At 66.5% G+C, this 225,473-nt stretch carries 210 protein-coding genes, 2 tRNA genes and 2 pseudogenes; 112 read left to right on the top strand and 102 right to left on the bottom strand.

Translation table 11 applies throughout. The annotated features are described in order from the left end of the window. Window positions 1-37 precede the first annotated feature (37 nt). A complete protein-coding gene (locus SB764_RS13670; protein WP_065061911.1) occupies window positions 38-250 on the top strand; it encodes a hypothetical protein in 213 nt (70 codons plus the stop codon). A 247-nt stretch (window positions 251-497) separates the two neighbouring features. After that, a complete protein-coding gene (locus tag SB764_RS13665; RefSeq protein WP_321901236.1) occupies window positions 498-1,550 on the top strand; it encodes a serine/threonine protein kinase in 1,053 nt (350 codons plus the stop codon). A 9-nt stretch (window positions 1,551-1,559) separates the two neighbouring features. Here the strand turns inward: SB764_RS13665 and SB764_RS13660 are convergent, their stop codons facing one another. Then, window positions 1,560-3,527, bottom strand: coding sequence for a DUF3857 domain-containing transglutaminase family protein (locus SB764_RS13660; protein ID WP_410863791.1), 1,968 nt, complete (start codon window positions 3,525-3,527; stop codon window positions 1,560-1,562). A 308-nt stretch (window positions 3,528-3,835) separates the two neighbouring features. Here SB764_RS13660 and SB764_RS13655 point away from each other — a divergent pair, with 308 nt between their 5' ends. From SB764_RS13655 to SB764_RS13645, 3 genes are all read left to right on the top strand, one after another. After that, window positions 3,836-4,558, top strand: coding sequence for a PepSY-associated TM helix domain-containing protein (locus SB764_RS13655; protein WP_408733800.1), 723 nt, complete (start codon window positions 3,836-3,838; stop codon window positions 4,556-4,558). A gap of 344 nt (window positions 4,559-4,902) precedes the next feature. Next, window positions 4,903-6,306: an OFA family MFS transporter gene (locus SB764_RS13650; protein ID WP_065061913.1), complete on the top strand. Its 1,404-nt coding sequence runs from the start codon at window positions 4,903-4,905 to the stop codon at window positions 6,304-6,306. A gap of 12 nt (window positions 6,307-6,318) precedes the next feature. After that, window positions 6,319-6,453: a DUF1145 domain-containing protein gene (locus tag SB764_RS13645; protein ID WP_065061915.1), complete on the top strand. Its 135-nt coding sequence runs from the start codon at window positions 6,319-6,321 to the stop codon at window positions 6,451-6,453. A 183-nt stretch (window positions 6,454-6,636) separates the two neighbouring features. On the opposite strand, the gene SB764_RS13640 is transcribed toward SB764_RS13645, so the two are convergent. The 14 genes from SB764_RS13640 to SB764_RS13575 form a co-directional block, all read right to left on the bottom strand. Beyond that, entirely contained in the window at window positions 6,637-7,656 is a 1,020-nt protein-coding gene (locus SB764_RS13640) for an XdhC family protein (RefSeq protein ID WP_065061917.1), read from the bottom strand. Continuing rightward, a complete protein-coding gene (locus tag SB764_RS13635; protein ID WP_074982947.1) occupies window positions 7,629-8,210 on the bottom strand; it encodes a CoxG family protein in 582 nt (193 codons plus the stop codon). Before SB764_RS13635 ends, SB764_RS13640 begins: the two co-directional genes overlap by 28 nt. After that, window positions 8,201-9,400 carry a vWA domain-containing protein gene (locus tag SB764_RS13630; RefSeq protein WP_410863898.1) on the bottom strand — a complete coding sequence of 400 codons (1,200 nt, stop codon included), beginning with the start codon at window positions 9,398-9,400 and terminating at the stop codon, window positions 8,201-8,203. Before SB764_RS13630 ends, SB764_RS13635 begins: the two co-directional genes overlap by 10 nt. Window positions 9,401-9,486: 86 nt before the next feature. Then, window positions 9,487-10,374: an AAA family ATPase gene (locus SB764_RS13625; RefSeq protein WP_065061921.1), complete on the bottom strand. Its 888-nt coding sequence runs from the start codon at window positions 10,372-10,374 to the stop codon at window positions 9,487-9,489. Window positions 10,375-10,489: 115 nt separating this feature from the next. Continuing rightward, a complete protein-coding gene (locus SB764_RS13620) occupies window positions 10,490-11,287 on the bottom strand; it encodes an FAD binding domain-containing protein (RefSeq protein WP_065061923.1) in 798 nt (265 codons plus the stop codon). Window positions 11,288-11,300: 13 nt separating this feature from the next. Next, a complete protein-coding gene (locus tag SB764_RS13615; RefSeq protein ID WP_321869019.1) occupies window positions 11,301-13,736 on the bottom strand; it encodes a xanthine dehydrogenase family protein molybdopterin-binding subunit in 2,436 nt (811 codons plus the stop codon). 14 nt (window positions 13,737-13,750) lie between these two features. Beyond that, the gene (locus tag SB764_RS13610; RefSeq protein ID WP_074982950.1) at window positions 13,751-14,263 is read right to left on the bottom strand and encodes a (2Fe-2S)-binding protein; all 513 of its coding nucleotides are present in this window, start codon (window positions 14,261-14,263) and stop codon (window positions 13,751-13,753) included. A gap of 523 nt (window positions 14,264-14,786) precedes the next feature. Beyond that, a complete protein-coding gene (locus SB764_RS13605) occupies window positions 14,787-16,193 on the bottom strand; it encodes an amino acid permease (RefSeq protein WP_065061929.1) in 1,407 nt (468 codons plus the stop codon). Window positions 16,194-16,554: 361 nt separating this feature from the next. Then, window positions 16,555-17,211 carry a response regulator transcription factor RqpR gene (rqpR, locus tag SB764_RS13600; RefSeq protein WP_321901241.1) on the bottom strand — a complete coding sequence of 219 codons (657 nt, stop codon included), beginning with the start codon at window positions 17,209-17,211 and terminating at the stop codon, window positions 16,555-16,557. Continuing rightward, on the bottom strand, window positions 17,208-18,158 hold the full coding sequence (locus SB764_RS13595) for a sensor histidine kinase (RefSeq protein WP_410863786.1): 951 nt from the start codon (window positions 18,156-18,158) through the stop codon (window positions 17,208-17,210). The genes rqpR and SB764_RS13595 overlap by 4 nt, the downstream gene beginning before the upstream one ends. A gap of 454 nt (window positions 18,159-18,612) precedes the next feature. After that, window positions 18,613-19,383 carry a ferredoxin--NADP reductase gene (locus SB764_RS13590; protein ID WP_065061935.1) on the bottom strand — a complete coding sequence of 257 codons (771 nt, stop codon included), beginning with the start codon at window positions 19,381-19,383 and terminating at the stop codon, window positions 18,613-18,615. Between the two features lie 702 nt (window positions 19,384-20,085). Beyond that, a complete protein-coding gene (locus SB764_RS13585) occupies window positions 20,086-20,739 on the bottom strand; it encodes a LysE family translocator (protein ID WP_065062291.1) in 654 nt (217 codons plus the stop codon). Between the two features lie 205 nt (window positions 20,740-20,944). After that, window positions 20,945-21,748, bottom strand: a complete 804-nt coding sequence (locus SB764_RS13580) for an endonuclease/exonuclease/phosphatase family protein (RefSeq protein ID WP_065061937.1) — start codon at window positions 21,746-21,748, stop codon at window positions 20,945-20,947. A gap of 84 nt (window positions 21,749-21,832) precedes the next feature. Next, entirely contained in the window at window positions 21,833-22,468 is a 636-nt protein-coding gene (locus tag SB764_RS13575) for a hypothetical protein (RefSeq protein WP_410863784.1), read from the bottom strand. A gap of 391 nt (window positions 22,469-22,859) precedes the next feature. On the opposite strand from SB764_RS13575, the gene SB764_RS13570 reads away from it, so the two are divergent. Beyond that, entirely contained in the window at window positions 22,860-23,966 is a 1,107-nt protein-coding gene (locus SB764_RS13570) for an NAD(P)/FAD-dependent oxidoreductase (RefSeq protein ID WP_065061939.1), read from the top strand. 132 nt (window positions 23,967-24,098) lie between these two features. Further along, window positions 24,099-24,410: a high-potential iron-sulfur protein gene (locus tag SB764_RS13565; protein ID WP_065061941.1), complete on the top strand. Its 312-nt coding sequence runs from the start codon at window positions 24,099-24,101 to the stop codon at window positions 24,408-24,410. Window positions 24,411-24,459: 49 nt separating this feature from the next. Here SB764_RS13565 and SB764_RS13560 read toward each other — a convergent pair whose 3' ends face one another. Beyond that, window positions 24,460-25,974 carry an amidase gene (locus tag SB764_RS13560; protein ID WP_074982952.1) on the bottom strand — a complete coding sequence of 505 codons (1,515 nt, stop codon included), beginning with the start codon at window positions 25,972-25,974 and terminating at the stop codon, window positions 24,460-24,462. A gap of 181 nt (window positions 25,975-26,155) precedes the next feature. After that, entirely contained in the window at window positions 26,156-26,854 is a 699-nt protein-coding gene (locus tag SB764_RS13555) for a dienelactone hydrolase family protein (RefSeq protein WP_065061945.1), read from the bottom strand. Window positions 26,855-27,207: 353 nt separating this feature from the next. Here SB764_RS13555 and SB764_RS13550 point away from each other — a divergent pair, with 353 nt between their 5' ends. Further along, window positions 27,208-27,414, top strand: coding sequence for a hypothetical protein (locus SB764_RS13550; RefSeq protein ID WP_124260925.1), 207 nt, complete (start codon window positions 27,208-27,210; stop codon window positions 27,412-27,414). A gap of 233 nt (window positions 27,415-27,647) precedes the next feature. Further along, window positions 27,648-28,793 (top strand): branched-chain amino acid ABC transporter substrate-binding protein, encoded by a 1,146-nt coding sequence (locus tag SB764_RS13545; RefSeq protein ID WP_065061947.1) that lies wholly within the window; start codon window positions 27,648-27,650, stop codon window positions 28,791-28,793. A 154-nt stretch (window positions 28,794-28,947) separates the two neighbouring features. Here SB764_RS13545 and SB764_RS13540 read toward each other — a convergent pair whose 3' ends face one another. After that, the gene (locus SB764_RS13540; RefSeq protein WP_183712886.1) at window positions 28,948-30,165 is read right to left on the bottom strand and encodes an MFS transporter; all 1,218 of its coding nucleotides are present in this window, start codon (window positions 30,163-30,165) and stop codon (window positions 28,948-28,950) included. Window positions 30,166-30,435: 270 nt separating this feature from the next. On the opposite strand from SB764_RS13540, the gene SB764_RS13535 reads away from it, so the two are divergent. The 3 genes from SB764_RS13535 to SB764_RS13525 all read left to right on the top strand — a co-directional run bounded on the left by SB764_RS13535 (window position 30,436) and on the right by SB764_RS13525 (window position 33,313). After that, window positions 30,436-31,110, top strand: coding sequence for a HugZ family protein (locus SB764_RS13535; RefSeq protein ID WP_074982955.1), 675 nt, complete (start codon window positions 30,436-30,438; stop codon window positions 31,108-31,110). Window positions 31,111-31,517: 407 nt separating this feature from the next. Then, window positions 31,518-31,826, top strand: coding sequence for an H-NS family nucleoid-associated regulatory protein (locus tag SB764_RS13530; protein WP_065061952.1), 309 nt, complete (start codon window positions 31,518-31,520; stop codon window positions 31,824-31,826). A gap of 341 nt (window positions 31,827-32,167) precedes the next feature. Next, on the top strand, window positions 32,168-33,313 hold the full coding sequence (locus SB764_RS13525; protein WP_074982957.1) for a cation diffusion facilitator family transporter: 1,146 nt from the start codon (window positions 32,168-32,170) through the stop codon (window positions 33,311-33,313). Between the two features lie 42 nt (window positions 33,314-33,355). Here SB764_RS13525 and SB764_RS13520 read toward each other — a convergent pair whose 3' ends face one another. The 3 genes from SB764_RS13520 to SB764_RS13510 all read right to left on the bottom strand — a co-directional run bounded on the left by SB764_RS13520 (window position 33,356) and on the right by SB764_RS13510 (window position 35,274). Then, on the bottom strand, window positions 33,356-33,826 hold the full coding sequence (locus SB764_RS13520; protein ID WP_173816881.1) for an Lrp/AsnC family transcriptional regulator: 471 nt from the start codon (window positions 33,824-33,826) through the stop codon (window positions 33,356-33,358). A gap of 90 nt (window positions 33,827-33,916) precedes the next feature. Beyond that, entirely contained in the window at window positions 33,917-34,537 is a 621-nt protein-coding gene (locus tag SB764_RS13515) for an exonuclease (RefSeq protein WP_065061956.1), read from the bottom strand. A 68-nt stretch (window positions 34,538-34,605) separates the two neighbouring features. Further along, entirely contained in the window at window positions 34,606-35,274 is a 669-nt protein-coding gene (locus SB764_RS13510; protein ID WP_183712880.1) for an MBL fold metallo-hydrolase, read from the bottom strand. 804 nt (window positions 35,275-36,078) lie between these two features. Between SB764_RS13510 and SB764_RS13505 the strand changes: the two genes are divergently transcribed. Then, entirely contained in the window at window positions 36,079-36,690 is a 612-nt protein-coding gene (locus tag SB764_RS13505; protein ID WP_065061960.1) for a septal ring lytic transglycosylase RlpA family protein, read from the top strand. 198 nt (window positions 36,691-36,888) lie between these two features. On the opposite strand, the gene rsmI is transcribed toward SB764_RS13505, so the two are convergent. Continuing rightward, window positions 36,889-37,806, bottom strand: a complete 918-nt coding sequence (gene rsmI, locus SB764_RS13500) for a 16S rRNA (cytidine(1402)-2'-O)-methyltransferase (protein ID WP_065061962.1) — start codon at window positions 37,804-37,806, stop codon at window positions 36,889-36,891. A gap of 37 nt (window positions 37,807-37,843) precedes the next feature. Between rsmI and SB764_RS13495 the strand changes: the two genes are divergently transcribed. From SB764_RS13495 to SB764_RS13475, 5 genes are all read left to right on the top strand, one after another. Then, complete coding sequence (locus SB764_RS13495) at window positions 37,844-38,362, top strand: YraN family protein (RefSeq protein ID WP_234774573.1); 519 nt, start codon at window positions 37,844-37,846, stop codon at window positions 38,360-38,362. 193 nt (window positions 38,363-38,555) lie between these two features. After that, on the top strand, window positions 38,556-39,143 hold the full coding sequence (locus SB764_RS13490) for a phosphoheptose isomerase (protein ID WP_065061964.1): 588 nt from the start codon (window positions 38,556-38,558) through the stop codon (window positions 39,141-39,143). A gap of 28 nt (window positions 39,144-39,171) precedes the next feature. Next, window positions 39,172-39,957: a BON domain-containing protein gene (locus SB764_RS13485; RefSeq protein WP_065061966.1), complete on the top strand. Its 786-nt coding sequence runs from the start codon at window positions 39,172-39,174 to the stop codon at window positions 39,955-39,957. A gap of 38 nt (window positions 39,958-39,995) precedes the next feature. Further along, a complete protein-coding gene (locus tag SB764_RS13480) occupies window positions 39,996-40,322 on the top strand; it encodes a c-type cytochrome (RefSeq protein WP_124260964.1) in 327 nt (108 codons plus the stop codon). A gap of 68 nt (window positions 40,323-40,390) precedes the next feature. After that, window positions 40,391-40,466 (top strand) — tRNA-Ala (locus SB764_RS13475). 103 nt (window positions 40,467-40,569) lie between these two features. Here the strand turns inward: SB764_RS13475 and SB764_RS13470 are convergent. Continuing rightward, complete coding sequence (locus SB764_RS13470; RefSeq protein ID WP_410863779.1) at window positions 40,570-41,016, bottom strand: SRPBCC family protein; 447 nt, start codon at window positions 41,014-41,016, stop codon at window positions 40,570-40,572. A gap of 160 nt (window positions 41,017-41,176) precedes the next feature. Between SB764_RS13470 and SB764_RS13465 the strand changes: the two genes are divergently transcribed. Together SB764_RS13465 and SB764_RS13460 are read left to right on the top strand one after the other, a co-directional pair. Continuing rightward, window positions 41,177-41,485: a hypothetical protein gene (locus SB764_RS13465; protein WP_074982969.1), complete on the top strand. Its 309-nt coding sequence runs from the start codon at window positions 41,177-41,179 to the stop codon at window positions 41,483-41,485. A 159-nt stretch (window positions 41,486-41,644) separates the two neighbouring features. After that, window positions 41,645-42,437: pseudogene (locus SB764_RS13460) on the top strand (hypothetical protein); the annotation flags it as partial. A gap of 365 nt (window positions 42,438-42,802) precedes the next feature. Here the strand turns inward: SB764_RS13460 and SB764_RS13455 are convergent. Then, entirely contained in the window at window positions 42,803-43,117 is a 315-nt protein-coding gene (locus tag SB764_RS13455; RefSeq protein WP_336750957.1) for a DUF4148 domain-containing protein, read from the bottom strand. Between the two features lie 360 nt (window positions 43,118-43,477). Here SB764_RS13455 and SB764_RS13450 point away from each other — a divergent pair, with 360 nt between their 5' ends. The 6 genes from SB764_RS13450 (at window position 43,478) to SB764_RS13425 (ending at window position 49,811) form a co-directional block, all read left to right on the top strand. Then, on the top strand, window positions 43,478-43,726 hold the full coding sequence (locus SB764_RS13450) for a DUF2282 domain-containing protein (protein ID WP_065061978.1): 249 nt from the start codon (window positions 43,478-43,480) through the stop codon (window positions 43,724-43,726). 2 nt (window positions 43,727-43,728) lie between these two features. Beyond that, a complete protein-coding gene (locus SB764_RS13445; RefSeq protein ID WP_074982972.1) occupies window positions 43,729-44,631 on the top strand; it encodes a DUF692 family multinuclear iron-containing protein in 903 nt (300 codons plus the stop codon). Then, window positions 44,628-45,464 (top strand): putative DNA-binding domain-containing protein, encoded by an 837-nt coding sequence (locus SB764_RS13440; protein ID WP_410863776.1) that lies wholly within the window; start codon window positions 44,628-44,630, stop codon window positions 45,462-45,464. Before SB764_RS13445 ends, SB764_RS13440 begins: the two co-directional genes overlap by 4 nt. Before the next feature lie 209 nt (window positions 45,465-45,673). Continuing rightward, the gene (locus SB764_RS13435) at window positions 45,674-47,179 is read left to right on the top strand and encodes a sensor domain-containing diguanylate cyclase (RefSeq protein ID WP_065061984.1); all 1,506 of its coding nucleotides are present in this window, start codon (window positions 45,674-45,676) and stop codon (window positions 47,177-47,179) included. Window positions 47,180-47,284: 105 nt separating this feature from the next. Next, window positions 47,285-47,953, top strand: coding sequence for a DUF2239 family protein (locus SB764_RS13430; RefSeq protein ID WP_410863774.1), 669 nt, complete (start codon window positions 47,285-47,287; stop codon window positions 47,951-47,953). A 556-nt stretch (window positions 47,954-48,509) separates the two neighbouring features. Next, window positions 48,510-49,811, top strand: coding sequence for a solute carrier family 23 protein (locus SB764_RS13425; RefSeq protein WP_065061988.1), 1,302 nt, complete (start codon window positions 48,510-48,512; stop codon window positions 49,809-49,811). A 102-nt stretch (window positions 49,812-49,913) separates the two neighbouring features. Here SB764_RS13425 and SB764_RS13420 read toward each other — a convergent pair whose 3' ends face one another. Beyond that, window positions 49,914-51,581 carry a Na+/H+ antiporter gene (locus tag SB764_RS13420; RefSeq protein WP_065061990.1) on the bottom strand — a complete coding sequence of 556 codons (1,668 nt, stop codon included), beginning with the start codon at window positions 51,579-51,581 and terminating at the stop codon, window positions 49,914-49,916. A 414-nt stretch (window positions 51,582-51,995) separates the two neighbouring features. On the opposite strand from SB764_RS13420, the gene SB764_RS13415 reads away from it, so the two are divergent. Further along, window positions 51,996-53,273: an EAL domain-containing protein gene (locus SB764_RS13415; RefSeq protein ID WP_065062298.1), complete on the top strand. Its 1,278-nt coding sequence runs from the start codon at window positions 51,996-51,998 to the stop codon at window positions 53,271-53,273. Window positions 53,274-53,384: 111 nt separating this feature from the next. Here the strand turns inward: SB764_RS13415 and SB764_RS13410 are convergent, their stop codons facing one another. From SB764_RS13410 to SB764_RS13380, 7 genes are all read right to left on the bottom strand, one after another. Further along, a complete protein-coding gene (locus SB764_RS13410) occupies window positions 53,385-57,059 on the bottom strand; it encodes an indolepyruvate ferredoxin oxidoreductase family protein (protein ID WP_410863771.1) in 3,675 nt (1,224 codons plus the stop codon). 222 nt (window positions 57,060-57,281) lie between these two features. Next, window positions 57,282-58,310 (bottom strand): ion channel, encoded by a 1,029-nt coding sequence (locus SB764_RS13405; protein WP_110325302.1) that lies wholly within the window; start codon window positions 58,308-58,310, stop codon window positions 57,282-57,284. A 337-nt stretch (window positions 58,311-58,647) separates the two neighbouring features. Continuing rightward, entirely contained in the window at window positions 58,648-58,893 is a 246-nt protein-coding gene (locus SB764_RS13400) for a hypothetical protein (protein WP_065061994.1), read from the bottom strand. 271 nt (window positions 58,894-59,164) lie between these two features. Next, window positions 59,165-59,386 carry a hypothetical protein gene (locus SB764_RS13395; RefSeq protein ID WP_065061996.1) on the bottom strand — a complete coding sequence of 74 codons (222 nt, stop codon included), beginning with the start codon at window positions 59,384-59,386 and terminating at the stop codon, window positions 59,165-59,167. Between the two features lie 133 nt (window positions 59,387-59,519). Continuing rightward, complete coding sequence (locus SB764_RS13390; RefSeq protein WP_074982976.1) at window positions 59,520-60,494, bottom strand: carbohydrate kinase family protein; 975 nt, start codon at window positions 60,492-60,494, stop codon at window positions 59,520-59,522. A 97-nt stretch (window positions 60,495-60,591) separates the two neighbouring features. Then, a complete protein-coding gene (locus SB764_RS13385) occupies window positions 60,592-61,911 on the bottom strand; it encodes an AGE family epimerase/isomerase (protein WP_321869036.1) in 1,320 nt (439 codons plus the stop codon). Window positions 61,912-61,995: 84 nt separating this feature from the next. Further along, on the bottom strand, window positions 61,996-63,084 hold the full coding sequence (locus tag SB764_RS13380) for a LacI family DNA-binding transcriptional regulator (RefSeq protein WP_082992079.1): 1,089 nt from the start codon (window positions 63,082-63,084) through the stop codon (window positions 61,996-61,998). 231 nt (window positions 63,085-63,315) lie between these two features. On the opposite strand from SB764_RS13380, the gene SB764_RS13375 reads away from it, so the two are divergent. Beyond that, entirely contained in the window at window positions 63,316-63,471 is a 156-nt protein-coding gene (locus SB764_RS13375; RefSeq protein ID WP_042296285.1) for a DUF3309 family protein, read from the top strand. A gap of 135 nt (window positions 63,472-63,606) precedes the next feature. Here SB764_RS13375 and SB764_RS13370 read toward each other — a convergent pair whose 3' ends face one another. After that, on the bottom strand, window positions 63,607-65,457 hold the full coding sequence (locus SB764_RS13370) for a phosphodiesterase (protein ID WP_260183197.1): 1,851 nt from the start codon (window positions 65,455-65,457) through the stop codon (window positions 63,607-63,609). A gap of 351 nt (window positions 65,458-65,808) precedes the next feature. Then, complete coding sequence (locus SB764_RS13365) at window positions 65,809-66,849, bottom strand: bile acid:sodium symporter family protein (protein WP_065062004.1); 1,041 nt, start codon at window positions 66,847-66,849, stop codon at window positions 65,809-65,811. A gap of 622 nt (window positions 66,850-67,471) precedes the next feature. Here SB764_RS13365 and SB764_RS13360 point away from each other — a divergent pair. From SB764_RS13360 to SB764_RS13350, 3 genes are all read left to right on the top strand, one after another. Next, window positions 67,472-67,963: a hypothetical protein gene (locus tag SB764_RS13360; protein WP_148090940.1), complete on the top strand. Its 492-nt coding sequence runs from the start codon at window positions 67,472-67,474 to the stop codon at window positions 67,961-67,963. A gap of 727 nt (window positions 67,964-68,690) precedes the next feature. Next, window positions 68,691-69,800, top strand: coding sequence for a porin (locus SB764_RS13355; RefSeq protein ID WP_065062008.1), 1,110 nt, complete (start codon window positions 68,691-68,693; stop codon window positions 69,798-69,800). A 184-nt stretch (window positions 69,801-69,984) separates the two neighbouring features. Next, window positions 69,985-70,929 carry a LysR family transcriptional regulator gene (locus tag SB764_RS13350; protein WP_065062009.1) on the top strand — a complete coding sequence of 315 codons (945 nt, stop codon included), beginning with the start codon at window positions 69,985-69,987 and terminating at the stop codon, window positions 70,927-70,929. Window positions 70,930-70,982: 53 nt separating this feature from the next. Here SB764_RS13350 and SB764_RS13345 read toward each other — a convergent pair whose 3' ends face one another. Next, window positions 70,983-71,954, bottom strand: coding sequence for an NAD(P)H-dependent flavin oxidoreductase (locus SB764_RS13345; protein ID WP_110325312.1), 972 nt, complete (start codon window positions 71,952-71,954; stop codon window positions 70,983-70,985). A 198-nt stretch (window positions 71,955-72,152) separates the two neighbouring features. On the opposite strand from SB764_RS13345, the gene SB764_RS13340 reads away from it, so the two are divergent. Then, entirely contained in the window at window positions 72,153-73,052 is a 900-nt protein-coding gene (locus SB764_RS13340) for an alpha/beta fold hydrolase (RefSeq protein ID WP_065062013.1), read from the top strand. Window positions 73,053-73,079: 27 nt separating this feature from the next. Here the strand turns inward: SB764_RS13340 and SB764_RS13335 are convergent, their stop codons facing one another. Further along, a complete protein-coding gene (locus SB764_RS13335) occupies window positions 73,080-73,547 on the bottom strand; it encodes an Lrp/AsnC family transcriptional regulator (RefSeq protein ID WP_065062302.1) in 468 nt (155 codons plus the stop codon). Between the two features lie 159 nt (window positions 73,548-73,706). On the opposite strand from SB764_RS13335, the gene SB764_RS13330 reads away from it, so the two are divergent. Together SB764_RS13330 and SB764_RS13325 are read left to right on the top strand one after the other, a co-directional pair. Next, window positions 73,707-74,606 carry a DMT family transporter gene (locus tag SB764_RS13330; RefSeq protein ID WP_065062014.1) on the top strand — a complete coding sequence of 300 codons (900 nt, stop codon included), beginning with the start codon at window positions 73,707-73,709 and terminating at the stop codon, window positions 74,604-74,606. 168 nt (window positions 74,607-74,774) lie between these two features. Further along, window positions 74,775-76,142, top strand: a complete 1,368-nt coding sequence (locus SB764_RS13325; RefSeq protein ID WP_080180587.1) for a DUF445 domain-containing protein — start codon at window positions 74,775-74,777, stop codon at window positions 76,140-76,142. Window positions 76,143-76,410: 268 nt separating this feature from the next. On the opposite strand, the gene SB764_RS13320 is transcribed toward SB764_RS13325, so the two are convergent. Genes SB764_RS13320 through SB764_RS13295 form a run of 6 tightly spaced genes read right to left on the bottom strand, consistent with a single transcriptional unit; the run spans window position 76,411 to window position 80,537 of the window. Beyond that, window positions 76,411-77,331 (bottom strand): MBL fold metallo-hydrolase, encoded by a 921-nt coding sequence (locus SB764_RS13320; protein ID WP_410863765.1) that lies wholly within the window; start codon window positions 77,329-77,331, stop codon window positions 76,411-76,413. Beyond that, the gene (locus tag SB764_RS13315) at window positions 77,328-77,768 is read right to left on the bottom strand and encodes a MaoC family dehydratase (protein WP_183712838.1); all 441 of its coding nucleotides are present in this window, start codon (window positions 77,766-77,768) and stop codon (window positions 77,328-77,330) included. Before SB764_RS13315 ends, SB764_RS13320 begins: the two co-directional genes overlap by 4 nt. Next, complete coding sequence (locus tag SB764_RS13310) at window positions 77,765-78,010, bottom strand: DUF1289 domain-containing protein (RefSeq protein WP_410863896.1); 246 nt, start codon at window positions 78,008-78,010, stop codon at window positions 77,765-77,767. Before SB764_RS13310 ends, SB764_RS13315 begins: the two co-directional genes overlap by 4 nt. A gap of 29 nt (window positions 78,011-78,039) precedes the next feature. Beyond that, complete coding sequence (locus SB764_RS13305; RefSeq protein WP_065062019.1) at window positions 78,040-78,561, bottom strand: YbaK/EbsC family protein; 522 nt, start codon at window positions 78,559-78,561, stop codon at window positions 78,040-78,042. A gap of 43 nt (window positions 78,562-78,604) precedes the next feature. After that, on the bottom strand, window positions 78,605-79,537 hold the full coding sequence (locus SB764_RS13300; protein WP_410863763.1) for a hydroxymethylglutaryl-CoA lyase: 933 nt from the start codon (window positions 79,535-79,537) through the stop codon (window positions 78,605-78,607). Window positions 79,538-79,586: 49 nt separating this feature from the next. Further along, window positions 79,587-80,537, bottom strand: a complete 951-nt coding sequence (locus tag SB764_RS13295) for a 2-hydroxyacid dehydrogenase (protein ID WP_410863761.1) — start codon at window positions 80,535-80,537, stop codon at window positions 79,587-79,589. Window positions 80,538-80,859: 322 nt separating this feature from the next. On the opposite strand from SB764_RS13295, the gene SB764_RS13290 reads away from it, so the two are divergent. Beyond that, window positions 80,860-81,507, top strand: a complete 648-nt coding sequence (locus SB764_RS13290) for an RBBP9/YdeN family alpha/beta hydrolase (RefSeq protein WP_065062026.1) — start codon at window positions 80,860-80,862, stop codon at window positions 81,505-81,507. 73 nt (window positions 81,508-81,580) lie between these two features. Here SB764_RS13290 and SB764_RS13285 read toward each other — a convergent pair whose 3' ends face one another. After that, the gene (locus tag SB764_RS13285) at window positions 81,581-82,888 is read right to left on the bottom strand and encodes an acetate/propionate family kinase (protein WP_234774576.1); all 1,308 of its coding nucleotides are present in this window, start codon (window positions 82,886-82,888) and stop codon (window positions 81,581-81,583) included. Next, window positions 82,885-84,024 carry a bifunctional enoyl-CoA hydratase/phosphate acetyltransferase gene (locus SB764_RS13280; RefSeq protein WP_373681559.1) on the bottom strand — a complete coding sequence of 380 codons (1,140 nt, stop codon included), beginning with the start codon at window positions 84,022-84,024 and terminating at the stop codon, window positions 82,885-82,887. The genes SB764_RS13285 and SB764_RS13280 overlap by 4 nt, the downstream gene beginning before the upstream one ends. Window positions 84,025-84,425: 401 nt before the next feature. On the opposite strand from SB764_RS13280, the gene SB764_RS13275 reads away from it, so the two are divergent. Next, entirely contained in the window at window positions 84,426-87,491 is a 3,066-nt protein-coding gene (locus tag SB764_RS13275) for a DUF3141 domain-containing protein (RefSeq protein WP_410863759.1), read from the top strand. 118 nt (window positions 87,492-87,609) lie between these two features. Further along, a complete protein-coding gene (gene fabI / locus SB764_RS13270) occupies window positions 87,610-88,389 on the top strand; it encodes an enoyl-ACP reductase FabI (protein ID WP_065062032.1) in 780 nt (259 codons plus the stop codon). A gap of 158 nt (window positions 88,390-88,547) precedes the next feature. On the opposite strand, the gene SB764_RS13265 is transcribed toward fabI, so the two are convergent. After that, complete coding sequence (locus SB764_RS13265; protein WP_065062034.1) at window positions 88,548-88,844, bottom strand: hypothetical protein; 297 nt, start codon at window positions 88,842-88,844, stop codon at window positions 88,548-88,550. Window positions 88,845-89,247: 403 nt separating this feature from the next. On the opposite strand from SB764_RS13265, the gene SB764_RS13260 reads away from it, so the two are divergent. Next, window positions 89,248-90,372 carry a hypothetical protein gene (locus SB764_RS13260; RefSeq protein ID WP_322006775.1) on the top strand — a complete coding sequence of 375 codons (1,125 nt, stop codon included), beginning with the start codon at window positions 89,248-89,250 and terminating at the stop codon, window positions 90,370-90,372. A 125-nt stretch (window positions 90,373-90,497) separates the two neighbouring features. Here the strand turns inward: SB764_RS13260 and SB764_RS13255 are convergent, their stop codons facing one another. The 5 genes from SB764_RS13255 to argS form a co-directional block, all read right to left on the bottom strand. Beyond that, a complete protein-coding gene (locus SB764_RS13255) occupies window positions 90,498-92,102 on the bottom strand; it encodes an ABC transporter substrate-binding protein (RefSeq protein WP_074981415.1) in 1,605 nt (534 codons plus the stop codon). Window positions 92,103-92,348: 246 nt separating this feature from the next. Beyond that, a complete protein-coding gene (locus tag SB764_RS13250; protein WP_074981727.1) occupies window positions 92,349-93,122 on the bottom strand; it encodes an SDR family oxidoreductase in 774 nt (257 codons plus the stop codon). 14 nt (window positions 93,123-93,136) lie between these two features. Then, on the bottom strand, window positions 93,137-93,790 hold the full coding sequence (locus tag SB764_RS13245) for a thiol:disulfide interchange protein DsbA/DsbL (RefSeq protein WP_065062038.1): 654 nt from the start codon (window positions 93,788-93,790) through the stop codon (window positions 93,137-93,139). 190 nt (window positions 93,791-93,980) lie between these two features. Then, the gene (locus tag SB764_RS13240; RefSeq protein WP_065062313.1) at window positions 93,981-94,811 is read right to left on the bottom strand and encodes an SPOR domain-containing protein; all 831 of its coding nucleotides are present in this window, start codon (window positions 94,809-94,811) and stop codon (window positions 93,981-93,983) included. A 127-nt stretch (window positions 94,812-94,938) separates the two neighbouring features. Beyond that, window positions 94,939-96,732, bottom strand: coding sequence for an arginine--tRNA ligase (gene argS / locus SB764_RS13235; RefSeq protein ID WP_065062040.1), 1,794 nt, complete (start codon window positions 96,730-96,732; stop codon window positions 94,939-94,941). Between the two features lie 443 nt (window positions 96,733-97,175). Here argS and SB764_RS13230 point away from each other — a divergent pair, with 443 nt between their 5' ends. Further along, window positions 97,176-97,502, top strand: a complete 327-nt coding sequence (locus SB764_RS13230; RefSeq protein WP_065062041.1) for a DUF1840 domain-containing protein — start codon at window positions 97,176-97,178, stop codon at window positions 97,500-97,502. Between the two features lie 160 nt (window positions 97,503-97,662). Here the strand turns inward: SB764_RS13230 and SB764_RS13225 are convergent, their stop codons facing one another. From SB764_RS13225 to SB764_RS13195, 7 genes are all read right to left on the bottom strand, one after another. Then, the gene (locus SB764_RS13225; protein WP_065062043.1) at window positions 97,663-97,872 is read right to left on the bottom strand and encodes an acid-shock protein; all 210 of its coding nucleotides are present in this window, start codon (window positions 97,870-97,872) and stop codon (window positions 97,663-97,665) included. 270 nt (window positions 97,873-98,142) lie between these two features. Continuing rightward, a complete protein-coding gene (gene metH, locus SB764_RS13220; protein WP_410863894.1) occupies window positions 98,143-100,881 on the bottom strand; it encodes a methionine synthase in 2,739 nt (912 codons plus the stop codon). Window positions 100,882-100,928: 47 nt separating this feature from the next. Then, a complete protein-coding gene (locus tag SB764_RS13215) occupies window positions 100,929-102,011 on the bottom strand; it encodes a homocysteine S-methyltransferase family protein (RefSeq protein ID WP_321903978.1) in 1,083 nt (360 codons plus the stop codon). A gap of 270 nt (window positions 102,012-102,281) precedes the next feature. Continuing rightward, entirely contained in the window at window positions 102,282-102,539 is a 258-nt protein-coding gene (locus SB764_RS13210; RefSeq protein WP_065062046.1) for a DUF3567 domain-containing protein, read from the bottom strand. A 167-nt stretch (window positions 102,540-102,706) separates the two neighbouring features. Next, window positions 102,707-103,495, bottom strand: a complete 789-nt coding sequence (pcaD, locus tag SB764_RS13205) for a 3-oxoadipate enol-lactonase (protein WP_074981421.1) — start codon at window positions 103,493-103,495, stop codon at window positions 102,707-102,709. A 487-nt stretch (window positions 103,496-103,982) separates the two neighbouring features. Further along, window positions 103,983-105,464 (bottom strand): DUF3108 domain-containing protein, encoded by a 1,482-nt coding sequence (locus tag SB764_RS13200; RefSeq protein WP_410863754.1) that lies wholly within the window; start codon window positions 105,462-105,464, stop codon window positions 103,983-103,985. A 362-nt stretch (window positions 105,465-105,826) separates the two neighbouring features. Next, complete coding sequence (locus SB764_RS13195) at window positions 105,827-106,735, bottom strand: IclR family transcriptional regulator (protein ID WP_065062049.1); 909 nt, start codon at window positions 106,733-106,735, stop codon at window positions 105,827-105,829. A gap of 161 nt (window positions 106,736-106,896) precedes the next feature. Between SB764_RS13195 and SB764_RS13190 the strand changes: the two genes are divergently transcribed. The 7 genes from SB764_RS13190 (at window position 106,897) to rfaE2 (ending at window position 114,526) form a co-directional block, all read left to right on the top strand. Next, complete coding sequence (locus tag SB764_RS13190) at window positions 106,897-107,886, top strand: fumarylacetoacetate hydrolase family protein (protein ID WP_065062051.1); 990 nt, start codon at window positions 106,897-106,899, stop codon at window positions 107,884-107,886. Between the two features lie 252 nt (window positions 107,887-108,138). Continuing rightward, window positions 108,139-109,341 carry an ABC transporter substrate-binding protein gene (locus SB764_RS13185; RefSeq protein ID WP_082992086.1) on the top strand — a complete coding sequence of 401 codons (1,203 nt, stop codon included), beginning with the start codon at window positions 108,139-108,141 and terminating at the stop codon, window positions 109,339-109,341. Window positions 109,342-109,413: 72 nt separating this feature from the next. Next, window positions 109,414-110,238: an enoyl-CoA hydratase/isomerase family protein gene (locus SB764_RS13180; protein ID WP_410863752.1), complete on the top strand. Its 825-nt coding sequence runs from the start codon at window positions 109,414-109,416 to the stop codon at window positions 110,236-110,238. A 174-nt stretch (window positions 110,239-110,412) separates the two neighbouring features. Continuing rightward, a complete protein-coding gene (locus SB764_RS13175) occupies window positions 110,413-111,210 on the top strand; it encodes a PhaM family polyhydroxyalkanoate granule multifunctional regulatory protein (RefSeq protein WP_410863750.1) in 798 nt (265 codons plus the stop codon). Between the two features lie 63 nt (window positions 111,211-111,273). Then, entirely contained in the window at window positions 111,274-112,545 is a 1,272-nt protein-coding gene (locus SB764_RS13170) for a patatin-like phospholipase family protein (RefSeq protein ID WP_410863748.1), read from the top strand. A gap of 487 nt (window positions 112,546-113,032) precedes the next feature. Next, entirely contained in the window at window positions 113,033-113,902 is an 870-nt protein-coding gene (locus SB764_RS13165; RefSeq protein WP_065062058.1) for an acyl-ACP desaturase, read from the top strand. A 141-nt stretch (window positions 113,903-114,043) separates the two neighbouring features. Beyond that, window positions 114,044-114,526 (top strand): D-glycero-beta-D-manno-heptose 1-phosphate adenylyltransferase, encoded by a 483-nt coding sequence (gene rfaE2 / locus SB764_RS13160; RefSeq protein ID WP_065062060.1) that lies wholly within the window; start codon window positions 114,044-114,046, stop codon window positions 114,524-114,526. 49 nt (window positions 114,527-114,575) lie between these two features. On the opposite strand, the gene SB764_RS13155 is transcribed toward rfaE2, so the two are convergent. From SB764_RS13155 to SB764_RS13145, 3 genes are all read right to left on the bottom strand, one after another. After that, window positions 114,576-114,815, bottom strand: a complete 240-nt coding sequence (locus SB764_RS13155) for a hypothetical protein (RefSeq protein ID WP_065062062.1) — start codon at window positions 114,813-114,815, stop codon at window positions 114,576-114,578. 130 nt (window positions 114,816-114,945) lie between these two features. Then, the gene (locus tag SB764_RS13150; RefSeq protein WP_321869057.1) at window positions 114,946-115,773 is read right to left on the bottom strand and encodes a type III pantothenate kinase; all 828 of its coding nucleotides are present in this window, start codon (window positions 115,771-115,773) and stop codon (window positions 114,946-114,948) included. After that, window positions 115,770-116,684 (bottom strand): biotin--[acetyl-CoA-carboxylase] ligase, encoded by a 915-nt coding sequence (locus tag SB764_RS13145; RefSeq protein WP_065062066.1) that lies wholly within the window; start codon window positions 116,682-116,684, stop codon window positions 115,770-115,772. Before SB764_RS13145 ends, SB764_RS13150 begins: the two co-directional genes overlap by 4 nt. Window positions 116,685-117,085: 401 nt before the next feature. Here SB764_RS13145 and SB764_RS13140 point away from each other — a divergent pair, with 401 nt between their 5' ends. The 10 genes from SB764_RS13140 (at window position 117,086) to SB764_RS13095 (ending at window position 126,468) form a co-directional block, all read left to right on the top strand. Continuing rightward, window positions 117,086-118,219, top strand: a complete 1,134-nt coding sequence (locus SB764_RS13140) for an MlaE family ABC transporter permease (RefSeq protein WP_065062068.1) — start codon at window positions 117,086-117,088, stop codon at window positions 118,217-118,219. A gap of 74 nt (window positions 118,220-118,293) precedes the next feature. Beyond that, on the top strand, window positions 118,294-119,175 hold the full coding sequence (locus tag SB764_RS13135) for an ABC transporter ATP-binding protein (RefSeq protein WP_110325604.1): 882 nt from the start codon (window positions 118,294-118,296) through the stop codon (window positions 119,173-119,175). Between the two features lie 49 nt (window positions 119,176-119,224). After that, window positions 119,225-120,187, top strand: a complete 963-nt coding sequence (locus SB764_RS13130; protein ID WP_321865278.1) for an MlaD family protein — start codon at window positions 119,225-119,227, stop codon at window positions 120,185-120,187. Between the two features lie 191 nt (window positions 120,188-120,378). Then, a complete protein-coding gene (locus SB764_RS13125) occupies window positions 120,379-121,008 on the top strand; it encodes an ABC-type transport auxiliary lipoprotein family protein (RefSeq protein WP_065062321.1) in 630 nt (209 codons plus the stop codon). A gap of 58 nt (window positions 121,009-121,066) precedes the next feature. Continuing rightward, window positions 121,067-122,332, top strand: a complete 1,266-nt coding sequence (locus SB764_RS13120) for a VanZ family protein (RefSeq protein ID WP_410863745.1) — start codon at window positions 121,067-121,069, stop codon at window positions 122,330-122,332. 142 nt (window positions 122,333-122,474) lie between these two features. Further along, on the top strand, window positions 122,475-122,804 hold the full coding sequence (locus tag SB764_RS13115; protein WP_065062072.1) for a (2Fe-2S) ferredoxin domain-containing protein: 330 nt from the start codon (window positions 122,475-122,477) through the stop codon (window positions 122,802-122,804). 64 nt (window positions 122,805-122,868) lie between these two features. Further along, entirely contained in the window at window positions 122,869-123,501 is a 633-nt protein-coding gene (locus SB764_RS13110; RefSeq protein ID WP_065062074.1) for an alpha/beta hydrolase, read from the top strand. Between the two features lie 349 nt (window positions 123,502-123,850). Then, window positions 123,851-125,065, top strand: a complete 1,215-nt coding sequence (locus SB764_RS13105; RefSeq protein ID WP_065062076.1) for a D-alanyl-D-alanine carboxypeptidase family protein — start codon at window positions 123,851-123,853, stop codon at window positions 125,063-125,065. After that, window positions 125,066-126,172 carry a D-amino acid aminotransferase gene (locus SB764_RS13100; protein ID WP_321903983.1) on the top strand — a complete coding sequence of 369 codons (1,107 nt, stop codon included), beginning with the start codon at window positions 125,066-125,068 and terminating at the stop codon, window positions 126,170-126,172. After that, the gene (locus tag SB764_RS13095) at window positions 126,169-126,468 is read left to right on the top strand and encodes a DUF493 family protein (protein ID WP_065062077.1); all 300 of its coding nucleotides are present in this window, start codon (window positions 126,169-126,171) and stop codon (window positions 126,466-126,468) included. Before SB764_RS13100 ends, SB764_RS13095 begins: the two co-directional genes overlap by 4 nt. A gap of 110 nt (window positions 126,469-126,578) precedes the next feature. Here SB764_RS13095 and SB764_RS13090 read toward each other — a convergent pair whose 3' ends face one another. Then, window positions 126,579-127,556: a transcriptional regulator GcvA gene (locus SB764_RS13090; RefSeq protein ID WP_343663446.1), complete on the bottom strand. Its 978-nt coding sequence runs from the start codon at window positions 127,554-127,556 to the stop codon at window positions 126,579-126,581. A 99-nt stretch (window positions 127,557-127,655) separates the two neighbouring features. Between SB764_RS13090 and SB764_RS13085 the strand changes: the two genes are divergently transcribed. From SB764_RS13085 to SB764_RS13065, 5 genes and pseudogenes are all read left to right on the top strand, one after another. Beyond that, entirely contained in the window at window positions 127,656-127,982 is a 327-nt protein-coding gene (locus tag SB764_RS13085; RefSeq protein ID WP_336750996.1) for a DUF2917 domain-containing protein, read from the top strand. A gap of 210 nt (window positions 127,983-128,192) precedes the next feature. Continuing rightward, window positions 128,193-128,978: pseudogene (gene lipB / locus SB764_RS13080) on the top strand (lipoyl(octanoyl) transferase LipB); the annotation flags it as partial. A gap of 94 nt (window positions 128,979-129,072) precedes the next feature. Further along, complete coding sequence (gene lipA / locus SB764_RS13075; protein WP_065062083.1) at window positions 129,073-130,080, top strand: lipoyl synthase; 1,008 nt, start codon at window positions 129,073-129,075, stop codon at window positions 130,078-130,080. Window positions 130,081-130,283: 203 nt separating this feature from the next. Beyond that, complete coding sequence (gene tauA / locus SB764_RS13070) at window positions 130,284-131,342, top strand: taurine ABC transporter substrate-binding protein (protein ID WP_074981438.1); 1,059 nt, start codon at window positions 130,284-130,286, stop codon at window positions 131,340-131,342. Between the two features lie 52 nt (window positions 131,343-131,394). After that, window positions 131,395-132,195: a taurine ABC transporter ATP-binding protein gene (locus tag SB764_RS13065; protein ID WP_065062087.1), complete on the top strand. Its 801-nt coding sequence runs from the start codon at window positions 131,395-131,397 to the stop codon at window positions 132,193-132,195. Between the two features lie 35 nt (window positions 132,196-132,230). On the opposite strand, the gene SB764_RS13060 is transcribed toward SB764_RS13065, so the two are convergent. After that, a complete protein-coding gene (locus SB764_RS13060; RefSeq protein WP_185496696.1) occupies window positions 132,231-132,443 on the bottom strand; it encodes a hypothetical protein in 213 nt (70 codons plus the stop codon). On the opposite strand from SB764_RS13060, the gene SB764_RS13055 reads away from it, so the two are divergent. From SB764_RS13055 to SB764_RS13040, 4 genes are all read left to right on the top strand, one after another. Continuing rightward, window positions 132,385-133,218 (top strand): ABC transporter permease subunit, encoded by an 834-nt coding sequence (locus tag SB764_RS13055; protein WP_065062327.1) that lies wholly within the window; start codon window positions 132,385-132,387, stop codon window positions 133,216-133,218. The two genes, SB764_RS13060 and SB764_RS13055, sit on opposite strands and share 59 nt — an antisense overlap. Before the next feature lie 348 nt (window positions 133,219-133,566). Next, window positions 133,567-134,850 carry a dicarboxylate/amino acid:cation symporter gene (locus SB764_RS13050; protein ID WP_065062089.1) on the top strand — a complete coding sequence of 428 codons (1,284 nt, stop codon included), beginning with the start codon at window positions 133,567-133,569 and terminating at the stop codon, window positions 134,848-134,850. A gap of 152 nt (window positions 134,851-135,002) precedes the next feature. Beyond that, window positions 135,003-137,111 carry an ATP-binding protein gene (locus tag SB764_RS13045; protein WP_410863742.1) on the top strand — a complete coding sequence of 703 codons (2,109 nt, stop codon included), beginning with the start codon at window positions 135,003-135,005 and terminating at the stop codon, window positions 137,109-137,111. Beyond that, entirely contained in the window at window positions 137,108-138,469 is a 1,362-nt protein-coding gene (locus tag SB764_RS13040) for a sigma-54-dependent transcriptional regulator (RefSeq protein ID WP_065062091.1), read from the top strand. Before SB764_RS13045 ends, SB764_RS13040 begins: the two co-directional genes overlap by 4 nt. Before the next feature lie 62 nt (window positions 138,470-138,531). On the opposite strand, the gene SB764_RS13035 is transcribed toward SB764_RS13040, so the two are convergent. Continuing rightward, the gene (locus SB764_RS13035) at window positions 138,532-139,062 is read right to left on the bottom strand and encodes a TlpA disulfide reductase family protein (protein WP_065062093.1); all 531 of its coding nucleotides are present in this window, start codon (window positions 139,060-139,062) and stop codon (window positions 138,532-138,534) included. 266 nt (window positions 139,063-139,328) lie between these two features. On the opposite strand from SB764_RS13035, the gene SB764_RS13030 reads away from it, so the two are divergent. Next, complete coding sequence (locus tag SB764_RS13030) at window positions 139,329-139,916, top strand: hypothetical protein (protein WP_237181310.1); 588 nt, start codon at window positions 139,329-139,331, stop codon at window positions 139,914-139,916. A 414-nt stretch (window positions 139,917-140,330) separates the two neighbouring features. Here SB764_RS13030 and SB764_RS13025 read toward each other — a convergent pair whose 3' ends face one another. Together SB764_RS13025 and SB764_RS13020 are read right to left on the bottom strand one after the other, a co-directional pair. Further along, window positions 140,331-141,932: a YifB family Mg chelatase-like AAA ATPase gene (locus SB764_RS13025; protein WP_410863739.1), complete on the bottom strand. Its 1,602-nt coding sequence runs from the start codon at window positions 141,930-141,932 to the stop codon at window positions 140,331-140,333. Window positions 141,933-142,092: 160 nt separating this feature from the next. Beyond that, window positions 142,093-142,350, bottom strand: coding sequence for an accessory factor UbiK family protein (locus SB764_RS13020; RefSeq protein WP_065062099.1), 258 nt, complete (start codon window positions 142,348-142,350; stop codon window positions 142,093-142,095). A gap of 625 nt (window positions 142,351-142,975) precedes the next feature. Between SB764_RS13020 and SB764_RS13015 the strand changes: the two genes are divergently transcribed. The 7 genes from SB764_RS13015 to ptsP (SB764_RS12985) all read left to right on the top strand — a co-directional run bounded on the left by SB764_RS13015 (window position 142,976) and on the right by ptsP (SB764_RS12985) (window position 151,084). Continuing rightward, entirely contained in the window at window positions 142,976-143,314 is a 339-nt protein-coding gene (locus tag SB764_RS13015; protein WP_006048089.1) for a P-II family nitrogen regulator, read from the top strand. A gap of 54 nt (window positions 143,315-143,368) precedes the next feature. After that, window positions 143,369-144,859 (top strand): ammonium transporter, encoded by a 1,491-nt coding sequence (locus SB764_RS13010; protein ID WP_065062101.1) that lies wholly within the window; start codon window positions 143,369-143,371, stop codon window positions 144,857-144,859. 505 nt (window positions 144,860-145,364) lie between these two features. After that, window positions 145,365-146,654, top strand: coding sequence for a glutamate--cysteine ligase (gene gshA / locus SB764_RS13005; RefSeq protein ID WP_065062103.1), 1,290 nt, complete (start codon window positions 145,365-145,367; stop codon window positions 146,652-146,654). A gap of 103 nt (window positions 146,655-146,757) precedes the next feature. Beyond that, window positions 146,758-147,711 carry a glutathione synthase gene (gshB, locus tag SB764_RS13000; RefSeq protein ID WP_065062105.1) on the top strand — a complete coding sequence of 318 codons (954 nt, stop codon included), beginning with the start codon at window positions 146,758-146,760 and terminating at the stop codon, window positions 147,709-147,711. Between the two features lie 360 nt (window positions 147,712-148,071). Further along, window positions 148,072-148,659, top strand: a complete 588-nt coding sequence (locus SB764_RS12995; protein ID WP_410863737.1) for a PTS sugar transporter subunit IIA — start codon at window positions 148,072-148,074, stop codon at window positions 148,657-148,659. Window positions 148,660-148,799: 140 nt separating this feature from the next. Continuing rightward, window positions 148,800-149,069, top strand: coding sequence for an HPr family phosphocarrier protein (locus tag SB764_RS12990; protein WP_065062107.1), 270 nt, complete (start codon window positions 148,800-148,802; stop codon window positions 149,067-149,069). A gap of 275 nt (window positions 149,070-149,344) precedes the next feature. Next, window positions 149,345-151,084 (top strand): phosphoenolpyruvate--protein phosphotransferase, encoded by a 1,740-nt coding sequence (gene ptsP / locus SB764_RS12985; RefSeq protein WP_065062329.1) that lies wholly within the window; start codon window positions 149,345-149,347, stop codon window positions 151,082-151,084. 91 nt (window positions 151,085-151,175) lie between these two features. Here the strand turns inward: ptsP (SB764_RS12985) and SB764_RS12980 are convergent, their stop codons facing one another. The 3 genes from SB764_RS12980 to gpmA form a co-directional block, all read right to left on the bottom strand. Continuing rightward, window positions 151,176-151,931 carry a HesA/MoeB/ThiF family protein gene (locus tag SB764_RS12980; protein WP_110325339.1) on the bottom strand — a complete coding sequence of 252 codons (756 nt, stop codon included), beginning with the start codon at window positions 151,929-151,931 and terminating at the stop codon, window positions 151,176-151,178. A 172-nt stretch (window positions 151,932-152,103) separates the two neighbouring features. After that, complete coding sequence (locus tag SB764_RS12975) at window positions 152,104-153,708, bottom strand: S41 family peptidase (protein ID WP_110325341.1); 1,605 nt, start codon at window positions 153,706-153,708, stop codon at window positions 152,104-152,106. Window positions 153,709-154,253: 545 nt separating this feature from the next. Next, entirely contained in the window at window positions 154,254-155,003 is a 750-nt protein-coding gene (gpmA, locus tag SB764_RS12970) for a 2,3-diphosphoglycerate-dependent phosphoglycerate mutase (RefSeq protein WP_065062113.1), read from the bottom strand. 190 nt (window positions 155,004-155,193) lie between these two features. Between gpmA and SB764_RS12965 the strand changes: the two genes are divergently transcribed. From SB764_RS12965 to SB764_RS12945, 5 genes are all read left to right on the top strand, one after another. After that, window positions 155,194-155,619 (top strand): rhodanese-like domain-containing protein, encoded by a 426-nt coding sequence (locus tag SB764_RS12965; protein WP_065062115.1) that lies wholly within the window; start codon window positions 155,194-155,196, stop codon window positions 155,617-155,619. Continuing rightward, complete coding sequence (gene grxC, locus SB764_RS12960; RefSeq protein ID WP_410863734.1) at window positions 155,616-155,879, top strand: glutaredoxin 3; 264 nt, start codon at window positions 155,616-155,618, stop codon at window positions 155,877-155,879. Before SB764_RS12965 ends, grxC begins: the two co-directional genes overlap by 4 nt. A 232-nt stretch (window positions 155,880-156,111) precedes the next feature. Further along, complete coding sequence (gene secB, locus SB764_RS12955; protein ID WP_065062119.1) at window positions 156,112-156,579, top strand: protein-export chaperone SecB; 468 nt, start codon at window positions 156,112-156,114, stop codon at window positions 156,577-156,579. A gap of 45 nt (window positions 156,580-156,624) precedes the next feature. After that, a complete protein-coding gene (locus tag SB764_RS12950; RefSeq protein ID WP_410863732.1) occupies window positions 156,625-157,623 on the top strand; it encodes an NAD(P)H-dependent glycerol-3-phosphate dehydrogenase in 999 nt (332 codons plus the stop codon). Between the two features lie 81 nt (window positions 157,624-157,704). Further along, window positions 157,705-158,229: an O-acetyl-ADP-ribose deacetylase gene (locus SB764_RS12945; RefSeq protein ID WP_321869071.1), complete on the top strand. Its 525-nt coding sequence runs from the start codon at window positions 157,705-157,707 to the stop codon at window positions 158,227-158,229. Window positions 158,230-158,253: 24 nt separating this feature from the next. Here the strand turns inward: SB764_RS12945 and trmL are convergent, their stop codons facing one another. Both trmL and SB764_RS12935 read right to left on the bottom strand, forming a co-directional pair. Beyond that, window positions 158,254-158,724: a tRNA (uridine(34)/cytosine(34)/5-carboxymethylaminomethyluridine(34)-2'-O)-methyltransferase TrmL gene (trmL, locus tag SB764_RS12940; protein ID WP_110325345.1), complete on the bottom strand. Its 471-nt coding sequence runs from the start codon at window positions 158,722-158,724 to the stop codon at window positions 158,254-158,256. 52 nt (window positions 158,725-158,776) lie between these two features. After that, window positions 158,777-159,610 carry a ComF family protein gene (locus tag SB764_RS12935; RefSeq protein WP_410863891.1) on the bottom strand — a complete coding sequence of 278 codons (834 nt, stop codon included), beginning with the start codon at window positions 159,608-159,610 and terminating at the stop codon, window positions 158,777-158,779. A gap of 186 nt (window positions 159,611-159,796) precedes the next feature. On the opposite strand from SB764_RS12935, the gene SB764_RS12930 reads away from it, so the two are divergent. The 8 genes from SB764_RS12930 to SB764_RS12895 all read left to right on the top strand — a co-directional run bounded on the left by SB764_RS12930 (window position 159,797) and on the right by SB764_RS12895 (window position 167,235). Beyond that, window positions 159,797-160,786 carry a methyltransferase domain-containing protein gene (locus SB764_RS12930; RefSeq protein ID WP_074981448.1) on the top strand — a complete coding sequence of 330 codons (990 nt, stop codon included), beginning with the start codon at window positions 159,797-159,799 and terminating at the stop codon, window positions 160,784-160,786. A 263-nt stretch (window positions 160,787-161,049) separates the two neighbouring features. After that, window positions 161,050-161,526, top strand: a complete 477-nt coding sequence (locus SB764_RS12925) for a DUF2244 domain-containing protein (protein WP_065062129.1) — start codon at window positions 161,050-161,052, stop codon at window positions 161,524-161,526. 93 nt (window positions 161,527-161,619) lie between these two features. Beyond that, window positions 161,620-163,272, top strand: a complete 1,653-nt coding sequence (gene coxB / locus SB764_RS12920) for a cytochrome c oxidase subunit II (RefSeq protein ID WP_110325347.1) — start codon at window positions 161,620-161,622, stop codon at window positions 163,270-163,272. A 142-nt stretch (window positions 163,273-163,414) separates the two neighbouring features. Continuing rightward, window positions 163,415-165,025 carry a cytochrome c oxidase subunit I gene (gene ctaD / locus SB764_RS12915; RefSeq protein WP_065062134.1) on the top strand — a complete coding sequence of 537 codons (1,611 nt, stop codon included), beginning with the start codon at window positions 163,415-163,417 and terminating at the stop codon, window positions 165,023-165,025. Between the two features lie 201 nt (window positions 165,026-165,226). After that, on the top strand, window positions 165,227-165,367 hold the full coding sequence (locus tag SB764_RS12910) for a cytochrome oxidase small assembly protein (protein ID WP_216822702.1): 141 nt from the start codon (window positions 165,227-165,229) through the stop codon (window positions 165,365-165,367). Between the two features lie 39 nt (window positions 165,368-165,406). Next, the gene (locus SB764_RS12905; protein WP_074981452.1) at window positions 165,407-165,988 is read left to right on the top strand and encodes a cytochrome c oxidase assembly protein; all 582 of its coding nucleotides are present in this window, start codon (window positions 165,407-165,409) and stop codon (window positions 165,986-165,988) included. 39 nt (window positions 165,989-166,027) lie between these two features. Further along, window positions 166,028-166,249, top strand: a complete 222-nt coding sequence (locus SB764_RS12900; RefSeq protein WP_065062140.1) for a DUF2970 domain-containing protein — start codon at window positions 166,028-166,030, stop codon at window positions 166,247-166,249. Between the two features lie 128 nt (window positions 166,250-166,377). After that, entirely contained in the window at window positions 166,378-167,235 is an 858-nt protein-coding gene (locus tag SB764_RS12895; protein WP_183712798.1) for a cytochrome c oxidase subunit 3, read from the top strand. Between the two features lie 138 nt (window positions 167,236-167,373). Here SB764_RS12895 and SB764_RS12890 read toward each other — a convergent pair whose 3' ends face one another. Further along, window positions 167,374-167,583 (bottom strand): twin transmembrane helix small protein, encoded by a 210-nt coding sequence (locus SB764_RS12890; protein ID WP_028201826.1) that lies wholly within the window; start codon window positions 167,581-167,583, stop codon window positions 167,374-167,376. A 114-nt stretch (window positions 167,584-167,697) separates the two neighbouring features. Here SB764_RS12890 and SB764_RS12885 point away from each other — a divergent pair, with 114 nt between their 5' ends. The 6 genes from SB764_RS12885 (at window position 167,698) to SB764_RS12860 (ending at window position 172,931) form a co-directional block, all read left to right on the top strand. Further along, complete coding sequence (locus SB764_RS12885; protein ID WP_410863727.1) at window positions 167,698-168,444, top strand: SURF1 family protein; 747 nt, start codon at window positions 167,698-167,700, stop codon at window positions 168,442-168,444. A gap of 79 nt (window positions 168,445-168,523) precedes the next feature. Beyond that, window positions 168,524-169,177, top strand: a complete 654-nt coding sequence (locus SB764_RS12880; protein WP_065062333.1) for an SCO family protein — start codon at window positions 168,524-168,526, stop codon at window positions 169,175-169,177. A 40-nt stretch (window positions 169,178-169,217) separates the two neighbouring features. Then, the gene (locus SB764_RS12875; RefSeq protein ID WP_065062146.1) at window positions 169,218-170,327 is read left to right on the top strand and encodes a COX15/CtaA family protein; all 1,110 of its coding nucleotides are present in this window, start codon (window positions 169,218-169,220) and stop codon (window positions 170,325-170,327) included. Between the two features lie 9 nt (window positions 170,328-170,336). Beyond that, on the top strand, window positions 170,337-171,242 hold the full coding sequence (cyoE, locus tag SB764_RS12870; RefSeq protein WP_065062149.1) for a heme o synthase: 906 nt from the start codon (window positions 170,337-170,339) through the stop codon (window positions 171,240-171,242). A 4-nt stretch (window positions 171,243-171,246) separates the two neighbouring features. After that, window positions 171,247-171,885, top strand: a complete 639-nt coding sequence (locus tag SB764_RS12865) for an SCO family protein (RefSeq protein ID WP_410863724.1) — start codon at window positions 171,247-171,249, stop codon at window positions 171,883-171,885. A 233-nt stretch (window positions 171,886-172,118) separates the two neighbouring features. After that, window positions 172,119-172,931, top strand: a complete 813-nt coding sequence (locus SB764_RS12860) for a MetQ/NlpA family ABC transporter substrate-binding protein (protein ID WP_065062151.1) — start codon at window positions 172,119-172,121, stop codon at window positions 172,929-172,931. 109 nt (window positions 172,932-173,040) lie between these two features. Here SB764_RS12860 and SB764_RS12855 read toward each other — a convergent pair whose 3' ends face one another. Further along, entirely contained in the window at window positions 173,041-173,376 is a 336-nt protein-coding gene (locus SB764_RS12855; protein ID WP_124260942.1) for a MarR family winged helix-turn-helix transcriptional regulator, read from the bottom strand. A gap of 510 nt (window positions 173,377-173,886) precedes the next feature. Here SB764_RS12855 and SB764_RS12850 point away from each other — a divergent pair. The 6 genes from SB764_RS12850 to nagE all read left to right on the top strand — a co-directional run bounded on the left by SB764_RS12850 (window position 173,887) and on the right by nagE (window position 181,458). After that, window positions 173,887-174,621, top strand: coding sequence for a GntR family transcriptional regulator (locus SB764_RS12850; RefSeq protein WP_065062155.1), 735 nt, complete (start codon window positions 173,887-173,889; stop codon window positions 174,619-174,621). Continuing rightward, the gene (locus tag SB764_RS12845; RefSeq protein WP_156773828.1) at window positions 174,618-174,776 is read left to right on the top strand and encodes a hypothetical protein; all 159 of its coding nucleotides are present in this window, start codon (window positions 174,618-174,620) and stop codon (window positions 174,774-174,776) included. The genes SB764_RS12850 and SB764_RS12845 overlap by 4 nt, the downstream gene beginning before the upstream one ends. After that, on the top strand, window positions 174,770-175,873 hold the full coding sequence (gene nagA / locus SB764_RS12840; RefSeq protein WP_110325353.1) for an N-acetylglucosamine-6-phosphate deacetylase: 1,104 nt from the start codon (window positions 174,770-174,772) through the stop codon (window positions 175,871-175,873). Before SB764_RS12845 ends, nagA begins: the two co-directional genes overlap by 7 nt. Next, entirely contained in the window at window positions 175,866-176,873 is a 1,008-nt protein-coding gene (locus tag SB764_RS12835; protein ID WP_065062160.1) for an SIS domain-containing protein, read from the top strand. The genes nagA and SB764_RS12835 overlap by 8 nt, the downstream gene beginning before the upstream one ends. Window positions 176,874-176,885: 12 nt before the next feature. Then, on the top strand, window positions 176,886-179,522 hold the full coding sequence (ptsP, locus tag SB764_RS12830; protein WP_321865274.1) for a phosphoenolpyruvate--protein phosphotransferase: 2,637 nt from the start codon (window positions 176,886-176,888) through the stop codon (window positions 179,520-179,522). 178 nt (window positions 179,523-179,700) lie between these two features. Further along, window positions 179,701-181,458: an N-acetylglucosamine-specific PTS transporter subunit IIBC gene (nagE, locus tag SB764_RS12825; RefSeq protein WP_321941409.1), complete on the top strand. Its 1,758-nt coding sequence runs from the start codon at window positions 179,701-179,703 to the stop codon at window positions 181,456-181,458. Between the two features lie 88 nt (window positions 181,459-181,546). On the opposite strand, the gene cydX is transcribed toward nagE, so the two are convergent. From cydX to rpoH, 5 genes are all read right to left on the bottom strand, one after another. Continuing rightward, complete coding sequence (gene cydX / locus SB764_RS12820; protein WP_065062163.1) at window positions 181,547-181,663, bottom strand: cytochrome bd-I oxidase subunit CydX; 117 nt, start codon at window positions 181,661-181,663, stop codon at window positions 181,547-181,549. A gap of 44 nt (window positions 181,664-181,707) precedes the next feature. After that, complete coding sequence (cydB, locus tag SB764_RS12815) at window positions 181,708-182,844, bottom strand: cytochrome d ubiquinol oxidase subunit II (RefSeq protein WP_065062164.1); 1,137 nt, start codon at window positions 182,842-182,844, stop codon at window positions 181,708-181,710. Between the two features lie 38 nt (window positions 182,845-182,882). Next, window positions 182,883-184,472 carry a cytochrome ubiquinol oxidase subunit I gene (locus SB764_RS12810; protein ID WP_065062165.1) on the bottom strand — a complete coding sequence of 530 codons (1,590 nt, stop codon included), beginning with the start codon at window positions 184,470-184,472 and terminating at the stop codon, window positions 182,883-182,885. After that, window positions 184,462-184,731 carry a cytochrome oxidase putative small subunit CydP gene (gene cydP, locus SB764_RS12805; protein ID WP_065062167.1) on the bottom strand — a complete coding sequence of 90 codons (270 nt, stop codon included), beginning with the start codon at window positions 184,729-184,731 and terminating at the stop codon, window positions 184,462-184,464. Before cydP ends, SB764_RS12810 begins: the two co-directional genes overlap by 11 nt. Window positions 184,732-185,110: 379 nt before the next feature. Continuing rightward, window positions 185,111-186,040 (bottom strand): RNA polymerase sigma factor RpoH, encoded by a 930-nt coding sequence (gene rpoH / locus SB764_RS12800; RefSeq protein WP_373681563.1) that lies wholly within the window; start codon window positions 186,038-186,040, stop codon window positions 185,111-185,113. A 701-nt stretch (window positions 186,041-186,741) separates the two neighbouring features. Between rpoH and SB764_RS12795 the strand changes: the two genes are divergently transcribed. Next, window positions 186,742-187,125, top strand: a complete 384-nt coding sequence (locus SB764_RS12795) for a nuclear transport factor 2 family protein (RefSeq protein WP_065062171.1) — start codon at window positions 186,742-186,744, stop codon at window positions 187,123-187,125. Window positions 187,126-187,287: 162 nt separating this feature from the next. Here SB764_RS12795 and leuA read toward each other — a convergent pair whose 3' ends face one another. The 3 genes from leuA to ybiB form a co-directional block, all read right to left on the bottom strand. Next, window positions 187,288-188,934 carry a 2-isopropylmalate synthase gene (gene leuA / locus SB764_RS12790; RefSeq protein WP_124260945.1) on the bottom strand — a complete coding sequence of 549 codons (1,647 nt, stop codon included), beginning with the start codon at window positions 188,932-188,934 and terminating at the stop codon, window positions 187,288-187,290. Then, a complete protein-coding gene (locus tag SB764_RS12785) occupies window positions 188,924-189,127 on the bottom strand; it encodes a hypothetical protein (protein WP_065062175.1) in 204 nt (67 codons plus the stop codon). Before SB764_RS12785 ends, leuA begins: the two co-directional genes overlap by 11 nt. Window positions 189,128-189,518: 391 nt before the next feature. After that, a complete protein-coding gene (gene ybiB / locus SB764_RS12780; protein WP_074981468.1) occupies window positions 189,519-190,481 on the bottom strand; it encodes a DNA-binding protein YbiB in 963 nt (320 codons plus the stop codon). A 379-nt stretch (window positions 190,482-190,860) separates the two neighbouring features. Here ybiB and SB764_RS12775 point away from each other — a divergent pair, with 379 nt between their 5' ends. Beyond that, window positions 190,861-191,559, top strand: a complete 699-nt coding sequence (locus tag SB764_RS12775) for a fumarylacetoacetate hydrolase family protein (RefSeq protein WP_110325363.1) — start codon at window positions 190,861-190,863, stop codon at window positions 191,557-191,559. A 100-nt stretch (window positions 191,560-191,659) separates the two neighbouring features. Then, a complete protein-coding gene (gene maiA, locus SB764_RS12770) occupies window positions 191,660-192,307 on the top strand; it encodes a maleylacetoacetate isomerase (RefSeq protein ID WP_065062181.1) in 648 nt (215 codons plus the stop codon). 93 nt (window positions 192,308-192,400) lie between these two features. On the opposite strand, the gene ftsY is transcribed toward maiA, so the two are convergent. Beyond that, window positions 192,401-193,513: a signal recognition particle-docking protein FtsY gene (gene ftsY, locus SB764_RS12765; protein ID WP_110325365.1), complete on the bottom strand. Its 1,113-nt coding sequence runs from the start codon at window positions 193,511-193,513 to the stop codon at window positions 192,401-192,403. Between the two features lie 303 nt (window positions 193,514-193,816). Here ftsY and rsmD point away from each other — a divergent pair, with 303 nt between their 5' ends. The 3 genes from rsmD to SB764_RS12750 all read left to right on the top strand — a co-directional run bounded on the left by rsmD (window position 193,817) and on the right by SB764_RS12750 (window position 195,420). Continuing rightward, window positions 193,817-194,443 (top strand): 16S rRNA (guanine(966)-N(2))-methyltransferase RsmD, encoded by a 627-nt coding sequence (rsmD, locus tag SB764_RS12760; RefSeq protein WP_321903988.1) that lies wholly within the window; start codon window positions 193,817-193,819, stop codon window positions 194,441-194,443. A 141-nt stretch (window positions 194,444-194,584) separates the two neighbouring features. Beyond that, a complete protein-coding gene (gene coaD, locus SB764_RS12755; RefSeq protein ID WP_065062187.1) occupies window positions 194,585-195,088 on the top strand; it encodes a pantetheine-phosphate adenylyltransferase in 504 nt (167 codons plus the stop codon). Window positions 195,089-195,162: 74 nt separating this feature from the next. After that, window positions 195,163-195,420: a YfhL family 4Fe-4S dicluster ferredoxin gene (locus tag SB764_RS12750; RefSeq protein WP_065062189.1), complete on the top strand. Its 258-nt coding sequence runs from the start codon at window positions 195,163-195,165 to the stop codon at window positions 195,418-195,420. A 179-nt stretch (window positions 195,421-195,599) separates the two neighbouring features. On the opposite strand, the gene hisC is transcribed toward SB764_RS12750, so the two are convergent. From hisC to SB764_RS12710, 8 genes are all read right to left on the bottom strand, one after another. Next, a complete protein-coding gene (gene hisC, locus SB764_RS12745) occupies window positions 195,600-196,667 on the bottom strand; it encodes a histidinol-phosphate transaminase (RefSeq protein WP_410863717.1) in 1,068 nt (355 codons plus the stop codon). A 93-nt stretch (window positions 196,668-196,760) separates the two neighbouring features. Beyond that, entirely contained in the window at window positions 196,761-197,363 is a 603-nt protein-coding gene (gene pth / locus SB764_RS12740; RefSeq protein ID WP_065062191.1) for an aminoacyl-tRNA hydrolase, read from the bottom strand. A gap of 179 nt (window positions 197,364-197,542) precedes the next feature. Then, on the bottom strand, window positions 197,543-198,145 hold the full coding sequence (locus SB764_RS12735) for a 50S ribosomal protein L25/general stress protein Ctc (RefSeq protein WP_065062193.1): 603 nt from the start codon (window positions 198,143-198,145) through the stop codon (window positions 197,543-197,545). Between the two features lie 169 nt (window positions 198,146-198,314). Beyond that, a complete protein-coding gene (locus SB764_RS12730) occupies window positions 198,315-199,271 on the bottom strand; it encodes a ribose-phosphate pyrophosphokinase (RefSeq protein WP_027815686.1) in 957 nt (318 codons plus the stop codon). A gap of 66 nt (window positions 199,272-199,337) precedes the next feature. Then, a tRNA-Gln gene (locus SB764_RS12725) sits at window positions 199,338-199,414 on the bottom strand. 50 nt (window positions 199,415-199,464) lie between these two features. Further along, the gene (gene ispE, locus SB764_RS12720; RefSeq protein WP_065062195.1) at window positions 199,465-200,367 is read right to left on the bottom strand and encodes a 4-(cytidine 5'-diphospho)-2-C-methyl-D-erythritol kinase; all 903 of its coding nucleotides are present in this window, start codon (window positions 200,365-200,367) and stop codon (window positions 199,465-199,467) included. 64 nt (window positions 200,368-200,431) lie between these two features. After that, window positions 200,432-201,052 (bottom strand): lipoprotein insertase outer membrane protein LolB, encoded by a 621-nt coding sequence (lolB, locus tag SB764_RS12715; protein WP_410863888.1) that lies wholly within the window; start codon window positions 201,050-201,052, stop codon window positions 200,432-200,434. A gap of 32 nt (window positions 201,053-201,084) precedes the next feature. Continuing rightward, a complete protein-coding gene (locus SB764_RS12710; protein ID WP_065062198.1) occupies window positions 201,085-202,944 on the bottom strand; it encodes a tetratricopeptide repeat protein in 1,860 nt (619 codons plus the stop codon). A 176-nt stretch (window positions 202,945-203,120) separates the two neighbouring features. On the opposite strand from SB764_RS12710, the gene mutM reads away from it, so the two are divergent. After that, window positions 203,121-203,951, top strand: a complete 831-nt coding sequence (gene mutM, locus SB764_RS12705) for a bifunctional DNA-formamidopyrimidine glycosylase/DNA-(apurinic or apyrimidinic site) lyase (protein ID WP_410863714.1) — start codon at window positions 203,121-203,123, stop codon at window positions 203,949-203,951. Between the two features lie 15 nt (window positions 203,952-203,966). Continuing rightward, window positions 203,967-205,100, top strand: a complete 1,134-nt coding sequence (gene mutY, locus SB764_RS12700) for an A/G-specific adenine glycosylase (RefSeq protein WP_321903991.1) — start codon at window positions 203,967-203,969, stop codon at window positions 205,098-205,100. A 30-nt stretch (window positions 205,101-205,130) separates the two neighbouring features. Here mutY and SB764_RS12695 read toward each other — a convergent pair whose 3' ends face one another. The 11 genes from SB764_RS12695 to kdsD all read right to left on the bottom strand — a co-directional run bounded on the left by SB764_RS12695 (window position 205,131) and on the right by kdsD (window position 215,000). After that, on the bottom strand, window positions 205,131-205,766 hold the full coding sequence (locus SB764_RS12695; RefSeq protein WP_110325383.1) for an LON peptidase substrate-binding domain-containing protein: 636 nt from the start codon (window positions 205,764-205,766) through the stop codon (window positions 205,131-205,133). Between the two features lie 40 nt (window positions 205,767-205,806). Then, window positions 205,807-206,700, bottom strand: a complete 894-nt coding sequence (rapZ, locus tag SB764_RS12690; RefSeq protein WP_065062204.1) for an RNase adapter RapZ — start codon at window positions 206,698-206,700, stop codon at window positions 205,807-205,809. 209 nt (window positions 206,701-206,909) lie between these two features. Further along, window positions 206,910-207,878: an HPr(Ser) kinase/phosphatase gene (hprK, locus tag SB764_RS12685; RefSeq protein ID WP_027795920.1), complete on the bottom strand. Its 969-nt coding sequence runs from the start codon at window positions 207,876-207,878 to the stop codon at window positions 206,910-206,912. A 142-nt stretch (window positions 207,879-208,020) separates the two neighbouring features. Beyond that, window positions 208,021-208,476, bottom strand: a complete 456-nt coding sequence (gene ptsN / locus SB764_RS12680; protein WP_027815677.1) for a PTS IIA-like nitrogen regulatory protein PtsN — start codon at window positions 208,474-208,476, stop codon at window positions 208,021-208,023. Window positions 208,477-208,884: 408 nt separating this feature from the next. Next, entirely contained in the window at window positions 208,885-209,241 is a 357-nt protein-coding gene (hpf, locus tag SB764_RS12675) for a ribosome hibernation-promoting factor, HPF/YfiA family (protein ID WP_065062206.1), read from the bottom strand. Between the two features lie 174 nt (window positions 209,242-209,415). After that, window positions 209,416-210,933 carry an RNA polymerase factor sigma-54 gene (locus SB764_RS12670; protein WP_065062208.1) on the bottom strand — a complete coding sequence of 506 codons (1,518 nt, stop codon included), beginning with the start codon at window positions 210,931-210,933 and terminating at the stop codon, window positions 209,416-209,418. Between the two features lie 403 nt (window positions 210,934-211,336). Beyond that, on the bottom strand, window positions 211,337-212,104 hold the full coding sequence (gene lptB / locus SB764_RS12665) for an LPS export ABC transporter ATP-binding protein (protein WP_110325612.1): 768 nt from the start codon (window positions 212,102-212,104) through the stop codon (window positions 211,337-211,339). A gap of 23 nt (window positions 212,105-212,127) precedes the next feature. Then, complete coding sequence (gene lptA / locus SB764_RS12660; protein WP_074981486.1) at window positions 212,128-212,820, bottom strand: lipopolysaccharide transport periplasmic protein LptA; 693 nt, start codon at window positions 212,818-212,820, stop codon at window positions 212,128-212,130. 31 nt (window positions 212,821-212,851) lie between these two features. Next, window positions 212,852-213,451 carry an LPS export ABC transporter periplasmic protein LptC gene (lptC, locus tag SB764_RS12655; protein ID WP_065062214.1) on the bottom strand — a complete coding sequence of 200 codons (600 nt, stop codon included), beginning with the start codon at window positions 213,449-213,451 and terminating at the stop codon, window positions 212,852-212,854. Then, window positions 213,448-214,014, bottom strand: coding sequence for a KdsC family phosphatase (locus SB764_RS12650; RefSeq protein ID WP_410863711.1), 567 nt, complete (start codon window positions 214,012-214,014; stop codon window positions 213,448-213,450). Before SB764_RS12650 ends, lptC begins: the two co-directional genes overlap by 4 nt. Then, on the bottom strand, window positions 214,014-215,000 hold the full coding sequence (gene kdsD / locus SB764_RS12645) for an arabinose 5-phosphate isomerase KdsD (RefSeq protein ID WP_065062218.1): 987 nt from the start codon (window positions 214,998-215,000) through the stop codon (window positions 214,014-214,016). Before kdsD ends, SB764_RS12650 begins: the two co-directional genes overlap by 1 nt. A gap of 233 nt (window positions 215,001-215,233) precedes the next feature. Here kdsD and SB764_RS12640 point away from each other — a divergent pair, with 233 nt between their 5' ends. From SB764_RS12640 to purU, 5 genes are all read left to right on the top strand, one after another. After that, on the top strand, window positions 215,234-217,249 hold the full coding sequence (locus SB764_RS12640) for a monovalent cation:proton antiporter family protein (protein ID WP_110325387.1): 2,016 nt from the start codon (window positions 215,234-215,236) through the stop codon (window positions 217,247-217,249). Between the two features lie 198 nt (window positions 217,250-217,447). After that, window positions 217,448-218,020, top strand: a complete 573-nt coding sequence (locus SB764_RS12635; protein ID WP_110325389.1) for an adenine phosphoribosyltransferase — start codon at window positions 217,448-217,450, stop codon at window positions 218,018-218,020. 36 nt (window positions 218,021-218,056) lie between these two features. Then, window positions 218,057-218,671: a LysE family translocator gene (locus SB764_RS12630; protein ID WP_410863708.1), complete on the top strand. Its 615-nt coding sequence runs from the start codon at window positions 218,057-218,059 to the stop codon at window positions 218,669-218,671. A 56-nt stretch (window positions 218,672-218,727) separates the two neighbouring features. After that, window positions 218,728-219,588, top strand: coding sequence for an NUDIX hydrolase (locus tag SB764_RS12625; protein WP_065062226.1), 861 nt, complete (start codon window positions 218,728-218,730; stop codon window positions 219,586-219,588). Between the two features lie 70 nt (window positions 219,589-219,658). Next, window positions 219,659-220,528: a formyltetrahydrofolate deformylase gene (gene purU, locus SB764_RS12620; protein ID WP_065062228.1), complete on the top strand. Its 870-nt coding sequence runs from the start codon at window positions 219,659-219,661 to the stop codon at window positions 220,526-220,528. Window positions 220,529-220,631: 103 nt separating this feature from the next. Here purU and SB764_RS12615 read toward each other — a convergent pair whose 3' ends face one another. Together SB764_RS12615 and uvrA are read right to left on the bottom strand one after the other, a co-directional pair. Then, window positions 220,632-221,741 carry an AI-2E family transporter gene (locus tag SB764_RS12615; protein WP_065062230.1) on the bottom strand — a complete coding sequence of 370 codons (1,110 nt, stop codon included), beginning with the start codon at window positions 221,739-221,741 and terminating at the stop codon, window positions 220,632-220,634. Window positions 221,742-221,896: 155 nt separating this feature from the next. Then, window positions 221,897-224,797 (bottom strand): excinuclease ABC subunit UvrA, encoded by a 2,901-nt coding sequence (gene uvrA / locus SB764_RS12610; protein WP_065062232.1) that lies wholly within the window; start codon window positions 224,795-224,797, stop codon window positions 221,897-221,899. Window positions 224,798-225,051: 254 nt separating this feature from the next. On the opposite strand from uvrA, the gene SB764_RS12605 reads away from it, so the two are divergent. Then, the coding region (locus SB764_RS12605) for an MFS transporter (RefSeq protein ID WP_410863705.1) at window positions 225,052-225,473 on the top strand (422 nt) is incomplete at its 3' end.

Here is a 225,473-nt window from a genome sequence, read left to right as displayed (position 1 = left end):
CCTGCGGGAAAGCCGGCAATGGGAACGGGGAAACATCATGCAAATCGGTTCTATCGTCCGCACCGTCCATATCGCCGTGCCCAATGGGGCGCGCGGCATCGTGCAACGTATTCTCGGCGACATGGCCATGGTCACGTGGTACAGCGGCGAGCCCGGCGCGTCGAAAGAGCTCAATACCGAGCCCTTTTTTCTCGAAGATCTGATCGACACGGGCGAGCACGTCATGCCCGCCGGCGCGAAAGTCCACTGAGCGCCACTGCGCCTCGCGGGCCGATCCCCGGCCCGTCTGCGCGCGCGCCGCTGTCTGTCGCTGTCTGCCTCTGCCTGCGCGCGTTCCACGCGCGATCTACGCGAGATCTACGAAAAGGGGCTTGCCCCCGCTGCCTGCCTGGCCGCCCGGTTTAACGTTTGACTGCGCGGCCGCGCGGCAACCAAACCTTCCCCGACCCCCACGTTTGCGGCTCGCCGCCGCGCTCCGCAAGATGCACAATGCGGGGATGAACGACGATACCTCCTTCCCCTCCGACGAGCCGCAACCGGCGGATTCGGCCGATTCGGCCCAGGCCGCACCTTACGCGCGCCTGACGCCCGAGTGCGTGCTCGACGCCGTCGACAGCGTGCTGATGCCCGCGGGCGAGCGCACCGATGGCCGCATGCTCGCGCTCAACAGCTACGAAAACCGCGTCTATCAGGTCGGCGTCGAAGACGCGCAGCCGCTGGTCGCGAAGTTCTACCGCCCGCAGCGCTGGAGCGACGAAGCGATTCTGGAGGAGCACGCCTTCGTGGCCGAACTCGCCGCGCGCGAGATTCCGGCCGTGCCCGCACGCGTGCTGGAGGACCGTTCGCTGCATGAATTCGAGGGCTTTCGCTTCGCGCTGTTCGAACGGCGCGGCGGCCGCGCGCCCGAACTCGACCGCAGCGACGTGCTCGAATGGATCGGCCGATTCATCGGACGGATCCACGCCGTGGGCGCGACGCAGCCGTATCGCGCGCGGCCGTCCATCGACATTCAGAGCTACGGCTACGAGCCGCGCGACTGGCTGATCGAGCACGACTTCGTGCCCGCCGACGTGCGCGGCGCGTGGCAGGCCGCGATCGGGCTCGCGCTCGAAGGCGTCGAAGCGGCGTTCGAGCGCGCGGGCGACGTGCGCCAGTTGCGTCTGCATGGCGACTGCCATCCGAGCAACGTGCTCTGGACCGATGCCGGCCCGCATTTCGTCGACTTCGACGACAGCCGCATGGGTCCCGCCGTGCAGGATCTGTGGCTGCTGCTGCCCGGCGACCGCGAAGGCGCATCGCGCGCGCTCGCCGATCTGCTCGCGGGCTACGAGGATTTCAGCGAATTCGATCCGCGCGAACTGCATCTGATCGAAGCGCTGCGCACGCTGCGCCTCATCCACTATTCGGCGTGGCTCGCGCGCCGCTGGCACGATCCCGCGTTTCCGGCCGCGTTTCCGTGGTTCAACACGCAGCGCTACTGGGAAGAGCGCATTCTCGAATTGCGCGAGCAGATCGGTGCGATGCAGGAAGGGCCGCTCTGGCCGGTTTGACGATCGCGCCTAGTCCGCGCCCGTTTCGGGCGTCAACAAGGGCTTCGACGCGGGCTTCACGATCAACTGCGCGCGCAGGTCGCGCGCCATCGTTTCGAAGGCCGGACGCATCTGCGTGAATTCGTCGGCGCTGCAGACGTCGCTTGCGAAATGCGTGCGTCCGGTGCGCGTCACGCGCAACACGTTCGCCTGCGCGTCGAGCCGATACTGCGAGCGGTAATCGACGAAGGCATTGCCCGCCTGTTGCGGCGACGGCACGTCGAGCACGCGCAGGCTCGCGGGCAGCGCAATGCGCGCGCGTTCGGTCATCTCCACGTTGCGGCACACGAACGGCTGCGTGCGGCGCGTCTCGCCGAGCCAGTAGCGCAGATTCGCGTCGAGCCCGCCCACGAGGCTCGTGAGCGTCGGCACCGGCGTGGTCATCTGCGGATCGACGAAGCCGTCCAGCGTGCCCGTGAGCGTGACGACGAGCGGGCCGCCCGTCGCGTCCAGCGGACTCGACGCGAGCGTGGCGCTGCCGCGCAGATTCGCGTTGCGCAATTCCCATTGCAGCGATTCCTCGCGCTGCGCGGGCGTTTGCAGACGCAGCACGCTGCGCGTCTGCTCGGCGGCCCAGCCTTCCGATTGCAGGCGATAGACGAAGCGCGCCGAGCCGTCGGCCGCCACGGTGATGTCGAGATCGCTGTCGCGCGTGGTGGTGGCGGTGGCGGGCGTGCTCATCAGCGAGCCGTCGCCGGCCAGCACGGTCTGGCGGTTCATGTCGGTCGACGGCAGATAGCCGAACTCGACGTTGCTCGCGGTGGAGTCGGCGAACATCTGCAAGCCCGGCAGCCACGTGATGACGTGATTGATCACGCCGAAGCCGGGCACGGCGGGCAGCGTGTAGATCGTGCCGCTGTTGAGGAGCGCGGGCGTGTTGCGCACGCCCACGGCGTCGAGCAGCGCGCCGTAGAGCGCCACGTGGTCCTTGCAGTCGCCGTAGCGGTTCGCGAGCACCTCGCTCACGCGATGCGGCACGATCTCGCCGCGCCCGATGTTCATCGCCACGTAGCGGATATTGCGGCGCACCCAGTCGTAAAGCGTCTGCGCTTTCGCGCGTTCGGTGGCGTCGCGCGCAGTGAGCGTGCGCGCGAGTTGCACGACGGCGGGGTCGCGCGCGCTCGCGTCGACGGCCGCTTCGCGATAGACGCGCGCGAACGCCGCGTAGTCGGGGAAGGTGGAGACCATCAGCCGGTCGCCGTAGCTTACGTAGGAAACCGAACCATATTCGAGGCGGCCGAAATTGCGCTTGTCGTAGCGGAATTCGTAGCGTGTGCGGCCGCGCGCGGTGACGGGGGCGATCGACGTGAAACCGCGCGCGTCGGCGTAGAGCGGCACGTTCGCGGGCAGGTCGTAGATCACGCGGAAGTTATGCGTGGGCGCCATGTCGGGCGGCGTGAAGTCGCTGAACCAGCCGGGCACGAGCGGCACGCGCTGCGTCTTGCGCCAGGTGAGATGCACGCGCGCGCCGGGCTCGACGGCGGGAAACACGATCACCTTGTCCTGCACGTCCTGGAACATCGGCGCGTCGAACGAGCGCACTTCCTGCACATCGCGGATCTGGTCGGGACGCACGTCGTGACGGCCGCCCCGGGCGTCCTCGGTCCACGCGTCGAGAATCTCGACGTGCGCCATCTCGCGGTTGAACCACACGTAATACTGGCCCGCGCGCGCGATGCCCGCTTCGGTGTTCACGCGCAGCGTGAGCGTGTCGGTCTTGGTGTAGGAGCCGTCGGCGTTGATCGTGAAGGTCTGGGTTTCCGCCTCGTTGGTGTAGGGCGCCTGCTCGGCGGCGTCGGATGCGGCGACGGTCGCGACAGTCGTCACGGTCGCCACCGCCGCGCTCGCGGCCGGTTCGAACGGCGAGCGCAATTCGGCCGCTCTCGCGCCGCCGGGCGTCGCGAGCAGGACAAGGCAAACAACGAGGACGTAGCGCATGGCGGCCTTCTGGGGGCTTCGCTGCGGTTGATGGGGGCGTGCCGGGTCGATTGTGCGTCGCCTGCTCGATGGGCTTTTTGCGCCGGCCATGCGCGTTTTTGCGCCATCCCCTCACTTAAAAGTCATGCTATTCGCTTGTCAAGCGCCGCCGCCGTCCCAGCGTGCGGACGGCCGCACGGCGGGTTTCGCGGCGGCCCGGCTTTCGAATATGTAATAATAACTATTCTCATTTGTAAGCTTGGCTGCGGCGCATGGCGCGGCGCCGTGTCTGGAGTGCTCCCGTGAATGCCCGTGTCGACGAGATCGCGATCGAATCGCCTTCCGCCCGCAATGCCGCCAATCCGTCCGCTAATGCGTCAGACGGTGCGTCCACCAGACCGCTCGACGCTGCCGATCGCGCCGCGCGTCGCCAGCGCTCGCGCCGCGCGACCTTCATCAAATGGCTGCGCAAGGTGCACGGCTGGGTGGGCCTGTGGGGCGCGGTGCTCGGTCTGCTGTTCGGCGTGACCGGTTTCCTGCTCAACCATCGCGCGGGGCCGATGAAGATTTCGTCGGGCGCGCCGCAGGTCAAGGAGATGCAGGTGGCGCTGCCCGGGGAGCGGCCGCCGTCGCCCGAGGCGCTCGCGCACTGGCTGCAGCGCGAACTCGCCTTCGACGGCAAGCCCGGCAAGATCCGCCGCGAGAAGGCGCATCCGGTCGCGTGGGGCGACCGAAGCGTGGTGCAGCCCGAATCGTGGCAATTCGCGCTGATGGGGCCGCGCCAGAGCCTCGCCGTCGAGTACTGGGTGGGCAACAACACGGTCTCGGTGCGGCGCACGCAGAGCGCCTTCTTCGCCACGCTCAACAATCTGCACCGCGGCGTGGGCATGGGCATCGGCTGGGTGCTGTTGATGGACACCATCGCGGGCAGCCTGATCCTGCTCTCGCTGACGGGCGTGCTGCTGTGGACCGAACTGAACAAGCGCCGCACGATTGGCGTGGTGCTGGTCGCCGGATCAGTGGCCGCCGCCTTCGCCGTCGGGTTGCTTTGACGCCACGCCTCACTAACGATTTACCCTGAGCCGCGCGATCCACGCGCGGCGCAAATATCGCGCGATTCCCGTTCACAGGGCCGCAGTCAAGCGCTTTTCTTCGCTCTCCTGTCCTCCGTCATGGGCTTGTTCGGCCCATATGCATTTCTGTCTCATATTGCCAACACTCGCGCCGGGCACTAACGTTCGGGCGTGCCGAGCTTTCGGCATGTAAGCGCTTCGTGCGCGCACGCAGGAAAACCATCGCTACGGGGACCCATTCAGCGATTGCCGGCCGCCTTCGAGGCGGCGCCGGCACGTGTGCGCACGGCATGACGTATTTAGCTTCCCAAGGAGACCGACCAATGAGCAGCGTTGCGGATTCGACGCGCGGCACCGCACCCGCACCCTTCTTCTCTAAGGAGGCCACCATTGCACCGCCCGGCTTTTCGCGCTGGATGGTGCCGCCCGCCGCGCTCGCGGTGCATCTGTGCATCGGCCAGGCGTACGCCTTTTCGGTGTTCAACTCGCCGCTGACGAAAGTGATCGGCGTGACGCAGTCGTCGCCCGACGACTGGACGCTCACCTCGCTCGGCTGGATCTTCTCGCTCGCGATCGTGTTCCTCGGCCTGTCCGCCGCGTTCGGCGGCAAGTGGCTCGAACGCGTCGGCCCGCGCCGCACGATGTTCACGGCGGCCTGCTGCTTCGGCGGCGGCTTCCTCGTCTCGGCGCTCGGCGTGTATCTGCATCAGATCGTGCTGCTGTATCTCGGCTATGGCGTGATCGGCGGCATCGGGCTGGGCCTCGGTTATGTTTCGCCGGTTTCGACGCTGATCCGCTGGTTCCCGGACCGCCGCGGCATGGCGACCGGCCTCGCGATCATGGGCTTCGGCGGCGGCGCGATGATCGCCGCACCGCTCTCCGTGATGCTGATGAAGCACTTCTCGAGCGACACGAGCGTCGGCGTCGCGCAGACCTTCGTGGTGCTGGGCATCGCCTATTTCATCTCGATGACGATCGGCTCGATCGCGATCCGCGTGCCCGCGCCGGGCTGGCAGCCCGCAGGCTGGACGCCGCCCGCGACCAGCGGCAAGCTCGTTTCGCGCTCGCACGTGCATATCGATCAGGCGCTCAAGACGCCGCAGTTCTACCTGATCTGGCTGGTGCTGTTCCTGAACGTGACGGCCGGCATCGGCATTCTCGGCCAGGCCTCGGTGATGATCCAGGAAAGCTTCAAGGACACCGTGACGGCGGGTGCCGCGGCGGGCTTCGTCGGCCTGCTCTCGCTCTTCAACATGGGCGGACGTTTCGTCTGGGCCTCGGCGTCTGACTGGGTCGGCCGCAAGAACACGTACTTCATCTTCTTCGTGTTCGGCGCGGTGCTGTACTACGCGGTGCCGCAGTTCGCGCAGAGCGGCAACATCGTGTTCTTCGTGCTCGCGTACTGCCTGATCCTCTCGATGTACGGCGGCGGTTTCTCGACCGTGCCCGCGTATCTCGCGGACATGTTCGGCACGGCCTTCGTCGGCGGCATTCACGGCCGTCTGCTGACCGCGTGGGCGGCGGCGGGCGTGGCGGGTCCGGTGCTCGTGAACTACGTGCGCGCGTATCAGGTGGCGCACGGCGTGGCGAAGGCCGACGCCTACACGATGACCGTGCACATCATGGCCTCGCTGCTGGTGGTCGGTTTCATCTGCAATCTGCTGGTGCGCCGCGTCGACGAGAAGCATCACATGAGCGACGCGCAACTCGCGGCCGCCGGTAAATAAGGAGCGACCATCATGACGAATGCAGCCGTGCAAACCACGAAGTCCTCGAACAAGGCGCTGATGGCGGTGTTCTGGCTTTACGTGCTGGTGCCGCTCGTGTGGGGCGTGACGAATACGCTCGCGCAGGCGATGAAGCTGTTTGGCTAAGCCGCCAATCGGCCTGGTTTAGCGACAAGACAACGATGACAGGCGCCCGCCGAGGGCGCGCAATTCGCTGCATCCCGCAGCACTCTACGGGCCGCCGACGCAAGTCGCGGCCCGTTTTTCATGCGCGCGCCGCGGTGTCGCGCGTGCTGCGTCGAGCCGAACGCGGCCGAAACCGCGCGCGCCTCACACGTGACACGAACCGGCACTCGCGGCCTGCTCGCGCGCGGCCTTCGCGCCTTCGACCTGCAGGATCGTCGGCAGCGAGACGCCGTTCTTCGCCGCCGTGACTTCCGCGAGGATCGACACGGCGATCTCGGGCGGCGTGCGGCTGCCGATATAGATGCCCACCGGCCCGTGCAGCCGCGCCAGTTCCGCCTCGCTCAGATCGAATTCCTTGAGCCGCTCGCGCCGCGCCGCGTTGTTGCGCCGCGAGCCGAGCGCGCCCACGTAGAACGCGGGCGTTTTGAGCGCTTCCATCAGCGCGAGGTCGTCGAGCTTCGGGTCGTGCGTGAGCGCGATCACGGCGCAGCGTTCGTCGAGCTTCATGTCGATCACGGTGTCGTCGGGCATGGTGCGCACGAGCGTCGTGCCGGGCACGTCCCAGACGTCGGTGTATTCCTCGCGCGGATCGCACACGGTCACCTGATAGTCGAGCCCCACGGCGATCTGGCAGAGATAGCGCGACAGCTGCCCCGCGCCGATCACCAGCATGCGATAGCGCGGGCCGTGAATGGTCAGCAGGCGGCGCTCGTCGAAATCGATGCCGTCGGTGGCGCTCGCGGGACCGAGCGTGGCCTGGCCGCTTGCGATGTCGAGCGTGCGCGCGACGAGTTCGCCGCGCTCCACCGCGTCGAGCAGCGCGCGGATGCCCGAGGCCGCGCTGAGCGGTTCGAGCACGAGCTGGATCGTGCCGCCGCAAGGCAGGCCGAAGCGATGCGCTTCTTCGGCGCTGATGCCGTATTTCACGGCTTCGGGTTTCGCGATGCGCACGCCTTCGCGGCGCACGCGCTCGATCAGATCGTCCTCGATGCAGCCGCCGGAGACCGAGCCGGCCACGAGGCCGTCGTCGCGCACGACGAGCATCGCGCCCTCGGGCCGCGGCGACGAGCCCCACGTCTTTACCACCGTCACCAGCAACGCGCGGTGGCCTTCTTCGAGCCAGCGCACGCTGGATTTCAGGACTTCGAGATCCACGCTGTCCATGATCGTTTCCTCTTTTGCGGTTCGTCGCCGGTCGCCGCGGTGTCGTCGGCGCTCGCGGCTGGCGGGTCGGTTGCTGTGCTGTCGTTTTCGTTGCTGGCGGTTTGCTCCGCTTCGTCGCCGAACTGCTCGCCGAAGCGCTTGAAGAACTCGGCGGCGATCTTGCGCGCCGCGCCGTCGACGAGCCGCGAGCCGATCTGCGCGAGCTTGCCGCCGACCTGTGCGCGGGCGGTGTAGCTGAGCGTCGTGGCGTCGTCGCCGGCCGCTTCGAGCGTCACGCGCGCGTCGCCCTTGCCGAAGCCCGCTGCGCCGCCCTGGCCTTCGAACTGGATCGTGTAGCTGCGCGGCGCGTCGATATCGGCGAGCTGCATGCGGCCTTTGAAGCGCGCCTTCACCGGCCCGACAGCGGCGGTCAGCGCGACAGCATACGCGTTTTCGCCGTCGGGCTCGATGCTCTCGCATCCCGGGATGCACGTCTTGAGGATGGCCGTGTCGTTGAGCGCTTCCCACGCGCGCTGCTGCGGCACCGGCAGCGTGTGGGTTTCGGTCAGCTCCATCGTGTGGCTCCTTGATGTGGCGCGCGCGGCGGCGTCTCGCGCAGACTGCGCCCGAGCGCTTCGAGGCAGTCGAGGTTGTGGACCGGATAATGCGCGTCGACGTGCGGCAGCATCGCCTGCACGCCGCGCGCCTTCGGTGCGAAATCGCGGTAACGCAGCAGCGGATTGAGCCAGACGACGCGATGCGCGAAGCGGTGCAGGCGCGCCATTTCGTCGTCGAGCGCGGCGGTGGCGTCGTGGTCGAGGCCGTCGGTGACCATCAGCACGGTGGCGCGGCCGCCGAGCATGCGGCGCGCCCAGCGGCGGTTGAATTCCGCGAGCGTTGCGCCGATGCGCGTGCCGCCCGACCAGTCCGCCACCTGCGCGGCGAGTTGCGCGAGCGCGATGTCGGGATCGCGTTCGCGCAGCGCGCGCGTGGCGTAGGTGAGGCGCGTGCCGAACAGGAACACTTGCAGACGTTCGCGCGATTGCAGCAGCGCGTGGCAGAAGTAGAGCACGGCGCGCGAATAGGCGCTCATCGATCCGGAGATGTCGAGCAGCAGCACGAGCGGCAGCTTGCGCTCGACGGGCGCGCGGTATTTCCACACGGTCCAGTCGCCGCCCGCGCGCACGGCATGACGCGCGCTCGCGCGCAGATCGGCGTGCGTGCCGCGCGACGAGGTTTTCAGACGCCGCGTGCGCTCGGTCGCGAGCGGCAGCCGGCGCGCGCGGATCAGGTGGCGCAGCGTGCGCCATTCGTCGGCGGTGAGCGTGTCGAAGTCGCGCTGGCGCAGGCGCTCCTCGGCACTGAAGGTCGCGTGCGCGCGCAGTTCGTGCTGCTCGTGCTGTTCGTGCGTTGGGGGCGGGTGCGGCGCGTTCGCGCGCGTGGCGGCCCGCGCGGCGAGCGCGTCGGCGAGACGGTTATTGCGGCGCGGCGGCGGCAGCGCGCCGCGCACCTTCGGCAGCAGCAGCGCGCGCAGCTTGCCTTCCCAGTCGGGATCGCGCCAGAACAGCGCGAACGCGGCGTCGAACAGTTCGCGCTCGTCGGGCGCGGCGGTGAGCAGCGCGGCCAGCGCCGCGCGCACGTCGTCGCGGCGCGCGAGGTCGATGAAGGCGAGCGCGTCGATGGCTTCGGCGGCGCGCGCGCCCGACATCGGCAAGCCCGCGCCGCGCAGCACGCGCACGAAGTGCACGACGTTGCGCGCGAGCATGGGCGGGCCGCCGTGCGCGTCCGATGCGCGGGAAGCGGCGGTGAGCGAAGTGGCAAGCGCAGGCGCGCGCGGCATCGGCATCGACATTACTCCGCGAGCGCGAGCGTGTCGGCGATCCGTTGCGCGTCGAGCTGCGCGAGATCGTCCTGATACTTGAGCAGCACGCCCAGCGTGTCCTGCACCGATTGCGGATCGAGTTCGGTCACGCTGAGCGCGTGCAGCGCGCGGCACCAGTCGATGGTTTCGGCGATGCCCGGCGCCTTGAACAGATCCATCGTGCGCAGTTGATGCACGAAAGCGACGGCGCGGCGTTGCAGATCGGCCGAGGTCTCGCTCGCGCGCGCCGCGACGATGGCGAGTTCGCGCGCGCGATCCGGGTAGCCGAGCCACTGATAGAGACAGCGGCGCTTGAGCGCGTCGTGCACTTCGCGCGTGCGGTTCGACGTGATGACGACGAGCGGCGGCTCGCTCGCGCGCACCGTGCCGTATTCGGGTATCGACACCTGGAAGTCCGAAAGCAGTTCGAGCAGGAAGGCTTCGAACGGCTCGTCGGCGCGGTCGATTTCGTCGATCAGCAGCACGCGGCGTGCGCCCGGATGTTGCGGATCGGGTTGAAGCGCCTGCAACAGCGGACGCTTGAGGAGGAATTCGTCGCGATAGAGCGTGTCGTTGCGCGGCGTGTCGCCGGCGGCTTCGGCGAGGCGCAGCGCCATGATCTGACGCGGATAGTCCCACTCGTAGAGCGCGCTCGCCGTGTCGAGACCTTCGTAGCATTGCAGGCGCAGCAGCGTCGTGCCGCAGAGCGCCGCGGCGGCTTTCGCGAGTTCGGTCTTGCCCACGCCGGGCTCGCCTTCGAGAAACAGCGGGCGCTGCATCTTGAGCGCGAGAAACAGCGCCGTGGCCAGTTCGCGGCTCGCGAAATAGCCCTGCGCTTCGAGTTGCGCGAGCGTGTCGTCGATGGTGGCGGGGAGCATGGCGGCCTTTGACTGCGCGAGCGTTTTCCTTGGTGGCGGGCGGAAGGTGGGCGAGAAGCACCGGCGTCCGCGCGCGCAGAAAGTCGCGCGAACGGACGCCGATTCCCGCACGCGCCTAACCGAGCGCCTTCGTCACCGCGCGCGCCGCGAGCACCGGAATCAGGTGCGCCCGATACTCGGGGCTCGCGTGCAGATCGCCGTTCAAGCCGTCCGCGCCGATCGTGACCGCGCGCGCCGCCTGCGCCGTGAAGCTCGCCGTGAGCGCCGTTTCGAGCGCCGTCGCGCGAAACACCGACGGCGCCGCGCCCGTCACGGCCACGCGCACGCCCGAGGCGAACTGCGCCACGAACACGCCCGTCAGCGCGAAGTGCGAGGCCGGATTGCGAAACTTTTCGTAGGCCGAACGTTCCGGAACCGGAAACTCGACGGCCACGATCAGCTCGTCGGGTTCGAGCGCGGTCTCGTACATGCCGAGGAAAAAGTCGTCGGCGGCGATGCGGCGGCGGTCCGTCACCACGGTCGCGCCGAGACCGAGCACGGCGGCGGGATAGTCGGCGGCCGGGTCGTCGTTGGCGAGCGAGCCGCCGAGCGTGCCGAGCGCGCGCACCTGGCGGTCGCCGATATGCGCGGCCAGTTGCGCGAGGCCCGGCAGCGCGTTCTGGATCGGCGCGTTCGCGGCGACGTCGGCATGGCAGACCGCCGCGCCGATCTTCACGACCTTGCCGTCGACCGAGATCGTCTTCAGCTCGGGAATGCGCGTGACGTCGACGAGCGTGGACGGCTGCGCGAGCCGCAGCTTCATCGCCGCGAGCAGGCTCTGTCCGCCCGCGAGGAATTTGGCGTCCGCGTCGGCGGCAATCGCTTTCACGGCGCCTTGCGCGTCGCCCGCGCGCTGGTAGTCGAATGCGTACATGGTGGGCCTCCGCTCAAGGTTGCTGCGACGTGGATTGCGATGACGATTGCGCCGTGGACGACGAAGCGGACGACGAAGCGGCCTGCATCGCCTGCCACACGCGATGCGGCGTCGCGGGCATCTGCAAGTCCTTCACGCCGAGCGGCGCGAGCGCGTCGAGAATCGCGTTGATGACGGCGGGCGGCGAGCCGATCGCGCCCGCCTCGCCGCAGCCCTTCACGCCGAGCGGATTGTGCGTGCAGGGCGTCCCTTTCGCGGTTTCCACGTTGAACGAGGGCACGTCGCTCGCGTGCGGCATCGCGTAGTCCATGTACGAGCCGGAGAGCAACTGGCCGCTTTCGGTGTCGTAGACGCAGCGCTCGAGCATCGCCTGGCCGATGCCCTGGCCGAGTCCGCCGTGCACCTGGCCTTCGACGATCATCGGATTGATGACGTTGCCGAAATCGTCGACGGCGGTGAAGCGCTGGATGCGCGTCTCGCCGGTGTCGGGATCGATCTCCACTTCGCAGAGATAGGCGCCCGACGGATAGGTGAAGTTGGTCGGGTCGTAGAAGGCGCTTTCGTCGAGGCCCGGTTCGAGCGTTTCGAGCGGATAGTTGTGCGGCACGTAAGCGGCGAGCGAGATTTCCGCGAAGGTCTTGCTGCGGTCGGTGCCCGCGACGCGGAACACGCCGTCGGCGAACTCGATGTCTTCCACGCCCGCTTCGAGCATGTGCGCCGCGATCTTCTTCGCCTTCGCCTCGATCTTGTCGAGCGCCTTCATGATCGCCGAGCCGCCCACGGCGATCGATCGCGAGCCATACGTGCCCATGCCGAACGGAATGCGCGCGGTGTCGCCGTGGACGATGTCGATCTGCTCGATCGGCACGCCGAGGCGGTCGGAGACCACCTGCGCGAAGGTCGTTTCGTGACCCTGGCCGTGGCTGTGCGAGCCGGTGAACACCGTCACCGAGCCGGTGGGATTCACGCGGATCTCGCCCGCTTCGAACAGGCCCGCGCGCGCGCCGAGCGCGCCCGCGATGTTCGACGGCGCGAGGCCGCACGCCTCGATGTAGCACGAGTAGCCGAGGCCGCGCAGCATGCCGCGCGCCTTCGACGCGTCGCGCCGCGCGGGGAAGCCCTTCACGTCGGCGAGTTCCAGCGCGCGCGAGAGACAGGCTTCGTAGTCGCCGGTGTCGTAGGTGAGGCCGACGGGCGTGGCGTACGGAAACTGCGTGATGAAGTTGCGGCGGCGGATCTCGGCGGGATCGATCCGCATCTCGCGCGCGGCGGTTTCGACCAGCCGCTCGACCACGTAGGTCGCTTCGGGTCGGCCCGCGCCGCGATAGGCATCGACGGGCACGGTGTTCGTGAACACGGCCTTCACCTCGGCGTAGATCGCGGGCGTGGCGTACTGGCCCGCGAGCAGCGTGGCGTAGAGGATGGTCGGCACGCTCGACGCGAACGTCGAGAGATACGCGCCCATGTTCGCCGTGGTGTGCACGCGCATGGCGAGGAACTTGCCGTCCTTGTCGAGCGCGAGTTCGGCCTTCGTCACGTGATCGCGGCCGTGCGCGTCGGAGACGAAGGATTCGCTGCGTTCGGCGGTCCATTTCACCGGACGGCGGATCTGCTTCGAGGCCCATGTGAGCGCCACGTCCTCGGCGTAGAGGAAGATCTTCGAGCCGAAGCCGCCGCCCACGTCGGGCGCGACGATGCGCAGCTTCGTTTCCGGCAGCCCGAGCACGAACGCCGCCATCAGCAGACGCTCGACGTGCGGGTTCTGGTTCGACACGTAGACCGTGTAGCTGTCGTCGTGCTGCGCGTAGCTCGCGTTCACGGCGCGCGGCTCGATCGCGTTCGGCACCAGCCGGTTGTTGACGATGTCGAGCGTGGTGACGTGCGCGGCCTGCGCGAAGGCGGCGTCGGTGGCGGCCTTGTCGCCGTGGCCCCACGTGTAGCAGGTGTTGTTCGGCACGCCGTCGTGCACGAGCGGCTGGCCGTCGTCGGCGGCGCGGGCGGTGTCCGCGGCGGCCGGCAGTTCCTCGTAATCGACCTCGACGAGTTCGGCGGCGTCCTTCGCTTGCTTCCACGATTCGGCGATCACGAGCGCGACCTGGTCGCCCACGTGCAGCGCTTTCTCGTGCGCGATCACGGGATGCGGCGGTTCGTGCATCGGCGAGCCGTCGATGCTGTGGATCAGCCAGCCGCACGGCAGGCCGCCCACGCCCGCGGCGGCCACGTCGGCGCCGGCGAACACGGCCACCACGCCGGGCGCGGCTTTGGCGGCGGCGGTGTCGATGCTGCGGATGCGCGCGTGCGCGTGCGGCGAGCGCACGAACACGGCGTAAGTTTGCTGGGGAAGGACGACGTCGTCGGTGTACTGGCCCGCGCCGGTGAGGAAGCGATAGTCTTCCTTGCGCTTCACCGAGGCGCCGATCATGCGCGGCTGGGAGTCGGGTGCGTTCATGGCGGCCTCCCTCGTCACGCCGCCGAAGCGGTGGCGGGTTGCGCGGCGGGCTGCTCCGCGGCCTGCATGGCTTCGGCGCCCTGGAGCACGGCCTTCACGATGTTGTGATAGCCCGTACAGCGGCACAGATTGCCGTCGAGGTTCGCGCGCACGTCCGCTTCGGTCAGGCCCGGACACGCGTGCGCGAGCGCCACCGCGCTCATCACCATGCCGGGCGTGCAGAAGCCGCATTGCAGGCCGTGGCAGTCGCGGAAAGCGGCCTGCATCGGATGCATCGCGCCGTTGGCGGCGAGACCTTCGATCGTCGTCACGTTCATGCCGTCGCACTGCACGGCGAGCGTGTTGCACGATTTGATCGCGCGGCCGTTCAGATGCACGGTGCACGCGCCGCATTGGGCCGTGTCGCAGCCGACGTGCGTGCCGGTGAGGCGCCGCTGCTCGCGCAGAAACTGGACCAGAAGCGTGTGAGGTTCGATCTCGGCGGTCACGGGCTGGCCGTTGACCGTGAGGCTGAGGCTGATCGCCATGGGCTGTCTCCTGTCGCCCGGAGCGACGCGCGCGCATCGCGCCCGGGTACCACACTCGGTGAGGATCAGGGACCGGCCTGGCCCGCGTTCACCACTTGCCCCGAGATGCCGCCTGCGATCTTTCGTCCGGCGCGCGTCCGAATCGGAAGACGGCGCATGCCGCGGCGCGGATTGGGCGCGCGCGACGAGGACAAAAGCGAGGGCGAAAGCGGGGACGAGGGTCCGGCTGGTGCTGTGCTGTTCAGTGCGTGGAATGCTTGCTGCTGAATTACCGATGCCGTGCTGCTGTATTGCCGTTCTTCCGGCTGCCGCGATGATGCTCGGCACAGTAAAGCACACTTTGCCGATTTACGCTGCGCGGGCTTTTACTCGCCATAAGCGGCGTTTTTCAGCGTTTTTGCACGTGTTTCAGGCGTTTTTTGCACTGCGGCCATGTCGGGCGCGCGCATGAAAAACGGCCCGTCCGGACAGGCCGGAACGGGCCGTTGCAGCGCAGCGAAAGCGCGCCGGGAATGTCGGGCGCTTACTGCTCGTGCGGCTGATGCGCGAGGCGCGAATGGCGGCGCGAGTAGCCGAAGTAAATCGCCATGCCGATCACCAGCCAGACGATGAACGCGATCCACGTCACGCGCGCGAGGTTCAGCATCAGGAACAGGCACGACGCCACGGCGAGGACCGGCACCACCGGCACGCCGGGGCAGCGGAACGCGCGCGGCAGATGCGGGTGCGTCTTGCGCAGCACGAGCACGGCGATCGACACCATCGAGAATGCCGCGAGCGTGCCGATGTTGATCAGCTCGGCGAGCACGTTGAGCGGCACGAGCGCGCCGATCAAGCCGAAGAAGATGCCCACGAGCCAGGTCGTGAAGAACGGCGTGGCGAAGCGCGGATGCACCTTCGAGAGCTTCGCGGGCAGCAGGCCGTCGCGCGACATCGCGTAGATGATGCGGGTCTGGCCGTAGCTCATCACCAGAATCACGGTGAGCATGCCGAGCACGGCGCCGAGGTCGATGAAGCCCGCGACCCACGGCTGGCCGGCGACCTGCAGCGCGTACGACACCGGATGGCCGATGTTGGCGAACTGCGCCGACGGCACGATGCCCGTGACCACGGCCGCGACCGCCACGTAGAGCACCGCGCAGACGGCGAGCGAGGCGATGATGCCGGCGGGCAGATCGCGCTTCGGATTCTTGACTTCCTCGGCGGCGGACGAGACCGCATCGAAGCCGATGAAGGCGAAGAACATCACCGCCGCCGCGCCGAACACGCCGTTCCAGCCGTTGGGCATGAACGGATGCCAGTTCTCGGGTTTGACGTGGAACGCGCCCACGGCGATCACGAGCAGCACGACCGTGACCTTGATCGCGACCATGATGTTGTTGATGCGCGTGGATTCGCGCACGCCGATCGCGAGCAGCGCCGTGATGCCCATCATCACGAGGAAGGCGGGCAGGTTGAACAGCGTGTGCACGCCCGGCACCGCGCCCGGCGCGGCCGTGAGCGCGGCGGGCAGATGCACGCCGAAGCCGCCGAGCAGCGATTGCAGATAACCCGACCAGCCGACCGAGACCGCCGAGCTGGCGAGGCCGTATTCGAGCATCAGATCCCAGCCGATGATCCACGCGATCAGTTCGCCGAGCGTGGCGTACGAATAGGTGTAGATCGAGCCGGCGACCGGGATCGTCGAGGCGAATTCGGCGTACGACAGCGCCGCGAAGCAGCAGGCCACGGCGGCGATCAGGAACGAGACCATCAGCGCGGGGCCGGCCTGCACGGCGCCGGTGCCGGTCAGCACGAAAATGCCGGTGCCGATGATCGCGCCGATACCGAGGAAAGTGAGGTCCAGAGCGCCGAGAGCCTTCTTCAGGCCGGCGCCCTGCGCGCTCGCCTTCAGCATGTTTTCGACGTTCTTCTTGCGAAAGAGGGACATTTGGCGGGGAACTCCAGGTAGAACGCGCGAGGCGCCGATCGGATGGGATCGCGCCTGCGTGCCGTATGTCGGGGAAACCTGCAATTTTATCCGATCGCCGTGTCGGACCCGGCTCAATCGGGTCGGAAGCCGCCGCAAGGCGCAGTCGATTCCGCCGCAAACGGGCGCGGGCGCGCGCAATCCTTGCCGGGCGTTTCGCGAATCGGCGAAATCATTTCCGGATCAAGGGCTTATGGCGAGAAGGTTGCCTGAGTGGGACGGCGCACGCTTGCATGCGCCGGGCGTGCAGGCGTGCGGCGCGACGGCGCGCAGCCGGGTGCGGCAAGAGGACGCCGCACGCCGCAGTGTGAATCCGCGGCGCTCAGAAGCCCGCGGTGGGCGCGAGATCGACGAGCTGGTTGCTCATCGCGTAGAAGGTCAGCTCTGCGTTGTTGTTGAGCTTCATCTTTTCGAGCAGGCGCGTGCGGTAGACGCTCACCGTCTTCACGGAGAGCGAGAGCGTGTGCGCGATGTCGGTGAGGCGCTTGCCCGAGGCGAGCATGCACAGCGTCTGGTATTCGCGGTCGGAGAGCTTTTCGTGCGGGAGCTGCTCGGCGTCGACCAGCACGTAATCGGCGAGCGCCTCGGCCATCGCCGGGCTCACATACTTGCGGCCGCTCGCGACCTGCTGGATCGCGGCCGTCATCTGCGCGGCGTCCACGGTCTTGGACAGATAGCCCGACGCGCCGGCCTTCAGCGCGCGCACCGCGTATTGATCCTCGCGATACATCGAGAACATCAGCACCGGCACGCGCGGCGCCTTTTTCTTCGCGCGTTTGAGCACCTCGATGCCGCTCATGTCGGGCAGCGAGATGTCGAGCAGGACCACGTCGCAGGCGTGGCGCGCGAGCGCGACGAGCGCCTCGCTGCCGGTCTGGGCTTCGATCACTTCGCAGGCGATGCCGCGGTCGAGCAGCAACTGGCGCACGCCCTGGCGCACCACGGCGTGATCGTCGACGAGCAGGATGCGCAGGGTCATGAGCGGGCGTCCTGAGCGGAGTTCGGAAGAGAAGACGGGGCGGTGTCGGCGCAGAGCGTGTCCCAGAGGAAGCGCGCTTCGACGTTCGTGCCGGGGCGGGCCTGGCCCGGTTGCGCGGTCGCTGCGCGCAGCGTGCCGCCGAATGCGGCGCAGCGCTCGCGCATGCCGGAGACGCCGTAGTAGCTGCGGCCCGTGGCGCCGGCGGCGTCGTCGTGCACGAACGCGAGCGACGCGTCCTGCTGGCGGCTCTGGCGCTTCACGCGGCGGGCGGCTTCGCGCGACAGGCCCACGCCGTCGTCGACGACGGTGAGGATCAGCTCGCGCTCGGTGCTGTCGAGACGGACTTCGACGCGCGTCGCCTGGGCGTGGCGCGCGACGTTGGTGAGCGCTTCCTGCGCGACGCGGAACACGGCCAGCGCGGCTTCGCCGGGCAGCGCCGCGAGGCGTGCGTCGCAGGTGCCGCCGGTGAATTGCGCGCTCAGGCCGGTGCGCGACGCGAAGCCGCGCGTCCAGCGCTTGAGCGCCGGCGCGAGGCCCGCATCCAGTTCGGGTGCGTGCAGGCCGTCGAGCACGTGGCGCACGGCAGTGGCGGCGGCGTCGAGCGAGCGGGCGACGAGCGCGAGCGCGTCGGCGCATTGCGGCGGGGCATCGGCGGGCAGCCAGGTGTAGACGTTGGCGATGGCGAAACGGGTCGCGGCCAGTTCGGCGCCCACGCTGTCGTGCAGCTCGCGGGCGACGCGATGGCGCGCGGCCTCGTCGGCGTCCACGCGTGCGGCGCCGGCCGCGACGATCTGCCGCTGCACGCGCGCGATGGCGTCGAGCGCGGCGCGTGCGCCGTCGGCGTTGGCCAGCAAGGAGAGGCCGCCGCCCGCATGGCTGGCGCGCGCCGCGGACGCATCAGCGCCAGGCGCGCGCGCGTTGCCCGCGGCGTAAGTCGACGTATCCATCCTTCCCCCGTTGAGGAACCGGTCCCGCCTGGTTCCTGGCTCCGCGCCGGCTGAATCGGTGGCCTTTCCGCGTCGGAAAGCGGGACCCCGAATTCGCTCGGCGCAGCGTAACGAAATTTACATCCGGTAACAACCTGACCGAGTCTCTGCCAGGCATTCCGAAATGGCCGATGTTGCGCCGCGATAATATCCCAAAATAAGAAAAGATACAGTCGGGAAAGGCTTTAGCGGCGAAACCTGAGAGCCGGCTTGAAGTTCGGCTCGCGTGCGTCTTCTCGATTTCTGTCAGAAAAACACTGACAAGGAAGCTACGCGAAATCGGCGAAAAATGTAACTGTCCGGGCAGTTTATGCGTGTTGTTGTTGCGTGCATACCGCGAAAAAAAACCGGAGCGCGGGGCTCCGGTTTTTTGGGCGTGGCGTGCTGCGGCTTTTCGCCGCCGCCGGCGAGGAAATCAGCCGACGAATGCCTTTTCGATCACATAGTGACCCGGCTCGTTGTTGCTGCCTTCCTTGAGGCCGGCCTTTTCGAGCAGTTCGACCGTGTCGCGCAGCATGTGCGTGCTGCCGCAGAGCATGATGCGGTCGCGCTCGGGCGTGAACGCCGGCAGGTCGAGGTCGGCGAACAGCTTGCCGGTGTCGATCAGTTCGGTGATACGGCCGCGGTTGTCGAACACTTCGCGCGTGACGGTCGGGTAGTAGACCAGCTTTTCGCGGACGATCTCGCCCAGGTATTCGTGCTCGCGCAGTTCTTCGGTGATGAATTCCTTGTACGCGAGTTCATCGACGAAACGGCAGGTGTGCGTGAGGACGATCTTGTCGAAGCGGTCGTAAATGTCCGGATCCTTGATGATCGACATGAACGGCGCGAGGCCCGTGCCGGTCGACAGCATCCACAGCACTTTGCCGGGCAGCAGGTTGTCGGCCACCAGCGTACCGACGGGCTTCTTGCCGATCAGCACCTTGTCGCCGACTTTCAGATGCTGCAGGCGCGACGTGAGCGGGCCGTCCGGCACCTTGATGCTCAGGAATTCGAGGTGTTCCTCGTAGTTCGCGCTCGCCAGCGAATAGGCGCGCATCAGCGGCTTGCCGTCCACTTCGAGGCCGACCATCGTGAACTGGCCGTTGTCGAAACGCAGGGCCTGGTCGCGCGTGCAGGTGAAGCTGAAAAGCGTGTCGGTCCAGTGATGGACGCTCAGAACGGTTTCTTCGGTGTGTTTGCTCATGGTTCCTGATGATGCGAAACGAGGTCCGCCGGACGGGGCGTTCCTTCCGGCCGCATGACGATGCATGACTGGCCCGGTATGACGATGCGCGGCGCGCGGCTCTGACATCCGGTGGCTACGTGGCTTTGCAGGCGTTGACCGTGCCGCTGCGAGCCCGCAGCCTCGATGCGAACGAGGCGCAATCCGCCATTTTACCGCGTGCGCGCCTCATGGGCGGCGCCGCGCTGCAAGGGGAGGGAAGCTCGCGTGGGCCGAGGCATCGTGCTGGCGCCCGTACGCGGCTGGCGTGACGGGTAGCGCTGGCTGCCGATCGGCGGAAAACGGCTGGCGCCGGCCGGGCCGTGCCGGGCTTTGTGCTCCGGGCCGCATGCGGCCCCGATTGCGTCCGGTTCAGCCCGATTTCGATTCGATTTCGCTCAGAGCGACTCGAATCCGGCCGTCCTGCCCGTTCCACCAGGGAGCGGGCGTGCTTGCCGCGAGCGGCGCGCGTCGCGAACGAGGCGCGCCTGCGAATGTTCGCCCCAGATAATACCGGATCGTCTGACAGGCCGCACCATTGACCCTGACGGCGGGGCAGTTTCGCGGCGCGCGAACAACGCTTGAAACTGCTCAGGATGCCTCAGCAGACATCGGCGGGTTTCAGCAGACGCCGAGCGGGCTTCAACGGGCAAAGGGCGGCGGTCAAAGGCCGGCGGTCAAAGGTCAGCGGTCGGCGGCGAGCTTGGCGGCGAGGCCGATCAGCGCCGTGCCGCAGAACGCGTCGATCGGACGGCGCAGGCGCTTGTAGCCGCGCTGCGTGCGTTGATCGGCGAACAGGAGCGCGAGGCCCGCGTGCCAGCCGAACGACATCGCCGCCACCAGCGCGAGCGCCGCGCCGTAGAACCACGTCGGCGGATGCGCGGGAAAGACCGCCGCGAACACGCTGGTCCAGAACACACACGACTTCGGGTTGGTCAGGCAGGTGAGAAAGCCCGCGCGCCAGGTGCGGAACCACGCGCGGCGGTCGGGCGGCGGCAGCGGCTCGACGGGCGCGCTGGGCGCGGCGTTCTGCGATGCCGTGTCGCGGCGCATGCCCGAGCGCAGCAGCTTGATGCCGAACCACAGCAGATACAGCGCGCCGCCGATGCGCACGCCCTGATACAGCCAGTCGATGTGCTGGAGCACGGCGGCGAAACCGAGCATCGCAAGCGCGGCCCAGAGCGTCGAGCCCGTGCCGACGCCGAACGCCGACGCAATGCCGAGACCGCGCCGTCCGGCGAGCGAGAGTTGCGTCACCATAAAGAAGTTCGGGCCGGGACTGATCAGCGCGAACAGGTAGACGACGGCGATCTGGAGCAGGGTGGCGAGGTGATGCACGCGGGCCTCGGAGCAAGAAAAGCGCGCCATCGAGGCGCGCGACGCGACATATTAACGCGCTTGCTTCGCAGACCCAGGGCGTTTTTCAGCGGTTCCGACGCCGTTTTCGCGCGGCGTGGGAATCATCGGCGGGAAGGATGAAATCGGCGAAATCGGCGAAATCGGCGAAATCGGCGAAATCGGCGCGCGAGCCCGCCGTCTCGCGTCACTCCAGCCGCAGCCGCGCCATATAAGGAAGGTGATCGGAGAGCCAGGCCGTTTCCTGCGGCGGCGTGATCAGTTCGACGGGTTGCAGGCCGCGCACGAACATCTTGTCGAGCGCGAGCGCGGGCGAGAACGCCGGGAAGGTGCGGGCGGGCTCGCCGAGCAGCGTCGCCACTTCCTGCAGGCCGTGTTCGGCGAACAGCGGCACCGAATCGTTGCGCCAGTCGTTGAAATCGCCCGCGAGCACGAGCGGTCCTTGCGGCGCTTCCTTGGCGATCCAGTGGGCGATCCAGTGCATCTGTTTGAGGCGCGCGCTGCGGGTGAGCGCGAGGTGCGCGCACAGCAGCGTCACCTGCTGGCCCGCCACGCTCGCGCGCGCCACCAGCAGACCGCGCCGCTCGAAGCGATGCGCGGAGATGTCCCAGCGTCCGCCCAGGTCGAGCGGATGCGGCGACAGAATGGCGTTGCCGTGCCGCCAGGACGGCTTGAACACGTTCGGCCCGAGGGCGATCTGCAATTCGAGCGCGTGGGCGATTTCGGTGGCCTGGCACTGCCAGACGTCTTCGAGCGGATCGCCGAGCGGCGCGCCGAAGGTCGACGAAAGCACCGGCTGCGGCAGACGCCGCGCCATCGCTTCCTGAAGAAACCAGGCGTCGGCGTGGGTCGACTGCACCCAGCGCCGCATGGCCTGCCAGGCCTGAAAGCCAAGCGGTGAGCGGCCCTTGTGCAGGTTCCAGCTCACCGCGACGAAGTCCCCGGCGTGGGCCGGGTCCATGTCGATGAGAGGTTGTTCGAGATTTCGCATGCGTGTGTTGCTACGTGTTCTGACGCGGGGTGGACGGCGTCGGCCGGTGGGCCGCGCTCCGGTTCGTGGTCGACCGGTGCGCCGTCAGGGCCCCGCGGCGGGCGGCGCGAGGTTCGCGCGCACCCGGTAGACGAGCTTGGGATCGTGATCGACGATCGTCCAGGTCACCCACTGGCCGGCGGGCACGTTCAGGCCCGGATGACTCGCGCTCACCTGGCGCGGCTGCGGCGGCAGCTTGCAGCCGTCGGTCGTTTTCGGCGCGACGGGGTTCTCCAGCGTTTCCTGGGCGTCGATGGCGAGAATCGCGGCGCTGGCGTTCGCTTGCAGCGGCGACACCGTGATCGTGCGTTGCAGGTCGATGCTGCCCGCGGGCTGATCCTTGCAGCCCACGTTGTGCGTGACCACCTTGTGATGCGTGTCCGTGCGCGCCTGGCCGACCGTGGTCGAGCCCTCGAAGCTGTCGATCTTCTGGCCGTCGCGGTCGACTTCCAGCGTCCAGTTGACGACGCCTTGCGGCGCGAGCGGCGAAGCCGGCGCGGACGTGCCGGACGCCGCAACGGCCGCCGCAACGGCCGCCGCCGCCGATGCAGCCGTGGGCGCGGGATTCGTCACCGTGATCGACGCTGCTGCGGGCGGCGCGGTTTCCTGAGCCCGCGCGCTCGCAGCCAGCGCGCAGGCGGCGACGAGTGCGGTGCTCAGGGCGGTCTTCCATAACGTCATCTCGACAGGCTCCATGCTTGGCAGGGTTCGTTATGACCATCGATCCTATACCGGGTTCGCAAACGCCGCGTTTGCGGCCGCCGGATCGCGGCGAAGCCCGGCGTCGCGGCAAGGACGAAAACCCCTTTGTTTTCAGGATGTGGGGACAACCCCGCCCGGTTTCCATCGCGTAGGGCGAGAAAACTATTACAGCAAATGTAATGCCGCCTCGCGCCGCGTGCGCGTTAAATCGATTCGACCCCGGGAAAATCGTGTCCCGAAGCCGCCCGGCACGCGCGCGTCATGCGTGTACGCCAGCGCGCCTTCGCCCGCACTCGCGCCGGTGGCTTGCCGATGCGCGGCGTACAATTTTTGAAGGATGCCGGAGCGAGCGGGAGGCGAGCGCAGCGTCATGGACCAGATCGAATGTGTGGTGATCGGCGCGGGTGTGGTCGGCCTCGCCGTGGCGCGCGCGCTGGCGGCGCGCGGCCGCGAAGTGATCGTGCTCGAAGCCGCCGAGGCAATCGGCACCAGCACCAGTTCGCGCAACAGCGAGGTCATTCACGCGGGCCTCTACTATCCGCGCGGCTCGCTCAAGGCGACGCTCTGCGTGCGCGGCCGCGAGATGCTGTACGACTACTGCGCCGAGCGTCACGTCGCGCACGCGCGCTGCGGCAAGCTGCTGGTCGCCACCGCGCCCGCGCAGATCGCGCAACTGGACGCGATCCTCGCGCGCGGCAAGGAAAACGGCGTGTTCGACCTCACGCGCATCAGCGGCTCGGAGGCGCTCGCGCTCGAACCGGCGCTCGAATGCGTGGCGGCCGTGTATTCGCCGCAGACCGGCATCGTCGACAGCCATCAATTGATGCTCGCGCTGCAAGGCGACGCCGAGCGCGACGGCGCGGTGGTCGCGCTCAAATCGCCGGTCGAATCGATCGACGCGAGCGCGAACGGCTTCGTGATCCGCACGGGCGGCGACGCGCCGACCGAAATCCGCGCGGCCTCGCTCGTCAACAGCGCGGGGCTTCAAGCGACGCGGCTCGCCAAACGCATTCGCGGACTCGATCCGCGGCACATTCCGCCGCTCTATCTGGCGCGCGGCAATTACTTCAGCGTGACGGGGCGCGTGCCGTTTTCGCGGCTCATTTATCCGATGCCGAACGAAGCGGGGCTGGGCGTGCATCTCACGCTCGATCTCGGCGGCCAGGCGCGTTTCGGTCCCGACGTGGAATGGATCGAGTCGATCGATTACGACGTCGATCCGCGCCGCGCCGACAGTTTCTACGCGCAGATCCGCAGCTACTGGCCCGCGCTGCCCGACGGCGCGTTGCAGCCTGCGTATGCAGGCATTCGTCCGAAACTCTCGGGACCGGGCGAGCCGGCCGCCGACTTCGTGATCCAGGGCCGCGCCTCGCACGGCGTGCGCGGGCTCGTGAATCTTTTCGGCATCGAGTCGCCTGGGCTCACGGCGTCGCTTGCGATTGCGCAGCGCGTCTGCGAGATGGCCGGGCCGGGTTGAGCGCGCGTGCGCGTCGTGATGACGCGCTTCTCTTATCTCCGGAATTGCAGGCTCACGCGGTGGGGCATCGTTGCTATGCTTCTCGCGCGCCGTCGTCAGAACGGTGTTGCCCACAATACTGGAGTAAGTCCCATGAAATCGTCCCGCCGCAGCTTTCTGATCACGAGCCTTGGCGTCGCCACGACCGTTGCGCTGTCGCGCCAGGCCTTCGCCGATGCCCCGAAGGCATCCGAAGCCGATCCCACGTCCCAGGCGCTCGGCTACAAGCTCGACGCCGCCAAGGTCGACAAGGCCAAATACGCGAAGTACGCCGCCGGCCAGGATTGCAGCAACTGCACGTTCTACCAGGGCAAGGCCACCGACGCGTTCGCGCCGTGCCCGATGTTCGGCGGCAAGCAGGTCGCGGGCAAGGGCTGGTGCAGCGCGTATAACAAGAAGGCGTAAGCGCCTCTCGCGGCACAAGCCGCACTGAGCCTGAAAGCGGCGCGCGAGTCTAGACGCGCGCCATCAGCAGAGGCGGACGCCTGCCGAACCACGGCCGCGCCGCCTCCAGTTGCGCGGCGAGGCGCAGCAGCAACGCGTCGTGATTCTCGCGCGCCGCGAACTGCACGCCGACCGGCAGACCGCGCGCATTCCACGCGAGCGGCACCGTCATCGCCGGCTGGCCGGTCATATTGAAGATCTCGGTGCAGCCCGCCCACGCGAACGCCTTGTTCGCGGCTTCCGTCAGCAGTTTTCTCATCAACGCTTCGACCGGCATCGCGGTGACGGCGCGCATCTGCAGGCGCTCCGACTGCGTGGGTTTCAGCTCGCCGATCTTCACGGGCGGCGCCGCGAGCGACGCGCACAGCATCACGTCGAAGCGTTTCATCAGATCGTCGAAGCGCGCCGTCACGCGCTGCTGCTCGGCGAGCGCGGCGGGCAGTTCGCGCTCGCCGAACTTGCGGCCGATGTGCGCCATCGCCCACGTCGGGATCTCGAAGTCCTGGCGGCGCGGCTTGTTGCCGGTGATGGTGTCGGCGTTCAGCACGTATTGCTCGGCGACGACCGACCAGATCATCAGAAAGGCTTCGCGCGTGGCCGTGAAATCCATGCCCAGTTCGATCGGCTCGACGATATGGCCGAGCGAAGTCAGCAGCTTCGCGGCGTCGTCGAGGGCGTCGCGCACGTCGGGCGAGAGCGCGTCGGCGAACAGCGGATCGGTGATGTAGGCGATCGTCAGCGGCTTGCCGCCGTCGAGCGGCGCGCGCGCGGCCGCGAGAAAGCTGCCCGGCGCGCCGGGCGCGAGGCCGGGATCGCCCGCGAGCAGATCGAGCATCAGCGCGCTGTCACGCACGCTGCGCGATATCGCGAGATCGACGCCCAGTTCGCCCGGCGGGCGCGGCAGGTCCGAGGTCGGCTGGTTGCCGCGCGAGGGCTTGAAGCCGAACAGGCCGCAGCACGCGGCCGGAATGCGGATCGAACCGCCGCCGTCGGACGCGTGCGCGAGCGGCACGATGCCGGCCGCGACCGCCGCCGCCGCGCCGCCGCTCGAACCGCCGGGCGTGTGATCGAGATTCCACGGATTGCGGCACGGGCCGAACAGCTCGGGCTCGGTGTACGGCATCTGCCCGAGTTCCGGCGCGCTGGTCTTGCCGAAGATGTTCAGGCCCGCCGCACGAATGCGCTGGACCACGGGCGCATCGGCGGTCGGAATGTAATGACGATAGTGACGGCTGCCGAGCGTCATGCGCAAACCGGCGACGGCCGCGCCCAGATCCTTGACGAGAAAGGGCACGCCCGCGAGCGGCCCTTGCGCGAGTGCGTCGAAGCCGTCGCCGTCGGGCGCGACGTGCTGGGCGCGTTTGCGTGCGCTGTCGTAATCCTTGAGCACGATGGCGTTGATCGCGGGATTGGCCGCTTCGGCGCGCGCGATGGCGGTGTCCAGCAACTCGCGCGGGCTCACGTCGCGGCGCTGCACGAGTTCGGCGAGGCCGATGGCGTCGTATTCCAGATAGTCGGACTGCAAGGCGCGCGCTCCCTGTTGGCGTCGTGAGTGAATGCCGCGGCGAGTTTCAGACCCGTCTCGCGGCTCAGCGGGCGAACGCATCGCCCAAAAAACAAAACGGCCATTGCAGCGATTCTGCCGCAATGGCCGTTGTCAGGCGATCGAGGCGATCGACGCGATCGCCATGATCCGGGAAACCCGCTTACAGATGCTCGGCGAGGAAGCTCAGCGTGCGGCCGTGCGCGAGCACCGACGCGTTCTGGTTGTACGACGCGCGCACCGAGCAGTTGAAGCCGTGATCGGCGCCCGGGTAGATATAGACGTCGGCGTTGTCGCGGCCCGCGAAGCGCTCCTTCACCTGGCCGACCTGATCGAGCGGAATGCCGTGATCGAGTTCGCCGTAGTGGAACAGGATCGGCTGCTTGATCTTGTCGGCGAGATCGAGCTGCGTGTGAATGCCGCCGCCGTAGTACGACACCGCCGCGTCGACCGAACCGCTGCCCGCCGCCATATAGGCGAGACGGCCGCCGAGGCAGTAGCCGATGGCCGCGACCTTGCCCGTGCACTCGGGCAGCTTGCGCAGCGTGTCGGCGGTTGCCGCGATGTCCTGCACGACGAGATTGAAGTCGGTGGCTTTCATCAGCTCGATGCCGCGGTCGCGGTCGGCACCCGTGTATTCGAGTTCGACGCGCGGGGCGCTGCGCCAGAAGATGTCCGGCGCGATCGCGACGTAACCGTCGAGCGCATATTGCTCGACCACGTCACGGATATGGCCGTTCACGCCGAAGATCTCCTGGATGATGACGATGCCGGGACCCTTGCCGCCTTTGGGCAGGGCGAGATAGGCGCCGAAACTGTCCTTGCCGGCGGGAATGTCGATCCATCGAGTCGTTACGCTCACGTTGCTCTCCTTCTTCGCGAATGGGTGTGCGGCCTGGGCCGGTAAAACGGGGAGCCAGTTTGCCATAGGCGCCGCCCTGCCTGCAGCGTGCGTCGTACTCGCAAGCGGATCGTAATATTTTCGTTTATTCGAAGCGTGCCTCACACGCGCCTCGCACGCGTCGAGCGCGTTCGTTTCGCGCGGTCGATGCGTGCGCGGACAACATGAATTGATGCATCCAGTTCGCCGATGACCGAGGCGCAGCGAGTGAATCGGTGAATACGCGCTCATAGCCTCGGTATCAATTAAACGAAAGCTGACTTTAAAGGCGCGCGGTTATCGAGGAATCCGAACTCAATTGCGGCGCGCTGAAAATGCGCAAACGTTGGCGGTTGTTCCAGCGTGAAAACCGATTGCCGTCAAGCAGTAAAAAATACGCCGAGGCTGATTCACAAAAAATCTCAAAAAAGAGTCGTGAGCTGCCTGGATTTAGCTTTCCGAAAGATTGCAAACGTCTTGTAGAAGCCTTGCAGAGCAAGGCGCAGCGGGCTTCCGGCGGGGTTTCCGCGGGGCTCGGGTGAAAGCCTATTGGTACTCGCCCCGATATCTGAAAAAAGTCCCCCAAATTAATTTGATCACCTACACTTGCGCGCAAGTATGGTGCGCGAACGCTGTCACAAACGGCATTCGAAACCATACTGGCCAGGTGCATCAAGGATGCATCCTGCGTGGTCGTCCGACGGGGAGCGACACGTTCGGGGCGCGGGGGCACAGGGCGATTACGTTGCTTTTGGGTTCGAAACTGGAGACTTACATGAATATCAAGCTTCACAAGCTGTTGCCGATCAGCGCAGCAGCCATGCTGTTCGCGTCGTTTGCAACGGCGGCGAGCGCCGACGTCACGGTCAAGATTGGCCACGTTGCGCCGTTGACGGGCGGGATCGCTCACCTGGGCAAAGACAACGAAAACGGCGCGCGTCTCGCAGTCGAAGAGATCAACGCGAAGGGTCTGACGATCGGCGGCCAGAAGGTCACGCTCGCACTCGACGCGCAGGACGACGCGGCTGACCCGCGTACGGCCACGCAGGTCGCCCAGAAGCTCGTCGACGACAAGGTCGTGGCGGTCGTGGGTCACCTGAACTCGGGCACGTCGATTCCGGCTTCGAAGATCTACAGCGATGCGGGCATCGTGCAGATCTCGCCGTCGGCAACGAATCCGGCATACACGCAACAGGGCTTCAAGACCACGTATCGCGTGGTGGCAACGGACGCGCAACAAGGTCCGGCGCTCGCGAACTTCGCGTCGAAGACGCTGAAGGTTAAGAGCGTTGCGATCGTCGACGACTCGACGGCGTATGGCCAGGGCCTCGCGAACGAATTCGAGAAGACCGCCAAGGCGCTCGGCATGAACGTGCTGTCGCATGACGCGACGAACGACAAGGCCGTGGACTTCCGCGCAATTCTCACGAAGATCAAGGGCGAAAACCCCGACGCGATCATGTACGGCGGCATGGACGCCACCGGCGGCCCGTTCGCCAAGCAAGCCAAGCAGCTCGGCCTGCGCGCGAAGGTGCTGGCAGGCGACGGCGTCTGTACCGACAAGCTCTCGGACCTGGCCGGCGACGCGACCGACAACATCGTCTGCTCGGAAGCCGGTATGGCGCTCGAGAAGATGCCGCTTGGCAAGGAGTTCGAAGCAAAGTACGAGAAGCGCTTCGGCCAGCCGATCCAGATCTACGCGCCGTTCACGTATGACGCGGTGTACATCATCGTCGACGCGATGAAGCGCGCCAACTCGACCGATCCGGCCAAGATCCTCGCGCAGATGCCGACGACGGACTACAAGGGCGTGATCGGCGAGACGACCTTCGACTCGAAGGGCGACCTCAAGCACGGCGTGATCTCGCTGTACAACTACAAGTCGGGCAAGAAGTCGCTGCTCGACGTGGTGAAGATGTAAGAGCGGCGTGCGCGGCGCGGCCTTCGGGCGGCGCTGCGTGACGTGCCGTTCATCGGCATCGATGAAAAAAGCCCGCGGGTCTTTCGACTCGCGGGCTTTTTGTTTGGGCGTTGCCCGAGGCTGCCGGATGTACCGGCGATGCGAGGCGCCTCGCTCAGATGCCCAGCCGCCGCAACACCTTCGGCGCGGCGAACGCCACCAGCGCGGCGCACAGCGCGACTACCGACAGGCCCACGGTGAGATTCGTCACCTGCGTAATGCCGCCGATCACCACCGGCCCGAACAGCAGCCCGAAGTACGCGATGCCCGCGACGTGCGCGAGCCCTTCGGCCGCGTGGATGCCCTTCACGCGCGCGGCCGCCGCGAACAGCACCGGCATCATGTTCGCGAGGCCGAGACCCATCAGCGTGAAACCCGTGAGCGCGGTGAACGAGAACGGCAGCAGCAGTGCGCCGATCATCCCCGCGCAGGCGAGCGATGCGCTCACCATCACGAGTTGCGGCGCGCCGAAGCGCGCGCGCACGGCGTCGCCGGCGAAGCGCGCCACGGCCATGCCGCCCGAGAACGCGGCGTAGGCGGCGCTCGCGAGCGCGGGCGTCGACAGCACGACGTCGCGCATATAGACAGTCGCCCAGTCGTACATCGCGCCTTCGGCGATCAGCGCGATCAGCGCGATCGCGCCGAGCGCCCACAATGCGGGCGTGCGCCAGCGATTGCCGGTTTTAGCGTGCTCGCCGTGCGCGGCATGCGGCACGTGCGGCAGCACCGCCGGACACGACACGGCCAGCACCAGCGCGGCCAGCGCCGAAGCGAGCAGCAGATGCAGCGCGGGCGCCATGCCGCGCGAGAGCAGCGCGCCGCCGATCGCCGCGCCGGCCATGCCGCCCAGACTGAACATGCCGTGCAGCCCCGACATGATCGGCTTGCCGACCGCTTCCTCGACGGCGCTCGCCTCGGCGTTCATGGCGACGTCGAGCGTGGCCATGCCGATGCCGAACGCCGCGAGCACGACGATCAGCATCCAGTAGTACGGCACGACGAGGATCAGCGCGCCGCAGACGCTCATCGTGATGCCGCCCGCGAAGCAGGCGCGGCGCGAGCCGACGCGCGCGATCCAGGTGCCGATCGACGTCATCGCGGCAATCGAGCCGCCCGCCACCGCGAACAGCGCGTACGAGAGCATGGCCGCGTTCAGGTGGAACTTGTCGCGCACGGTCGGCACGTGCACGCCCCACGAGGCATACATCATCCCGGCGACGAAGAAGAGCGCCATCGTCGCGATGCGGGCGCGGTGACGCCGGGCGGCGGGCAGGGCGCGATGGACGGCGGCGGGCTGCGCGTCGAGTGCGGGATCGGAGGCGTGGTTGGACACTGGGAAATTCCGGCGAAGGATGGCGGCTGGATATAAGTGAAGCGGCGGCTGTGGTGGCGGAAATCAGCGAAAGCGGACGGCGGCGGCCCGGATCGATGTCGGCCAGGCCGGGCGAATAAGCTGTCTGAAAGCCAGGCGACGATTTTAGCCAACGCGCGCGCAGGCTGCTCGCCGCGCCGCGGCCTGCTCTAATAGTGGCATCGCGGAATGCGGGCTTGCCGCCGCCGGCCTGCTTCGTTTCCGCCGTTTCCATCGCCCGAGGACGCTGCCGTGAAGATTCCCGCCCATGCCCCGCTGCATCTGCTGCATCAGGTGTCCGTCGGCGCGCTCGCCACGCACGCGCGCGAGCCGCACGGCTTCCCGTATCCGACGCTGCTGCCGTTCGCTGTCGACACGGAGCACCGGCCCGTGATTCTCGTGAGCCGGCTTGCCGAGCACACGCGCAACCTGCAGGGCGATCCGCGCGCCGGACTGCTCATCGCGCAGACGGGCGCGCGCGGTGAGGACGTGCTGAACGCCCCGCGCATGACGCTGCTCGGTCTTTTCGAGCCCACCGACGCCGACGCGCACTCGCCGCTCGCGCGCCGCTACCTGCGCTATCAGCCCGACGCGGCGCGCTATCTCGAACTCGGCGACTTTACGTTCTGGGTGATGCACGTCGAGCGCCTGCGCTATATCGGCGGTTTCGGCGCGATGGGCTGGCTCGACGGCAACGATATCGACGACCTCGATCCGCTGGACGCCGGCGAGGAAGATGCGCTGATCGCGGCCTTCGAGGCGAATCCCGCGCGCCGCGCCGGACTGGAGTTACTGGGCGTGGACCGTTATGGCGCCGATCTCGCGCTAGACGGACAGCGTGCGCGCTTCGTTTTCGAGGAGCCGCAGGCCGATACGCCATCCTTGCATGCCGTGCTAATCGACTGCATTGAGCGCCACGCTATCTGAATAATCCCTCTAACTGGATGCCGCCATCTGTGGGATTTTCCCGATTGTTGCGATGCGCCATTCCCCGATAAATGACGCATCGCATGCAAAGTTCTCATCGCATGAAATGTTTTGCGAATTCTTACCAATTAATTTTCATAAGTTGCCAGTTGTGAGAATCGGATTTATCTGGAAAAAGCGGCATTCAGTAAAAATACTGATTTGCACGCAATGAAAGCGTCTTTATGACTTGCGGGGCTGCGGAACAGTTGGAAATCTGTTTTAATTATTTTTATTGCGCGCGCTTTTCCGGGGATTCGTTTCTGTGTTAATCTCGCCACCAATTTCCGAGGCGAATCATCTGTCAATCGGCATACTGGCGCAAGATCGGTAGCCATTATCAACGAACCATCAAGGCACCTTTACTCATGTCGTCATACAAGGAACTTCTCGCACAGCGAGAGAAGCTGGAGCAGCAGATTGAAGAGGCGAAGGCGCGTGAATATGCCGAAGTCCTCGACGAGATCAAGCAGAAAATGGCCGACTACGGCATCACGCTCGCCGAACTCGGCGGCGGCCGTGCAGCCGGCAAGGCCGCCAAGCAGGCCAGTCGCTCGCGCGCCAGCGTCGCGCCGAAGTATCGCGACCCCGAGAGCGGCAGCACGTGGTCGGGCCGTGGCAAGCCGCCGCGCTGGATCGCGGGCAAGGATCGCGAGAAATTCCTGATCCAGAAGTAAATCGCCAGACAGTGTTTGCCAGGCGGACCTCAAATGTCCGTCCAGCAGAAAAGCCGCGCAGTCACGGGGAAATGACGCGCGGCTTTTTTGCGTCCGCATTTTGCGATCTATTGCGTCTACCTTACGTATTCTTACGTTCGGATGCCATATTCTGTTTCCTCAATCGGCCGTCGCGGCGGATTAAGCCAGGCCGTTTTGAACCGGCTCTTCGGGTTCATATTTGAATGCGAATGCGACGCTTTCTCGTAGTCGCCTGATTTAAAAGAAGATTCCAGGGTTATCTACAATTAGGGACGGCGTGGCCATTACAATCGGGATATTGTGACCTCGCTGCCCCGAGCATGGCTTCCTCTGTCGCCGAGACGTTTTCCGATAAACAGCGCGTGGCGCGCAAGACCACGCTGGTCAGTGTCGCCGTGAATGCGGTGCTGGTCGTGCTGCAAATCGTCGTGGGTGTGATTGCGCATTCGCAGGCATTGATCGCGGACGGCGTGCATTCGCTTTCCGATCTGGTCTCCGATTTCGTCGTACTTATCGCCAATCGCCATAGCGGCGCAAAACCGGACGCCGATCACAATTACGGCCACAGCCGTTATGAAACCGTTGCTTCATTATTTCTCGGCGCCATATTGATTACGGTCGGCGTGGGTATGCTCGCGCGCGCCGGCACCCGCATCGCGAATCTCGACGATATTCCGCCCGTCCATGCCAGCGCGCTCGCCGTGGCCGTGCTCGTGCTGATGTCGAAGGAAGGGCTGTTCCGCTACATGCTGCGCGAAGCCCAGCGCGTGCGTTCGGCCATGCTGATCGCCAACGCGTGGCATGCGCGCTCGGACGCCGCTTCGTCGCTGGTGGTGGCGCTCGGCATCGTCGGCAGCTTGATGGGCGTGCGGCTGCTCGACCCGATCGCGGCGGCCATCGTCGGCTTCATGGTCGCGCGCATGGGCTGGGTGTTCGGCTGGGATGCGTTGCAGGATCTCTCCGACCGCGCGCTCGACGAAGCCGCCGCGGCCGATCTGCGCGCGCTGCTGCTCTCCACGCCGGGCGTGCTCGACGTGCACGAAATGCGTACGCGCAAAACCGGCGACCTCGCGCTGGTCGACGCGCACATCCTCGTCGATCCGCTGATCTCGGTGTCCGAGGGGCATTACATCGCCGAGATGGCGCGCGAGCGCGTGCTTACCGATGCACGCGTGCTCGACGCGCTGATCCACGTCGATCCCGAGGACGACATGCTCGCGCGCTCGGTCGCGAGCCTGCCGCCGCGCGACCGCGTGGCCGCGGCGCTGCGCGAGGCGCTCGCGGCGCGCGGCGTGCAGGTGGAATCGGTGACCTTGCATTACCTGAGCACCGGCCTGGAAATTCAGGCCGTGCTTGCGCCGGGCGGCAACCCGCGCGCGCTCGAGGCCGTCGATCTCGACGCGCTCAGGCGCGAACTCGGCGCGAGCCGGCTCGAGGCGGTAAAGTCGCTCGCCGCGCACACCTGACGCCGAAGCGCTCGTCTGCGCCTCAGGTGCGCGCGAGTGCGCTTAAAGCGGCAACTGCGTATCGAACTTGATTTCGCGCAGCACGACGCTTGTGCGCACCTGGGCGACCGCGGGGATGCGGAAGATGCGCTCGTGCAGGAAGGTGTCGTAGGACTTGATGTCGGGCGCGACGATCTTGAGGATGTAATCCGACTCGCCCGTGGTGCTGTAGCACTCCGTCACCTCGGGGCAGGTGGCGATCTCGCGCTCAAACGCTTCGACGCCGCCTTCCGTGTGACGCGTGAGGTGGATATGCGCGAGCGCGCAGACATGCAGGCCGAGCTTCTCGCGATCGAGCAGCGCCGTGTAGCGCTGGATCACGCCCGACTGCTCCATGTCCTTGATGCGGCGCCAGCACGGCGTGCTGGACAGGCCCACCTGATCGGAGATTTCCTGCACCGAACGGCGCGCGTCGAGCTGCAGCAGGCGCAGGATCTTCTGGGAGAAGGTATCGAGTGTCAAATGCGCCTCCATGTGCGTCGCCGGATTCCCAAATGGTAGAGGCCGGGAAAACGAAACGCAATGCAAACCACAGATGACGAGGGAATTTCCCTAACTTAGCGCTCAGACGGCGGTATTTTGCCTTGAGGCGGTACCTTCTTCGGCGGCGGCGGCCTGCTGCGCGCGCAGGTCGGCGAGCATGTTGCAGAACAGGGCGCCTTGCTCGATGGCGTCGTCGAGCGCGACGTGCGTGTGCGGGTGATCGTCGAACCAGTGCTTCGGAAAACGCGGCTTGATGCACTTGCGGTACGGCAGGCCCGTCATCGCGAAGGCCAGCGTCTTGATGTCGAGCGCCGACCACGAGAACGGGCAGCGGCCCGCAAAGCGCATCATGTACCAGAACATGAAGGTGAAATCGAAGCCCGCGGGCATCGCCACGAACACGGGCTTGCCGGGCAGCTTTTCCACCCATTCGACGTAGGCGACGAGCGCGGCGGCCGGGTCCTGCAGATCGGTGCGGCACGCGGCCCACGCCTCGGGCTGGGTTTCCCACCATGCGGCCTGCACCGGATGCGGCGCCGCGCCGTCGAGCGTGGCGAGATTCGCCGAGAACGTGGCGATCAGGCGCTTGTCGGCCGTGTAGGCCGCCGACGCAAAACTCAGCATCGAATGGGGACCGGGGATCGGACCGTCGGCCTCCACATCGGTGCTGACGTAAATTTCCTCTATGGCTGCTTGATTCATTGCTTCGCCTGGTTGATTCAATCTGTCTGGTGCTGGGTTCGCAGCGCTTGGCCCGACATCAGCCCACTTCAGCCCCACTGCGCCTGGCCCGTCGCGCCGGGTACGCCGTCCGCGACATACGGGTTCGAGCGGCGCTCCTCGCCGAAGGTCGACACCGGTCCGTGGCCCGGCACGAACGTGACGTCGTCGCCGAGCGGCCAGAGCTTTTCGCGGATCGAGCGGATCAGGTCGGCGTGATTGCCGCGCGGGAAGTCGGTGCGGCCGATCGACCCGGCGAACAGCACGTCGCCGACCAGCGCGAGCCGGTGCGCGCGGCTGAAGAACACCACGTGGCCCGGCGTGTGCCCGGGGCAGTGATAGACCTCCATCGCTTCGTCGCCGAAGCGCACGGTGTCGCCGTCGACGAGCCAGCGATCCGGCTCGAACGGCTGCGCATGGCCGAAGCCGAAGCGCACGCTCTGCTGCGGCAACTGCTCGATCCAGAACCGTTCGTCTTCCTGCGGACCTTCGATGGGCACGCCGAACTTCTCGGCCAGCGCCTTCGCGCCCGCGCAGTGATCGACGTGGCCATGCGTGAGCAGGACTTTTTCGAGCTGCACGCCCTGGTTCGCGATCTCGGCTTCGATGCGGTCGAGGTCGCCGCCGGGATCGACGACGGCGGCGCGGTTCGTCGCTTCGCAGACAAGCAGCGAGCAGTTTTGCTGGAACGGCGTGACGGGAATCAGCGTGACTTTCATGCGCTAACGCGGGGACGGAAATGTTGTTGGGACGACGGGGCGCATCGAGGCGGGCTGCGGACGGGATCGTCCACGTCCGCGACGTCAGGAAACGTCGCGAGCGAACCGCGGCCGCCTCGGCGCCGGCCAAAGATTCGATTGTACCGGCGCGCAGGGAGCGCCGCCCGAGGCGCGCAGCGATCGGCTGAATCCCTTGTCAGACAAGGGATCGAGGTGAGTAGGGTGATCGTCCTTTATTACATCAATGGTGAGAAATGGTCAGGATTTCTATGGGAAACGGATGACAAGAATAAGTTTTAGGTATAATGCGACCCATCACGCACGTTCTACGTGCATTCACTGGGCGATGTGACCCGCGGTAAAAAATGGGTCGCGATGCATCGCCGTCAAGCAGTGCCGTCCGTCGAGGCTCGCCCAACAGGCTGCCTTACAAGACGGCAAATCAGGTGCCGATCCGTTCGGCACCGCACGTCTTGCCCAGCCAGGTGCCACGCGCCTGCCACGGTCTTGCTGCCGTGACGCTGGGTGGGGCCTACGCCGCCGTTCCTGTGCGCCGTGTTGTTCCGGCGTGCCTGAATGCAGCCCATCGCGTTCGATGGCGGCATGTGGGGTCTGGTCAGGCTGCCGGGGACAGGTTGCGCCAGACGTGAAAGAAAACCAGCGGTAGCGGCTCAGGAGCTGCATCCGGGTATCGGCTTTCGTCCGCGTTTCGCGGGCGGGGAGTCCTTTTACCTGCGACCGCCGAGGCTATCCGGCAACGCGCAACCAAGGCGCGGGACGGCCTTGAAACGTGATGACTAGCTTATGAAATTCGGACTTTCTCGACGACGATTCGGGAGTCTCGCAGCCGTGTCCGTGCTGGCCGGTTGTGCCATGCCGCCGGGTCCGCAAGACCAGGCGCAGGGCAACGCGCTCAGCACCAAGGACGCGCACACCGCGTTTGCCACGCCGCAGAGCTACGGCTCCGCGCTGGCCGCGCTGCCTGCTTCGGGCGCGAACAACGACAAGTCGCTCGCCGACGCCCAGCCGATCGACAGCGACAGCCCGGACGTCGGCTCGTTCCACCAGACGGGCCGCGCCTCGTGGTACGGCCGCGCGTTCCACGGTCGCAAGACCGCGAGCGGCGAGCGCTTCAATATGGAAGCGCTGACCGCCGCGCACCGCACGCTGCCGCTCGGCGCGTACGTGCGCGTGAGCGTGCCCTCGACCTCGAAGTGGGTCGTGGTGAAGATCAACGACCGTGGCCCGTACGCTCGCGGCCGCGTGATCGACCTGTCGTATGCGGCGGCGAAGATGCTCGGCCTGCAGCACGCGGGCACCGCCAAGGTGAACATCGAAGGCCTCTCGCGTCAGGAAGCGAAGGCCGCGCAGGCGGAAATGCTGGCCGCCAACTCGAACTCGGGCAGCGACCGCTGATCGGCTGAGCGGATCGTCCGCTGATTCGACCGTGTTGGCGCGTGGCGCGCACCGGTCGAGATCCGTACCGATCCGCAGATTGATTCGGGCCGAACCCCGGCAAAACACGAAGGGCCGCACGCTGACGCGTTGCGGCCCTTTCGTTTTTCAGGCCACGAGCGCCCAGGCGGACGCGCGCAGCCGTGTGGCGATGACGGCTCAGTCCGGCTCGCCGCCTTCTTCGTCCTCTTCCCCGCCTTCATGCTTCAGTTCGAGCGCCCGCGCGTAAAGCGTGTTGCGCGAAGCGCCCGTGAGCGCCGCCGCGAGCTTCGCCGCGCCCTTCACCGGCACTTCCTGCAAGAGCACGCGCAGCAGCGCGTCGTGATTTTCGTCGCCCGACGTCTGCGCGGGCGCGCCTTCCACCACCAGCACGAACTCGCCGCGTTGACGATTCGCATCCTCGGCCAGCCACGTTGGCCCTTCGGCCAGGGTGCCGCGCCACAGCGCTTCATGTAGCTTGGTCAACTCGCGGGCGATCAGGATGCGGCGCGCGGGACCGAACGCATCGGCGAGCGCCTGCACCGTCTCCACGATTCGGTGCGGCGCTTCGTAGAACACCATCGCGTGCGCATGCGCGGCGAGCGGCTGCAACGCGCTCGCGCGCTGCTTCGCCTTGGGCGGCAGGAAACCGAGAAACGTGAACGTGGACACCCAGTCGCCGGCCACGCTCAGCGCGGTCGCGAGCGCGCTGGCGCCCGGCATCGGCACGACCTGGAAGCCGGCTTCGCGCACGGCGTCCACGAGTTTCGCGCCCGGGTCGGAAATGCCGGGCGTGCCGGCGTCGGACACGCAGGCCACGCGTTCGCCCGCCCGCAGATGCTCGATCACGCGCTGCGCGGCTTCGCGCTCGTTGTGTTCGTGCACGGCGATCATCGGTTTCGAGATGCCGTAGCGCGCGAGCAGTTGGCCCGTGTTGCGCGTGTCCTCGGCGGCGATGCGATCGGCGAGCCCGAGCACGTGCAGCGCGCGCAGCGTGATGTCGGCGGTGTTGCCGATCGGCGTCGCCACGACATAAAGCGTGGCGGCGGGATAGTGCTGGGCCTGGGCGAGTTCGAAGGGGGACGAGAGGGACGTCATGACACGGAACGCGCGAACGCAAGCAAAGAGGCCGACATTGTGCCATGTGGGGCCGGCCGCGACGCCGCATCGGGCGGATCGCGGCGGTGCACGGGATGAACGCGAGGACGAAGGCGGAGGCGAAGGCAGGAGCGACAACTTTTCCGCACGGGCGCGGTCGAACGCCGGAACGCGTGCGGGCGAATGCCGCACGCGTCGCGAGATCGGCGCGCGTTTCGAACAGCACGCGCTCGTCTATCTGCAACGTCAGCGACTGGTGCTGGTGGCGCGCAACGTGCATTGCCGCGGCGGCGAACTCGACCTCGTGATGCGCGATCGCGACGGCACGCTGGTGTTCGTCGAGGTACGCGCCCGCGCGCGGCGCGGCTACGGCGGCGCGGCGGCGAGCGTCGGCTGGCACAAGCGGCAACGTCTGCTGCTCGCGGCGCGCGACTATCTCGCGGCGCGCGCGCAGGCGCACGAAGCGGTGCCGGGCGCGTGCCGCTTCGATCTGGTGACGTTCGAAGGCGGCCGGCTCACCTGGCTGCGCGATGCATTTCGCGCCGACGACGAATGAGCGTCTGCATGCCAGCATTGCCGCTTCACTCGTAAGCAGGTGAAAAAAGGCGCGAAAGAAGCGATAAAACGCGCGAAAATCGCGCGCAGAGAAAAAGAACGCCGGAAGACAACGCGCGCGATTGCGCTAAACTTGCGGCACGCCGCGACCCAGCGGAATTTTCGCGATACCCGCAGTACAGATTAGAGAGTCGATGTCCGTCGAACGCATTCAACAGCACTTTCGCGATAGCGCAGCGCTCCAGCTCGCCGCGATGGAAACCCTGGCGGTGCCCATTGCCGCCGCGGTCGATACCATGTTCGCCGCGCTGGCGAACGGCAACAAGATCCTTGCTTGCGGCAACGGCGGTTCGGCCGCCGTGGCCCAGCAATGCGCCGCCGAACTGATCGGCCGCTTCGAGCGCGAGCGTCCGGGCCTGCCCGCGATCGCACTCACCACCGACGCCTCGGTGCTCACCGCCGTCGCGAACGATTACGCGTACGAGCAGGTGTTCGCCAGGCAGGTGCGCGCACTCGGCCAGCCCGGCGACGTGCTGCTCGCGATCACCACGTCGGGCAATTCGGCGAACGTGCTGGCGGCCATCCAGGAAGCGCACGAGCGCGAAATGATCGTGATCGCGCTGACCGGCAAGGGCGGCGGCCAGATCAACGGCGCGCTCGCCGACACCGATATTCAGCTGTGCGTGCCGTCTGAGCGGACCGCGCGCATTCAGGAAGTTCACCTGTTGACGATCCACTGCCTGTGCGACGGCATCGACGCGATGCTGCTGGGCGACGACTGACACCCGAAGGACGAAGGAGAGGCACTTGATGATCAGAACCGGCATGACGCGCGCGCTGGCACGGACCACGCTGACGATCGGCTTCGCGGCTTCGCTGTGCGCGAGCCTGCAAGGCTGCTTTCTCGCGCTCGCGGGCGCGGCGGGCGGCACGGCACTCGTGGCGACCGACCGCCGCACCGTGGGCTCGCAAACCGAAGATCGCGAGATTCAGGTGAAGGCGCTCTCAAACGTGAGCAACGCGCTGCCCGACACCGCGCACGTCAACGTGGCGGTGTTCAATCAGCGTGTGCTGCTGACCGGCGAAGTGCCCGACGAAGCGTCGAAGCAGAAGGCCGAGAGCATCGTGCGCGGCGTCACGAATGTGGAATCGGTCGTCAACGAACTGGCGGTCATGCCGGCGAGTTCGTTCTCGTCGCGCGCCAACGACTCGTATCTCGAAGGGCGCGTGAAGGCCGAACTGGTCGCGTACAAGAACATCTCCGCGAACAACTTCAAGGTCGTGTCCGAGCGCGGCAACATCTATCTGATGGGCCTCGTCACGCCGGAGGAAGGCCGTATCGCCGCCGACGCATCGAGCACGGTGATGGGCGTTTCGCAGGTCGTGAAGTGCTATCAGTACATCAACCCGCAGCAGGCGATGGCCGCGAATGCGTCGGCTGCGTCGGCGCCGCAGGCACCCGCCGCGACGGCCGATGCACCGACCGTCGGCGCGATTCCGGATTCGGGCGTGAGCTCGCGTCCGATCGAGCAGCAGGCGCCCGCGCCCGTGACGGAATCCGCGCCGCATTCGGCCAACGGCGGAGCGACGATGTGATGGTGGGTCGTTCCGTGGTGGCAATTCGACGTGGCGTGATGGTGTTGGCCATGGCGGCGGGCGGTGTCGCCGCCCTGTTCGGCGCGGCTCCGGCATTCGCCGCGGGCGACGGTCAGAGCATCGCGCGCACCAACGCGTGCATGGGCTGTCACGCGGTGGATCGCCGTCTCGTGGGTCCGTCGTTCAATGACATCGCCGCTAAATACAAGGGCGATAAACTCGCGCAGGCCAAGCTCGAAAAGAAAGTCCGCGACGGCGGCGCGGGCGTGTGGGGCGCGATTCCGATGCCCTCGCATCCCGCGATGAGCGCCAGCGATATTCACGATGTCGTTGCGTGGATCCTGGCGGGCTCGCCTTCGAAATAGTTTTGCGTCAGCTCAAAAATGACGCTTGGCACAAGCAAATTTAGCTGTGCTAGAATCATTTTCGTTGTGGGGGGGTAGCTCAGCTGGGAGAGCGTCGCGTTCGCAATGCGAAGGTCGGGAGTTCGATCCTCCTCCTCTCCACCAAACGAATTCAAAGGGTTACAGGCGCTTGCCTGTAACCCTTTTTCGTTTTGGGTTTGCCTTTCAGGTTTGCCTTTTCGCGTTGTCGCCGCACAGGCTCGTCACGCTACGCGCGAGCTTCCGCTTCGACCAGCATCGCCAGCAACGCAAGCGACTCCTGCCATCCGAGATAACACGCCTCGGCCGGAATCATTTCCGGAATGCCTTCCTGCGTGACGTCCATTTCCGTGCCGCAAAACACCGCGCGCAAGACGACCGTGGTGTGCATCACGCCAGGCAGATTCGGATCGTCGAAGGTGCCGGAATACTTCAGCCGCAGGCCGGGCGTCAGCTCCAGATACTCGCCGCCGAACGCATGACTCGCGCCCGTCGCGAAGTGCGTGAAGGACATGCGATAACGGCCGCCGACCACGGCATCGAGTTCATGCACGGTGCCCGTGAAGCCATGGGGCGGCAGCCATTTCGCGAGCGCGGCGGCATCGAGAAACGCGCGATACACACGCTCGGGCGTGGCGCGCAGCACGCGATGAAGGCGCACGGTGTTCGTCGGCATAAGGGTCCTCCGTTCGGCAATGTCCGTCGGGTCGTCGGCTAACCGGTTCATCCCATTCTAGGCGACGCCTCGCGCAACGCGATTCGCGCGGCCGCGCATCGCCTACACTTCTTCCATCACCGGGCCACGAGCCCGGCACATCCGGAGAAGGGAGGCCATCATGCCCGCCGCCGCACAACCGACGCTGATGCCGTCGACTCAGAAAGTCGATTACGAAGGCTTCGAAATTCATATCAAGGCGATGCCCGCGGACGACGTCGGCACGCGCTACACCTACACCGCGTATGTCTGCCATCCGGGCGCGAATGCGGCGCTGCCGGGCCACACGGTCCCGTATCACCCCGACGGCGACGAAACCTTCCGCAGCGATCAGGACGCGAAGGACGAAGCGACGCATGTCGGAAAAAGCATCATCGACGGCACGCATCCGGATCTTTCGGTGCTGGGGCTCGTGACGCAGGGGTTTTGAGTGGCGGCGGCGATGGTCGGTTGAATCGCAACTAACAGCCAGCCACAGCCGCCCCGACAAGCTGCTCCCGCAGACAGCCCGGCCCGGCACGACCACGCAAACTTGCGTCGCGGCGCTGTTACCATCGGCGCTTCCCATCACGTTGCCGCCGCCCGTCCGATGCTCGCGCTCAAGCTCACGCTCGTCCCGCTTTTTTTGTTGTTCGTGTCGCTGTCGGGCAAGCGTTCGGGGCCGAAAGTGGCCGGCTGGCTGGCGGGACTGCCCGTCGTCGCCGGACCGATTCTCTGGCTGCTGACGATGGAGCACGGCGCGGCGTTCGGCGCGCGCGCCGCGACGCTCTCGCTGTACGCGATCCTCGCTTCCGAATCCTTCAACTTCGCCTACGCCTGGACCTGCCGCGCGCGATCGTGGCCGTTGGCGCTCGGCGCGGGTCTCGTCGCGTGGTTCGCCGCCGCTTGCGTGCTCGCGCAGTTGCCGGTGTCGTGGCCGTGGGCGCTCGGCGCGGCGCTGGCCGCCACGCTGTTCGGCCAGACTTTCCTGCCGCGCAGCGAGGTGGTCGCGGCGGGCGCGCCGCTCACCCGAACCGATCTCGCCACTCGCATGGCCGCGGGCGCGGCGCTCACGCTGGCGGTCACAACGCTCTCGTCGCGTCTTGGGGCGGCGTGGAGCGGGCTGTTCGCGGTGTTTCCGCTGCTGGGCAGCGTGCTGGCGGTGTCGTCGCATCGCGCGCACGGGGCGGCATTCGTGATCGCGCTGCTGCGCGGCATGGTGCTGGGGCGCTTCGGTTTCGCGGCGTTCTGTCTGATGCTGACGCTCGGTCTCGCACGCCAGCCGACGGCGCTCGCGTTCGCCGAAGCCGTGCTGATCGCGATGCTGGTTCAGGTGACGAGTGCGCGTCTCGCGCGTTTGCGGCGCGCGTCCACGCAAGAGCGCGAGGTCTGCGCGAGCGTCGTCGCGCCGGACTGATCGGCGAAAAAGTGTTCCGGGGAAGCGAGAAGAGGTGCGATCCGCGTCCCCGGATGGAGGAGGCGGATCGAAGCACAGGAAGAGGAAAAAGGCCCGGACGCCGGAGCGCCCGGGCAAGCCGCCGGAAATCCGGCGGCGGAGGTTGCGGTAGACGCCTCGCACAAGCTGCGCGGCGTCGATGTCTGTCGATGGCGATATCGATATCGCGGTCGAAGCACTCCTAGTGCACGTTGTCCACGCACAGCGCAACGACCGACGGGCCCGCGCTCGAATCGAGTCGAGCGCGGGCCCGTCCGGGGTACTTACGCGGCGTGCCGTTTCACGAACGGCAGGGCGCGTGATCTTGCGAACTTACTGGCCGAAGTAAACCGGCTTGATGTTCGGCTGCGTGTGGCTGCCGGCTTGCGTCGAACCGTTGGTCGATGCGCCGTAGGCCGTGGTTTCAGCCGTGGCGTTCTGTTGCGCGACGCGCGCTTGCGCGGCTTGCAGGTCTTCCGGGTAGTACGGGCTCGACAGGCCCGGGCGATAGCCGGCCTTTTCGAGCTGCACGAGTTCTGCGCGCACTTGAGCGCGGGTCAGCGGCTGGTTCGTGCTCTGTTGAGCGAACGAGAGGGCCGGAGCGGCGAGAACGGTCGCAGCGAGTGCTGCAGCAATCAGGGACTTCATGGTCAACAACCTCCAAAGATTATGTTTCGGACCGTAACAATCGTCTTGCTCGATCCGTTGATGGCACTTTATTGCAGTGCACTTCAAAGATAAATATTGAGATGTGGCAAACATCGTTGCGAAAATTGAAATAGTTTTCGGAATTTCGGTGCCAGATCCGACGTTTTTCATCGGATTCCATGCACCGGGGGCAACGGAGCCCTGCGGCCTGCGCGGCGAGCTTTTCGGTGAGGCAAAATAGTGCGCGGCCGGTCGTGCACTGCAGCGACGGCCTCGACAATCACCGATCCCCATCTCTGTTCGCATGCCGATCGACATCGGCACGGACATCGACATCGAATTCGCTCAAGGAGAGTCCTCATGAAAAACGCACTTAGCCGTCAGGCGGTGATCGCCGCCGCGCTCGCGGGTCTGGCGACGGCGGGCGTCGCGCACGCGGACGACACCGTCAATTGCTACGGCGTCGCCAAGGCCGGCAAGAACGATTGCTCCAGCAAGACCGGCGTGCACGACTGCGCAGGCCAGGCCAAGGTCGATCACGACAAGGGCGACTTCAAGACCATGCCGAAGGGCACCTGCGAAAAGCTCGGCGGCACGCCGGAGCAATAAGCGTGAGCCGGACCGCGAAGCCGGCGCGGGGCGTCGGCATCGGCTTGCGGCATGCGCATTTCGACGCGTTCATGCGCGCGTCGGCGCAGGAAGACGTCGGCGTGCGCGGTGTGCGTGACGTGGCCTGGCTCGAAGTGCACAGCGAGAATTATTTCGGCGACGGCGGCTACGATCTGCACGTGCTCGACACGGTGCGGCGCGATTGGCCCGTGAGTCTGCACGGCGTCGGTCTCGGGCTCGGCAGCGCCGCGCCGCTCGACGAATCGCACCTCGCGCGTCTCGCGCGGCTCGTCGAGCGCATCGAACCGGCGCTCGTCTCCGAGCATCTGTGCTGGGGCGCGACGCCGCATGCGGCGCTGCACGATCTGCTGCCGATGCCGCTCAATCAGGCGTCGCTCGATCATCTGAGCGCGCGCGTGTCGCGTCTGCAAGACACGCTGCGCCGCCGCGTGCTGATCGAAAACGTCTCGACGTACGTGCGTTTTCGCGATGACAGCTATGGCGAGACCGCGTTTCTCGCGGCGCTGTCGCGGCGCACCGGTTGCGGCGTGCTGCTCGACGTGAACAATCTCTACGTGAACGCGCGCAATCACGGCGAAGATGCTTCAGAGGCGATGGCCGCGCTGCCGCGCGAGGCGGTCGGCGAGCTGCATCTTGCGGGCCATCGCGTGACGCCCGCCGCCGTCATCGACGATCACGGCTCGCGCGTCGCGCCCGCGGTGTGGTCGCTGTACGCCGCCGCGTTGCAGCGCTTCGGCGCGGTGCCGACGCTGATCGAGTGGGACACCGACGTGCCGCCGCTCGACGTGCTGCTCGACGAGGCGCGCCTCGCGCGCGACCACATGACGCGCGCGGAACGCGAGGCGGACGCGCATGCCGGCGCGAGCACGGCGGAGCGACCATGAGCGCCGATCGCTACGCCGCCGATGATTCGCTGGCCGCGTTGCAAGCGGCGCAAGCGGCGTTCGCAAACGCACTCGACGATCCCGCCGCCGATGTCGCGCTCGCCGCACATCTGCGCATCGCGAGCGGTGTGAATGACGCGCGCCTCGGCCTCTATCGCGGCAACGTGCGCGCGGCACGCCGTCAAGCGCTCGCGATCGCGTATCCGGTGCTCGCGGCGCTCACGGGCGATGCGTATTTCGACTCGCTCGCGCTCGCCTACGCGCGTGCGCATCCTTCGCGCGAGGCCGATCTGAATCGCTTTGGCGCGATGCTGCCGACGTTCGTCGAGCGCTACGAACGCGACGCGCGTTACGCGTATTTCGGCGATGTCGCGCGCCTCGAATGGGCGCTGCATCGCGCGGCCTATGCTGCCGACGCCACGCCATTGAGCGCCGCGCAATGGCAGGCCATCGGCGCCGAAAGTCTGATGGGCGCGCGCCTTGCGCTGCATCCCGCCTGTACGGCGTTCGCTTCGCGCTACGCCGTGCTGGCGATCTGGCGCGCGCATCAGCACGATCAGCACGATCAGGAAAACACCGCGCCAGACGCCTGGCCCGCGCGCATCGACGAGCCTGGCTGGACGCTCGTTGTGCGCCCGCGCTGGCATGCGCGGCCGCTCGCGCAGACGCGCGCGGCGCACGAAGCGTTCGTCGCTTTGCAGCATGGCGCGACGCTCGACGAAGCGCTCGAACGCGCGTTCGATATCGACGCCGATTTCGATTTCGGCACGCAATGGCGCGTCTGGATCGAGGCGGGCGCGATCACCGGTTTGCTCGATTCGAATAGCGGCTAGCGCACATAAAAACGCCGATTTTCTGGCGCGCAAAATAAATGCAGGAATCCGAATCAAGTGACGCTGCGCCATTGTTCAGTCAATACGTAATAAACGAACAAGCGAGACGACCAGGCGTGCTTCATGCGACGCCATGCGTGGCAAACCCCACACGTCGTGCGATTCGCGGACTACACTCGATTGCAAACCGCCTCGCACGCGCCACCGTCATGATGACCCGCCGACCGAACGTGATGATCGTCATCAGCATCGTGCTGGCCGCCGTGCTTACGGCGGTGGCGGGCTGGGTCATGGCGCAGATGCGCGAAGACGCGCTCGCGAGCGCGCGCGCCGCCGCGTACAACATGGCGCTGCTGTTCGAGCGCGATGCGGCGCGCAATCTGGAGATCTACGAGCTGTCCTTGCAGGCCGTGATCGACGCGCTCGGCGATCCGCGCATCGCCGAACTGCCCGACGATATCCGCCAGAACGTGCTGTTCGACCGCTCGGCCACGGCGAAGCATCTGGGCGTGATTCTCGTGGCGAACGAGGCCGGCGACGTGATTTTCGACTCGCGCGCTTCGCCGCCGCGCGAGGTCAACGTCGCGGACCGCGACTACTTCATCGTGCAGCGCGACACACCGAACATGGGGCTCTACGTGAGCCGCCCCTTCATTCCGCGCGACGGCGCCGCCAACGCAACCATCGGCCTGAGCCGCCGCCTTTCGAAGCCCGACGGCACGTTCGCGGGCGTGGTCGTCGGCACCATGCGGCTCGACTATTTCCGTCAGTTGATGAGCGGCGTGGAGATCGGCGCGAACGGCGTGGTCACGCTCACGCTCGCCGACGGCACGCTGCTGATGCGCCGCCCCTACGCGAGCGCGATGATCGGCAAGGATCTCGCCGATTCGGCGCTGTTTCACCGGTTCGAGCACGTCGAGGCGGGCGGGTTTTTCGGCGTCGGGCCGCTCGACGGCGTGCGGCGCTGGTTCGCGTTCCGGCGCGTGGAGGGCTATCCGCTCGTGTTCAGCGTCGCGGTGGCGGCGGGCGACATCTATTCGGAATGGCGCGTGCGCGCGTGGATCATCGGCTCGCTGACGGCGCTGCTCGATGCGTCGCTGATCACGCTCGCGCTGGTGCTCACGCGTCAGTTGCGCCGCCGCGAACGCGTGGAGGACGAACTGCGCGCGCTCGCGGGCACCGACGCGCTCACGGCGCTGGCGAATCGCCGCGCCTTCGAAGCGCGCGCCGACCACGAATGGTTGCGCGCGCGGCGTTCGGGTCAGCCGCTGGCGGTGATGATGATCGACGTCGATCGCTTCAAGCGCTTCAACGACCGCTACGGCCACGCGGCCGGCGACGGCGCGCTCGCGGCGGTGGCGCGGGCGATCGGCGCGCATGCTCGGCGGCCCGGCGACTGCGCGGCGCGTTACGGCGGCGAGGAGTTCGTGTTGCTGCTGCCCGAGACCGGCGCGGCGCAGGCGCTTGCGCATGCCGAGCGGCTGCGTGCGGCGATCGAGGCATTGGCGGTGCCGCACGAGGACAGCCCGAACGGCGTGCTGACGGCCAGCGTGGGCGTGGCGAGCACCTCGGAGCGCGGCTTCGAGAACTGGCGCGCGCTGATCGAAGCCGCCGATGCCGCGCTCTACACGGCCAAGCGCGCGGGCCGCAACCGCGTGGCCGTCTGGCAGCCGAGCGTCGCGCGCGAGCCGCAGGACGCCGGGCCGGATCTCTGAGCGGATTGCGCGTTGTCGACCGCACATAAATATTACCCGGGTGATATTGCGCTCCGTAATTTACCCGGGTAATATTCGCTGCACGACTCGAACGGAGCAATCGACATGGCAGCGATTCAACACACGGTGGCGCAAAGCGTCACGGCTTTTGCGGGGACGCGCTTGCTGGCGCGCGGCGCGGCGCTCGACGTGGCGCTCGCGGTGAAGGCGGAGCTGGAGCGCGATGCGTCGGCGTCGGTGCTGATCTTCGACGACCGCGACGCGCGTCCGGTCGAATTCGATCTGCGCGGCCGTCCCGCCGATGTGGCCGCGCGCCTCGCCGCCGACGCCGCCTGGCAGGCGCGCGCGCAGGAAGCCGCTCAGGAAGCCGCTCAGGAAGCGGCGCAGTCCGCTGACGCATCCGCCGATCAGGATTCCGCCGACGACGCGCCGCGCGGCCGCGGCCGTCCGAAGCTCGGCGTGGTGGCGCGCGAGGTCACGCTGCTGCCGCGTCACTGGGACTGGCTGGCGGCGCAGCCGGGCGGGGCGTCGGTGGTGCTGCGCAAGCTGGTGGAAACGGCGCGGATCGCGGGCGAGGAAAAGCATCGCGTGCGCGCCTCGCGCGAAGCCGTGCATCGTTTCATGACGGCGCTGGCGGGCAATCTGCCGGGTTACGAGGAGGCGTTGCGCGCGCTCTATGCGGGCGAGCGGGCGCGGTTCGAGGCGTGGAGCGTGGACTGGCCCGAAGGCGTGCGGGACTACGTGCGCGAACTCGCGCAGGACGCGTTCGCCTGACGTGGCGCGGCGTTCGCGAGCGTTCGCACAATTTCCGCGAATGACCGCGCACGTACGCATGGCTGCATCAAACGGCCGCACAAAAAAAACCGCTCAGGCCAGAACGGCATGAGCGGGAAGTCGGAGAGTTTACAACTTACAACCTCTGCATGAACTGTCATGGGGTCACGCAGAGATTTCAGTCTATGCCCGGCCCTTCCCGCTCGATATAGGATTAGTCCGAAACTCGTATCGGAGCGAGGCGGGTAAACGAGCGCCGACACAGCGGAGAAGTAACGGAGCAATAACAGAGAAATAGCGGCGAAGTCGATCGCCGCCGCCTGTTTCGTCCGGCCCACATGCGCGGATGCCCGCCTTGCCACGCCGATTGCGGCTCCGTACACTCGCGCCTGATTTCCATCAAGGGCATCAGCGAATCCCGGCGCGTGCGACGCACGCCGCATCCGGCTCGCGCCCCGTTCCGATAAACAGAATCCGATCCGGCCCGCGCCGCGCCCTGTCGCGCGTGTGCGCCGGCCCGTTACGGCAAAAAATCACGGCACACAAGGAGCTCCCGATGTCCGATTCCTATTTCCCGCGCTGGCGCGCGCAGACGGACGCCAAAACCGTCGTCGCGCCCGACGAGCGTCTCGCCTGGCCGCAGATGTTCGCGATGGGCGTGCAGCACGTCGTCGCCATGTTCGGCTCGACCGTGCTCGCGCCGCTGCTGATGGGCTTCGATCCCAACCTCTGCATTTTCATGTCGGGCATCGGCACGCTGCTGTTCTTCGTGGTCGTGGGCGGACGCGTGCCGAGCTATCTCGGTTCGAGCTTCGCGTTCATCGGCCTCGTGATCGCGGCCACGGGCTATAGCGGTCACGGCGCGAATCCGAACATTCCGGTCGCGCTCGGCGGCATCATCGCGTGCGGCGTGGTCTATGCGCTGATCGGCGTGCTGGTCTCCGCCATCGGCACCAAGTGGATCGAGACGCTCATGCCGCCGGTCGTGACCGGCGCGATCGTCTGCGTGATCGGGCTGAACCTTGCGCCGATCGCCGTGAAGGGCGTGAGCGGCTCGCAGTTCGATTCGTGGATGGCGCTCGTCACCGTGCTCTGCGTCGGCGGCGTGGCCGTGTTCACGCGCGGCATGCTGCAACGTCTGCTGATTCTCGTCGGCCTGATCATCGCCTACGTGATCTACGCGATCGTCACCAACGGCATGGGCCTCGGCAAGCCGATCGACTTTGCGATCGTCGGGAACGCCGCGTGGTTCGGCATGCCGAAGTTCAGCGCGCCGGTGTTCGACCCGCACGCGATGGCGCTGCTCGTACCGATCGCCGTGATTCTCGTCGCGGAAAATCTCGGCCACATCAAGGCCGTCTCGGCGATGACGGGCCACAACCTCGACCGCTACGTGGGCCGCGCGTTCATCGGCGACGGCCTCGCGACCATCGTCTCGGGCTTCGCGGGCGGCACGGGCGTGACGACCTACGCGGAAAACATCGGCGTGATGGCCGTCACCAAGATCTACTCGACGCTGGTGTTCGCCATCGCCGCGGTGATCGCGCTCGTGCTCGGCTTCTCGCCGAAGTTCGGCGCGGTGATCCAGACCATTCCGGGTCCGGTGCTCGGCGGCGTGTCGATCGTCGTGTTCGGTCTGATCGCGGTGACGGGCGCGCGCATCTGGGTCGTCAACAAGGTCGACTTCTCGGACAACCGCAACCTGATCGTCGCGGCCGTCACGCTGGTGCTCGGCGCGGGCGACTTCTCGCTCAAGCTCGGCAACTTCGGTCTCGGCGGCATCGGCACCGCGACGTTCGGCGCGATCGTGCTTTACGCGCTGCTGCGCAAGAAGCCGGTGCAGGACGCGGCGGTCTGATTCACCGTCTCGCGCGCGCGGCGTAACCCGTGCGGGGCAGACGAAAAAAAACGCGACGGCCCGCAAGGGCGTCGCGTTTTTTTGTTTGCGCAGCGTGATGCGTTAGCCGCGATTGCGTCCGCGCGTGGTCATCGCCGTTTCCGAGAGGTCGACTTCGCGCATCAGCTTCGCGAGCGTTTCGTCGTTGATCGTCTGCCGGTTGCGCAGATCGAGCAGCGTCGCGCGTTCGGCGCGCATGGCCGCGAGGCGCATCTGCAATTCGAGCGATTCGGCTTCGCGCGCGTGCTTGCTGAGATCGCGGTCGGCGTCGAGCGTCGCGAGGCGGCGGCGATAGGTGTCCATCACGCGCGCGGTGGTGTCGGCGGCATAGGCGGACTGCGATTCGTTCATGTCCTCCGTGGCGGTCTCGTGCAGCGCGTCGACGGCGCGGATCGCAGCCTGCGCGGCCTGCACACGCGCGGCGCGTTCCTCGGCCACGTGCGCCGGATGCGCGCCGCGCCGCACGCCGCGCAACAGCAAGGGCAAGCCGACGATCGCCACCAGCAGCGACGCGAGAATCACGCCCGTGGCGATGAAGATGGCGCTGTCGCGGCCCGGCAGCGGCTTGCCGCTTGCGAGCGCGACGGGCAGCGAGAGCACGCCCGCGAGCGTCACCGCGCCGCGCACGCCCGCGACCGTGGTGATGGCGACGGTGCGCAGCCCCGGCACCGCATTGGCCACGCCGTGACGCGCCGCGCCGCGGCTCGCCACCCAGCGCAGCAGCCAGACCCAGCCGAAGCGCATCGCGTAGAGCGCGATCAGCACCGCGCCGATATAGCCGAGCAGACGCAGCATCTGCACGTTGCTCGTGTGATGCGCGTCGAGCAGCGCCTTGCCGAGAATGCCGGGAAATTGCAGGCCGAGCAGCGTGAACACCATGCCGTTGAACACGAACTCGATCATCGACCACGTGCTGGTCGCGCGCACGCGCGCCGACACCGGGCCCATGTGCGCGACGCTCGTGTAGTTCATCATCATCCCGGCGGCCACGGCGGCGAGCACGCCGGAGACTTCGAGATGTTCCGCGAACAGGTAAGCCGCGAACGGAATCAGCAAGGTCATGACGACGCCCGGCGCGGGGTCGCCTTCGGCATCGACGTTCAGGAAGCGCGACGACATGAAGCTGAAGAACCAGCCGATCGCCGCGCCCACCGCGAGCCCGCCCGCCGCGATCAGAAAGAAGCTCAGCGTGGCCTGGCGCAGCGAGAACACGCCCGTGAGCGCCGCCGCCACCGCGAACTTGAGCGCGACGAGGCCCGAGGCGTCGTTCATCAGCGCTTCGCCTTCGAGGATGTGCATGAGCTGCGCGGGAATCTTGTCCTTGCCGGCGATGGCGGAGAGCGCGACGGCGTCGGTCGGCGAGAGCACGGCGGCGAGCGCGAAGGCCACGGGCAGCGAGATCTGCGGCACCAGCCAGTGCACGAAATAGCCGACGGCCACCACGGTCAGCAGCACGAGGCCGAGCGCGAGCAGCAGGATCGCGCGGCGCTGCATGAAGAACTCGCGCTTGGGCATGCGCCAGCCGTCGGCGAACAGCAGCGGTGGAATGAACAGCGCCATGAAGACGTCGGGATCGAACGTCACGTGCGGATTGATGCGCGGGAACGTGAGCAACGCGCCGATGGCGATCTGCAACAGCGGCAAGGGCAGTTTGACGGGCAGCAGCCGCACGATGATCCCCGAAAGGGCCACGGCGAGGAGCAGAATGAGAACGGTGAAAATGGTTTCCATCGATGAGCGGCGAGACGAGCAGGGATGCGGGGGCGCGCGGTGCGGCCCCAATCATCCGTTGAATGCGGAACGTGCCGCGGTGTCGCGGCGAACGATGCGGAGCATGCCTGACGAGGCAGGCGGCGGTTGGCGGTAAGTGTAGCCCGAGCGCGGCTGCGCACGCCGCGAAGCGTGCAAGGGACTTGTAGGGCGCTCGCCGCGGCGAGCATGGCGGCAGCGGTCGTATGCACGATTCTGGTGCGTGCAGGGACGCATCATGCCCGCCGCGCGCGCACGCGCACGGTGCGCGGTGCAGGCTTCGATGCAGGGCGGGTCGCAGCGTGCGCACGGACCTTGCTTTATCGCCTGCCAACGACGCAACGCATCGGCCGCCGGTACGCACCCGCGGCGATCAACTTGCGCGAAGAGGAAGGCATGATCACAGAGCAGCAGGACAAGATGGCCGCGGCGCCGCTCGGGTTCACCCTGAGCGTTTCGTCGGGGCTGCAGCGCTATAGCGCGCAACATGGCGAGCTTGCGCTCACCAGCGTGTTTCAACCGGTGTTCAGCCTTTCGCACATGCGTGCGATCGGCTACGAAGGGCTGCTGCGCGCGCACGATGCGCTCGACCGGCCCGTCTCGCCGCTCGACGTGTTCGGCGCGGCCGCGCGCGTCGGCGAGGCGCTGCAGGTCGACCGGCTCGCTCAGGGGCTGCATCTGGAGAACTTCTCGCTGCTCGGCGCCGAGCGCGAGTGGCTGTTTCTCAACGTGCATCCGGGCACGCTGATCGAGCCGTATCACGCGGCGGCGCTGCTTGCGAATCTGCGGCGGCTCGGGCTGCCGCCCCGGCGCGTGGTGCTCGAAGTGCTCGAAGCCGAGGCCACCGATCTCGACGCGCTCGCGCACGCCGTGGCCGAGTTCCGCGAACGCGGCTTCCTGATCGCGCTCGACGACTTCGGCGCCGGTCATGTCGATATCGGCCGCGTGTGGCAACTGAATCCCGACATCGTGAAGCTCGACCGCATCATGCTGATGCACGCCGCGCATCGCGCCGACATGGCCGCGACGCTGCCCGCGCTGGTTTCGCTGCTGCACGAGGCGGGCAAGCTCGTGCTGATCGAGGGCGTGGAGACGGAGCACGAAGCGCAGATCGCGCTCGCCTGCAACGCCGACTTCGTGCAGGGCTTTTTCTTCGCGCGTCCGGCGCCGGGCTTGACCGACGCCACGCACGCGCAGACCGTGATCGCCGAGGCGACCGAGCGTTACCGCGAGCAGACCGAGGCGCGCGAGCGCGGCACCGCGAGCCGTCTCGCGCCCTATGTGCGCGCGTTCGAGCGCGCGGCGGAGCGGCTGGGCGCGGGCGAGCCGCTCGAAGAGGTGTGCTGGAATTTTCTCGCGCTCGATCACGCGGCGCGCTGCTTCCTGCTCGATGCGAGCGGGCGTCAGGCCGGGCGCAACGTCGTGCTGCGCGTGGATCGCGCGGACCAGGGCGCGCGCTTCCTGCCGCTCGACGACGCGCAGGGCGCGAACTGGCTGCGCCGGCCGTACTTCCGCGCGGCGCTGGTCTCGCCGGGACGCGTGCATGTGACGTCGCCGTATCTGTCGATCAACGAGGCGCTGCCGTGCGTGACGCTCTCGATGGCCGTGCAGGTCGGCGACCGCCTGTGCGTGCTGTGCGGCGACGTCGACTGGATGGCGGAAGAACTGGCCTGAACGTGAGTGTGAGCGCTTCGCTCACGTCGATCGAAGCGCAATAGAAAACGGCGCGAGCCATGATGAGCCCGCGCCGTTCGCATTGCGTGATTTCACCCCTGAAAACAGGGTTTATTTCGCCACAACCACCGGAATGCCGCGCAGCGCGCCCGCGCCCGCGCCCTTGAACGAGGCGAGCGCATCGCTCACGGCCGCGCTCGTCTTCACGTCGATACCCAGACGCGCCGCGAGTTCGCGCTCGCCGCGCTTGACCGCCGCGAGGTTCGCGAGCTTCACGTGGCCGTAGCCGCGCACGCGCTGATGCAGGCTCGCGAACTTCGCGAGGTCGGCGGCGCTGTCCGTCGTCGTGTGCGCGTGTTGAACCAGCGCGCCGCGCAACGTGGCCTCGTAATCGTCGGCGAGCGCGCGTTCCATACGGCGTTCGAGCGTGTGGCCGAACGGATCGAACCACGTGCCGCGCACGCCGCGTCCCTTCGCGAGCAGCGCGAGCGCGCGCCAGAGCCATTGGCCGAACTGCATCTTGCGCGGCGGCTGGCCGTGTTTTTCGCGCGCGATCAGCGGCGGCGCGAGGTTGAACTTCACCGTGAAGTCGCTGCCCGCCTGGCCTTCGAACTGCGCTTCGAGCGCGGCGCGGAACGCCGGATCGGCATGCAGGCGCGCCACTTCATATTCGTCCTTCACCGCGAGCAACGTGTAGAACGTGGCGGCGACCGCGCGAGCAAGCGCCTGATCGGCTGACTTGTCGGCGAGACGCGCGGCGTCGGTCAGCGCGCGATAGCGCTTCGCGTAGCCCGCGCCGCCATACGCGAGCAGTCGCGCTTCGCGATCGGCGATCAGTTCGTCGAGCGTTTGCGTGAGCTTGCGCGCGGTGAGCGCCGCTTCGCTGGCCACATTCGCGCGCCGAAGGTCGAGCGCTTCGAGCGCGGCCGGATCGGCGGCGGCGAGACGGCCGATCGAGAGCGCGAACAGATTCGCCTGCACGGCCACGTTGTTCAACTCGATCGCGCGCGTGAGCGCCGCGAGCGACACGGGCACGAGGCCAAGCTGCCACGCGAAACCGAGCATCAGAATGTTCGCGCCGATGGTGTCGCCGAGATAGCGTTGCGCGAGCGCCTGGGCATCGCAGGTCGACAGCGGATCCTGCGCGGGCGTCGCGCCGTTCGTCGCCGCGTGACGCATCTTCGCGAGCAGCGCGTCGGCGTGCAGATTCGCGTCGGGGTTCTGCACGAACGACGCGTTCGGAATCTCGTGCGTGTTCACGACGATGCGCGTGCGGTCGTGGCGCACCGTTTGCAGCGCGTCGGCGCTCGCGCCCACCACCATGTCGCAGGCGAGCAGCAGATCGGCCTGCTGCGTATCGATGCGCACCTGGTTGAGCAGCGCGTCGGTCACGGCGAAGCGCACGAACGACAGCACCGAGCCGCCCTTCTGCGCGAAGCCCATGAAATCGAGCACCGATGCGCTCTTGCCTTCCAGATGCGCGGCCATGCTGATGAGCGCGCCCACCGTCACCACGCCCGTGCCGCCCACGCCGGTCACGAGAATGTCGTAGGGCGCGTTGTCGAGATGCGTCGACGGCACCGGCAGCGCACTCACGCGCGCGGCCAGCGCCTGCGGATCGAACGCGGCGCCCGCGGCCTTCTTGAGCTTGCCGCCTTCGATCGTGACGAAGCTCGGGCAAAAGCCGTTCACGCACGAATAGTCCTTGTTGCACGACGACTGATCGATGCGGCGTTTGCGGCCCAGTTCGGTTTCCACCGGCTCGACCGAGAGGCAGTTCGACTGCACGCCGCAATCGCCGCAGCCTTCGCAGACGGCTTCGTTGATGAACAGGCGCTTGTCCGGATCGGGGAACTCGCCTTTCTTGCGGCGGCGGCGTTTTTCGGCGGCGCAGGTCTGGTCGTAGATCAGCACGGTCACGCCCGGCGTTTCGCGCAGTTCGCGCTGCACGGCGTCGAGTTCGCTGCGATGATGGAACGTCGTGCCCTTCGGAAACTGGCCGTGATGGCCGTCGTATTTCTCGGGTTCGTCGCTCACGACCATGAAGCGCGAGACGCCTTCGGCTTCCACCTGGCGCGCGATCTGCGGCACGGAAATGCTGCCGTCCACGGGCTGGCCGCCCGTCATCGCCACGGCGTCGTTGTAGAGGATCTTGTAGGTGATGTTGGTCTTCGCGGCCACGGCCTGGCGAATCGCAAGGATGCCTGAATGAAAGTAGGTGCCGTCGCCGAGATTCTGGAATACGTGGCGCGTGTTCGTGAACATCGAATGCGCGGCCCAGTCCACGCCTTCGCCGCCCATCTGGATCAGGCCGGTGGTGTCGCGCTCCATCCACGACGCCATGAAGTGACAGCCGATGCCCGCTTGCGCGATCGAACCTTCGGGCACTTTCGTCGAGGTGTTGTGCGGGCAGCCCGAGCAGAACCAGGGCGTGCGCTTCACGGCATCGGCGACATTCGAGAGGATCTGCGGCGCGACGAGGTCGACCACACGCTCGCGGCGGTCGAGCATCGGCTTGTGCTTCGCGAGCCATGCGGCGAACACCGGCAAGATGCGCGACGGGCGCAATTCGCCGAGTTCGGAAAGCAGCAGCGTGCCGTCCTCCGCATGCTTGCCGATCACGGCCGGGCGCGCGCCGTCCTTGCCGCTGTCCCTCCGATTGTAGAGATGGTCCTTGATCTGCTGCTCGATCACCGGGCCTTTTTCCTCGATCACGAGCACGTCGGTGAGACCGGAGACGAAGGCGTCGAGACGCGACATCTCCAGCGGAAACGAAAGCCCGACCTTGTAGATGCGCACGCCCGCCTGTTCGAGATCGGCGACGGTGAGGTCGAGCCGGCGCAGCGCTTCCATCAGGTCCAGATGCGCCTTGCCGCAGGTGACGATGCCCACGTTCGCGTGCGGGCTCGGCGCGATCCATTTGTCGATGCTGTTCGCGCGCGCGAAGTGGCGCACGGCGTCGAGCTTGGCCGCGAGACGCTGCTCGATCGCGAGGCTCGGCAGATCGGGCCAGCGGTTGTGCAGACCGCCGGGCGGCGCAGCGAAATCCGCATCGGCCAATTCGGGCGCTTGCCAGTCGGTCTTGAGCGCGTCGAGATCGACGGTCGAGCCCGATTCCACGGTTTCCGAAATCGCCTTGTAGCCGACCCACGCGCCCGAGTAGCGCGAGAGCGCCCAGCCATAGAGGCCGAATTCGAGCATGTCCGCGACATTCGACGGATTCACCACGGGCATGTGCCACGCCATCATCGCGAAGTCGCTCTGATGCGGCATCGACGACGACACGCAGCCGTGATCGTCGCCCGCCACCACCAGCACGCCGCCGTGCGGCGACGAGCCGTAGGCGTTGCCGTGCTTGAGCGCGTCGCCCGCGCGATCGACGCCCGGGCCCTTGCCGTACCACATCGCGAACACGCCTTCGACGGTGCGTTCGGGGTCGGCTTCCACGCGCTGCGTGCCGAGCACGGCCGTGCCGCCCAGTTCCTCGTTGATCGCGGGCAGGAAGCGCACGTCGGCGGCTTCGAGCAGTTTTTTCGCCTTCCACGCCTGCTGGTCGACCATGCCGAGCGGCGAGCCGCGATAGCCGCTGATGAAGCCCGCCGTGTTCAGGCCGTGCGCGCGGTCGAGCGCGCGCTGCATCAGCGCGAGGCGGATCAGCGCCTGCGTGCCGGTCAGGAAGATGCGGCCGCGCGTGGCGGTGAGGTTGTCGGTGAGCTGGTAATCGGCGAGGGGCGGCGAAAAGGGCGGCGAAGCAGGCTGATCGCCAAACGCGGGACGCGCGGTCATGGGGGAAGTCTCCGTTCTTGTGTGGCGAGCGCTGCGTCTCTGCGTCTTTCTGTGCGCTCGCTGAAGACTCCATTTTTTCGCGTCAATAGCGGAAGTTTTTTGCTAACTCTGCGGGCGCATGCGCCGAATGCGCCAAAGCCTGCTCGCAATGGCGAGCTTTGGAGGGAAATTCTCTTTCGTCGCGCGTCCGGCGCGCGCGGCGCGGCTGCGCGCGGTTTTGATTCAGATCACACGCGGTCTGTCAGGCCGGGTCCGATCGAAGGGCTCGACGTCGTGAAAGTGCGTGTAGTCCATCCGGCTCACGCCGCCGTCTTCGCTCATCAGATCGACGTAACGATGGCCGAACCGCACCTGGCCGTCCGGCCAGATGTAGCGCGCCTGCATGGTCTGCGCGGTCGATTCGTCCGAGCCTTCGATCACCACGTGCAGCGTGGCGGCCTGCAGCGCCAGCGACTCGGGCGTCGCGCCGTGCAGCGGGCTGGTTTCGTCGATGACGTGCATCAGGTTCCAGCCGAGCGTGAAGAGCGGATGCTGGTCGCGCACGAGCTTGAGGTCGTGGATGCGCCGCGCGGTGTAGCCGTCCGACGAGGTTTCGATGCGCACGAGGCGCAGCTTCGCGCTGGCTTCGGCGATCACGTTCTGGCGCGCGTTGGCGGCGCGCACCATCAGCGTCAGGCGGCCTTCGATCGGATGCACGACCACCTGGCGCGCGAACAGGATCTTCGCGCGCGGACGAGAGAAACGTGCGAACACGATGCCCGTGGCGAGCGCGATGCTCGACATGCCCACGAAGATCTCGAAGGTGGCGACGATGTGCGCGTAGACGGTTTGCGGATGCATGTCGCCGTAGCCGACCGTCGCGAGCGTTTCGACGCTGAAGAAGAACGCGCCCGCGAAACCGTGCGGATACTGGTTCGCGATGGGTGCGGTGCCGAGCTGGTAGAGGCACGCGAAGAACGCGTTGGCGACCACGAACAGCGCGGCGAGCGAGGCGAAGAAGGTGGGCCAGCGCATGGTGAGCGCCGTGTGATAGAGATCCTGCCAGCCATGCACCGGCATGCCGTAGACGAGCACTTCGCGCGAACCGATGTGCAGGCGGCGCGGCGCGGGGCCGCCGCGCGTTTGCCAGGCGTCGGTGCGGTCGCTGCCGGGGCGCTTGCGGTCTTCGTCGGTGGCGGCGTGCGCGTCGGCCTGGTCGGCGGCGCGCGCGGCTTCCTCGTTCGCGGTGCCCTCCGGCGAATCGGGCGTCATGGCGGTCCTTCGGGGTCGGAATGGCGAGAGCGTAGCAACGCCGCGCGTGCAGGACAAGCGCGATTCATGCGGTGCCGCGCGTGCGCGCCGGGAAGCGGCGGCGGGCGGTTGGAAAGGGCGCAGAAAAGGGCGCGGGCGGCCACTCGCGTGCAAGCCGCGCGCGACCGCGCAGCGCTACGCGTGAGCGATGAGCAAGTCGTGCGCGCGGCCTGCGGACCGCCCATGCGCCGCGTCTGCGGTTCGTGCAAGGAAGCGATTCAAGGAACCGCGGGCCTGTCGCTTTCGAAACCGCGTTCCGCGTGCAGAACCGCGTCCCGCCGAAGGAACCGCATCCCGCTTAAGGAAACGCGCGCGGCTTCGGAATGCCCGCGCCGTGTTCAATATCGGCGATGGCCTGGCGGTGCGCGGCGTCGATCGCTTCGGCGCTTTGCGGAAAGCCCGCGTTGCCGCCGATCGTGATCCACGGTTGCACGGCCTGGTCGCGATGGGTGATCTGATACTCGGCGTCCCAGCGCGCGCCCTGCAATTCGAGCGGATGCACATGGATGGCGTAGACGCCGTAGAGAAAGAGCTGTTCGGTCATGTCGACCCTCCATTCGACCGCAGCGGCGCAACGCAACGCGCCGCATGCGATCCCGGGCAGCGGCGCAGTCGCCGTTGCGGCCCGCGCACGCACGGTTGCGTGCCGGACGCGGGAAACCGTCCGGCGCGGGATCGCCTCGCCGGACGGAACACAGGAAGTGGAGGACACGGGCTCGACGCGCTAAACGGATCGCGCTAATCCATCGGCCGATTCGAATACGTCGCGAGTACGGCGCTGAAGACGGCTCGAATACCGTGCGACTGCGGCGCGCTTACAGTTCGAGTTCGCCGAGCAGCCGGTGCGCGAGCGCCTTGGCTTCCTCCAGCGCTTCCTCGGGCGTGCCGGAAGCGGCTTCCACTTCGTAGATCGCGTTCTCGAGATCTTCGCCGTCGTCGCGCGCCAGGGAGACCAGGCCCTGGTACTGGCCGGCGTTCATGGGTCGCACGGAGGCGACTGCCGTGTAGATCCCCTTGGTGTAGGTGACGTCGTCCATAGCGGGCTCCAGCGTGCTTCTCGAGGAAGGGAATCCCATGCTAGCACGTTGACCGCGCGCCTGCGGGGCACGCATGTGACGCTCGCGCGGCGCTTGCGTGTCATGCCTCGTAACGGTGCAACGCCCGCGCGTTTCAGTCTTCCAGCAGCGCGACGACCTCGTCGAGCGTCGGCGAATGCGCGCCCGCGCGGCGGCAGGCGGCGGCGCCCGCAGCCAGCGCGAACGCCAGATGCTGACGCCAAGTGCGCTGCGGCGTGCTCATCAGGCTGAACAGCAGACCGCCGATGGACGCGTCGCCCGCGCCCACCGTGTCGGCCACCTGCACGCGCGGCGGCGTCGCGTCGATCACCTCGTCGCCCACGTAGAGCGTCGCGTGCTGCGCGCCGCGCGTGACCAGCAGCGTCGCGGCCGGATTGAGCGCGCGCACGGCGGCGATCGCGTCCGGCTCGCTCTTGTCGGCGAACAGCATGCGCAGGTCCTCGTCGGAGACCTTGATGAGATCGGCGAGCGCGGCCATGCGGCGCAGGATCGGCTCGTAACCGTGCGCCATCAGGTTGCGGTAGTTCGGATCGAAGCTGATCTTCACGCCTTGCGCGCGCAGCTCGGCGGCGAGCGTCGCGAGCGTTTCGCCGAGCGGCTGGCGCACGAGGCTGATGCAGCCGAAATGCGCCCACTTCGCGTGGCGTCGCCAGCCCTCGGGCAGCTTCGCGGGATCGAAGGCGAGGTCCGCGCTGTTGTCGCCGATGAAGTAGTACGCGGGCGGATGCGTCTGGTGCACGATCGCGAGCAGCGGCGCGCGCTCGACGCGCTGCATGAAGCGCATGTCGAGACCGGCGGCGACGCTCGCGTTCCAGAGTTCGTCCGAAAAGTTGTCGGTGCCGAGCGAGCCGGCGCAGGCCGTCGGCAGGCCCAGACGCGCGACCGCGCGCGCCACGTTCCAGCCCGCGCCGCCCGGATGCGCGCGCCAGCTCGAATCGGTGCCCGGCGCGCCGGTGTGCGCCGAGCCCTCGGGCGCCGCGCCGCGCACGAGATCGGTGAGGATGTCGCCCGCCGAAATGAAGGCGGGGAAGCCGGTCGAGAAGTCGGGGCCAGTGCTGCAGGTGCTCATCGCATGTTCCTTCGCTGAATCGGTCGCGGGTGCGTTGCTTGTGCGTCGCCGGTGCGTTGCGGGTGCTTTGCGGTTATCTCTTGCCGTGTCGCGCGGATCAGGCCGCGCCGTCCGTGCCGTTGGCACTGACGTTCGCGTGCTCTTCCTCGCGCCCGACGATCGGCGCCATGCCGCGTCCGGGCAGCGCGTTCAGGACTTCGTAGCACGCGCCCATGGTGTGATAGTCGGTCTTGCCGGCCGGGCTCTTTTCGTCGCTGTACTTGCGGTTGTCGCAGGTGAGGATGCGATACCACGCGCCATAGCGATGATCGACGAAATGCTTCCAGCTGTAGCGCCAGATCTCGTCGTACCAGTCCCAGAAGCGCTCGTTGCCGGTGCGCTTGCCGAGCAGCGCGGCGGTGGCGAAGGTCTCGGCCTGGACCCAGAAATACTTGTCGTGATCGCAGACGGTGTAGTCGGGCCCGAAGCCGTAGTAGAGGCCGCCGTGATCGTTGTCCCAGGCGTGCATCATGGCCGCGTCGAACAGCTCGATCGCGCGCGGCAGCAGCCACGGCAGCGGACGATGACGTTCGAGAATCAGCAGCAGCTTGGCCCACTCGGTCTGGTGGCCCGGCTGGAAACCCCACGGGCGGAAGATGTTCGTGCTGTCTTCCTTGTTGTAGTCCCAGTCGACCGACCAGTCGGCGTGAAAGTGCTCCCAGACCAGCCCTTGCGAGAGCCGCGCCTGACGCAGCGTGATGTTCGACGCGACGCGCTCGGCGCGGTCGAGATAGACCAGATGGCCGGTCGCCTCGTAGGCCGCGAGCAGCGCCTCGGTGGTGTGCATGTTGGCGTTCTGGCCGCGATAGCTGGAGACCTCCCAGTCGGCGCTCGCTTCGTCGGCGTAGAGGCCCGCCGCGCCGTCCCAGAAGCGATGTTCCATCAGCTCGAAGGTGGCGGCGATCATCGGCTTCGCTTCTTCGATGCCGGCCATCGCGGCGTGCGCGTAAGCGAGCAGCACGAAGGCGAGGCCGTAGCAGTGGCGCGTGGCGTCGAGCGTGCGCTTCTGGCCGTCGCGCCAGTCGATCTCCCAGTCGTAGCCCTCGAGCTGCGGGTCCCAATGCACTTCGCGCAGGAATTGCAGGCCGTGGCGCGCGTAGTCGAGATGCTGCGCCTCGCCGGTTTCGCGGTACGCCATCGCGTAGTTGAACACGTAGCGGCAGCTGCTCACGAGATGGCGCGAATGCGCGTTGTAGATCGAGCCGTCGTCGCGGAAATAGTGGAAGAAGCCGCCCGACGGGTCGTACACGTTGGGCGCGTAGAAGCGCAGCGTGTCGGCGATATGGCCGAGCAGGAAGGCGCGGTCCCGAAAGCTCGCGACGGCGGGCGCGGCGGTCTGGGCTTCAACGGTGAGTGCGGTGTCGGATGGCTTCGTCATGGCTTTCTCATCTCGGCTGCGTGGGTTCGGCTTGATTCGGTTTGCTACGTTGTTCTGGCGATGCGGCGTGATTCTGCGGCCGCTTCAGGACGCTTCGGGCTGCGTCTTGCCGCGACGCGCGACGGTTTCCAATGGCGGCGGCACGGTGAGTGACGCAGCGGATTTCGGCGCTGACTTCAACCCGCCGCCGGTCGTGCTCGCGCGCTCGACGAGCCGCACCGGCAGCACGATCTCGTTCGCTTGCGGCGTTTCTTCGAGCAGCAATTCGACGCCGCGCCGTCCGAGCGCTTCCTTGTCGACGGCGAGCGTCGTGAGCGCGGGCGTGGCGTGCGCGGCGGCGGCGATATCGTCGAAACCGACGATGGCGATGTCCTCGGGCACGCGCAGGCCGTTCGCCTGGCACACGCGCAGGGCGGCGAGCGCGGCGGCGTCGTTGTAGGCGAACACGGCGTCGGGCGCCGCCTCGCCGCGCTGGCGCGCGCCGTCGAGCAGACGCTGCATTGCGAGCGCCGCGCCGGTGTCCGGATCGAGACCGCCTTCGATGGTGGTTTCGAGCGACGGATCGAACAGCAGACCGGCTTCGAAGAACGCGCGCCGGTAGCCGAGCGCGCGCTGCGCGATGCTGTAGTGCGCGAGCGAGCCGCCGATGAACGCCACGCGCCGCCGCCCCATGGCGAACAGATGATGCATGGCGAGCGCGGCGCCCGCGGCGTTGTCGATATTCACCGAGCGCAGGCCCTCGGACCACAGGTCGATCAGCACGAGCGGGCGTTGCAGCGCGACCAGCGCGGCGAGCGTTTCGGGCTCGACGAAGCCCGCCACGGCGACCGCGTCGGGCGCGTGCAGGCGCAATTGCTGGATGGTGTCGTCGGCGGGACCGGCGGTGAGCAGCGCGGGCACGATGCCGTGTTCGCGGCACGCGTCTTCCACGCCGTGCAGGACGTGCGAGAAGAACGGGCTGGCCGCGAAATTGTTGTGCTGGCGGTGCAGCAGGAAGGTGAGGCGACGGATGCGCGGACGCAGCTGCGCGCTGTCATAGCCCATCGACTGCGCGATCTCGACGATGCGCGCGCGCGTGGCTTCGGAAAGCCCCGGCTGGTTTTTCAGCGCGCGGGACACCGTGCCGATCGACACGTTGGCCGCCTGCGCGACGTCGCGAATGGTTGTCCCCATGATTCCTGTTAGCCCTGGCTGGTGTGGTCAGGTGTGCGGCGATTGTATAGTAAAAACCTGGCCGCACAACGTTGCAACGGGCCGAAAAACCCCCGTAAATACCCGTAATCACGGGAATAAACGTAAATTGACATGTTTAGTAAAACTTCCTAAACATCGTCGGTCGTGCGGACGACGGGCACGGCGTTTGCGCTATGTCGCAGGTCATCATTCGAACGGAACGGAGGCATCATGCTCGGCACCTTGCTTCTCGTCATACTGATCCTGCTGCTGATCGGCGCTTTTCCTGCATGGCCGCACAGCCGGTCCTGGGGCTACGCGCCGTCCGGCACGCTGGGCATCGTGGTCATCGTCGTGGTCGTGCTGGTGTTGATGGGGACGATCTAGCGGCGCGTGGGTTAAGGGTGCGTAACCTGCATGACGTACCCAGAGCAAAAAAGGCCGGCGCGGATCACTCCGCGCCGGCCTCGTTTTTTTTGTCTGCGTTCGGTTGTCGATTGCGCTTTCTTTGCGTCCTGCGCGCTAGGCCGGTGTCGCGTTCGCGTGAGCGCTCGCCGTCGCCGCGAGCGTGGGCAGCAGCGTCGCGCTTTCGCCGCCGTCGATCACGACGAGTCCGCTCGCTTCCTGCTTCGCGCGGCGCTTGGCGATGGCGGCCAGCGACGCGATCGCGTCGCTGCCATGCTGCGAGCCGTGTCCCGGCGCGATATGGACGCAGCCGACCGCCATCGTCACGAACGCGAAGAAGGCCGGATGCCCCTGGCGGTCCTCGCCGTGGATGCCGCCCGCGAGCCGGTCGGCGGGCGCGTAGAAACGCTGCGCGCCCGCGTTGAAGGTCTCGATCGCGTGGCGCACGCGCTCGCGCCACGTTTCGCTCTGGAACAGCAGCAGAAAGTCGTCGCCGCCCACGTGGCCGAGAAAATCGCGCGTGGGATCGCACGCGTCGGCGAGCACCTGCGCCGCGAACTTCAGCACCTCGTCGCCCTGCCAGTAGCCGTACTGGTCGTTGAACGGCTTGAACTGGTTCAGATCGACGTAGCACGCGTGAAAGCCCGCGTCGTGTGAAAGCAGCCGGTCGATGTGCGAACTGATCGGAATGTTGCCCGGCAAAAAGGTGAGCGGATTCGCGTAACGCGCGGCCTGGATGCGCACTTCGGTGACCGCGCGCACGAGGCTCTCGCCGGTGCCGAGCCCGGCGTAACGGCCGCTGTCGGTGATCACGAAGCCATCGGCGAGATAGCGCTGGTCGTCGCTCGCGAGCAGCGTCGCCATCTGCTCGACGCTCATGGTCTGCTCGATCAGCACCGGCGACGCATTCGCGAATTGCAGACACGCCTTCTTGCCGAACAGCTCGCGGTGATACGGCAGCGCGTAGCGGTCCATGAAGGCGCGCCGGTTGATCAGCGCGATGGGCGTCTCGCCTTCGACCACGGCCACCGCGTGCAGATCGGGCAGGCGGGTGAAGAGTTCGAGCACGTCGTTGTTGGTCGCCTTGCGCGGCAGCGCGGGTGCGTGCACGCGCATTTTCTCCGCGGGCGCGCTGCCGTTGCCGCTCGCGCCCGTGTGTCGCGTGGCTTCCGGAAACACGGCGATGTGCTGCGCGCGCAGCGCGTCGCGCGCGCGTTCGGCCAGCGCGCGCGGCGGCTGCGCCTCGGGCCGGCCGAGGAAGAAGCCCTGACCGGTCGCGATGCCCATATCGCGCAGCACGATCAGATCGGCCTCGTTCTCGATGCCTTCCGCGACGAGCCGTGCGCCGCTCGCCTGCGCGAAGTGCTGCATCGCGCGCACGGCTTCGAACTTGAGCGCGTCGTTGGCGATGTCCTGGATGAAGAAGCGGTCGATCTTCACGACGTCGGGCTGCAACTGCACCCACACATTCATGCTCGCGTTGGCGCTGCCGTAGTCGTCGAGCGCGAATTGCGCGCCCGCCGCGCGCAGCGCCGCGACCACGTGCTTGAAGCCGCGTACGTCCTCGACCGCGCATTGCTCGGTCAGCTCGATGACGACGCGGTGCGCGTCGAGCGTGCCGTCGAACAGCGCGAGCGTGTCGCCGCCGTGATCGGTCAGGTCGCGCAGGGCGTCGGCGCTGAAATTGAGAAACAGCTTGCCGTGGCAGCCGAGCTGCGCGAAGGCGGCGATGCAGGCGGCCGCCGCGGCGCGTTCGAGCGCGAGCGTGCAGCCGGCGCGGTTCGCCTCGGCGAACAGGGCGGCCGGCGATTCGAGCGGCGAACCGGCGGGACCGCGCACGAGGCCCTCGTAGCCGAGGATCGCGCCATCGTCCAAATCGACGATCGGCTGGAAGACGGCGCGCAGCTGGCGCTGGGCGATCAGGGCTTCGATGCCGGCCGGGCTGGCGGCGGACAGCGGAATAGCCATCGGAGCCGCAGTTCTCTGGACCGGCGGCGTGGACGCGCGTGCAGACATGGAAAGAGCCAAGACAGGCTTTGACGACAGAAATAACGGCAGCAGCGTCTGCCAATTGAATGAACTTTTAATGACAGTCAGACGAAAAGGGGGCGCGGACCGGGAGGCTAACGTTTGCGCGGCGATTTGCGCGGCGCGGCGCTGTGGCCGGGGAGCGTCAGGGTCGCGATGAAGGGCGGATGCAGCGGAGGAAGACGAGCGCGCGAGCGAGTGGCGCAGGTCGGTCGGTGAGGAAGGGGTGGCTGCGCGAAGAACCCGGCAGCGAGAGGAAGAAGGTGGGCGCAGCCGCGCCCACCGAAGGCGTTATCGACGCGCCGCCGCCGTGCGTTCGCCGCCGGCGCGCGATTCGTCGCCGGCATCGGCTGCGCGCTCGGCGCTCATGTCGCGTGCTCCCCAGCGCTGGGCGAGCGCCGCGCACACCATCAACTGGATCTGGTGGAACAGCATCAGCGGCAGCACGACCGCGCCCACGGCGTTCGACGCGAAGATCACCTTCGCCATCGGCACGCCCGCCGCGAGGCTCTTCTTCGAGCCGCAGAAAATGATGGTGATCTGGTCCGCGCGCGAGAAGCCCAGCTTTTTGCTCGTGAACATCGTGATGCCGAGCGCCAGCGCGAGCAGCACCGCGTTCACCACCACGAGCCCGCCGAGCGCGGCGAGCGGCGTGTGGTGCCAGAGGCCTTCGTTGATGGCTTCCGAGAACGCGCCGAACACCACCAGCAGGATCGAGCCCTGATCGACGAATTTGAGCACGCCGCGATTGCGCTCGATCCAGCGTCCGATGACGGGGCGCAGCAACTGGCCCGCGACGAACGGCACGAGCAGTTGCAGCACGATGTTCCAGACCGTGTGCCATGCCGAGGTGCCGCCGGCCGTCTGATTGGTGACGACGAGGCTCACCAGCGCGGGCGTGACGAAGATGCCGATCAGGCTCGACGCCGACGCGCTGCACACGGCCGCCGGCACGTTGCCGCGCGCGATCGAGGTGAACGCGATCGACGACTGCACGGTGGAGGGCAGCGTGCAGAGGAACAGCACGCCCATATAGAGCGCGGGCGTGACGAGCGGCGAGAGCAGCGGCTTGAGCGCGAGGCCGAGCACGGGGAACAGCACGAAGGTGCTCGCCAGCACGACGAGGTGCAGACGCCAGTGCGTGGCGCCGGCGACGATCGCCTCGCGCGAGAGCTTGGCGCCGTGCAGGAAGAACAGCAGGCCGACGGCGACGTTGGTGAGCCAGTTGAACGGCACGGTGGCCGCGCCGTGCACGGGCAGCAGGCTGGCGAGGATCACGGTGCCGACGAGGCACAGCGTGAAGTTATCGGGCAGGAATTTCGGACGAGCCATTACACAATCTCGGGTGCGCGCAGCAGCGCCTCGCCGTGCGCGGTTCGATGGGCGCACAACGGATCATCGGGAACGCTATTGTCGGCGCAAGGCCATTGAAAATGCAAATTCATTTGAAGAATTGATTAATGAGCAGTGCGCATGAAGTCGCGGCTTTCAGGCGCGATTTTCGCGACGGCCGGAAGGGCGTCGACGGGTGTCGCCGGCGCGAGACAATGCGCTTGCCCATCACCTTATTCCTCTGGCGAAAGACGCATCGCGAAGCACGCCGAACGATCCCGCCCTTCTGCCCGCAAAGCCACGCCGGACGGGCTTTCAGGAGCACGAACCGGGCCTGGCCGAAGCGCGCCGGAAAGACCGGAAATCCAGCAGTAACATGGTGTTACAACCCTTCCGAGGGCATAACATTTTTTGGCTCGACACCCCTTCCGGGCGCCCATAAATTACCGTCAAGGAACGTCAGGGCGACCGTTGCGGCGGCAATCGTTACGCGCCGCGCACGCTTCCCGGAATTGGCCCGCCATGGCCCGAGTGGCTGGACGCCATGCTGATCGTCGGGCAGGTGATCGACACAATGCGTGCAGGGTTGTTACGGATGGGGCAGTGGATACTGGGGGCCGGTTTGGCGGCCCTCGTTGCGCTCGCCCATGCACAACCCGGCTTCCACGGCGGCGGTGGGTTTCAGCGCGCGCCCGTGGTGCGCGAAGCGCCGCGCGGTTACGGCGGCATGCAGGGCATGCGCTATGTCCCGCACGGCGGCGTCGCACCCATGCCGATGCGCGTCGCCGACCAGGGCGGCTGGCGCGAGCGCGGCGGTGGCCGTCAGGCTTCGCGCCGCGACAATGGCGGCTCGCGCGGCTACGGCGGCAATCCCTACGCCAACCCTTATGGCAACGGCTTCGGCACGGGCGGCGGCTATCACGGCCCCATCCAGCCCGTGAGCGCGGAAACGCGTCAAGTGCCGCATCCGCCCGCCGATTCGCCGGTGCGCGCCGGTTCGATCCGCGAAGACGTCGCGCGCTATAACGAAGAGCGCGGTGGCGGCTTCCGGCCGTACGCGCGCGGCGGCGGCGACGTGCCTCGTCCGCCGATGTCGTCGCCGTATCGAAACTGAAGCCACGCAACTAACTGACGGGCAGGGCCACCGCCAAGGCGCGCTCGGCGACTTCGGCTTGGTTTATCGCAACTAACTGCCACGGACGCCGACCAGCCGACCACGCTGCGCGCACCCTGCGCGCACCCTGCGCCCACGCACACCACCGTCTTCTTCCCGCCCGCGCGTCTCACCCTTCCCCGCGCAACCCGTCCCACTTCACTTCCGATCGTCTTTCAGACGCACTTTCGGCGTGCTTCCCGCTGTCTTGCGATTCGTCCGCCGCATCGCATTTCATGTCGCGCGAAATCGCCGAAAGCGCTTCCACACGCCGCTTGCGCCTTCATCACACGAAACTGACGCGTGGATACCACACTTTTTTGGAAATCACTCGTCATACAGAACCCTTTCGTCATCAAATCTCGCCTTCGCTACGGCGGCGCGTCATCGGAAGCGCCGGTGCACGTGAAAACCGGGTCAAAGCCCCGCAGGCAAAGGTCGCGCAGCGAGCGAAGTCGATGCTGCGACGCAGCGCACGAGGCGCCAAAAACCGACCAGGCAGGTTTCACGGGCGACAAACTAATCGGGGCGATATACCGGCGATAACAACCGATATTTTTGTCCATAAAAATGGTCCGCAAAGATGGATCCGCCCAGAACGGCCACGCCAGCGGCCGACGAAAAACAAACGGTTTGCGCGAGCGCCATAGCCGCCAGTCTCACTTTTTTGACAAGGACAGGAGAACTCATGAATACAGCCGTCAGCCGCGCGCTGCGCACGCCCTTGCGTACGTCTCTCAAGGCGTGCGCCATCGCCGCCGTTCTCGCCGGCGCTTCGTCGTCGGCGTTTGCGCAATCGAGCGTTCAGCTCTACGGTCAGGTCGACGAATGGGTCGGCGCGACGCGCTTCCCCGGCAGCCAGACGGCCTGGAACGTCGGCGGCGGCGGCATGTCGACGTCGTACTGGGGCCTGAAGGGCTCGGAAGACCTCGGCAGCGGCTACAAGGCGATCTTCGCGCTCGAAAGCTTCTTCCGCGCGCAGAACGGCCAGGACGGCCGCTTCTCCGGTGACACCTTCTTCGCGCGTAACGCCTACGTCGGCCTCGAATCGCCGTACGGTACGTTCACGGCGGGCCGCCTGACGACGCAGCTGTTCGTCTCGACGATCCTGTTCAACCCGTTCATCGACTCGTACACCTTCTCGCCGATGGTGTACCACGTCTATCTCGGCCTCTCGACCTACCCGACCTACACGACCGATCAGGGCGTGGTGGGCGACTCGGGCTGGAACAACGCGGTGCAGTACTCGACGCCGAACTTCAACGGCCTGTCGGGCTCGGTGATGTACGCGCTCGGCAACCAGGCCGGCGACAACGGCAAGAAGAAGTGGAGCGCCCAGGCGCTGTACTTCCACGGCCCGTTCGCGGCCACGGCCGTGTATCAGTACGTGAACTTCAACAGCACGCCGGGCGACATCGGCAGCATCGTCAGCGGCGAGGCGACCATCGTCGGTCTGCGCAGCCAGGGCGTCGCGCAGGTCGGCCTGTCGTACGACCTCAAGTACGTGAAGTTCTTCGGCCAGTACATGTACACGAACAACAACAGCGACATCAGCAGCTGGCACGTGAACACGGCGCAGGGCGGCGTCTCGGTGCCGGCCGGCCCGGGCACGGTGATGGCGTCGTACGCGTACTCGCGCGACAGCGGCGGCCTGAACCAGACGCACAACACGGCGGCGGTCGGTTACGACTATCCGCTGTCGAAGCGCACCGACGTCTACGCGGCCTACATGTACGACCACTACGACAACATGTCGTCGGGCATGACCTACGGCGTGGGGCTGCGCGCGAAGTTCTAGGCACGCGCTTTCACCCGCCGGGGAAAAAACCCCGCGCTGTTCGCAGCGCGGGGTTTTTTATTGCGCGCGCAACGGCGAAGCCTGGGTGTTTGGCTACCAGGATTTGATAAAGCGCGCACAATATCGCCGATTATTTCCTGATTTGTTTCCTGATTAACCTGATTTTTGCGGGAAGAAAGACGCGATGGATACCCTCGTCAGCATGAAAGTGTTCCGGCAGGTGGTCGAGGCGGGGAGCTTCGTGGCGGCGGCCGAGCGCATGAGCATGTCGGCGGCGATGGCGAGCAAGCATGTGATGCACCTCGAACAGCAGCTCGGCGCGCGCCTCTTGAACCGCACCACGCGCCGCGTCGCGCCGACCGAGGCCGGGCGCGAATATTACGAGCGCGTGGCCCAGGCGCTCACCGAACTCGACGAGGCCGGTCAGGCCGTCGGCGCCGCGAGCGTGGTGCCGCAAGGGCGGCTGCGCGTGTCGTCGCTGACGGCGTTCGGGCTGCGCCACGTGATGGGCGCGGTCGCCGACTACGCCGCCGATTTTCCGCAGGTGACCGTCGATATCACGCTGTCGGATCGCGTCGTCGAGCTGATTGACGAGGGTTTCGATGTGGCGATCCGCGCCTCGCCTTCGGGCCTCAAATCGTCTTCGCTGATCGCGCGGCCGCTCGCCACCGCGCATATCGTGCTGTGCGCCTCGCCCGAGTATCTGCGCCGCCACGGCGTGCCGAAGACGGTCGCCGATCTCGCGAAGCACAAGTTCGTGCATTACGCGGGCGCGTCGGCGGCCGAGCTGGCGCCGTTCTCGGAGGCGGGCGCGCGGGCCAAGCCGGCCGGCAACCTGATCGTCAATCACCTGGAGGCGCTGCGCGTGGTGGTGTTGCAGGGCGGCGGGCTGTCGATGCTCGGCACCGAAGTGATCGGCGACGACATCGCCGAGGGCCGCCTCGTGCCGCTGCTCGTCGACGCGCTGCCGCCGCGCGAGCTGCCGATTTACGCCGTTTACGCGAGCCGCCGCCATCTGTCGGCGAAGGTGCGTTCGTTCGTCGATTTCCTCGCCGAGCGCTTCGGCTCGCGCGCGCTCTGGCCGGGCGTGGAGCAGATTCGCGCCGCGGCCTTGCGCACGGTGGTCTAGCGGCGCGGGCGGGCGCGAGCTGGCTGCGCGCCGCCCGCTTTTATCGTTCGCTTTTATCGCCCGCTTGACTTCCCGATACCCAGCCGCGCCTTCGCCTCGTCGTACTCCTGCTTCAGACGCTCGACCAGTTGCGCCACCGACGGCACGTCGTCCATCAGGCCGACGCCCTGGCCCGCGCCCCAGATGTCCTTCCACGCCTTCGCCGCGCCGCTGTCGAAGCTCATCTTCGACTTGTCCGACTCGGGCAGCGCGTCCGGATCGAGCCCGGCGTTCACGATGCTTTCGCGGATGTAGTTGCCGTGCACGCCCGTGAACAGGTTCGTATAGACGATGTCGGCGGCCTTGGCTTCGAGGATCGCGTGCTTGTACGCTTCGACCGCGTGCGCTTCCTGGGTCGCGATGAAGCGCGTGCCCATGTAGGCCAGATCGGCGCCCATCGCCTGCGCGGCGAGGATCGAGCCGCCGTTGGCGATCGCGCCCGAGAGCACGATCGGGCCGTCGAAGATGCGCCGCACTTCGCCCACCAGCGCGAACGGCGAGGTCGTGCCCGCGTGGCCGCCCGCGCCCGCCGCGACGAGGATCAGCCCGTCCACGCCCGCTTCGAGCGCCTTGCCCGCGTGGCGCAGATTGATGACGTCGTGCAGCACGATGCCGCCGTAGCTGTGCACCGCGTCGAGCAGTTCTTTGGGCGGCGCGCGCAGGCTCGTAATAAAAATCGGCACGCGATGTTCCACGCAGACGCGGATGTCGTGTTCGAGCCGCGCGTTCGACTGATGGACGATCTGGTTCACGGCGATCGGGCCGATCACGGCGTCGGGGTTCGCGGCCTTGTGCGCGGCGAGTTGTTCCTCGATCTGCGTGAGCCATTCGTCGAGCAGTTCGGCGGGGCGCGCGTTGAGCGCCGGGAACGAGCCGACGATGCCCGCCTTGCACTGCGCGAGCACCAGCTCGGGATAGCTCACGATGAACATCGGCGAGGCGACGACGGGCAAGGACAGGTTCTGCAGGACGGCGGGCAATGCCATGACGGGATCTCCTTACATCGCTTATAAAACGGTCGTTCGATTATAGGTGCGCGTCCTCGCGCGCATGCCGCGCGCGCCGCCGCATCGTCTGGAGGGAGTGTTCGGTTTCTAGCTTTTCTGGCCCGAAAGCGCCGCTGCGCGCCGCGCGCCCCTCCTACAATGTCGCACAGACCAACAAGCCCACCAGGGAGACATGCCATGCCGTTCGATGGATTCACGCCCTTCACCGTTCCCACCGCGAACGGCGTCGAGATCGCGGGCATCAAGGGCGGCGACGGACCGCCGCTGCTGCTGCTGCACGGCCATCCGCAGACGCACATGATCTGGCATCGCTGCGCGGACGATCTGGCGAAGCACTTCACCGTGATCGCCACCGACCTGCGCGGCTACGGCGCGTCGTCGAAGCCGCCGAGCGACGCCACGCACGCCGCCTATTCGAAGCGCGCGATGGCCGCCGATCAGGTCGCGGTCATGCGTCACTTCGGCTTCGAGCGCTTTCTCGTCTGCGCGCACGACCGCGGCGCGCGCGTCGCGCATCGCATGGCGCTCGACCACGCGGACGCCGTCGAGCGCCTGATGCTGCTCGACATCGCGCCCACGCTCGCCATGTACGAGCAGACCAACCGCGAATTCGCCACGCTCTATTTCCACTGGTTCCTGCTGATTCAGCCCGAGCCGCTGCCCGAAGCGCTGATCGGCGCCGATCCCGACGCCTACATCGAGCGCGTGATGGGCAGCCGTCACGCGGGCCTCGCGCCGTTCGCGCCCAAGGCGCTCGGCGCGTACCGCGCGGCGCTGCGCCAGCCCGGTGCGGTGCACGCGATGTGCGAGGACTATCGCGCGTCGGCGACCATCGACCTCGAACACGACCGCGCCGACATCGAGCGCGGCCACAAGGTCGCGTGCCCGCTGCGCGTGCTGTGGGGCGAGCATGGCGTGATCGAGCAGTGCTTCGATCCGCTCGCCGAATGGCGCAAGGTGGCGCGCGACGTGAGCGGCCGCGCGCTCGCCTGCGGCCATTACATTCCCGAAGAAGCGAGCGCGGAACTGACCGCCGAGATCCTGTCGTTCTTCGAGGCGACTGAGCGGCAGGACTAGCGTCCGGACCGAACCCGCGGGCGCGGATCAGCCGAGCGGCGGCAGGCGGCGCGGCACGGGCGTCGATTTGACGATCGCCGTGCTGGTCTCCGCGCGCTCGGTGACCTTGTTGAGAATCTCGTCGAGCTGCTCGATCGAATGCAGCCAGATGCGCGCGATGAAGCAGTCGTCGCCAGTGACCTTGTCGCATTCGATGAACTCCGGAATGCGGCGGATCACGTCTTCCACCAGATGCAACTGACCCGGCAGCGGCTTCACGCGCACGATGGCCTGTAGCGTGTAGCCGAGCGCGCGCGGGTCGATGCGCACCGTATAGCCGCCGATCACGCCCTGCGCTTCGAGCCGCCGCAAGCGCTCCGAGGTGCTGGGCGCCGACAGCCCGACGATCCGCGCGAGTTCGCTCACGCTCGCGCGCGCGTCCTCGACGAGGGCGGCCAGCAGCGCGCGGTCGATCTCGTCGAGCGCGGCGGCCGGCGGGTTCGGTCGCTTGTTCATCATCTGCCTCCTGCGGTTTGTCGGCTCGCTTGCGTCTTGTGCCTTCGATTCGAAGGAAAGTGAGCGGTTGTGCCTTAGTTTAGCGCTGTATTTCGCGAGACGGCCTGCGTAGACTTTCAACCATTCACCGACGCATCCCTCCACGAGGAACACGCACTCATGGCCACTCCCGAAATCCGCCGCGGCGCGGGCGAGATGATCGTTGCGATGCTGATGTCCGGCACCATCGGCTGGCTCGTCGTCGATTCGCAGCAGGCGCCCATCAACGTCGCGTTCATGCGCTGCGTGCTGGGCGGCGCGATGCTCGCGCTCGTCTGCGCGGCGCTCGGGCTGTTCCGGCAGCGGCTGCCGTGGCGCACGCTGGCGCTCGCGATGGCGGGCGGCGCGGCCATCGTCGCGAACTGGGTGCTGCTGTTCGCCGCGTACTCGCGCGCCTCCATTTCGATGGCCACCGCCGTCTACAACACGCAGCCGTTCATGCTGGTCGGACTCGGCGTGCTGGTGCTGCGCGAACGCGTGAGCGCGTCCACCGTCGTGTGGCTCGCGCTGGCGTTCGTCGGGCTGGTGGGCGTGGTCGAGGTGCAGCCCGCCGTGCTCGCGGTGCCGGGCCAATATCTGACCGGCGTGGCCTGCGCGGCGGGCGCGGCGTTGCTCTACGCGATTTCGTCGATCATCACGCGGCATCTGAAAGGCACGCCGCCGCATCTGATCGCGCTCGTGCAACTCGCGTTCGGTGCGTTCGCGCTCGCGCCGTTCATCCACTACGGCACGCTGCCCGCGACGCCCGTGCACTGGGCGCAGATCGTCACGCTCGGCATCGTGCACACGGGCATCATGTACGTGCTGCTTTACGGCGCGATCCAGAAGCTGCCGACGGCGATGACCGGCGCGCTTTCGTTCATCTATCCGGTCGTGGCGATTCTGGTCGACTGGTTCGCCTTCGGTCAGCGGCTCGCGTGGATTCAGGTCGCGGGCGCGGCGCTGATCCTGCTCGCGGCGGCGGGCGTCAATCTCGGCTGGCGCATCGTGCCGGCGCGGAGCAAGGCGCAAGGCGCGTGATTCGCGTCACGCGCACGATGCACGCAGGGCACGCAAGGCGTCGGCGCCGCCGACCTCACGCGGCAAATTCGATCGAGGCGAGATCAAGCCGATATGGCGCGGCCGAGGCGGCCCTCAACACGCTGGCCGCATAATGGCGCGGTTCGAACCGCCCGACGCGTCAGCCGCATGACCACGCCTTCCTCATCGCCCGATCCGATCCCGCCCGCGCATCGTGACAAGCACGACACGCGCGACACGCACGCCGAACCCAGTCAGGACGAACGCGACCTGCGCCGCGCCAAACGGCGCGCGCTGGCGCTGTTGCTGGGCGCGGCGCTGGTGTTCGTCGTCACGGCGCTGTCGCCGCCGGGCGTGGTGATCGACGGCATCAAGGCCGTCAGCGAGGCCGCGATGGTCGGCGCGCTGGCGGACTGGTTCGCCGTGGTCGCGCTGTTCCGGCGCGTGCCGATTCCGTTCATCGCGCGGCGCACGGGCGTGATTCCGCGCAACAAGGACCGCATCGCCGACGAACTCGCCGCCTTCGTGCAGGAGAAGTTTCTCGACGTGAGTTCGCTCGTCGGGCTGATCCGCCGCCACGATCCGGTCGAGCGCCTGTCCACGTGGCTGCGCGCGCCCGAAAACGCGCGCCATCTCGGCGACTACGCGGTGCGGCTCATGTCGGGCCTGCTCGGCCTCACCGACGACGCGCGCATCCAGAGCTTTATCCGCGACGGTCTGCATGCGGCGCTCGACAAGGTCGATCTCTCGAAGTCGGCGGGCGCGCTGCTCGACACGCTCACGAAGGACGGCCGTCATCAGGAACTGCTCGACCAGTTGCTCGATCAACTCGGCCTGCTGCTGGCCGAAGACAGCACGCGCGCGTTCGTGGCGACGCGCATCGTCGACGGACTCAAGGGCGAGTTTCCGAAGACCGAGAAATTCCTGCCCTCGGAATGGATCGGCGAAAGCGGCGCGCGCGTGCTGGAAAGCGCCGTGAACCGCCTGCTGCTGCAAGTGAGCGAGGACCGCGAGCATCATCTGCGCGTGAAGTTCGACGAGATCGTGCAGCGCCTGATCGTGCAGCTCAAGAACGATCCCGCGTTTCTGCGCAAGGGCGAAGAACTGAAGACGAGCCTGCGCGAAGGCAGCGCGCTCAACGACTACACGCGCGAGCTATGGGAGAGCCTGCGCGCGTGGCTGCGCGACGACCTCGAACGCGACGATTCCACGCTGCACGCGAAAGTGGCCGCGACGGGACGCTGGCTCGGCGAAGCGCTGGCCGCCGACGCCGATCTGCGCGCCTCGCTCAACAGCCATCTGGAAGACGCTGCGCGCGCGATGGCGCCGGATTTTTCGCGCTATCTCACGCATCACATCCGCGACACGGTGCGTAACTGGGACACGCGTGAAACCGCGCGCCTGATCGAACTGAAGATCGGCAAGGATCTACAGGAAATACGCGTGAACGGCACGGTGATCGGCGGCACGATCGGGCTCGGTTTATATCTGTGCTCGCATTTGTTCGACTGGCTGCGCGTGCATATCGGTCTTTGATGCACGCGCTCCAATTTCGTCTATTGATTCGGATGGCCAAATAATTTTTGGCGCCATGAATTTCAGCGATTTAGGCTGCATCAAGGTGCGGTTCTGCATGCTTTAACCGTCTTGTTACACGGCATTTCACTGCCGCCCCGTTTTTAGGGAAATCACTGATGCGGCGCGTATTCTCGCGCGAGTATGATCGGCTCGACAGTTTGATCACGTCAGAGCACGATACTCACGCTCGTCCCCGAAAAAGGACGAGCGTTTTTTTTGGCGCGGCTCAGACCGTGCCGGCGGGCGCCTCGATGCCGTGTTCGCGCAGCACCAGCGCGCCGCTTTTCGCCAGCTCGCCGGTGAGTTCGCGCACCAGGGCGGGCCACGCGCTTTCGGGCGCGAGTTGCTGCGCCGCAGCGCGGATGATCGATGCGTTCGCCACCATCGCGTTCAGCGCGTCGAAACTCAGGCTGCGCACATCGAGCAGCTTGAACACGATCAGCACCTTGAGCGCGTTTTTCGCGTTGCGTGCCGGATCGGCCCGCAGCCACGCAAGACGTGAATTCGCGCGTTCGAGCGCGGCGCGCGCGTCGGCGAACGGCGCGCCGTGGCCCGGAATCACCATCGCGATATCGAGTTGCGCGATGACGTCGAGCACGGCCTGCTGCTCGGCGAATCCGCTCGCGCCATCCAGTTCCGGAAAGATCACGCCGAAGCCGTTTTCCCAGAGCGCGTCGGCGCTGATCAGCACGCGCGGCTCGGGCGCGTAGAGCATCAGCGAGTCGGGATCGTGGCCCGGCGCGCCCAGCACGTCCCAGTCGAAACCGCCGAGCGAAAGCCGGTCGCCCGGCGCGAGCGTACCCGTGAACGCGAAGCGCTCGCAGGTCTGCGCGGTGGCGTCGAAGGTGAGGCGCGCGGCGTCCCACGCGCGCACGGCGTCGGCGCTGGCGGCGGGAATCAGCGTGTCGCAGCGCCATTGCGTCTGCAATCGCGCGTTGCCGCCGCAATGATCCGAATGCAGATGCGTGTTGACGATCGCGTCGAGCGTGCGGCCCGCGAGCGCATGCTGCACGAGCGCGACGGTCTGCGCGGCATGCGTGGCGTAACCGGTATCGACGAGCGCCGCGCGTGCCTCATCGACGAGCAGCACATTGTTCGACGAGAGCCAGCCGCGCTCGAATACGCGGATCGAATCCGGCAGCGTCATGAGGCGGGCTTCGGCATCACGAGGATGGTCGCGCGGCCGATCACGAGCGTCTCGCCGCGCTGGTTCGTGGCCGTGCCGTCGAGCTTCACGAGATCGCCGTTCAGGCTCGCTTTCCAGTACGCCTCCACCACGCGCCATTCGAAAGTGATGACGTCGTGCGCGTGCGCGGCGCGCTTGAGCTTCATGTCGAATTCGAGGCCGAGCGGCTGCGCGTGCTGCGAATAATGCGTCGCGAGCAGCGCCATGAAATGCGCGGTGGGCTGCGTGCCCGAGGCGATCAGACCGCCGAAGCGGCTTTGCGCGGCGTAGTCGTCGTCGTGATGCAGCGGGTTCAGATCGTTCACGAGCGTGGCGAACGACTTCACCGAATCGGGCGAGAGTGCGAGCGTCGAGCGAAACGTTTCGCCGATCTGCACGATGCGGGCGGGCGCGGTCATGATGCGGCCTCATCGCTGTTGTTGCTGTTTTTACTGCCGAAGCGCTCGGCGATCCAGTTCGCGTGGCGCGTTTCGATCGCGTCCCAAACGGCGCGTTTCGCGGCGTCGTCGAACGTGGACCACAGGGCGATCTCGTCGAGCGTGCGCAGGCAGCCTTCGCACAGGCCGCTCGGCTCGTGCATGCGGCACACGCTGATGCAGGGCGAGGGCGTGCCGGTCGCCGAAGACATCGCTGCCGGCATCGCCGACGACGGGTTCGGTGCGCGGCCGCTCATGCGTCGCGCAGCGCGACGTCGACCACGGGCGCGCCGGTCATCGCCGCGAGTTCCTGCGGCGACAGATTGAACACCGCATGCGGATGGCCGGCGGCGGCCCACAGGCTGTCGAGCGAGAACAGGTCGGCGTCGATCAGCGTGACGGGTTTGGTGGCGTGACCGATCGGGCACACGCCGCCAATCGCATAGCCGGTTTTCTCGCGCACGAACTTCGCATCCGCGCGGCCGATCGCGCCGACATGCGCCTCGACTTTCTTTTCGTCGACACGATTCGCGCCGCTCGCGATCACGAGCACGGGCGCGTCGTCCGAGCGGCGGCGGAACAGGATCGACTTGGCGATTTGCGCCACTTCGCAGCCGAGACCGGCGGCCGCTTCGGCCGAGGTCTTGCCGGTTTCGGGCAGCAGCACGACCGGCTTGGCATGGCCGTGGTCGCGCAGCAGGAGCGCGACGCGTTGCGCGGAATCGGGCAGGGCGTCGATGCCGTCTTTCTCGGAGTTGATGAGCGTTTCCGTCATGTCCTGAGGTCCTTCGTTGCAGTGTGGCGAGTACGCGGGCGGGTCACGCGCACGCGGCGGCGTTCTGCCGTTTCGCGAGCAGCGCCTTGCCCGCGCGCGAGACGTTCGGGCGGCCGATGGCCGTCGAGATGAAGTCGCCGGCGGCGACCACCTGATCGAGGTCGATGCCGGTGCGGATGCCGAGGCCGTTCATCAGATACAGCACGTCCTCGGTCGCGACGTTGCCGGTCGCGCCTTTCGCGTACGGGCAGCCGCCGAGGCCCGCGACCGAGGCGTGGAAGATCGCGATGCCTTCTTCGAGCGCGGCGTAGATGTTGGCGAGCGCCTGGCCGTAGGTGTCGTGGAAGTGGCCCGAGAGGCGCTCGCGCGGGAACGCCTTCGTGACGGCTTCGAACACTTCGTGCACGCGCTTCGCGGTGCCCACGCCGATGGTGTCGGCGATATCGATCTCGTCGCAGCCGAGCGCGGCGAAGCGCGCCACGACGTCGACCACCGACGCGACCGGCACTTCGCCCTGATACGGGCAGCCGAGCGCGCACGACACGCTGCCGCGAATGCGCACGCCGTTGGCCTTGGCCGCTTCGGCGACGGGCGCGAAGCGCTCGATGCTCTCGGCGATCGAGCAGTTGATGTTCTTCTGCGAGAACGCTTCGCTCGCGGCGCCGAAGATCACGATCTCGTCCGCGCGCGCGGCGAGCGCGCCTTCGAAGCCGCGCAGATTGGGCGTGAGCACCGAATAGATCGTGCCCGCGCGGCGCGCGATGCCGTCCATCACCTGGGCGCCGTCGGCCATCTGCGGGACCCATTTCGGCGAGACGAACGAGGCCGCCTCGATGTTCGCGAAACCCGCCTGCGTGAGGCGGTCGATCAGCTCGATCTTGATCGCCGTGGGGACGAATTCCTTTTCGTTTTGCAGACCGTCGCGCGGTCCGACTTCGACGATCTTGACGGCTTGCGGCAGGGCGTTGCTGGCCATGTGTGTCTCCGGTTTCTTGTGGGGGCGGCGGGCGGTGTTCAGCCGATCATCAATAGCCGCGCGCGGCATGCACGACGCCGCTCACGGTTTCGCCGCGCGCGAGCGCCTCGATCTTGTCGGCGATCTGCGAGATCGCTTCGTCGCGCAAGGTCAGCGCCGAGCTATGCGGCGTGATCGTGATGCGCGGCTCCTGCCAGAACGGATGATCGTGCGGCAGCGGCTCGGTGCGGAACACGTCGACCGTGGCCGCGGCGAGCGTGCCGTTGGTCAGCGCATCGAGCAGATCCTGTTCGTTCAGATGCGTGCCGCGCGCGACGTTCACGACATAGGCGCCGCGCGCGAGCTTGCCGAAGGTGCGCGCGTTCAGCACGTTCTCGGTGTCGGGCGTGGCGGGCAGCAGGTTGACGAGCAGTTTCACGCCGTCGAGGAAGGCGTCGAACTGCGCGCCGTGCAACTCGCCCGAGAAGGTCTCGATGCCGTCGAGATGTTTCGCGCTGCGCGAGAAACCGCGCACCGGCACGCCGAGCGCGGCCACCGCGTGCGCGACCTGCGCGCCCAGCACGCCGAGCCCGAGCACGCCCACGGTGAAGGTTTCGCGCGGATGCGGCGCGAGCACGTGCCACTCGCCGCGCGTCTGCTGCTGCGTGTAGTCGTCGAAACGGCGCAGATAGCGCAGCACCGCGTGCTGCACGTATTCGGCCATTTGCGGCGCCATGCCGGAGTCTTCGAGACGCACGAGCAGCGCGTCTTGAGGGAGCGTGCCGGGATGCTCGCGTTCGAGCGCGAGGATCGCATCGACGCCCGCGCCCAGGTTGAACACCGCCTTGAGGCCGGGGCGCGCGGCGAACAGTTCGCGCGGCGGATGCCAGACCACGGCGTAATCGGCGGGGGCGGTGTCGCCCGGTTGCCAGGCGCGCAGTTCCGCGGCGGGCAGCGCGCGGGACAGGCCCTGAAGCCAGGCGGAAGCGTCGGATTGCGGGAGCCAGAACAGAATCTTCATCGTGCTTGTGAGCGTGCTGCGCGTGGTGTGTCGAATCCCGGCGGCGAAAGCAGAAGCAAAAGGCGGCTACGGCCCGCGACGGAATTCAGTGACGGAAGCCGGCGACCGGAATCGCCAGATGAATGGGCAACTGAATCAGCATTCGCTCCATTCTACTTTTTCGGGCCGCCGCTGGCCTGGCTTTCTCGACGCGGGCGGCGGCACGGCCTGCCGGTGGGCGTCGGCGGGCGCCCCTGAAAAAGCAAAGCAAAAAAAATTGGTTCGGCACGCACGGGTCGCGGATCACAATCCATGCTCGACCTCTCGATGCGAGGAAAAAATCATGCTTTCGTGCGCTCAATCCCGCTGGCCGCCGCGACTCGTCACCGTGCCCGGTTTGCACGGCAGCGACGGTGCGCACTGGCAGACCTGGCTCGAACGTCAGTTCGCGCACTCGCTGCGCGTGGAGCAGGCCGACTGGGACGCTCCCGATCTGGCGGTCTGGAGCGACGCCCTGCGCGAGCGCCTCGCGCGCGAGCGCGGGCCCTTTCTGCTTGCGGCGCACAGCTTCGGCTGTCTCGTGACCGCGCACGCGCTGCAACAGGGGAAGCTCGGCGCGGATGTGGCGGGCGTGCTGTTCGTCGCGCCCGCGAGCCCCGAGAAGTTTCGTTTCGCCGGGCCGTTCGAGGCGCGCCGTCTGAGCGTGCCGTCGATTCTGATCGGCAGCGAAACCGATCCGTGGATGCCGCTCGCCGGCGCGCGTCAGCTCGCGCAGCAACTGGGCAGCGCGTTCGTGAATCTCGGCGATGCGGGTCACATCAACTCGGCGGCGGGCTTCGGTCCGTGGCCGCGCGCGAAGTATTTCATCGATACGCTCGTGCATTGCGAGGCGCCCAAGCGTCTGCGCGACGACGAAGCGCAGGCGGAGCCGGTTCGCGACGTGGAAAGCGCCGCGCCGGTCTTGCCGGGCGGTCTCTCCGCGTTCGCCTGAGGGAGAAGCGCGCCCGAGCCGTCAGGCGCGCGGGCGCTCGTGCCGAAGCAGAGCGCTCACGCAGTGCTCAACTTCACTGCCCGAGCCGCGCGGCCGCGCCCGCGCCCGCGTCGGGCTGCGCATGCACATGCGCCTCGCGCAGCAGCCGCGCCGTGTGCAGCGCGATCATGCCTTCTTCATCGGTGGGAATCGCGAACACCGGCACGCGGCTGTCGCTCGCGCTCACGCGTTCCTTGCCCGCGTCGTTCGCGGCCGTGTCCAGCGCGATGCCGAACACCGGCGCGAGCCGCTCGCACACCTGCGCGCGCACAGGCGCCGCATGCTCGCCGATCCCGGCCGTGAACACCAGCGCATCGAGCCCGCCGAGCACTACCGCGAGCTTGCCCACTTCCTGCGCGATCCGATACGTGTAGAAGTCCACCGCGAGCTTCGCCTGCTTGCTGTCGCTCGCGAGCAGCTCGCGCATATCGCTGCTGAGGCCCGAAATGCCCTTGAGCCCCGACTCCTGATACAGCACCTTCTCGATCGCCGCGTAATCCATGCCGTGCGCCATCATCCAGAGCACGGCGCCCGCGTCGAGCGCGCCGCAGCGCGTGCCCATCGGCAGGCCGTCGAGCGCGGTGAGGCCCATCGTCGTTTCCACGCTCTTGCCGTCCTTCATCGCGCACAGGCTCGCGCCGTTGCCCAGATGCGCGACGATCACGCGGCCGCGCGCGATATCGGGCGCGACGGTGTGCAGATGATGCGCGATGTACTCGTACGAGAGCCCGTGAAAGCCGTAGCGGCGGATGCCTTCCTCGTAGTAGTGAAACGGCAGCGCGAACAGTTGCGCCATGATGTCGTTGCCCGCGTGGAAGGCCGTGTCGAAACAGGCCACCTGCGGCAGCTCGGGCGCGGCCACGCGCACCGCGCGAATCGCCGCGAGATTGTGCGGCTGATGCAGCGGCGCGAGCGGCGTGAGCGCGTCGAGTTCCTCGATCACCTTGTCGTCGATGAGCACGGCGTCGGTGAAGTGCGCGCCGCCGTGCACCACGCGATGCCCGATCGCGGCGGGCGGCGTGTCGCGCAAACCGACGGCGAGCACGAGGCGCAGCAGACGGAACGCGGCGTCGTGGTCGGCGACCTGGGCGACCGGAAATTTTTCGTCGACGATCAGGCGGCCGTCGGCCATATGCGCGACCACGCGCGGCGCCACGCCGATGCCTTCGATCTGGCCGCCCGCGCCGTGTATCGCGCGCGCGCCGGCTTCGGCGTGCGGATCGTCGATCACGCGATACACCGAACATTTGATGCTCGACGAGCCCGCGTTCACGACGAGCACGATCTGGCCTTCGGCGGCGTGTTGCTCCGAGAGCTGGGCGGAAGTGAGATGAGCGGTCACAGCGCCTCCGCGGTCATGCGCGCGCGCCGCGCGTGGGCGAGCAGCACCGCGATCGCGCAACTGCCGATGCGCGAGCGCACGGTATCGGCGCGGCTCGTGAGGATGATGGGCACGCGCGCGCCGAGCACGATGCCCGCCGCTTCCGCGCCCGCGAGAAAGGTGAGCTGCTTGGCGAGCATGTTGCCCGCTTCGAGGTCGGGCACGAGCAGGATGTCGGGGTCGCCCGCGACCGGCGAGGTGATGCCCTTGATGCGCGCGGCTTCGGCGCTGATCGCGTTGTCGAAGGCGAGCGGGCCGTCGAGCAGGCCGCCGGTGATCTGGCCGCGGTCGGCCATCTTGCAGAGCGCGGCGGCGTCGATCGTCGAGGGCATCTTGTCGGAGACCGTTTCCACGGCCGCGAGGATCGCCACCTTCGGCGTGCCGATGCCGAGCGCCTGCACGAGATCGATCGCGTTGCGCACGATGTCGGCCTTGTCGGCGAGCTTGGGGAAGATGTTGACGGCCGCGTCGGTGATGAAGAGCGGCTTGTGATACGTGGGCACGTCCATCGCGAACACGTGCGAGAGGCGGCGCTCGGTGCGCAGGCCGTTCGCGCCCGAAGCCACTTCGTGCAGCAGTTCGTCGGTGTGCAGGCTGCCCTTCATGAGCAGTTCGGCCTCGCCCGCGCGCACGGCGTGCACGGCGCGCTCGGCGGCGGCATGGCTGTGCGGGGCGTCGACGATCACGACGTTGTCGAGCGAGAGATTCGCCTCCTGCGCCACCGAGCGGATCTTCTCTTCGGGGCCGACGAGGATCGGCGAAATGAGGCCGAGATTGGCGGCGTCGAGCGCGCCCGTCAGCGACGACACATCGCACGGATGCGCGACGGCGGTGGGCACGGGCGGCAGGCCGGCGCAGCGCGCCAGCAGAACCGAGTACTTGTCGGGCGATGCAGTCATGTCCATCTCTTCGAAGGGCGCTACGTTGACTGAAACCACGCGGTAAAACGGGTGCGGCGGCCGTGCGCATGTTGCGGCGCGCAAAGCGCTAACAGTGTAGTCCAGCGTGCGCGGCGCCGGTCGAAAAGTGCGCGTGGAATGCGCGTGGGCGGTGTCGCGCCGGTTCGGTGATGGCGCGTGGCGCGAACGCCGATTCATCGCGCATCGGCTTGCGGAGCGCGTTAGCGGCCGCGAAAAAACCGTGCCGATACCGTTTGTCGCAGGGCCGCCGAAGGCCCGCGAGCGCGTCTGTCACGCCTCATTCACGGCGCGCGGCGATGATGACAGCGACTGCGCGATTCGGCCCGCCTTGACTTTCGTCAGAGCGCTGCCTAGATTGGGATACTGCAGTGCAGCACGGCGCGGCGCCTGCGCTCGCCTGGTGGTTTTGCATGCCGCCGGGTCCGCGCCGCGCGTGCGCCAGTTCATGCCTTGCGCCGCCTGCCGATCCGCAGCGCATGCGCTTCGCCGGCCCGGTGCCGGACGCGCGCCGCCTCCCAGGTTCGCTCGCGCGGCCTGCGCGAGACGCCGCGCGCTCCCCCTTAAAGGAGATTCGTGTCGTGGCAGTTTCCGCTCTCTCGCCTGCACTCCCAGCCGATTCCCACGCGACGCAGGACGCCGCGCCCAATGCGACTCACGCGCCGAACGCATTCTGGCCGCTCTGGCCGCTGCCGCCGTCGCTGACTTCCCTGCCTTCGTCGCTTTCATCGTTTCCGTCGCTGCCTGCTTTTTCCTCGCTCTCGCCGCTGTTTTCGCCGCTCGCCAACGCGTTCGCCGAATCAGCCGAGGCCGCGCAGACGGCGCTGAAATCCGCCTTCGGATCAGCCTTCGACCCGGCGTTGAATCCGCTGTTCGCGCAGGCGCAACAGGCGCTGGACGCCGCAAGCGCGGGCGCGACCACCGCCTTCTCGCCGTTGCAGCCGCTGGCGTCGTTTCCGTCGATTCCGTCGATTCAGTCCATGCCGCCGTTTCCGGCCTTGCCCGCCGCCGCGCCCGCCGCGATCCAGCCGCTCTACGACTATCTGTTCGACGCCTGGCAGCGCAGCGTGCTGTTCCTCGACGTGCTGCGCGAGCGCGGCAACCAGACCTACATGCACGAGAAAGCCGGCATGCCGCCGGTGCTCGCGTTCGACTACGAGGTGATCGTCGACGGCCGCGAACTCGACGATCCCTGCAATTACGCGCTGCTGCGCATCAAGCCCGAAGAGGGCGTGCAGACCGACGCGCGCATGCGTCCGTTCGTCGTGATCGATCCGCGCGCGGGCCACGGTCCGGGCATCGCGGGCTTCAAGATGGACAGCGAAGTGGGCATCGCGCTGCGCAAGGGCCATCCGTGCTACTTCGTGACGTTCTTCCCGGTGCCCACCGATACGCAGACGATCGAATCGGTCGGCAAGGCCGAGGCCGTGTTCCTGCAGAAAGTGCGCGAACTGCATGCCGACGCCGACGGCCAGCCCTTCGTGATCGGCAACTGCCAGGGCGGTTGGGCCGCCGCGTTGCTGGCCGCGTCCGCGCCTTCGCTGGTCGGTCCGCTGATGCTCGCGGGCTCGCCGCTTTCGTACTGGGCGGGCGTGCGCGGCAAGAATCCGATGCGCTATTCGGGCGGCATGCTGGGCGGCTCGTGGATGTCGTCGCTGGCGGCCGATCTCGGCGACGGCCATTTCGACGGCGCGCATCTCGTCACCAACTTCGAGAACCTCAATCCGTCGAATACATTCTGGGGCAAGCTCTACAACCTCTATGCGAAGGTCGATACGGAGCGCGAGCGCTTCCTCGAATTCGAGCGCTGGTGGGGCGGCCACTTCCAGCTGAACCGCGCGGAAATCGACTGGATCGTGCAGAACCTGTTCGTGGGCAATCACCTCACGCGCAACGAGGTCTACGCGAAGAACGCGCGCGCGCCCGTGGATCTGCGCAACATCCGCACGCCGATCATCGTGCTCGCTTCGTGGGGCGACAACATCACGCCGCCGCAACAGGCGCTGAACTGGATTCCCGATCTCTACGCGAGCGTGGATGAAATCGTCGCGAACGAGCAGGTGATCGTCTACTGTCTGCACGACAAGGTGGGGCATCTCGGCATCTTCGTGTCGGCCAGCGTGGCGAATAAAGAGCACACCGAACTATTTTCGGCGCTCGATCTGATCGACGTGCTGCCGCCCGGACTCTACGAGGCGCGCATCACCGATTCGACGCCGGAAGCGGGCCGTCTCGAAGCGCTCGAAGGACGCTACGAGATCCGCTTCGAGCGCCGCACCATCGACGATATTCTCGCGCTCGACGACGGCCGCGACGACGAGCAGCCGTTCGAAGTCGTGCGTCGTTTCGCGGAAAACAATCAGCGTATTTACGACCTGTTCGTCTCGCCGACCGTGCGCGCGTCGAGCAATGCGCTCAGCGCGCATCTGCTGCGCGAGTCGCATCCGTCGCGCGTGGAGCGCAGCTTTTTCAGCGATGCGAACCCGGTGCTCGGCGCGCTGCCCGCCGTGGCCGACGCGGTGCGCGCGCATCGCAAACCGGCGGAGCGCGACAACCCGTTCACGCTGATCGAAAAGCAGGTGTCGGCGAGCATCGAGGCCGTGTGGGACGCGTATCGCGACGCGCGCGACACGTGGACCGAAAGCACCTTCTACAGCCTCTACACCGCGCCGTGGGTGCAGGCGTGGGTGGGCGTCGCGCCCAGCCTGCCGCTCGATCCGATCGCGCCGCCGCTCACGGCGCTGCGCAAGGAGCTGGCGCAGATGCGCCTGCGCGCGGCGCACGCGCATGTGCACAAGGCGTCGCTTCTCGATGTGTTCATGCGCATCATGGCGTACCTCGCCGATGAAATGCATGTGGTGCAGTACCGGCCGTTCCAGAGGATGCGCGAGCTGGCGCGCGAATATTTCGGCGAACGTCAGCCGAGCATCGCGGAACTCAAGGAGGCCGCGCGCCGCCAGGGCGCGATCGTGCAGCTCGATGCGCAGGCCGCCGTCGCCGCGTTGCCGGACCTCGTGCCGGATGCGCGTTCGCGTCGTTTGCTGATGTCGGCGGTGTATCAGGTCGCGAGCGCGTCGGGGCCGCTCGACGGCGAGCGCGCGGAGCGTTTCGCCGAAGTGCAGCGCGTGCTCGGTCTGGAGCCGGGCAGCGAGAAAGAACCGCTGCCGCCGCCGCCGGGCGGGGGCAGTGCGAGTGGTGGCGAGAGTGGTGGCGCGAGCGGAAGCGGTGCGGCGGGCGGCGGCTCCGGCTCGACGCAGGCGGCGGGCGGCGCGCAGGTGAAGGCTTCCGCCGATCCGCAAGATCAGCACGACGCTCCGAAGGCCGATGCCGCATCCGCCGCCGCGAAGCCGCGCCGCGCGACGAACGCGAAAGTGAAGGCGGCTGTCGAGGCTGCGGTGAAGGCCGTCGATGCGCCCGAGGTGAAACCGGCGGCCAAACCGACCGAGAAGCCGACCACGAAGCCGACCACGAAGCCCGCAGCGAAAACCGCCGCCAAAGCCGCGACGAAACCCGCAACGAAGACGGCAACGAAGACGGCAACGAAACCCGCGGCCCGCCGCGTGCGTCCCGCGAGCCCGCCCGCTGCCACGCGCACGTCGCGTCCGGCCGCGGCGCGCCGCCGCGCCGCGCGTTCTGCGGGCGAGTGAAGTGGAATGTGAAGTGCGATAGCGCATTCACGCGCGGCGCGTGCATCGAGGCGCGCCGCGCGTGAGGTCAGGCGCGAAATCGTCTGAGACAACCGCAACATCACTCGCGAGGTCCGTCATGCACACTCCTCCCGACCGGCCGCTCGCCGGCATGCGCGCGCTCGTGACGGGCGTGGCCAACGCCGAATCGATCGCGTGGGGCTGCGCGCGCGCTTTCGCCGAACTGGGCGCGGACATCGCGCTCACCTATCTCAACGACAAGGCGAAACCCTACGTCGAACCGCTCGCGCAGGAACTCGGCGCGACGCTGCTGCTCCCGCTCAACGTCGAAGACGACGCGCAGCTCGACGCCGTGTTCGACGCCGTGCGCGAGCACTGGGGCTCGCTCGACATCGCGCTGCATTCGATCGCTTACGCGCCGAAGGCCGATCTGCAAGGCGGTTTGCTCGATTCGTCGGCGCAGGGTTTTGCGTATGCGATGGACGTCTCGTGCCACTCCTTCATCCGCATGGCGAAGCGCGCCGCGCCGCTGATGCCGCGCGGCGGCACGCTGTTCGCGATGAGCTATGACGGCGCGAATCGCGTCGTGCCGAACTACAACCTGATGGGGCCGGTGAAGGCGGCGCTCGAAGCGTCGTGCCGCTATCTCGCGTACGAACTCGGTCCGCTGGGCATCCGCGTGCATGCGGTTTCGCCGGGGCCGCTCAAGACGCGGGCGGCGTCGGGGCTGCCCGATTTCGACCGCATGCTGGCCGAAGCGGTCGAGCGCGCGCCGCTCGGCGAACTCGTCGACATCATGGATGTGGGTTACGCCACCGCGTATCTGGCGACGCGCTACGCGCGGCGGCTGACCGGCAACACCGTGTATATCGATGGCGGCGCGCACATCATGGCGTGACGGTCCGACGCGCATTGCGCACGACGAAAAACGCCTCGCACTGCGCGAGGCGTTTTTCGTTTGCTGCGTTTGCTGCGTTTGCTGCGTTTGCTGCGTTTGCTGCGTTTGCTGCGATTGCGGTGCGTGGCTCGGCTAATCAGCCACGCGATGCCGCGCGCTTACCAGCGGCGATAGCCGTCGTCGTGGCCGTAGGCGCCGCGGCGGTCGCTGCCCCAGTGACGGTCGTGCCAGCGGTGGTCGTCCCAACGGCGATCGCCCCAGCGACGGTCGTCCCAACGGCGGTCGTCGTGCCAGCCGACATAGGTCGGTGCATAGACCGGCGCCGGCGCGGCGTACACGGGCGCCGGTGCGCCGATGGCGAGGCCGACGGAGACGCCGGCCATCGCGGTCTGCGATACGGCGAGGATCGTTGCACCTGCACCCAATGCGGCAATCAGCTTCGTCTTCGTGTTCATTCGGAGTCTCCTTCGCTGGATGAATGGACGACTCCAATCTAGCTCGCCGCGCGGCTTTGAAAATTACGAATCTGCAACAATCGTCTCGGCTTTGACGGTGCAATGAAAGGTAGCAAGCTGCCCCGTGACGATGTGAAAGCCCAATCATTACGGGCTTTGCACTCGATCAAGCGATTTTGGTAAGGAGTTTGCAGTCCCTGTGGATTGCGCAAATTGTTGCGTATTTCCAGCTTCGTTACGTGTGTGCCGCCCGAGCGGAGATGTCAGCAAATTTCTCGCTCGTAAGCGTCTGTAATAGTTTTTCCTACTCTTTGTAACCAACGTAACGAAAGCAAAACGTAGACTCGCTCTTCCTTCCTTTATGCGCGGAGCCTTCGGCTTCGTCTCGATGCAAGGATTAGCGATGGTCTCCGAATGCAACGCCATCCGCTCGTCGCGCGCTGGCGTCGAAGCGGAGCGACAGTCGAGCACGGCGGACGCCGCGTTCGCTGCGAAAGCCGCGAATGCGAATCACGCCCCCGCGCCTGTCGAGAACGCGCAGTCCGCCGCGTCCTCGCCGGTGCGCCGCGCCCTCAACACCTTCTTCAAGCTGCTCTATCGCCACACGCATTCACGCGCGTGGCGTCATAACGAGCGCATCGCGCACGGCGTCACGCTCGAACGCGACGCAACGGGGCGGCTTACCGGCATGCGTATCGGCGGCCGCAGTTTGCCCTGCGTGAACGGCACGGCGGTGCTGCCGCTGCCCGACGCGCGCGAATGCCATCTGATCGCCACCGGTCCGTCGATCAACGAGATCGATTACCGCGCGCTCGCCATGCCGCGCGTGATGGGCGTGAACGGCGCCATCGCGCTGCAGGAACGCGCGGGCGTGCGCTTCGACTACTACTGCATCGTCGACACGGGCTTCGCGCGTCAACGCGTCGATCTGGTCGAGCGCGTGATTCGCGAGCCGCTCACGCTGTTTGCGACGCCGGTCGTGCTCTGGCATATCGTGCAGCGCTTCGGCGTGGAGCGTCTGCGCTGCCGCGTGTTTCTCGTCGACGACATGCTGTTTCCCGCCGGCCGCCGCGCCGTCGAGAAGAACGCGCTGCGCACGGCCTACGACGAGCGCGCGCTCGCGCTGTTCGACGCGCCGCACACGCTGGGTTTCAGCCTCGATCTGCGGCGCGGCGTGTTCGACGGCTGCACGGTCGCGTACACGGGTTTGCAGGTGCTGGCGGCGCTCGGCTTTCGCCGCATCCTGCTGCACGGCGTCGATCTCGCCAATGCGGCGCTCACGCCGCGTTTCTACGAGTCGGCGGCGAACATGCAGCCGAGTCATCTCGACGAGGATTTCCGCGACATCATCGAACCGTCGTTTCGCGGTGCGGCGGGTCTGCTCGCGCGGCGCGGCGTCGAGGTGCGCAATCTGTCGATGCAGAGCGCGCTCGGCGAGGACGTGTTTCCGAAGCTGCACTGGCAGGCGCTGATTGCGCGCGGCGCGTCCGCACGCGAGGCCGGGGAGCGGGTGCTCGCGGTCGCTTGAGCACGGCGCGGGCAGCGCACGTTACGCCCGCTACGCACAAACGCTCAACAAGCGCGCACAAAAAAGCCGGGGACATGCCCCGGCTTTTTTCATTTCGCGGTCAACGCGCCGCGCAACGGACGGCTTTACTGCACCGTCACCGCGCCGAAGTTCTGGCGGCCGAACGGGCTCACCTGATAGCCGTTCACGTTGGCGCGCGTGATGGCGGCGGCGGTCGGATAGCCGAGCGGAATCCACAGCGCCTGATCGTGAATGATCTTCTGCGCGCTCTCGTAGAGCTTCGTGCGCTTCGCCTGATCGGCGGTTGCCTTGCCGTCGGCGATCAGCTTGTCGAGCTTCGGATCGCAAAAGCGCGCGAAGTTGATGCCCGACTGCACCGCGTTGCAGCTAAAGAGCGGCGAGAGGTAGTTGTCCGGATCGCCGTTGTCGCCGGCCCAGCCCATGAAGAGCGTGTCGTGCTGGCCCTGCTTGGCTTCCTTGATCAGCTCGCCCCATTCGATCACCTTGATCTCCGCCTTCACGCCGATCTTCGCGAAATCGGCTTGCAGCAGTTCGGCGCCCGCACGCGGATTCGGATTGAGCACGCTGCCGTTCGGGCGCACCCAGATCGTCGTCGAGAAGCCGTTGGGCACGCCCGCTTCGGCGAGCAGCGCCTTGGCCTTCGCGATGTCGTGCGGATACGGCTGGATCGTCTTGTCGTAGCCCCAGGTGATGGGCGGCCACGGATTGGTCGCGGGCGTGGCCGTGTTGTCGAACACGGTCTTCAGATACGTCGTGCGGTCGAACGCCATGTTCAGCGCCTGACGCACCTTCGGGTTGTCGAGTGGCTTCTTCTGCGTGTTGAGCGCGACGAAGGCCGTCATGAAAGCGGGCGTCTGCACAACCTTGAGCGCCTTGTCGGTCTTCGCGTCGGCCACGTCCTGCGGCTTGGGCGAGAGCGCGATCTGGCATTCGCCGGCCTTCACCTTCTGCGCGCGCACGGCGGCGTCGGGCGTGATCGCGTAGATCAGGCGGTCGACCTTGGGCTTCGGCCCCCAGTACGACGGATTCACGTCGTAGCGGATCACCGCGTCCTTCGTGTAGCTCTTGAGCTGGAACGGACCGGTGCCGACCGGCTTCGCGTTCAGGTCGAGCGGCTTGCCCGCCTTGAGCAGCTGATCGGCGTATTCGGACGAGTAGATGGACGCGAAGCCCATCGTGAGGATCGAGAGGAAGGTGGCGTTCGGCTCGTTCAGTTCGAACTTCACCGTGTTCGCATCGACCTTGCTGACCGACTTGATGAGCTTGGGCAGACCCATCGACTGCGCGTGCGGGAAGCCGCTCGGGCCGGCGACCTTGTGCCACGCGTTATTCGCGTCGAGCATGCGCTCGAAGGTGAAGACGACGTCGTCGGCGTTCAGCGTGTGCGTGGGCTTGAACCATTCGGTGGTCTGGAACGCCACGTTCGGGCGCAGATGGAACGTGTAAGTGAGGCCGTCGGCGCTCACGTCCCACGATTGCGCGAGCGCGGGCACGACCTTCTTCTGCGCTTCGTCGTAGCTGACGAGCGAGTTGAAGATCACGTCGGCGGAGGCGTTGGTCGTCACGAGCGAGTTGAACTGCACGACGTCGAAGCCGTCCGGGCTCGACTCCGTGCAGATCGTGAGCGGTTTCGCGAGCGCGGGCGTGGCCGCGCAGGCGAGCGCGCACAGGGCGGCGGCGAGCACGGGGGCGGGCGAGGTGAAGCGCATGGGATCTCCGTTTTGCCAGGGTCTTGCCGTTGGTGTGCGGACCGGTCCGCCGTCTGCCGCGCTGCGCGCGCGACGAACGGCGCGAGGGTCCGATCGGGAAAGCTTATCGAAGGGATATAGCCCGGACAACAAATTAATCGGCATACCAATATGGGGGGCGATCGCTCCCCATCCCCCACGAGCGTGGGTCTGATCGCTCCCACGACGAGTGGGAGGCCGATCTCCCCCAACGATTGGGGGCAGGGGTCAATGCTGCGCAGTGCGCGGCTTGCGCGGCGCGCGCTCGAAGGCGCGGTCGTAGAGCCAGCGCGGCAGTGCGCCGAGCAGGGCGGCGACCACGCGCATCGGCCACGGAAACACGGCGAAGGCGCGTCCGCGCGCGATGGCGTCGGCGGCGCGCGCGGCGAAGCGGTCGGCGTCCATCAGGAACGGCATGCGGTATGGGTTCTTCGCGGTCATCGGCGTGCGGATGTAGCCGGGCGCGATGGTGACCACGGGCACCTTGAACGGGCGCATCTCCACGCGCAGCGCTTCGAGATAGGCGAACGCCGCGGCCTTCGACGCGCTGTACGCGCCCGAACCCGGCAGCCCGCGCACGCCCGCCACGCTCGCGATGCCCACGAGCGTGCCGCGCCGCGTCTGCGCCATGGTCTGCGCGAACGGCTCGAAGGTGGCGACCATGCCGAAGTAATTGGTGTCCATCACGTCGCGGAACGTGGCGAGTTCGCCTTCGCCCGTGAGCGCGCCGCGGCTCACGCCGGCATTGGCGATCACGATGTCGGGCATGCCGTGTTCGGCGATGAACGCGCGCGCGGCGGCGGCGAGCGCATCGGCGTCGCGCACGTCGGCGGGATAGATCGAGACGGGGTGTTGCGGATGAGACTGGAGAAACGCCTCGAGCGCGTCGGCGCGGCGCGCCACGAGCCCGAGGACGGCGCCGCGCCGCGCGTATTCGGCGGCGAGAGCGGCGCCGATGCCGCTCGACGCGCCGGTGATGAAAACCTTGAGCGGGTGTGTCATGCCGGCGCGCGCGCTCACATCTTCTTCGCGCGGATCTGCGAAACGAGGAAGTCCATGACCTGCAGCGTGTCCGGCAGCGCCTTGTCTTCCGTCGATTGCATCAGCGCCGGGCCGGTTTCGTACTTGCCCTGGATCGCGATGGTCGGCACGCCGTCGATCTTGTACGCGTCGAGCATGGCCTTGTCGCGCTGGAGCGCGCTCTGCGTCGAGAACGAGTTGTACGCGTCCATGTACTTCTTCGGATCGACGCCTTGCGTGGCGAGGAACTTCGCCTGGTCTTCCGGCGTGAGCAGGTAGTTCTTGTTCACGTGGATTTCGTGGAACACGGCCGGCGTGAGCTTCTGCGCGAGGCCGAGCGCGTCGAGCGCGTAGTACATCTTCGAATGCGGGACGAAATCGTCACGGAAGGCAACCGGCACGCGCTTGAACACGACGTCCGCGCCCTGCTTCTTGATCCACGATTCGAGGTACGGGTCGAACGCGTTGCAGTGCGGGCAGCCGTACCAGAAGAATTCGATCACTTCGATCTTGCCCGCGGGCACGTCGAGCGGCTGTGGCGCCTTGAGCACCGTGTAGTCCTTGCTGGCGACCGGCGCGGCAGGCGAGGCGTGCGCGGCGCCGGCGATCATGGAGAGCGAGAGCAGGAGCGATCCGAGAATGCGTTTCATAGCGTGTGGTTCCACTGGACGAGGCCGGCGGCGTCCGGCCCGATGGGTGCGGCGCGCAGGCTGCGCGCGGCCGCGGCGTTGCTGGATGAGACCGCGCCGCGGGCTGCGCGCTCCGCCCGTGGCGCTTGCGCACGCAACGGTGCGGACGGCGCGGGGAGCGAAGCGCGCGGCGGCGCGGCGCGGACGGCGGTTACTGCTTCGAGAAGCGGATGACGGCGGTGTCGATACCGGCGTCTGACAGACGTTGACGCGTCGAGTTCATGTCGTCGAACTTGGAGAACGGACCGATGCGCACGCGGTAGTAGGTGATGCCGCCCGCGTCGCGCTGCGTGACCTTCGACTCGAAGCCCTGGAAGGCGAGACGCGCGCGCTGCTGCTCGGCGTCGGACGAAGTCTTGTACGCGCCTACCTGCAGGAAGTAGCCGGTGTTGGCGTCGGCGGCCGACGGCGCGCCGGAGCCGGGCTGTGCGGGCTTCGCGGCGTTCGGCGCCGGAATTGCGTTCGGCGACTTCTGCGGCTGGTTGTTCGCGAGTTGCTGCGCGGGCTGGCTCGACGGCTGCGGCTTCTTCGCGGGCTGCGTGGTGTCGGCCGTGTTGCCCGTCGAGGGCTTCGGCGCGACCGCGACGCCGTTGTTGGCGGCGTTGTTCGCGCTGTTGTCGGTCGAACCCGACGGCGGCACTTCGACGATCTGCGGCTCGTCGAGCATGCCCGACGACTGCGACTGATTCGTGGTCTGGCCCGGCGCGGTGTTCGGCGGCGTGCTCTGCGCGGCTTGCGGCGTGACCGGCTGGCCCGGCGTCTTGCCCTGCAGCGGACGGTTCGGATCGTATTGTTCGCTCTGGCTGGCGTCCGAAGCGGCCGGCGGCGCGACCTTCGAGACGAACGGCGTGGGCGAGCGCGTGATATAGAGCGCCACCACCACCGCGATCGCAAGGCCGACAATCAGGCCCAGCACGACACCGAGAAACGTACCCCCGGACTGTTTCGACTGCTGTTTTGTAGTGCGGCGCGGTTTTGCCATCGTCTGAATCACCTGCAAACAAGAGAATCCTGGAATGGCGCGCCCGCTCGCGGACGCGCCCCAAACATGTCGCTTCACGTGGTCATGCGCCGCGGCACAGCGCGGCGCGACGCATGCGTCAGTTGCGTTACATGCGCTCGGGCGCCGACACGCCGATCATCGCGAGACCGTTCGCGAGCACCTGGCGCGTGGCCGCGAGCAGCGCGACGCGCGCATCGCGCTCGGCCGCGTCGTCGACGAGAACGCGTTCGGCATTGTAGAACGAGTGGAATTCAGCCGCGAGTTCGCGCAGATAGAACGCGACCGCGTGCGGCGCGAGTTCGCCGGCCGCATGCGTGAGCATGTCCGGATATTCGGCGAGCTTGGCGATGAGCGCGAGCGCGCGTTCGCTCGACAGCGGCGCGAGGTCGATCTGCGGCAGTGCGTCGAGCTTGCCGCCGAACTTGCCCTGCCAGTCGCCGAGAATCGACGAGATGCGTGCGTGCGCGTATTGCACGTAATACACCGGGTTTTCGTCGTTTTCCTTCAGCGCGAGGTCGATGTCGAACACGAATTCCGTGTCGGCCTTGCGCGAGATGAGGAAGAAGCGCACGGCGTCGCGGCCGCGGCGGATGGTCGCTTCGTCGAGCTGATCCGGCGCGACGTCGCTGCCCGCGCGGTCCACATCGGCGCCGCCCGACCATTCGATCAGGTCGCGCACGGTCACGTAGCTGCCCGCGCGCTTGGAGATCTTCACTTCCTGGCCGTCGCGCATGACGGTGACCATCTTGTGCAGCACGTAGTCGGGATAGCCCGTCGGAATGCCGATGCCGAGCGCCTGCAGGCCCGCGCGCACGCGCGCGATGGTGCCGTGGTGGTCCGAGCCCTGGACGTTGATGACCTTGGTGAAGCCGCGTTCCCACTTGGTGACGTGGTATGCGACGTCCGGCAGGAAGTACGTGTAGGTGCCGTCGGACTTGCGCATCACGCGGTCCTTGTCGTCGCCGTAGTCGGTCGTCTTGAGCCACAGCGCGCCGTCCTGCTCGTAGGTCTGGCCCGAGGCGATCAGCGACTCGACGGTCTTCTCGACGCGGCCTTCGGTGTAGAGCGACGTTTCGAGGTAGTAGCGGTCGAACTTCACGCCGAACGCCTGCAGGTCGAGATCCTGCTCGTGGCGCAGGTAGGCGACGGCGAAGCGGCGGATCGCTTCGAGGTCTTCCGGATCCTTCGCGCCGGTGACGGGCTCGCCGTCCTTGGCCGCGACGGTTTCGCCCGCGAGGTAGTCGCGTGCGATCTCGGCGATGTATTCGCCGTTGTAGGCGGCTTCGGGCCAGCCCGCGTCGCCCGGCTTCAGGCCGCGCGCGCGCGCCTGGGTGGAGACGGCGAGATTGCCGATCTGCACGCCCGCGTCGTTGTAGTAGAACTCGCGGTGCACGTCGTAGCCCTGCGAGCCGAGCACGTTCGAGATGGCGTCGCCGAGCGCGGCCTGACGGCCGTGGCCGACGTGCAGCGGACCGGTGGGATTGGCCGAGACGAACTCGACCAGCACGCGCTTGCCGGCTTCGCGCTGCGAGCGGCCGAACGCGGCGCCTTCGGCGAACACGGCGCCGAGCACGGCGCGCTTGGCGTCGACGGTCAGGCGCAGGTTGATGAAGCCGGGACCGGCCACTTCGGCGTCGGCGATCAGACCGGCGGCGGCGGGCAGCGCCTTCACGGCGTCGACGATCTGCTGGGCCAGCGCGCGCGGATTGGCGCGCAGCGGCTTGGCGAGCTGCATCGCGACGTTGCAGGCGACGTCGCCGTGTGCGGCGACCTTCGGACGCTCGAGCGCGATCGTGGGCACGACGAATGCGGCTTCGGTCGCGCCCTCGGTGGCCTTCGCCACCTGGGCGACGGCGTCGGCGAGCAGAGTCTCCAGGGTGTGTTTCTGTGCGGGCAGCATGCTTGTTGCAGGTCCTGTGCGGGTAGTTGGGTGCGGGGCCGGCCCGCATGAAGCGCGAAGGCCGGCGCTTGCCGTCGAATTCGGGTGAGGGCGGGGCACCGCCGCCGGCCTTTGTCAGCTTTCAGGCCAGCGATCGGGGCAGCTAACCCGCCACGTTCTGGCCGGTTGGCCGCCTGTCCGGCGGCTGTCGCGTCAGGCGCGCGCGTCGCGCGCTGGCTGTGGCGTACCGGCTGGCCGGACAGGGCCGCGCCCTGCGGGTAATTCCGTCCAGACGGATTTTAGCAGGTGCTAATATGTGAAATGAGAAGCCCGGCACACCCGGGCTCGCCAGTTTCGCTTTTCCGCTGGCGCATCTCCGGTTGCGGGGCGCCAGTTACAGCGGGCGCCGGCAACGGCGTCCAGCCCAGGTCAAGCGGACATCAAAAATCATAAAGGGAACAGACATGCTGGTTACATTCAAATGCCACGCGTCGCCTGACGTGACGATGCTGGAAAATCTCGCGCAATACCTCCTCGGCATCATCGGCAAGCGGCTCGGCGAGCGCGGCGTGATCACGCACGAGGAACTCGACACGGCCATCGGCAAGCTCGAAGCGGCCATCGCCACCGACAAGAAGGATCGCGCCGAACACGAAGGCCATTTCCACGAAGGCGAAGACGGCTACGAGCATCACGAACTGCCGCCGGGCCTCGCCCAGCGCGCGTTCCCGTTCCTCGACATGCTGCGCGCGGCGAAGAAAGAAGACAACGACATCGTGTGGGGCATCTGACGCGCCCTTGCGCGGACGGCCGCGAACGTCGAGCGTGCTGAGTTTCGAAGCCGACGACGTCGCGCGCTGGGTGTGAGTCGCACGGTGAACTGCAAAAAAGAAAGAGCCCGCTCGATGCGGGCTCTTTGCTTTTTCAAGCGCTGGCGGCGCGTGACGCCGCTTACTCGCTGGCCGCTGCCGGCGCGGCTTCGGCGGCCGAGGCCGCACCTTTCTTGACCTTCTTTTTCTTCGGCTTCTTCACGTGCTTTTCGGTGGGCGCCGAATACGACGACACCGCGCTCGACTCGTGAGGCGCGGCCGGCTGGGCGAACGACGGCTGCGCGAGCGCCGCGACGCCGAAGGCGGTCAACATCAACATCAGCTTCTTCATACGATTCTCCAAAGGCGATTTTTTTAAGGACTTGCTGATGATCGAGCCGGCGCGGCGCCGGACGATGCGCGCCGCCGCGTTTGGCCAAGGGTGAAGCGCTGCCATCTTACAAAGCCGAAAAATGACGCGCGCGTAATATTCAGTCTATCGAATGGCATATGTCGGCTGGCTGCAACGGACGCGTCCGGGGCTGGACAGCCGCGGCGCGCGGGCCGGGTCACAGCGATCCGCCGCGACCCGCCGCGACTCGCCGCAATCGCCGACTCACCCTCAGAGCAGCGGCGCGAGCGCGCGGCGTGCGTCCTCTTCGGAAAGCGCCATGCGGCGGCCGAAGTCCGCGAGCTGGTCCTGGCCGATCTTGCCGACGGAGAAATACGTGCTGTCCGGATGCGCGAGATAGAAGCCCGAGACGCTCGCCGCCGGCAGCATCGCCAGCGATTCGGTCACGCTCATGCCGATCTCGTTGGCCTGCAGCACGTCGAACATGTCGCGCTTGACGAGGTGATCCGGGCAAGCCGGATAGCCCGGCGCCGGACGGATGCCCGCGTATTTCTCGGCGATCAGCGCGTCGTTGTCGAGCGTCTCGCCCGACGCATAGCCCCACAGGTCGCGGCGCACGCGTGCGTGCATCGCCTCGGCGAACGCTTCCGCGAAACGGTCGGCGAGCGCCTTGAGCATGATCGCGCTGTAGTCGTCGTGATCCTTCTCGAACTGCGCTTCCTTCACGTCCACGCCAATGCCCGCCGTGACCGCGAACATGCCGATGTAGTCGGCCTTGCCCGAGTCCTTCGGCGCGATGAAGTCGGCGAGACAGCGGTTCGGGCGCATCACGCCGTCCACCACCGGACGCACCGACTGCTGGCGCAGATTGCGCCACGTCATCGCGACTTCCGTGCGCGAGTCGTCGGTGTAGATCTCGATGTCGTCGTCGTTGACGGTGTTCGCGGGCAAGAGCGAGATCACGCCGTTCGCCTGCAGCCAGCGGCCCTGGATCAGGCGCGAGAGCATCGACCTGGCGTCGGAGAACACCTTGCGCGCCGACTCGCCGACGATCTCGTCGTTGAGGATCTGCGGATACGGACCGGCCAGATCCCAGGTCTGGAAGAACGGGCCCCAGTCGATGTACTGCGCCAGCTCGTTCAGGTCGTAGTTCTTGAACACGCGGCGGCCGATGAACTTCGGCTTCACGGGTTCGAAGCCGGTCCAGTCGATCTTCGTCTTGTTGGCGCGCGCGGCTTCGAGCGTGACCATCGGCTGCGCCTTCTTGTTGGCGTGCTGCTCGCGAACGCGGTCGTAATCGGTCTTGAGTTCGTCGATGTACTTCGCCGCGCCTTCGTCGGACAGCAGGCTCGACGCCACCGACACCGAGCGCGACGCGTCCGGCACGTACACGACCGGGCCTTCGTAGTGCGGCGCGATCTTCACGGCCGTGTGCACGCGCGAGGTGGTCGCGCCGCCGATCAGCAGCGGAATCTTCTTCACGCGGAAATAGTCGTCGCGCTGCATTTCGCTCGCGACGTAGGCCATCTCTTCGAGCGACGGCGTGATGAGGCCGGACAGACCGATGATGTCCGCGCCCTCGACCTTCGCCTTCGCGAGAATCTCGTTGCACGGGACCATCACGCCCATGTTGACCACTTCGAAGTTGTTGCACTGGAGCACGACCGACACGATGTTCTTGCCGATGTCGTGCACGTCGCCCTTCACGGTCGCGATGACGATCTTGCCCTTCGCGCGCACGTCCGCGCCCGATTCGGCGAGCAGACGCTTTTCTTCCTCGATGAACGGAATCAGGTGCGCGACGGCCTGCTTCATCACGCGCGCCGACTTCACCACTTGCGGCAGGAACATCTTGCCCTGACCGAACAGGTCGCCGACGATGTTCATGCCGTCCATCAGCGGGCCTTCGATCACGTTGATCGGACGGCCGCCGCCGCCCATGATCTCCTGGCGCGCTTCCTCGGTATCTTCGACGATGAAGTTCGTGATGCCGTGCACGAGCGCATGCGCAAGACGCTTCTCGACGTCCTGATTGCGCCACTCCAGGTTCTCTTCCTTCTTCGCCGCGCCGGTCTTGAACTTGTCGGCGATTTCGAGCAGACGGTCGGTGGCGTCGTCGCGGCGATTGAGCACCACGTCTTCGACGCGCTCGCGCAGTTCGGCGTCGAGATCGGCATACACGCCGAGCTGGCCCGCGTTCACGATGCCCATGTCCATGCCCGCCTGGATGGCGTGGTAGAGGAACACGGTGTGGATCGCCTCGCGCACCGGGTCGTTGCCGCGGAACGAGAACGACACGTTCGAGACGCCGCCGCTGATCTTCGCGTGCGGCAGGTTCCGCTTGATCCAGCGCGTGGCTTCGATGAAGTCCACCGCGTAGTTGTTGTGTTCCTCGATGCCCGTGGCGACCGCGAAGATGTTCGGGTCGAAGATGATGTCTTCGGGCAGGAAGCCGACTTCGTTCACGAGCACGTCGTACGAGCGCTGGCAGATCTCGATCTTGCGCTGATACGTGTCGGCCTGGCCGGTTTCGTCGAACGCCATCACCACGGCCGCCGCGCCGTAACGGCGGATCAGCTTCGCGTGATGGATGAACGGCTGCTTGCCTTCCTTGAGCGAGATCGAGTTGACGATGGCCTTGCCCTGCACGCATTGCAGGCCCGCTTCGATCACGTCCCACTTCGACGAATCGATCATGATCGGCACGCGCGCGATGTCGGGCTCGGAGGCGATCAGATTCATGAAGCGCACCATCGCCGCTTTCGAATCGAGCATCGCCTCGTCCATGTTGACGTCGATGATCTGCGCGCCGTTTTCGACCTGCTGGCGCGCGACTGCGAGCGCCTCGTCGAACTGGCCGTTGAGAATCATGCGCGCGAACGCCTTCGAGCCGGTCACGTTGGTGCGCTCGCCCACGTTGATGAACAGCGTGCCGTCCGTCACGTTGAACGGTTCGAGGCCGGAGAGTCGCAGGGTATGGTCAGTCATGGCGGGGGACCGGGTCGTCAGGGTTCGTCGGTGTGTCGTTTAAGGGTAGCGGGGCGTGTCGGCGCGTCTTATTCGACGTCGCGATACTGGCCCGGCCAGCGGCGCGGCTTGATCTCTGCGAGCGCCTTCGCGATGGCCGCGATGTGTTCGGGCGTGGTGCCGCAGCAGCCGCCGGCGACGTTCACGAGACCGGCCGTGGCGAACTCCTTCAGGAGCCCCGAGGTGTCGGCGGGCAGTTCGTCGAAGCCGGTGTCGCTCATCGGGTTCGGCAGGCCCGCGTTCGGGTAGCACGACACGTAGGTGTCGCACAGCTTCGCGAGTTCGGCGATATACGGGCGCATCAGCGCCGCGCCGAGCGCGCAGTTCAGGCCGAACGTGAGCGGCTTCGCGTGACGCAGCGAATTCCAGAACGCCTCGACGGTTTGACCCGAGAGAATGCGGCCCGAGGCGTCGGTGACGGTGCCCGAGATCATGATCGGCAGGTTCTCGCCGGTGTCCTCGAACAGCTGGTCGAGCGCGAACAGCGCGGCCTTGGCGTTGAGCGTGTCGAAGATCGTCTCGACGAGGAACAGATCGCAGCCGCCGTCCAGCAGCGCCTTGGCCTGCTCGTAGTACGCGCGGCGCAGTTCCTCGAAAGTCACGTTGCGCGCGCCCGGATCGTTGACGTCGGGCGAGATGCTCGCGGTCTTCGGCGTCGGTCCGATCGCGCCCGCGACGAAGCGCGGCTTGTCGGGCGTCGAGTACTGGTCGCACGCGGCGCGCGCGAGTTTCGCCGACTCCACGTTCATCTCGATGGCGAGTTCGCCCATGCCGTAGTCGTCCTGCGCCACCGTGGTCGCGCCGAACGTGTTGGTTTCGATGATGTCCGCGCCCGCGGCGAGATACTGGTCGTGAATCTCGCGGATGATCTGCGGCTGCGTGAGCGAGAGCAGTTCGTTATTGCCCTTGATGTCGCGCGGATAGTCCTTGAAGCGCTCGCCGCGATAAGCGGCTTCGTCGAGCTTGTAGCGCTGGATCATCGTGCCCATCGCGCCGTCGAGAATCAGGATGCGCGAAGCGAGCAGCGCGGGCAGCGCGGCGCCGCGCGTGTAGCGGGTGGGCGCGGAAGTGTTCGCGGCGGGACGCGAAACGGTGTCGGCAGGCTGGTTCATGGGTCGCGAGCGGGCGTGGAGCCGGTTGGACGGGGAAACCCGTTATTGTAGCCGCAGCCGGGGCGCCGCGCTGGCGCGCAAGGCCCGCAGCGGGCTGGGGGGCGAGGGCGCGCGGGCGCGCAGCGGCGAGGCGTGAGAACTGGCGCGTCGCGCGGACGAAGCAAACCCGCCGGACAAAGAAAACCCCGCGCGACCGCGAGGCCAGGCGGGGTTTTCCGGGCGGGGTGCCGCCGCTGCGCGTCGCCGGTTCGCGGCGATGCGCTCAGAGGGTCAGTGGAGCACCACGGGTTGCTGCATCAGACTGTCGAACTGTCCGAGGAATTCGTCAACCTCGTCGAGCGACTGGTCTTCCTCCATCAACTTCTGTACGTCTTCGCGAAAACGCGCGGCCATTGCGCCGTCGATGAAGATCTCGCGACGCGAGTTCTTGTCGACGATCTCGTACCCGCCCGAGCGCATGGCGACATGGCCGTCCTGCGGCGGAAACTCGACAACGCAATAATTCGGACTGTTGTAGATCATCTGCATGGCGACACTCCTTTTTCCTGTGCTCCCTCACTGCTTGAGTTGATACATGGAGCGTTCGTTCTGGAATTCAAGGGGTGGGTCCCACTGCACCTCTTGTTTTCGACTGCTCTCCCTCGGGGTTCCGTCTGTTTCAGTCTTTGCTTCGTGATGCTACCGGGTGCAACTTCTTAGACCTGCTGGCGAAGAAACGTTTCAAGCAAGGCCGCGAATCCTTGCGACTCCTCTACCGGGGCCAGATGCGCGGCGTCGAGCAATTCGTAGCGTGCGCCCGCGATGGCCCGCGCGAGTGCTTCGGTGTGTGCGGGCGGCGTGCCGCTGTCGTGACGCCCCGCGACGGCGAGCGTGGGCACGCGCAGCCGCGCGAGCCGCTCGTGCACGTCGAAGTCGCGTAGCGCCTCGCAGGCGCGTGCATAACCTTCAGCAGGCGTGCGTAACAACACGTCGCAGACTTGCGCGACCGTATCGCGATGCGTCCGGCGGAAATCCGCCGTGAACCAGCGCGCCATCGTCACGTCGGCGAGCGCGGCGAGACCTTCGCGTCGTACGAGCGCGGCGCGCTCGTTCCAGCTCTCGCGCGCTTCGGGCGCGGTGCGGCTCGCGGTGTCGCAAAGCGTGAGTGAGAGCACGCGCTCCGCGTAATCGAGTGCGAACTGTTGCGCGATCATGCCGCCCATCGACATGCCCACGAGATGCGTCGCGCGAATGTCGCGGTCGTCGAGCAGCGCGGCGAGATCGGCGGCGAGTTCGCGCATGCCGAAAGCCTCGTGCGCGACCGCGCTGCCGCCATGGCCGCGCACGTCGTAGCGCAGCACGCGATGACGATGGCGGAAGTGTCCCGCAAGCGCATCCCACACCGTGAGATCGCCACCCAGCTGGTGAATGAACGTCAGCGCCGGGCCCCCGCTGCGGTCTTCGAAGACGTAGCGCGTATCGATGCCGTTGACAGTCGCTTGCATGCGTTCCTCCTTCACCGTAGTGGGTTGGGAGTCAGGCTGATTGCGCGGTACTGCCCGAACGCACGGTTGTCGCAAGCGGCGCGCCTGAAAGCGGCGCGCGATGATGCCGACCGGCGTTCATGGCGCTATCCGTGATGCATCGCGGACGTTCGTGAGTCTCTTGCCGTTATGTGCAACGGTTGTGCGTGACGCTGTATTCCGTGTTGCGTACGACACGGCCTCCCTCGAGCCGTTTCTTCAGTCCTTTCTGTTGCTCGCCTTGCAGTCGTTCTGCGTGACTTCGCGGGGCGCTCGAAGGCTGGTGCCGGGCGCAGCGCCGCGTAAGCGGCAGACGGTGCATAGCCGTCTGCGCGCGTGGCCAAAGCGGGTCGCTTTGTCGATTCCAGTATGCGCTATTTCCCAAAACCGTGCGGAAAGATGGGCGGCTTTTGCGGCGTGCGCGCGACTTCTTTGCGACCCAGTGTGCGCTGACGCGCGCAATGGCGTTTCAGGGATGAAGCGGAGCGTCGGCGGGCGGCAGCGAGGGCGTTGCAGGCGATGAAGATTCCGGCGTCGCCGAGGGCTGCGCGACCGCTGGCGCATCGGTTGGCGCGGCGTTGCTGTTCTCGCTGCCGCCTGCCGTGGGGGCGGCTGCGGACGAGGCATCCGGCGTGGCCGGCGTGGCCGGCGGCGCATTCGTCATATCGGTCGACGGCGTGGAGGGCGCTGCATTCGGCGAGGCATTCGTCGGCACTGCATTCGGCGCAACATTCGACGCTGCGTCCGGCGCTGCATTCTGCGTGGCATCCGGCGCAGCGTTGCTTGCGCTGCCGCCGCCAGGCGGCACCAGCGCGCCGCGCCAGACCAGTTCGAATTCGTTGCCGTTCGGCTCCGTCTGCATGATGCGCACGGGCAGCCAGCCGAGCGCGGGCGCGAGCCAGACGTCGATGCGGCGTTTGTCGCCGTCATGGCGCGGCAGGCGCATGAAATGACGCGCGGTCACGTAGCCGTGATCGGTGCTCACCGTTTCGTCGCCGATGGTGGTGATGGGCCAGCTCTCGCCGCTGTCGTTGTCGGCGACATAGAACTCGCGCGTGACGCCGGGCTTGTACGTCTCCGGATCGCCGCGCACCAAACTCGCGAGTTGCATGACCATGCTGAAGCGGTCCTGCGCGCCGTCGGGCAGCGCGAGCGAATTCGGCGTCCGCGTAAAAACGATCTGCTTCTGGTCGCGATTGAACACGGTGACGTCGGCGGGACGGCGGCCGCGTTTCTCGATGTACTGATCGGGCGCGAGGCCGAACGGATCGACGTGACCCTTGCTGGTCCAGCTGAAGGTGCCGACGAAAGGCAGCGGTACTTCGACGACCATCTCGTAGTGCTGGCCGTCGCTCTTCCAGTGGATCGTGCCGGGCTGATTGCGCACGCCGTTATAAAACGTGTCGTACTGCAATTCGCCCGACGGCGGTACCGAAAACTTGAGGCCGTGCGAGGCCTGGGCGGCTTGTGCAGACGGGTTGTTGCCGTTGCCGCCGCCCTTGGCCGCGGCGGTGCCGCTCGCGCCGGTCGCGGCGCTGGCGGCCGATGCGTCCGATGCCGCCGAAGCGTCCGATGCCGCATCCGCGCTCGATGCCGGCGTCTCGGGCGCGGCGGCGACGTTGGGGTGCGGATGAGGCTGCGGCGGCGCGACGGCCTGTAGCGTGTGCGGCGGCGCGGGCGCGCGCTTGACCGGGGCCGGTCTGGCGGGCTTCGGCGCCGGCGTCTGCGCCGCGCCGGCGGGGCGCGCCTGCTGCTCGATGCGCTCGGTCTTGAGCAGACGCACCTGCACGGGCACATGCACCTTCGCGGCCGAGGGCGGCGCGCCGTGATGCCGCTCGAACCACTCGGCGGCGAGCCAATGCAGCGCCGTCACCGCGACGAACACGGCCACCCAGCGCCAGGGGCGCGCTCGGGCGGGGTTGCGGCGGTTGTCGGTGGCGGAGGTGGACATCGGCGGGGCTTGGCGTCGTCGGGGCGTCGGGGTACAGGTGCGGCTGGATGGGCGTGTGTCGCAGGCGTTACTGTGACATGTCGCACCCACGCGCTGCAAAAAGGCGCGCGCGGGCTCGCGAAACGACGCAGAAGCAACGCAGAAGCAACGCAGAAGCAACGCAGAAGCAACGCAGAAGCAACGCAGAAGCAACGCAAAAGCCCAACCCCGGCGCACGCCGCGTACCGTCCGCCGCCGCTTCGCCGCTTCGCCGCTTCGCCGCTTCGCCGCTTCGCCGCTTCGCCGCTTCGCCGCTTCGCCGCTTCGTCGCTTCGTCGCTTCGCTGCTTCGTCGCTTCGTCGCTTCGTCGCTTCGTCGCTTCGTCAGCGTTCCGCGGGGCTGTACCCCAATTCGTACGACAGCTTGTCGGCGCATGCGCGCAGCGCCGTATCCACCGCGCCGTTCCAGCCGATATCGAACGCCCCTTCGTGGCCGAGCGCGATCAGCCCGAGCGCCAGTTCGCCGCTCGCGTCGAACACCGGCGTGCAGAACGCGTGGATGGTCGGCAGCAGCATGCCTTCCACGCGCGCCGCGCCGTGCTCGCGCACGTCAGCGAGCGCGCGTTCGAGTTCGTCGGCCGTGCGCGGCGTGGAGCCGTACGAGAAGTGCTGCGCGCTGCCCAGTTCGCGCTCGATCATCGGCGCGGTCTTGCTGCGCGGCAGGTAGGCGGCGAACAGCAGGCCGGTCGCGGAGCTGAGCATCGGCATGACGTCGCCGAGCTTGAGCGACGCCTTGGCCGGATGCGTCGATTCCAGCCAGTGCACGACGGTCGGCCCCTGGTTGCCCCACACGGCGATGCCCACGGTGATGTCGAGCGCGTCGCGCAGTTCGGCCAGCGCGAGGCGCGCGAGCTTCACGCCGTCCACGCGCGCGAGCCGCGCAAGACCGAGTTGCAGCGCGAAACCGCCGAGTTCGTAGCGCCCGGACAGCGGATCCTGCGCGACCACGCCAAGGCGCAGAAAGCTCACGAGATAGCGATGCGCCTTCGCCGGGCTCATGCCCGCGCGTTGCGCGAGGTCGCGCAGCATCATCGCGCGCGGCTCGTTCGTCAGCACCTCGAGCAGGCGGAAACCCACTTCGATCGACTGGATGCCCGAGCGCAGTTTTTCCTCGCCGCCTTCGCCGTGTTCCGCGCTTTCGTTGACGTCGTCGAGATCGGCATCGGTGTCGGCGAGGGCCGTGGACGCGGCGAGTGTGCGGGCGCTGGGCGCGGAGCGGGGGGACTTCGGCATGAAGGCGTCGATGTTTTTGAGGCGGTCGTCGGGGCGGATCGGGGCGCGGCGGATTCAGGCAACGGGTCAGCGACGTGGCAGGCAAACCTGCGCGCTGCTTGGGTCGCGCCGATTCACCATCGTAGAATACATTTCCTCTATCGTCATCCACGCCTCACCACATGAAACTTGCCACGCTGAAGGACGGCACCCGCGACGGCCAGCTGATCGTCGTTTCCCGCGACCTGCGCAGCGCCGCCATCGCCGATGCGATCGCGCCCACGTTGCAGCGCGTGCTCGACGACTGGCGCTTCTACGCGCCGCAACTGCTCGACCTCTACGAAGCGCTCAACCAGGGCCGCGCCCGCAACACCTTCAGCTTCGACGCCCGCGACTGCATGGCGCCGCTGCCGCGCGCCTATCAGTGGGCAGACGGCTCGGCTTACGTGAACCACGTCGAGCTGGTGCGGCGCGCGCGCGGCGCGGAGATGCCGCCCGAGTTCTGGACCGATCCGCTCATGTACCAGGGCGGCAGCGACGACTTCATCGGTCCGACCGACGACATCGTGTGCGCCTCGGAAGCCTTCGGCATCGACTTCGAAGCGGAAGTGGCGGTGATCACCGGCGACGTGCCGATGGGCGCGGGCGCCGACGAAGCGCTCAAGGCCGTGCGCCTCGTCGGGCTGGTCAACGACGTGTCGCTGCGCAACCTGATTCCCGCCGAACTCGCGAAGGGTTTCGGCTTTTTCCAGAGCAAGCCGGCCACGTCGTTTTCGCCGGTCTTCGTCACGCCCGACGAACTCGGCGAGCACTGGCGCGAAGGCCGCGTGCATCTGCCGATGCTGGTCTGGTGGAACAACAAGAAGGTCGGTCAGCCCGACGCGGGCACCGACATGGTGTTCCACTTCGGCCAGCTGATCGCGCACGCGGCGAAGACGCGCAATCTGCGCGCTGGCGCGATCGTCGGTTCGGGCACGGTCTCGAACAAGGACGCGAAGCGCGGCTACTGCTGCATCGCCGAGAAGCGCTGCCTCGAAACCATCGAGCACGGCGAGGCGAGCACGGGCTTTATGAAGTTCGGCGATTCCGTGAAGATCGAGATGCTCGACGACGCGGGCAAGTCGATCTTCGGCGCGATCGATCAGGCCGTCGCGCCGCTCGGCGGCGAGTGAGCGCGCGTCGGCGCATGCAGGACGCCTGAAAGGGTTTCGCCGGATGCCGCGCGCGCCGCGTGCGGCTACACTGGCACACGCGCTAACGACGGCGCACCGCCCGTCGCGGTGAGCGCGACATCGCCGTAGAACAAATCCGTAGAGCACGCAGGAAAAGCTGTAGCCGCATCGAAGCCGTACGCAGAATACGCTCGTCCAACATCACGCGATCCGCGCCGCCGCGTGGCTGCCGCGCGATCGACCGGAGACACCATGCCGCGCTTTCGCACCCGCCGCTTTTCCTGGGCGTCCGCCGTTTCGCCTCTTTCGTTTTTTATCCCGCCGCTCTCGTTGCTCGCGCTGTTCGCGTTGCCTTCGCTCGCGTTCGCGCAGATCAAGATCGGTCTCGTGCTTTCGCTGACGGGGCCGGCCGCGTCGCTCGGCATTCCGGCGCGCGATACCGCCGCGATGCTGCCCACGCAGATCGCGGGCCAGCAGGTGCAGTACATCGTGCTCGACGACGCGTCCGACACCACGCAAGCCGTGCAGGACACGAAGAAGCTCATCGACGAGCAACACGTGGACGCGATCATCGGTTCGTCGATCACGCCCAACACGCTGGCGATGCTCGATGTGATCGCGCAAGGCGAAACGCCGACGATCTCGCTGGCCTCGTCGGCGAAGATCATCGAGCCCGTCGACGACAAGCGTCACTGGATGTTCAAGACGCCGCAGACCGACGCGATGATGGCGGGCGCGATCGCCGAACACGCCGCCGCGCACAACGTCAAGACGCTCGCGTACATCGGGCAGGCCGACGCACTCGGCGACGCGTTCTACGCCGAAGTCGCGAAGGCGGCGCAGGCGCGCGGGATTCGCGTCGTCGCGAACGAGCGCTTCAATCGCACCGATGCGAGCGTGACGGGACAGGCGCTGCGCATCGTCGCCGGGAAGCCCGACGCCGTGGTGGTGGGCGCGGCCGGCACGCCCGCCGCGCTGCCGCCGAAGGCGCTCAAGGAGCGCGGCTACACGGGCCTCGTCTATCACAATCACGGTGTCGGCAATCGCGATTTCCTGCGCGTGTGCGGCGCCGACTGCAACGGCACGTTCCTGCCCGCGAGTCCGGTGCTGGTGGCCGCGCAACTGCCCGACAACCGGCCCGAGCGGCGTCTCGCGCTCGACTACATTGCGCGTTACGAAGCGCGATACGGCGCGGGATCGGTGTCGGCGTTCGGGGCCTATGCGTGGGACGCGGGACTGCTGCTCGACAGCGCGATTCCCGTCGCGCTGAAGTCGGCGGCGCCCGGCACGAGCGCGTTCCGTCATGCGTTGCGCGACGCCATCGAAGCCACGCGCGGTCTGCAGACGACCAACGGCGTCGTCAACATGAGCACGACCGATCACCTCGGCCTCGACGCCCGCGCGCGCGTGATGGTCGAAATCGAAAACGGAAAATGGGTCTGGCAGCCGCATTGAGGCGTGTACGCAGCGGCTGTCCAATAAATTGGTCATCCGAAATAAATCAGCAGGATCAGCAAGGAGCGCCTCATGAACGACACCTTTTACGCCCGCTATCACGCCCTGCAGGTGCGTCGGCATCCGCACGGCATCGTCGAGATCGTGATGAGCGGCGAAGGCACGAACAAGAGCGGCCTTGCCACCGCCGACGCGAACATGCATCGCGAACTCGCCGAAATCTGGCGCGACGTCGACCGCGATCCGAACGCGCGCGTGGCCGTGATTCGCGGCGAGGGCAAGGGCTTTTCGGCCGGCGGCGATCTCGCGCTCGTCGAAGACATGGCGCTGCATTTCGACGTGCGCGCACGTGTCTGGCGCGAGGCGCGCGATCTCGTCTACAACGTCATCAATTGCAGCAAGCCGATCGTCTCGGCGATGCACGGGCCGGCCGTGGGCGCGGGTCTCGTCGCGGGGCTGCTCGCCGATATTTCGATCGCCACGAAAAGCGCGCGCATCATCGACGGGCATACGCGGCTGGGCGTGGCCGCGGGCGACCACGCGGCGATCGTCTGGCCGCTGCTGTGCGGCATGGCGAAGGCGAAGTATTACCTGCTGCTCTGCGAGCCGGTGAGCGGCGAGGAGGCGGAGCGCATCGGGCTCGTGTCGCTGGCCGTCGACGAAAACGACTTGCTGCCGAAAGCGTTCGAGGTGGCGAAGCGGCTGGCCAATGGCTCGCAGACCGCGCTGCGCTGGACCAAGTACGCGCTCAACAACTGGCTGCGGCAGGCGGGACCGAACTTCGATACCTCGCTCGCGCTCGAATTCATGGGCTTCTCGGGGCCGGACGTGCGCGAAGGCGTGCAGTCGCTGCGCGAGCGTCGCGCACCGGACTTTCCGGGCGGCGATCCGTTCTGATGAGTCATTCGAGCGGCGCGGCGTATAAGGTGTCGGCGTGTTGTCCGCGCATTACCGATGTTCACGTGCGCGGTATGATCGACAGGTGTTGTACCTGCTGTCCACGCCGCACGTAACAGTAGCGATGGGCGTGCGCCGCGCGCGCGTCCATTCATCCAAGCGAGGGAGATCCGCATGACCGATTCCGCAGGCGCCGTTCCGCCGTTCCCGGGCTTTCCCGGTTTTCCGCCCGCCGAAATGCTCGACCGCATGTGGGGGATGATGCGCCTCACGCCGTTCGGCAGCGCGTTTCCCGGCAGCGAGCCGGGTGCGGGGCAGGGACTCGGGCCGTCGCTTTCGATGATGTCCGACATGATGACGCCGCTGACCAACATCGAGGAACTCGACAAGCGCATCACCGATCTGCGCGCCGTCGAGCAGTGGCTCAAGCTCAATCTGAGCATGCTCCAGTCGGCGATCCAGGCGCTCGAAGTGCAGCGCGCGACGCTCTCCACGCTGCGCGCGTTCGGCGCGTTCGCGCAAGCGCAGATGAGCCCGCCGCCCGAGCCCGAGCACGCCGCGCCGCGTCAGGCCGAAGCGAAGCCGGGCGCGCGCGCCGAATCCGATGCCGATGCCGCGGACGACGCCGAGCCGCCGCCGGGTTTCGATGCCTCGGCGTGGTGGAACCTGCTGCAATCGCAGTTCAACCAGCTTGCGCAGTTCGCGATGGCGCAGCCGGCCGCGGCGGCGCAGGCCGCGCAGGCGGCGGCCGAAGCGGCGGCGTCGGCGGGAGCTGCGGGAAGCGCGGGCGGCGCGGGATCGTCGGCGGATGCGCACGCAAGCGGCGCGCGGGCCGCGCCGCGCGCGAAGCCGTCGGCCAAGCGCAGCAGCGGCAGCAGTGGCAGTAGCGGCAGCAGTGGCAGCACGGGTGGCGCGAGCCGCACGACGGCGCGCGGCACGAAGAAGGCGCCCGCGCAGCCCGACCAGGGCTGAGGGCGCGCGGCACGCCGCGCTGGCGGTGCGCGCGGAACATGAGGAACGGGGAGCGTCGGCATCATGCGGCTAGCGCTCGTGATGATGGGCGGCGGAGCACGCGCGGCTTACCAGGCCGGCGCGCTGCGTGCGCTCGCGGAACTCGCCGCGCAGGCCGATCCGCTGCGCCGCGCGATGCCGTTCACGGTGATCTGCGGCACCTCGGCGGGCGCGATCAACGCCACCTCCATCGCGAGTCACGCCGATAACTTCGCGCTCGGTGCCGCCCGTCTCGCCGATTTCTGGGCGGATCTGCGCGCCGACAAGGTCTATCGCACCGACTGGCCCGGCATCGCGGCGGCGGGCGGCCGCTGGCTCGCGGCGCTCGCGTTCGGCTGGGCGACCTTCGGACTCGGCGCGCGACGCACGCCGCGCACGCTGTTCGACAACGCGCCGCTCGCGCACTTCCTCGCCGCCACGCTCGACTTCCACCGCATCGAGCAGATGCTCGATCAGCGCCTGCTGCACGCGCTCGCGGTGACAGCGCTCAGCTATTCGTCCGGGCGGCACCTGACCTTCTATCAGGCGAGCGAGCCGATTCAGGCCTGGCGGCGCGCCCAGCGCACGGCGCGCATGGTGGCGCTCACGCCCGAGCATCTGCTGGCGTCGGCGGCGATTCCGTATGTGTTTCCCGCCGTGCGCCTCGAACTCGACGGTCATCACGAATATTTCGGCGACGGTTCGATCCGCCAGATCGCGCCGCTCTCGCCCGCGATTCACTTTGGCGCCGAGCGCATCGTCGTGATCGGCGCGAGCGCGCCGTCGCCCGGCGCAGCCATGCCCGAAGCGCCCGAAGTGGCCGAAGCGCCTGAAGTGCTGATGGCGCGCGCCGACAGCGACGTCTACCCGACGCTCGCGCAAATCGGCCAGCAGGTGCTCGCGAGCGTGTTTCTCGATGCGCTGGGCGCCGACATCGAGCGCATCGAGCACGTCAACCGCATGGTCCTGCAACTGCAGCACACGGTCGCGCCGGAAAGCGGCTGGCGGCATATCGAGGTGCTCGCGATCGGGCCGAGCGAGCGCATCGAGCTGATCGCGGCGCGCCATTTGCAGCGGCTGCCGCTGTCCGTGCGGATGCTGCTCGGCGCGGTGGGCGGCAATCGCGCGTCGGGTGCGGCGTTCGCCAGCTATCTGCTGTTCGAGCGCGAGTTCACGCAGGCGCTGATCGATCTCGGCTACCGCGACACGCTCGCCCGGCGCGACACGCTTCTGAGCTGGCTGAGCGCGCCGTCCGGACGGCCGTCCGGTGTCGCGTCGACGCCGTCCGAGCCGCACCCGGAGGCGTCCCGGAACTGAAAGATCGGCGTGCTATCATGGTGTAAGGTTTTTCTGGCCGTCCAGTCAGAGCGACGGAGCGCCGCGAGCCCGCCTTGAGCCGGCTTCGAGCCTTGTGGCATGCGCCTCCACGCGATTTCCGATGCGATCATCGGGAGACGGCGCTGCGTCATTCTGTCGCAGCGCTGGGACGGTCCGCCGGGGGCCGCCGCGTAACACGCGGGCGAGGCGGCCAGGCGGCGTGGGCAACGCGAACCGGCGGCCCCGCGGACATTTCGGCAGCCGGGTTCGAGGCACGGTGCAACTACCCAGAACCCACGACGGCGCCTTTCACTCCGGCAGCGCGGATTGCCGCTCGACAGGAAACAATCTGTTTAGCCGCGGTGAGATTGCGTCCAGACGGCCGGTTACCGCGTAAAATTAAACGCTTTTCGCCTGTACGCCGCGTGAGGGCACGCGCCGCAGGCGGCACGCTACAAGTCGTCATGCGCAGAACAGGGGCGGGACTATGAACACGATGCTTTATCCGGAACTTTACAAGTCGCTCGAATCGGTCCGATGGGACATGGAGAAGGACATTCCGTGGGACCAATTCGACGCGTCGCTCCTGACCGACGAGCAGGCCGCGACCATCAAGATGAACGCGATCACCGAATGGTCGGCGCTGCCGGCCACGGAAATGTTCCTGCGTGACAACCATCACGACAGCGACTTTTCCGCGTTCATGAGCGTGTGGTTCTTCGAAGAACAGAAGCACTCGCTCGTGCTGATGGAATACCTGCGCCGCTTCAAGCCGGAAATGGTGCCGACCGAAGAAGAACTGCACGCCGTGCGCTTCGAATTCGATCCGGCGCCGCCGCTCGAAACGCTCATGCTGCACTTCTGCGGCGAAATCCGCCTGAACCACTGGTATCGCCGCGCTGCCGAATGGCACACGGAGCCGGTCATCAAGGCCATCTACGAAACCATTTCGCGCGACGAAGCGCGTCATGGCGGCGCGTACCTGCGCTACATGAAGAAGGCGCTCGTGAACTGCGGCGACGTCGCGCGCGCGGCCTTCGCGAAGATCGGCGTGCTGATGGCGTCGGCGCGTCGCACCGAAAAGCCGCTGCACCCCACGAACCTGCACGTGAACCAGGCGCTGTTCCCGCGCGACACGGTGCAATCGCGCCTGCCCGATCCGGAATGGCTCGAGCGCTGGCTCGACGACCAGATCCGCTTCGACGACGGCTGGGAAAAGAAGGTCATCGAACGCATTCTGCACAACCTGTCGATCCTGTTCGAACGCACGTTCAGCACGGCGCAGGAACTGAACCGCTACCGCAAGGAAGTGGTGCAGCGCCTGCAGGCCGAGCAGGGCACGCAGCAGCCGGCCTGACGCCGGCGCGCTTTCAGGCGTGCCTCGCGGCGCGCCCCGAAGCGCCCACGCATCAAGAAAACGGCCCGGTACGCTCGCGCGTCCGGGCCGTTTCACGTTGTTCATTTCCCTGATCCGTTCACTTTTTTCGAGTCACATCCGATGCCCGCTTCCTTCGAACGCAAGATCACGACGCGCGAAGCGCTCGCGCAGATGCGCGCCTCGTTGCCCGGTCCGGTGGTCTTCACCAACGGCGTCTTCGACATTCTCCATCGCGGCCACGTCACCTATCTCGCCGATGCCAGGGCGCTCGGCGCGACGCTGATCGTCGGCGTGAACAGCGACGCTTCGGTGAAGCGGCTCGGCAAGGGCGACGATCGTCCGATCAACAACGAAAACGACCGCATGGCGCTGCTGGCGGCGCTCGAAAGCGTGGATTGGGTGGTGCAGTTCGGCGAGCAGACGCCGATCGAGCTGATCGAAGCCGTGCGTCCCGACATTCTCGTGAAGGGCGGCGACTACGATATGGACGCGCTGCCCGAGTCGGCGCTCGTGCGCGGCTGGGGCGGCAAGGCGCTGGCGATTGCGTTCGAGCACGATCGCTCGACCACCAAGCTCCTGCAGAAGGTGCGCGCGCAATCCTGAGCGATTGCGCGATGCGGTAACGCGCGCGGACCGGCGCCGCGCGCCAGACTTATTGCGCGAGCGTCGACGCCTGGATGGCCGGATCGGCCACCGGGCCGCCCACCACGGGCACGTCCACTGACTCGGACGGCTTGATCGGCCGCACCGTGAGTCCCTCCGGATGGATCTGCCGGTTCAGATGCTGACGTTCGAGCGAGCCCGAAGCGGGCGTGGGGCCGAACAGACCGCGAATCGCCGCGAAGGCGAGCAGGTTGGCGAGAATCAGGATGGCGATCAGCCAGCGCAGCATCGTGTGAAACTCCGTCGAAATCGTGGTTCGAATAGGTGGGCGCCGTGCAATGCAGCGCCTCGATTGGGCTCGGGCTTGAGCCGTGTTTAGCTTGGATTTAGCCCGGATTTAGCCCGGATTTAGCCCGGATTTAGCCCGACCGCGCGATCAGCGCGAGACCGGCAAGCACCAGCGCGTCGTGGCGAGTATGCGGCACCTTGAGCGCCGCTGTCACTTCGGCCGCCGCGCCGCCGCTCACCACCAGCCGGACCGGCATTTTCCACGCATCTTGCAAATCGGCCCACGCGCGCTCGATCAGGCCTGCCTGCGCCAGCGCGCAGCCCGCCGAGATCGAGCGTTTCGTGTCGGTGGCGAAAAGCGGGCCGCGCTCCGGCGCGTCGATCAGGCCGCGCGCGTGCTGCGCGTCGAGCACCGGCAATTGCGCGGTGTGCTCGCCGAGCGCGCGCATCATCAGCGTCCAGCCGGGCGCGATCAGGCCGCCGACGAAGGTGCCGTCGGCGCGCAGCGCTTCGAGCGTGGTCGCGGTGCCGAAGGTGGCGATCAGCAGCGGCTCGCCGGGAAAGGCCGCGTGCGCGCCGATCATGCCGGCCCAGCGGTCGCTGCCGAGCGCGTTGGGCGTGCTGTAGCCGTTGGTCACGCCGCCTTGCTGCTCGCACGCGCGGATCACCGTGCGCGCGAGGCCGGGCCAGCGCGCGTCGAGCGCGGCGTCGAGGCGGCGCGCGACGGCTTCACCGGCGACGTTCGAGATCCATGCGCCGCCGGGTGCGGGCAGCGTCGCCCAATCCGCGAAATCGAGCCGGGCGTCCGGCGCGCTGTCCTTTGCGGTGTCCTGCGCTTCCTGATTCGCGTGATCTGCCGCGCCCGCGTGCAGACGCGTGCCGTCGGCGGCCACGAGGGCCCATTTGATGCGACTGTTTCCGGCGTCGATCAGCAGACAAGGCGCGGCTGCGCGGCTCATGCGCCGCCGCCCGCGAGACGCAGCGAGACGTCGCCGGTCGTGACCGATTCGCGGCCGTTCGGGGTGTCGACGAGCAACTGGCCGTTCTCGTCCACGCCGACGGCAATGCCGCGCATCAGTTCGGCGCCCTGTTCGTAGAGCGCGATTTCGCGGCCCGCGTAGGCGTGGCACGCGTTCCAGCGCGCCTGGAACGAGGCGAAGCCGTTTGCGCCGAAGCGCGCGAGCGCGTCTTCGAGCGCATTGAGTTCGGCGGCCAGCACATCGGTGAGATTCGCGCCGGGCCACACGCGCGAGAGCGCCGTGGGCGCGGCGCCGGGCACGGGCGCGGCTTGCTGCGCGGCGGGGTCGGCGTTCAGCGCTTCGACCTTCGCGGCCAGTGCGTCCGCGCCGCGCACATTGGTGCCGATGCCGATCACCACCGCCGTCGCGTCGGGCGTGCTCCACGCCGTTTCCACCAGAATCCCCACCAGCTTGTCGCCTTCGAGCAGGACGTCGTTCGGCCATTTCAGCGCGATCTGGCCGGGCGCGCTCACGGGCAGCGTGCGCAGGCCGTCGACGAGCGCCGAGCCGACCGCGAGACTCAATCCCGCGAGTCCTTCGATCGGGCGCGGGATCACGCAGGCGAGCGAGAACAGCAGCGCGTCGCCGGGCTGGGCGACCCAGCTGCGGCCGCGCCGGCCGCGGCCCGCGGTCTGCAGATACGCCACGCGCACGAGCGGACGCGCGAGCGCGTTGGTGCGATGGGGCAGCGCTTTCAGGCGCGCCATCAGGTCGGCATTGGTGGAGCCGGTTTCCTCGACGATTTCGATCGGCCAGTCGTTGGCGGCCGGGCCGAACAGCGTCACCGCGCGGTCGCGGTCGATGCGCCAGTCGTCGGCGCGCGGAGCGGGGGTGGGGGGCGTCGCATTCATGGTGCGTATTGTAGTGGCTGCACGGCGTGTGGGCGGTGCGGGACAGGCCGCCGCGAGCGCGTGGGTATCGAAGCCGGTCTGGCGCGATTTACCGGCGATTTGCCTGTTTTTTAGGCAAATTCACAGGCGGCCCACAGGCTGCCAACAGCTTATCCACGGATTCATCCACAGGCGCGTGCGGCTTTTCGCGTCGCCGCGCCGCGTATTCCACCGCGCGCCCACAGCGTACCAACAGGTCATCCACAGATTTGTCCACAGCCCGCGCCGCCGCCGTTTGGCTCGCGGCGGAGTTCGGGCGGAACCGGCGCGGGATCGATGCAGAATCGGTGCGCGCTCGCACCGCCGAAACGGGGCGCGTTCGATACAATGTTTAATCATTTCTTCCGTCCGAGCGCCCCGCCTTGACTCAAGAGACGCCGCCTGGCCTCGAAATCGCGGCCGGCAACCAGGGAAAGATCGTGCGCCTGTCCGGCCAGTGGACCGCGCTCGCGCTCGCACGCGACCGCGATCAGGGCGGCGTGGCGCGCCGGCTGCGCGCGCTGGTGGGCGAGCGCGTCGGCCAGTGGGATCTGTCGCGCGTCGAACGCATGGACCACGTGGGCGGCCAGGCGCTCTGGCGCGTCTGGGGCCACAAGCTGCCCGCCGATCTGGTCGCGCTCACGCAGACCCAGCGCGACATCTTCGAGCGCATCGCGCTGCTCGATTCGGTGCGCGAGGCGCCCGAGCGCATCGTCAAGATCGATCCGGTCACGAAGCTCGGTCTCGCGATCTTCTCGTTCTGGGACCACCTCTACGGCGGCATTTCGATGCTCGGCCGCGTGATCCTCGATTTGCTCTTCATCCTGCGCAAGCCGAAGGCCACGCCCTGGATCGAGATTTCCGCGAACGTCTACAACGCAGGCGCCCGCGCGCTGCCGATCACGGCGCTGGTGGCGTTCCTGATCGGCATCGTGCTGTCGTACCTGTCCGCGCAGCAGTTGCGGCTGTTCGGCGCGAACCAGTTCATCGTCAATATTCTCGGGCTCGCGGTGATTCGCGAGCTTGGTCCCGTGCTTGCCGCCATACTGGTGGCTGGGCGCTCCGGGTCGGCCATCACCGCGCAGATCGGCGTGATGCGCGTGACCGAGGAGCTCGACGCCATGCGCGTGATGGGCATCTCGCACGGCCTGCGGCTGATCCTGCCGCGCGTGGTCGCGCTGGGCGTGGCGATGCCGCTGCTCGTCATGTGGACCGACATCATCGCGCTGCTCGGCGGCGCGCTCGCGGCCAAGGCGGTGCTGGGCATCGACGTATCGTATTTCGTGCGTTCGCTGCCGGGCGTGGTGCCGATCGCGAATCTCTGGATCGGGCTCGGCAAGGGCGTGGCGTTCGGCATGCTGGTGGGCATCGTCGGCTGCCACTTCGGCTTTCGCATCAAGGCGAATTCGCAGAGTCTCGGCGAAGGCACGACCACTTCGGTCGTGACCTCGATCACCATCGTGATCCTCGCCGACGCCGTGTTCGCCATTCTCTTCCAGAACGTGGGGCTGTCATGAACACGTTGAGCACGACCGGAACCCGGGCCACGGCGTCCACGCCGTCGCCCGGCGCGCTGACCACGACCGGCACGCTGGCCACGCCGCTCAGGGAAGCCGTCGAGGATCTGCCGCTGCCGGCGATCGGCGAGCCGATCATCGAGGTGCGCAACCTCACCAAGCGCTACGGGCGCAACATCGTCCATCAGCATCTGAATCTGGATATTCGCCGCGGCGAGATCGTCACCATCGTGGGCGGCTCGGGCTCGGGCAAGACCACGCTGGTGCGGCAGGTTCTCGGGCTCGAGCGGCCCACGTCCGGCACCATCAAGATGTTCGGCGAAGACATCTCGACGATCGATCCCGAACGCGCCCGCCTGATGCGCACGCGCACCGGCATGCTGTTTCAGCACGGCGCGCTGTTCTCGTCGCTGTCGGTCTACGACAACATCGCGCAGCCAGTGCGCGAGCTGGGCGAGGTGCCGGCCGACCTGCTGCGCGACATCGTCATGCTGAAGCTGGAGATGGTCGGGCTGCCGTGCAAGCACGCGTCGAAGATGCCGGCCGCGCTGTCGGGCGGCATGGTCAAGCGCGTCGGGCTCGCGCGCGCGATCGTGCTGGAGCCCGAGCTGCTGATTCTCGACGAACCGACGGCGGGGCTCGATCCGCGCTCGTCGGACGAAGTGGTGGAACTGATCAGCACGCTGCATCGCGCGCTGGGCCTGACCGTCGTGCTGATCACGCACGATCTGGACGCGATGGTCGCGCTTTCCACGCGCGTGGCCGTGATCGCGGAGCGCAAGGTGCTGGTGGCCGCGCCCGTGGAGGAAGCGGCCGGCGTGGACGATCCGTTCATCCGCGAATATTTTCTGGGCATGCGCGGGCGGCGCGCGTTGCAGGCGCTCCCGCCCGAGCGCCGCGCGAAGCTGCCGCCGGCGGCGCTGCTGCCCGCATCCGTGGGCGTGAAACCGTGCTGACGCGCGGGCGTGTCACGAGGCGCAAGGTCGCCAACAAGGGAATCTGACGATGGAAAACAAACCGCATGCGTTCTGGGCCGGCGTCTTCACGATCGGCCTGCTGGCGACAATCGCGCTGGCGGTCCTCTTCTTCAGCGCCGATCACGCGGTGCGCGTGCCGTACGACCTGATCTCGCGCAGCAGCGTCACCGGGCTGTATCCGGACGCGGCCGTGCGCTATCGCGGCCTCGACGTGGGCAAGGTGCAGTCGATCCATTTCGACGCGAATCATCCGGGCCAGATCCGCATTCGCGTGCTGGTGGACCAGAAGGCGCCGATGACGCGCTCGACCTTCGGCACGCTCGCGCTCCAGGGCGTGACCGGCATCGCTTTCGTGCAGCTCGACGACAACGGGCTCGATCAGTCGCCGCTCGCGTCCTCGGACAAGAGCGTGGCGGAGATTCCGCTGCGCCCCGGCCTGCTCGACCAGCTCCAGCGGCGCGGCGACGTGCTGCTGCGCAAGCTCGACAGCATCGCCACCGACGTCGACCAGATGCTCAACGAGGAAAACCGCAAGCAGGTGATGGCGACGGTGACCTCGCTGCAACAGGCCGCCGACAGCGTGAATACGCTCGCGCTGCAATTGCAGCCCGCGACGAAGCAACTGCCGGGCGCGGTCGCCGATCTGCAGAAAACCTTGCAGTCGACCAATCAGCTCATCACCAGCGTGAACCGTCCGGATGGCCCGTTCCAGACCAATCTGAACAAGGCCGGCACGGCGGCGGCGCAGGCCGGGCAGGCGCTTTCGTCGATCGACATGTCGATTCAGGAACTCTCGGCGCGCGTGGGCTACGACACGCTGCCGCGCGTCGATTCGCTGACCGACGACGTGCGCTCGGCGATGCGCTCGGTGGACCGCGCGGCGGGGACGTTCAGTTCGAGCCCGCGCAGCGTGCTGTTCGGCGGCGCGCCGCAACCCGCGCCCGGCCCCGGCGAGCCGGGCTTCGCGTGGCCGGGCACGGGCGCGAAGTAAGCGCGCCGCGAAACGCTGCGAAGTGGCCGCCGCGTTCTGGCCCTTCGCAAAAATCGCTATGCTGCTGCGCGCGCCGCGAACTGCTGCGCCGCAATGGTGTCGGAGTGCATTCGACGTCGGCGGCGGCCGCCAGAACGGCGCCGCCTGACCGCATGATCCGCAAGAACCCGCAAGAACCGGAAGGAACCGCAATGTCACGCCAAGCCACCCCGTCACGCTCGCTTCTGAGGCTCTGCTGCGCCGCGCTCGCGGCGCTCGCCATCGGTACGCTGGCGGCGTGCGCCGGCAATCCGGCCGCGCTCTCGGATATCCGCTACGACCTCGGGCCGCAGGAAGCGCCGCCCGCGCCGCCCACGCTGCCGCCGCTCAAGGTGCTCGAAGTGAGCGCGCCGGCGACGCTCGATCACGACGGCATCGTCTACCGCATCGGCGGCGACTCGCAGCGCTCGGCGCGCTACGCGAGCAGCCACTGGACGATGTCGCCCGCGCGCCTGCTCACGCAGCGTCTGCGCACCTCGCTCGCCACGCGCGTCACGGTGCTTTCGGGCGCGGACGCCGTGCAGGCGCCGATGCTCAAGGTCGAACTCACCGAGTTCGAACAGGTGTTCGACACCGCCTCCGAAAGCTCGGGCGTGCTGGCCGCGCGCGCGACGCTGATGCAGGGCGGCAAGGTGATCGCGCAGCGTTCGTTCCTCGCGCGCGCGCCGGCCAGCACGCCCGACGCGGCGGGCGGCGCGGCGGCGCTGCGGACGGCGAGCGACGATTTCGCGAGTCAGATTGGCGCATGGCTGAGCGTGCAGGCATTCGCCGGCACGCCTTGAGGAACGCGGCGGGCGGCGCGCGCGGCGTGCTGCTCGCGGCACCAGTGGGACCGGTTGGATGAGCGGCAAAGCGGGTAAGGGCGGCAACGGCTACGACAGCCGCAACGGTGAATCCGGCGACGCTGTGCGCGCGCGCAGCGAGGCCGCCGTTGTGCGCGCGGAAAAAGCGTCCGCCGTCCCCGACATCCCGCCGCGCCAGGCCTCCACGCTCTCGCGCCAGGCGCTGGCGCTCTACACGGCGCTGATCGTCTACGGCTCGTGGTATCCGTTCTCGGGCTGGCGCTCGCTCGGCCTCGGTCCGTTCGACTATCTCAACGACCCCTTCCCGCGTTACTGGACCGTCTTCGACGTCGTCACCAACGTGCTCGGCTACATGCCGTTCGGCGCGCTCGCGGTGCTGGCGATCTGGCCGCGCTGCCGCGGACTGGCCGCCGTCGCGCTCGCCACGCTGGGCGGCACGCTGCTCTCAAGCGGCATGGAAGCGGTGCAGACCTATTTGCCCACGCGCGTCGCGTCCAATCTCGATCTCGCCACCAACGCGCTCGGTGCGCTGCTGGGCGCGGCCCTCGCGGCGCCGCTCACGGGCGCGCTGCTCGAACGCGGGTTTCTGCGGCGGCTGCGGTTTCGCTGGTTCGAACGCGACGCGGGCGCGCTGATGGTGCTCGCGGCGCTCTGGCCGTTCGCGACGATGTTTCCCGCGCCGCGCCTGTTCGGCATGGGCGACTGGCCGCGCGCGATCTGGCAGCGCTTCGACGCCTCGATGCAGGACGCCGTGCTCGCCTGGACGCCCGCCGCGTGGCATCTGCGCGTGCTGCCCGACGCGCTCGCCGCGCGTCTGCCCGAGAGCGGCTGGGAAGCGCTCGTCACGACGCTCAACCTGTTCGGCGCGGCGGCCTTCGCCTCGCTGCCGATGCGCCAGCGCGCCCCGCGCGCGCGGCTCATCGTCGTGCTGCTGGCGGCCACGCTCGTGGTGAAGGCGGGCGCGACCTTCCTGCAATCGCAAAGCGGACTGATCTTCAACTGGGCGACGCCGGGCGCGCTCGGCGGCCTCGTCTGGGGCACGCTCGCGGCCTTTCTCGCGCTGCGCCTGCCGCGCGCGGCGCGCGCCGCGGCGGCGAGCGTGGCGCTGGCGGTGGCGCTCGTGCTGGTCAACGTGCTGCCTGTGAATCCGTATTTCGACGTGGTGCTCGCCGACTGGCGTCAGGGCCGCTATCTGCATTTCAACGGGCTTGCGCACTGGCTCGCGTGGATCTGGCCGTGGGCCGCGCTGGGCTGGAGCGCGTTCTCGCTGGAGCGCGCGTGGCTCGCGCGTCGCTCGCTATAATCGACCGCATTCGGCGGCCGCGATGAGTGACCGCATCTAGCGACCCCAGCAGGCACGCCACACGCGCATCGTCACCGTTGTTCCGATAATCCGGCGAGCGCGCCGCACCCCCACTTTTACTGCCTATCCCGGTACTCACGCCATGACCGATTCCTTCTACAAACACCATGTGTTCTTCTGCCTGAATCAGCGCGATCCCGGCGCCGAGCGTCCGAGCTGCGCGAGCTGCAACGCGCAGGCGATGCAGGAATACGCCAAGAAGCGCGTGAAGCAACTGGGCCTCGCGGGTCCGGGCCAGGTGCGCGTCAACAAGGCCGGCTGCCTAGACCGCTGCGAGGAAGGGCCGGTCGTCGTCGTGTATCCGGAAGGCACCTGGTACACCTATGTCGACGAAACCGACATCGAGGAAATCGTCGTGTCGCATCTGCAGAACGGCCAGGTGGTCGAGCGTCTGCTGATCGATCGTCCCTGATGCGGTCCGTGATGCGCGCCGACACGAAAACGACAGCACGAAAGACAGCAAGGACCGCAGCCCGATGAACGCCCAGACGCAAAAATTCCATATCGACGGCCCGATCGGCCAGATCGAATGCGCGCTCGACACGCCCGACGCCGGCACGCCCGTGCGCGGCATCGCGCTCGTCGCGCATCCGCATCCGCTCTTTGGCGGCACGATGGACAACAAGGTCGCGCAGACGCTCGCGCGCACGCTCGTGCAGCTCGGCTACACGACGTACCGCTCGAACTTTCGCGGCGTCGGCGGCACGGCGGGCACGCACGACAACGGCATCGGCGAACAGGACGATCTGCTCGAACTGATCCGCTACATGCGCGCGCAGCCGGGTCAGGCCGACGTGCCGCTCGTGCTCGCGGGCTTCTCGTTCGGCACCTTCGTGCTCTCGCACGTCGCGAAGCGCTATCTGGAAGCGGGCGGCGAAATCGAGCGCATGGTGTTCGTCGGCACGGCGGCGAGCCGCTGGGAAGTCGCGCCGGTGCGCGAGGACACGCTCGTGATTCACGGCGAACTCGACGATACCGTGCCGATTCTCTCGGTGTACGAATGGGCGCGGCCGCAGGAACTGCCCGTCGTGGTGATTCCGGGGGCGGAACACTTCCTGCATCGCAAGCTGCACATTCTCAAGCGCATCATCGTCGACGCCTGGCGCTGAAACGCTCGCGTCGACGGCGCGGCTTTTTCTCGCGCGCGTTTTTAGGGTCCATATCGGCCGCACGCAGCGTCTGTAAGTGCTGCGTCGGCCGATCGTGAGAAATGACCTCGCGGTTGCATAAAAAGGCGCGCGAATCGTTAAAAATGCACGACAGGTGCGCGCAAACGTGTGCCCACTTCGAAAAACGCCTGCACGCGGCGCGTATAATGGGCGCTCTTTTTGCGGCCGCCGCGCCCGTCTGAAACCTCTTCAGGCGTGTTGAGCGAGGCGCCGCATTCCGGCTCACCCGACCGTGCGCCGCATGGCGCGCCACGTTCATCCCGACCCCAATCCCGTCCGACCTGAACCCATGCGTTTTCTCTCCAACGGCCAGCAGTCCCCTCTCGTTTCTTCCTCCATCGTTCGTAAAGTCACGCTCGGCGCGCTCGTGCCGGCCTCGCTGCTCGCGAGCGCCAGCGCGTTCGCGCAGGTGCCGCCGCCGGCGGTGAACGCGCGCTCGTGGGTGCTTGTCGACGCCACGGCGAACCAGGTGCTCGCCTCGGGCAACGCCGACGAGCGCGTCGAACCGGCCTCGCTCACGAAGCTGATGACCGCGTACCTCACGTTCGAGGCGCTGCAGTCGAAGAAGATTTCGATGGAGCAGATCGTCACGCCGAGCGAAGCGGTGCGTCGCGTGAAGACCGACGAATCGCGCATGTTCATCGAAGCGAACAAGCCGGTCTCGGTGCACGACCTCGTGTACGGCATGATCATCCAGTCGGGCAACGACGCGGCCATCGCGCTCGCCGAACTCGTGGGCGGCAGCGAAGCGAACTTCGTGAACATGATGAATGCCGAAGCGCAGAAGCTCGGCATGGCGCACACGCACTTCGCCGACGTCAACGGCATGCCCGACCCGAATCACTACACGACGGCCGGCGACCTCGCCACGCTGTCGGCGCGCCTGATTCGCGACTATCCCGAGTACTACAGCATCTTCTCGGTCAAGGAATTCAAGTACAACAACATCAAGCAGCCGAACCGCAACCGTCTGCTGTGGATCGACCCGACGGTCGACGGTCTGAAGACCGGCCACACGCAAGCCGCGGGCTACTGCCTGATCGCGTCGGCCAAGCGTCCGATGGCGGGCGGCGGCGACCGCCGTCTGGTCTCGGTGATGATGGGCGAGCAGAAAGAGCACGACCGGGTGCAGGACAGCCTGAAGATGCTCAACTACGGCTATAGCGCCTACGACACCACGCGCATCTACGGCGCGAACCAGGCCGTGGCCACGCCGCGCGTCTACAAGGGCGCGGCGGACGCCGTGAAGGTCGGCGTGAAGAAGGATCAGTTCGTCACGCTGCCGAAGGGCGCCGCCGACAAGGCCAAGCCGCAGATCGACATCACCAGCCCGCTGATCGCGCCGCTCGCGGACGGCCAGCAGGTCGGCACGGCGAAGTTCGTCGGCGCGGACGGCAAGGTGCTCGCGCAATTCCCGCTGGTCGCGCTCGAAGCGGTGCCGCAAGCCGGCATCGTCGGCCGCGTGTGGGATTCGCTCATGCTGATGTTCAACAAGAAGAAGTAAATGGCCGGACACACCTCGACTTCAGCGCCGCAAGCGCCCGCCGATCTTGACGCGCTCGACGCTCACGACGAGCTCGACGAGCACGATCACGATGACGAGCACGACGGCGAGCCCGTCGTCTGGCTGAACGGCGCATTCACGCCGATCAGCGAGGCGCGCGTGCCGGTGCTCGATCGCGGCTTCATTTTCGGTGACGGCATTTACGAAGTGGTGCCGGTGTATGCGCTCGAAGTCGAGGGTGTCGAAGCGGACGAAGACGGCGCAGCGCCGCTCGTGCGTGTGCCGTTCCGTCTCACGCAGCATCTCGCGCGGCTCGCGCGTTCGCTGGAGAAGATCGGCATCGCCAATCCGTTCAGCGAAAGCGGCTGGCGCGCGCTGATCGCGCGGGTGATCGACGCCAACGAGCAGGCCGGCGCGCTCGCGCCCGATGCGCACGCGAACGTCTACGTGCAGGTCACGCGCGGCGTCGCGAAGCGCGCGCACGCGTTTCCGGCGGCGAGCGTGCCGCCCACGGTGTTCGTGATGGTGAATCCGCTCGTCATGCCGGGCGATGCGTCGCGCGCGAACGGCGTGGCCTGCGTCACCGCCGAAGACCGCCGCTGGCTGCATTGCGACATCAAGGCGACCTCGCTGCTCGGCAACGTGCTGATGGCGCAACATGCGGCCGAACACGGCGTGTTCGAAACCATTCAGTTGCGCGACGGTTGGGTGACCGAAGCATCGTCGTCGAATGTGTGGATCGCGAAGGATGGCGCGCTGTACGCGCCGCCGCGCAGCCACAAGATTCTCGAAGGCATCCGCTACGGACTCGTCGAGGAACTGGCGCAGGAATGCGGGCTGCGTTTCGAGGCGCGCGAGATCGACGAAGCCGCGCTGCGCGGCGCCGACGAAGTGCTCGTGACCTCGGCGACGAAGGAAGTGCTGCCGGTCGTCACGATCGACGGCCAGGCGGTGGGCGACGGCAAGCCGGGCCCCGTCTATGCGGCGATTTACGCGGCGTACCAGCGTGCCAAGGCGCGCGCGGCGCGTGAGGTTTATGAGGCGGCATCGCTGGCGCAATCGCACGCCGAAGCCGCCGCCTCGCTACAGGAAGTGGACAACAAATGAGTGCATCGCAAACGAACGGCGCCGCCGGCGCCGAAGAAAAAACCACGCTGATCGAATTCCCGTGCGATTTCCCCATCAAGGTGATGGGCAAGACGCATCCGGAGTTCCAGGACACGATCATCGCCGTGCTGCGCGAATTCGACGGCGGTTTCGATACCGCAACCATCGAAACGCGGCCGTCGAGCGGCGGCAATTACACCGGCCTCACGGTGACGGTGCGCGCGACAAGCCAGCCGCATCTCGACGATATCTATCGCGCGCTGACCGGGCATCCGATGGTGAAGATCGTGCTGTAAGGGCGCGATCCGGATTGGGATCGAGATTGGAATCGAGATGAAGCAAGGGCCGCTTTTTAGCGGCCCTTGTTGCGTTTACGCGCGGTTCACGGCGTTCATTGAAGCGTGCTTCAAGGCGTGTCGCCCGTGGTCGCGCGCAGCGCCGCGGCGGCGGCCGTGATGACCGGGCCGGCCTCGCAGGCGTCTTCGTAGAGCCGTCGAAAGCGCGCCACCTCGTCGAACACCCAGTCGCGGAACGCGGTTACGCGCTCGGTTTGCAGGCGCTGCGGCTGGCAGATGAAGTAGTAGCGCCACGGACTCGGGCCGTCGATGTCCTTGAACAGGCGCACGAGGCGCCCGCGCGTGATTTCGTGCATCGCGAGCGAGCGGCGCACGAGCGCGATGCCCTGGCCGTCCATCGCGGCTTGCAGCAGATTCGACGAATCCTGATAGAGCACGCCGCGCTTGGGTTCGGGCAGATCCTGCAGACCGGCGGCGTCGAACCACGGACGCCACAGTTCGTCGTCGGAGCGCAGCAGCGGCAGCTTCGTCATCTCGCGCGGATCGTCGGGCAGCTTGCCGCCGTTGAAGTCGGGCGCGCAGGCGGGAAAGAAAATCTCGTCGAGCAGCAGTTCGGTGTGCAGGCCCGGATAGTGGCCGAAGCCGAAACGGATCGCCACGTCCACGTCGTCGCGCGTGAAATCGATCAGCGAATTGGTGGATTGCAGTTCGACGTCCCACTGCGGATGCGCCTCGATGAAGCGGCCGATGCGCGGCGTGACCCAGCGCGCCGCGAACGACGACAGCATCGACACGACGAGGCGGCGGTCGCGGTCGCCAGAGCGGATTTCCTCGGTGGCGCGCGCCAGCTGGTTGAGCGCGTCGCGCACCTGGGTGGCGTAGCGGCGGCCCGTATCGGTCACGCGCACGCGCTTGCCGTCGCGCGCGAACAGCGCCACGCCCAGTTCGGCTTCGAGCGCGCGGATCTGATGGCTGACCGCGCCGTGCGTGACGAACAGCTCGTCGGCGGCACGCGAAAAACTCTCGTGGCGGGCGGCGGCCTCGAAGGACTTGAGCGCATTGAGGGCGGGAAGCGTACGCAGATCCATCGTAATTTTTCTCACATAGGCGTGAAAAATGATCGTTTTGCTCGATCCCTTGCAGTGTCTAGGATTGTAGCCATTGGAGCACGTCATTCGGAGTCGAAAATGAGAGAAATTTCTTCGGATATCACCTTCGAGGTGGAAGCCCGGCAAGTGGCGTCGGTACGCGTTTCGCGCAGCACGCGCCTGACGGTGCGCTGCGGCGCGGTCTGGGTCACGCGCAGCGACGACACGGCCGATTACTGGCTCGAACCGGGCCAGACGCTGCGGCTGCGTCGCGGCGAGCGTCTGTGGATCGGCGCGGAGCAGGGCGCCCCCGCGTGGGTGGCGTTCGCCACGCCCAAGCGCGTGGGCGAGCGCGCGGTGGACTGGGCCGCTCGCACGGCGGCGCGCTTCGGCGTGCATGCGCGCGACGGCTGGCGCACGGTTTGATACAGCCACGGTTTGATACAGCCACGGTTTGATAAAGCGTTTGACGCACGATTCGATGCGTGCAAATCCGGTCTGCGCACCGCGCCGGGACCGCGCAGGCGGCCCGGCGCGCGGCCTGATCACGGTGATCGCGCAGCGTCCTCGGCGCGCTTGTCCCGAATTGGGTAAACTTCGGGAATCATGTGCGCCACCCCGGTTTCACCCCTGTCAATGTCATCCGACCCCGCGAATTCCGCGATTTCCACGATCGCCGAGGCGGCGTCCAGCACCGAATCCGGCCCCGCCGGCGCGCGCTTCGCAGCGCCCGTCGTGCGCTGGCGCGGCAACGAGGCCTACCAGGCGAGCTTCGACGCCATGCGCGCGTTCACCGATCAGCGCGACGCCGATACCCCTGACGAAATCTGGCTGGTCGAGCATCCGCCCGTTTTCACGCTCGGGCAGGCCGGCAAGCCCGAGCATCTGCTCGTCGCCAACAGCGGTATTCCGCTCGTCCAGATCGACCGCGGCGGCCAGATCACGTATCACGGGCCGGGCCAGATCGTGGCCTATTTGCTGCTCGATCTGCGACGCCGGAAACTGATGGTGCGCGAGCTGGTGACGCTCATCGAGCAGGCCGTGATCGACACGCTGGCGGCGTATAATCTCGCGAGCGAGCGCAAGGCCGGCGCGCCCGGCATTTACGTGCCGGAACACGCGTCGGGCGCCAGCGCGGCGCACCGTGGCGCGAAGGTCGCGGCGCTCGGTCTGAAGATCCGCAACGGCTGCAGCTACCACGGCGTGAGCCTGAATGTGTCGATGGACCTGAGCCCCTTCCTCGCGATCAATCCGTGTGGCTACGCGGGCCTCGAAACTGTCGATATGGCGTCGCTCGGCGTCGCGGCGGACTGGCGCGACGTGGCCGCCACGCTGGCGGCGCAGCTCGAGACGCAACTCGCTGCGCACGCGGCAAATCTTCCGGTGGCCGAAGCGGCCGCCACAGACCCGGCGGCCGAAGCGGCTGCAGTGGACCCGGCTGCTCAGGCGGCCTCAGGCGGGCAACCGCCGCAACCGCAGGCTGGCGCTGTTCCGGCGGCCTGACTGGATCGAACGAATGACTGATGTAACCGCGAACCCCGCCGCGAACCTGGCTCCGAGCCCGGCCCCCGCCGACGCCGTCCCCTACGACGCGACCGCGAAACAGAAGGCGCAGGCCAAGACCGCGCGCATTCCGATCAAGGTCATCCCCATCGAGAAGCTCAAGAAGCCCGACTGGATCCGCGTGAAAGCGGCCACGGGCACGTCGCGCTTCTACGAGATCAAGAACATCCTGCGCGAGCACAACCTGCATACGGTGTGCGAAGAGGCGAGCTGCCCGAACATCGGCGAATGCTTCGGCAAGGGCACCGCGACGTTCATGATCATGGGCGACAAGTGCACGCGCCGCTGCCCGTTCTGCGACGTCGGCCACGGCCGTCCCGATCCGCTCGATCCGGACGAACCGGCGAACCTCGCGCGCACCATCGGCGCGCTCAAGCTCAAGTACGTCGTGATCACGAGCGTCGACCGCGACGATCTGCGTGACGGCGGCGCGGGCCACTTCGTCGAATGTATCCGCCAGGTGCGCGAGCATTCGCCGGAAACCCGCATCGAGATTCTCACGCCCGACTTCCGCGGCCGTCTCGATCGCGCGCTCGGCATCCTGAACGCCGCGCCGCCCGACGTGATGAACCACAACCTCGAAACGGTGCCGCGTCTGTACAAGGAAGCGCGCCCGGGTTCGGACTACGCGCACTCGCTGAAGCTGCTGAAGGACTTCAAGGCGCTGCATCCGGACGTCGCGACCAAGTCGGGCCTGATGGTGGGTCTCGGCGAAACCGAGGAAGAGATTCTTCAGGTCATGCGCGACCTGCGCGCGCACGACGTGGACATGCTCACGATCGGCCAGTATCTGCAGCCTTCGGAGCACCATCTGCCGGTGCGTTCGTACGTACATCCGGACACCTTCAAGATGTACGAGGAAGAGGCGTACAAGATGGGCTTCACGCACGCCGCCGTCGGCGCGATGGTGCGTTCGAGCTATCACGCCGATCTGCAGGCGCACGGCGCGGGCGTGGTCTAAGCCGCTTCGTTTCGCTTCGTCGCATTGAAAAAAGCCCGCTGAAAAGCGGGCTTTTTCGTTGGCGCGCGGCATGCGCAGGAACACGCAAAGCAATGCTCCAGCAGCGTCATTAGCTATCGCGGATAAATTAGAACCGGACGCCGCCAGACTCCCTATAGTCGGAACCTTCCATTCAACCTCAGTGGTTCCGCCGGAGTTTTTCGATGAGTCATCGCGCCCGTCAACGTGTCCTTTCCTCGCAACGTCCGCGCGTGCTCGCCGCCGCGCTGGCGGCCACGGCGCTGTTCGCCGCGTTCGGTGCGCCGCGCGCGCATGCCGAGACGCGCGAAGTCGTGATCGCGTATCAGGACATGGTGGTGCCGTGGCGTTACGCGCAGGCGACCGGCGAAGTCGAAAAGGCCACCGGCTACAAGGTCACGTTCCGCAAGCTCGCGAGCGGCGCCGATGTGATCCGCGCGCTCGCGTCGGGTTCGGTGCAGCTCGGCGAAGCCGGGTCGAGCCCGATCGCGGCGGGGCTCTCGCAGGGCGTGAATCTCTCGCTGTTCTGGATTCTCGACAACATCAACGACGCCGAGGCGCTGGTCGCGCGCGACGGGTCGGGCGTGACCAGCATCGCGGGCCTCAAGGGCAAGACGATCGGCGTGCCGTTCGTCTCGACCTCGCATTTCCATGCGCTCGTGGCGTTGCAGAACGCGGGCGTGAATCCCGCCGATGTGAAGATCGTGAACCTGCGTCCGCCCGAAGTCGCGGCGGCCTGGCAGCGCGGCAACATCGACGCGACCTACATCTGGGACCCGGTGCTCGCGCAGGTGAAGAAGAGCGGCAAGGTGCTGATCACGTCGGGGCAGGTGGCCAAGGCGACGGGCAAGGCGACCTTCGACGGCTTCGTGGTCGATCGCGGTTTCGCGAAGGATAACGGCGACTTCGTGGCGAAGTTCGTGCAGGTGCTGGCCGCCGCCGACGCCGATTACAGCGCGCATCGCGCCGCCTGGAACGCCGCCTCGCCGCAGGTGCAGGCCGTGGCGAAGGAGTCGGGCGCGAATCCGGACGAAGTGCCCGCGAGCCTCGCGCTCTACGCATTCCCGACGCCCGCCGAGCAGGCCTCGAAGACCTGGCTGGGCGGCGGCGCGCAGTCGGGCGCGGCGCAATCGCTGCTCGCGACGGCGTCCTTCCTCAAGCAGCAGGGCACGATCCAGAACGTGCTGCCCGATTACTCGGTCGGCATCGATCCGCGTTACGTGCAGCGCGCCGCCGCGCACTGATTAACGCGCCGATATCGGCATTCGTCAGCATACGCACGCGAAGGAGGCGAGCATGAGCGCACTGGATATCCGCGATCTGAGCGTCGCTTACGCGGGCGCGCGTCGCGGCGACGCGCCCAGCGTGGCGCTCGCGAACGTGAACCTGCAGGTCGAGCGCGGCGAGTTCGTGGTCGCGCTCGGCGCGTCGGGCTGCGGCAAGACCACTTTGCTGAACTGCATCGCGGGCTTCATCGAACCGACCGGCGGCGAGGTGCGCGTGAACGGCGCGCGCGTGGCCGGACCGGGCGCGGAGCGCGGCGTGGTGTTCCAGAAGCATGCGTTGCTGCCGTGGCTGAACGTGCTCGACAACGTCGCGCTGGGCCTGCGTTTCCGGCGCGTGCCGAAGGCCGAACGCGAGCGCATCGCGCGCGAGCAACTGGCGCTCGTCGGGCTCGACGATCACGCGCGTTCGCGCGTGGATGCGCTCTCGGGCGGCATGCAGCAGCGCGTGGGCATCGCGCGCGCGCTCGCGAGCGATCCGCAAGTGCTGCTGATGGACGAGCCGATGGGCGCGCTCGACGCGATGACGCGCGAATCCGTGCAGACGCTCGTGCTCGACGTCTGGGCGCGCACGCAGAAGACGGTGTTCTTCATCACGCACAGCGTGGAGGAGGCGCTCTTTCTGGCGACGCGCGTGGTGGTCATGACGCCGGGGCCGGGCCGCATCGAGCACGCGTTCGAGGTGCCGTTCGCGCGCCGCTATCTGCGTACGCGCGACGCGCGCGCGGTGAAGTCGGCGCCCGATTTCATCGAATGGCGCGAGCGGCTCGTGCAGTTGCTGCACGCGGATGCGCGTGAACCGGCGCTGTCGTGAGCGCCCATTCGCGAAACCCATCATGAAGTCGACAGTCAAGGTGATGCGATGAGCGTGTCGCAGGAATCATTGGAAGCGCTGAACGCGCGCGCGTCATCCAGTTTCGAAGGCGCTGAAACCGCGTCAAACATAGCGTCAAACAGCGCGTCAAACAGCGCGCCAAACAGCGCGCCAAACAGCGCGCCAAAGATCGCCCCGCAAGCCGCACAGGTCGCGTCGAGCGGTTCGCGCGCCCGCGTCTGGCGCATGCCCGGCGAAGGGCCGACGGCCGCGCTCTCCGCCGCGTCGGTGGCCGGTCTCGCGGCGCTCTGGTGGCTCGCCACGCATCTGCACTGGCTGCCGCCGCTCTTTCTGCCGACGCCCGAGGCGGTCTGGCACGCCTTCGTCGACGCCTGGCACGGCCGCATCCAGGGCGGCCTGCCGCTCTCGGAGCATCTGTTCTGGAGCGCGCTGCGCGTGTTCGGCGCGTTCGCGCTCGCGGCGCTGACGGCGATTCCCGTCGGCATCCTGATGGGCGTGTCGCGCGTCGCGCGCGGCCTGCTCGATCCGCCGCTGGAGTTCTACCGGCCGTTGCCGCCGCTCGCCTACCTGCCGCTCGTGGTGATCTGGTTCGGTATCGACGAGACCGCCAAGATCGTCGTGATCTGGCTCGCCTGCTTCGCGCCGATCGCGATGGCCGCGCGCGCGGGCGCGAAAAGCGCCACCGTCGAGCAGTTGCGCGCGGCGGCGTCGCTGGGCGGCAGCTTCGCGCAGATCGTGCGCTTCGTGGTGCTGCCGGCCGCGCTGCCGGAAATCCTCACCGGGCTGCGCATCGCCATCGGCTTCGGCTGGACCACGCTCGTCGCCGCCGAAATGGTCGCCGCCACGGCGGGGCTCGGCCAGATGGTGCTCAACGCGTCGAGCTTCCTGCGCACCGACGTCGTGGTGATGGGCATCGTGCTGATCGGCCTGATCGCCTGGGGTTTCGACCTCGGCATGCGCGCGCTCGAACGGCGTCTCGTGCCGTGGAAAGGGCGCGGCTAAAAAGGCGCGCCTCGCCGGAGTGTTTTGACCCCGCTTCCGGGCGGCGCCCGCGCGCCCGGATTTCCGGATTCCCGGACGTATCCAAACCGCATTTCTGGAAATCCAGATTGCGCCACGCCCGATGCGTTGAAAATCCCTTGTAAATCAAGGGTGAGCACGCGCTGCGCCGCTGGCATCAACCTTGCAAAATAAATCGCGCGGCCACCCCGGCCGCGACAAAAAAAAGCAAGGAGACAGCCGATGTCCGATCCCCTCGTCCGGTTTCGCTGATTCCCCCCGTTTCGACCTGTCGCGGTTCGGCGCGTATCCACGCGCGGCCATCGGCTTAACTCATTGCAGGCATCCAAAGTGAAGAAACCTCTCCACAAAGTGCTCTATTTCCAGGTGATCGTGGCGATTGTCATCGGCGTGATCCTGGGCCACTTCTCTCCGGCCCTCGGCATCGACATGAAGCCGCTCGGCGACGCCTTCATCAAGCTGATCAAGATGGTGATCGGGCCGATCATCTTCTGTACGGTCGTGACCGGCATCGCCGGCATGGAAGACATGAAGAAGGTGGGCCGCGTGGGCGGCAAGGCGCTGCTGTACTTCGAAATCGTTTCGACGTTCGCGCTGGTGCTCGGCCTGATCGCCACGCACGTGCTCAAGCCGGGCGCGGGCTTCAACGTCGATGTGAAGACGCTCGACGCCAAGGCCGTGGCGAGCTTCGCGGAGAAGGCGCACGGTCAGAGCACCGTCGACTTCCTGATGCACATCATTCCGGACACGATGTTCTCGGCGTTCGGCCAGGGTGAAATTCTCCAGATCCTGCTGATCGCGCTGCTGTTCGGCGCGGTGCTCGCGCAACTGGGCGAGCGCGGCCGCGTGGTGACCGACTTCATCGACAGCCTCTCGGGCGTGCTGTTCGGCATCGTCAAGATCGTCACGAAGCTGGCGCCGATCGGCGCGTTCGGCGCGATGGCGTTCACCATCGGCAAGTACGGCGTGGGTTCGCTCGTGCCGATGCTCAAGCTGATCGGCACGTTCTATCTGACGTCGATCGTGTTCGTGCTCGTGGTGCTCGGCGCGATCGCGCGCTTCACGGGCTTCTCGATCATCCGCTTCGTTTCGTACATCAAGGAAGAACTGCTGATCGTGCTGGGCACGAGCTCGTCGGAATCGGCACTGCCGCAACTGATGCAGAAGCTCGAACGCATGGGCTGCCCGCGCTCGGTCGTGGGTCTCGTCGTGCCGACCGGCTATTCGTTCAACCTCGACGGCACCAACATCTACATGACGATGGCGGTGCTCTTCATTGCCCAGGCGACCAACACCGACCTCACGTGGACCCAGCAGCTCACGCTGCTCGCGGTGACGATGCTCACCTCGAAGGGCGCAAGCGGCGTGACCGGCGCGGGCTTCATCACGCTGGCGGCGACGCTGGCCGTGGTGCCGACCATTCCGCTGTCGGGCATGGTGCTGATTCTCGGCATCGACCGCTTCATGAGCGAATGCCGCGCGCTGACCAACATCGTCGGCAACGGCGTGGCGACGGTCGTGGTGTCGGCATGGGAAAAGGAACTCGACCGCGACAAGATGCGCGCGGCGCTGTCCGGCAATCCCGAGGAAGTGAGGGAAGGCGCGGGCGTCTAAGCGTTCCGGGCGTTCCGGTCGTTCCGGTGTCTTTCGCGGGCGGAGCGCATGCGCTCCGCCCGGATCGCAGCAAAGCCAGTCGTGCCGGCATAACCGCGGTATTGCCGGCTGTCTCACCGGCCGTATCACCGCTTCACCCAGCATCATGTCCTTTGGCGGCCTCGTGCCGTTGGGCGGCGCGCTGTTCCCCTGCGGCGCGCCGTGCCTCTTTTCCCCTTCCGCTCAAGCCGTCGGCCGCCTCGCGCGGTAAGCGTGTGCCACAATTCTCTCCATCCCCATCCGATTCTCCGGAAGCCGCCTCCGTGACGCGCCGTCTCATTGTGTTCATCGTGCTCGCCGTCGGGCTCGCGGTGGTTTGCGCGCTCGCGTGGTCGCTCGCCTGGCAGACCGGTATCGACGCGCTGCGCCGCAACGCCGCCGTGCGCGGCGACCGCACGACGGCCGCGCTCAAGAGCACGCTGGAGCGCTACGAATCGCTGCCGTATCTGGTGGGCGCGCATCCGCTCGTGCAGGACGTGCTGGCCGATCCGCGCCCCGAGTGGGTGGCCGAGGCGAACCGCTATCTCGAGGATGTGAACCGCCACGCGCGCGCCACCACGACCTACATCATCGGCGCCGACGGCCGCTGCATCGCCGCCAGCAACTGGCGCGGCGCGGACAGCTTCGTCGGCAGCGAATACCGCTTCCGCCCGTATTTCATCGAGGCCGCGCAAGGCAATGTGGGGCGCTTCTTCGGCATCGGCACGATCTCGCACGATCCGGGCTACTACATTTCGCAGCCGGTGCGGCGCGGCGAGAAGATCGTCGGCGTGGCCGTGGTGAAGCTCAATCTCGAATGGTTTCCGGGCTCGGATGCGTCCGAGCCGCTGCTCGTCACCGACGATCACGGCGTGATCTTTCTGTCTTCCGTGCCCGCGTGGAAGTACCGCACGGTGCGCCCGCTGCCCGCCGAGATCGTCCGCTCGATCGACCAGACGCGCCAGTACGCGCGCCAGGACATCGCGCCCTTGCCCGCGAGCGTGGAGCGCGTGCTGCCCGGCGACGCCGACATCGTGCGCATCGGCAGCGGCCTGCGCGCGCCGCGCTATCTGGAAACGCGCCGCGCGCTCGGCGAGCCCGACTGGCATCTGGTGACGATGTCGCCGATCGATCCGGTCCTCGACGCCGCGCGCAACGCCACCGTCATGACGGGCTTCGGCTATGTCTCGTTGTGCCTGCTCGGTTTCTACTGGCGCATGCGCCGCGCGCGCGTGCGCGAAGTGCTGCGCAGCCGCGCGATGCTGCAAAAAGCCTATGCGATGCTCAACGACCGCGTGGCCGAGCGCACCGCCGATCTCTCGCAGGCCAACGAGCGCCTGCAACGCGAAGTGGCCGAACGCACGCGCACCGAGCAGGAGCTGCGCGCGACCCAGGACGAGCTGATTCAGGCGAGCAAACTCGCGGCGCTCGGGCAGATGGCGGCGGGCATTACGCACGAACTGAATCAGCCGCTCGCCGCGCTGCGCAGTTTCTCCGACAATACGCGCGTGTTTCTCGCGCGCGGTCAGTACGATTCCGCGCACGAGAATCTGGAGGCGATCGGCTCGCTCACCGAGCGCATGGGCAAGATCGTCAATCAGCTCAAGCTGTTCGTGGGGCGCGCGAAGCCGAGAAGCCAGCGCTCGCCGGTGGTGCGCGCGCTGGGTAACGCGCTCGCGCTGCTCGGCAAGCGGCTCGAAGGCGTGCGCGTCGACCTCACGCTGACCGACGGCGAAGCCGCGCCGGTTCCGCTCGATCCGCACGGCGACGCTCCCGAACTGGTCGCCCAATGCGACGACCTGCGGCTCGAACAGGTGCTCATCAACCTGATCGGCAATGCGCTCGACGCGGTGGCGGGGCTGCCCGATCCACGCATCGTCATCGACATTCAGGCGCTGCCCGCGACGCTCGCGATCTCGGTGCGCGACAGCGGCCCCGGCATTCCCGACGACGTCATGCCGCGCCTCTTCGAGCCCTTCTTCACGACCAAGGAGATGGGGCAGGGCCTGGGGCTCGGGCTGGCGATTTCGTCGTCGATCGCGCGCGACTGCGGCGGCGCGCTGGCCGCGCACAACGGCCCGGACGGCGGCGCGTGCTTCGTGCTGACGCTGCGGCGCACGCGCATGGGAGCCACTGCGGCTACGACTGCGGGCGCAACTGCGGGCGCAACTGCGGGCATGGGCGAACCGAAGCCGCAGGACACAAGCTCCCGCACCTCCAACCAGGAAGGCGAACGAACATGATCGACACGACGCCCGGCCGGGTGCTCTATATCGAGGACGACGAACTGGTGCGCCGCGCCGGTGTGCAAAGCCTGCAACTCGCGGGCTTCGACGCGACCGGTTTCGCGAACGCCGAAGCCGCGCTGCCGCTCGTCGATGCCGAATTCGCGGGCGTGGTCGTCAGCGACATCCGCCTGCCCGGCATGAGCGGGCTCGACCTGCTCGCGCAATGCCACGACCGCGCGCCCGACGTGCCGGTGATTCTCGTCACCGGCCACGGCGACATTTCGATGGCCGTGCAGGCGATGCGCGACGGCGCTTACGATTTCATCGAGAAGCCGTTCGCGTCCGAGCGGCTGATCGAAACCGTGCGCCGCGCGCTGGAGCGCCGCACGCTGATGCTCGAAAACCTCGCGCTGCGCCGCGAGCTGGCGGGGCAGAACGCGCTCGCGCCGCGCATCATCGGCAGAAGTCCGGCGATCGAGCAGGTGCGCAAGCTGATCGCGAACGTCGCGCCGACCGATGCGTCGGTGATCATCAACGGCGACACCGGCGCGGGCAAGGAGCTGATCGCGCGCAGTCTGCACGAACTGTCGCCGCGCCGCGATAAACCGTTCGTGGCCGTGAACTGCGGCGCGCTGCCCGAGCCGATGTTCGAGTCGGAGATGTTCGGCTACGAGCCGGGCGCGTTCACGGGCGCGGCGAAGCGGCGGATCGGCAAGCTCGAACACGCGGCGGGCGGCACGCTCTTTCTCGACGAAATCGAAAGCATGCCGCTCGCGCTCCAGGTGAAGCTGCTGCGCGTGCTGCAGGACGGCGTGCTGGAGCGGCTGGGGTCGAACCAGCCGGTGCGCGTCGATCTGCGCGTGGTCGCGGCGGCCAAGGGCGATATGCTCGAACACGTCGCGGCGGGCACGTTCCGGCGCGACCTGCTGTATCGGCTCAACGTGGTGACGATCGCGCTGCCGCCGCTCGCGGAACGCCGCGAGGACATCGTGCCGCTGTTCGAGCACTTTCTGCTGGACGCGGCCGTGCGTTACCAGCGCCCGGCGCCGCTGCTCACCGAACGCGACCGCATGCGTCTCGCGCAGCGCGACTGGCCCGGCAACGTGCGCGAACTGCGCAACGCGGCGGACCGCTATGTGCTCGGGATTCCCGACGATGTCGCGCCGCCCGCCGCGAATGGCGCCGACGACGCGCTGCCGCTCAAGGAGCGCGTCGAGCAATACGAGCGCGCGCTGATCGCCGATGCGCTCCAGCAATCGAACGGCGCGGTCGCGCAGGCGGCCGAGCGTCTGCAGATGGCGAAGGCCACGCTTTACGAAAAGATCCGGCGTTACGGGCTCGTCGCGCGCGGCGAGAACGAACCGCGCGCATAAAAAAAACGGCAGCGAGTTTCGCTGCCGTTTTTCATTGGCGTTGGGCTGATGCGCGGGCGATCTCAGGTCGAAAGCGCCTTTTGCAGCAACTGGTCGAGTTCCGCGAACTGCGGCTCGCCCACGTAGCGCTTGAGGATCTTGCCGTTGCGGTCGACCACGAAGGTGGTCGGCGTGAGCTGCACGTTGCCGAACTGCTTCGCGGCGGAGCCGTCGTCCATCGCCACCTTGAACGGCAACTGGCGCGTCTGCGCGTAGTTGGCGACGTACATCGGCGCGTCGTAGTTCATCGCCACGGCGACGAATTCGAGGCCTTCGCCCTTGTAGCGGTTATAGGTCTGGACCATCTGCGGCATTTCCTGCATGCAGGTCGCGCAGCTCGTCGCCCAGAAGTTGATCAGATAGACCTTGCCCTTGAGGTCGGCGGTCGAGACCTTCTGGCCGGACAGCAGCGTGAAGGTGGCGTCCGGCACGCGCTGCTGGCTGCCGAAGAACGCGAAGTAGCCGGCGATGGCGATCGCCAGCACCACGACGGCGGCGGCGATGTTGCGCAGCGCGCCGGAGCGCGCCTTCGGGGAATTCGGGGATGCGGACATGGGTTGGTGCCTCAAGCGCCCACGGGCGCGGAAAGAGCCGGACTGCGTCTGGCAGAACTTCCAGCAAAACAACTGGCAAGCTTTCGCAAATCTTGAGCAAACGCATTGTAGCGCTGAATTTCCCGGCATAGCGGCTGCGCAGGCACATGCCCGGCATCGCAGCGGATAATGGTCCGCACTTTCTGTCATCCCGCACTTTTATGCCGTCACGTTTGCGTTTCCCGAATTTCGTCAGGCTTTCAGGTTCGCTGGACGTCGATGTTGATATGCGCGCCAGGACGCGCAACGCGCTGCGCCGTGCCGCTGCCTGCGCGGCGGGCGCCACGCTCGTCGCCGGGGTGCTGGCGTGCTCGCCCACTTACGACTGGCGCACGGTCGCGAATAGCGCGAGCGGCTATAGCGTCGACCTGCCCGCCAAGCCGGGCGCGGATCAACGCAGTATCGACGTCGGCGGCACGCCCATGCGCATGCGTGTGCAGACGGCCGAAGTGGGCGGCGCGGTGTTCGTCGTCGGCACGCTCGATCTGCCCGACGCACAGCCCGCGACGCAGCAGAAAGCGCTCGACTTCCTGCGTGACGGCCTCGCGCGCAATCTGGGCGCGCCGCCCGCCGCGCATGCGGTGGACGTGCCGCTGGCGGCGGGCGGCGCCGTGCAGGGCATGGAACTCGATCTGACAGGCAAAGCCGACAACCCGGCGGGTTTCGGCAGCGCGGGCGGCAAGGCCGAAGCGCGCACGATCCACGCGCGCATCGTCGCAAGAGGAGCCCATGCGTACCAGCTCGCGATCGTGGGCCGCGAACAGCCGCCCGTCGAACAAGTCGATCAGTTCTTCCAATCTTTCAAACTGTATTGAGGATAACGGAGCGACGCGCGCAAGCGGCGCGAAGTGAATGTGCTCTCCTGGGTTTACCGGCTAACACACGGATTTGATTGAGGGTTTACGGGTTACCCACAGCGCCTGTGGGTAACTTTGTGGAAAAAGCCGCGTCGCTGGCCGCAAAAGGCCGCCCTGTGGGCTTTTTGTTAGATTGGGCGGCTTTCCCGTAGTTTGTTAAATCGAGAAGAATCAATGACTTGCGTTTTGGCTGACAGCTGAATGCGAATCGTGCACGAAAACGGGCTCAACACGACGTTGTGTGCATAAGTCAAGTCTTGACTTCCATTTTTTGATCCGTCTGACGAGTGGCCTCGCGCCGCCGCGGCCCGCCATGCGCGATGCGCGGCGCGCGTTGGCGCACGAGCGTTCGCGCCGCGTAATTGCTGCGCACTACTGATCGGCGAGTGCTCGGCGATACTGCACGGCCTCCGCAATATGGGCCGCCGAGGGCATGGAGTCGCCCGCGAGATCGGCGATCGTGCGCGCCACCTTGAGCGCGCGATAGTAGGCGCGCGCCGACCAGCCGAAGCGCTCGCCCGCTTCGCGCAGCAGCGCTTCGCCGGCGGCGTCGGGGCGGCAGACGGCGTCGGTTTCGCGTCCGCTCAGTTCACGGTTGGTCTTGCCCTGACGCGCGATCTGCCGCTCGCGCGCGGCTGCCACGCGCGGCGCGATGACGGCAGTGGCTTCGCCGGGCGCGGCGGCGCGGCCTGCCAGTTCGGCGGGCGGCAGCGCAGGAATCTCGATCTGGATGTCGATGCGGTCGAGCAGCGGCCCGGAAAGCTTGCGCCGATAACGCGCCGCGCCTTCGGGCGTGCAACGGCAGCGTCCGGACGGATCGCCGCGCCAGCCGCACGGACACGGATTCATGGCCGCGACGAGCTGGCAGGCGGCGGGGAAGTCGGTCTGCCACGCCGCGCGCGAGATGGTGATGGAGCCCGCTTCGAGCGGCTCGCGCAAGGTTTCCAGCACATGGCGGTCGAACTCGGGCATAGACTCGTCGAGAAACAGGACACCTAAATGAGCGAGCGTGATTTCGCCGGGCTGCGGCGGATTGCGCCCGCCGATCAGCGCCGCCGCGCTCGATGAGTGATGCGGGGCGCGAAAAGGCCGACGCCGCCACTGCTGCGGCGAAAAGCCGATCGCACTGGCGGACAGCAGCGCGGCGCTCGCGAGCGCTTCGGTGTCGGTCATCGGCGGCAACAGGCCGGGCAGGCGCGCGGCGAGCATGGACTTGCCCGCGCCAGGCGGCCCGACCATCAGCAGGTGATGGCCGCCCGCGGCTGCCACTTCGAGCGCGCGCCGGGCGCCGCGCTGGCCGATCACGTCGGCCATGTCGGGCAGGGCGCCGGCCGCCGCGGTGTCGAGGGCGCGGGCGCGCACGGGCGCGAGGCGCGCGTCTTCCGCGCCCGCGAGATGCGCGCACAGCGCGCGCAGGTCGGTGACCGCGTAGACATCGACATCGGGCACGAGCGCGGCTTCTGCGGCGTTGTCGGCGGGGAGATAGAGCTGGGGCGTGCGCGGTGCGCACGACGGGTGGAGATCGGCGTCAGTCCGGTCGTGCGCTTCGGCGGCCGCGCTATGTGAGTGCGCATGCGCGCGCGCCGTGCCGCACGCCATCGCGAACGCCCCGCGCATGGGCCGCACCGCGCCGGTCAGCGATAGCTCGCCCGCGAACTCGCGCCAGTCGGTGAGCGCAGCGGCGGGAATTTGTCCGCTTGCCGCGAGGATGCCAAGCGCGATCGGCAGGTCGAAGCGCCCCGATTCCTTGGGCAGATCGGCGGGCGCGAGATTCACGGTGATGCGGCGCACGGGAAAATCGAAGCCGCAGTTGCTGAGCGCGGCGCGCACGCGCTCGCGGCTTTCACGCACTTCGAGATCGGGCAGGCCGACGATGGAGAACGACGGCAAGCCGTTGGCGAGATGGACTTCGACGGTAACGTCGGGCGCGCGGCCAGCAGCCGGCGCGCGGCTGCGCACCACGGCAAGCGACATGGGGATCTCCGGGAGACGGCACACGCGCGGCGCACGCGCGACGTGGAGGTCGCGCGCGGCCCATGCGCCAGGCTGGTGAGGCGCGTGCCCCTTTACGGTTCCTTTTCGAAACCGTTACGGCTCGCTTGCCTTAAGTTGCTTTAAGCAATGACAGAATTGTTCAGGATGACTGGCCAGTGACCGGCAGCTTCTGTTCGAGTTCGGCCACGCGGCGTTCGAGTTCTTCGAGGCGTGCGCGCGTGCGGGCGAGCACTTGCGCCTGCGCGTCGAATTCCTCGCGCGTGACGAGTTCGAGCTTCGAGAAGCCCTGCGAGAGCATCGCGCGCACGTTGCGCTCGACGTCGCGCGCGGGCGAGTTCTTCAGCAGGTCGCTGACCTTCGACTGAATGTCGTTGAATACATCGTTCGGTTGTTTCATTCGCTTCCCCTTCGTTGCACAAAATGTGTGCAAGTTTCGTTTCGACTGTGCCTCGCTTTGGGTCGTGACCGATCTTGGTGCGAAACCCGCAAGTCGGGCGATACCCGTGTGCGCATCTGGTGCGTGGCGCGCGCGGTGCATCCTCCGCGTGCCTTCGCCCTGCCTGCCGCGCGCCTTCACGCGGCCCGCAAGCACGCGCCGAGGCGGCTTTGCGCGGCGCCTGCATGCCTGCGCGATCACGCGAGGCCTGAGAACACTCTAGCAACGATCCCAGGCCGCCGCCACCGCGCGGGCCCCACGTTAGCCGTCCGGCCAGGCGCTGCCTCGGCCGAGCCCGCGCCGCGCCTGGACCCGCTTTGGCGCGGCTTTCGGGCGAATCGGGACGCGGCGAAAAGCGCCTTCGCGCGAGCTTGCGCACGCGAGACGCGCATTGTCCACGGGATAGACCAATCCTGCATCGAACTCCGTCAGAACGTGCGATCGATCAAATTGGCACGGGTGTTGCTAATACCGTCCCGCGCACCGAAAAACGGCTGGCTCGCGGTGCGCCAGCGGGGCGAGACCCGCACCGCAGGCGCCCGTTGCAGAAATAAACACGGGATGAAGCAACTACAGCGAGGACTACATGAAACTGATTACAGCAATCATCAAGCCGTTCAAGCTCGATGAGGCGCGCGAGGCCCTCTCGGCCATCGGTGTCTCGGGGATTACGGTCACCGAAGTGAAAGGCTTCGGCCGTCAGAAGGGTCACACCGAGCTGTATCGCGGTGCGGAGTACGTCGTCGACTTTCTGCCCAAGGTGAAGATCGAGGCCGCCGTGTCGGACGACATCGTCGACCAGGCGATCGAAGCGCTCGAGCGCGCCGCCCGCACGGGCAAGATCGGCGACGGCAAGATTTTCGTCACCCCCATCGAACAGGTCATCCGCATCCGCACCGGTGAAACCGGCGCCGACGCGCTCTGATCAACAGCAGCACACGCGATAGTCGATAGACGAGAGAGACAAGAGGAAACCGAGATGCGCAAACTTTTGATGTCCCTGCTGATGGCCGGCTCGCTGCTCGCCGGCGGCATCGGCGCCGCCCTCGCGGACGACGCTTCGGCGCCGGCCGCGGCGTCGGCCCCCGCAGCTTCCGCTGCGCCTGACGCTTCGGCGGCTGCAGCAGCGCCCGCCGCCTCCGCACCCGCCGCTGACGCGGCATCCGGCGCCGCCGCAAGCGCGCCCGCCGCCGCTTCGGCCGCCGACGCGGCACCCGCCGCACCGACCGCGCCGTTCTCGGTCGATTCGTCGAAGATCAACTCGGGCGACACCGCCTGGATGCTGACTTCCACGGCGCTCGTGCTGTTCATGACGATCCCGGGTCTCGCGCTGTTCTACGGCGGCATGGTCCGCAAGAAGAACGTGCTCGCGACGCTCATGCAGAGCTTCGCCATCACCTGCGTCGTCACGGTGATCTGGACGGTGATCGGTTACTCGCTGGCGTTCACGCCGGGCAACTCGTTCATCGGCGGCTTCTCGCGCGTGTTCCTTGAAGGCATGAACTACATCAAGGGCGACAAGGCGACGACGCTGACGGTCAGCCACCTCGCGCCGACCATCCCGGAAAGCGTGTACTTCGTGTTCCAGATGACGTTTGCGATCATCACCCCGGCGCTCATCACCGGTGCGTTCGCGGACCGCATGAAGTTCTCGGCGATGCTGGTGTTCATGTCGCTCTGGTCGATCATCGTCTACGCGCCGATCGCTCACATGGTCTGGGAACCGACCGGCTGGCTCGCCAGCGCCGGCATCCTCGACTTCGCAGGCGGCACGGTGGTGCACATCAACGCCGGTGTGGCCGGTCTCGTGTGCTGCCTCGTGCTCGGCAAGCGTGTCGGCTACGGCCGCGAAGTGATGGCGCCGCACAACCTCGTGCTCACGCTGATGGGCGCGGCCATGCTGTGGGTGGGCTGGTTCGGCTTCAACGCGGGTTCGGCAGTGGCGGCTGACGGCCGTGCCGGTTTCGCGATGCTCACGACGCAGATCGCCACGGCATGCGCGGCGCTCGGCTGGATGTTCGCGGAGTGGATCGCCAAGGGCAAGCCTTCGGTGCTCGGCATCGCTTCGGGCGCAGTGGCCGGTCTGGTCGCGGTGACGCCGGCTTCGGGCTTCGTCGGCGTGATGGGTTCGATCGTGATCGGCGTGGTGGCAGGCGTGGTCTGCTTCTGGTCGGCGACGTGGCTCAAGCACAAGTTCGGCTATGACGACTCGCTCGACGCATTCGGCGTGCACGGCATCGGCGGCATCATCGGCGCGATCCTGACCGGCGTGTTCGCGGTCAAGGACATCGGCGGCGCCGACGGCAGCGTGATCCTCCAGATCAAGGGCGTCGCGACGACCCTGATCTACAGCGGCGTGGTCAGCTTCGTCCTGCTGAAGGTCATCGACATGGTGATGGGCCTGCGCGTCACGGAAGAAGAAGAGCGCGAAGGTCTCGACGTCATCCTGCACGGCGAGCGTGTGGAATAACGTTCGATCCATGTTTCGATGCATGGTTTGAGGTTGTAGGGCAGTACAGGTAGTACTGGAGCACAGCGACTTGGGCCCGTCTTCATGGCGGGCCCTTTCTTTTTCTGCGGGCGCTGTCGCGGGGCTTGCGTTCGCGCCTCGCATGGCGCGGGAATAAAATCGCGTCGCGCGTGTTAGCTGCGTGCAGGGAGCAATGCGCCGAAGTGGGCGGAAATGCGGGGAAACGCGGGGAAATGCGCAGAAAGGGCGTCGGCTTGGCGCCGAAAAGTGTCCCTTCATTTCGTGGGACTCCATTGCGCGCGACGGCGCACGCGGTCCAGAATGGATATCCACCAGGGATGCAGGGATGGCCGGCGAGTCGCCGGGTGACGCGCGATCCGCGAGCAAGCCGCGAGTAACCCTATAAGGTGTAAGGGGAAAGTGCCTTGCATCCGGCGCAATCGTCCCCAGATAGACCACCGGTTTCCCTACAATCCAATAAGCTTTCGTCCGCGAGTAATTCCATATGGTCCCGCATCTGGTCACGGCGTTGAATGGCCCGCTCCTCGAACTGGAGCAGCGCATCCTCGACGCGACGCCGGCCATCGAGCGCTGGTTCCGCCTCGAATGGCAGGAGCACACGCCGCCGTTCTACTGTTCGGTGGACCTGCGCAACGCCGGCTTCAAGCTCGCGCCGGTCGACACCAATCTGTTCCCGGGCGCCTTCAACTGCCTGCCGCAGGAGGTGCTGCCGCTCGCCGTGCAGGCCGCCATGGCCGCCATCGAGAAGATCTGCCCGGACGCCAAGAATCTGCTCGTGATTCCCGAGCAGCACACGCGCAACGCGTTCTATCTGGAGAACGTCGCGCGGCTCGCCACGATCATGCGTCAGGCGGGCCTGAACGTGCGCTTCGGCACGCTCGACGAAACCATCGCCGGGCCGGTCACGATCTCGCTGGCGGACGGCCAGAAGATCGTGCTGGAGCCGCTCGAACGCTCGCAGCGCCGTCTCGGCCTGAAGAACTTCGACCCGTGTTCGATTCTTCTGAACAACGATCTGTCAGGCGGCATTCCGCCCGTGCTGGAGAACCTGCACGAGCAATATCTGCTGCCGCCGCTGCACGCGGGCTGGGCGGTGCGTCGCAAATCGACGCACTTCTCGTGCTACGACGACGTCGCGAAGAAGTTCGCGAAGATGGTGGGCGTCGATCCGTGGATGATCAATCCGTACTTCGCACACGTGGAAGGCGTCGACTTCGAGGCGCGCACGGGCGAGGAGCAACTGGCCACCGCGATCGACGCGGTGCTCAAGAAGATCGCGAAGAAGTACCGCGAGTACGGCATCACCGAAAAGCCCTACGTGGTGATCAAGTCCGACGCGGGCACCGACGGCCGCGGCGTGATGACGGTGCACGACGCCTCGGAGGTTGCCGCGCTCACCAAGCGCGAACGTGCGAAGATGTCGGCCACGAAGGACGGGCTCGAGGTGCACGACGTGATCGTGCAGGAAGGCGTCTACACCTTCGAGCACATCGGCGACGAGGTGGCCGAGCCGGTCGTCTACATGATCGACCGCTACGTGGTGGGCGGTTTCTACCGCGCGCACGGCAGCCGCGAGCGCGACCAGAACCTGAACGCGCCGGGCATGCACTTCGTGCCGCTGGGCTTCGAGCACACGGCGCTGCCCGACACGCGCGCGAAGCCGGGCGCGGCGCCGCCGAACCGCTTTTACATGTATGGCGTGGTCGCGCGCCTCGGGTTGCTGGCGGCATCGGTGGAGCTGGAAAAGACCGATCCGGAAGCCATCCAGGTCTGACGATAGCGGCGCTCACCCGCGCCCGACACGACCGATAACACGACGCTGCGCCCGCCCTGTGCGGGCGCAGCCGTCATAACAGCACGGATACAGCAGGGACGACATGGACATTCTCTTCATCGCCGATCCGCTCGAGCGGTTCAAGATCTACAAGGATTCGACCTACGCGATGATGGCCGAGGCCGCGAAGCGCGGCCACACGCTCTATGCGTGCGAGCCGCAGCAGCTCGCCTGGGTGAACGGGCGCGTGGAAGCCGACGTGCGGCGCGTCGAGATCGTCGGCGATACGGCGGACCTGCATCGCGCGCCGTGGTTCACGGCCACGGACGCCACGCGCGCGCTCACGGAGTTCGGCGCGGTGCTGATGCGCAAGGATCCGCCGTTCGACATGGAGTACGTCACGTCGACGTGGCTGCTGGAAATGGCCGAGCGCGCGGGCGCGAAGATCTTCAACAAGCCGCAGGCGATCCGCGATCACTCGGAAAAGCTCGCGATCGGCGAATTTCCGCAGTTCGTCGCGCCCACGCTGGTGACGCGCGACGCCGTGCGACTGCGCAAATTCCACGACGAACATCAGGACGTGATCCTCAAGCCGCTCGACGGCATGGGCGGCATGGGCGTGTTCCGCGTGAAGGCCGACGGCATGAACCTCGGCTCGATCATCGAGATGCTGAGCGAGGACGGCCGCCGCAGCGTGATGGCGCAGAAGTTCATCCCCGAAATCAAGGACGGCGACAAGCGCATCCTGCTGATCGGCGGCGAACCGGTGCCGTACTCGCTCGCGCGCATTCCGCAAGGCAACGAGGTGCGCGGCAATCTGGCCGCGGGCGGTCTGGGCCGCGCGCAGCCGCTCACGGCGCACGACATGGAGATCGCCAAAGCGCTCGGGCCGACGCTGGCCGCGCGCGGGCTGCTGCTGGTGGGGCTCGATGCGATCGGCGACTGGCTCACGGAAGTGAACGTCACGAGCCCGACCTGCTTCCGCGAAATCATGGAGCAGACCGGCTTCGACGTGGCCGCGATGTTCATCGACGCGCTGGAGCGCGCCGCGGCCTGAATGAGCGCGCTTTGACGGTTTCCTGCCGCGTTTCGAGGGGTTGCTCGAACGCGACAGCGCGGCGCTTGATTCCCGGCGCCGCGCCGGCATCTGACAGATGAGGGCGCGTGCGGCGCTGCTGCAGGGCACAAAAACTGCGCATGCCTGATTGTGCGGTTGATGCGTGCGGAATGAAAAACGCGAGCAAAACCGCATGGTCTGCGCGAAAATGACCCTGCTACAATGCCGCGAGTTCGTATCCGGACCGCGCGTGTTGCATCGCCAGAAGCGCGCCCGAGCACGTTCCGACCCTGATGGCCCACGGCTGGCCACCGGTCGGCGCCAGCATCATCCGAAGCCGTTTATTGCAGTCAAGCTGACATGGCAGGGATTCTCATCATCGCCCACGCACCGCTCGCCACCGCGCTGCGCGAGTGCATTGCCCATATTTACGGCGGTTGTCCGGCGCGCATCGGTGCGCTCGACGTGTTGCCCGACAGCGACCCCGCCGAGGTGGTCGCCCAGGCCAACGCCGAAATCGAGCGCCTGCGCGAGGAAAACGGCGCGCTCGTGCTCACCGACATGTTCGGCGCCACGCCTTCGAACATCGCCGCGCGTCTCGCGACGTTGCCGCAGGTGCGCGTGCTGGCGGGCGTGAATCTGCCGATGCTGGTGCGTGCGGTCTGTTACCGCGCGACGCCGCTCGACACGCTCGTCGAAAAGGCGCTGGCGGGCGCGAGCAAAGGCGTGCAGCCGATCGGCCCGAGCACGCCGCAACCCGTCAACGACTGCGGCTGCGCGCCCACGCCGTGCGCGGAGGCGGCCTCCGACGCGGCCGCGGGCATGGCCTCGAAGCCCGTCGGCGCGAGCGTGCTCGGTGCGAAGACCGCACCCGTGCTGGCCGAAGCCGACTGCGCGGACGTCGCAAGCCGCCTCGCCGGCGTGCTCAAACCCGCCGGCGCGGCCTGAGCCCGCCCGTCGAATTACGGCGGCGCGGCTCGCTGCGCCGCAGCATCGCGGGCGGCGCGGGCCGCGCAGCGAGCACGCCGGGCCACGGCGTCGCACAATCTCACCGCATCACTCCAACTACCCTGCGTCTGGATCGACCTATGCTGCAACAAGAAACGACCATCGTGAACAAACTCGGCCTGCATGCGCGCGCGTCGGCGAAGCTGACGCAACTGGCCGGCAACTATCAGTCGGAAATCTGGATGAGCCGCAACGGCCGCCGCATCAATGCCAAGAGCATCATGGGCGTGATGATGCTGGCCGCGGGCATTGGCAGCACGGTGCTGATCGAAACGGAAGGCCCCGACGAGCAGGACGCCATGAGCGCGCTGCTCAAGCTCATCGCCGACAAGTTCGGCGAAGGCCAGTGAAGCACGGCCGCTGTTAGCCTCCCGACGCCGCGTCTCGACGCGGCGTTTTCATTTGCTCGACGCGGTATTCGCTTACGGTGTCTTGCAAGACCTAAAGATCGGCGCAAGCCGGACGACATACGAGGACACGCCCCGCACCGCGAAGACTTGCCGCGCTGCAAAACGCGTGTCGCCGGGAAACATCGGCACGCAGCGGAATTTATAATGACGGGCGGGGTCAGAGAGTGCGCATTGCAGCGGTTTGCCGCGGCATCACATAACCAGAGGAGGTGCGCGTGCCGTTCACGCTGCATGGAATTCCCGTATCGCGCGGTATTGCCATCGGGCGGGCGTATTTGATCGCTCCGGCCGCGCTCGACGTCGATCACTATCTGGTCGAGCTGTCGCAGATCGAAGCCGAAATCGAGCGCTTCCGGGCCGCGCTCAAGCGCGTCGAGCAGGAGCTGGACACCTTGCGCGCCGACCTCGCCGCCGACGCGCCCAGCGAAATGGGCGCGTTCATCGGCGTACATCTCATGATCCTGAACGACGTGATGCTCGTGCAGGAAACCATGGACCTCATCCGCACGCGCCGCTTCAACGTCGAGTGGGCGCTCACCGAGCAGCTCGAACGCCTCACGCGCCACTTCGACGAAGTCGAGGACGAATACCTGCGCGAACGCAAGGCCGACATCGAGCAGGTGGTCGAGCGCGTGCTCAAGGCGCTCGCGGGCGCGTCGCCCACGCCGCTGCACGGCAGTTGCGACGAGATGATCGTGGTCGCGCACGACATCGCGCCCGCCGACATGCTGCAGTTCAAGGGCCAAACCTTCCAGGGCTTCGTCACCGATCTGGGCGGCCGCACCTCGCATACGGCGATCGTCGCGCGCAGCCTGGGCATTCCGGCGGCGGTCGGCGTGCAGCAGGCGAGCGCGCTGATTCGCCAGGACGATCTCATCATCGTCGATGGCGATCATGGCGTGGTGATCGTCGATCCCGCGCCCATCGTGCTCGAGGAGTACACCTATCGTCAGAGCGAGATGGCGCTCGAGCGCCGCAAGCTGCAGCGCCTGAAGTTCTCGCCCACGCAGACGCTGTGCGGCACGCGCATCCAGCTCAGCGCGAACATCGAGCTGCCCGAGGACGCCCAGGCGGCGCTCGATTCGGGCGCGACCGGCGTGGGTCTGTTCCGCACCGAGTTCCTGTTCATGAATCACAAGGACCAGTTGCCGGAGGAGGACGAGCAGTTCGAGGCCTACAAGCGCGCGGCCGAGCTGATGAACGGGCTGCCCGTGACCATCCGCACAATCGACGTCGGCGCGGACAAGCCGCTCGATGCGCTCACCGGCGCCGACGGCTACGAGACCGCCGCGAACCCGGCGCTGGGGCTGCGTGCGATCCGCTGGAGCCTGTCCGAGCCGCAGATGTTCCTCACGCAGTTGCGCGCGATCCTGCGTGCCTCGGCGTTCGGCAACGTGAAGATCCTGATTCCGATGCTCGCGCACGCGCAGCAGATCGACCAGACGCTCGACCTGATCCGCGAGGCGCGGCGTCAGCTCGACGACGCGGGCCTCGCCTACGACTCGAACATCCAGGTGGGCGCGATGATCGAGATTCCGGCGGCGGCGCTGGCCTTGCCGATGTTCCTGCGCCGGCTCGATTTCCTCTCGATCGGCACCAACGATCTGATTCAGTACACGCTCGCGATCGACCGCGCCGACAACGCCGTGGCCGACCTCTACGACCCGCTGCACCCGGCGGTGCTGCAACTGATCGCGCACACGCTGCGCGAAGCGAAGCGCGCGGGCGTGCCGGTCTCCGTGTGCGGCGAGATGGCGGGCGATCCGCAGCTCACGCGACTGCTGCTCGGCATGGGGCTCACGGAGTTCTCGATGCATCCGAGCCAGTTGCTGGTGGTGAAGCAGGAGATCCTGCGCTCGCAGTTGAAGGCGCTCGAAAAGCCGGTCGCCGATGTGCTGGCCGCCTATGAGCCCGAAGAGTTGCAGGCGGCGTTGGTGCGTCTTGCGCAGGCGTGATTTGCGCGGTTTTGCTTCTCGGGCTTCCCGTACTCCTCGTGCTTCAAAAGCAAAAAAGCCCCGGCATGCCGGGGCTTTTTTGTTGGCGCGCTCACACGTGCCGTTCGCCGCAGACGGGGCAATCGGGCTGGCGCGCGATGCGCATCGTGTTCCACTCCATGCGCAGCGAATCGAGCATCATCAGCCGGCCGACGAGCGGCGTGCCGATCTCTCCGACCACGCGCAGCGCTTCCGCGGCCTGCATCGCGCCGATGATGCCGACCGTGGGCGCGAACACGCCCATCGTCGAGCACGCGACTTCCTCGAACGGCTGATCTTCGGGGAACACGCAGGCGTAGCAGGGCGAGTCCTCGCGGCGGAAGTCGAAGGTGCTGATCTGGCCGTCGAAGCGCAGCGCCGCGCCCGAGACGAGCGGCACGCCATGCTTCACGCAGGCGCGGTTGATCGCGTGGCGCGTGGCGAAGTTGTCGGTGCAATCGAGCACCACGCTCATCTTCGGCACCTGCTCGTCGAGCCAGGCGTCGTCGATGCGCGCCTGCACGGCGTTGACCGTCACCTCCGGATTCAGGCGCGCGATGGCGTCGCGGCCCGACTCGACCTTGGCGCGGCCGACCGACGCCGTCTCGTGCATGATCTGCCGCTGCAGATTGGTGAGATCGACCGTGTCGTTGTCGACGAGCGTGAGCGTGCCCAAGCCCGACGCCGCGAGATACATCGCCGCCGGCGAGCCGAGGCCGCCCGCGCCGATCACGAGTGCATGCGCGTCGAGAAAGCGCTGCTGCGCCTCGATGCCGATCTCGTCGACGAGGATATGGCGGGAATAGCGGAGGAGTTGGTCGTCGTTCATCGCGGGGCGCACGGTGCGAGGCGCGCGATGGACAGAAGACCGTGAGACGCGCGCCGGAAATACGGATTCGCGAAAGTCGCGAAGTTCTTATTGTACCGGCGGCGGGAGCTTCGCTCCGGGGCGCGCGTTGCGGTGCTAACGCGGCCCCCGGAGCGGGTGAGGCAGATGCAGCTTACTTCGCGGGAGCCGACGCCGGCGCGGGCGCCGTTGCAGGTGCGGAAGCGGCGGCCGGAGCCGACGCGCCCGGCGCCATGATCAGCGCGCCCGGCTTCACGGCGATGGGCGCCGAAGCCGAGGTGGGCGGCTTCTGCTGCGCCATGCGGCGTTCCATCGGCGACTTCGATTCGACCACCGGCTTGCCCTGAAGCTTGTTCAGCGCCTGCTGGAGCATGAAGTCGTCAGTCGAACCGAATTCGACCGGCTTGCGCTCGCGATCCTTCTGGCGCTGTTCCGGCGTCTTCTTGTCGTTCTGCTCTTCGAGCTGACGCAGCATGTCCATGCGCTCCTGCTCGCGCACGTCCTGCTCCTTCTTCTCGTCTGGATCCTGCGTGTTGGCCAGGTGGTTCTGATAGTCCACTTCGCGCGTGACGAGTGCGTCGTCCGGATCGCCGTCCGCGTACTGATCGACCGCGACGTCAGGACGGATGCCCTTGTTCTGGATCGAACGGCCGCTCGGCGTGTAGTAGTACGCCGTGGTCAGACGCAGCGCCGTGTCGGCCGTCATCGGACGCACGGTTTGCACCGAGCCCTTGCCGAAGGTCGTCTTGCCGATGATGAGCGCACGCTTCTGGTCCTGCAGCGCGCCCGCGACGATTTCCGACGCCGACGCCGAGTAGGCGTTGGTCAGCACGATCATCGGCACGGTCTTGAACTCGGCCGCCTCGCCCTTGAGCGGGTCGCCGTCGAACGACGGCAGGCGGTAGTTCTCGTAGTTGTCGCGATAGACCTGCTTCGAGTCCGGAATCTGGCCGTTGGTCGAGACGACGACCGAGTCGGCCGGCAGGAACGCGCCCGCCACGCCGACCGCGCTCTGCAGCAGACCGCCGCCGTTGTTGCGCAGATCGAGGATGAGGCCCTTCAGGTTCGGCTCCTGACGCGCGATGTCCTGCAGCTTGGCTGCGAGGTCAGGCGTGGTGCGTTCCTGGAAGCTCGTGATGCGGATGTACGCGTAACCCGGCTGCAGGATCTTGGACTTCACGCTCTGCACCTTGATGATGGCGCGCGTGATGGTGAGCGGGAAGGTGCGGTCGTCGGTCTTGCGGAAGATCGTGAGCGTGACCTTCGTGCCCGGATCGCCGCGCATCTGCTTGACGGCCTGGTCGAGCGTCATGCCGCGCACGGGCTTGTCGTTGATACGCGTGATGAGGTCGCCCGGACGGATGCCGGCGCGGAACGCGGGCGTGTCTTCGATGGGCGAGATCACCTTGATCAGGCCGTCTTCCGAGGAGATCTCGATGCCGAGGCCCGCGAAGCGGCCCTTGGTCTGTTCCTGGAGTTCCTGGTAGTCGGTCTTGTCGAGATACGACGAATGCGGGTCGAGACTCGACACCATGCCCTTGATGGCGGCGGTGAGGAGCTTCTTGTCGTCGACCGGCGTGACGTACTCATGCTTGATCTGACCGAAGACTTCGGCGAAGAGCCGCAGCTGGTCGAGCGGCAGCGGCTCGATCACGGTCTGCTGGGTCTGCTGCGCCGAGGCGGAAATCTGCAGGGTGGCAAATACGCCGGTCGCGAGGCCAGCGGCGATCAGGCCGATGTTTTTCAGGTTCTTTCGCATAGAGTTTGTTGCGTGCGGTCGAGGCGCGTGAAAAATAGGCGCGTGGCAGCGTCTAATGGAAAAGCGACGGACAAGTATAACTGCACAGTTGCCGCGTCTGTGTACAAGGCGCGTTCAGCGTCGGGTTCGAGGGATGAACGGGCATGAATCGAAGCGCGCGGCCAGCCGAACGTTGCGTGTTCGACAACCGCGCTGCGGCCGGGTTCGCAAGCCGCGTGCCGTGAATTGTGCCGTGAATTGCGCCTCGGAGGCAGACTGGACGCGGGTGTGGCGGCGAACTGGCGGGAAGCTGGCGGCGCTGTCAGCCTGGCGCGCGAGCGTGCGCAAAGACGATGGCGGCACGTAGCTCGCGCGAAAGGATGGCGCAAGGGATGACGTGAGCGGCGATGCAGGAGATAACGCAGCGCGGTGCGGACACGGCGGAGGCGAAGTCGGCATGCGAGCTTGAGTCGACAGCTTCAGCCGGCCTGGGCGTAAACCGCCGGCGCCCGCTCGAAAGGAGCGGGCGCCGGCGAGAGTCATGCGTGAGCGAAGCGAGGCGTGGATCAGCCCGCTTTCTTGCCCTGGTTCGCGACGGCGGCCTGAGCCTGCGCGATGGCCTCGGCGTCGCCGAGGTAGTAATGCGTGATGGGCTTGAGGTTCTCGTCGAGCTCATAGACGAGCGGCACGCCGTTCGGAATGTTCAGGCCGACGATGTCGCTGTCCGAAATGCCGTCCAGATACTTCACGAGCGCGCGGATCGAGTTGCCGTGCGCGGCGATCACGACGTTCTTGCCCGACTTGATGGCCGGCGCGATCGACTCGTTCCACAGCGGCAGCACGCGCGCGACCGTGTCCTTCAGGCACTCGGTCAGCGGCAGTTGCTCGCGCGGCACCTTGGCGTAGCGCGGGTCGTTGTAGGCCGTGCGGTCGTCCGACGGATCGAGCGCGGGCGGCGGCGTGTCGTAGCTGCGGCGCCAGACGAGCACCTGTTCGTCGCCGTACTTCGCAGCCGTTTCCGCCTTGTTCAGGCCCGAAAGCGCGCCGTAATGACGCTCGTTCAGACGCCACGAGTGGACGACCGGGAGGTACATCTGGTCCATCTGGTCCTGGACGTGCCAGAGCGTGCGGATCGCGCGCTTGAGCACCGACGTGTAGGCGATGTCGAACGCATAGCCGGATGCCTTGAGGAGCTGGCCGGCCTGCTGGGCCTCGCGATTGCCCTGTTCGGTCAGGTCGACGTCCACCCAGCCGGTGAAGCGGTTTTCCTTGTTCCACGTCGATTCGCCGTGGCGGATGAGTACGAGTTTGTACATGAGGATGCCGGTCGGTAGTGAAGAAGCGGTAATCGGGGACGGGAACAGCCAGCAAGCCAGGGCGGCCCGGTCCATCGGGTTGTGCGCCCGGGCTGGGGGGCGTCAACCCTGCGACAAACGGTTATTTTATAATGAGCGGATTGTCCGAACTCGATTTCCCACGATTTCTCTTTTTCCCGGCGGCCCCTCCGTGACGTTCTTCACCAATTACATCAACCTTGTTCTCATCGCGATCGTCCTCATCTCAGGAGGGTTGCTCCTGTGGCCGACGCTCAAACGCGGCGGCCGTGGCGGCGTATCGGCCGCCGAAGCCACGCAGATGATCAACCGCCGCAACGCGGTGGTGATCGACGTGCGTTCGGCCGACGAATTCGCGAAGGGCCATCTGCCCGCCGCCCGCCATCTGCCGATGAGCGAGCTGCAGGGCAAGATCGGCCAGTTCGTGAAGAACAAGAGCAACCCGGTGCTGCTGGTCTGCCAGACGGGCCAGCACTCGAACAAGGCCGCGAGCCTTGTGAAGGAAGCCGGTTTTGCCGAAGTCCACGTGCTGGACGGCGGCGTGAACGCCTGGCAGCAGGCCGGTATGCCGGTCGTGAAACAAGGAGGTTCGAAGTGAACAAAGTGGTCATGTACAGCACCCAGGTGTGCCCGTATTGCCAGATGGCCGAACGTCTTTTAAAGTCGCGCGGCGTCGAACACATCGAGAAAGTGCTGATCGACCGGGATCCGGCGCGTCGTGAAGAAATGATGACGCGTACCGGCCGTCGCACGGTGCCGCAGGTCTATATCGGCGAGACGCATGTGGGCGGTTACGATGACCTCTCCGCGCTCGACAGTGCAGGCGGCCTGATGCCGCTGCTCGAAGCCGCGGCCTGAGTTTCGGGCTGCGCATCGGACCGCGCGTCGGTCCGATGCATTCGCCGCCTGGCAAGGGCGGCTCGGGCGCGGTAACGGCGCCCCAGGTTTCGCCCGCGCGAGCCGGAAAGGTTCGCGCGGGCGTGTTGTCGTTTGTTGCTGCTCAGTGCGGCTGCGTCGCGCGGACTCGCCTCATTGCGAGACCTTGCGATACTGTGCAGCCGCAGTTCATTTAATCAGGAAGCCAAACACCATGTCTGACGAGAATAACCAGCCGTTCTTCAACATCCAGCGCATTTACCTCAAGGACCTGTCGCTCGAGCAGCCGAACTCGCCGGCCATCTTCCTTGAGCAGGACATGCCGTCGGTTGAAGTGGAAGTCGACGTCAAGGCCGAACGCCTCGCGGAATCGGTGTTCGAGATCCTCGTCACCGGCACGGTCACCGCCAAGGTCAAGGACAAGGTTGCGTTCCTGATCGAAGCCAAGCAAGCCGGCATTTTCGACATCCGCAACATCCCGGCCGAACAGGTCGATCCGCTCGTCGGCATCGCTTGCCCGACCATCCTGTTCCCGTATCTGCGCTCGAACATCGCCGACGCGATCACGCGTGCGGGCTTCCCGCCGATCCACCTCGCCGAGATCAACTTCCAGGCGCTCTACGAGCAACGCCTGCAGCAGATCGCGCAGCAGCAGGACGGCGCCAGCAACGCCACGCATTGATCGTTTTTTGATCGCTGATCGAACCAACCGGTGCGGAGTATCGGAATGAAAGTCGCCGTTCTCGGCGCCGGAGCGTGGGGCACCGCGCTGGCGGGCCATCTGGCCCAGGCGCATGACACGGTGTTGTGGGCGCGCGATGGCGCGCTCGTCGACGCCCTGCGTAAAACGCACGAGAACGCCCGCTATCTGGCGGGCGTCTCGCTGCCTGAATCTCTCCAGTACGAAACCGATCTCGCCGCCGCGCTCGACTACGGCGCGGGCGAAGCGGATCTGGTCGTGCTCGGCACACCCGTGGCGGGCCTGCGCGACATGCTGCGCACGATGCGCGACATGGGCCGCGTGCCCGCGCATTTCGTGTGGCTTTGCAAAGGCTTCGAAGCCGACTCGCAGTTGATGCCGCATCAGGTCGTCGCGGCGGAATTGCCCGACCACGCGAGCAATGGCGTGCTGTCCGGCCCGAGTTTCGCGCGCGAAGTGGGCGAGGGTCTGCCCGTCGCGCTCACGGTCGCGAGTGCGTCGGCCGACTGCCGCGAGTGCACGCTCGCCGCATTCCATCACCGTGCGATGCGCATCTATACCGGCGACGACGTCGTCGGCGTGGAAGTGGGCGGCGCGGTCAAGAACGTGCTTGCCATCGCCACCGGCATCTCGGACGGACTCGGCCTCGGCCTGAACGCACGCGCCGCGCTCATCACGCGCGGTCTCGCGGAAATGACGCGTCTGGGCGTGACGCTCGGCGGCCGCGCGGAGACCTTTACGGGTCTCACGGGCCTCGGCGACCTCATCCTTACCGCCACCGGCGACCTGTCGCGCAACCGCACCGTCGGCAGGCAGCTGGCGAGCGGGCGCACGCTCGACGACATCCTCGGCGCGCTCGGCCACGTGGCCGAAGGCGTGCGCTGCGCGCGCGCCGTGCTGGCGATCGCGCGCGCGCATCAGATCGACATGCCGATCACCGAGGCGGTATGCGCCGTGCTGTTCGACGGCGTGGCGCCGCGCGACGCCGTGAGCGCCCTGCTCAGGCGCGACGCGAAGGCGGAATAGTCCCGCGCGGCCACGGCGCGCCTTCGCCGTGAGGGTGCGAGGTTGCGCGAGGTTGCGCACAAGCGCGCAAGGAGGACCGTCATGCTCACCCTCGGAGCGTGCCGCGTCGAGGCGCGAGTCGTGGACATCACGACGCTCGCCGTCGACGCCATCGTGAACGCCGCGAACACCTCGCTGCTCGGCGGCGGCGGCGTGGACGGCGCGATCCATCGCGCGGCCGGCCCCGGCCTGCTGCGCGAGTGCGAGCCGCTGCACGGCTGTCCGACCGGCGACGCCAAACTCACCGCCGGCTACCGGCTTCCCGCAAAACACGTGATTCACACCGTTGGTCCGGTCTGGAACGGCGGCGCGCGCGACGAGGCGTTCCTGCTGGCCTCGTGTTACCGGCGCTCGCTTGAAGTGGCGCGCGAGGCGAACGTGCGCAGCATCGCGTTTCCCGCCATCAGCTGCGGCGTGTACCGATTCCCGCCCGACGAAGCGGTGAGCATCGCGTTCGCAACCGTCATCGACACCCTGCCCGCGTATCCGGCGCTCGAACGCGTGATCTTCGCGTGCTTCGACGAGGCGATGCTCGCGCGTTACGAGCGCGAACTGCGTGCCCGATGAGCACGCTTCACCGTCAATCCGCCCTTATTCCCCGCCCTCGAAACCGGCCTGACGCCACGCTTCGAACACCACGACCGCGACCGTATTCGACAGATTCAGGCTGCGATTGCCGGGCCGCATCGGCAGGCGCACGCGCTGTTCGGGCGCGAAGCGCTCCAGCACGCCGTCGGGCAGGCCGCGCGTTTCCGCACCGAACACGAACCAGTCGCCCGGCAGGAACGCGTGATCGTGAAAGCGCCCCGAGCCGCGCGTGGTGAACGCGAACATGCGCGACGGATCGGGCGTCTCCTTGGCGACGAACGCGTCCCAGTTGGCGTGCACGTGCATCTGCGCGTATTCGTGATAGTCGAGGCCCGCGCGGCGCATCTTCGTGTCGTCGAGCGGAAAGCCGAGCGGCTCGATCAGATGCAGCCGGGCGCCCGTGTTCGCGCACAGGCGAATGACGTTGCCGGTGTTCGGCGGAATTTCCGGTTCGACGAGAACGACGTTGAACATGATGATGAAACTCGTGAAAAGACGATAAAAACGATAAAAAAGCGCGCGGCGCTCAGTCCTTCGGCGTGCGAAGCGCGACGAAATTCGTCACGCGCCGCGCGCCCGCAGCCTTGAGGGTGCGGGCGAGGGCGTCGAGCGTCGCGCCCGAGGTCATGACGTCGTCGACCACGCCCAGGTGCAGGCCGCGCAGATCGGTGCGCCTCAACGCGAACGCCCGGCCCACGTTGCGGCGGCGCGTTTCGCGGTCGAGCTTCGATTGCGGCGCCGTGTGCAGCGTGCGGCGCAGCAGCGTGGCGTCGGCGCGCGTGCCGAGCGCGCGCGCCAGCGGTTTCGCGATCAGCCACGCCTGGTTGTAGCCGCGTTCGATCAGGCGCTCGCGCGAAAGCGGCACGGGCACGATCAGATCGGGCACGTCGGTTACGCCATTCGCGGCGGACTCCGCAGCATCGAGCCAATCTTCGGTGGCCAGCGCGAGCCGCCGCGCGAATTCCTCGCCCAGCGCGAGCCGCGCGCGGAACTTGAGCCCGCGCGCGAGACCGTCGAGCGGCGCACGATAGTCGGCGAGCGCGAGCGTCGCATCGAAGGCGGGCGGTGTTTTCAGGCACGCCTCGCAGCGATGACGGCCACGTTCCGCCTCCGCGCCATCCCGCCGCTGCATCCCGCGTCGCGCGCTCGCGAGCGGCAGCGCGCATACCGCGCAGCGCAGCCGCGCCTCGTTCCAGTACGCGGCATCGCAGCCCTCGCACAGCAGGCCGCGCGCGCTGGACGCCCCGGACACGCTGACACTGCCTCGCGTCAAATTGACGCATAATGGGCACGGATTGGGCAGCACGAAGTGGGCGAGCCGCGACCAACGCGCTCGCACGCTCTGGCAGACGCGCGGCAGGGCCCGGGATGGGTTCGAACCCTGGGTCCGGCAAGCGGCGCGTCGCGAGGCGGGCGACTCAAGAGACGTCGAAGGGGACGTCGAAGCGGGCGGCGGCGGCATCGAAGGGCGGCCCGTAGCGGGCTCGTGAACTGAAAGGATGGGAGTGAGCGAGTATACTTCGCAGACTTCGCCAATACGACCGACATGTCCCCGTCTCACCCCAGACCCGGCCGTCCGGCCTATGATCCGCGCCATGTGCAGCGGATTTTCGATCGTCGCGCGGCGACTTTCGACGAGGTCGCGTTCCTGCCGCGAGAAATCGCGAGCCGCATGCGCGAGCGCCTCGACTACATCAAGGTGAGCCCCACGTGCGTGCTCGACCTGGGCTGCGGCCCCGGTGACGACCTCCCGAATCTGCGCGAGCGCTTCCCCGAAGCGCCGGTGTTCGGCGCCGATCTCTCGTTTGCGATGCTCGAGCGCGCCCGCGCGCACGACGCCGGCGACACGAGCTGGCGCCGGTTCCTCCCCGTTTCGATCGGCCGGGCGCTCGGCGCACGCGGTCCGCGTTTCGCGCAGGCCGACTTCGCCGAACTGCCGTTTGCGCACGGCGCATTCGAGATGCTGTGGTCGAATCTCGCGCTGCACTGGCATCCGCGCCCGGACCTCGTGTTCGGCGAATGGCAGCGCGTGCTCAAGGTGAACGGTCTGCTGATGTTCAGCACGCTCGGCCCCGACACGCTCAAGGAGCTACGTGGCGCCTATGCCGAAGTCGAGGCCGCGCACGGCGTGGCCACGCAGCCGCACGTGATCGATTTCGTCGACATGCACGATCTCGGCGACATGCTGGTCGAGAACGGCTTTGAGATTCCGGTGATGGATCAGGAGACGCTCACCGTCACCTACAAGACGCCGGAAAAGCTGCTCGCCGACGTGCGCCGCTGGGGCGCCTATCCGTTCGGCTGGGAAGCGTCCGACGCCGACGCGCCGGCGCTCGCGCCGCGTCGCCTCTATCGTGCGCTGCTGGACGCGCTCGAGGCGCGCCGGTTGCACGACGGACCGAACGCGGGAACCATCCCGCTCACCTTCGAAATCATCTACGGACACGCCTGGAAGGCCGTGCCGCGCACGACGGCTGAAGGCCACGGGATCGTGCGGATCGAAGATATTGGACGCGGTTCGGCAAGGAATCGCTGACGTGGTAAGGGGGCTTTCGTTATGCCTGAAATTAGCGCCTGAAAAGCCCCCGAATTTTTGTTGAAAAATCGCTGGAAGTGCCGTCTGGTAAGGGTTTTAGGCAGATTGGGGCTTGCTTGTGAGGGCTGGGGTTCGCGCCTATAATGCGTCAGCTTGCTGCACGGGCAGACCCCAAATCCGACACGGCAAGTCCAGATCTCCCGCAGTTGTGTAAGGCGCAAAGCGGCGATAGTCTGAGGATGTTGCAGTGGGGGGAGCGAGCGATGCAGACATCTGATCTGCTGGCGAGTCCGGAGCCGGTCCTGAAAGACTGGACCATGAAGCGCAATTGTTCGGTTTCGCCCAGGCAATTCGTGTTGTTCTATGTGTCGCTGGCGCTGGTCTCCATCGCGATCGCCGTTCTGCTGTTGATCCACGGCGCCTGGCTGGTTTTGCCGTTCACTGGAATCGATCTGTTGGTAGTTGGGGGCGCCTTCGCCATCTATGCGCGCCATGCTGTCGATTACGAACGTATCAGGCTATATCCGAACCGGCTGGTGATCGAGCAGATGAGCGCCAACGCGCTCACCCAGTTCGAATTCAATCCCCGCTGGGTCCGGGTCGAGCCGGGCGCGACCCCACGCGATCCGGTGCGTCTCGTGTCCCGCGGCCAGGCGGTCGCTGTCGGGTTGCATCTGCCGCAGTATCGGCGTGCGCAGTTCGCGCGGGAACTGCGTGCGTGGCTTGCGCGCGCGGGCTGAAATCATGCGCGTTGCGTCATTTTACGAGTCGCGGCGCGAGCGCCCCAGGGCGCGACCTGATTGCGAAACCTTCCTGCGGGGTCGAGGGTTTGAATGGAAAATATGGGTAAGGAAGCTATGAAAACAATCAAGCGAGCCCTACAGGGCGTGCTCGCGTGCAGCGGACTTCTGGTCGCGGGCGCGGCACTCGCAGTCGGAGACAGTCCGGGCGGTCCAGCGGTCAACGAGATCAATCTCCAGCCGCCCGTCACGCGCATCGCAGAAGAGCTTTACAGCCTCCATACGATGATGCTGATCCTATGCACGGTGATTTTCATCGGCGTATTCGGCGTCATGTTCTATTCGATTTTTGCGCACCGCAAATCGAAGGGTCATCAGGCCGCGCATTTCCACGAGAGCACGACCGTCGAAATCATCTGGACGGTGGTGCCGTTCGTGATCGTCGTGCTGATGGCGCTGCCGGCGACCAAGGCCGTCGTGGCCATGAAAGACACCTCCAACGCCGATCTCACCGTGAAGGTCACCGGCTATCAGTGGAAGTGGGGCTACGACTACGTGAAGGGGCCGGGCGAGGGCATTAGCTTTCTTTCGACGCTGACCACGCCGCGCGCCGAAGTGAACGGCCATGCGCCGATCACCGACACCTATCTGCAGGAAGTCGACAACCCGCTCGTCGTGCCGGTCAACAAGAAGATCCGCGTGATCACGACCGCCAACGACGTGGTGCACTCGTGGTACGTGCCGGCGTTCGGCGTGAAGCAGGACGCGATTCCGGGCTTCGTGCGCGACACGTGGTTCAAGGCCGAGAAGACGGGCACCTACCGCGGCTTCTGTACCGAGCTGTGCGGCAAGGAGCACGCCTACATGCCGGTCGTGGTCGAAGTGCTGTCCGACGACGACTACGCGAAGTGGGTGCAGACGCAGAAGGCGAAGATGTCGGCCGCCAACGACGACCCGAACAAGACCTACACGCTCGCGGAACTGAAGGAGCGCGGCGCGAAGGTCTACGCGGCCAACTGCGCGGTGTGCCACCAGCCGACCGGCAAGGGCGCGGGCGCGTTTCCGGCGCTCGACGGCAGCAAGGTCGCGAACGGTCCGATCGCCGAGCACGTGAGCATCGTGCTGCACGGCAAGAACGCGATGCCGTCGTGGGCGCCCACGCTCAACGACGTGGAGATCGCTTCGGTCATCACCTTCGAGCGCAATTCGTGGGGCAACCACATGGGCGACCTTCTGCAACCGCGTCAGGTCGCCGACGCCCGCAACGGCAAGCTGCCCGAAGGCGGCGCGACGGCTGCGGCGGGTGCTGCTGCGGGTGCCGATCAGGCCGCGGCAAGCGGTGCGGCGGGCGCTTCCGCTGCGTCGGGCGCGGATCAGGCCGCCGCCGCGAGCGGTGCGGATCAAGCCTCCGGCGCGGCGCAAGCCGGCGCGTCGCTGCCCGCGAACGTCTACTTCGAGATCGGCAAGAGCACGCTGCCCGCCGACGCGAAGGACGCGATCCAGGCCGCCGCCGATTACGCGAAGGCGCACCCCGACGCGAAATTCACGCTCTCGGGCTACACCGACGCGAGCGGCAAGGCCGACGCGAACGCCGAACTCGCCAAGCATCGCGCGCAAGCCGTGCGCGACGCGCTGAAGGCGGCCGGCATCGCCGAAGACCGCATCATCATGAAGAAGCCGGAAACCGTTACTGGCGGCGCCGACCCGAAAGAGGCGCGCCGCGTGGCGATCAGCCCGGCGGCTTGAGCCGGGCGGCCTGCAACACGGCCGCGACGGCAAGCAGTCCATAAGAATTTAATAAACGCGCAGTACGCAGTACGAGCGGGCCTACGCACGCCCAGACCAACTGCAGTAAGAGACGCAAAGCAATTCGCTTCAGGAGAGAGTCATGTCTAGCATCGGACACGATGTAGCAGGGCACGGCCACGTGCACGGCGATCACGCGCACGAGACACCGCACGGCTGGCGACGCTGGCTGCTGGCCACCAATCACAAGGACATCGGAACGCTGTATCTGCTGTTCTCGTTCGTGATGTTCCTGTCGGGCGGCGTGATGGCGCTCGGCATCCGCGCCGAGCTGTTCGAACCGGGACTGCAGATCATGCGCCCCGAGTTCTTCAACCAGCTCACCACCATGCACGGCCTGATCATGGTGTTCGGCGCGATCATGCCGGCCTTCGTGGGCTTTGCGAACTGGATGGTGCCGCTGCAGATCGGCGCCTCGGACATGGCGTTCGCGCGCATGAACAACTTCAGCTTCTGGCTGCTGCCGGCCGCCGCGTGTCTGCTGGTCGGCTCGTTCTTCGCGCCGGGCGGCGCGACGGCCGCGGGCTGGACGCTCTACGCGCCGCTCTCCACGCAGATGGGCCCCGGCATGGACTTCGCGATCTTCGCGGTCCACATCATGGGCGCTTCGTCGATCATGGGCGGCATCAACATCGTCGTGACGATCCTGAACATGCGCGCGCCGGGCATGACGCTCATGAAGATGCCGATGTTCGCGTGGACGTGGCTCATCACCGCTTACCTGCTGATCGCCGTGATGCCGGTGCTCGCGGGCGCGATCACGATGCTGCTGTTCGACCGTCACTTCGGCACGAGCTTCTTCAACGCGGCGGGCGGCGGCGATCCGGTCATGTACCAGCACATCTTCTGGTTCTTCGGCCATCCCGAGGTCTACATCATGATCTTGCCGGCGTTCGGGATCGTTTCGCAGGTGATTCCGGCGTTCTCGCGCAAGCCGCTGTTCGGCTATAGCTCGATGGTGTACGCCACGGCGTCGATCGCGATTCTCTCGTTCATGGTCTGGGCGCACCACATGTTCGCCACGGGCATGCCGGTCACGGGCCAGCTGTTCTTCATGTACGCGACGATGCTGATCGCGGTGCCGACGGGCGTGAAGGTGTTCAACTGGGTCGCCACGATGTGGCGCGGCTCGCTCACGTTCGAAACGCCGATGCTGTGGGCCGTGGGCTTCCTGATCGTGTTCACGTTCGGCGGCCTCTCGGGCCTGATGCTCGCGATGGCGCCGCTCGACATCCAGTATCACGGCACCTATTTCGTGGTGGCGCACTTCCATTACGTGCTGGTGGCGGGGTCCTTGTTCGCGCTGTTCTCAGGGTGGTACTACTGGTCGCCAAAATGGACCGGCTGGATGTACAACGAGATGCGCGGAAAGATTCACTTCTGGTGCTCGCTGGTGTTCTTCAACCTCGCGTTCCTGCCGATGCACTTCGTCGGCCTCGCCGGGATGCCGCGTCGCTACGCGGACTATCCGGCCCAGTTCACCGACTGGAACCAGGTGATCACGATCGGCGCATTCGGCTTCGGGCTCTCGCAGGTGTACTTCCTGTTCTTCGTGGCGCTGCCCGTGTATCGCGGCGGCGGCGATCTGGAAAAGGCCGGCGACAAGCCGTGGGACGGCGCGACCGGTCTCGAATGGACCGTGCCGAGCCCGGCGCCGTTCCACACCTTCGAAAATCCGCCGACGGTCGAGTAAGCCGTTTTCGGAACGCGGTGTCCGGCGCACGTTGCCGGACACGCCGACCACGCTGAACACGCAGAACGCGCCGAACAACGACGCCAATCCGCTAACGCACGCCGCCGTCTTTGTGCGGTTTTCATCGCAGCACGCAACGAGGAGCGATTCACGATGCGCATCACGATGACCGGAACGGACGCGGCCAACGGGCCCGCGAGCATGACGCGCAACACAGACAAAAGACGCACGCCCGAGCAGATTCGCGCGGGCAACCGCCGGCTCGGCCTCGTGTTGCTGGCGGTCGTCGCGGCCTTCTTTCTGGCCGGCGTCGTCAAGCAGGTGTATTTCGCCGGCCACTGACGCCGGGGCATTTGCCGTCTTACCGTAAGAGGAAGTCCGATGTCCACGCAGCACGCCGAAAACGACCGCGCCTTCAACCGATCGATGCTCGTGAAGCTCGTCGTGGTCGCGCTGTTGATGTTCGGTTTCGGCTTCGCGCTGGTGCCGATGTATCGCGCGATCTGCCAGATCACCGGCATCAACAATCTCGTGCAGCGCGACGCCACGGAGCGCGAGGCGCGCAACACGCAGGTCGACATGACGCGCACGGTGTCGATCGAACTCGATGCGAACGCGCGCGGACTGCTGGGTTTCCGGCCAGAGCAGCGCAGTATCGATGTGCATCCGGGCGAAGTCATGACCGTGATGTACGACATTTCGAACAACGAAGGACGCACGATCGACGCGCAGGCGATTCCGAGCTACGCGCCGAAGCAGGCGACCGAGTATTTCCGCAAGATCGAGTGCTTCTGCTTCACGCAGCAGACCTTGAAGGCGAACGAGACGAAACGCATGCCGGTGGTGTTCGTGGTCGACCCGAAGCTGCCGAAGGACGTGAAGACGATCACGCTGTCGTACACCTTCTTCGAGCTGAACAAGCCGGCGGTGCCGGCCGCGCCGAAGCAGGCGGCGGGCGCGTGAATTCCACCGATGACGCGGCACCCACGCAATGAAGCGCAGATGAACGCAAACGGCACGAACGGTAAAGGCAACGCGAAAAAGGGCAGCGTCCTGCAGCTCGTGAAGGCGGTCGCGTGGTCGTTTCTCGGCGTGCGCAAGCGCGCGGACCTTGAAGCCGACGCCGCGCAGCTGCATCCGGCGGCGCTGATCGCGGCGGGCATTATCGGCGCGGTGCTGTTCATCGTCGTGCTGTTGCTGATCGTGCACGCGGTGGTGGGTTGAAGCCGCGCGCGGCGCAAGACGAAACAACGGAAGCAGATCAGGCAACAAGCGCAGCAACACAACAAGAGACGCAACGAGAGACACACAGCCGGCTGCGGCCGGAGCAACTGGAAATTGGAGAATCAGGCATGAGCGGCCAAAACGATAGCCCGTACTACTTCATTCCGCACCCGTCGCGGCATCCGATCAGCGCGGCGCTCGGACTTCTGGTCATGCTCGCCTCGCTCGCGTCGTGGATCAACGGCGATTCGTGGGCGCCGATCGGCGTCGTGATCGGCTTGCTGTGGTTGCTGTTCACGCTCTATCACTGGTTCGGCGACGCGATCGCCGAATCGGAGGGCGGCATGTACGGCAAACGCGTCGACGTGTCGTACCGCTGGAGCATGAGCTGGTTCATCTTCTCCGAGGTGATGTTCTTCGGCGCGTTCTTCGGCGCATTGTTCTACGCGCGCCAGATCGCACTGCACCAGCTCGGCAGTCTCGACTACAAGCTGATCTGGCCGGACTTCGCGGCGGTGTGGCCGAACAACGGCCCGGCGGCCCTGGTCTCGCATTTCCGCTCGATGACGCCCTGGCCGGTGCCGACCATCAACACCGCGCTGCTGCTCTCGTCGGGCGCGACGCTCACGGTCTCGCACCACGCGCTGCGCGAGAATCATCGCACCAAGGCCATCGCGTGGCTCGCGGCCACGATCGTGCTGGGCGTGTGCTTTCTGTTCCTGCAGGCGTTCGAGTACATCCACGCTTACGGCGAACTGAACCTCACGCTCGCGTCGGGCATCTACGGTTCGACGTTCTTCCTGCTCACGGGCTTTCACGGCTTCCACGTGTTCCTCGGCGGCACGATGCTGACCGTGGTGCTGATCCGCATGATTCGCGGCCACTTCACGGCCGAGCATCACTTCGCGTTCGAAGGCGCCGCGTGGTACTGGCACTTCGTGGACGTGGTGTGGCTGGGGCTGTACGTCGTCGTGTACTGGCTCTGAGTGGCGCTGAGCGCGTGGCGCGACGCTTCGCGGCGACAACAGAACGCAAACGCCGCTCCGACCTCGTCGGCGCGGCGTTTTTGTCTTTGACGTCCTGACGATCGAGCGCGAAGGGCGAGCGGGAAAGCGGTGCGCGAATCAGCGCCCGTACGGAATGCCGGTGGACTGAATCCAGCCCATCCAGTGCGCGAAGAGGATGAAGAGGAAGAGGGAGATCGAGAGGCCGACGCGCGTGGCGAGCGACCAGACCATGCGCTTGGTGCGGCCCCGGTCGTGCATCATGAAGTAGAGCGCCGAGATCATGCTGGCGATGATCAGCGCGAACGCAACAGGGACCAGGATGTGCATGAAGTTCACGGAATTTGGCATGACTGAAAACGCCCGTCTCATTATGGCACCGAGGTTCGCCGTGTGGGGTTCGATCGCGGCGATCACCGGTATTTCGCGCATTGGACGTACCCGATGAAAATCCGCCTCGTTCCCGCGCTGCTCATTCTGCTCGTGATGGCCGTGACGATCCGGCTCGGCTTCTGGCAGCGCGACCGCGCGCATCAGAAGGAAGCGCTCCAGGCGCAGATCACGCAGTACGAAAACGCGACGCCGCAGATCGTGGGCGCGGCGCCGCTCGCGCTCAAAGACGTCGAATTCCATCGCCTGCGCGCGACCGGCACGTTTTTGCCCGAGCGCGTGGTGTATCTCGACAATCGTCCCTATAACGACCAGCCAGGCTTTTACGTCGTGATGCCGCTTAAACTCGAAACCGGCGGCGTGGTGCTCGTGAATCGCGGCTGGCTGCCGCGCAGCATCGATAATCGCGAGATGATCGCGCCCTATGACACGCCTGCTGGCACGGTCACGGTGGAAGGCATCGCGCGCGCGGATGCGTCGCGGGCGTACGAACTGGGTGCCGGCGGCTCTGCAGCGCATCAGAAGATACGGCAGAATCTCGGCGTCGCTTCCTACGCGGCGGAAACCGGATTGCCCCTGCAACCCTTCGTGATCCAGCAGACCGCCTTCGTGCCGGCCTTCAAGGACGGCCTCGTGCGCGACTGGCCGGCGCCCGCCACCGACGTCGAACGCAACTACGGCTACATGCTCCAGTGGTGGGGCATGGCGGCCGCGGCGCTCGGATTCGGGCTGTATGCGGCGCGCCGGGCTGCGGCAAAAGAGCGCATGCACGGTCCGATGCCGGGCACGAAGGACGCCTGATCATCCGATGGGGCAGGATCGTCCGCTGGCTCAGCTCAGCGCAGGACAAACCGGAAGCGACAACAACGAGGTTCAAGCAGTGTCGACTCACACACCCGATACATCGCAGGTCCCGCGCCACCCGGCGCGCGGCGGCAACGGTCAGCAGAAAGGTTCGTGGCAACGCGGCCGCTGGATGCTGCTTCTCATCGTCATCATTTGCGGCGCGCCCATCGTGCTGTCGTATTTCACGTATTACGTGATCAAGCCGAAGGGCGGCAGCACGAGCTACGGCACGCTGATCGAACCGCAGCGCACGATTCCGTCCGCGCTGACGGTGACCGGCGACGACGGCCGCGAAGTGCCGCTCGCTTCGCTGAGCGGCCGCTGGCTGATGCTGACGGTGGACAGCGGCGCGTGCAACGACGCCTGCGCGCAGAAGCTCTATTTCATGCGCCAGGTGCGCGCGACTCAAGGCGCGGAGCGCGAGCGCATCGTCACGGTGTTTCTGCGCACCGACGACGCGAACGTGCCCGACAAGGTGAAGCAGGCTTACGCGGATACGCGCATGTTGCGCGCCAACCCGGCTTCCGTGGCCGCGTGGCTGCCCGCCACCGACACGACCAAGGACACCGATCACATCTATCTGGTCGATCCCAACGGCAATCTGATGATGCGATTCCCGGCCCAGCCGGATCCGTCGAAGATCAAACAAGACGTCACGAAGCTCCTCAAGTGGTCCCGCATCGGTTAAGGTGCGCAGCGCGTCTGACAGAGAAGAGTAAGAGAAAGAGATGTTTATCCTGGAGCTGGGCCTGATCGGCCTGTGCATCGCGTTGCTGCCGCTCTCGTGGGTCTGGGTGAAGGCCGACGACAACAAGTTTCGCAAGCTCGTGTGGCTCACGACGTTCATGACGCTCGACCTCGTCATGTTCGGCGGTTTCACGCGTCTCACCGATTCGGGCCTCGGCTGCCCCGACTGGCCGGGCTGCTACGGCACCTCGTCGCCGTTCATCGCGCACGCGCAGATCGCGGCGGCGCATCTGGCCATGCCCACCGGTCCCGTCAGCATGTCGAAAGCGTGGATCGAAATGATTCACCGCTACTTCGCGATGGCGATCGGCGTGCTGATCATCGCGCAGACGGCGATCGCCTGGCGCGCGCGCATCAAGCGCATGCCGCTGCACGTCTCGCCGTGGTGGCCGACGGCGCTGCTCGGCCTGATCGTCGTGCAGGGTGTGTTCGGCGCCTGGACCGTGACGATGAAGCTGCAGCCGATCATCGTCACCACGCATTTGATGCTGGGCCTCACGCTGCTCGGCGCGCTCGCGTGGCTCGCCGCGCGCATGACGCCGCTGCCCGCCTACGAGCCCGACGCCGCGCGCTGGCGCGCGGCCGCGCTGATCGGACTCGTGCTGCTGATCGCGCAGATCGCGCTGGGCGGCTGGGTGAGCACGAACTACGCGGTGCTCGCCTGCACCGACTTCCCGACCTGCAACGGCGCGTGGATTCCGCCGATGGATTTCCATCACGGCTTCCACCTCTGGCGCGCGCTCGGCATGGACGGCAACGGCGACGTCATCACGCAGGACGCGCTGGTCGCGATCCACTGGACGCATCGCACGTTTGCCTTCGTGGTGATCGCGTATCTGGTAGGGTTCGCCTTGAAAATGCGGCGCTATGCCTCCTTGCGCCGTCCCGCGAACTGGGTTCTGATCGTGATCGCCCTCCAGTTCCTGACAGGACTTTCGAACATCGTCCTGCAATGGCCATTGCCCATCGCGGTGGCTCACAACGGTGGCGCGGCGATCCTGTTGCTTTTGCTCGTCGTGCTAAACTTTCGAATTGCTTGTAGCCGCCCCGGTCGCGCCGTTCTCCCTGCGCGCGACACCGCTGCGGTGTGATCCCGCCCTATGGAAAGTACAACCCTCCCCCAGTCGCCCGGCAGCCGCGTTTCGCAATATCTCGCGCTGACCAAGCCGCGCGTCACCCAACTGGCCGTGTTTTGCGCGGTCATCGGCATGTTCCTCGCCGTGCCGGGCATGGTGCCCTGGAAGCAGCTGATCGGCGGTACCGTCGGCATCTGGCTGACGGCCGGCGCAGCCTTCGCGATTAACTGTCTCGTCGAACAGAAGGTCGACGCCCGCATGCGCCGCACGTCGTGGCGTCCCTCGGCGCGCGGCGAGATCACGAGCCGGCAGATCCTGCTGTTTTCGGCGGTGATCGGCGGCGTGGGCATGTGGGTGCTCTACACGTTCACGAATCCGCTCACGATGTGGCTCACGGTCGCGACCTTCATCGGTTACGCGATCATCTACACGCTGCTGCTCAAGCCGGCCACGCCGCAGAACATCGTGATCGGCGGCGCCTCGGGCGCCATGCCGCCCGCGCTGGGCTGGGCCGCCGTCACCGGTCACGTGCCGGGCGACGCGTGGATTCTCGTGCTGATCATCTTCGTCTGGACGCCGCCGCACTTCTGGGCGCTCGCGCTGTATCGCCGCAAGGACTACGAAGCCGCGGGCCTGCCGATGCTGCCGAACACGCACGGTGAGAAGTACACGCGCCTGCACATCCTGCTGTACTCGCTGATCCTTTTTGCCGTCGCGTTGATGCCCTATATCTCGGGCATGAGCGGTCTGCTGTATCTGGTGTCGAGCGTGCTGCTCGGCGCGATCTTCCTCGCCTACGCCTGGAAGATCTATGTCGAGTATTCGGACGACCTCGCGCGCGCGATGTTCCGTTACTCGATCATCTATCTCTCGCTGCTGTTCGTCGCGCTGCTCGTCGATCATTACGTGCACGCACTCATCGGGGCGTAACGCGATGGTCCGCACTTCGCTAGCGCGCCTCGCGCGCGCCACGGTCGTCGCGCTCGCGGCGACCGCTCTCGTGGGCGGCACGCTCGCGCTCGAAGGGTGCGGCCAGCAACCGCCGTCGTTCTCGAACCTCGACATCACGGGCAACACGCAGTTCGGCAAGGACTTCTCGCTGCCCGATTCGCACGGCAAGACGCGCACGCTTGCCGACTTCCAGGGCAAGGTGGTCGTGCTGTTCTTCGGCTACACCCATTGCCCGGACGTCTGCCCGACCACGATGGCCGAGCTTTCGCAGGCGCTCCAGCAACTCGGTCTCGACGCCGCGAAGCGCGTGCAGGTGATTTTCGTGAGCGTCGATCCGCAACGCGACACGCCCGAGATCCTGAGCCAGTACGTCAGCGCGTTCGATCCGACCTTCATCGCGCTGCGTCCGGCCAACGACGAGCAGCTCAAGCAGATCACGAAGGACTTCCGCGTCTACTACGCGAAGGTGCCGGGCACCACGCCCGACAACTACACGATGGATCACACGGCGGCCAGCTACGTGTTCGACACCACGGGCAAGCTGCGCCTGTTCGCACGCGACGGCCAGGGCGTCACGCCGTGGCTCCACGACCTGAAGATCCTGCTCGATATCAACAGCTGAGCGGCTCGCATCCTCGCCGGCAGCGGCGCACACTGGCGCGCGCCGGCATACCCGTATGCGATTTCTTTATTTCGCGGGGCGCTCATCATATGGGATCATTTATGACTGCGCCGACGCGCGGCACATGACGCCGCCGCGACCGGCGACGTGACAGCCGCGACCGCGCGGCAAGACCCGCGACAATTCTCGCGATAAAAACGCGATCAATACGCATCCAGCTCGAAACTCACTCCATGCAGCGCAGAAATCTGATTAAAGCTCTCCTCGCCGGCGTCGCCGCCACCACCCTCGCAGCCAGCTTCGGCGCACGCGCGGACGACCAGGTCATCAAGGTCGGCACCGTGTCGGGTCCGGACGCGCAAGTCTGGGCTGTGGTCCAGAAGGTCGCGAAGCGCGAAGGCCTGAACGTCAAGGTCATCGAGTTCAACGACTACGTGCAGCCGAACGCGGCGCTCGATTCGGGCGACCTCGACGCCAACAGCTTCCAGACCGGCCCGTACCTCGACAGCCAGATCAAGCAGCGCGGCTACAAGATCGTCAACGCGGGTCTCACGTACATCTCGCCGATCGGCGTGTACTCGAAGAAGCTGAAGTCGCTCAACGACCTGCCGCAAGGCGCGAAGGTCGCGGTGCCGAACGATCCGTCGAACGAAAACCGCGCGCTGCTGCTGCTGCAGAGCAAGGGTCTGATCAAGCTGCGCGCAGGCGCGGGCACGAACGGCAACAATGCCACGGCGCTCGACGTCGCGTCGAATCCGAAGAAGGTGAAGCTGGTCGAACTGGACGCCGCGCAACTGCCGCGCGCGCTCGGCGACGTCGACGCTGCCGTGATCAACACGAACTACGCGCTCGCCGCCGGCCTGCAGCCGACCAAGGACGCGATCGCGATCGAAGACATCCACAGCCCGTACGCCAACCTGATCGCCGTGCGCGCGCAGGACAAGGACAAGCCGTGGGTGAAGAAGCTGGTCGCCGCTTACCAGTCGGAAGACGTGCGCCAGTTCATCAAGAACGAATTCAAGGGCTCGATGGTCCCGTCGTTCTAAGCGCTGACAGATAAGCGCCACTTGGGCGCTTCATCGCCGCAGACGAAAAAGCCGCTTCGAAAGAAGCGGCTTTTTTCTTTGGCGCGTCGCCGTGAATGCGCGATGGCGCCTAGCTCAAAAGCTGCTGCACCACCCGCATGGCCTCGACGAGCCGCGCCTGCTCGTCTTTCGTCAGCCTCGCCAGCATGCTCTCGATATTGCCAATCGCGGCCGTGGCGAGCGCCGCATAGGCTGCCCGGCCGCCTTCCGTCAGACGCAGCAGCGTCTGGCGCGCATCGGCTTTCGAGGGCTCGCGCGCGATCAGCGCGCGTTGCTCGAAACCCGTCAGGATGCGGCTCAGATACCCGGAATCGAGCGAGAGATTGCGCGCGAGCGCGGCGGCGGTATCGGCGCTATTGCTGGCCAGTTCGCGCAGGATGCGCATTTCCGTCAGCGAGTAGGGCATGGGCGGAAGGCCGCCGACGTGTGTGCCCAGAAATTTTCGATAGAAGCGATTGAACTGCAGGACGGCTTCTGCATGCCGTCTCGTGTCGGAATCGTTTGACAACCTTCTTACCCCGTCGTCATTCGTTGATATTGGTCAGATGCCACTATATGGGATGTTTTCGTCTGACGATATTGTTGTTTGCCTTTGCGCAGGGGTATTGGTCCTACAGCGGTATTACGGTGGTGTGCTCCGACATGGCTTTTAACTGGCTTGTGGTCCGCTACCGGTAGACCAAAACTGGGCTCTCCAGGGAAAACACCGAGACCAATCGGGCACCGCGCCAGGCCTTATGAGTTCGTGCAAGTTATTGATTTTTCGCGAAGTTTTCTTGCGCAGGCGAAAGCTCACGCGTCCGTTGACTGGTATTATTGTGGTTATATAATGGGCTCGCTTTCGAACCGGGCCGCCGAGCGTCAATGCCGAGCCGCCCGGGCGCCCCACGATCTGTCCACTGCTGGCCGGAGTTCCATGGAAACCCGTTGGTCTGCCCTGATGCCCGACGCGCGCAACGTCACGCCGCTCTATCTGCAGCTGGCGCGCAACCTTGCCACGGCCATTCACTGCGGCGTGTGGTCGGCCGGCGAGGCGCTGCCTTCGGAGCGCACGCTGTCGGACGCGATCGGCGTGTCGCGCATCACCGCGCGCAAGGCGATCGAACTGCTCGTCGAGCAGGGTCTGATCCGGCGCGCGCGCGGCGCGGGCAGTTTCATCACGCCGCGCGTCGAGGATCCGCTGTCGCGCCTCACCGGCTTCACGAAAAAGATGGAGCAGCGCGGTTTCACCGCGGATTCGGTGTGGCTCGAGCGCGAAGTGCGCCCGGCGCGGCGCGAGGAAATCGTCCAGCTCGGTTTGTCGCCGGGCGCGTCGGTCACGAGTTTGCGGCGGCTGCGCCGCGCGGACGGCACCGTGATGGCCGTCGAGCATTCCGCGCTGCCGGTGTCCATCGTGCCGAATCCGGCGCTGATCGACGGTTCGCTGTACGCGTACCTCGAATCGCGCGGCCAGCCTGTCGTGCGCGCGCTGCAGCACTTCAGCGCCGTGAATGCGACCGGCGAGATCGCCGCGCTGATGGGCGTGGAGCCGCGCGCGGCGCTGCTCGTGATCACGCGTGTGGGTTTTTCGCCCGACCAGCGCGCCATCGAGTTGACGGACACGTACTGCCGCGACGGCTATTACGACTTCGTCGCGGAGCTGCGGCAATGAAGAAAGTGGCAGGCGAAAAAGCGGACGAAAAAGCAGGCGAATTCGAAGTCGGACGGAACGCACAGCTGCGTCAGGACTCTCTCATGGACATCGACGTAACGACTTATCGCGCGCCGGCCAACGTCGCGCGCAACATCGGAAAAATCTCATGCTGAGCGGAAATATTCTCACCCCCGAAGGCTGGATCAACGGCACGCTGTCGTTCGAAAACGGCCGCATCACGTCGATTCAGGGCGAGGCCGCCGATCCGTCGAAGAACGACGCGCCGTACATCATTCCCGGCTTCATCGATCTGCACGTGCACGGCGGCGGCGGCGCCGACGTGATGGAAGCGGGCGATGCCATCGAAACCATCGCGCGCACCCACGCGCGCTTCGGCACGACGAGCCTGCTCGCCACCACCATGACCGCGCCGCGCGACGAGCTGATGAGCGTGGTCGCGGGCCTCGGCGACGTCGCGCGCCAGCGCACGCCGGGCGCCGCCCGCGTGCTGGGCGTGCACCTCGAAGGGCCGTACATCAATCCGGGCAAGCTCGGCGCGCAGCCCGACGCGGCCGTGTCGGCCGTGCTCGACGAAGTGCTCAAGTACCTGGCCATCGCCCCGATCCGCGTGGTGACCGTCGCGCCCGAAATCGCGGGCCATATCGAGATCATCGGCGAAATGGCGGCGCGCGGCGTGCGCGTGCAGCTCGGCCATTCGCTCGCCACCTACGACGACGCCGTCGCCGCGCTCAAGCACGGCGCCTGTGGTTTCACGCATCTGTTCAACGCGATGTCGCCGCTGCACCACCGCAATCCGGGGCTGGTCGGCGCGGCGCTCGCGCACGCGGAGTACGCTGAGATCATTCCGGACCTGCTGCACGTGCATCCGGGCGCGATCCGCGCGGCGCTGCGCGCCATTCCGCGCCTTTATGTGGTGACCGACAGCACCTCGGCCACCGGCATGCCCGACGGCGAATACCGCCTCGGCAGCCAGCACGTGACGAAGTGCCTCGGCGGCGTGCGTCTCGCCGACGGCACGCTCGCGGGCAGCACGCTCACCATGGATCAGGCGCTGCGCAATCTCGTCTCGCTCGGCCTGCCGATCGCGGACGTATCCGCGCGCCTGTCGCGCTACGCGGCCGACTACCTCGGCATCGAAGACCGTGGCCGCCTCGTGCGCGGCGCATGGGCCGATGTCAACGTGTTCGACCGCGAACTGGCGCTCACCGCGACCTATGTCGAAGGAGAATCGATTGTCGAATATGCTTAAAGAAGCGCTGGCCTCGGCCGGCGTCGTCGCGGCGCAACTCGCGGACACCTCGCGCGTCGAGGCGCTCGCGGACGTGCTGCAAGCCGAGCCGCGCCAGGTCGCGCTGACCGTCGCGCGCGGCAGCTCCGACCACGCGGCGAGCTATTTCGCCGCGCTCACCATGAGCCGCCTCGGCGTGCCGGTCGCCTCGATTCCCATGTCGATCGCCACGCTCCAGCAGGCGCCCTTACGTGTGCGCGGCCAGTTCGGCCTTGCTTTCTCCCAATCAGGCAGGAGTCCTGATCTCGTCGCCACCATGCGCGTGCTGCGCGAAGCGGGCGCGCTGACGGCGTCGATGGTCAACGTCGCCGGCTCGCCGCTCGCCGAAGCCGCGGGCAACGAACTGCCGCTGCTCGCCGGTCCCGAGCTGAGCGTCGCGGCCACCAAGAGCTATATCGCGATGCTCGCGATGTCGGCGCAACTCGTGGCCTTCTGGCAGCGCGACGCCGCCTTCCTCGATGCCGTGCGCGCGTTGCCCGACGCGCTCGAACGCGCGGGCACGCTCGACTGGTCGAAGGCCGTCGACGAACTGCGCGACGTGAAGCAGATGCTGGTGATCGGACGCGGTCCGGGGCTCGCGATCGCGCAGGAAGCGGCGCTCAAGCTCAAGGAAACCTCGAGCATTCAGGCCGAAGCGTTTTCGAGTGCGGAAGTGCGTCATGGTCCGATGGAGCTGATCGATCGCGACTATCCGCTGCTCGTGTTCGCGCCGCGCGGACCGGAACAGGCAGGTCTCGTCGACTTCGCGCGCGACATGCAAAAGCGCGGTGCGCGCGTGCTGCTCGCCGCGCCCGCCGACGTGCCGGACGCCACGTTGCCGCTCGTCACGGCCGCCGATGCGTCGCTCGATCCGATCGCCGCGATCCTGTCGTTCTACGTGATGGCGGCGGGTCTCGCCGCCGCGCGCGGACGCAATCCGGACGAGCCGCGCTTCCTGAACAAAGTCACCGAAACCCACTAGATTGGAAAGCTGATGGAACGCATCCAGGAGTCCCGTCTGATGAACCCGGAACATGCCGCCGCGCGCGTCGAACTCGTCGCGCCGCTAACCGGACCGGTCGTGCCGCTCGCATCGGTCCCCGATCCGGTGTTTTCGGAAGGTCTGTTCGGCGACGGCATCGGCGTCGATCCGCTCGTCGGCCGCCTTGTCGCGCCGTGCGACGGCACCGTCATGCACCTCGCGCGCACCGGCCACGCCGTCACGCTGCAAAGCGCCGAAGGCGCGCAGATTCTCGTGCACATCGGCATCGACACGGTCGAGCTGAACGGCAAGGGCTTCACGCCCCAGGTCGAGCAGGGCGCACAGGTGCGCCGTGGCGATCTGCTGATCGAATTCGATCTCGATATCGTGGCGTGTCACGCGCCGAGCCTGGTGTCGGTGATCGCGATCGCGAACTCCGATGCGTTCGAAGTCGTCGAGCGTGCGGGCGCGGGCCACGTGCGCGCGGGCGAGACGACACTGCTCGTGCTGCGCGCGCGCGACGGCGCGGCTGTCGAGGCGAGCGTCACCAACGTGGTGATGGACGAAGTGCGCCGCACCGTCACGCTCGCGCATGCGGGCGGTCTGCATGCGCGGCCCGCGGCGCGGGCGCGCGAAGCGGTGCGCGGTCTGGAAGCGCGCGTCGAGGTGCGTTACGGCGAGCGCAAGGCGGCCATCGAAAGCGTGGTCGGCCTGCTCGGGCTGGGCGCGGGCGAGGGCGCGACGATCGAACTCGTCGGCATGGGCCGCGAGGCGCAGAAGGCCGTCGACGCCGTGGCGGGCGAGTTGCTGCGCGAGGCGCCGGGCGAAGTGTCCGAAACGCCTGCGCGCGAGCTTTCGCCTGCGCCGCTTGCTGCTGCGCCTGCTGCCGCTAACGCGCAAACCGCGCAACAGCGTGCACAGCAAAGCGCGCCGGGCACGCTGATGGGCGTGTGCGCCGCGCCGGGCGTGGCGGTCGGCAAGCTGGTCCGCTGGGACGACGCCGAACTCACGCCGCCCGAACTCGCGAGCGGCACGCCGGCGGCGGAAAGCCGTCTGCTCGACAAGGCCGTCGCGGCCATCGACGCCGAACTCGAAGCGTCCGTGCGCACGGCGTCGCAGCGCGGCGCGATCGGCGAAGCGGGCATCTTCCAGATGCATCGCGTGCTGCTCGAAGACCCCACGCTGATCGACGCCGCGCGCGATCTCATCAGCCTCGGCAAGAGCGCGGGCTTCGCGTGGCGCGAGGCGATCCGCGCGCAGATCGCCGTGCTCGGCAAGGTCGACGATCCGCTGCTCGCCGAACGCGCCGCCGATCTGCGCGACCTCGAAAAGCGCGTGCTGCGTTCGCTCGCCTATACGAGCGGCGCGGCCGGTGCGAACGGCGCGGCGCAACGCGAGTTGCCCGACGAAGCCGTGCTCGCCGCCGACGAATTCACGCCCTCCGATCTCGCCACACTCGACCGCACGCGCGTGACGGCGCTCGTGATGGCGCGCGGCGGCGCGACCTCGCACGCCGCGATCATCGCGCGTCAGGCCGGCATTCCGGCGCTGGTCGCGCTGGGCGACGCGCTGCATCAGATCGAGGAAGGCGCGCAGGTGATCGTGGACGCGAGCGCGGGACGCTTCGCCTTCGCGCCCGGCGCCGCCGACATCGAACGCGCGCGCACCGAGAAGCAGCGCCTCGCGGGCGTGCGCGAAGCGAACCGCCGCACCTCGCACGAAGCCGCCGCCACGCGCGACGGCCACGCGGTCGAAGTCGCGGCCAATATCGCGACGCTCGACGACGCGCGCACGGCCGTCGACAACGGCGCCGACGCCGTGGGCCTGCTGCGCACCGAACTCATGTTCATCCATCGTCAGGCGGCGCCGACGGTCGAGGAACATCGCCAGAGCTATCAGGCCATCGCGGAAGCGCTCGCGGGCCGCACGGCGATCATCCGCACGCTCGACGTGGGCGCCGACAAGGAAGTCGATTATCTGACGCTGCCGCCCGAGCCGAATCCGGCGCTCGGTCTGCGCGGCATCCGGCTCGCGCAGGTGCGCCCGGATCTGCTCGACGACCAGTTGCGCGGCCTCGTGGCCGTGAAGCCCGAAGGCGCGCTGCGCATTCTGCTGCCGATGGTCACCGACGTGGGGGAACTCGTGCGCCTGCGCGAACGCATCGACGCCTTCGCGCGCGAAGCGGGCCGCAGCACGCGCGTCGAAGTGGGCGTGATGATCGAGGTGCCGTCGGCGGCGCTGCTGGCCGACCAGCTTGCGCGTCACGCCGATTTCCTGTCGATCGGCACCAACGATCTTACGCAGTACACGCTCGCGATGGACCGCTGCCAGCCCGATCTCGCCGCGCAGGCCGACGGCTTGCATCCGGCCGTGCTGCGCCTCGTGGCGATCGCGGTGGAAGGCGCGCGCAAGCACGGCAAGTGGGTGGGCGTGTGCGGCGCGCTGGCGGGCGATCCGCTCGCGGTGCCGCTGCTCGTCGGTCTCGGCGTGACCGAGCTGTCGGTCGATCCGGTCTCGGTGCCGTCGATCAAGGCGCGCGTGCGCAAGCTCGACTACGCGCTGTGCCGCGATCGCGCCCAGGACGTGCTGATGCTCGAATCGGCGCAGGACGTGCGCGCCGCGAGCCGCGCGAACTGGCCGCTCGACTGAACGGCGCGTATCGCTTCGGAATCCGGTAATCAGGGTTCCGAAGGTTTCCAACGGTTTCGCAGGTTTTCAACGGTTTCCCAAACCACACCCCGGCGCGCGCAGCGATCGCGCGCCGGCTTTTCTCACCTCAATACGTCTCGCCGCAATACCTCAAGAGACAGGGACTGGAGGCAGTTCGATGGATGGCAATCCGTTTCTCAAGATCCAGAGCCTCGGCCGCGCGCTGATGCTCCCGATCGCAGTGCTGCCCGTGGCGGGCATTCTGCTGCGCTTCGGCCAGAGCGACATGCTCAATATCAAGATCATCGCCGACGCGGGCGGCGCGATCTTCGACAACCTGCCGCTGCTGTTCGCGATCGGCATCGCGGTCGGCTTCGCGAAGGACAACAACGGCGTGGCGGCGCTCGCGGGCGCGCTCGGCTATCTGGTCGAGACCGCCGTGATGAAGGACATCAACGACAAGCTCAACATGGGCGTGCTGTCGGGCGTGGTGGCCGGTGTCGTCGCGGGCATGCTGTACAACCGCTTCAAGGACATCAAGCTGCCCGAGTTCCTCGCGTTCTTCGGCGGCAAGCGTTTTGTGCCGATCATCACCGGGCTCGTGTGTCTCGCGCTCGGGGTGATATTCGGCTATGCGTGGGGACCGGTGCAGAGCGTGATCGACACGGCGGGCCACTGGCTCACCACGGCGGGCGCGATCGGCACCTTCGTGTACGGCCTGCTCAACCGTCTGCTGCTGGTCACGGGGCTGCACCACATCCTCAACTCGCTCGTGTGGTTCGTGTTCGGCACGTTCACGCCGGCGGGCGGCGCGCCGGTCACGGGCGACCTGCATCGCTTCTTCGCGGGCGACCCGACGGCGGGCGGCTTCATGGCCGGCTTCTTCCCGGTGATGATGTTCGGCCTGCCGGCCGCATGTCTCGCCATGCTGCACGAAGCGCCGAAGGAAAAGCGCGCGATGGTGGCGGGCCTGCTGCTCTCGATGGGCCTCACCTCGTTCCTTACGGGCGTGACCGAGCCGATCGAGTTCACCTTCATGTTCCTCGCGCCGGTGCTCTACGCGATCCATGCAGTGCTCACGGGCCTGTCGCTCGCGATCTGCTCGCTGCTGGGCATCAAGCTCGGCTTCACGTTCTCGGCGGGCGCGATCGACTACGTGCTGAACTACGGCCTCTCGACGCACGGCTGGGAAGCGATTCCGCTCGGCGTGGCGTACGCGGTCGTGTACTACGTGCTGTTCCGCTTCTTCATCCGCCGCTTCAATTTGCCGACGCCGGGCCGTGAAGCCTCGGCGGGCGATACCGAAATCGCCGAGTCGATGTCGGGCGTCGCGGTGCCGGGCATGGCAGCGACTTCGCGCGCGGCGCGTTATATCGATGCGCTCGGCGGCGCGGCCAACCTCAAGGTGGTCGATGCGTGCACGACGCGTCTGCGTCTGAACGTGGCCGATCCGGCGCGCGTGTCGGAGCCTGCTTTGAAGGCGATCGGTGCGCGCGGCGTGCTCAAGCGCGGTGGCGAAAGCGTGCAGGTCATCATCGGGCCGGAAGCGGACATCATCGCCGACGAGATTCGCGGTGAGCTTGCGCGCGGCGGTGTTTCATCGAATGTGGCGAATGTGGCCAAGGCGGTGAATGCCGCCGCCGTGGCTCCGACCGTTGCGCAAAGCGCGCCGGCTGCGGCGGGCGCGCACAACGCCGGTCCGCTCGATCCGAATCCGTCGCGCTGGCTGGCCGTGCTCGGCGGCGCGGCGAACATCGTCTCGCTCGATGCGGTCGCGGCCACGCGTCTGCGCGTGATCGTGCGCGATCCGGCCGCGGTCGACCGTGCGAAGCTCGACGCGCTCGACGTGGCGTGGGTGTCGGCGGATACGCTGCACATCGTCGTCGGCGACGCTGCGCCGCGTTACGCGCAGGAACTGGCGCTTCAACCGGCATGATCGGCTGAACCGGCGACATCGGCGAAATAAAAAACCGGCAGGTTGCCAGCCTGCCGGTTTTTTTATGGGCGCGTCGCGGCGCCGTACGTTAATGCGCGTCGTCGCCGTGGGTTTGCATCTTCTGCTGCTCGTCGAGCCACATCACGTTGATGATGCCGAAGGCGAGCGCCACGCCGATGCCGAGAATCCAGGTGAAGTACCACATGATGTTTGCTCCTGCCGATGTTGCGTACGTTGCGTAGGTTGCGTTCAGTACATCGTGTTGCGCTTGTCGTCGAGCGCATCCACGGTCACCTTGCCGCGCATGATGCGATACGCCCAGGTGGTGTACGCAAGCACGATCGGCAGGAAGATGATGACGGCCACGAGCATGATTTCGAGCGTCGTCTTGCTGGACGTCGCGTCCCAGACCGTGAGGCTAGAACGCGGATCGAGCGACGACGGCATGATGAACGGGAACATCGAAAAGCCCGCAGTGAGAATCACCCCGACGATCAGCAGCGACGTGCCGATGAACGCCGTCTTTTCGAGCCGCGATCCGGCCAGCACGAACGCGATCACGCCGCCCAGAATGCCGACGATCGGCGCGGCCGCCATCCACGGATACGTCACGTAGTTGGCGATCCACAGCCCCGCGCCCGGCTCCACGCTCTTGAGCAGCGGATTGGCGACCGCGTCGTAGGGCGCGGCATTGGTGATCGCATAGCCGCCGATCAGCGTTGCCACCAGGCCGCCCGCCACCACGAACAGCACGACCGCGAGTCCCGCCATCAGGCGCAGCGCCTTCGACGCGCGCTGGGCCACCACGCCGTCGCTCTTGAGCTTCACGAACGCGGCGCCGTGCGCGCTGAGCATGGTGAGGCTCACGAGCCCGCAGATCAGCGCGAACGGATTGAGCAACGCCCAGAAGCTGCCGTAGTAGGTCACGCGCAGATCGGTGTCGTACTGGAACGGCACGCCTTGCAGCAGGTTGCCGAACGCCACGCCGAACACCAGCGCGGGCACGAAGCCGCCGATAAAGAGCGCCCAGTCCCACGCACCGCGCCACTTCGGGTTGTCGCGCTTGCCGCGATAGTCGAAGCCCACGGGCCGGAAGAACAGCGCGAAGAGCACCAGCAGCATCGCGAAGTAGAAGCCCGAGAACGACGCCGCGTAGACGAGCGGCCAGGCGGCGAACATCGCGCCGCCCGCGGTGATGAGCCAGACCTGGTTGCCTTCCCACGTCGCGCCGACCGTGTTGATGACGACGCGGCGCTCCGCGTCGGTTTTGCCGATGAAGGGCAGCAGGACGGCTGCGCCCATGTCGAAGCCGTCGGTGAGCGAGAAGCCGATCAGCAGCACGCCGATCAGCACCCACCAGATCACTTTGAGGGTTGCGTAGTCCATGGTGTGTTTCCTGATGTGGGTCCGGAGGCCAGGGGGCGTCAGGCGACGCGGTTGCCGCTCGCCACGGCCGCCGCGCCCTGCTCGTGGAAATAGCGTCCCGTCTGCAGCGAGGACGGCCCGAGGCGCGCGTACTTGAACATCAGCGTGATCTCGATGATGAAAAGCGCCGTGTAGAACACCACGAAGCCCGCGAGGCTCAGCCACACGTCGCCGGGCGCGAGACTCGACGCGGAGAGATGCGTCGGCAGCACTTCGGCGATGGTCCACGGCTGCCGGCCGAGTTCGGCGACGATCCAGCCGAATTCGGCGGCGAGCCACGGCAGCGGAATCGCCCAGACGGCCCAGCGCAGGAACCAGCGGCGGTTGTCCTGGAGCAGCGAGCGTTGCGCGCAAAACCAGAACGCGAGCACGAAGGTCAGCAGGAACAGCATGCCGAGCCCGACCATCACGCGGAACGACCAGAACACCGGCGCGACGGGCGGAATCGAGTGCTTCGCGGCGGCCTTGATCTGCGCGGGCGAGGCGTCGACCACATTGGGCGCGAACTGTTTCACGAGCAGGCCGTAGCCGAGATCGCCCTTGTGCGCTTCGAACACGTCGCGCGTGGCGTTATCGGCGTTGCCTTCCTTGAGTTTTTGCAGCGCGGCATAGGCGAGCATGCCGTTCTGGATGCGCACTTCGGCGCGGCCCATCAGATCCTTCAGACCGATCACGGGCTCGTCGATCGAACGCGTGGCGATGATGCCCATCAGGTACGGAATCTGGATCGCGTAATCGGTGCGCTCTTCTTTCTGATTAGGAATGCCGAAGAGCGTGAAGGGCGCGGGCGCCGGCGCGGTATCCCATTCGGCTTCGATGGCGGCGAGCTTCACCTGCTGCACTTCGCCGGTGCGATAGCCCGACTCGTCGCCGAGCACGATCACGCAGAGCGTCGAGGCGAGGCCGAAACCGGCGGCGATCGCGAACGAGCGCAGCGCGAAATCGACGTCGCGGCGGCGGAGCAAATACCACGACGAGATGCCAAGCACGAACATCGACGCCGTCACATAGCCCGCCGAAACGGTGTGCACGAACTTCACCTGTGCGACCGGATTGAAGATCACCTGGAACAGGCTCGACAGCTCCATGCGCATGGTTTCGTAGTTGAATTCGGCGCCGACCGGATTCTGCATCCAGCCGTTGGCGACCAGGATCCACAGCGCCGAGAGATTCGAGCCGAGCGCGACGAAGAAAGTGGTGAGCAGGTGGCCGCCCTTCGACATGCGGTTCCAGCCGAAGAAGAACAGGCCGACGAAGGTCGATTCGAGGAAGAAGGCCGCGAGCCCTTCGACGGCGAGCGGCACGCCGAAGATGTCGCCCACGTAGTGCGAGTAGTAGGACCAGTTGGTGCCGAACTGGAATTCCATCGTCAGGCCGGTGGTGACGCCCATCACGAAGTTGATCGCGAAGAGCTTGCCCCAGAACTGCGTCATGTCCTTGTAGATGGTCTTGCCGGTCATCACGTAGACGGATTCCATGATGACGAGCAGCCACGAGAGCCCGAGCGTGAGCGGCACGAACAGAAAGTGGTAGAGCGCGGTGACCGCGAACTGCAGCCGCGAGAGATCGACGGTTTCGCTAATGGGCATGGTGGTTCCCTTGTTGCGGGTTCGTGCCGGCCGACACCGGTACGGAGAGAATGGCCTGGGCAACTTCCGCAGGCGGCATGTTCATGTTTTCGGCCTGCGGATGATTGAAGAAGGCGTACTTCAGCGCCATCAGCAGCACGAGCTTGACGGCGAGAACGAGAACGATGTCGCGGGCGAAGGTCGGGCCGCGCGCCCACTGGAGAATGCGTGCGCGCAGAAGCGGTCGCGTGCGCGCTGACTGGCCGGAAGTGAAGATCATGACGATGACTGTTGCCCCTAAAACTTGTTTCCTGGCCAGGCCTGCACGCAACCCGGATTGGTGTACATGTTGTGTACAAGGATTCTAGGAGTGGGGTCATCAGGACACCGTGACAAGAAGCCGCGAGCGCCTGCCTCACCGATCAGTAATGCGATCCGATTTGTTCGAAATCAATTTTTTGAGGTCGCGTTCTGATGTTTGCAACCGTGCATCAGATCAAGACTGCGCGGCATGCGAATTCATCTTACGAGGGAACGCTCAGAGACGGCGTGAACGTGTACTTATTTCTGGCGCCGGAAAAGAAAAAGCCCCGCACCTGGCAGGGGCGGGGCTGTCGGCGTCACGCTCGCGGGGCGAGCGGCGCAGCTTGATACGCGCGTCAGGCGTAGGCGGCGAGCGCCGTGCGCATCTTCTTCATTGCGCTGGATTCGATCTGGCGGATCCGCTCGGCCGATACGCCGAACTCGTCGGCGAGTTCGTGCAGCGTCGAACCGCCCGAACCGTCGTCGGCCACATTCAGCCAGCGCGCTTCGATGATGCGGCGGCTGCGCGGGTCGAGCGCTTCCAGCGCGCTGGCGATGCCGTCCGACTGCAGACGATCGCGGTCGCGCGCGGCCATCACGGCGGTCGGCTCGCTGTGCGAGTCGGCGAGCCAGGCGATCGGCGCGAAGGATTCCTCGCCGTCGTCGTTCTGGCTTTCCAGCGCGATGTCGGCACCCGACAAGCGCGTTTCCATCTCCACGACTTCCTCGCGCTTCACATTCAGTTCCTGCGCCAGGCCTTCGATTTCCTCCGGCGTGAACGACTGCAGGCCCTGCTTGTGGCTGCGCAGGTTGAAGAACAGCTTGCGCTGCGCCTTGGTGGTGGCGACCTTCACCATGCGCCAGTTGCGCAGGATGTATTCGTGGATTTCGGCCTTGATCCAGTGCATGGCGTACGACACGAGGCGTACGTTCTGCTCGGGGTCAAAGCGCTTCACGGCCTTCATCAGACCGATATTGCCTTCCTGGATCAGGTCGGCGTGCGGCAGACCATAGCCGAGGTAATTACGGGCGATCGAGACCACGAGGCGCAGGTGCGACAGCACCATGCGGCGCGCGGACTCCAGATTGTTTTGCTCGCGAAATTCAGTCGCGAATTGACGCTCCTCTTGCGGCGTCAACATCGGGATCCGGTTTACGGCCTGGATGTAGGCGTCGATGTTGCCCAGTTGGCCGGGCAGCAGGGAAGCGTTCGCGAGCGCCAGGGCACCCGAACCCGCGGCCTTGGCCGGCTTGGTGTTCAGCGTACCCGGAAGGGTCATTGCCATTGCGTTGCTCACGTAGCGAACTCCTCAGGAATCTTGCAAAAGTCAGACTGCGACTCCACGTTGGATGTTAGCACTCTGAATCAGCGAGTGCTAATACTTGGAGTCGGTAGGGGCTTCATGGTTCCGTGTTCTCTATCGAAATAGTTGTTTCGATAGGTTTCAACAAAATCACGGGAGGCAGACGGGACGGGGTTTCCAGCCCGATGCGGCGCGCGCACACCCGCGAACCGAGGGATAACTCTAGAACGATGACGCCGCGCAAAGCCGGCGCGGCAGAGAATTTGGGGCTGGATGAAAAACTGAATAAGCGGCGCTGACGGACTCAAAAATCGGGCCTCGCAGACGCTGTTCCGCGATTGTTTCGCACGGGCTCGTACTGGCTCGCACGGGCAGCCGCGCCCGAATTCTGTTCACGGCAGATATCTGAAAGACATCAGAATACGCCGAAAGTGCTGCGATGCGACATTGCGGCGCAGGGCTAGCCAGGCTTGAGCGTGCGGCGCGTCACACAACGCCGTCTGCGGAAGCAGGAAGCAATCGCGCAGCGTGACGGCCCTTTCTGACGCGCATATGGGGCCGATCCTTTTGATCGCAAGTATCCATGCGTCCAAACCTGGTATAAATTTCAGCGACACGCATGCGTACATCTTCTGTGCGAACCGGCGCGCGTGGCGCGGGCTCGTGCGCAAGGGGCCCGGGTAATGGCGGCAAAAGTAATCGAAGCGATTCGCGGACTGGAGCGCGAGCGGTTTCGCGCGATGGTGGACGGCGACGGCTCGTCGCTGGATCAACTGCTGTCCGACAATGTCTTTTTCGTTCACACGAACGGCAAGCGCGAGACCAAGCAGCAGTTCATCGATGCAATCACGGCGGGACGCCGGCGCTACCGTCAGATCGAGATCCAGTCGCAGGACGTGCTGCCGGTGGGCAACGAGACCTGCGTGGTGTCGGGGCGCGTGCTGATCGAGATGGAAGCGAACAACGGCGCGCTGCTGTTTCCGATTGCCTACACGGCGATCCAGACGCAGGAGGATGGCCACTGGCGTCTGCTCGCGTGGCAGGCGACGCGTTGCGCGATCGAGTGAGATCCGGTAAGTCCACTCGCCGATCCGCCTGCTAGGGCGTTTCGGGCGCACGCCAGCGGCCCGTTTTGCCGCCGGCGCTCAACGGCGCCGCCTCCAGGTTTGCTGCTTTTCTGCTGCTAACTTTCCAACTATTGATCGCTTCCGGATCGTTTCGTGGCCCGATCAGGCCGCGACGCGACGGTCGACCGTCTGCCACGTTGCGCGGTTGATGGCGCTGATCACCGCGGCGAGTACAGCCTGCGCCGCATCGTCGGCGACGCCCACGCCGTGGCGCAGCGCCTGACCGCCCACCCGGGCGCCGACGAACACCGCCGTGCCGCCTTGTGCGGTGCGCGCAGTTTCAAACGACGTGATCTCCACGCTTTCTTCCGCAACATCGGAGAACGCTGCCGCGACGGCTTGCGCATGCGCTTCGTCGATCTGCGCTGCCGCGGCAATCGCGACGTCGCGGCCTTCGAAGCGTGCGCGGCCTGCGCCGACCATCGTTGCCGGCCCCTTCGTCTCGAAATATTCGCGTTCGAACAGCGAGCAGATCGCCTCGCCGGTGATTTCCACGCCGGAGGCGTCCGTGACCTTTTGCACGGCGTGGCTGAATTCGATCTGGACGCGGCGCGGCGGCGTGAAGCCCATGCCGCGTTCGAGCAGATACGTCGCGCCGCCCTTGCCCGACTGGCTGTTCACGCGGATCACCGCGTCGTAGCTGCGGCCGAGATCGGCGGGATCGATCGGCAAATAGGGCACTTCCCAGATGGCGTCGGGCTGCTGAAGCGCGAAACCCTTGCGGATCGCGTCTTGATGCGAACCCGAAAACGCCGTGAACACGAGGTCGCCCGCGTACGGATGGCGCGGATGCACGGGCAATTGATTGCAGCGCTCGACCACACGGCGCACGGCGTCGATGTCCGAAAAATCGAGGCCCGGATCGATGCCCTGCGTGTAGAGATTCATCGCGAGCGTGACGAGATCGACGTTGCCGGTGCGTTCGCCGTTGCCGAAGAGACAGCCTTCGACGCGGTCCGCGCCGGCGAGCACGGCCATTTCGGCGGCGGCCACGGCGGTGCCGCGGTCGTTATGCGGATGCACGGAGAGCACGATGCTGTCGCGATACGCGAGGTTGCGGTCCATCCACTCGATCTGGTCAGCGTAGACGTTGGGCATCGCGGCTTCGACGGTCGCCGGGAGATTCACGATCATCTTGTGATCGCGCGTCGGGCGCCACGTCTGGGCGACGGCGTCGCAGACTTCGCGGGCGAACGTGAGCTCGGCCATGCTGAACGTTTCCGGAGAATACTGGTAGGTCCAGTGCGTCTGCGGGCGGGCGTCGGCGTGCTCGCGGATCATGCGCGTGCCGTTCACGGCGAGCGCCTTCACTTCTTCCTTCGACTGACCGAACACGATCTTGCGGAAAGACGGGCAGATCGCGTTGTAAAGATGCACGATCGCGCGCGATGCGCCTTCGAGTGCCTCGAACGTGCGGGCAATCAGATCTTCGCGCGACTGCACGAGCACTTCGATCGTCACGTCGTCGGGAATGCGCTTTTCGTCGATGAGCTTGCGCACGAAATCGAAGTCGGTCTGCGAAGCGGACGGAAAGCCGACTTCGATTTCCTTGAAGCCGATCTGCACGAGCATTTCGAAGAATTCGGTCTTCTGCTCGATGCTCATCGGCTCGATGAGCGACTGGTTGCCGTCGCGCAGGTCGGTGCTCATCCAGATCGGCGCGCGTTCGATCGTGCGCGTCGGCCATTTGCGGCCGTTCAAACGGATGGCGGGGAAAGGGCGATATTTTTCGGCGGGATTACGCAACATGATGGGCCTCGTTCTTCATGATGTCGTATGCGATGGCGGTCGGCAGCGGGCGGCTGGCGGGCTGGCGACGAGGCACGATGCGAGAGACTTCCGGCATCCGGGCGGCAACCTCGGACGCGAAGAAGACAGCCACGCTGACGGCGGTAACCGGCGCGGCGAAAGCGAACGTGAACGATGCCCATGCAACGTGCATTTTGACCTCGCGACTCGTCCAGTCGGTAGACGGACGAATGCAGACGACAAGTTGTAGAGATACTGCGAGTTTGGGGGTACTGCGAGAACTGCTGGGAGGACTGCCGACCGGCTCTGGGGAGCGGTCGCGCAGCGCTACGCCTGGCTTACGCTAGACGTAGCGATAGGGCCGCTAGGCGGCCGAGGGTAATTCGGAGGGTGTTCGGATAGGAACGCATTCGACCAATTTAAGTCAGGACGAACGCGCCTGTCAACAGGGAATGTGGCGACGCAGCTAGAAAAATTGCACGCAGATAGGCGATGAAGCGCTCAATTGCCGAAATGCGGACAATCCGCAAGTAACGCGCGGACGGCCGCAAACGTCCATGCCGCCGCGCTTTCAGCCGGATCGTTCAGCGCTTCGCGATGCGCTTGATCGTTTCCACCTGACGGGCGATCGCGTCGGGCACGGGCACTTCGCCGCGCAGCACGTCGGCGATCCACTCGGCGGTCGTGGGCGCGTCGCGGCCTTCGGGCAGATCCACTTCGGGCGCGTCCGGCGACGAGCGTTCCGGTTCGATCAGCGTGTCGCAGACGCCGTCATGCAGCCAGTCGACCTGCACCTGGCGGCGCGTATCGGCGACCGCTTCGCCTTCGGTGCCGCGCGCAAGCAATGCGCCACCCACGGCTGCTTCGGGATGCGCGGCGAACAGCGCGCTCAAGCTCTCGCGATACGGCGGATGCGTGTAATTCACGAGCCGCAGGCCCGGTTGCGCGAACGGTTGCAACAGCTTGACGAGCGTGTGCGTGGAGTTGCGCACGCCCATCCGGCGACGCAGCGAGAGCAGGCGCGCAAGCTGCGGTGCGAGCGTTTCGATCGACGCAAATGCAACCCGTTTGTCGGCGAGTTGTGCTTCGATGTCGGCGTGATCGCGTGCGTTGGGGAGATTTAGTGCAGCAAAGATTTCGGCGCTGGTGACGCGGCCCGGATCGGTCTGCACGCCGTGCACGAGCACCGGCACGCCGTCGCGGGCGAGAAGCAGGGCGAGCAGCGGTACGAGGTTCGGCTGCTTGCGCGCTCCGTTGTAGCTCGGAATCGAGACCGCGCGATAGTCGCCTGCAGGCACGGCAATCGGCGCGAACGACGCGTGCGCCGCCGAAAGCATCGCAGCCAGTTCGTCGGCGGTTTCGCCCTTGAGGCGGTAAGCCAGCAAGACTGCACCCAGCTCGAGCTCGGGCACGCGGCCGTCGAGCATCGCGGCGTAGAGCGCGTGCGTGTCTTCGGACGACAGCGAGCGCGCGCCGTGCGGGCCGCGGCCGATCTCCTTGATGAAGCGGGCGCAGGAAAAGGTCTCGGTGGAGTCGGGGGCGTTCATGAGGGCGTGCGTGTTATGTCGATGTGCCGGCCACGCGCCACGCTGCGTGGGCGGTGCGTGCCGGTCGGCGACTGTCTTGCGGATGCAGGAAGTATCGCACGACCTGCGCGGTGCGGTCCGACGCAGTGAAGGGATTAGGGCCGTAGCGTTGTCGCAGCCGTGCCGCAATACTGCGGTATCGAACTGCGCCAGCGCGGCGCCGCAAGCTTCGAAAGCTTCGCAATGGCTTGAAATATCGTCGCGATTGCTTGCCGTGGCGGCTGACCGCGCCGCGCGCCGCTGCGCGTTACACTCGCGTTTTACGCTGCCGAGCCGCGAGCGGATGCAGGCGTCGCGCGGCGTTGACTGACCATCACGAAGAACGAAGACGGAGAAACAGATGAGTTACGTATTTGAACCGGCGCCGCAAGCCTACGTGCCGGTCGCGGGCAGCAGCGCGCATTTCCCGGTGCGCCGCATCTATTGCGTGGGCCGCAACTACGAAGCGCATGCGCGCGAGATGGGCCACGATCCAAACCGCGAACCGCCGTTCTTCTTCGCCAAGCCCGCCGACGCCGTTCTCTTCGTGCCGCCCGGTGCGGCCGCCGATTTCCCGTATCCGGCTCAGTCGAACAACGTGCACTTCGAAATGGAACTCGTCGCGGCGATCGGCAAGGCGGGCAAGAACATTCCGGTGGAAAGCGCGCTCGACCACGTCTACGGCTACGCGCTCGGTCTCGACATGACGCGCCGCGATCTGCAAGCCGAAGCGAAGAAGCTCGGCCGTCCGTGGGATACGGCCAAGGGTTTCGACCATTCGGCGCCGATCGGCCCGATCCATCCGGTGGCGCAAGTCGGCCAACTGGCCAAAGGCTCGATCTGGCTGTCGGTGAATGACGAGGAAAAACAGCGCTCGGATATTTCGCAGATGATCTGGCCGGTTGCCGATACGATCGCGTATCTTTCGACGCTGTTCGAGCTGAAGGCGGGCGACCTGATCTTCACGGGCACGCCGGAAGGCGTGGGCGCGGTGGTGAAGGGCGATCTGATGAAGGGCGGCGTGGACGGCCTGGGCGAAATCGCTGTGCGCGTAGTCTGAAAACCGCCTGAACGATGCGACCGGCCTGACGCAGCGTTGCGCCCGCCCGGCGCGCTGCGGCTCGATACCGCGCGACTAAAACAAGGAGCATGAGAGGAGCATGAAGCTATATAGCTATTTCCGCAGTTCGGCGTCGTATCGCGTGCGTATTGCGTTGAATCTCAAGAATCTGTCGTACGAGTACGTGCCGGTGCATCTGGTGCGCGACGGCGGCGAGCAATTGAAGCCCGAGTACCGCAAGGTGAACCCGGACGCCATCGTGCCGACCTTCGTCGACGACGAGCAGCACGCGATCCAGCAATCGCTCGCGATCATCGAGTATCTCGAAGAGACGCATCCGGAGCCGCCGCTGCTGCCGAAGTCGCCCGTCGACCGCGCGCACGTGCGTTCGCTTGCGCTGCAGATCGCCTGCGAGATCCATCCGCTGAACAACCTGCGCGTGCTGAAGTACCTGAAGCGCACGCTGGGCGTGGACGACGCGGCGAAGGATGCGTGGTACCGGCACTGGGTCGAAGCGGGTTTCGAGACGCTCGAAGCGCGGCTGGCCGGCGACCCGCGCACCGGCAAGCTGTGTTTCGGCGATACGCCGACTTTCGCCGACCTGTTCCTCGTGCCGCAGATCTACAATGCGCATCGCTTTAACGTCGACACCACGCGGTTTCCGACCATTCAGCGCATTCACGATTACGCCGTGCAGCTCGATGCATTCGCGCGCGCGGCGCCGGGCGCGCAGCCCGATTCGGAGTGATATCGCGGCGATTTGCGCTCAGATGAGCCGATCATGACGTGAAAAAGGGCATCGCTCGCGAGAGAGATGCCCTTTTCTTTTACGCCGCCTGGATCAGTTGCCGAGCAATGCGTCCGCAAATTCTTCGGCCACGAACGGCTGCAGATCCTCGACCTTCTCGCCCACGCCGATGAAGTACACCGGAATCGGGCGCTGGCGCGCGATCGCGGCGAGAATGCCGCCCTTCGCGGTGCCGTCGAGCTTGGTGACGATCAGGCCGGTTAGACCGAGCGCGTCATCGAACGACTTCACCTGCGTGAGTGCATTCTGGCCCGTGTTCGCGTCGATCACGAGCAGCACTTCGTGCGGCGCGCCGTCGAAGGCCTTGCCGATCACGCGCTTGACCTTCTTGAGCTCATCCATCAGATGGAGCTGCGTGGGCAGGCGGCCGGCCGTGTCGGCCATCACCACGTTGATGCCGCGCGCGCGCGCCGCGTTCACGGCGTCGAAGATCACCGCGGCCGGGTCGCCGCTTTCCTGCTGCACGACCGTCACGTTGTTGCGCTCGCCCCAGATGGTGAGCTGCTCGCGCGCGGCGGCGCGGAACGTGTCGCCGGCGGCCAGCAGCACGCTCTGGTCGAAGCTCTGCAGATGCTTGGCGAGCTTGCCGATGCTGGTGGTCTTGCCCGCGCCGTTCACGCCCGCGATCATCATGACGAGCGGTTGCGCGCGGCCCAGCATCAGCGACTTTTCGAGCGGCTTGAGCAGGTCGATCAGCAACTGACGCAGCGCGGTTTTCACCTGCTGCGCTTCGGTCAGGCGTTCGGCGCGCACCTTCTGGCGCAGCGTTTCGAGCAGATATTCGGTGGCGTCGACACCCGCGTCCGACATCAGCAGCGCGGTTTCCAGCTCCTCGTAGAGATCGTCGTCGATCTTCGCGTTGACGAAGATGCTCTGGATGTTCGAACCCGTTTTCGACAGGCCCGACTTCAGGCGCGTCAGCCACGACTTCTTCGCGGTGGCGTCGAGCGCGGGCGGCGGGACGATTTCGACGGCCTCGAACGTGCGGGCGGCAGCGGGCGGTGCTTTGGACTCTGCGGGCGCGGCCGGCGCGCGCGGCGCCGCAGGCGCTTCGTCGCGTGCGGCGTCGGCCTCGGGAGCGGCGGTTTCGGCCTGCTCGTTCTCCGCGTTCTTGTCGCCGCGGAGTCGTTTGAAGAAACTGAACATGATCTGTGGCGTGGTGGGATCGCGCTGCCGGTCTGACCGAGGGACGGTCATCGACGTCATTTCAGCATGCAACGCGTGGAAAACACGACATTTTATCAGGCGGCATAGGGCGCGTCCTTGCCGCAGGCTTCCGGCGCGCGCGCGGCGCTGTGGTAACGTTCGCGGATTGGCCGGGCGGCCTCTGCGTCGCGCCTGGCAGCCCGGTTTGCTTCGCCGGTTCAGATCACCGGTTCGCATCCCACCGGATTGCGCAGTGGCGATCCGGTTGCGACGATTCAACCTCGATTCACACAGTACACACGCATGGCCCGTTCATCTTCTTCACGCCCGCAGGGCGCACGTTCCGCGCCACCCGCGCGCGGCGGCACGCACACGATCCGCATTATCGGCGGCGACTGGAAGCGCACGCCGCTGCCCGTGCTCGATCTCGACGGCCTGCGCCCCACGCCCGACCGCGTACGCGAAACCCTGTTCAACTGGCTCGGCCAGCGTCTGGACGGCCTGCGCTGTCTCGACCTGTTCGCCGGCAGCGGCGCGCTCGGCTTCGAGGCCGCGTCGCGCGGCGCTGCGCGCGTGGTGATGGTCGAGCGCAGCGCGCGCGCCGCCGCGCAACTGCGCGCGAATCAGGAGCGTCTCGGCGCCCGCGTGATCGAAATCGCGGAAGCCGACGCGCTGCGCCTCGCCGCGAACCTGCCGCCGGGCTCGTTCGACGTGGTGTTCATCGATCCGCCGTTCGGCGACGCCGCGCTGCTCGCGCGTGCGCTCGAACTCGCGGCGCCGCTCGTCGCGCCCGACGGCTGGCTCTATGTCGAATCCGGCGAAGCCGTCGATCCGGGCGCGCAGCCTGCGCTGGCGGGCTGGCGCGTCGCGCGCGAGGGCAAGGCGGGGGCCGTCCGCTATCATTTGCTGCAACGCGAAAATGAGGAATAATGCGCGTTCGATAAGGTTCGATAAAAAACGGGCGGACGGTTTTCGTGCCGCGCACGCCCGAGCGCACACTGTTTTGGCCGATGTTTTGACCGCCGTTTTCGCAACGGTTTGCGCCCCATTTCTGTTGAGAGGAGAAGCCTCATGGTAGTCGCCGTGTACCCCGGTACGTTCGATCCGCTCACGCGTGGTCACGAAGATCTCGTGCGGCGCGCGTCGAGCATTTTCGACACGCTGGTGGTCGGTGTCGCCGACAGTCGCAACAAGAAGCCGTTCTTCACGCTCGACGAGCGGCTAGAAATTGCGCATGAGGTGCTCGGCCACTATCCCAACGTTCAGGTCATGAGCTTCAAGGGTCTGCTGAAGGACTTCGTGCGCAGCAACAACGCGCGCGTGATCGTGCGCGGCCTGCGCGCGGTTTCCGACTTCGAGTACGAGTTTCAGATGGCGGGCATGAACCGCTATCTGCTGCCCGACGTCGAAACCATGTTCATGACGCCGTCGGATCAGTATCAGTTCATTTCGGGCACGATCGTGCGCGAAATCGCCCAGTTGGGCGGCGATGTCAGCAAGTTCGTGTTCCCGTCGGTGGAAAAGCGCCTGCAGGACAAGGTGGCGTCGCAGGGCGGCGCACCCGCGAAGGCCTGAGCCTCGCGAGGGTCGGCAGGCGCGGGGCCGCGGCGCTATAATGTCTTGTTTTTGAAGGGAAACGCGAGAGAAGTATGGCCCTGATGATTACCGACGAGTGCATCAATTGCGACGTCTGCGAGCCCGAGTGCCCGAACGACGCCATTTCGATGGGCCCGGAAATCTACGTGATCGACCCGAACAAGTGCACGGAGTGCGTCGGCCATTTCGACGAGCCGCAGTGCATTCAGGTGTGTCCGGTGGAGTGCATCCCGAAGAATCCCGAGCACCTCGAAACGCAGGAGCAGCTGATGCGGAAGTACGAGACGCTGACGGCGGCGAAGGACGCCTGAGCTTCACAGCCCGCCCGTAGTCTGCTCGCAACGACGACGCTGCAAACGAAAAACGCGCCCGAGGGCGCGTTTTTTTATGCCTGGCTTTTATGTGCGGCCAACGAGGCTCACAGCGAGGCTCACAGCGAGGCTCACAGCGAGGCTCACAGCGAGGCTCACAGCGAGGCTCACAGCGAGGCTCAGGCAACGATGGCTTTGAGCGCCTCGACGAGCGTATCGCATTCCGCGTCGGTGCCAATCGAGATACGCAGATGCTGATCGATACGCGGCAGCTTGAAATGGCGCACGAAGATTTCCTTTTCGCGCAGCTTCGCGGCAATGTCGGCCGCGTCGTGCTTCGGATGCTTCGCGAACACGAAGTTCGCCGCCGACGGCACGACCTCGAAGCCCAGCGCCTCGAGCGCCGCATTCAGGCGCGTGCGGCTCGCGATCACGCGTTCGCAGGTCGAGCGGAAATACGCCACGTCCTCGTAGGCGGCCACGCCGGCGGCCTGCGCCAGCCGATCGAGCGGATACGAGTTGAAGCTGTCCTTCACGCGGTTGAGCGCGTCGATCAGATCGGCGTGACCGAACGCAAAGCCCACGCGCATGCCCGCGAGCGAACGCGACTTCGAGGTCGTATGCACGACGAGCAGATTCGGATAGCGGTCGATCAGCGCGATGGCCGACTCGGCGCCGAAATCCACATACGCTTCGTCGACGATCACGACCGAATCCGGATTGCCCGCGACCACGCGCTCGATCTCGGCGAGCGGCAGCGCATGGCCGGTCGGCGCATTCGGATTCGGGAAGATCACGCCGCCGTTCGGCTGCAGATAGTCGTCCACGCGAATCTGGAATTGTTCGTCGAGCGGCACCGTGCGGTACTCGACTTCGTAGAGCCGCGCGTAGGTCGGATAAAAGCTGTAGGTGATATCGGGAAAGAGAATCGGCTGGTCGTGCTTGAGCAGCGCGAGGAACGCGTGCGCGAGCACTTCGTCGGAGCCATTGCCCACGAACACCTGATCGGCGCGCAGACCGTGATGCGCGGCCACGGCGGTGCGCAGATTCTTCGCGACCGGATCGGGATAGCGGCGCAGCGACTCGCTGTGCTCGCCCAGTTCGGCGCGGATCGCGTCGAGCACGCGCGGCGAGGGCGGGTAGGGATTCTCGTTGGTGTTGAGCTTCACCGGATGCGCGAGCGCCGGCTGTTCGCCGGGCACGTACGGTACGAGACGGTGGACGATGTCACTCCAGAAACGACTCAAGACGCTCTCCTTCACTCATTCGATAAGACTTGTGCAGCCGCGCGTGACGCACGGCGCGCACCTTGACGCAAGGTTATCCGCGCAACGCCGACTTCAGCCGTTGCGATGCAGCAGCATCACGGCGCGCTCGGTTTCGCCCTTCACGAAGGTGGGCATGATCGCGAGCGAGCGCTCGATCGACGCATCGATCACGTCCTGCTCTTCGCGGCGCGGCGGCTTGAGCACGAAGTTCGCCACGTCGGGCTTGGCGCCCGCGCGCGCGCCTTCGGGAATCAGATCGCGCGGATGGCCGATGCCGATGCGCAGTCGCCAGTATTGCTGCGTCGACAGATGCGCGGAAATGTCCTTCAGGCCGTTGTGGCCGCCGCTGCCGCCGCCGAGCTTGAGCTTCACGGTGCCGGGCGGCAGATCGAGTTCGTCGTGCGCGACGAGGATCTCGTCGGGCAGGATCTTGAAGAAGTTCGCGACCGCGACGACCGACTGGCCCGAGCGGTTCATATAGGTCTGCGGTTCGAGCAGATGCACTTCCTCGCCGTAGAGGCGCGCCTTCGCGTAGTGGCCGTGAAAGCGGCGCTCGTCGCGCAGCGTCGTGCCGGCGTCGCGCGCGAGCTGGTCCACGAGCCAGAAGCCCGCGTTGTGGCGCGTCGCCGTATATTCGGCGCCCGGATTGCCGAGCCCGACGATCAACCTGATCATGGTGGTGTTTCCGCCTGCAAAATCGCTGAAGGCTCGACGGCCAGCGGCCGGAGCGTGATCCGCAAGTGTACGGAAGTGTATGAAAGAGTGCGAAAAAAAACCCGCCGGGGCGAACCGCGGCGGGTCACGTCGACCGTCTCTATTGAGACGGATCGAGAGGATCGGCTTGTTGCCGCAGCTTATTCAGCTGCTGCTTCGCCTTCAGCAGCGGCTTGTGCGCCAGCCGGCACCGGTGCCGACGCGACGACCGGGTTTTCCGCTTCGATGTGCGGAACCAGCGTCACACCTGCCGGCAGCGTGATGTCCTTGGCGTGCAGCGATTGACCGGCTTCGATCTTCGCCAGGTCGACTTCGAGGAATTCCGGCAGTTGGCCCGGCAGGCAAACCACTTCGATTTCCGCGAGGACGTGCGAGATGATCGCGCCACCCAGCTTGACGGCCGGGTTGGTTTCCTGGTTCATGAAGTGCAGGGGCACCTTCGTGTGGATCTTCTTGTTCGGGTCCACGCGCTGGAAGTCCACGTGCAGCACGAGCTGACGGAACGGGTGGTATTGCACGTCGCGCAGCAGAACCTGTTGCGACTTGCCTGCCACTTCGAGCTCGAGGATCGACGAGTGGAAGGATTCCTTCTTCAGGGCGTGCCACAGCGCGTTGTGGTCGAGTTCGACCAGCTGGGGTTCCGAACCGACACCGTAAACGATGCCAGGGGTCTTGCCAGCGATGCGCAGGCGGCGGCTCGCACCCGTACCTTGCAGGTTACGCTCGAAAGCGATGACTTTCATGTGATTCTCCAATGCACTGCCCGCGACCAGGCAGTAAAACGGGGCCTTGTCGACAGCACGGCTGTCTTCTGGCCCCCAGCGATGCAGCACGAACCTTCGTCCGTTCGCGCCGATTACGTGCAAAAGCGCGGCATTCTCGCGAACACCGCGCTTTGCGCGTCAATTCTTTTTAGCTTTCTGCGAACAGCGACATCACCGAGTCGCCGCGGCGGATACGCGAGAACGTCTCCGCGAGCAGGCCGGCGCTGGTGAGCGCGCGGATCTTCGAGCACGCGCGGGCTTCTGCGCCCAGCGGAATCGTGTCGGTGACGACCAGTTCGTCCAGTGCGGAAGCTGCGATACGCTCGCCAGCGCCACCCGAGAGAACCGGGTGCGTGGCGTAAGCGAAGACCTGCTTTGCGCCGCGTTCCTTCAGCACTTGCGCTGCCTTGCAGAGCGTGCCGGCGGTGTCGACCATGTCGTCCATGATCACGCAGGTGCGGCCTTCGACTTCACCGATGATGTTCATCACTTCGGCGACGTTCGCCTTCGGACGACGCTTGTCGATGATCGCGAGATCGCAGCCGAGTTGCTTGGCGAGCGCACGGGCGCGCACCACGCCGCCGACGTCCGGCGAAACGACCAGCAGGTTCTCGTAGTTCTGCTTGCGCAGATCGCCGAGCAGCACGGGCGTTGCGTAGATGTTGTCGACGGGAATATCGAAGAAGCCCTGGATCTGGTCAGCGTGCAGATCCATCGTGATGATCCGCTCGACGCCCGCGATTTCCAGCATGTTCGCCACGACCTTCGCCGAGATGGCGACGCGCGCCGAACGGGGGCGGCGGTCTTGACGGGCATAGCCGAAGTAGGGGATGGCTGCAGTGATCCGGCCTGCGGATGCGCGCTTGAGCGCATCGACCATGATCATCAGTTCCATGAGGTTGTCGTTGGTCGGCGCGCAGGTGGACTGGAGGACGAAGACGTCCTTGCCACGCACGTTTTCCTGGATTTCGACCTGGATTTCACCGTCGGAGAAGCGGCTAACCATAGCCTTGCCGAGGGGAATACCGAGGATCTTGACGACTTCCTGTGCAAGCGCGGGATTTGCGTTGCCAGTAAAAACCATCAGGCCGTCATGGCTGCTCATCATGCACCTGCTGCGGACTTTGGGGGGGCGAGAGGAACTACTTGGGCGAACTGCTTTTAGAATTTTTGGCAGGGGAGGAAGGACTCGAACCCTCGCATGCCGGAATCAAAATCCGGTGCCTTGACCAACTTGGCGACTCCCCTACACTCAACTTCTAGCCTGACTGACCGGTAGAGCGATCAGCCACGCAAAACTATGACGCGAAAGTGAAGAGTGGATGCGTGTCCAGACTCGAGGCTACCGCGCTTCTCCAGGTTGGGTGTTCCGCTTGCAGTTTGGCTTGCACCGTTTCTGCTTCGGCCCGACTGGTGAATGCTGCGAAAACGCTTGCACCCGATCCGGTCATCCGCGCCGGTGTTGTGCTGCTCGAGATGTTCTCGAACCACTTGATCACCTGCGCTACTTCCGCGTATTTTCCTGCGACAACCGCTTGCATATCGTTCCGGCCGAAACTGTCTGGCCATCCGTTCTGCGCTGCTTGCTGTGCAAGAAAGACTGCTATTGTGCAGGTCTCTGTGTCCCTTGTCAACGACTTTTCTGAAAAAATTTCAGCGGTAGGAACATGAACCTGCGGCGTCACAACCAGAAAATGACGCGGGGGCAATTGTACACATTCCAGCGCCTCGCCAACACCCTCCGCAAATGCATTTTTCCCGAACACGAAGAAGGGCACATCGGCGCCCAGTTTCAGTGCCAGTTCCTGCAATTCGAGGCGCGGCAGATTGAGCTTCCAGAGGCGGTTCAGCGCGAGCAGCGTGGTGGCCGCATCGGAGCTGCCGCCGCCGAGACCGGCGCCCATCGGCAGACGCTTTTCGATGTCGATCTCGACGCCTTCCTGCGTACCCGTGTGCTCCTTGAGCAGCTTGGCCGCGCGCACGGTGAGATCGTGTTCGGCCGGCACGCCTTCGACTTCGACGGTGCGCGTGATGCGGCCGTCGTGGCGGCGCGTGAAATGCAGCGTATCGCCCCAGTCGAGCAACTGGAACACGGTCTGCAGATCGTGATAGCCATTCGGACGGCGGCCCGTGATGTGCAGGAAGAGATTGAGTTTCGCGGGCGCGAGGCAGTCGCGCAGCGAGTCTTGAGTTTCGGTCATGGTGCGTTGAGGCTTGCCTGACCGTCGTGCGGCGGGCCGCGCGACGGTCGTGTCGTGCTGGATTTTACTGGTCGAGCACGAGCTTGATCTGAAGCGGCGGATCTTCGCGGGTGAGATTCACGCGCTTGACGCCGGTCGCGGGAGCGTCCGCGTAAGCGATGTAGTCGATGGTCCAGCCGTCCTGCTCGATCTGCGAAAGACGTTGCGGGTTCTGCGGGTCGGCGCTCGTATGCGCGCGCGAACTGGGCGCGACCGACGGTTGCAGCCAGTAGCGCAGACCTTCGACCGGCAGCGCGAAGCCGAGCGCCTGCTGCATCAGCGTGCCGACGTTGTCGGCGGTGAGCGGCGGCTTGTTCGGCAGTTCGAGCGTGGCCTGCGACGGCGCCGACGTGACGATCGCGAGCGTCGATCCGAGCGGATTGAGCAACTGCAAGGTCACGGTGGAGTCGGTCTGACGCCAGTCGAAATTGCCGTACGCGTTGCGCTGCTGGCCGTTCTGGTCGTTGTACTGCACGGCAAAACGGCCGTGATAGGCGCGGTTCGTCTGCGTGGTGAGCGAGGTTGTGGCGCGCGCCGTGGACGGCTCGTGCGGCGCCTGCGTCGCGCAGCCCGCGAGGGCGAGCAGCGCGGCGAGCGCCGCGCCCGGCGCGAGGCGCAGCGCAGGGCGCAATACGGGGCGCAACATGGCGGAACGGATGCTGAGTCGGGAATCGGCCATCAGAGATCGTTGACCTGGAGGCGCTGGAGCGTCTTCAGGAGCGTGTCGTTGTCGGGTTCGAGCTTGCGGGCTTCGCGCCAGGCCTGACGTGCGCCGTCCTGGTCGCCGTTCTTCCACAGCACTTCACCCAGATGCGCGCCGATTTCGGCGTTCGGCTGCATGCTGTAAGCCTTGCGCAGCAGCTTGATGGCGTCGGCGTTGTCGCCCATGCGGTACTTGACCCAGCCCACGCTGTCCATGATGAACGCGTCGTCGGGGGCGAGCGCCGAAGCCTTCTCGACCAGACGGTCGGCTTCCGGCAGGCGCTGGTTACGGTCGGCGAGCGAATAGCCGAGCGCGTTGTAGGCCTGCGGATTGTCGGGCTGCGTCTTGATCAGCTTGCGCAACTGCGCTTCCATGACTTCGTAGTGACCGTTCTTTTCGGCGGCCATCGCGTAGTCGTAGGTGAGATCGGGGTCGTCAGGGAAGTCGGCGGTGGCCTTCGCGAGGCGCGCTTCGGCTTCCGGATAACGCTTCGCGTCGAACAGGATCGAGGCGTCCGTGCGGGCGATCAGCGACTGGTCGCGCGGATCGTCGCTCTGGATGCCCGCGAGCAGGCGTCGCGCGTCGTCGACCTTGCCCTGCTTGTCGAGCAGTTGCGCGCGCATCACCTGCGCCGGCACGTATTGCTGGCTGGTCGGGCCGATCTTGTTCAGCCAGGCATCGGCGCCCGCGTCGTCCTTCTGTTCAGCCGACAATTGCGCGAGGTAGATGTAGGCCTGGCCCGGGTCGCCGCCCGTGACCTTTTCGGCCGCCTGCGCGTACTGAACCAGATACTTCTTCGCGTCGTCGTACTTCTTCTGCTGCACGTCGATGAGCGCGAGCGCCATCATCGGCATCAGGTCGTCCGGCTTGGACTTGTGCAGGATTTCAAACTGCTTCTGCGCGTCGTCGAGACGGTTGGCCGCGAGGTAGGTCTGTGCGAGCGCAAGGTGGCCGTCGCGCGACTTCGGATTCTGCTTGACGTACTGCTCGATGGCCGCAATGCCTTCGGCGCGCTCCTCCGGGCCCATTTGCACGAGCATCAGCGCGGCGGGCAGGTAGTCGCTCTTCTTCGCGAGCGCCTGTTCGAACGACTTGCGTGCGCCGGGCACGTCGTCGGCGAGCAGTTGCTGACGGCCAATGGCGAGTTGCGCTTCGGGGCGGTCCATGTCGTTGACGAGCAGCGCCTTGAGCACGTCGAGACCGCCGGAGCGGTTCGGGCCGCGCGAAAGCAGCAGTTGCAGCGAGAGGATGGCCGGGCCGCGGCTGTCGGCCGGCACGCGGGCCAGCTCGCGCGCGAGCAGCGGCTGCGCGTCGGCGGGCTTGCCGGCGAGCACGAGCAGCGAGGCGTCGAGTTGCGCGGCGCGCTCCGAGTCGGGCGCGTATTGCTGCCAGAGCTGCACGGCGGTGAGCGCGTCGGTCGGGCTTTGCGCCGCGAGCGCGATTTCCGTTGCACGCTGCGCCATGCGCGGATCGTGCGTATCGCGTGCGAGCGCAAGATACGTCTGATAGGCGGGCGCGGGCTGGTCGCGCTGGAGCGCGATTTCAGCGGCGAGCACCTGGAAGGTGATCTGGCTCGTGAGCGGAATCGCGGGCAGATCCTTCTTTTCGTCCGCCGTCGCGGGGCCGAACGCGTCCGGCATGGTCACGGAAGTGTCGTCCGTGTCGGGGGACGGATCCTGCGCGTACGCGCTCGACGTGCTCAGCGCCCAGGCTGCGAGCACGGCGGCGCCGATCAGTTTCCGGGGGCCGAACGCGCGGAGTTCGAACGTTTTGCGCAGACGCGGCGCCGCGTGGGGCAGGCGCTTCGCAAACAGCTTTACGAAAGACAGTTCCATGGAATTCCGTCGAATGTTTCGGTCGATTGTAACGCGCTGGCTACAATACGCGCACGACGATGACGCAAGTTGCAGACCAGCCCCGCGCGGTCGCCGGGCCTGGCGACCATGCTGCGTCGCGCTGTGCACCGCGCTGTCCGCCATTTTCCCAGCCCAACCTCACAAACTGATTAAAGATGCCAGAGTTGCCAGAAGTTGAAGTGACCCGCCGTGGCATCGAGCCGTGGGTCGCGGGCCGTCGCGTGGAGCGTGTCGACGTGCGCAACGGCTCGCTGCGCTGGCCTGTGCCGGCCTCGCTTGCGCGCATACTGCGCGGTCGCACGGTCCGTTCAGTTGGACGACGCGGCAAATATCTGCTGTTCGAGGTCGAAGACGGCTGGTTCATCGTGCATCTTGGCATGGCCGGCACCCTGCGCGTGTTACGTAATCTTCCGAAGCCGCCGGTTGCGGAAAAGCACGATCACATCGACTGGCTGTTCGACGACTTCACCTTGCGTTTTCGCGATCCGCGCCGCTTTGGCGCCGTGCTCTGGCACGCGCGCGAGGACGGCGACGTGCTCGGCCATCCGCTGCTCGCGAACCTCGGCATCGAGCCATTCACGCCCGCCTTCGACGGCGCGTTGCTGTTTCGCGAGACGCGCGGGCGCAAGGTGTCGGTGAAGCAGGCGCTGCTGGCCGGTGACATCGTCGTGGGCGTGGGCAATATCTACGCGTCGGAAAGTCTCTTTCGCGCCGGTATCCGGCCGACCACGGCCGCCGGACGCGTCTCGCTCGCGCGCTACGAACTGCTCGCCGACGCCGTGCGCGCCGTGCTCGCCTCGGCCATCGAAAAAGGCGGCAGCACCTTGCGCGACTTCGTCGGCAGCAATGGCGAAAGCGGCTATTTCCAGCTCGAATACTTCGTTTACGACCGCGCGGGCCAGCCCTGCCGTGTGTGCGGCACGCCGATCAAACAGATCGTGCAAGGCCAGCGGTCGACCTATTTCTGTCCGCGCTGTCAGCGCTGATCCGTCAGTCCGTTCATGTATCTCAAGACCTCCGCAAAGCCCGCGCCCGACGCGCTGCAATCCACTTATTCCGCCGAACTGCTCGCGAGCTTCGCGCCGCGCCTGGTCGCGTGGCAGCGCGAACACGGCCGTCACGACCTGCCGTGGCAGAACACGCGCGACCCGTACCGCATCTGGCTCTCGGAAATCATGCTGCAGCAGACGCAGGTTTCCACCGTGATTCCGTACTACGCGCGCTTTCTCGATCGCTTTCCGACGGTCGAGGCGCTCGCCGCCGCGCCCGCCGACGACGTGATGGCGCTGTGGGCCGGGCTCGGCTACTACACGCGCGCGCGCAATCTGCATCGCTGCGCGCAGGTGGTCGCCGAGAGCCATGGCGGACAATTTCCGTCGACGGTCGAAGGACTCGCGGAGCTGCCCGGCATCGGCCGCTCGACCGCCGCCGCGATCGCCTCGTTCGCGTTCGGCGCGCGCGCGACGATTCTCGACGGCAACGTGAAGCGCGTGCTCGCGCGCGTGTTCGGCGTGGAAGGCTTTCCGGGCGAGAAGCGCGTGGAAAACGCGATGTGGACGCTCGCCGAATCGCTCGTGCCGGGCGCCGACGCCACCGACGCCGACGTGAGCGCCTACACGCAAGGTCTGATGGATCTGGGCGCGACGCTCTGCACGCGCGGCAAGCCCGACTGCGAGCGCTGCCCGTTCGCCTCCGATTGCGTGGCGAAGACGACGAACCGGCAACGCCAGTTGCCCGCCTCGCGGCCGAAAAAGGCGGTGCCCACGCGTCAGACGTGGATGCTGATCCTGCTCGACGGCGACGCGGTGATGCTGGAAAAGCGTCCGCCTTCGGGCATCTGGGGCGGCCTGTGGAGCCTGCCCGAAGCCGCCGACGAAGCCGCGCTGGCCGCGCGCGCCGACGGATATGGCGCGCAGGGCGCGAAGGCGTCGGCGCTCGCGTCGCTCCAACACACTTTCACGCATTTCAAGCTCGACATCGAGCCGCGCGTCGTTGAACTCGACGCGCGCAAGGGCGGTGCGCTCGTCGCGCAGGATGGGGAAACGGCGTGGGTCGCGCTGCGCGAGATCGACGCCTATGGCATGCCCGCGCCGGTGCGCAAGCTGCTCGACGGATTGCGCGGTTCGCTGATCTAACCCGGAAACGCCGCGCGGATCACTGCGGCATCAGAGCAACTGATGCTGCTGCATGTAGTGATGCACGACGTCGATGCGCGCGCTGGCGTCGTCCAGTTCCATCAGCTTCTGGCGCGCGCGCAGGGCGATCGGCAGCACTTCGGCGAGACGGTTCGAGACCCAGGACGGATCGTCGAAACGGAACGGCTCGGCGAACGGCACGCTCGACGGATCGCGTTCGCGGAGGGTCGCGATGATGCGCTCCAGCACTTCCGCGCATGCGCCAAAACGCGCGAGATGATCGGAGCCTTCGAGCGGGATGTCTTCGGGCAGCAGTTCGGCCATGCCGACGAGCAGGCCGTCGGGCTGCACGCGGTGCGAGAGCAGGCGAAAACGCTGCGTGCCGTGCGCGCGGATCAGCAGCATGCCGAAGGTTTCCACATCGCATTGCTCGATGCGCGCGAGACAGCCCACGGCTTCGGGCACGGCGGTTTCGTCGGGTTGCGCGACCTCGCCGCCGCTTTTCAGCAGACACACGCCGAACGGCGATTCCTCGCGCAGACATTCGCGCGCCATGTCCAGATAACGCGCTTCGAAGATCTTCAGCGGCAGCAAGCCGCCGGGGAACAGCACCGTATGCAGCGGAAAGAGCGGCAAATCGGCAAGCACGGCAGGAGTCGAGGGCATGGCGCAACGCTTTCGGTAAAAGGCCGCGCGATGCGGCCGGTCAGGCGATCAGGCGGGACGACTCTCCGACGTCGAGAGGCGCATCGCGATGACGCACGATCACGTTCGACTCGCCGGCGAAGCGCGTGGCGAGCGTCTGGGCAATAAAGACCGAACGATGCTGGCCGCCCGTGCAGCCGATCGCAATGGTCAGGTAACTGCGGTTGTCGTTACGGAAATGCGGCAGCCATTTCGCGACGAACGCCCCGATGTCGGCGATCATTTCGTGGACGGCCGGTTGCGCCTTCAGAAAGTCGATCACGGGCTGATCGAGGCCGGTAAGCGGCCGCAGGCGCGCGTCGTAATGCGGATTCGGCAGCGTGCGCACGTCGAACACGAAGTCCGCGTCGAGCGGCACGCCGCGCTTGAAGCCGAACGATTCGAAGGTGAGCATCAGCGAGCCGCGTTCGCCTTCGACGAACACCTTCACCCACTGGCGCAGCGAATTTGCGCTGAGATTGCTGGTGTCGACCTGATGACCGAATTCCGCGAGATTCGCGACGAGTTCGCGCTCGTGCTCGATGGCTTCTTCGAGCGACTTGAGCATGCCGACGTTGGCGTCGTGCGCGACCGAACCCGAGAGCGGATGACGGCGGCGCGTTTCGGAAAAGCGCTGGATGAGCGACTGCGTGCTGGCGTTCAGAAACAGCACGCGCACGTCGTGACGGCGCGCGAGGTCGCGGATCATCTCCGGCATGTCGTCGAACGACGAACTCGAGCGCGCGTCGATGGCCACCGCGAGACGCTCGTAGCCGTCTTCGGACAGATATTGCGCGAGTTGCGGCAGAAAGCGCGGAGGCAGATTGTCCACGCAGAAGTAGCCGACGTCTTCGAGCGCATTGAGCGCCACCGACTTGCCGGAACCCGAGATGCCGGTGATCAGGATGATACGCATGGGAGTGGAGATGGACCCGATTGGGTCATCATAGCATCCGATCCGTGCGACTGTTATGACGCTTCCGGCCGCGCGCGGCCTTGCTGGTGGCGCGTGACGGGCGCCAGGCAGCGCGGCGTGGGACGAGAAGGACGAGGAGAGACGAAGACGGCGGGCGCATTGCGGCAGCGTGCCGCAACGCGCGTCAAAGCAGGATCAGACCCGCGGGATCAGATCAGCTTGCCGGGAAACTGGCTGTCCGGATCCTGCATGGCGAGACGCTGGCGATCCATGAAGTCGCGCAGCGTGTCGATGCCGCGCAGTTGCAGGATCGTGTTGCGCACGGCGGCCTCCACCAGCACGGCGAGGTTGCGGCCCGCGGCCACCTGAATCGTCACCTTGCTGATCGGCAGGCCGAGCACGTCGACCGTTTGGCTTTCCAGCGGCAGGCGCTGGAATTCGCCGTCCGGGCGTCGCACGAGCTGGACGATCAGCTTGAGCTTCATCTTCCGGCGCACGGCCGTTTCGCCGAAGATCGTCTTGATGTCGAGCAGGCCCAGGCCGCGCACTTCGAGCAGGTTTTGCAGCAGCGGCGGGCAGCGGCCTTCGACGAAATCGGGGCCGAGGCGCACGAAATCGACGGCGTCGTCGGCCACGAGGCCATGACCGCGGCTGATCAGCTCCAGGCCCAGTTCGCTCTTGCCGAGACCCGAGTCGCCGGTGAGCAGCACGCCCATGCCGAGAATGTCGAGGAACACGCCGTGCAGCGTCGCGCGCGGCGCGAGGATGCGCGACATGTAGAGGCGCAGGCTGTCGATGACGGTGGCCGCCGACATCGGCGTGGTGAACAGCGGCGTGGAGGAGCGCGTGCAGCGCAGCACCAGTTCGGGCGGCGCGGTCATGCCGTCGGCGACGACGAGAAACGGCGGTTCGAGTGCGATCAGCTCGGCCATGTGGCGCGAGCGGTCTTCGTCGGTCTGGCGCTGGTAGTAGTGGATTTCGGCGTCGCCGAGCACCTGGATGCGGTTCGGGTGGATCAGGTTCAGGTGGCCGACGAGGTCGGCGCTCGCCGTGGCCGTGGCCACCGTCTCGGCCGAAAAGCCGCGTTCCCAGCCTTCGTGCCCCGTCAGCCAGCTGAGTTTCAGCGTGGTGGCGTTGTCGTCGAAGATGCTTTGGGCGTTGATGCTGGAAGTGTCCATGAGTCGCTGACTCCGCGAAGACTCGCTTAACTGGTCGCTCTAACCGCGCGCTCTAAAACTGTTGGCTCGCTGCCTGCACGAGATTCGCGCCGTGGCGCACGCTCGCCGCCTCAACGGGCGGCGCAGGGCGCGCCCTGCCGCTTCAAGGTTGCCACTGGGTGAGCAGGCGATGCAACGTCTCGCGATCTTCTTCCGTGTGCAGCCGCTCGCGCGTTTCGCGATCCGACAACAGTTGGGCGATCTCGGAGAGGATTTCAAGATGCTGCTGCGTGGCCTGTTCGGGCACGAGCAGGAAGATGAGGAGCGAAACGGGCTGGCCGTCGGGCGCTTCGAACGCAATGGGCTCCGCCAGGCGCACGAAAGCGGCGAGCGGCTGCTTCAGGCCCTTGATGCGGCCGTGCGGAATGGCCACGCCTTCACCGAGACCGGTGGAGCCGAGGCGTTCGCGCGCGAACAGATTGTCGGTCACCGTGCTGCGCGCAATGCCGTTCTGGTTTTCGAAAATCAGCCCAGCTTGTTCGAAGACGCGTTTCTTGCTGGTAACGGACAGGCCGACGACGACGTTCTCGATGGGAAGAATTTTGGCTAAACGATTCATGTTGGCAGGCGAAAACGTGGCCTGAATGCTCCTCACCCCGGCAGTCGGCGCGGAGTTCGCGCATGGCTGAATCGGTAAAAACAGCCTGAAGCCGGGACCGTGAGACGTGTTACCCCGAAAGTGACTGGACCATTATAGAGCAAGCATAGTGGCCGATGGTGCGATGCACCGGGCATGATTGCAACCATTGTTGCATGGTTGCACCCGGGAACACCGTTCGATGCCGGACACGTCTCGTACTGCTCTCTTGCTGCTCTCGTCATGGCCGCATGAAAAAAGCCGCCCGGGTGGGGCGGCTTTGTTCGTGTGCTGCATTGACTTCCGGCGCGCTGGCCGCGAAGGCCGGGGGAAGTGAATCAGTGTCGAATCAACGTCGCAAATTCTCAAACCCCACGCGCGCCAGGCGCGTCACTGCGGAGGAATCTCGATGGGCGCCGCGGGCTGATGCTTGAGCGCCTCGTGAGCATGGCCTTGCACGCGATCCTTGTGTCGCACGACCTGGCGATCGAGCTTGTCGACCACGAGATCGATGGCGGCATACATGTCGCCATTGCAGCTCTCAACGAAGATGTCCTTGCCTTTCAGATGAAGGTTCACTTCCACCTTCTGTCTCTTGTCCTTTTCCTTGTGGTTGTCGACCGAGAGGACCACATTGCCATCGATGACCTGATCGAAATGTCTTAGCACCCTGTCCAGTTTGGTGATCACGTATTCTCGCAACGCTGGCGTTACTTCGAGATGGTGTCCACTGATCTTCAGATTCATAGTGCTTCTCCAGGCTGATGGCCGCGTGACGCGTGAAGCGCGGCTGTGCCGGTCGACTGACTGCCTGTGTGCGGCTCCCCGAAAGGCCTGCTACGACGGGCTAGCTCGGCCGGCCCTGTCCGCCAACTGGCGTTGCGGCCGGAAAACGCCCACTCCGTAAAAGCCGGAATGAGCCTAAAGAGACTTGCGCAGATTGACCGCCGGAATCTTCAGTGCTTCGCGATATTTCGCGACGGTGCGTCGCGCGACGACGAAGCCCTGTTCCGCCAGCAGTTCGGCTATGCGGCTGTCCGAAAGAGGGGATTTGGTGTTCTCGGCTCCTATGAGTTGCTTGATGAGCGCGCGGATGGCGGTGGACGATGCGGCGCCCCCCGTATCCGTCGATACATGCGATCCGAAGAAGTACTTAAATTCAAGTGTCCCGAACGGAGTCAGCATGTATTTACCGGTTGTCACACGCGAGACAGTTGATTCGTGTAGGCCCAGCGTATCAGCAATCTCCCTCAAAACCAAGGGGCGCATGGCGATTTCGCCGTGCACGAAAAAGTTCTTCTGGCGTTCGACGATCGCCTGCGCCACGCGCAGGATGGTCTCGAAGCGCTGCTGGATATTCTTGATGAGCCAGCGCGCTTCCTGCAGCTGTTGACGCAGCGAGCCGCTGCCCGGATCGCCGCGGTTATTGCGCAGAATATTCGCGTACAGGTGGTTGATGCGCAGCTTCGGCACCACGTCCGGATTGAGTTCGGCGTGCCAGTTCTGGCCCGCCTTCTTCACGATGATGTCCGGCACCACATAGTCGGCTTCGGCCTTGCCGTACGCCGCACCCGGGAACGGCTCTAGCGAACGGATCAGCGCATGGGCATCGCGCAGCTCGTCGTCGCCGGTCTTCAGTTGCTTGCGCAAGCGCGTGAAGTCGCGCGCGGCCAGCAGTTCCAGATGATTCGACACGATCTCGAGTGCAAGCGTGCGCACCGGCGACGATGTGACGCGCAGCAATTGCAGCTTCAGACACTCCGAAGCGGAACGTGCGCCTACGCCGGCGGGATCGAAGCTGTGCAGCAGTGCCAGCGCCGCGTTGAGTTCGTCGGCGTCGACTTCGAGTTCTTCGGGAATATCGGCAAGAATTTCCTCGCCCGTGGCGGACAGGTAGCCGTCTTCGTCGAGCGATTCGATCAGGAACGTGATGAGCGCGCGGTCGCGCGGGCTCGCGTTCGTTTCACGCAGCTGCGCCATCAGATGGTCGCGCAGCGTGGTGGTGGATTCGTGGATTTGCAGCGGCGGCAGGTCGTCGTCGTCGGAGGCGCTGCCCGAGCGGCCGTAGTCGTCGAGGTTCCATTGGCTTGAGTCGCCGTTGGCGTCGCCGCCGAGTCCTTCGTATTCGTCGACGCCGCGCGGTTCGCCGTCGCTGCTATCGCTGTCGCTCGACGAGGAGGACGAGCCGTTGCTCGCGCCCTGCATCGGTTCCGCGTTGGAAGAAGCCGGCGGCTGGGCGATGAGCGACCCGTCGGCGGCCACGCGCAAGGGGCTCGCGATCCAGTCGTCGTCGTTCTCGAGCAGCGGATTCTGCGAGATCGCGGTGGCGACTTCCTGCTGCAGTTCGAGCGTTGACAGCTGCAGCAGCCGGATGGACTGTTGCAGTTGCGGAGTCAGCGCAAGATGCTGCGAGAGGCGGAGTTGGAGGCTGGCTTTCATGGCGGTGTGCGATTCATTGTAAAGAGTTTGCCACGCTCGCGATACCACACGACATCCGCGAAAACGCGCGTGCCCTGCACTGGTGCAACGGCATCTCGCGGGCGGAATTTAGTGCGCAAACAGCGGTTCGCGCACGCGTGCGGCGTGCATCGCGCACCCGGCCTCGGGGCGCGCGTCGCTCGCGATTGCGCGGGCAAGCACAACGGAACATCACGGAAAGTCCGGACGGAAAATCCAGGAAAACTCGGGAAAAACTCAGGGGAAAGCAGGCGCCGGCGCGGCGTTTGCCCGCAGCGGCGTGCGGGCGCTCCGGCAGGCGCGCCGCGCGGACGCTGCGTGAATCGAGCGCGAACGAAGCGCGGCGGTGAAGCACCCGCGCGCGTGCGGCGCGCGGGTGCGGAGATTACATTCGGAAGTGTTCGCCGAGGTAGACGCGGCGAACGCTTTCGTTTTCGATGATGTCACCGGGCGCGCCGGAGGCGAGCACGGTGCCGTCGCTGATGATGTACGCGTGGTCGCAGATGCCGAGCGTCTCGCGCACGTTGTGGTCCGTGATCAGCACGCCGATGTTGCGCTGCTTCAGGAACTTCACGATCTTCTGGATTTCGAGCACGGCGATCGGGTCGACGCCCGCGAACGGTTCGTCGAGCAGAATGAAGCTCGGATCGGTCGCCAGCGCGCGCGCGATTTCCACGCGGCGGCGTTCGCCGCCCGACAGCGACAGCGCCGGATTCTCGCGCAGGTGCGCGATCTGGAGTTCGTCGAGCAGCGCTTCGGCGCGCTGCGTGATCACGTCCTTGCTCAGACGCTTGCCGTTCTCGTCGTGTTGCAGCTCCAGCACCGCGCGGATGTTCTCCTCGACGGTGAGCTTGCGGAACACCGAGGCTTCCTGCGGCAAATACGAGAGGCCCAGCGCCGCGCGCTTGTGGATCGGCAGCAGACTGATGGACTGGCCGTCGAGGTCGATTTCGCCCGCGTCGAGCGGCACGAGGCCGACGATCATGTAGAACGACGTGGTCTTGCCCGCGCCGTTCGGACCGAGCAGGCCGACCACTTCGCCGCTCTTCACGTCGAGCGACACGTCTTTCACGACCGTGCGCGAGCCGTAGCGCTTCTTGAGGTTGCGCACGACGAGCGAGCTCGTCTTGCCCGCGGACGGACGCTGATGGATGGGGGAGTCGGTGGTGGCGGCGTTCACTGTTGCGGCGCTCCCTGAATCTTCGTGGCCGGCGCGAGCGTGGCCGAGGCGCCGGTGAGCGGCTGCGCGCCGCCGTTGCGCGGCGCCAGCATGGCGCGCACGCGGCCCTTCGGATTGCCCGGGCCCGCGACGTCGGAACCCGACTTCGCCGTGTAGAAGTCGTTCTGGCCGTCGTACGTGATGACGCTGCCGTGGACCTGATCCATCACCGTGGACAGACCTTGCAGACGGCGCACCGTCGCGCGCGTGGTGAGCGTGGTCAGGTCCTGCTTGCCGTCGTAGTCGATACGCTCCGCCGTGCCTTCGACGTATTCGTCGATGCCTTCGCGCTTCTGGCGGAAGTACGCGAGGTTGGCGTCGGGCGTGCCCGGCGCGACCGTGCCGGTGGCGTACTGATAGCCCTGCGGATCCTGGGTGACGACGAGCTTGTCGGACTTGATCAGGATCGTGCCCTTGGTGGCGACCACGTGACCCGTGAAGATGGTCTGCTGCTTGAGGTCGTCATACGTCATGTTGTCCGCTTCGATGTTGAGCGGCTTGTCCTTGTCGGCGCGCTCGGCATGGGCGGCGGGGGCGAAACCGGCGAACGGCAGCGCCGCGGCCAGCGCGGTCAGCGCCGCGAGCGCGGCACGGCGCCAGCGCGCGCTGCGCAGGCTGCCGGACAAGGAAGGGGGAAGCGAATCGTTCATGCAATCGTGCCTTGCGTGGACGGCCCGGGGATCAGGACGCGCCGCCGGAGTCAGCCGGGGCGATCGCGCCACGGACGTTGCCGAAGAGCTGGATGACCCGGGTGACATTGTTGTAGTTCATGCCGTTGGTGGCCGTCATGACCGACAGGCCGCGACGAAGTTTAACCGGCTTTTCGGTCAGGATCACATCGTCGTTCACGAGCACGCGGAAATGTTCGGAATCCGCCTGCATCTCGGGATCGCCGACGCCCGCCGCGCGGAGAATGCGCGCCTCGTCGTACAGATCGACGATCGAGGCGTCGCCGTTGACCGTGCCGCGCAGGCCCGTGGCCGTGACCACCGGCTTGCCGGGCTGGAACGCGCGCACCGCCGGCATCGTGAGGTCGCTGTAGGCGTTGTCCTCGTAATGAACCATGTGCGTGGCCGTGAGGCGATACTGCGTCGCGCCCGACTGGTCGAGCTCGGACACCGAAAGCTGGTCGGCGAAGTAATCCGGCGTGTGCGTGAGCGGACGCGGCGCGGCCTCGTTCTCGTGCGGCTTGACCGCCTGGAAAAGCCACCAGGTGAAGCCTGCGAGAAACGCCACGCAGACGATCGGGATCAGCGACGTGAGCCGGAACTTCTGGTTCATCGCGGCTCCGTGCCCGCTTCGGAGTGCGCCGAGCAGGCGGCCGCGAGCAGGGCGTCGTAATGGCCTTGCGCGCGCAGGATCAGGTCGGTGACTTCACGCACGGCGCCGTGGCCGCCGGTCTTGTCGGTGACCCAGTGGGCGCGCGCGAGCACGTCGGTGTGCGCGTTGGCCGGCGCGGCGCAGAAGCCCACCTGCAGCATGACCGCGAGATCGGGCCAGTCGTCGCCCATGTAGCCGCACTGCTCGGGCGCGAGGCCGGTTTCGGCGAGCAGTTGCTTGAACGCGACGCGCTTGTCTTCCACGCCCTGATACAGATGCGTAATGCGCAGTTCCTTCGCGCGCACGGCGACGATCTCGGACTTGCGCCCGGTGATGATGGCCGTGTCGATGCCGGCTTCGCGCAGCAGCTTGGCGCCGTGGCCGTCGAGCGAGTTGAAGCCCTTCATGGTGTCGCCCGCGCCGGTAAAGAGCAGGCTGCCGTCGGTGAGCACACCGTCGACGTCGAAAATCATCAGACGCACGCGCGCGGCACGCGCAGTCGCATCGAGTTCGGGTACCGCCATCAGATCACCTTCTTGGAGAAAAGGTCGTGCATATTGAGTGCGCCGATGAGCTCGCCTTCGGCGCCGACCACCAGCATCTGATTGATGCGATGGCGCTCCATCAGTTCCACGGCTTCCACGGCCAGCTGGTCGGGGCCGATGGTGCGCGGGCCCTTCGTCATGACCTGGGTGATCGGCAGATCGCGGAAGTCGCCCACACGTTCTAGCACGCGGCGCAGATCGCCGTCGGTGAAGATGCCGCTCACGCGGTTCTGCGGGTCGACGATCGCCGTCATGCCCATGCGCTTGGCGGTGAGCTGGAACAGCGCGTCGCGGACCGTGGCCGTGTCGGGCACCGTCGGCACTTCGTCGCCGGTGCGCATCACATCGCGCACGTAGGTCAGCAGGCGGCGGCCGAGCGCGCCGCCCGGGTGCGAGCGCGCGAAGTCGTCGGCGCCGAAGCCGCGTGCGTCGAGCACGGCGACCGCGAGTGCGTCGGAGAGCGCGAGCGCCGCCGTGGTGCTGGCGGTGGGCGCGAGGTTCAGCGGACAGGCTTCCTTTTCGACGCCGGCGTCCAGATGGACGTCCGAGAGCTGGCCGAGCGTGGACTTCGGACGATTGCCGGTGATGCCGATCAGCTTGGCGCCGATGCGCTTCACGAGCGGCAGGATCGCCACGAGTTCCTCGGATTCGCCGGAATTCGACAGACCGATGAAGACGTCGTCGGCGGTGACCATGCCGAGGTCGCCGTGGCTCGCTTCGGCGGGATGCACGAAGAAGGCCGGCGTGCCCGTGGAGGCCAGCGTGGCCGCGAGCTTGCGCGCAATATGGCCCGATTTGCCGATGCCGGAAACGACCACGCGGCCGCGGCAGGAGAGGATGAGATCGACCGCGCCGACGAAGTTGTCGTCGAGCCGGTCGCGAAGCCCGCGCACGGCGTCAGCTTCGATGTCGAGCACGTCGCGAGCGAGCTTCAGCGCCCGGTCGCCATTGATTTTCGCTATCATCCGGGGAGTATAGCAAAGGCGTATGCGCGCCGCGCCTGCACCCCAGCGCGCGACGGCCCGCGCGCCGGGCGCGCCCAGACCACGCGCCTGCCGCCACGGCTTCTCCCGGCCGTCTCTCGCAGCACTTCCCAATTCGCATCGTTTGCGCCGATCATGGACCCGACCGGCGCGGGCGAAAATTTGCATCGCCGGCCACGCCCGAGAATGACTTCAGAACGAGGACGCTTCGCACGATGATTTCACCGCTGGAAATGACGTTGTTCCTGCTGCTCGCCTCGGTGGTCGGCGTCGTGCTGTTCCGTTACCTGAACCTGCCGCCGATGCTCGGCTACCTCTCGGTCGGCATTCTGGTCGGCCCGCGCGCGTTCGGCATCGTGCCGAACACGGAGGGCGCGCAGAATCTGGCCGAATTCGGCGTCGTGTTCCTGATGTTCTCGATCGGGCTGGAGTTTTCGCTGACCAAGCTGCGCGCGATGCGGCGCGCCGTGTTCGGGCTCGGGCTCTCGCAGGTGCTCGGCACGATCGTGGTCGCGCTGCTGGTCGGGCTCGCGCTCGACCCGTGGGTGCACATCACGTGGCAGGCCTGCGTGGCGCTGGGCGGCGCGCTCGCCATGTCGTCGACGGCCATCGTCAGCAAGATGCTGGCGGAGCGGCTGGAGATCGAGTCGGAGCATGGCCGCAACATTCTCGGCGTGCTGCTGTTCCAGGATCTGGCCGTGGTGCCGCTGCTGATCGTGATCGCGGCGTTCGGCGGCTCGTCGAAGTCGCTGATCGAGTCGCTCGGCATGGCGGCGATCAAGATCGTGCTGGCGCTCGGCATTCTGCTGTTCGTCGGCCAGAAGTTCATGACGCGCTGGTTCAACGTGGTGGCACGGCGGCGTTCGCAGGAGCTGTTCGTGCTGAACGTGCTGCTCGTCACGCTGGGCGCGGCGTTCGTCACCGACAAATTCGGCCTCTCGCTCGCGCTCGGCGCGTTCATCGCGGGCATGCTGATCGCCGAAACGCCGTACAAACATCAGGTGGAAGAGGACATCAAGCCGTTTCGCGACGTGCTGCTCGGCCTCTTCTTCATCACCACGGGCATGCTGCTGAACCCGCACGTGATCATCCAGCATCCGTTGATGGTGGGCGCGTTCCTGATCGCGCCGCTCGTGCTCAAGGCGGTGATGATCACGGCGCTCACGCGTCTGTTCGGCGCGTCGCCGGGCGTGGCGATGCGCACGGGCCTCGGTCTCGCGCAGGCGGGCGAATTCGGCTTCGTGCTGCTCAACCTCATTCTGGACAAGCATCTCGTCGATCCCACGCTGCTCCAGGCGATCCTCGCGGCGATGCTGCTGTCGATGCTCGCCGCGCCGTTCCTGATCCAGAACGCCGATCGCATCGTGCTGCGGCTGTCGTCGACGGAATGGATGCAGCAGTCGCTGATGATGACCCGCATCGCCACGCAAAGCCTCAAGCAGAGCGGTCACGTGATCATCTGCGGTTACGGCCGCGCCGGGCAGAATCTGGCGCGCATGCTGGAAAACGAAGGCCTTTCGTACGTCGCGCTCGACCTCGATCCGGACCGCGTGGCGGCCGCGGCGGCGGCGGGCGAGTCGGTGGTGTTTGGCGATGCGGCGCGGCGCGAGTCGCTGGTCGCGGCGGGCATCCATCGCGCGGCGGCGGTGGCCGTGACCTATGCGAACACGCAGTCGGCGTTTCGCGTGCTGCATCACATCCACGAACTGGAGCCGACGCTGCCCACCATCGTGCGCACGGTCGACGACGCCGATCTCGAACGCCTGCTCGCGGCGGGCGCGACCGAGGTGATTCCGGAGATCGTCGAAGGCAGCCTGATGCTGGCCTCGCACATGCTGGTGCTGATGGGCGTGCCGATGCGGCGCGTCGTGCGCCGCGTGGAAGAACTGCGCGACGCGCGCTACAGCCTGCTGCGCGGCTACTTCCACGGCACCGACGACGCGGGCGAGGACGGTCACGAGCAGGTGCGGCTACAATCCGTACCGGTCGACGCGCGCGCCGATGCCGTGGGCCGCACGCTCGCCGATCTGGGCCTGTTCGACCTCGGCGTGGAAGTGACCGCGATCCGCCGACACGGCATTCGCGGCGTGGAGCCCGATCCCTCGACGAAGCTGCGCGAAGCCGACATCGTCGTGCTGCGCGGTCTGCCCGAGCAGTTGGCCCAGGCCGAGGAACGGCTCTCGCGGCACCGCAAGCCGGGCGCCGCCGGCGCGGGCGCGGCGGCGGCCTGATTCGGCTCGTCTCGGCTCATCTGGGCTCGTCGGGGCTCGACACGAAAACCGCGAAACTTCGCCGCCAGTCGGCGAGTCGCACCGCGCGGCCTCGCCGATCGCGGAGACATCGCACGGGGTCGCGCCCCGTTTTAATTGTTTATCCGCTTGTTTATCCGAATTACCTGCTCTTTATTCTTGCTACTGCCCGGAGAAATCATGTCCAACGCACCTGCGAACTCGAACGCGAGCACCGAAGCCGCGCAGTTCGTCAACAGTCTGATCCGCACGGTGCCCGACTGGCCTCAGCCGGGAGTGCAATTCCGCGATATCACGCCGCTGATCGGCCATCCGAAGGGCCTGCGCGTGCTGATCGACCTGTTCGTGGAGCGTTACGTAGACGCGAAGCTCGACTACGTGGCGGGCCTCGACGCGCGCGGCTTCATCATCGGCCCGATCGTCGCGTATGAACTGAATGTGGGCTTCATTCCGGTGCGCAAGATTGGCAAGCTGCCGTACAAGACCGTGTCGCAAACCTACAAGCTCGAATACGGCGAGTCGACCGTCGAAGTGCACGAAGACGCCTGCAAGCCGGGCGACCGCGTGGTGATCGTCGACGATCTGATCGCCACGGGCGGCACCATGCTCGCGGGCAAGATGCTGCTCGAGCGTCTCGGCGCGACGGTGGTGGAGGGCGCGGCGATCATCGATCTCCCGGACCTCGGCGGCTCGAAGCTGCTGACCGAATCGGGCCTGCCGCTTTTCACCGTGACGTCCTTCGGCGGCCACTGACCGCTCAAGACCGCCGACAACCTCGCCGACACGCTCATGCCCAACTTCGCGCTATTCCTCGCGACCTCGATCGCGATCACCTTCGCGCCCGGCCCCGACAACCTGCAAGTGCTCGCACGCGGCATCTCGCAGGGGCGCATGGCCGGCTTCGTGTCCGCGCTCGGCTTCGCGGCGGGCGTGACGTTCCACACGACGCTCGCCGCGCTCGGCATTGCCGCGCTGTTGCGTTCGTCGCCGCTCGCGTTCCAGATCCTCAAGCTCGCGGGCGCCGCGTATCTGATCTGGATCGGCATCAAGGCGCTGCGCAGCCAGGGACTGGCGGCGGCGGGCGACCGTCCGCGCCAGCCGCTCGCGACGATCTTCCGCCAGAGCGTGATCGGCAACATCATGAACCCGAAGGTCACGCTGTTCTTCGTGGTGTTCCTGCCGCAGTTCGTCGACGTGCACGGCGCGCAGAGCGTGACGCTGCAGATGCTCGAACTCGGCGTGCTGTTCATGGCGCAGACCGTGGTCGTGTTCTCGGTGTTCGGCGTGTGCGCGGGGGCGCTCGGCAGCTGGCTCAAGCGTCGGCCGCGCGCGGGCGTGTGGCTCGACCGCCTGGCCGGCCTGACCTTCATCGCCATCGGCATGCGCATCGTGCTGCGCGACTGACGCGCACCGCTTCATATCGACGCCGCACATCGACACCGACGCCCGGAGCCCCCGAGATGACCTTGCCCTGCATTACCGACGCGCGCCGCTTCGATGTGAACGCGCATCTGCCGTTTCATTTCGGCGACGAGCGCGTGGGCTGGATTCGCGCGGCCGATGTCGCGCTGCTCGCGCGCTGGCCCGACGTCTTCGAGATCGACGGCGACGCCGACACCGCGCGCGTGACGCTCGCCGCCGAATTCGACAGCGTGACGGCGCGCAGCGCGGCGCTGGGCGCGGTGATCGGCGCACTCGCCGCCGAAGGCCGCATTCCGGGCTGGCGCGACGAAACCTATGCGATCCGCAACGCCTTCGACGCGCCGCCGCTCGCCTACATCGAGCGCGCGGCCTCGCGCTTCTTCGGCACGATGACGTACGCGGTGCATCTGAACGGCGTCGTAGAATATGCGGGTTCCGCGGCGCCGCAGCTCTGGATCGCGCGCCGCAGCGACACCAAGGCGACCGATCCGGGCATGCTCGACAACGTGGTCGCGGGCGGCATCGGCTGGGGTCTCGGCGTCGAGGCCACGCTGCAGAAAGAGTGCTGGGAAGAGGCGGGCATCGCCGCCGAACTGGCCGCGTGCGCCACGCCGGGGCGCACCGTGCACGTGTTGCAGTCGCTGCCCGAAGGCACCCAGGCCGAGCAGATCTTCGTCTACGATCTCGCGCTGCCCGAAGATTTCGTGCCGCACAATCAGGACGGCGAGGTCGGCGAGCATCGTCTTGCGCGCATCGACGAAACCGCGCGCTGGATCGAGGAAGGTCAGATGACGGTGGACGCGAGTCTCGCGACGCTCGATCTGCTGCTGCGCCGCCAATGGATTGACGAGGACGCGTGCGAGGGTATCGCCGCGATCTTCGAGCCACCGACGCTGTGAAAGGGCGTGGGTTTTTTCAGCAACTGAAGCCCTTTTGAAACACCAGGAATCGATGGGAGTCACCAAGGTCATGTCGACCGATCACAGCTTTATTCTCAAACTGTCCTGCGCCGACCGTCCGGGCATCGTGCATGCCGTGTCGGGTTTTCTGTTCGAGCGCGGCAGCAACATTCTCGACTCGGCCCAGTTCGGCGACAGCCACACGGGCGAGTTCTTCATGCGCGTGCATTTCCAGCAGGTGGGCGGCGACCCTGGCCTCGACGGCCTGCGCGACGCGTTCGCGCCGCTGGCGGACGAGTTCGGCATGCGCTGGGAGCTGCATGACGCGAACGTGAAGCCGCGCGTCGTGCTGATGGTGTCGAAGATCGGTCACTGCCTGAACGACCTGCTGTTCCGCTATCGCACCGGCCAGCTGCCGATCGAGATCCCCGCGATCATCTCGAACCACAAGGACTTCTACCAGCTGGCGGCGAGCTACAACATTCCGTTCCATCACTTCCCGCTGCTCGGCGGCACGGCAGCCGACAAGGCCGCGCAGGAAGCGCGCGTGCTCGAAGTGGTGAACCGCGAAGGCGCGGATCTCGTGGTGCTCGCGCGCTACATGCAGATCCTTTCGCCGGAGCTGTGCGAGGCGCTCAAGGGCCGCGCGATCAACATCCACCATTCGTTCCTGCCGAGCTTCAAGGGCGCGAAGCCGTACTACCAGGCGTTCGACCGCGGCGTGAAGCTGATCGGCGCGACGGCGCACTATGTGACGTCCGATCTCGACGAAGGCCCGATCATCGAGCAGGAAGTCGAGCGCGTGGACCACAACATGACGCCGGAGCAACTCACGGCGATCGGCCGCGACGTCGAATGCGTGACGCTCGCGCGCGCGGTGAAGTGGCATGTGGAGCACCGCATTCTGCTGAACGGGCATAAGACGGTGGTGTTCCGTTAAGCGCGTTTTGAGCGTGCGATCGCTTCGGCGATGATGTGAAAATGGCCCCGGAAGGGGCCATTTTTTATGCTGCGCGGTAAGCCCGCGCCTCAAACCCCGCGCCTCAAACCAGCCGCAGATAAATCAGCTCGCGCTTGATATACGCGTAGAAAATCGGCGCGGCGATCACGCCCTGAATGCCGAACGCGGCTTCCATCACGAGCATCGCCACGAGCAGTTCCCACGTGCGCGCCTCGATCTGGCCGCCCACGATGCGCGCGTTCAGGAAGTATTCGAGCTTGTGGATCACGATCAGGAACACCAGCGCCGTGACCGCCGCGGGCAGGCTCACGGTGAGCGCGATGGCCACGATCAGCGTGTTCGAAATCAGATTGCCGATCACCGGCAGCAGGCCCACCACGAACGTCACCACCACGAGCATCTTCGCGAGCGGCAGCGGCGCATGGAAAACCGGCAGCACGAGCAGCAGGAACAGGCCCGTGAACACCGTGTTGATGGCCGAAATCTTCACCTGCGCGAACACGATGCGGCGGAACGCGTCGGCGAAACGCGAGACGCGCGCGACGAACGCCGTCGAAAGCGGCAGCCGCGTGGCGTTCTTCTGCGCGCCGATCGCAATGATCGCGCCGATGATCATACCGATCACGATATGCCCCAGAATGCGCGCCGCGTTCTTGCCGCCCTGGCCGAGCTGCGTGGCGTGCTCGTGCATCAGCGCGAGCGCTTTGAGCTTCATCTGCGCGACGTCCACGGGCAGATAGGCCGCGATGGATTCGGGAATGCGGCTGCGCGCCTGGTCGACGAAAGTCATCATCTGCGCCATGACTTTCTGCACGCTCGGCACGTCGTTTTCGAACTGTTCGATCACGCCAACCGTGAGCCCCGTGAGCACGCCCACGATCACGATGGACACCAGCACGACCGACAGCCAGCGCGCGCGGCTGCTCGACATGCGGCGCTCGATGAGCGGCGAAATCGTATGGACGAGCTGATAGACGAGCATGCCGGCCAGCAGCGCCCCGAGCAGATTCAGATGCAGCACCGCGAACATGCCGAGAAGCGCGGCCACATAGCTGCCGATCTCCACGGCCGAGAGTTTCGGCAGGCTCATGTCGCTCGTGAGCCTGACCGGCCGAGGGCGCAGATCGCGCACCTGCTGCTGCTTCTCGCCGGACGAGCCGGTCGCGTCGGTCGCTTCGTTGCGCTTGCCCATGTTGGTTCTTTTCCGTCTCCAGACCTCGGGAGCGCACGCGCTCCCAACCCGTTGTTACCGCAGCAATCGTGACTGCTTACTGGTGCTTGTTATCGGCCGCTCGTGGGCGGCCGCTTTTTGGTGCTCGCGCGTCTGTGATCGCTGCGGGTGAACGCTTATTGTCCCGATGCCTCGTCGAGCGCGACCGCCTTGCTGGCCCCGCGCTTGAGCAGCGGCGCGAGATAGCGGCCCGTGAAGCTCGCCTTCGACTTCGCGACCTGCTCGGGCGTCCCCTGCGCCACGATCATGCCGCCGCCCGCGCCGCCTTCCGGACCCATGTCGACGACCCAGTCGGCGGTTTTGATCACATCGAGATTATGCTCGATGATCACCACGGTATTGCCCTGATCGCGAAGCCGGTGGATCACTTCGAGCAGCAGGGCGATGTCGTGGAAGTGCAGGCCGGTGGTCGGCTCGTCGAGTATATACAGCGTCCGGCCCGTATCCCGCTTGGAAAGTTCCAGCGAAAGCTTCACGCGCTGCGCCTCGCCGCCCGAGAGCGTGGTGGCCGACTGGCCGAGGCGGATGTAGCCCAGACCCACGTCCAGCAGCGTCTTGAGCTTGCGCGCCACGACCGGCACCGCCTTGAAGAACTCGTAGGCGGTTTCCACCGTCATGTCGAGCACTTCGCTGATGTTCCGGCCCTTGTATTGGATTTCGAGCGTTTCGCGGTTGTAGCGCTTGCCGTGACAGACGTCGCAGGGCACGTAGACGTCGGGCAGGAAGTGCATTTCGACCTTCAGCACGCCGTCGCCCTGGCAGCTTTCGCAGCGCCCACCCTTCACGTTGAACGAGAAGCGGCCCGACTCGTAGCCGCGCTCCTTGGCCGCCGGCACGCCCGCGAACAGTTCGCGGATGGGCGTGAAGAGGCCCGTGTAGGTGGCCGGATTCGAACGCGGCGTGCGGCCGATCGGCGATTGATCGACGTTGATGACCTTGTCGAAATGTTCGAGCCCTTCGATCGCCTCGAACGGCGCCGGCTCGGCCGACGAACCGTACAGATGCTGCGACACCGCGTGATACAGCGTGTCGTTGATGAGCGTGGACTTGCCCGAGCCGGACACGCCCGTCACGCAGGTCAGCAGGCCGACCGGCAGATCGAGCGTCACGTGCTTGAGGTTGTTGCCGTACGCCTCGACGATGCGCAGGCGGCGCTCGTCGGGATCCTGGCGCTCGTCCGGATAGTCGATGCGGCGCGCGCCCGAGAGATACTGGCCCGTCATCGAGGCCGGATCGCGCTCCACCTGTTTGGGCGTGCCTTCGGCGATCACCATGCCGCCGTGCACGCCCGCGCCCGGCCCCATGTCGACGACGTAATCGGCCATGCGGATCATGTCCTCGTCGTGCTCCACGACGATCACCGAATTGCCGAGATCGCGCAGATGCTTGAGCGTGGAAATGAGGCGGTCGTTGTCGCGCTGGTGCAGGCCGATCGACGGTTCGTCGAGCACGTACATCACGCCCGTGAGGCCCGAGCCGATCTGCGAGGCGAGGCGGATGCGCTGCGCTTCGCCGCCCGAGAGCGTTTCGGCGCTGCGTTCGAGCGAGAGGTAATCGAGCCCGACGTTATTCAGGAACATCAGCCGCGCGACGATTTCCTTGACCACCTTGTCGGCGATCTCGCCTTTCGCGCCTTCGAGGCGCAGCGTCTGGAAGTAGCCGAGCGTGTCGCGCAGCGGCCAGCCGCTCACTTCATAGATGGCGCGCGCGTCCTCGCCCGCGCCGATGCGCACGAAGCGCGCTTCGCGGCGCAGACGCGTGCCTTCGCAGTGCGGGCAGGCCTGATTGTTCTGGTACTTGGCGAGTTCCTCGCGCACCGCGGCCGAATCGGTTTCGCGGTAGCGGCGCTCGAGGTTCGGGATGATGCCTTCGAACACGTGCTCGCGCACGGACGTGCGGCCGCGCTCGTTGATGTACGAGAACGGGATTTCCTGCTTGCCCGAGCCGTACAGCAGGATCTTGCGCACTTTCTCCGGCAGATCCTCGAAGGCGGTGTCGATGTCGAAGTCGTAGTACGCCGCGAGACTCTGCAGCATCTGGAAGTAGAACTGGTTGCGCCGGTCCCAGCCCTTCACGGCGCCCGCCGCGAGCGACAGCGACGGATGCGCGACCACGCGCTTCGGGTCGAAGAAGGTGATCTGGCCGAGGCCGTCGCACTCCGGGCACGCGCCCATCGGGTTGTTGAACGAGAAGAGGCGCGGCTCCAGCTCCGGCAGCGAGTACGAGCAGATCGGGCAGGCGAACTTCGAGCTGTAGAGATGCTCCTTGTTCGTGTCCATTTCGAGCGCGATGGCGCGGCCGTCGGCGAGACGCAGCGCCGTTTCGAACGACTCCGCGAGGCGCTGCTTCATGTCGGGGCGCACCTTGAGGCGGTCCACCACCACGTCGATGGTGTGGCGCTCGCTCTTCTTGAGCTTGGGCAGCGACTCCACTTCGTAGATCTTCGCCTCGCCCTCGTTGGCCGTGCCGCCGCCCGAGCGCACGCGAAAGCGCACGAAACCCTGGGCCTGCATGTCGTCGAAGAGTTCGGCGTGCTCGCCCTTGCGGTCCACGATCACGGGCGCGAGGATCATCAGCCGGGTCTCCTCGGGCAGCGCGAGCGCGGCGTCGACCATCTGCGAGACGCTTTGCGCCTCCAGCGGAATCTCGTGGTCGGGGCAGTACGGCGTGCCGACACGTGCGTAAAGAAGTCGCAGGTAGTCGTGGATTTCGGTGACCGTGCCGACCGTCGAGCGCGGATTGTGCGACGTGGCTTTCTGCTCGATCGAAATCGCCGGCGACAGACCCTCGATCAGATCGACGTCGGGCTTCTCCATCAACTGAAGGAACTGACGGGCGTACGCCGACAGGCTTTCCACGTAGCGGCGCTGGCCTTCTGCGTAGAGCGTGTCGAAGGCCAGCGAGGACTTGCCGGAACCGGATAGCCCGGTGATCACCACGAGCTTGTGGCGCGGCAGGTCCAGATTGACGTTCTTCAGGTTGTGGGTTCGGGCCCCACGGATACGGATCTGTTCCATGAACCTGCGGGAGAGAGGGAGGCTAAACCTGCTACTATAACGACTTTTCCAGACCGCCGTTACGGCTTGCCAACGGTCTTTGAAAGGACCTTGAAGCGTCCGCGCGAAGACTCTGCAAGCTAACCGACAGCTCTTGCAAGGCGACCCGGGCTCCGCGCTCCGGGGCCACGGTAAGTGCGCAATCAGCGCCCACTGAGTTCCACGCGGCGCGCGCATCGCCGGCGGGCAGCGGCGGCCAATCACAATACGCTCCGATGTCCTCCAACTCACCCGCTACCTCTTCACGCATGAGTGCGCCCGAGCTGCGCGCGACCGTGTCGCTTGCCGCGATCTTCGCGCTGCGCATGCTGGGCCTCTTCATGATCATGCCGGTGTTTTCGGTCTACGCGAAAACCATTCCCGGCGGCGACAACCTGCTGCTTGTCGGCATCGCCCTCGGTGCGTACGGCGTGACGCAGTCGCTCCTGTACATTTTCTACGGCTGGATCTCCGACCGCATCGGCCGCAAGCCGGTGATCGCCGCCGGCCTCGTGATCTTCGCGATCGGCAGCTTCGTGGCCGCGGGCGCGCACGACATGACGTGGATTATTGTCGGGCGGGTGATCCAGGGCATGGGCGCGGTGTCGTCGGCCGTGCTGGCCTTCATCGCCGATCTCACCAGCGAGCAGAACCGCAC

The sequence above is a fragment of the Paraburkholderia sp. SIMBA_027 genome, assembly GCF_046535315.1.
Taxonomy (GTDB): Bacteria; Pseudomonadota; Gammaproteobacteria; order Burkholderiales; family Burkholderiaceae; genus Paraburkholderia; species Paraburkholderia tropica.
This window is presented reverse-complemented; position numbering and strand designations above follow the sequence as displayed.

What these genes read in the sequence shown, in the direction of transcription:
- SB764_RS13670 (WP_065061911.1), top strand. Translation starts at nt 38, where the DNA reads ATGCAAATCGGTTCTATCGTCCGCACCGTCCATATCGCCGTGCCCAAT.
- SB764_RS13665 (WP_321901236.1), top strand. Translation starts at nt 498, where the DNA reads ATGAACGACGATACCTCCTTCCCCTCCGACGAGCCGCAACCGGCGGAT.
- SB764_RS13660 (WP_410863791.1), bottom strand. Translation starts at nt 3,527, where the DNA reads ATGCGCTACGTCCTCGTTGTTTGCCTTGTCCTGCTCGCGACGCCCGGC.
- SB764_RS13650 (WP_065061913.1), top strand. Translation starts at nt 4,903, where the DNA reads ATGAGCAGCGTTGCGGATTCGACGCGCGGCACCGCACCCGCACCCTTC.
- SB764_RS13645 (WP_065061915.1), top strand. Translation starts at nt 6,319, where the DNA reads ATGACGAATGCAGCCGTGCAAACCACGAAGTCCTCGAACAAGGCGCTG.
- SB764_RS13640 (WP_065061917.1), bottom strand. Translation starts at nt 7,656, where the DNA reads ATGGACAGCGTGGATCTCGAAGTCCTGAAATCCAGCGTGCGCTGGCTC.
- SB764_RS13635 (WP_074982947.1), bottom strand. Translation starts at nt 8,210, where the DNA reads ATGGAGCTGACCGAAACCCACACGCTGCCGGTGCCGCAGCAGCGCGCG.
- SB764_RS13630 (WP_410863898.1), bottom strand. Translation starts at nt 9,400, where the DNA reads ATGCTCGCGCGCAACGTCGTGCACTTCGTGCGCGTGCTGCGCGGCGCG.
- SB764_RS13625 (WP_065061921.1), bottom strand. Translation starts at nt 10,374, where the DNA reads ATGCTCCCCGCCACCATCGACGACACGCTCGCGCAACTCGAAGCGCAG.
- SB764_RS13620 (WP_065061923.1), bottom strand. Translation starts at nt 11,287, where the DNA reads ATGTACGCATTCGACTACCAGCGCGCGGGCGACGCGCAAGGCGCCGTG.
- SB764_RS13615 (WP_321869019.1), bottom strand. Translation starts at nt 13,736, where the DNA reads ATGAACGCACCCGACTCCCAGCCGCGCATGATCGGCGCCTCGGTGAAG.
- SB764_RS13610 (WP_074982950.1), bottom strand. Translation starts at nt 14,263, where the DNA reads ATGGCGATCAGCCTCAGCCTCACGGTCAACGGCCAGCCCGTGACCGCC.
- SB764_RS13605 (WP_065061929.1), bottom strand. Translation starts at nt 16,193, where the DNA reads ATGTCCCTCTTTCGCAAGAAGAACGTCGAAAACATGCTGAAGGCGAGC.
- rqpR (WP_321901241.1), bottom strand. Translation starts at nt 17,211, where the DNA reads ATGACCCTGCGCATCCTGCTCGTCGACGATCACGCCGTGGTGCGCCAG.
- SB764_RS13595 (WP_410863786.1), bottom strand. Translation starts at nt 18,158, where the DNA reads ATGGATACGTCGACTTACGCCGCGGGCAACGCGCGCGCGCCTGGCGCT.
- SB764_RS13590 (WP_065061935.1), bottom strand. Translation starts at nt 19,383, where the DNA reads ATGAGCAAACACACCGAAGAAACCGTTCTGAGCGTCCATCACTGGACC.
- SB764_RS13580 (WP_065061937.1), bottom strand. Translation starts at nt 21,748, where the DNA reads ATGCGAAATCTCGAACAACCTCTCATCGACATGGACCCGGCCCACGCC.
- SB764_RS13575 (WP_410863784.1), bottom strand. Translation starts at nt 22,468, where the DNA reads ATGACGTTATGGAAGACCGCCCTGAGCACCGCACTCGTCGCCGCCTGC.
- SB764_RS13570 (WP_065061939.1), top strand. Translation starts at nt 22,860, where the DNA reads ATGGACCAGATCGAATGTGTGGTGATCGGCGCGGGTGTGGTCGGCCTC.
- SB764_RS13565 (WP_065061941.1), top strand. Translation starts at nt 24,099, where the DNA reads ATGAAATCGTCCCGCCGCAGCTTTCTGATCACGAGCCTTGGCGTCGCC.
- SB764_RS13550 (WP_124260925.1), top strand. Translation starts at nt 27,208, where the DNA reads ATGCGCAAACGTTGGCGGTTGTTCCAGCGTGAAAACCGATTGCCGTCA.
- SB764_RS13545 (WP_065061947.1), top strand. Translation starts at nt 27,648, where the DNA reads ATGAATATCAAGCTTCACAAGCTGTTGCCGATCAGCGCAGCAGCCATG.
- SB764_RS13530 (WP_065061952.1), top strand. Translation starts at nt 31,518, where the DNA reads ATGTCGTCATACAAGGAACTTCTCGCACAGCGAGAGAAGCTGGAGCAG.
- SB764_RS13525 (WP_074982957.1), top strand. Translation starts at nt 32,168, where the DNA reads ATGGCTTCCTCTGTCGCCGAGACGTTTTCCGATAAACAGCGCGTGGCG.
- SB764_RS13520 (WP_173816881.1), bottom strand. Translation starts at nt 33,826, where the DNA reads ATGGAGGCGCATTTGACACTCGATACCTTCTCCCAGAAGATCCTGCGC.
- SB764_RS13515 (WP_065061956.1), bottom strand. Translation starts at nt 34,537, where the DNA reads ATGAATCAAGCAGCCATAGAGGAAATTTACGTCAGCACCGATGTGGAG.
- SB764_RS13510 (WP_183712880.1), bottom strand. Translation starts at nt 35,274, where the DNA reads ATGAAAGTCACGCTGATTCCCGTCACGCCGTTCCAGCAAAACTGCTCG.
- SB764_RS13505 (WP_065061960.1), top strand. Translation starts at nt 36,079, where the DNA reads ATGAAATTCGGACTTTCTCGACGACGATTCGGGAGTCTCGCAGCCGTG.
- rsmI (WP_065061962.1), bottom strand. Translation starts at nt 37,806, where the DNA reads ATGACGTCCCTCTCGTCCCCCTTCGAACTCGCCCAGGCCCAGCACTAT.
- SB764_RS13490 (WP_065061964.1), top strand. Translation starts at nt 38,556, where the DNA reads ATGTCCGTCGAACGCATTCAACAGCACTTTCGCGATAGCGCAGCGCTC.
- SB764_RS13485 (WP_065061966.1), top strand. Translation starts at nt 39,172, where the DNA reads ATGATCAGAACCGGCATGACGCGCGCGCTGGCACGGACCACGCTGACG.
- SB764_RS13480 (WP_124260964.1), top strand. Translation starts at nt 39,996, where the DNA reads ATGGTGTTGGCCATGGCGGCGGGCGGTGTCGCCGCCCTGTTCGGCGCG.
- SB764_RS13470 (WP_410863779.1), bottom strand. Translation starts at nt 41,016, where the DNA reads ATGCCGACGAACACCGTGCGCCTTCATCGCGTGCTGCGCGCCACGCCC.
- SB764_RS13465 (WP_074982969.1), top strand. Translation starts at nt 41,177, where the DNA reads ATGCCCGCCGCCGCACAACCGACGCTGATGCCGTCGACTCAGAAAGTC.
- SB764_RS13455 (WP_336750957.1), bottom strand. Translation starts at nt 43,117, where the DNA reads ATGAAGTCCCTGATTGCTGCAGCACTCGCTGCGACCGTTCTCGCCGCT.
- SB764_RS13450 (WP_065061978.1), top strand. Translation starts at nt 43,478, where the DNA reads ATGAAAAACGCACTTAGCCGTCAGGCGGTGATCGCCGCCGCGCTCGCG.
- SB764_RS13440 (WP_410863776.1), top strand. Translation starts at nt 44,628, where the DNA reads ATGAGCGCCGATCGCTACGCCGCCGATGATTCGCTGGCCGCGTTGCAA.
- SB764_RS13435 (WP_065061984.1), top strand. Translation starts at nt 45,674, where the DNA reads ATGATGACCCGCCGACCGAACGTGATGATCGTCATCAGCATCGTGCTG.
- SB764_RS13430 (WP_410863774.1), top strand. Translation starts at nt 47,285, where the DNA reads ATGGCAGCGATTCAACACACGGTGGCGCAAAGCGTCACGGCTTTTGCG.
- SB764_RS13425 (WP_065061988.1), top strand. Translation starts at nt 48,510, where the DNA reads ATGTCCGATTCCTATTTCCCGCGCTGGCGCGCGCAGACGGACGCCAAA.
- SB764_RS13420 (WP_065061990.1), bottom strand. Translation starts at nt 51,581, where the DNA reads ATGGAAACCATTTTCACCGTTCTCATTCTGCTCCTCGCCGTGGCCCTT.
- SB764_RS13415 (WP_065062298.1), top strand. Translation starts at nt 51,996, where the DNA reads ATGATCACAGAGCAGCAGGACAAGATGGCCGCGGCGCCGCTCGGGTTC.
- SB764_RS13410 (WP_410863771.1), bottom strand. Translation starts at nt 57,059, where the DNA reads ATGACCGCGCGTCCCGCGTTTGGCGATCAGCCTGCTTCGCCGCCCTTT.
- SB764_RS13405 (WP_110325302.1), bottom strand. Translation starts at nt 58,310, where the DNA reads ATGACGCCCGATTCGCCGGAGGGCACCGCGAACGAGGAAGCCGCGCGC.
- SB764_RS13400 (WP_065061994.1), bottom strand. Translation starts at nt 58,893, where the DNA reads ATGACCGAACAGCTCTTTCTCTACGGCGTCTACGCCATCCATGTGCAT.
- SB764_RS13395 (WP_065061996.1), bottom strand. Translation starts at nt 59,386, where the DNA reads ATGGACGACGTCACCTACACCAAGGGGATCTACACGGCAGTCGCCTCC.
- SB764_RS13390 (WP_074982976.1), bottom strand. Translation starts at nt 60,494, where the DNA reads ATGAGCACCTGCAGCACTGGCCCCGACTTCTCGACCGGCTTCCCCGCC.
- SB764_RS13385 (WP_321869036.1), bottom strand. Translation starts at nt 61,911, where the DNA reads ATGACGAAGCCATCCGACACCGCACTCACCGTTGAAGCCCAGACCGCC.
- SB764_RS13380 (WP_082992079.1), bottom strand. Translation starts at nt 63,084, where the DNA reads ATGGGGACAACCATTCGCGACGTCGCGCAGGCGGCCAACGTGTCGATC.
- SB764_RS13375 (WP_042296285.1), top strand. Translation starts at nt 63,316, where the DNA reads ATGCTCGGCACCTTGCTTCTCGTCATACTGATCCTGCTGCTGATCGGC.
- SB764_RS13370 (WP_260183197.1), bottom strand. Translation starts at nt 65,457, where the DNA reads ATGGCTATTCCGCTGTCCGCCGCCAGCCCGGCCGGCATCGAAGCCCTG.
- SB764_RS13365 (WP_065062004.1), bottom strand. Translation starts at nt 66,849, where the DNA reads ATGGCTCGTCCGAAATTCCTGCCCGATAACTTCACGCTGTGCCTCGTC.
- SB764_RS13355 (WP_065062008.1), top strand. Translation starts at nt 68,691, where the DNA reads ATGAATACAGCCGTCAGCCGCGCGCTGCGCACGCCCTTGCGTACGTCT.
- SB764_RS13350 (WP_065062009.1), top strand. Translation starts at nt 69,985, where the DNA reads ATGGATACCCTCGTCAGCATGAAAGTGTTCCGGCAGGTGGTCGAGGCG.
- SB764_RS13345 (WP_110325312.1), bottom strand. Translation starts at nt 71,954, where the DNA reads ATGGCATTGCCCGCCGTCCTGCAGAACCTGTCCTTGCCCGTCGTCGCC.
- SB764_RS13340 (WP_065062013.1), top strand. Translation starts at nt 72,153, where the DNA reads ATGCCGTTCGATGGATTCACGCCCTTCACCGTTCCCACCGCGAACGGC.
- SB764_RS13335 (WP_065062302.1), bottom strand. Translation starts at nt 73,547, where the DNA reads ATGAACAAGCGACCGAACCCGCCGGCCGCCGCGCTCGACGAGATCGAC.
- SB764_RS13330 (WP_065062014.1), top strand. Translation starts at nt 73,707, where the DNA reads ATGGCCACTCCCGAAATCCGCCGCGGCGCGGGCGAGATGATCGTTGCG.
- SB764_RS13325 (WP_080180587.1), top strand. Translation starts at nt 74,775, where the DNA reads ATGACCACGCCTTCCTCATCGCCCGATCCGATCCCGCCCGCGCATCGT.
- SB764_RS13320 (WP_410863765.1), bottom strand. Translation starts at nt 77,331, where the DNA reads ATGACGCTGCCGGATTCGATCCGCGTATTCGAGCGCGGCTGGCTCTCG.
- SB764_RS13315 (WP_183712838.1), bottom strand. Translation starts at nt 77,768, where the DNA reads ATGACCGCGCCCGCCCGCATCGTGCAGATCGGCGAAACGTTTCGCTCG.
- SB764_RS13310 (WP_410863896.1), bottom strand. Translation starts at nt 78,010, where the DNA reads ATGCCGGCAGCGATGTCTTCGGCGACCGGCACGCCCTCGCCCTGCATC.
- SB764_RS13305 (WP_065062019.1), bottom strand. Translation starts at nt 78,561, where the DNA reads ATGACGGAAACGCTCATCAACTCCGAGAAAGACGGCATCGACGCCCTG.
- SB764_RS13300 (WP_410863763.1), bottom strand. Translation starts at nt 79,537, where the DNA reads ATGGCCAGCAACGCCCTGCCGCAAGCCGTCAAGATCGTCGAAGTCGGA.
- SB764_RS13295 (WP_410863761.1), bottom strand. Translation starts at nt 80,537, where the DNA reads ATGAAGATTCTGTTCTGGCTCCCGCAATCCGACGCTTCCGCCTGGCTT.
- SB764_RS13290 (WP_065062026.1), top strand. Translation starts at nt 80,860, where the DNA reads ATGCTTTCGTGCGCTCAATCCCGCTGGCCGCCGCGACTCGTCACCGTG.
- SB764_RS13280 (WP_373681559.1), bottom strand. Translation starts at nt 84,024, where the DNA reads ATGAATCGGCGTTCGCGCCACGCGCCATCACCGAACCGGCGCGACACC.
- fabI (WP_065062032.1), top strand. Translation starts at nt 87,610, where the DNA reads ATGCACACTCCTCCCGACCGGCCGCTCGCCGGCATGCGCGCGCTCGTG.
- SB764_RS13265 (WP_065062034.1), bottom strand. Translation starts at nt 88,844, where the DNA reads ATGAACACGAAGACGAAGCTGATTGCCGCATTGGGTGCAGGTGCAACG.
- SB764_RS13260 (WP_322006775.1), top strand. Translation starts at nt 89,248, where the DNA reads ATGGTCTCCGAATGCAACGCCATCCGCTCGTCGCGCGCTGGCGTCGAA.
- SB764_RS13255 (WP_074981415.1), bottom strand. Translation starts at nt 92,102, where the DNA reads ATGCGCTTCACCTCGCCCGCCCCCGTGCTCGCCGCCGCCCTGTGCGCG.
- SB764_RS13250 (WP_074981727.1), bottom strand. Translation starts at nt 93,122, where the DNA reads ATGACACACCCGCTCAAGGTTTTCATCACCGGCGCGTCGAGCGGCATC.
- SB764_RS13245 (WP_065062038.1), bottom strand. Translation starts at nt 93,790, where the DNA reads ATGAAACGCATTCTCGGATCGCTCCTGCTCTCGCTCTCCATGATCGCC.
- SB764_RS13240 (WP_065062313.1), bottom strand. Translation starts at nt 94,811, where the DNA reads ATGGCAAAACCGCGCCGCACTACAAAACAGCAGTCGAAACAGTCCGGG.
- argS (WP_065062040.1), bottom strand. Translation starts at nt 96,732, where the DNA reads ATGCTGCCCGCACAGAAACACACCCTGGAGACTCTGCTCGCCGACGCC.
- SB764_RS13230 (WP_065062041.1), top strand. Translation starts at nt 97,176, where the DNA reads ATGCTGGTTACATTCAAATGCCACGCGTCGCCTGACGTGACGATGCTG.
- SB764_RS13225 (WP_065062043.1), bottom strand. Translation starts at nt 97,872, where the DNA reads ATGAAGAAGCTGATGTTGATGTTGACCGCCTTCGGCGTCGCGGCGCTC.
- SB764_RS13215 (WP_321903978.1), bottom strand. Translation starts at nt 102,011, where the DNA reads ATGAACCAGCCTGCCGACACCGTTTCGCGTCCCGCCGCGAACACTTCC.
- SB764_RS13210 (WP_065062046.1), bottom strand. Translation starts at nt 102,539, where the DNA reads ATGCAGATGATCTACAACAGTCCGAATTATTGCGTTGTCGAGTTTCCG.
- pcaD (WP_074981421.1), bottom strand. Translation starts at nt 103,495, where the DNA reads ATGCAAGCGACTGTCAACGGCATCGATACGCGCTACGTCTTCGAAGAC.
- SB764_RS13200 (WP_410863754.1), bottom strand. Translation starts at nt 105,464, where the DNA reads ATGTCCACCTCCGCCACCGACAACCGCCGCAACCCCGCCCGAGCGCGC.
- SB764_RS13195 (WP_065062049.1), bottom strand. Translation starts at nt 106,735, where the DNA reads ATGCCGAAGTCCCCCCGCTCCGCGCCCAGCGCCCGCACACTCGCCGCG.
- SB764_RS13190 (WP_065062051.1), top strand. Translation starts at nt 106,897, where the DNA reads ATGAAACTTGCCACGCTGAAGGACGGCACCCGCGACGGCCAGCTGATC.
- SB764_RS13185 (WP_082992086.1), top strand. Translation starts at nt 108,139, where the DNA reads ATGCCGCGCTTTCGCACCCGCCGCTTTTCCTGGGCGTCCGCCGTTTCG.
- SB764_RS13180 (WP_410863752.1), top strand. Translation starts at nt 109,414, where the DNA reads ATGAACGACACCTTTTACGCCCGCTATCACGCCCTGCAGGTGCGTCGG.
- SB764_RS13175 (WP_410863750.1), top strand. Translation starts at nt 110,413, where the DNA reads ATGACCGATTCCGCAGGCGCCGTTCCGCCGTTCCCGGGCTTTCCCGGT.
- SB764_RS13170 (WP_410863748.1), top strand. Translation starts at nt 111,274, where the DNA reads ATGCGGCTAGCGCTCGTGATGATGGGCGGCGGAGCACGCGCGGCTTAC.
- SB764_RS13165 (WP_065062058.1), top strand. Translation starts at nt 113,033, where the DNA reads ATGAACACGATGCTTTATCCGGAACTTTACAAGTCGCTCGAATCGGTC.
- rfaE2 (WP_065062060.1), top strand. Translation starts at nt 114,044, where the DNA reads ATGCCCGCTTCCTTCGAACGCAAGATCACGACGCGCGAAGCGCTCGCG.
- SB764_RS13155 (WP_065062062.1), bottom strand. Translation starts at nt 114,815, where the DNA reads ATGCTGCGCTGGCTGATCGCCATCCTGATTCTCGCCAACCTGCTCGCC.
- SB764_RS13150 (WP_321869057.1), bottom strand. Translation starts at nt 115,773, where the DNA reads ATGAGCCGCGCAGCCGCGCCTTGTCTGCTGATCGACGCCGGAAACAGT.
- SB764_RS13145 (WP_065062066.1), bottom strand. Translation starts at nt 116,684, where the DNA reads ATGAATGCGACGCCCCCCACCCCCGCTCCGCGCGCCGACGACTGGCGC.
- SB764_RS13130 (WP_321865278.1), top strand. Translation starts at nt 119,225, where the DNA reads ATGGAAAACAAACCGCATGCGTTCTGGGCCGGCGTCTTCACGATCGGC.
- SB764_RS13125 (WP_065062321.1), top strand. Translation starts at nt 120,379, where the DNA reads ATGTCACGCCAAGCCACCCCGTCACGCTCGCTTCTGAGGCTCTGCTGC.
- SB764_RS13120 (WP_410863745.1), top strand. Translation starts at nt 121,067, where the DNA reads ATGAGCGGCAAAGCGGGTAAGGGCGGCAACGGCTACGACAGCCGCAAC.
- SB764_RS13115 (WP_065062072.1), top strand. Translation starts at nt 122,475, where the DNA reads ATGACCGATTCCTTCTACAAACACCATGTGTTCTTCTGCCTGAATCAG.
- SB764_RS13110 (WP_065062074.1), top strand. Translation starts at nt 122,869, where the DNA reads ATGAACGCCCAGACGCAAAAATTCCATATCGACGGCCCGATCGGCCAG.
- SB764_RS13105 (WP_065062076.1), top strand. Translation starts at nt 123,851, where the DNA reads ATGCGTTTTCTCTCCAACGGCCAGCAGTCCCCTCTCGTTTCTTCCTCC.
- SB764_RS13100 (WP_321903983.1), top strand. Translation starts at nt 125,066, where the DNA reads ATGGCCGGACACACCTCGACTTCAGCGCCGCAAGCGCCCGCCGATCTT.
- SB764_RS13095 (WP_065062077.1), top strand. Translation starts at nt 126,169, where the DNA reads ATGAGTGCATCGCAAACGAACGGCGCCGCCGGCGCCGAAGAAAAAACC.
- SB764_RS13090 (WP_343663446.1), bottom strand. Translation starts at nt 127,556, where the DNA reads ATGGATCTGCGTACGCTTCCCGCCCTCAATGCGCTCAAGTCCTTCGAG.
- SB764_RS13085 (WP_336750996.1), top strand. Translation starts at nt 127,656, where the DNA reads ATGAGAGAAATTTCTTCGGATATCACCTTCGAGGTGGAAGCCCGGCAA.
- lipA (WP_065062083.1), top strand. Translation starts at nt 129,073, where the DNA reads ATGACTGATGTAACCGCGAACCCCGCCGCGAACCTGGCTCCGAGCCCG.
- tauA (WP_074981438.1), top strand. Translation starts at nt 130,284, where the DNA reads ATGAGTCATCGCGCCCGTCAACGTGTCCTTTCCTCGCAACGTCCGCGC.
- SB764_RS13065 (WP_065062087.1), top strand. Translation starts at nt 131,395, where the DNA reads ATGAGCGCACTGGATATCCGCGATCTGAGCGTCGCTTACGCGGGCGCG.
- SB764_RS13060 (WP_185496696.1), bottom strand. Translation starts at nt 132,443, where the DNA reads ATGCGCCAGACGCGGGCGCGCGAACCGCTCGACGCGACCTGTGCGGCT.
- SB764_RS13040 (WP_065062091.1), top strand. Translation starts at nt 137,108, where the DNA reads ATGATCGACACGACGCCCGGCCGGGTGCTCTATATCGAGGACGACGAA.
- SB764_RS13035 (WP_065062093.1), bottom strand. Translation starts at nt 139,062, where the DNA reads ATGTCCGCATCCCCGAATTCCCCGAAGGCGCGCTCCGGCGCGCTGCGC.
- SB764_RS13030 (WP_237181310.1), top strand. Translation starts at nt 139,329, where the DNA reads ATGCGCGCCAGGACGCGCAACGCGCTGCGCCGTGCCGCTGCCTGCGCG.
- SB764_RS13025 (WP_410863739.1), bottom strand. Translation starts at nt 141,932, where the DNA reads ATGTCGCTTGCCGTGGTGCGCAGCCGCGCGCCGGCTGCTGGCCGCGCG.
- SB764_RS13020 (WP_065062099.1), bottom strand. Translation starts at nt 142,350, where the DNA reads ATGAAACAACCGAACGATGTATTCAACGACATTCAGTCGAAGGTCAGC.
- SB764_RS13015 (WP_006048089.1), top strand. Translation starts at nt 142,976, where the DNA reads ATGAAACTGATTACAGCAATCATCAAGCCGTTCAAGCTCGATGAGGCG.
- SB764_RS13010 (WP_065062101.1), top strand. Translation starts at nt 143,369, where the DNA reads ATGCGCAAACTTTTGATGTCCCTGCTGATGGCCGGCTCGCTGCTCGCC.
- gshA (WP_065062103.1), top strand. Translation starts at nt 145,365, where the DNA reads ATGGTCCCGCATCTGGTCACGGCGTTGAATGGCCCGCTCCTCGAACTG.
- gshB (WP_065062105.1), top strand. Translation starts at nt 146,758, where the DNA reads ATGGACATTCTCTTCATCGCCGATCCGCTCGAGCGGTTCAAGATCTAC.
- SB764_RS12995 (WP_410863737.1), top strand. Translation starts at nt 148,072, where the DNA reads ATGGCAGGGATTCTCATCATCGCCCACGCACCGCTCGCCACCGCGCTG.
- SB764_RS12990 (WP_065062107.1), top strand. Translation starts at nt 148,800, where the DNA reads ATGCTGCAACAAGAAACGACCATCGTGAACAAACTCGGCCTGCATGCG.
- SB764_RS12980 (WP_110325339.1), bottom strand. Translation starts at nt 151,931, where the DNA reads ATGAACGACGACCAACTCCTCCGCTATTCCCGCCATATCCTCGTCGAC.
- SB764_RS12975 (WP_110325341.1), bottom strand. Translation starts at nt 153,708, where the DNA reads ATGCGAAAGAACCTGAAAAACATCGGCCTGATCGCCGCTGGCCTCGCG.
- gpmA (WP_065062113.1), bottom strand. Translation starts at nt 155,003, where the DNA reads ATGTACAAACTCGTACTCATCCGCCACGGCGAATCGACGTGGAACAAG.
- secB (WP_065062119.1), top strand. Translation starts at nt 156,112, where the DNA reads ATGTCTGACGAGAATAACCAGCCGTTCTTCAACATCCAGCGCATTTAC.
- SB764_RS12950 (WP_410863732.1), top strand. Translation starts at nt 156,625, where the DNA reads ATGAAAGTCGCCGTTCTCGGCGCCGGAGCGTGGGGCACCGCGCTGGCG.
- SB764_RS12945 (WP_321869071.1), top strand. Translation starts at nt 157,705, where the DNA reads ATGCTCACCCTCGGAGCGTGCCGCGTCGAGGCGCGAGTCGTGGACATC.
- trmL (WP_110325345.1), bottom strand. Translation starts at nt 158,724, where the DNA reads ATGTTCAACGTCGTTCTCGTCGAACCGGAAATTCCGCCGAACACCGGC.
- SB764_RS12930 (WP_074981448.1), top strand. Translation starts at nt 159,797, where the DNA reads ATGTCCCCGTCTCACCCCAGACCCGGCCGTCCGGCCTATGATCCGCGC.
- SB764_RS12925 (WP_065062129.1), top strand. Translation starts at nt 161,050, where the DNA reads ATGCAGACATCTGATCTGCTGGCGAGTCCGGAGCCGGTCCTGAAAGAC.
- coxB (WP_110325347.1), top strand. Translation starts at nt 161,620, where the DNA reads ATGGAAAATATGGGTAAGGAAGCTATGAAAACAATCAAGCGAGCCCTA.
- ctaD (WP_065062134.1), top strand. Translation starts at nt 163,415, where the DNA reads ATGTCTAGCATCGGACACGATGTAGCAGGGCACGGCCACGTGCACGGC.
- SB764_RS12910 (WP_216822702.1), top strand. Translation starts at nt 165,227, where the DNA reads ATGACGCGCAACACAGACAAAAGACGCACGCCCGAGCAGATTCGCGCG.
- SB764_RS12905 (WP_074981452.1), top strand. Translation starts at nt 165,407, where the DNA reads ATGTCCACGCAGCACGCCGAAAACGACCGCGCCTTCAACCGATCGATG.
- SB764_RS12900 (WP_065062140.1), top strand. Translation starts at nt 166,028, where the DNA reads ATGAACGCAAACGGCACGAACGGTAAAGGCAACGCGAAAAAGGGCAGC.
- SB764_RS12895 (WP_183712798.1), top strand. Translation starts at nt 166,378, where the DNA reads ATGAGCGGCCAAAACGATAGCCCGTACTACTTCATTCCGCACCCGTCG.
- SB764_RS12890 (WP_028201826.1), bottom strand. Translation starts at nt 167,583, where the DNA reads ATGCACATCCTGGTCCCTGTTGCGTTCGCGCTGATCATCGCCAGCATG.
- SB764_RS12885 (WP_410863727.1), top strand. Translation starts at nt 167,698, where the DNA reads ATGAAAATCCGCCTCGTTCCCGCGCTGCTCATTCTGCTCGTGATGGCC.
- SB764_RS12875 (WP_065062146.1), top strand. Translation starts at nt 169,218, where the DNA reads ATGTTTATCCTGGAGCTGGGCCTGATCGGCCTGTGCATCGCGTTGCTG.
- cyoE (WP_065062149.1), top strand. Translation starts at nt 170,337, where the DNA reads ATGGAAAGTACAACCCTCCCCCAGTCGCCCGGCAGCCGCGTTTCGCAA.
- SB764_RS12865 (WP_410863724.1), top strand. Translation starts at nt 171,247, where the DNA reads ATGGTCCGCACTTCGCTAGCGCGCCTCGCGCGCGCCACGGTCGTCGCG.
- SB764_RS12860 (WP_065062151.1), top strand. Translation starts at nt 172,119, where the DNA reads ATGCAGCGCAGAAATCTGATTAAAGCTCTCCTCGCCGGCGTCGCCGCC.
- SB764_RS12855 (WP_124260942.1), bottom strand. Translation starts at nt 173,376, where the DNA reads ATGCCCTACTCGCTGACGGAAATGCGCATCCTGCGCGAACTGGCCAGC.
- SB764_RS12850 (WP_065062155.1), top strand. Translation starts at nt 173,887, where the DNA reads ATGGAAACCCGTTGGTCTGCCCTGATGCCCGACGCGCGCAACGTCACG.
- SB764_RS12845 (WP_156773828.1), top strand. Translation starts at nt 174,618, where the DNA reads ATGAAGAAAGTGGCAGGCGAAAAAGCGGACGAAAAAGCAGGCGAATTC.
- nagA (WP_110325353.1), top strand. Translation starts at nt 174,770, where the DNA reads ATGCTGAGCGGAAATATTCTCACCCCCGAAGGCTGGATCAACGGCACG.
- SB764_RS12835 (WP_065062160.1), top strand. Translation starts at nt 175,866, where the DNA reads ATGCTTAAAGAAGCGCTGGCCTCGGCCGGCGTCGTCGCGGCGCAACTC.
- ptsP (WP_321865274.1), top strand. Translation starts at nt 176,886, where the DNA reads ATGGAACGCATCCAGGAGTCCCGTCTGATGAACCCGGAACATGCCGCC.
- nagE (WP_321941409.1), top strand. Translation starts at nt 179,701, where the DNA reads ATGGATGGCAATCCGTTTCTCAAGATCCAGAGCCTCGGCCGCGCGCTG.
- cydX (WP_065062163.1), bottom strand. Translation starts at nt 181,663, where the DNA reads ATGTGGTACTTCACCTGGATTCTCGGCATCGGCGTGGCGCTCGCCTTC.
- cydB (WP_065062164.1), bottom strand. Translation starts at nt 182,844, where the DNA reads ATGGACTACGCAACCCTCAAAGTGATCTGGTGGGTGCTGATCGGCGTG.
- SB764_RS12810 (WP_065062165.1), bottom strand. Translation starts at nt 184,472, where the DNA reads ATGCCCATTAGCGAAACCGTCGATCTCTCGCGGCTGCAGTTCGCGGTC.
- cydP (WP_065062167.1), bottom strand. Translation starts at nt 184,731, where the DNA reads ATGATCTTCACTTCCGGCCAGTCAGCGCGCACGCGACCGCTTCTGCGC.
- rpoH (WP_373681563.1), bottom strand. Translation starts at nt 186,040, where the DNA reads ATGGCAATGACCCTTCCGGGTACGCTGAACACCAAGCCGGCCAAGGCC.
- SB764_RS12795 (WP_065062171.1), top strand. Translation starts at nt 186,742, where the DNA reads ATGGCGGCAAAAGTAATCGAAGCGATTCGCGGACTGGAGCGCGAGCGG.
- leuA (WP_124260945.1), bottom strand. Translation starts at nt 188,934, where the DNA reads ATGTTGCGTAATCCCGCCGAAAAATATCGCCCTTTCCCCGCCATCCGT.
- SB764_RS12785 (WP_065062175.1), bottom strand. Translation starts at nt 189,127, where the DNA reads ATGCACGTTGCATGGGCATCGTTCACGTTCGCTTTCGCCGCGCCGGTT.
- ybiB (WP_074981468.1), bottom strand. Translation starts at nt 190,481, where the DNA reads ATGAACGCCCCCGACTCCACCGAGACCTTTTCCTGCGCCCGCTTCATC.
- SB764_RS12775 (WP_110325363.1), top strand. Translation starts at nt 190,861, where the DNA reads ATGAGTTACGTATTTGAACCGGCGCCGCAAGCCTACGTGCCGGTCGCG.
- maiA (WP_065062181.1), top strand. Translation starts at nt 191,660, where the DNA reads ATGAAGCTATATAGCTATTTCCGCAGTTCGGCGTCGTATCGCGTGCGT.
- ftsY (WP_110325365.1), bottom strand. Translation starts at nt 193,513, where the DNA reads ATGTTCAGTTTCTTCAAACGACTCCGCGGCGACAAGAACGCGGAGAAC.
- rsmD (WP_321903988.1), top strand. Translation starts at nt 193,817, where the DNA reads ATGGCCCGTTCATCTTCTTCACGCCCGCAGGGCGCACGTTCCGCGCCA.
- coaD (WP_065062187.1), top strand. Translation starts at nt 194,585, where the DNA reads ATGGTAGTCGCCGTGTACCCCGGTACGTTCGATCCGCTCACGCGTGGT.
- SB764_RS12750 (WP_065062189.1), top strand. Translation starts at nt 195,163, where the DNA reads ATGGCCCTGATGATTACCGACGAGTGCATCAATTGCGACGTCTGCGAG.
- pth (WP_065062191.1), bottom strand. Translation starts at nt 197,363, where the DNA reads ATGATCAGGTTGATCGTCGGGCTCGGCAATCCGGGCGCCGAATATACG.
- SB764_RS12735 (WP_065062193.1), bottom strand. Translation starts at nt 198,145, where the DNA reads ATGAAAGTCATCGCTTTCGAGCGTAACCTGCAAGGTACGGGTGCGAGC.
- SB764_RS12730 (WP_027815686.1), bottom strand. Translation starts at nt 199,271, where the DNA reads ATGAGCAGCCATGACGGCCTGATGGTTTTTACTGGCAACGCAAATCCC.
- ispE (WP_065062195.1), bottom strand. Translation starts at nt 200,367, where the DNA reads ATGACCGAAACTCAAGACTCGCTGCGCGACTGCCTCGCGCCCGCGAAA.
- lolB (WP_410863888.1), bottom strand. Translation starts at nt 201,052, where the DNA reads ATGTTGCGCCCCGTATTGCGCCCTGCGCTGCGCCTCGCGCCGGGCGCG.
- SB764_RS12710 (WP_065062198.1), bottom strand. Translation starts at nt 202,944, where the DNA reads ATGGAACTGTCTTTCGTAAAGCTGTTTGCGAAGCGCCTGCCCCACGCG.
- mutM (WP_410863714.1), top strand. Translation starts at nt 203,121, where the DNA reads ATGCCAGAGTTGCCAGAAGTTGAAGTGACCCGCCGTGGCATCGAGCCG.
- mutY (WP_321903991.1), top strand. Translation starts at nt 203,967, where the DNA reads ATGTATCTCAAGACCTCCGCAAAGCCCGCGCCCGACGCGCTGCAATCC.
- SB764_RS12695 (WP_110325383.1), bottom strand. Translation starts at nt 205,766, where the DNA reads ATGCCCTCGACTCCTGCCGTGCTTGCCGATTTGCCGCTCTTTCCGCTG.
- rapZ (WP_065062204.1), bottom strand. Translation starts at nt 206,700, where the DNA reads ATGCGTATCATCCTGATCACCGGCATCTCGGGTTCCGGCAAGTCGGTG.
- hprK (WP_027795920.1), bottom strand. Translation starts at nt 207,878, where the DNA reads ATGGACACTTCCAGCATCAACGCCCAAAGCATCTTCGACGACAACGCC.
- ptsN (WP_027815677.1), bottom strand. Translation starts at nt 208,476, where the DNA reads ATGAATCGTTTAGCCAAAATTCTTCCCATCGAGAACGTCGTCGTCGGC.
- hpf (WP_065062206.1), bottom strand. Translation starts at nt 209,241, where the DNA reads ATGAATCTGAAGATCAGTGGACACCATCTCGAAGTAACGCCAGCGTTG.
- SB764_RS12670 (WP_065062208.1), bottom strand. Translation starts at nt 210,933, where the DNA reads ATGAAAGCCAGCCTCCAACTCCGCCTCTCGCAGCATCTTGCGCTGACT.
- lptA (WP_074981486.1), bottom strand. Translation starts at nt 212,820, where the DNA reads ATGAACGATTCGCTTCCCCCTTCCTTGTCCGGCAGCCTGCGCAGCGCG.
- lptC (WP_065062214.1), bottom strand. Translation starts at nt 213,451, where the DNA reads ATGAACCAGAAGTTCCGGCTCACGTCGCTGATCCCGATCGTCTGCGTG.
- SB764_RS12650 (WP_410863711.1), bottom strand. Translation starts at nt 214,014, where the DNA reads ATGGCGGTACCCGAACTCGATGCGACTGCGCGTGCCGCGCGCGTGCGT.
- kdsD (WP_065062218.1), bottom strand. Translation starts at nt 215,000, where the DNA reads ATGATAGCGAAAATCAATGGCGACCGGGCGCTGAAGCTCGCTCGCGAC.
- SB764_RS12640 (WP_110325387.1), top strand. Translation starts at nt 215,234, where the DNA reads ATGATTTCACCGCTGGAAATGACGTTGTTCCTGCTGCTCGCCTCGGTG.
- SB764_RS12635 (WP_110325389.1), top strand. Translation starts at nt 217,448, where the DNA reads ATGTCCAACGCACCTGCGAACTCGAACGCGAGCACCGAAGCCGCGCAG.
- SB764_RS12630 (WP_410863708.1), top strand. Translation starts at nt 218,057, where the DNA reads ATGCCCAACTTCGCGCTATTCCTCGCGACCTCGATCGCGATCACCTTC.
- SB764_RS12625 (WP_065062226.1), top strand. Translation starts at nt 218,728, where the DNA reads ATGACCTTGCCCTGCATTACCGACGCGCGCCGCTTCGATGTGAACGCG.
- purU (WP_065062228.1), top strand. Translation starts at nt 219,659, where the DNA reads ATGTCGACCGATCACAGCTTTATTCTCAAACTGTCCTGCGCCGACCGT.
- SB764_RS12615 (WP_065062230.1), bottom strand. Translation starts at nt 221,741, where the DNA reads ATGGGCAAGCGCAACGAAGCGACCGACGCGACCGGCTCGTCCGGCGAG.
- uvrA (WP_065062232.1), bottom strand. Translation starts at nt 224,797, where the DNA reads ATGGAACAGATCCGTATCCGTGGGGCCCGAACCCACAACCTGAAGAAC.